This is a genomic window from Salinibacterium sp. VpJ6 (assembly GCF_059767345.1).
Genome location: NZ_JBSOQL010000002.1, coordinates 115,344 through 343,064, shown reverse-complemented (window position 1 = coordinate 343,064; position 227,721 = coordinate 115,344). Strand labels below are relative to the sequence as shown.

Annotated in this window: 213 protein-coding genes, 4 tRNA genes, 1 pseudogene and 2 riboswitches (2 of these 220 running past the window's edge); of the genes and pseudogenes, 82 read left to right on the top strand and 136 right to left on the bottom strand. The window is 62.2% G+C overall.

The genetic code is table 11. From position 1 onward, the window contains the following. On the top strand, positions 1-1,469 hold the 3' portion of the coding sequence (locus tag ACWTV1_RS10645) for a SulP family inorganic anion transporter (RefSeq protein WP_498505298.1). Its footprint begins 166 nt before the window's first position; 1,469 of the gene's 1,635 nt are visible here — the last part of the coding sequence; its start codon lies off the left edge, out of view; its stop codon occupies positions 1,467-1,469. Positions 1,470-1,513: 44 nt separating this feature from the next. Here ACWTV1_RS10645 and ACWTV1_RS10640 read toward each other — a convergent pair whose 3' ends face one another. After that, positions 1,514-2,923 (bottom strand): GH1 family beta-glucosidase, encoded by a 1,410-nt coding sequence (locus tag ACWTV1_RS10640; protein WP_498505297.1) that lies wholly within the window; start codon positions 2,921-2,923, stop codon positions 1,514-1,516. Between the two features lie 66 nt (positions 2,924-2,989). Beyond that, positions 2,990-4,192, bottom strand: a complete 1,203-nt coding sequence (locus ACWTV1_RS10635; protein ID WP_498505296.1) for an ROK family protein — start codon at positions 4,190-4,192, stop codon at positions 2,990-2,992. A 162-nt stretch (positions 4,193-4,354) separates the two neighbouring features. Between ACWTV1_RS10635 and ACWTV1_RS10630 the strand changes: the two are divergent. Then, positions 4,355-5,177: pseudogene (locus ACWTV1_RS10630) on the top strand (FGGY-family carbohydrate kinase); the annotation flags it as partial. Here the strand turns inward: ACWTV1_RS10630 and ACWTV1_RS10625 are convergent. Continuing rightward, on the bottom strand, positions 5,174-5,674 hold the full coding sequence (locus tag ACWTV1_RS10625) for a MarR family winged helix-turn-helix transcriptional regulator (protein ID WP_498505295.1): 501 nt from the start codon (positions 5,672-5,674) through the stop codon (positions 5,174-5,176). The pseudogene ACWTV1_RS10630 and the gene ACWTV1_RS10625 sit on opposite strands and share 4 nt — an antisense overlap. A gap of 94 nt (positions 5,675-5,768) precedes the next feature. Here ACWTV1_RS10625 and ACWTV1_RS10620 point away from each other — a divergent pair, with 94 nt between their 5' ends. From ACWTV1_RS10620 to ACWTV1_RS10600, 5 genes are all read left to right on the top strand, one after another. Then, the gene (locus tag ACWTV1_RS10620) at positions 5,769-6,665 is read left to right on the top strand and encodes an EamA family transporter (RefSeq protein ID WP_498505294.1); all 897 of its coding nucleotides are present in this window, start codon (positions 5,769-5,771) and stop codon (positions 6,663-6,665) included. A 203-nt stretch (positions 6,666-6,868) separates the two neighbouring features. Continuing rightward, positions 6,869-7,438: a GTP-binding protein gene (locus tag ACWTV1_RS10615; RefSeq protein ID WP_100389825.1), complete on the top strand. Its 570-nt coding sequence runs from the start codon at positions 6,869-6,871 to the stop codon at positions 7,436-7,438. Next, positions 7,435-7,836, top strand: a complete 402-nt coding sequence (locus ACWTV1_RS10610) for a roadblock/LC7 domain-containing protein (protein ID WP_498505293.1) — start codon at positions 7,435-7,437, stop codon at positions 7,834-7,836. Before ACWTV1_RS10615 ends, ACWTV1_RS10610 begins: the two co-directional genes overlap by 4 nt. Positions 7,837-8,036: 200 nt before the next feature. Then, positions 8,037-8,987 carry a DUF2510 domain-containing protein gene (locus tag ACWTV1_RS10605; RefSeq protein ID WP_498505292.1) on the top strand — a complete coding sequence of 317 codons (951 nt, stop codon included), beginning with the start codon at positions 8,037-8,039 and terminating at the stop codon, positions 8,985-8,987. Positions 8,988-9,095: 108 nt separating this feature from the next. Then, the gene (locus ACWTV1_RS10600; protein WP_498505291.1) at positions 9,096-9,941 is read left to right on the top strand and encodes a hypothetical protein; all 846 of its coding nucleotides are present in this window, start codon (positions 9,096-9,098) and stop codon (positions 9,939-9,941) included. A gap of 19 nt (positions 9,942-9,960) precedes the next feature. On the opposite strand, the gene ACWTV1_RS10595 is transcribed toward ACWTV1_RS10600, so the two are convergent. Continuing rightward, a complete protein-coding gene (locus tag ACWTV1_RS10595; protein WP_205030382.1) occupies positions 9,961-10,977 on the bottom strand; it encodes a TauD/TfdA family dioxygenase in 1,017 nt (338 codons plus the stop codon). A 194-nt stretch (positions 10,978-11,171) separates the two neighbouring features. Between ACWTV1_RS10595 and ACWTV1_RS10590 the strand changes: the two genes are divergently transcribed. Together ACWTV1_RS10590 and ACWTV1_RS10585 are read left to right on the top strand one after the other, a co-directional pair. Beyond that, a tRNA-Leu gene (locus ACWTV1_RS10590) sits at positions 11,172-11,253 on the top strand. Between the two features lie 160 nt (positions 11,254-11,413). After that, positions 11,414-12,151: a DedA family protein gene (locus ACWTV1_RS10585; RefSeq protein WP_498505290.1), complete on the top strand. Its 738-nt coding sequence runs from the start codon at positions 11,414-11,416 to the stop codon at positions 12,149-12,151. A gap of 97 nt (positions 12,152-12,248) precedes the next feature. Here ACWTV1_RS10585 and ACWTV1_RS10580 read toward each other — a convergent pair whose 3' ends face one another. From ACWTV1_RS10580 to murI, 4 genes are all read right to left on the bottom strand, one after another. Next, positions 12,249-12,794, bottom strand: a complete 546-nt coding sequence (locus ACWTV1_RS10580; protein WP_498505289.1) for a HEAT repeat domain-containing protein — start codon at positions 12,792-12,794, stop codon at positions 12,249-12,251. A 46-nt stretch (positions 12,795-12,840) separates the two neighbouring features. Continuing rightward, positions 12,841-13,437, bottom strand: a complete 597-nt coding sequence (gene rdgB, locus ACWTV1_RS10575) for an RdgB/HAM1 family non-canonical purine NTP pyrophosphatase (RefSeq protein WP_498505288.1) — start codon at positions 13,435-13,437, stop codon at positions 12,841-12,843. Positions 13,438-13,440: 3 nt separating this feature from the next. Beyond that, positions 13,441-14,196, bottom strand: a complete 756-nt coding sequence (gene rph / locus ACWTV1_RS10570; RefSeq protein WP_498505287.1) for a ribonuclease PH — start codon at positions 14,194-14,196, stop codon at positions 13,441-13,443. 86 nt (positions 14,197-14,282) lie between these two features. Continuing rightward, complete coding sequence (gene murI, locus ACWTV1_RS10565; protein ID WP_498505286.1) at positions 14,283-15,119, bottom strand: glutamate racemase; 837 nt, start codon at positions 15,117-15,119, stop codon at positions 14,283-14,285. Positions 15,120-15,230: 111 nt separating this feature from the next. Between murI and ACWTV1_RS10560 the strand changes: the two genes are divergently transcribed. After that, positions 15,231-16,484, top strand: coding sequence for a nicotinate phosphoribosyltransferase (locus ACWTV1_RS10560; RefSeq protein ID WP_425355805.1), 1,254 nt, complete (start codon positions 15,231-15,233; stop codon positions 16,482-16,484). Here ACWTV1_RS10560 and ACWTV1_RS10555 read toward each other — a convergent pair. From ACWTV1_RS10555 to ACWTV1_RS10545, 3 genes are all read right to left on the bottom strand, one after another. Next, positions 16,481-16,741, bottom strand: coding sequence for a DUF3039 domain-containing protein (locus ACWTV1_RS10555; protein ID WP_100389813.1), 261 nt, complete (start codon positions 16,739-16,741; stop codon positions 16,481-16,483). The genes ACWTV1_RS10560 and ACWTV1_RS10555 overlap by 4 nt on opposite strands. A 68-nt stretch (positions 16,742-16,809) precedes the next feature. Next, positions 16,810-18,381, bottom strand: coding sequence for a hypothetical protein (locus tag ACWTV1_RS10550; protein WP_498505285.1), 1,572 nt, complete (start codon positions 18,379-18,381; stop codon positions 16,810-16,812). Next, positions 18,357-20,633 (bottom strand): ABC transporter ATP-binding protein, encoded by a 2,277-nt coding sequence (locus ACWTV1_RS10545; RefSeq protein WP_498505284.1) that lies wholly within the window; start codon positions 20,631-20,633, stop codon positions 18,357-18,359. Before ACWTV1_RS10545 ends, ACWTV1_RS10550 begins: the two co-directional genes overlap by 25 nt. A 199-nt stretch (positions 20,634-20,832) precedes the next feature. Here ACWTV1_RS10545 and ACWTV1_RS10540 point away from each other — a divergent pair, with 199 nt between their 5' ends. From ACWTV1_RS10540 to ACWTV1_RS10525, 4 genes are all read left to right on the top strand, one after another. Next, on the top strand, positions 20,833-21,525 hold the full coding sequence (locus ACWTV1_RS10540; protein ID WP_100389811.1) for a phosphocholine cytidylyltransferase family protein: 693 nt from the start codon (positions 20,833-20,835) through the stop codon (positions 21,523-21,525). 145 nt (positions 21,526-21,670) lie between these two features. Beyond that, entirely contained in the window at positions 21,671-22,471 is an 801-nt protein-coding gene (locus ACWTV1_RS10535) for an ABC transporter permease (RefSeq protein WP_189621942.1), read from the top strand. After that, entirely contained in the window at positions 22,471-23,214 is a 744-nt protein-coding gene (locus tag ACWTV1_RS10530; protein WP_498505283.1) for an ABC transporter ATP-binding protein, read from the top strand. Before ACWTV1_RS10535 ends, ACWTV1_RS10530 begins: the two co-directional genes overlap by 1 nt. A gap of 68 nt (positions 23,215-23,282) precedes the next feature. Continuing rightward, positions 23,283-24,278 carry a hypothetical protein gene (locus ACWTV1_RS10525; RefSeq protein WP_498505282.1) on the top strand — a complete coding sequence of 332 codons (996 nt, stop codon included), beginning with the start codon at positions 23,283-23,285 and terminating at the stop codon, positions 24,276-24,278. A 44-nt stretch (positions 24,279-24,322) separates the two neighbouring features. Here ACWTV1_RS10525 and ACWTV1_RS10520 read toward each other — a convergent pair whose 3' ends face one another. Further along, on the bottom strand, positions 24,323-25,615 hold the full coding sequence (locus ACWTV1_RS10520) for a CDP-glycerol glycerophosphotransferase family protein (RefSeq protein WP_498505281.1): 1,293 nt from the start codon (positions 25,613-25,615) through the stop codon (positions 24,323-24,325). A 191-nt stretch (positions 25,616-25,806) separates the two neighbouring features. On the opposite strand from ACWTV1_RS10520, the gene ACWTV1_RS10515 reads away from it, so the two are divergent. Next, positions 25,807-27,726 (top strand): DEAD/DEAH box helicase, encoded by a 1,920-nt coding sequence (locus ACWTV1_RS10515; protein WP_498505280.1) that lies wholly within the window; start codon positions 25,807-25,809, stop codon positions 27,724-27,726. A gap of 122 nt (positions 27,727-27,848) precedes the next feature. On the opposite strand, the gene ACWTV1_RS10510 is transcribed toward ACWTV1_RS10515, so the two are convergent. The 13 genes from ACWTV1_RS10510 to ACWTV1_RS10450 form a co-directional block, all read right to left on the bottom strand. Continuing rightward, positions 27,849-28,715 (bottom strand): glycosyltransferase family 2 protein, encoded by an 867-nt coding sequence (locus ACWTV1_RS10510; protein WP_498505279.1) that lies wholly within the window; start codon positions 28,713-28,715, stop codon positions 27,849-27,851. Beyond that, positions 28,712-29,530: a CDP-alcohol phosphatidyltransferase family protein gene (locus ACWTV1_RS10505; RefSeq protein ID WP_100389806.1), complete on the bottom strand. Its 819-nt coding sequence runs from the start codon at positions 29,528-29,530 to the stop codon at positions 28,712-28,714. The genes ACWTV1_RS10510 and ACWTV1_RS10505 overlap by 4 nt, the downstream gene beginning before the upstream one ends. A 4-nt stretch (positions 29,531-29,534) precedes the next feature. Continuing rightward, the gene (locus tag ACWTV1_RS10500; RefSeq protein WP_498505278.1) at positions 29,535-30,563 is read right to left on the bottom strand and encodes a glycosyltransferase family 2 protein; all 1,029 of its coding nucleotides are present in this window, start codon (positions 30,561-30,563) and stop codon (positions 29,535-29,537) included. Positions 30,564-30,693: 130 nt separating this feature from the next. Beyond that, positions 30,694-32,211 (bottom strand): S1C family serine protease, encoded by a 1,518-nt coding sequence (locus tag ACWTV1_RS10495; RefSeq protein WP_498505277.1) that lies wholly within the window; start codon positions 32,209-32,211, stop codon positions 30,694-30,696. A gap of 246 nt (positions 32,212-32,457) precedes the next feature. After that, complete coding sequence (locus tag ACWTV1_RS10490; protein WP_498505276.1) at positions 32,458-32,763, bottom strand: putative quinol monooxygenase; 306 nt, start codon at positions 32,761-32,763, stop codon at positions 32,458-32,460. 86 nt (positions 32,764-32,849) lie between these two features. Beyond that, a complete protein-coding gene (locus ACWTV1_RS10485; RefSeq protein ID WP_498505275.1) occupies positions 32,850-34,778 on the bottom strand; it encodes an SDR family oxidoreductase in 1,929 nt (642 codons plus the stop codon). Further along, positions 34,775-36,274 (bottom strand): FGGY-family carbohydrate kinase, encoded by a 1,500-nt coding sequence (locus ACWTV1_RS10480; protein WP_498505274.1) that lies wholly within the window; start codon positions 36,272-36,274, stop codon positions 34,775-34,777. Before ACWTV1_RS10480 ends, ACWTV1_RS10485 begins: the two co-directional genes overlap by 4 nt. A 12-nt stretch (positions 36,275-36,286) precedes the next feature. Beyond that, positions 36,287-37,933: a glycerol-3-phosphate dehydrogenase/oxidase gene (locus ACWTV1_RS10475; protein WP_498505273.1), complete on the bottom strand. Its 1,647-nt coding sequence runs from the start codon at positions 37,931-37,933 to the stop codon at positions 36,287-36,289. Between the two features lie 54 nt (positions 37,934-37,987). Beyond that, on the bottom strand, positions 37,988-38,863 hold the full coding sequence (lsrF, locus tag ACWTV1_RS10470; RefSeq protein WP_498505272.1) for a 3-hydroxy-5-phosphonooxypentane-2,4-dione thiolase: 876 nt from the start codon (positions 38,861-38,863) through the stop codon (positions 37,988-37,990). Further along, a complete protein-coding gene (locus ACWTV1_RS10465; protein ID WP_498505271.1) occupies positions 38,856-39,905 on the bottom strand; it encodes an ABC transporter permease in 1,050 nt (349 codons plus the stop codon). Before ACWTV1_RS10465 ends, lsrF begins: the two co-directional genes overlap by 8 nt. Beyond that, positions 39,902-40,882 (bottom strand): ABC transporter permease, encoded by a 981-nt coding sequence (locus ACWTV1_RS10460; RefSeq protein ID WP_498505270.1) that lies wholly within the window; start codon positions 40,880-40,882, stop codon positions 39,902-39,904. The genes ACWTV1_RS10465 and ACWTV1_RS10460 overlap by 4 nt, the downstream gene beginning before the upstream one ends. Next, complete coding sequence (locus ACWTV1_RS10455; RefSeq protein WP_498505269.1) at positions 40,879-42,396, bottom strand: sugar ABC transporter ATP-binding protein; 1,518 nt, start codon at positions 42,394-42,396, stop codon at positions 40,879-40,881. Before ACWTV1_RS10455 ends, ACWTV1_RS10460 begins: the two co-directional genes overlap by 4 nt. Before the next feature lie 31 nt (positions 42,397-42,427). Beyond that, the gene (locus ACWTV1_RS10450) at positions 42,428-43,504 is read right to left on the bottom strand and encodes a substrate-binding domain-containing protein (RefSeq protein WP_498505268.1); all 1,077 of its coding nucleotides are present in this window, start codon (positions 43,502-43,504) and stop codon (positions 42,428-42,430) included. A gap of 228 nt (positions 43,505-43,732) precedes the next feature. Between ACWTV1_RS10450 and ACWTV1_RS10445 the strand changes: the two genes are divergently transcribed. Then, positions 43,733-44,491 (top strand): GntR family transcriptional regulator, encoded by a 759-nt coding sequence (locus tag ACWTV1_RS10445; RefSeq protein WP_498505267.1) that lies wholly within the window; start codon positions 43,733-43,735, stop codon positions 44,489-44,491. Positions 44,492-44,813: 322 nt separating this feature from the next. Then, positions 44,814-46,016, top strand: coding sequence for an aminotransferase class I/II-fold pyridoxal phosphate-dependent enzyme (locus ACWTV1_RS10440; RefSeq protein WP_498505266.1), 1,203 nt, complete (start codon positions 44,814-44,816; stop codon positions 46,014-46,016). On the opposite strand, the gene map is transcribed toward ACWTV1_RS10440, so the two are convergent. After that, complete coding sequence (map, locus tag ACWTV1_RS10435) at positions 46,013-46,783, bottom strand: type I methionyl aminopeptidase (protein ID WP_498505265.1); 771 nt, start codon at positions 46,781-46,783, stop codon at positions 46,013-46,015. The two genes, ACWTV1_RS10440 and map, sit on opposite strands and share 4 nt — an antisense overlap. Positions 46,784-46,851: 68 nt before the next feature. Here map and ACWTV1_RS10430 point away from each other — a divergent pair, with 68 nt between their 5' ends. Beyond that, entirely contained in the window at positions 46,852-47,115 is a 264-nt protein-coding gene (locus ACWTV1_RS10430) for a helix-turn-helix domain-containing protein (RefSeq protein ID WP_100389801.1), read from the top strand. Here ACWTV1_RS10430 and ACWTV1_RS10425 read toward each other — a convergent pair. The 7 genes from ACWTV1_RS10425 to ACWTV1_RS10395 all read right to left on the bottom strand — a co-directional run bounded on the left by ACWTV1_RS10425 (position 47,112) and on the right by ACWTV1_RS10395 (position 53,267). Continuing rightward, a complete protein-coding gene (locus ACWTV1_RS10425; RefSeq protein ID WP_498505264.1) occupies positions 47,112-47,927 on the bottom strand; it encodes a carbon-nitrogen hydrolase family protein in 816 nt (271 codons plus the stop codon). The two genes, ACWTV1_RS10430 and ACWTV1_RS10425, sit on opposite strands and share 4 nt — an antisense overlap. Before the next feature lie 56 nt (positions 47,928-47,983). Next, positions 47,984-49,210, bottom strand: a complete 1,227-nt coding sequence (locus ACWTV1_RS10420; protein WP_498505263.1) for an NAD(P)/FAD-dependent oxidoreductase — start codon at positions 49,208-49,210, stop codon at positions 47,984-47,986. After that, positions 49,210-49,401, bottom strand: coding sequence for a ferredoxin (locus ACWTV1_RS10415; protein ID WP_009774276.1), 192 nt, complete (start codon positions 49,399-49,401; stop codon positions 49,210-49,212). Before ACWTV1_RS10415 ends, ACWTV1_RS10420 begins: the two co-directional genes overlap by 1 nt. Further along, positions 49,398-50,276 (bottom strand): fumarylacetoacetate hydrolase family protein, encoded by an 879-nt coding sequence (locus ACWTV1_RS10410; RefSeq protein WP_100389798.1) that lies wholly within the window; start codon positions 50,274-50,276, stop codon positions 49,398-49,400. Before ACWTV1_RS10410 ends, ACWTV1_RS10415 begins: the two co-directional genes overlap by 4 nt. Continuing rightward, on the bottom strand, positions 50,269-51,180 hold the full coding sequence (locus ACWTV1_RS10405; protein ID WP_498505262.1) for a DODA-type extradiol aromatic ring-opening family dioxygenase: 912 nt from the start codon (positions 51,178-51,180) through the stop codon (positions 50,269-50,271). Before ACWTV1_RS10405 ends, ACWTV1_RS10410 begins: the two co-directional genes overlap by 8 nt. A 2-nt stretch (positions 51,181-51,182) precedes the next feature. Beyond that, positions 51,183-52,646, bottom strand: a complete 1,464-nt coding sequence (locus ACWTV1_RS10400) for an aldehyde dehydrogenase (RefSeq protein WP_498505261.1) — start codon at positions 52,644-52,646, stop codon at positions 51,183-51,185. A gap of 120 nt (positions 52,647-52,766) precedes the next feature. Then, complete coding sequence (locus ACWTV1_RS10395; protein ID WP_498505260.1) at positions 52,767-53,267, bottom strand: MarR family winged helix-turn-helix transcriptional regulator; 501 nt, start codon at positions 53,265-53,267, stop codon at positions 52,767-52,769. A 146-nt stretch (positions 53,268-53,413) separates the two neighbouring features. On the opposite strand from ACWTV1_RS10395, the gene ACWTV1_RS10390 reads away from it, so the two are divergent. The 3 genes from ACWTV1_RS10390 to ACWTV1_RS10380 all read left to right on the top strand — a co-directional run bounded on the left by ACWTV1_RS10390 (position 53,414) and on the right by ACWTV1_RS10380 (position 56,449). Further along, complete coding sequence (locus tag ACWTV1_RS10390) at positions 53,414-54,658, top strand: cytochrome P450 (RefSeq protein ID WP_498505259.1); 1,245 nt, start codon at positions 53,414-53,416, stop codon at positions 54,656-54,658. Between the two features lie 81 nt (positions 54,659-54,739). Continuing rightward, positions 54,740-56,050, top strand: coding sequence for a pyridoxal phosphate-dependent decarboxylase family protein (locus ACWTV1_RS10385; protein WP_498505258.1), 1,311 nt, complete (start codon positions 54,740-54,742; stop codon positions 56,048-56,050). 63 nt (positions 56,051-56,113) lie between these two features. After that, entirely contained in the window at positions 56,114-56,449 is a 336-nt protein-coding gene (locus tag ACWTV1_RS10380) for a cupin domain-containing protein (protein ID WP_100389898.1), read from the top strand. 31 nt (positions 56,450-56,480) lie between these two features. On the opposite strand, the gene ACWTV1_RS10375 is transcribed toward ACWTV1_RS10380, so the two are convergent. After that, complete coding sequence (locus ACWTV1_RS10375; protein ID WP_498505257.1) at positions 56,481-57,188, bottom strand: type 1 glutamine amidotransferase; 708 nt, start codon at positions 57,186-57,188, stop codon at positions 56,481-56,483. Between the two features lie 110 nt (positions 57,189-57,298). Here ACWTV1_RS10375 and ACWTV1_RS10370 point away from each other — a divergent pair, with 110 nt between their 5' ends. Then, positions 57,299-58,645 carry a glutamine synthetase family protein gene (locus tag ACWTV1_RS10370; protein WP_498505256.1) on the top strand — a complete coding sequence of 449 codons (1,347 nt, stop codon included), beginning with the start codon at positions 57,299-57,301 and terminating at the stop codon, positions 58,643-58,645. 124 nt (positions 58,646-58,769) lie between these two features. Here ACWTV1_RS10370 and ACWTV1_RS10365 read toward each other — a convergent pair whose 3' ends face one another. Next, a complete protein-coding gene (locus ACWTV1_RS10365; protein ID WP_100389791.1) occupies positions 58,770-59,579 on the bottom strand; it encodes an acetoacetate decarboxylase family protein in 810 nt (269 codons plus the stop codon). A 142-nt stretch (positions 59,580-59,721) separates the two neighbouring features. On the opposite strand from ACWTV1_RS10365, the gene ACWTV1_RS10360 reads away from it, so the two are divergent. Continuing rightward, the gene (locus ACWTV1_RS10360; RefSeq protein WP_498505255.1) at positions 59,722-61,218 is read left to right on the top strand and encodes an APC family permease; all 1,497 of its coding nucleotides are present in this window, start codon (positions 59,722-59,724) and stop codon (positions 61,216-61,218) included. Positions 61,219-61,309: 91 nt separating this feature from the next. On the opposite strand, the gene ACWTV1_RS10355 is transcribed toward ACWTV1_RS10360, so the two are convergent. Continuing rightward, positions 61,310-62,170, bottom strand: coding sequence for a sulfurtransferase (locus ACWTV1_RS10355; RefSeq protein WP_498505254.1), 861 nt, complete (start codon positions 62,168-62,170; stop codon positions 61,310-61,312). Positions 62,171-62,579: 409 nt separating this feature from the next. On the opposite strand from ACWTV1_RS10355, the gene ACWTV1_RS10350 reads away from it, so the two are divergent. Continuing rightward, positions 62,580-64,796, top strand: coding sequence for a S9 family peptidase (locus ACWTV1_RS10350; RefSeq protein WP_498505253.1), 2,217 nt, complete (start codon positions 62,580-62,582; stop codon positions 64,794-64,796). A gap of 28 nt (positions 64,797-64,824) precedes the next feature. On the opposite strand, the gene nadE is transcribed toward ACWTV1_RS10350, so the two are convergent. Beyond that, positions 64,825-65,649 carry an NAD(+) synthase gene (gene nadE, locus ACWTV1_RS10345; protein WP_498505252.1) on the bottom strand — a complete coding sequence of 275 codons (825 nt, stop codon included), beginning with the start codon at positions 65,647-65,649 and terminating at the stop codon, positions 64,825-64,827. Positions 65,650-65,761: 112 nt separating this feature from the next. Here nadE and ACWTV1_RS10340 point away from each other — a divergent pair, with 112 nt between their 5' ends. Beyond that, entirely contained in the window at positions 65,762-66,049 is a 288-nt protein-coding gene (locus ACWTV1_RS10340; RefSeq protein WP_498505251.1) for a hypothetical protein, read from the top strand. Here the strand turns inward: ACWTV1_RS10340 and ACWTV1_RS10335 are convergent. After that, complete coding sequence (locus ACWTV1_RS10335) at positions 66,046-66,438, bottom strand: VOC family protein (protein ID WP_498505250.1); 393 nt, start codon at positions 66,436-66,438, stop codon at positions 66,046-66,048. The genes ACWTV1_RS10340 and ACWTV1_RS10335 overlap by 4 nt on opposite strands. A gap of 179 nt (positions 66,439-66,617) precedes the next feature. On the opposite strand from ACWTV1_RS10335, the gene ACWTV1_RS10330 reads away from it, so the two are divergent. Continuing rightward, positions 66,618-67,229, top strand: a complete 612-nt coding sequence (locus ACWTV1_RS10330; protein WP_498505249.1) for a TetR/AcrR family transcriptional regulator — start codon at positions 66,618-66,620, stop codon at positions 67,227-67,229. Positions 67,230-67,361: 132 nt separating this feature from the next. Beyond that, positions 67,362-69,140 carry a threonine/serine exporter family protein gene (locus ACWTV1_RS10325; RefSeq protein WP_498505248.1) on the top strand — a complete coding sequence of 593 codons (1,779 nt, stop codon included), beginning with the start codon at positions 67,362-67,364 and terminating at the stop codon, positions 69,138-69,140. A gap of 64 nt (positions 69,141-69,204) precedes the next feature. Here ACWTV1_RS10325 and ACWTV1_RS10320 read toward each other — a convergent pair. The 3 genes from ACWTV1_RS10320 to ACWTV1_RS10310 all read right to left on the bottom strand — a co-directional run bounded on the left by ACWTV1_RS10320 (position 69,205) and on the right by ACWTV1_RS10310 (position 73,469). After that, positions 69,205-69,278, bottom strand: a tRNA-Met gene (locus ACWTV1_RS10320). An 89-nt stretch (positions 69,279-69,367) separates the two neighbouring features. After that, positions 69,368-72,256 (bottom strand): UPF0182 family membrane protein, encoded by a 2,889-nt coding sequence (locus tag ACWTV1_RS10315; protein WP_498505247.1) that lies wholly within the window; start codon positions 72,254-72,256, stop codon positions 69,368-69,370. 100 nt (positions 72,257-72,356) lie between these two features. Next, positions 72,357-73,469, bottom strand: a complete 1,113-nt coding sequence (locus ACWTV1_RS10310; RefSeq protein ID WP_498505246.1) for a YlbL family protein — start codon at positions 73,467-73,469, stop codon at positions 72,357-72,359. A gap of 109 nt (positions 73,470-73,578) precedes the next feature. Between ACWTV1_RS10310 and ACWTV1_RS10305 the strand changes: the two genes are divergently transcribed. Then, positions 73,579-74,922, top strand: coding sequence for a zinc-dependent metalloprotease (locus ACWTV1_RS10305; protein ID WP_498505245.1), 1,344 nt, complete (start codon positions 73,579-73,581; stop codon positions 74,920-74,922). A gap of 113 nt (positions 74,923-75,035) precedes the next feature. Further along, positions 75,036-75,926 (top strand): hypothetical protein, encoded by an 891-nt coding sequence (locus tag ACWTV1_RS10300; protein ID WP_498505244.1) that lies wholly within the window; start codon positions 75,036-75,038, stop codon positions 75,924-75,926. On the opposite strand, the gene ACWTV1_RS10295 is transcribed toward ACWTV1_RS10300, so the two are convergent. Beyond that, positions 75,844-77,538 (bottom strand): ATP-dependent helicase, encoded by a 1,695-nt coding sequence (locus ACWTV1_RS10295; RefSeq protein ID WP_498505243.1) that lies wholly within the window; start codon positions 77,536-77,538, stop codon positions 75,844-75,846. The genes ACWTV1_RS10300 and ACWTV1_RS10295 overlap by 83 nt on opposite strands. Then, on the bottom strand, positions 77,535-78,461 hold the full coding sequence (nudC, locus tag ACWTV1_RS10290) for an NAD(+) diphosphatase (RefSeq protein ID WP_498505242.1): 927 nt from the start codon (positions 78,459-78,461) through the stop codon (positions 77,535-77,537). The genes ACWTV1_RS10295 and nudC overlap by 4 nt, the downstream gene beginning before the upstream one ends. Positions 78,462-78,528: 67 nt before the next feature. On the opposite strand from nudC, the gene ACWTV1_RS10285 reads away from it, so the two are divergent. Beyond that, on the top strand, positions 78,529-79,530 hold the full coding sequence (locus tag ACWTV1_RS10285; protein WP_100389778.1) for a phosphotransferase: 1,002 nt from the start codon (positions 78,529-78,531) through the stop codon (positions 79,528-79,530). A 62-nt stretch (positions 79,531-79,592) separates the two neighbouring features. Here the strand turns inward: ACWTV1_RS10285 and ACWTV1_RS10280 are convergent, their stop codons facing one another. Then, the gene (locus ACWTV1_RS10280; RefSeq protein ID WP_498505328.1) at positions 79,593-81,059 is read right to left on the bottom strand and encodes an MFS transporter; all 1,467 of its coding nucleotides are present in this window, start codon (positions 81,057-81,059) and stop codon (positions 79,593-79,595) included. 87 nt (positions 81,060-81,146) lie between these two features. On the opposite strand from ACWTV1_RS10280, the gene ACWTV1_RS10275 reads away from it, so the two are divergent. Further along, a complete protein-coding gene (locus ACWTV1_RS10275; RefSeq protein WP_100389776.1) occupies positions 81,147-82,001 on the top strand; it encodes a LysR family transcriptional regulator in 855 nt (284 codons plus the stop codon). Here ACWTV1_RS10275 and ACWTV1_RS10270 read toward each other — a convergent pair. Further along, positions 81,998-85,249: an ATP-dependent helicase gene (locus tag ACWTV1_RS10270; RefSeq protein WP_498505241.1), complete on the bottom strand. Its 3,252-nt coding sequence runs from the start codon at positions 85,247-85,249 to the stop codon at positions 81,998-82,000. The two genes, ACWTV1_RS10275 and ACWTV1_RS10270, sit on opposite strands and share 4 nt — an antisense overlap. Further along, entirely contained in the window at positions 85,246-88,347 is a 3,102-nt protein-coding gene (locus ACWTV1_RS10265) for an ATP-dependent helicase (RefSeq protein ID WP_498505240.1), read from the bottom strand. Before ACWTV1_RS10265 ends, ACWTV1_RS10270 begins: the two co-directional genes overlap by 4 nt. A gap of 74 nt (positions 88,348-88,421) precedes the next feature. On the opposite strand from ACWTV1_RS10265, the gene ACWTV1_RS10260 reads away from it, so the two are divergent. Continuing rightward, positions 88,422-88,646 carry a DUF3107 domain-containing protein gene (locus tag ACWTV1_RS10260; RefSeq protein WP_498505239.1) on the top strand — a complete coding sequence of 75 codons (225 nt, stop codon included), beginning with the start codon at positions 88,422-88,424 and terminating at the stop codon, positions 88,644-88,646. Between the two features lie 2 nt (positions 88,647-88,648). Next, entirely contained in the window at positions 88,649-88,942 is a 294-nt protein-coding gene (locus ACWTV1_RS10255; RefSeq protein WP_100389773.1) for a hypothetical protein, read from the top strand. A gap of 82 nt (positions 88,943-89,024) precedes the next feature. Here ACWTV1_RS10255 and ACWTV1_RS10250 read toward each other — a convergent pair whose 3' ends face one another. After that, positions 89,025-89,741, bottom strand: a complete 717-nt coding sequence (locus tag ACWTV1_RS10250) for a ferritin-like fold-containing protein (protein WP_498505238.1) — start codon at positions 89,739-89,741, stop codon at positions 89,025-89,027. 175 nt (positions 89,742-89,916) lie between these two features. Here ACWTV1_RS10250 and ACWTV1_RS10245 point away from each other — a divergent pair, with 175 nt between their 5' ends. Continuing rightward, positions 89,917-91,416 (top strand): DEAD/DEAH box helicase, encoded by a 1,500-nt coding sequence (locus ACWTV1_RS10245; RefSeq protein WP_498505237.1) that lies wholly within the window; start codon positions 89,917-89,919, stop codon positions 91,414-91,416. A 149-nt stretch (positions 91,417-91,565) separates the two neighbouring features. Here ACWTV1_RS10245 and ACWTV1_RS10240 read toward each other — a convergent pair whose 3' ends face one another. Genes ACWTV1_RS10240 through ACWTV1_RS10230 form a run of 3 tightly spaced genes read right to left on the bottom strand, consistent with a single transcriptional unit; the run spans position 91,566 to position 93,879 of the window. Beyond that, complete coding sequence (locus ACWTV1_RS10240; protein ID WP_498505236.1) at positions 91,566-92,519, bottom strand: L-lactate dehydrogenase; 954 nt, start codon at positions 92,517-92,519, stop codon at positions 91,566-91,568. 46 nt (positions 92,520-92,565) lie between these two features. Further along, positions 92,566-93,081 (bottom strand): hypothetical protein, encoded by a 516-nt coding sequence (locus tag ACWTV1_RS10235; protein ID WP_498505235.1) that lies wholly within the window; start codon positions 93,079-93,081, stop codon positions 92,566-92,568. A gap of 60 nt (positions 93,082-93,141) precedes the next feature. Continuing rightward, complete coding sequence (locus tag ACWTV1_RS10230; protein WP_498505234.1) at positions 93,142-93,879, bottom strand: NAD(P)-dependent oxidoreductase; 738 nt, start codon at positions 93,877-93,879, stop codon at positions 93,142-93,144. Positions 93,880-93,962: 83 nt separating this feature from the next. Here ACWTV1_RS10230 and ACWTV1_RS10225 point away from each other — a divergent pair, with 83 nt between their 5' ends. Beyond that, complete coding sequence (locus ACWTV1_RS10225; protein WP_498505233.1) at positions 93,963-94,667, top strand: TetR/AcrR family transcriptional regulator C-terminal domain-containing protein; 705 nt, start codon at positions 93,963-93,965, stop codon at positions 94,665-94,667. Here ACWTV1_RS10225 and ACWTV1_RS10220 read toward each other — a convergent pair. Next, positions 94,664-95,836, bottom strand: coding sequence for a MalY/PatB family protein (locus ACWTV1_RS10220; protein WP_498505232.1), 1,173 nt, complete (start codon positions 95,834-95,836; stop codon positions 94,664-94,666). The genes ACWTV1_RS10225 and ACWTV1_RS10220 overlap by 4 nt on opposite strands. Then, positions 95,833-96,717: a PHP domain-containing protein gene (locus ACWTV1_RS10215; RefSeq protein ID WP_498505231.1), complete on the bottom strand. Its 885-nt coding sequence runs from the start codon at positions 96,715-96,717 to the stop codon at positions 95,833-95,835. The genes ACWTV1_RS10220 and ACWTV1_RS10215 overlap by 4 nt, the downstream gene beginning before the upstream one ends. Positions 96,718-96,750: 33 nt before the next feature. Between ACWTV1_RS10215 and ACWTV1_RS10210 the strand changes: the two genes are divergently transcribed. Both ACWTV1_RS10210 and ACWTV1_RS10205 read left to right on the top strand, forming a co-directional pair. After that, the gene (locus tag ACWTV1_RS10210) at positions 96,751-97,764 is read left to right on the top strand and encodes an endonuclease/exonuclease/phosphatase family protein (RefSeq protein WP_498505230.1); all 1,014 of its coding nucleotides are present in this window, start codon (positions 96,751-96,753) and stop codon (positions 97,762-97,764) included. A gap of 96 nt (positions 97,765-97,860) precedes the next feature. Next, positions 97,861-99,339, top strand: a complete 1,479-nt coding sequence (locus ACWTV1_RS10205) for an aminopeptidase P family protein (protein ID WP_498505229.1) — start codon at positions 97,861-97,863, stop codon at positions 99,337-99,339. 13 nt (positions 99,340-99,352) lie between these two features. Here ACWTV1_RS10205 and ACWTV1_RS10200 read toward each other — a convergent pair whose 3' ends face one another. Then, positions 99,353-99,985 (bottom strand): YflT domain-containing protein, encoded by a 633-nt coding sequence (locus ACWTV1_RS10200; RefSeq protein ID WP_498505228.1) that lies wholly within the window; start codon positions 99,983-99,985, stop codon positions 99,353-99,355. Between the two features lie 36 nt (positions 99,986-100,021). On the opposite strand from ACWTV1_RS10200, the gene ACWTV1_RS10195 reads away from it, so the two are divergent. From ACWTV1_RS10195 to ACWTV1_RS10185, 3 genes are read left to right on the top strand one after another with little or no spacing between them, the layout of a single operon-like run. Beyond that, entirely contained in the window at positions 100,022-101,353 is a 1,332-nt protein-coding gene (locus ACWTV1_RS10195; RefSeq protein ID WP_498505227.1) for a magnesium transporter MgtE N-terminal domain-containing protein, read from the top strand. After that, complete coding sequence (locus ACWTV1_RS10190) at positions 101,340-101,879, top strand: DUF1003 domain-containing protein (RefSeq protein ID WP_100389760.1); 540 nt, start codon at positions 101,340-101,342, stop codon at positions 101,877-101,879. The genes ACWTV1_RS10195 and ACWTV1_RS10190 overlap by 14 nt, the downstream gene beginning before the upstream one ends. Then, complete coding sequence (locus ACWTV1_RS10185; protein ID WP_498505226.1) at positions 101,869-102,990, top strand: P-loop NTPase; 1,122 nt, start codon at positions 101,869-101,871, stop codon at positions 102,988-102,990. The genes ACWTV1_RS10190 and ACWTV1_RS10185 overlap by 11 nt, the downstream gene beginning before the upstream one ends. Before the next feature lie 104 nt (positions 102,991-103,094). Here ACWTV1_RS10185 and ACWTV1_RS10180 read toward each other — a convergent pair whose 3' ends face one another. Next, positions 103,095-103,217 (bottom strand): hypothetical protein, encoded by a 123-nt coding sequence (locus ACWTV1_RS10180; protein WP_268249141.1) that lies wholly within the window; start codon positions 103,215-103,217, stop codon positions 103,095-103,097. 72 nt (positions 103,218-103,289) lie between these two features. On the opposite strand from ACWTV1_RS10180, the gene ACWTV1_RS10175 reads away from it, so the two are divergent. Next, positions 103,290-104,204 (top strand): LysR family transcriptional regulator, encoded by a 915-nt coding sequence (locus tag ACWTV1_RS10175; protein ID WP_498505225.1) that lies wholly within the window; start codon positions 103,290-103,292, stop codon positions 104,202-104,204. Positions 104,205-104,266: 62 nt separating this feature from the next. Further along, entirely contained in the window at positions 104,267-104,704 is a 438-nt protein-coding gene (locus ACWTV1_RS10170) for a GNAT family N-acetyltransferase (RefSeq protein ID WP_498505224.1), read from the top strand. 68 nt (positions 104,705-104,772) lie between these two features. Here the strand turns inward: ACWTV1_RS10170 and ACWTV1_RS10165 are convergent, their stop codons facing one another. Next, entirely contained in the window at positions 104,773-106,263 is a 1,491-nt protein-coding gene (locus ACWTV1_RS10165) for a pyridoxal phosphate-dependent decarboxylase family protein (RefSeq protein WP_498505223.1), read from the bottom strand. Then, positions 106,260-107,690 carry an MFS transporter gene (locus ACWTV1_RS10160; RefSeq protein WP_498505222.1) on the bottom strand — a complete coding sequence of 477 codons (1,431 nt, stop codon included), beginning with the start codon at positions 107,688-107,690 and terminating at the stop codon, positions 106,260-106,262. The genes ACWTV1_RS10165 and ACWTV1_RS10160 overlap by 4 nt, the downstream gene beginning before the upstream one ends. 60 nt (positions 107,691-107,750) lie before the next feature. On the opposite strand from ACWTV1_RS10160, the gene ACWTV1_RS10155 reads away from it, so the two are divergent. Continuing rightward, entirely contained in the window at positions 107,751-109,313 is a 1,563-nt protein-coding gene (locus ACWTV1_RS10155; RefSeq protein WP_498505221.1) for a succinic semialdehyde dehydrogenase, read from the top strand. Between the two features lie 32 nt (positions 109,314-109,345). On the opposite strand, the gene ACWTV1_RS10150 is transcribed toward ACWTV1_RS10155, so the two are convergent. Beyond that, positions 109,346-109,741, bottom strand: a complete 396-nt coding sequence (locus ACWTV1_RS10150) for a sec-independent translocase (RefSeq protein WP_100389753.1) — start codon at positions 109,739-109,741, stop codon at positions 109,346-109,348. Between the two features lie 62 nt (positions 109,742-109,803). On the opposite strand from ACWTV1_RS10150, the gene ACWTV1_RS10145 reads away from it, so the two are divergent. After that, the gene (locus ACWTV1_RS10145) at positions 109,804-110,436 is read left to right on the top strand and encodes an O-methyltransferase (protein ID WP_100389752.1); all 633 of its coding nucleotides are present in this window, start codon (positions 109,804-109,806) and stop codon (positions 110,434-110,436) included. Between the two features lie 135 nt (positions 110,437-110,571). Next, positions 110,572-113,049, top strand: a complete 2,478-nt coding sequence (gene uvrA, locus ACWTV1_RS10140; protein WP_498505220.1) for an excinuclease ABC subunit UvrA — start codon at positions 110,572-110,574, stop codon at positions 113,047-113,049. A 157-nt stretch (positions 113,050-113,206) separates the two neighbouring features. Here uvrA and ACWTV1_RS10135 read toward each other — a convergent pair whose 3' ends face one another. The 3 genes from ACWTV1_RS10135 to dapE form a co-directional block, all read right to left on the bottom strand. After that, positions 113,207-113,380, bottom strand: coding sequence for a DUF3117 domain-containing protein (locus ACWTV1_RS10135; protein ID WP_341620311.1), 174 nt, complete (start codon positions 113,378-113,380; stop codon positions 113,207-113,209). A 94-nt stretch (positions 113,381-113,474) separates the two neighbouring features. Then, positions 113,475-114,704, bottom strand: coding sequence for a putative hexosyltransferase (locus tag ACWTV1_RS10130; protein WP_498505219.1), 1,230 nt, complete (start codon positions 114,702-114,704; stop codon positions 113,475-113,477). Continuing rightward, complete coding sequence (gene dapE, locus ACWTV1_RS10125; protein ID WP_498505218.1) at positions 114,686-115,783, bottom strand: succinyl-diaminopimelate desuccinylase; 1,098 nt, start codon at positions 115,781-115,783, stop codon at positions 114,686-114,688. The genes ACWTV1_RS10130 and dapE overlap by 19 nt, the downstream gene beginning before the upstream one ends. A gap of 26 nt (positions 115,784-115,809) precedes the next feature. Between dapE and dapD the strand changes: the two genes are divergently transcribed. Beyond that, positions 115,810-116,751, top strand: coding sequence for a 2,3,4,5-tetrahydropyridine-2,6-dicarboxylate N-succinyltransferase (dapD, locus tag ACWTV1_RS10120; protein WP_498505217.1), 942 nt, complete (start codon positions 115,810-115,812; stop codon positions 116,749-116,751). Between the two features lie 113 nt (positions 116,752-116,864). On the opposite strand, the gene ACWTV1_RS10115 is transcribed toward dapD, so the two are convergent. The 4 genes from ACWTV1_RS10115 to ACWTV1_RS10100 form a co-directional block, all read right to left on the bottom strand. Then, positions 116,865-118,160 carry a citrate synthase gene (locus tag ACWTV1_RS10115; protein ID WP_100389746.1) on the bottom strand — a complete coding sequence of 432 codons (1,296 nt, stop codon included), beginning with the start codon at positions 118,158-118,160 and terminating at the stop codon, positions 116,865-116,867. Positions 118,161-118,259: 99 nt separating this feature from the next. Next, a complete protein-coding gene (gene dapC / locus ACWTV1_RS10110; protein WP_498505216.1) occupies positions 118,260-119,366 on the bottom strand; it encodes a succinyldiaminopimelate transaminase in 1,107 nt (368 codons plus the stop codon). Further along, complete coding sequence (gene fdxA, locus ACWTV1_RS10105) at positions 119,366-119,701, bottom strand: ferredoxin (protein WP_100389744.1); 336 nt, start codon at positions 119,699-119,701, stop codon at positions 119,366-119,368. The genes dapC and fdxA overlap by 1 nt, the downstream gene beginning before the upstream one ends. Next, positions 119,698-120,849, bottom strand: coding sequence for a PIG-L family deacetylase (locus ACWTV1_RS10100; protein ID WP_498505215.1), 1,152 nt, complete (start codon positions 120,847-120,849; stop codon positions 119,698-119,700). Before ACWTV1_RS10100 ends, fdxA begins: the two co-directional genes overlap by 4 nt. 121 nt (positions 120,850-120,970) lie before the next feature. On the opposite strand from ACWTV1_RS10100, the gene efeU reads away from it, so the two are divergent. The 3 genes from efeU to efeB are packed head-to-tail and all read left to right on the top strand — an operon-like array spanning position 120,971 to position 124,314. Next, positions 120,971-121,828: an iron uptake transporter permease EfeU gene (gene efeU, locus ACWTV1_RS10095; protein ID WP_498505214.1), complete on the top strand. Its 858-nt coding sequence runs from the start codon at positions 120,971-120,973 to the stop codon at positions 121,826-121,828. Continuing rightward, entirely contained in the window at positions 121,828-123,003 is a 1,176-nt protein-coding gene (gene efeO / locus ACWTV1_RS10090; RefSeq protein WP_498505213.1) for an iron uptake system protein EfeO, read from the top strand. The genes efeU and efeO overlap by 1 nt, the downstream gene beginning before the upstream one ends. A 42-nt stretch (positions 123,004-123,045) precedes the next feature. Further along, positions 123,046-124,314: an iron uptake transporter deferrochelatase/peroxidase subunit gene (efeB, locus tag ACWTV1_RS10085; protein WP_498505212.1), complete on the top strand. Its 1,269-nt coding sequence runs from the start codon at positions 123,046-123,048 to the stop codon at positions 124,312-124,314. Between the two features lie 27 nt (positions 124,315-124,341). On the opposite strand, the gene ACWTV1_RS10080 is transcribed toward efeB, so the two are convergent. The 7 genes from ACWTV1_RS10080 to ACWTV1_RS10050 all read right to left on the bottom strand — a co-directional run bounded on the left by ACWTV1_RS10080 (position 124,342) and on the right by ACWTV1_RS10050 (position 134,349). After that, positions 124,342-124,803, bottom strand: coding sequence for a hypothetical protein (locus tag ACWTV1_RS10080; RefSeq protein WP_100389740.1), 462 nt, complete (start codon positions 124,801-124,803; stop codon positions 124,342-124,344). A gap of 133 nt (positions 124,804-124,936) precedes the next feature. Then, positions 124,937-126,844, bottom strand: coding sequence for a translational GTPase TypA (gene typA / locus ACWTV1_RS10075; RefSeq protein ID WP_100389739.1), 1,908 nt, complete (start codon positions 126,842-126,844; stop codon positions 124,937-124,939). Between the two features lie 220 nt (positions 126,845-127,064). Next, positions 127,065-128,867: an ABC transporter family substrate-binding protein gene (locus tag ACWTV1_RS10070; protein ID WP_498505211.1), complete on the bottom strand. Its 1,803-nt coding sequence runs from the start codon at positions 128,865-128,867 to the stop codon at positions 127,065-127,067. A gap of 105 nt (positions 128,868-128,972) precedes the next feature. Next, positions 128,973-130,724, bottom strand: coding sequence for a dipeptide ABC transporter ATP-binding protein (locus tag ACWTV1_RS10065; RefSeq protein WP_498505210.1), 1,752 nt, complete (start codon positions 130,722-130,724; stop codon positions 128,973-128,975). Beyond that, positions 130,721-131,680: an ABC transporter permease gene (locus tag ACWTV1_RS10060; protein WP_498505209.1), complete on the bottom strand. Its 960-nt coding sequence runs from the start codon at positions 131,678-131,680 to the stop codon at positions 130,721-130,723. The genes ACWTV1_RS10065 and ACWTV1_RS10060 overlap by 4 nt, the downstream gene beginning before the upstream one ends. Continuing rightward, the gene (locus ACWTV1_RS10055; protein ID WP_100389735.1) at positions 131,670-132,599 is read right to left on the bottom strand and encodes an ABC transporter permease; all 930 of its coding nucleotides are present in this window, start codon (positions 132,597-132,599) and stop codon (positions 131,670-131,672) included. The genes ACWTV1_RS10060 and ACWTV1_RS10055 overlap by 11 nt, the downstream gene beginning before the upstream one ends. Before the next feature lie 139 nt (positions 132,600-132,738). After that, on the bottom strand, positions 132,739-134,349 hold the full coding sequence (locus tag ACWTV1_RS10050) for a peptide ABC transporter substrate-binding protein (protein ID WP_498505208.1): 1,611 nt from the start codon (positions 134,347-134,349) through the stop codon (positions 132,739-132,741). Between the two features lie 249 nt (positions 134,350-134,598). On the opposite strand from ACWTV1_RS10050, the gene ACWTV1_RS10045 reads away from it, so the two are divergent. The 4 genes from ACWTV1_RS10045 (at position 134,599) to ACWTV1_RS10030 (ending at position 136,626) form a co-directional block, all read left to right on the top strand. Continuing rightward, on the top strand, positions 134,599-135,000 hold the full coding sequence (locus tag ACWTV1_RS10045) for a thiol-disulfide oxidoreductase DCC family protein (protein ID WP_498505207.1): 402 nt from the start codon (positions 134,599-134,601) through the stop codon (positions 134,998-135,000). Continuing rightward, positions 134,976-135,788, top strand: coding sequence for a CPBP family intramembrane glutamic endopeptidase (locus tag ACWTV1_RS10040; RefSeq protein ID WP_498505206.1), 813 nt, complete (start codon positions 134,976-134,978; stop codon positions 135,786-135,788). Before ACWTV1_RS10045 ends, ACWTV1_RS10040 begins: the two co-directional genes overlap by 25 nt. A 74-nt stretch (positions 135,789-135,862) precedes the next feature. Then, positions 135,863-136,354 carry a GyrI-like domain-containing protein gene (locus ACWTV1_RS10035; RefSeq protein WP_498505205.1) on the top strand — a complete coding sequence of 164 codons (492 nt, stop codon included), beginning with the start codon at positions 135,863-135,865 and terminating at the stop codon, positions 136,352-136,354. 32 nt (positions 136,355-136,386) lie between these two features. Beyond that, positions 136,387-136,626, top strand: a complete 240-nt coding sequence (locus ACWTV1_RS10030; RefSeq protein WP_498505204.1) for a VOC family protein — start codon at positions 136,387-136,389, stop codon at positions 136,624-136,626. Between the two features lie 28 nt (positions 136,627-136,654). On the opposite strand, the gene ACWTV1_RS10025 is transcribed toward ACWTV1_RS10030, so the two are convergent. The 5 genes from ACWTV1_RS10025 to ACWTV1_RS10005 form a co-directional block, all read right to left on the bottom strand. Then, complete coding sequence (locus ACWTV1_RS10025; RefSeq protein WP_498505203.1) at positions 136,655-138,409, bottom strand: VWA domain-containing protein; 1,755 nt, start codon at positions 138,407-138,409, stop codon at positions 136,655-136,657. 256 nt (positions 138,410-138,665) lie between these two features. Beyond that, on the bottom strand, positions 138,666-141,590 hold the full coding sequence (gene gcvP / locus ACWTV1_RS10020; protein ID WP_498505202.1) for an aminomethyl-transferring glycine dehydrogenase: 2,925 nt from the start codon (positions 141,588-141,590) through the stop codon (positions 138,666-138,668). Beyond that, complete coding sequence (gene gcvH, locus ACWTV1_RS10015; protein WP_197134092.1) at positions 141,590-141,961, bottom strand: glycine cleavage system protein GcvH; 372 nt, start codon at positions 141,959-141,961, stop codon at positions 141,590-141,592. The genes gcvP and gcvH overlap by 1 nt, the downstream gene beginning before the upstream one ends. Positions 141,962-141,963: 2 nt before the next feature. Then, positions 141,964-143,121 carry a glycine cleavage system aminomethyltransferase GcvT gene (gcvT, locus tag ACWTV1_RS10010; RefSeq protein ID WP_498505201.1) on the bottom strand — a complete coding sequence of 386 codons (1,158 nt, stop codon included), beginning with the start codon at positions 143,119-143,121 and terminating at the stop codon, positions 141,964-141,966. Positions 143,122-143,156: 35 nt separating this feature from the next. Next, positions 143,157-143,260, bottom strand: a riboswitch (glycine riboswitch). Position 143,261: 1 nt separating this feature from the next. After that, positions 143,262-143,383: riboswitch (glycine riboswitch) on the bottom strand. 54 nt (positions 143,384-143,437) lie between these two features. Further along, on the bottom strand, positions 143,438-143,869 hold the full coding sequence (locus ACWTV1_RS10005; RefSeq protein WP_100389725.1) for an Lrp/AsnC family transcriptional regulator: 432 nt from the start codon (positions 143,867-143,869) through the stop codon (positions 143,438-143,440). Between the two features lie 131 nt (positions 143,870-144,000). On the opposite strand from ACWTV1_RS10005, the gene ocd reads away from it, so the two are divergent. Continuing rightward, positions 144,001-145,032 carry an ornithine cyclodeaminase gene (ocd, locus tag ACWTV1_RS10000; protein ID WP_498505200.1) on the top strand — a complete coding sequence of 344 codons (1,032 nt, stop codon included), beginning with the start codon at positions 144,001-144,003 and terminating at the stop codon, positions 145,030-145,032. A 6-nt stretch (positions 145,033-145,038) separates the two neighbouring features. Beyond that, positions 145,039-146,031 (top strand): citrulline utilization hydrolase CtlX, encoded by a 993-nt coding sequence (gene ctlX / locus ACWTV1_RS09995; RefSeq protein ID WP_498505199.1) that lies wholly within the window; start codon positions 145,039-145,041, stop codon positions 146,029-146,031. A gap of 93 nt (positions 146,032-146,124) precedes the next feature. Here ctlX and ACWTV1_RS09990 read toward each other — a convergent pair whose 3' ends face one another. The 4 genes from ACWTV1_RS09990 to ACWTV1_RS09975 all read right to left on the bottom strand — a co-directional run bounded on the left by ACWTV1_RS09990 (position 146,125) and on the right by ACWTV1_RS09975 (position 149,968). Beyond that, positions 146,125-147,759, bottom strand: a complete 1,635-nt coding sequence (locus tag ACWTV1_RS09990) for a VWA domain-containing protein (RefSeq protein ID WP_498505198.1) — start codon at positions 147,757-147,759, stop codon at positions 146,125-146,127. Between the two features lie 372 nt (positions 147,760-148,131). Continuing rightward, complete coding sequence (locus ACWTV1_RS09985; protein ID WP_498505197.1) at positions 148,132-148,521, bottom strand: PPOX class F420-dependent oxidoreductase; 390 nt, start codon at positions 148,519-148,521, stop codon at positions 148,132-148,134. Between the two features lie 20 nt (positions 148,522-148,541). Next, positions 148,542-148,748, bottom strand: a complete 207-nt coding sequence (locus tag ACWTV1_RS09980; RefSeq protein ID WP_341620337.1) for a CDGSH iron-sulfur domain-containing protein — start codon at positions 148,746-148,748, stop codon at positions 148,542-148,544. Beyond that, on the bottom strand, positions 148,745-149,968 hold the full coding sequence (locus ACWTV1_RS09975) for an iron-containing redox enzyme family protein (RefSeq protein ID WP_498505196.1): 1,224 nt from the start codon (positions 149,966-149,968) through the stop codon (positions 148,745-148,747). Before ACWTV1_RS09975 ends, ACWTV1_RS09980 begins: the two co-directional genes overlap by 4 nt. A gap of 291 nt (positions 149,969-150,259) precedes the next feature. Between ACWTV1_RS09975 and ACWTV1_RS09970 the strand changes: the two genes are divergently transcribed. Then, on the top strand, positions 150,260-151,612 hold the full coding sequence (locus ACWTV1_RS09970) for an MFS transporter (RefSeq protein WP_498505195.1): 1,353 nt from the start codon (positions 150,260-150,262) through the stop codon (positions 151,610-151,612). Here the strand turns inward: ACWTV1_RS09970 and ACWTV1_RS09965 are convergent. From ACWTV1_RS09965 to ACWTV1_RS09940, 6 genes are all read right to left on the bottom strand, one after another. Beyond that, complete coding sequence (locus tag ACWTV1_RS09965; RefSeq protein ID WP_498505194.1) at positions 151,597-152,865, bottom strand: Fic family protein; 1,269 nt, start codon at positions 152,863-152,865, stop codon at positions 151,597-151,599. The genes ACWTV1_RS09970 and ACWTV1_RS09965 overlap by 16 nt on opposite strands. Positions 152,866-152,976: 111 nt before the next feature. Further along, the gene (locus tag ACWTV1_RS09960; protein WP_498505193.1) at positions 152,977-154,014 is read right to left on the bottom strand and encodes an LLM class flavin-dependent oxidoreductase; all 1,038 of its coding nucleotides are present in this window, start codon (positions 154,012-154,014) and stop codon (positions 152,977-152,979) included. Beyond that, positions 154,011-155,015 (bottom strand): Ppx/GppA phosphatase family protein, encoded by a 1,005-nt coding sequence (locus ACWTV1_RS09955; protein ID WP_498505192.1) that lies wholly within the window; start codon positions 155,013-155,015, stop codon positions 154,011-154,013. Before ACWTV1_RS09955 ends, ACWTV1_RS09960 begins: the two co-directional genes overlap by 4 nt. A 44-nt stretch (positions 155,016-155,059) precedes the next feature. After that, positions 155,060-155,461, bottom strand: a complete 402-nt coding sequence (locus ACWTV1_RS09950) for a hypothetical protein (RefSeq protein WP_498505191.1) — start codon at positions 155,459-155,461, stop codon at positions 155,060-155,062. A 9-nt stretch (positions 155,462-155,470) separates the two neighbouring features. Beyond that, positions 155,471-156,082: a nucleotidyltransferase domain-containing protein gene (locus ACWTV1_RS09945; protein WP_498505190.1), complete on the bottom strand. Its 612-nt coding sequence runs from the start codon at positions 156,080-156,082 to the stop codon at positions 155,471-155,473. A 131-nt stretch (positions 156,083-156,213) separates the two neighbouring features. Next, complete coding sequence (locus tag ACWTV1_RS09940; protein ID WP_498505189.1) at positions 156,214-156,573, bottom strand: zinc ribbon domain-containing protein YjdM; 360 nt, start codon at positions 156,571-156,573, stop codon at positions 156,214-156,216. A gap of 183 nt (positions 156,574-156,756) precedes the next feature. Here ACWTV1_RS09940 and ACWTV1_RS09935 point away from each other — a divergent pair, with 183 nt between their 5' ends. Continuing rightward, the gene (locus ACWTV1_RS09935; RefSeq protein WP_498505188.1) at positions 156,757-157,341 is read left to right on the top strand and encodes a nitroreductase family protein; all 585 of its coding nucleotides are present in this window, start codon (positions 156,757-156,759) and stop codon (positions 157,339-157,341) included. Between the two features lie 35 nt (positions 157,342-157,376). Here the strand turns inward: ACWTV1_RS09935 and ACWTV1_RS09930 are convergent, their stop codons facing one another. Then, the gene (locus tag ACWTV1_RS09930) at positions 157,377-158,051 is read right to left on the bottom strand and encodes an SDR family NAD(P)-dependent oxidoreductase (protein WP_498505187.1); all 675 of its coding nucleotides are present in this window, start codon (positions 158,049-158,051) and stop codon (positions 157,377-157,379) included. A gap of 165 nt (positions 158,052-158,216) precedes the next feature. Between ACWTV1_RS09930 and ACWTV1_RS09925 the strand changes: the two genes are divergently transcribed. Then, the gene (locus ACWTV1_RS09925; RefSeq protein ID WP_498505186.1) at positions 158,217-158,600 is read left to right on the top strand and encodes a hypothetical protein; all 384 of its coding nucleotides are present in this window, start codon (positions 158,217-158,219) and stop codon (positions 158,598-158,600) included. 34 nt (positions 158,601-158,634) lie between these two features. On the opposite strand, the gene ACWTV1_RS09920 is transcribed toward ACWTV1_RS09925, so the two are convergent. Together ACWTV1_RS09920 and ACWTV1_RS09915 are read right to left on the bottom strand one after the other, a co-directional pair. Beyond that, on the bottom strand, positions 158,635-158,775 hold the full coding sequence (locus ACWTV1_RS09920; RefSeq protein ID WP_498505185.1) for a hypothetical protein: 141 nt from the start codon (positions 158,773-158,775) through the stop codon (positions 158,635-158,637). A 143-nt stretch (positions 158,776-158,918) separates the two neighbouring features. Further along, positions 158,919-159,176: a DUF4190 domain-containing protein gene (locus ACWTV1_RS09915; RefSeq protein WP_498505184.1), complete on the bottom strand. Its 258-nt coding sequence runs from the start codon at positions 159,174-159,176 to the stop codon at positions 158,919-158,921. A 176-nt stretch (positions 159,177-159,352) separates the two neighbouring features. On the opposite strand from ACWTV1_RS09915, the gene ACWTV1_RS09910 reads away from it, so the two are divergent. Continuing rightward, positions 159,353-160,309: a class II glutamine amidotransferase gene (locus tag ACWTV1_RS09910; protein ID WP_498505183.1), complete on the top strand. Its 957-nt coding sequence runs from the start codon at positions 159,353-159,355 to the stop codon at positions 160,307-160,309. 115 nt (positions 160,310-160,424) lie between these two features. Here ACWTV1_RS09910 and ACWTV1_RS09905 read toward each other — a convergent pair whose 3' ends face one another. The 4 genes from ACWTV1_RS09905 to ACWTV1_RS09890 form a co-directional block, all read right to left on the bottom strand. After that, complete coding sequence (locus tag ACWTV1_RS09905; RefSeq protein WP_498505182.1) at positions 160,425-161,657, bottom strand: PD-(D/E)XK nuclease family protein; 1,233 nt, start codon at positions 161,655-161,657, stop codon at positions 160,425-160,427. A 212-nt stretch (positions 161,658-161,869) separates the two neighbouring features. Beyond that, entirely contained in the window at positions 161,870-162,946 is a 1,077-nt protein-coding gene (ychF, locus tag ACWTV1_RS09900; protein WP_498505181.1) for a redox-regulated ATPase YchF, read from the bottom strand. A 73-nt stretch (positions 162,947-163,019) separates the two neighbouring features. After that, on the bottom strand, positions 163,020-164,516 hold the full coding sequence (locus ACWTV1_RS09895; protein ID WP_100389707.1) for a CoA-acylating methylmalonate-semialdehyde dehydrogenase: 1,497 nt from the start codon (positions 164,514-164,516) through the stop codon (positions 163,020-163,022). A 131-nt stretch (positions 164,517-164,647) separates the two neighbouring features. Next, entirely contained in the window at positions 164,648-165,568 is a 921-nt protein-coding gene (locus tag ACWTV1_RS09890; RefSeq protein WP_498505180.1) for a LysR family transcriptional regulator, read from the bottom strand. Between the two features lie 147 nt (positions 165,569-165,715). Between ACWTV1_RS09890 and ACWTV1_RS09885 the strand changes: the two genes are divergently transcribed. After that, positions 165,716-167,023: a DNA recombination protein RmuC gene (locus tag ACWTV1_RS09885; RefSeq protein ID WP_498505179.1), complete on the top strand. Its 1,308-nt coding sequence runs from the start codon at positions 165,716-165,718 to the stop codon at positions 167,021-167,023. A gap of 28 nt (positions 167,024-167,051) precedes the next feature. Here the strand turns inward: ACWTV1_RS09885 and glpX are convergent, their stop codons facing one another. After that, entirely contained in the window at positions 167,052-168,041 is a 990-nt protein-coding gene (glpX, locus tag ACWTV1_RS09880) for a class II fructose-bisphosphatase (protein ID WP_100389704.1), read from the bottom strand. Positions 168,042-168,253: 212 nt separating this feature from the next. On the opposite strand from glpX, the gene fbaA reads away from it, so the two are divergent. After that, positions 168,254-169,279 (top strand): class II fructose-bisphosphate aldolase, encoded by a 1,026-nt coding sequence (gene fbaA / locus ACWTV1_RS09875; RefSeq protein WP_100389703.1) that lies wholly within the window; start codon positions 168,254-168,256, stop codon positions 169,277-169,279. A gap of 100 nt (positions 169,280-169,379) precedes the next feature. Here the strand turns inward: fbaA and ACWTV1_RS09870 are convergent, their stop codons facing one another. Both ACWTV1_RS09870 and ACWTV1_RS09865 read right to left on the bottom strand, forming a co-directional pair. Further along, positions 169,380-169,925, bottom strand: a complete 546-nt coding sequence (locus tag ACWTV1_RS09870) for a DUF6264 family protein (protein WP_498505178.1) — start codon at positions 169,923-169,925, stop codon at positions 169,380-169,382. Beyond that, positions 169,925-170,977, bottom strand: a complete 1,053-nt coding sequence (locus ACWTV1_RS09865) for a 4-hydroxy-3-methylbut-2-enyl diphosphate reductase (RefSeq protein WP_341620720.1) — start codon at positions 170,975-170,977, stop codon at positions 169,925-169,927. The genes ACWTV1_RS09870 and ACWTV1_RS09865 overlap by 1 nt, the downstream gene beginning before the upstream one ends. A 135-nt stretch (positions 170,978-171,112) precedes the next feature. Between ACWTV1_RS09865 and xseA the strand changes: the two genes are divergently transcribed. From xseA to ACWTV1_RS09840, 5 genes are read left to right on the top strand one after another with little or no spacing between them, the layout of a single operon-like run. Then, complete coding sequence (gene xseA, locus ACWTV1_RS09860; protein WP_498505177.1) at positions 171,113-172,333, top strand: exodeoxyribonuclease VII large subunit; 1,221 nt, start codon at positions 171,113-171,115, stop codon at positions 172,331-172,333. A 19-nt stretch (positions 172,334-172,352) separates the two neighbouring features. Continuing rightward, positions 172,353-172,598: an exodeoxyribonuclease VII small subunit gene (locus tag ACWTV1_RS09855; RefSeq protein ID WP_100389699.1), complete on the top strand. Its 246-nt coding sequence runs from the start codon at positions 172,353-172,355 to the stop codon at positions 172,596-172,598. Further along, positions 172,598-173,245 carry a DUF4245 domain-containing protein gene (locus ACWTV1_RS09850; protein WP_100389698.1) on the top strand — a complete coding sequence of 216 codons (648 nt, stop codon included), beginning with the start codon at positions 172,598-172,600 and terminating at the stop codon, positions 173,243-173,245. The genes ACWTV1_RS09855 and ACWTV1_RS09850 overlap by 1 nt, the downstream gene beginning before the upstream one ends. After that, on the top strand, positions 173,242-173,883 hold the full coding sequence (locus ACWTV1_RS09845) for a carbonic anhydrase (RefSeq protein ID WP_100389697.1): 642 nt from the start codon (positions 173,242-173,244) through the stop codon (positions 173,881-173,883). Before ACWTV1_RS09850 ends, ACWTV1_RS09845 begins: the two co-directional genes overlap by 4 nt. A 54-nt stretch (positions 173,884-173,937) precedes the next feature. Beyond that, positions 173,938-175,335, top strand: coding sequence for a class II fumarate hydratase (locus tag ACWTV1_RS09840; RefSeq protein ID WP_341620354.1), 1,398 nt, complete (start codon positions 173,938-173,940; stop codon positions 175,333-175,335). Here the strand turns inward: ACWTV1_RS09840 and ACWTV1_RS09835 are convergent. The 3 genes from ACWTV1_RS09835 to ACWTV1_RS09825 form a co-directional block, all read right to left on the bottom strand. Then, the gene (locus tag ACWTV1_RS09835; protein WP_498505176.1) at positions 175,332-176,099 is read right to left on the bottom strand and encodes a fumarate hydratase; all 768 of its coding nucleotides are present in this window, start codon (positions 176,097-176,099) and stop codon (positions 175,332-175,334) included. The genes ACWTV1_RS09840 and ACWTV1_RS09835 overlap by 4 nt on opposite strands. A gap of 73 nt (positions 176,100-176,172) precedes the next feature. Next, positions 176,173-177,534 carry an RNA 5'-3' helicase PhoH2 gene (gene phoH2, locus ACWTV1_RS09830; RefSeq protein WP_100389890.1) on the bottom strand — a complete coding sequence of 454 codons (1,362 nt, stop codon included), beginning with the start codon at positions 177,532-177,534 and terminating at the stop codon, positions 176,173-176,175. A 217-nt stretch (positions 177,535-177,751) separates the two neighbouring features. Then, positions 177,752-178,537 carry an isoprenyl transferase gene (locus tag ACWTV1_RS09825; protein ID WP_341620356.1) on the bottom strand — a complete coding sequence of 262 codons (786 nt, stop codon included), beginning with the start codon at positions 178,535-178,537 and terminating at the stop codon, positions 177,752-177,754. A 63-nt stretch (positions 178,538-178,600) separates the two neighbouring features. On the opposite strand from ACWTV1_RS09825, the gene trhA reads away from it, so the two are divergent. Next, positions 178,601-179,350, top strand: coding sequence for a PAQR family membrane homeostasis protein TrhA (gene trhA / locus ACWTV1_RS09820; protein ID WP_498505175.1), 750 nt, complete (start codon positions 178,601-178,603; stop codon positions 179,348-179,350). Here the strand turns inward: trhA and ACWTV1_RS09815 are convergent. Beyond that, complete coding sequence (locus tag ACWTV1_RS09815; protein ID WP_498505174.1) at positions 179,331-179,735, bottom strand: hypothetical protein; 405 nt, start codon at positions 179,733-179,735, stop codon at positions 179,331-179,333. The two genes, trhA and ACWTV1_RS09815, sit on opposite strands and share 20 nt — an antisense overlap. Before the next feature lie 45 nt (positions 179,736-179,780). Between ACWTV1_RS09815 and ACWTV1_RS09810 the strand changes: the two genes are divergently transcribed. Beyond that, on the top strand, positions 179,781-180,251 hold the full coding sequence (locus ACWTV1_RS09810) for a DUF4307 domain-containing protein (RefSeq protein WP_498505173.1): 471 nt from the start codon (positions 179,781-179,783) through the stop codon (positions 180,249-180,251). A gap of 67 nt (positions 180,252-180,318) precedes the next feature. After that, complete coding sequence (gene greA, locus ACWTV1_RS09805) at positions 180,319-180,810, top strand: transcription elongation factor GreA (RefSeq protein ID WP_341620360.1); 492 nt, start codon at positions 180,319-180,321, stop codon at positions 180,808-180,810. A gap of 13 nt (positions 180,811-180,823) precedes the next feature. Here greA and ilvA read toward each other — a convergent pair whose 3' ends face one another. From ilvA to ACWTV1_RS09775, 6 genes are all read right to left on the bottom strand, one after another. Then, positions 180,824-182,062 (bottom strand): threonine ammonia-lyase, encoded by a 1,239-nt coding sequence (gene ilvA, locus ACWTV1_RS09800; RefSeq protein WP_100389691.1) that lies wholly within the window; start codon positions 182,060-182,062, stop codon positions 180,824-180,826. Beyond that, positions 182,052-183,218 carry an AI-2E family transporter gene (locus tag ACWTV1_RS09795; RefSeq protein ID WP_498505172.1) on the bottom strand — a complete coding sequence of 389 codons (1,167 nt, stop codon included), beginning with the start codon at positions 183,216-183,218 and terminating at the stop codon, positions 182,052-182,054. The genes ilvA and ACWTV1_RS09795 overlap by 11 nt, the downstream gene beginning before the upstream one ends. A gap of 64 nt (positions 183,219-183,282) precedes the next feature. Beyond that, positions 183,283-184,386 carry an ABC transporter ATP-binding protein gene (locus tag ACWTV1_RS09790; protein WP_498505171.1) on the bottom strand — a complete coding sequence of 368 codons (1,104 nt, stop codon included), beginning with the start codon at positions 184,384-184,386 and terminating at the stop codon, positions 183,283-183,285. Further along, complete coding sequence (locus ACWTV1_RS09785) at positions 184,383-185,204, bottom strand: ABC transporter permease (RefSeq protein ID WP_498505170.1); 822 nt, start codon at positions 185,202-185,204, stop codon at positions 184,383-184,385. Before ACWTV1_RS09785 ends, ACWTV1_RS09790 begins: the two co-directional genes overlap by 4 nt. Continuing rightward, a complete protein-coding gene (locus tag ACWTV1_RS09780) occupies positions 185,201-186,145 on the bottom strand; it encodes an ABC transporter permease (protein WP_498505169.1) in 945 nt (314 codons plus the stop codon). Before ACWTV1_RS09780 ends, ACWTV1_RS09785 begins: the two co-directional genes overlap by 4 nt. A gap of 35 nt (positions 186,146-186,180) precedes the next feature. After that, complete coding sequence (locus tag ACWTV1_RS09775) at positions 186,181-187,293, bottom strand: ABC transporter substrate-binding protein (RefSeq protein WP_100389688.1); 1,113 nt, start codon at positions 187,291-187,293, stop codon at positions 186,181-186,183. Between the two features lie 205 nt (positions 187,294-187,498). Between ACWTV1_RS09775 and ACWTV1_RS09770 the strand changes: the two genes are divergently transcribed. Continuing rightward, positions 187,499-188,731, top strand: a complete 1,233-nt coding sequence (locus ACWTV1_RS09770) for a winged helix-turn-helix domain-containing protein (protein WP_498505168.1) — start codon at positions 187,499-187,501, stop codon at positions 188,729-188,731. Here ACWTV1_RS09770 and ACWTV1_RS09765 read toward each other — a convergent pair whose 3' ends face one another. The 5 genes from ACWTV1_RS09765 to ACWTV1_RS09745 form a co-directional block, all read right to left on the bottom strand. Continuing rightward, positions 188,732-189,616 (bottom strand): M48 family metalloprotease, encoded by an 885-nt coding sequence (locus tag ACWTV1_RS09765; protein ID WP_498505167.1) that lies wholly within the window; start codon positions 189,614-189,616, stop codon positions 188,732-188,734. A gap of 37 nt (positions 189,617-189,653) precedes the next feature. Then, positions 189,654-190,220, bottom strand: a complete 567-nt coding sequence (locus ACWTV1_RS09760) for a LemA family protein (protein ID WP_100389685.1) — start codon at positions 190,218-190,220, stop codon at positions 189,654-189,656. Between the two features lie 114 nt (positions 190,221-190,334). Further along, the gene (locus ACWTV1_RS09755; protein WP_498505166.1) at positions 190,335-191,480 is read right to left on the bottom strand and encodes an FAD-dependent monooxygenase; all 1,146 of its coding nucleotides are present in this window, start codon (positions 191,478-191,480) and stop codon (positions 190,335-190,337) included. 62 nt (positions 191,481-191,542) lie between these two features. Beyond that, a complete protein-coding gene (locus tag ACWTV1_RS09750) occupies positions 191,543-192,892 on the bottom strand; it encodes a D-arabinono-1,4-lactone oxidase (RefSeq protein ID WP_498505327.1) in 1,350 nt (449 codons plus the stop codon). Between the two features lie 14 nt (positions 192,893-192,906). Beyond that, the gene (locus ACWTV1_RS09745) at positions 192,907-194,133 is read right to left on the bottom strand and encodes an amino acid deaminase/aldolase (protein WP_498505326.1); all 1,227 of its coding nucleotides are present in this window, start codon (positions 194,131-194,133) and stop codon (positions 192,907-192,909) included. A 156-nt stretch (positions 194,134-194,289) separates the two neighbouring features. On the opposite strand from ACWTV1_RS09745, the gene ACWTV1_RS09740 reads away from it, so the two are divergent. Continuing rightward, complete coding sequence (locus ACWTV1_RS09740; protein WP_498505165.1) at positions 194,290-194,592, top strand: putative quinol monooxygenase; 303 nt, start codon at positions 194,290-194,292, stop codon at positions 194,590-194,592. 13 nt (positions 194,593-194,605) lie between these two features. On the opposite strand, the gene ACWTV1_RS09735 is transcribed toward ACWTV1_RS09740, so the two are convergent. Both ACWTV1_RS09735 and ACWTV1_RS09730 read right to left on the bottom strand, forming a co-directional pair. Further along, positions 194,606-194,815, bottom strand: a complete 210-nt coding sequence (locus tag ACWTV1_RS09735; RefSeq protein ID WP_100389680.1) for a hypothetical protein — start codon at positions 194,813-194,815, stop codon at positions 194,606-194,608. Between the two features lie 42 nt (positions 194,816-194,857). Then, positions 194,858-195,544 (bottom strand): aquaporin, encoded by a 687-nt coding sequence (locus tag ACWTV1_RS09730; RefSeq protein WP_498505164.1) that lies wholly within the window; start codon positions 195,542-195,544, stop codon positions 194,858-194,860. 66 nt (positions 195,545-195,610) lie between these two features. Between ACWTV1_RS09730 and ACWTV1_RS09725 the strand changes: the two genes are divergently transcribed. After that, on the top strand, positions 195,611-196,555 hold the full coding sequence (locus ACWTV1_RS09725; RefSeq protein ID WP_498505163.1) for a metalloregulator ArsR/SmtB family transcription factor: 945 nt from the start codon (positions 195,611-195,613) through the stop codon (positions 196,553-196,555). 62 nt (positions 196,556-196,617) lie between these two features. Continuing rightward, positions 196,618-197,049: an arsenate reductase ArsC gene (locus ACWTV1_RS09720; protein WP_498505162.1), complete on the top strand. Its 432-nt coding sequence runs from the start codon at positions 196,618-196,620 to the stop codon at positions 197,047-197,049. Between the two features lie 61 nt (positions 197,050-197,110). On the opposite strand, the gene ACWTV1_RS09715 is transcribed toward ACWTV1_RS09720, so the two are convergent. From ACWTV1_RS09715 to ACWTV1_RS09670, 10 genes are all read right to left on the bottom strand, one after another. Continuing rightward, positions 197,111-197,184: transfer RNA gene (locus ACWTV1_RS09715), tRNA-Leu, on the bottom strand. 39 nt (positions 197,185-197,223) lie between these two features. After that, the gene (locus ACWTV1_RS09710; RefSeq protein WP_498505161.1) at positions 197,224-198,540 is read right to left on the bottom strand and encodes an NAD(P)/FAD-dependent oxidoreductase; all 1,317 of its coding nucleotides are present in this window, start codon (positions 198,538-198,540) and stop codon (positions 197,224-197,226) included. 39 nt (positions 198,541-198,579) lie between these two features. Further along, a complete protein-coding gene (locus tag ACWTV1_RS09705; protein ID WP_498505160.1) occupies positions 198,580-199,830 on the bottom strand; it encodes a S8 family serine peptidase in 1,251 nt (416 codons plus the stop codon). Further along, positions 199,827-200,381 (bottom strand): DUF501 domain-containing protein, encoded by a 555-nt coding sequence (locus ACWTV1_RS09700; RefSeq protein ID WP_498505159.1) that lies wholly within the window; start codon positions 200,379-200,381, stop codon positions 199,827-199,829. Before ACWTV1_RS09700 ends, ACWTV1_RS09705 begins: the two co-directional genes overlap by 4 nt. Then, positions 200,378-200,884: an FtsB family cell division protein gene (locus tag ACWTV1_RS09695; protein ID WP_100389674.1), complete on the bottom strand. Its 507-nt coding sequence runs from the start codon at positions 200,882-200,884 to the stop codon at positions 200,378-200,380. Before ACWTV1_RS09695 ends, ACWTV1_RS09700 begins: the two co-directional genes overlap by 4 nt. 30 nt (positions 200,885-200,914) lie before the next feature. Further along, complete coding sequence (eno, locus tag ACWTV1_RS09690) at positions 200,915-202,195, bottom strand: phosphopyruvate hydratase (RefSeq protein ID WP_341620378.1); 1,281 nt, start codon at positions 202,193-202,195, stop codon at positions 200,915-200,917. 60 nt (positions 202,196-202,255) lie between these two features. Next, complete coding sequence (locus tag ACWTV1_RS09685; protein WP_498505158.1) at positions 202,256-203,212, bottom strand: CPBP family intramembrane glutamic endopeptidase; 957 nt, start codon at positions 203,210-203,212, stop codon at positions 202,256-202,258. Positions 203,213-203,240: 28 nt separating this feature from the next. Further along, positions 203,241-204,530, bottom strand: a complete 1,290-nt coding sequence (gene hisS / locus ACWTV1_RS09680) for a histidine--tRNA ligase (protein WP_498505157.1) — start codon at positions 204,528-204,530, stop codon at positions 203,241-203,243. Between the two features lie 36 nt (positions 204,531-204,566). Further along, positions 204,567-205,166 (bottom strand): TetR family transcriptional regulator, encoded by a 600-nt coding sequence (locus ACWTV1_RS09675; RefSeq protein ID WP_498505156.1) that lies wholly within the window; start codon positions 205,164-205,166, stop codon positions 204,567-204,569. Between the two features lie 299 nt (positions 205,167-205,465). Further along, positions 205,466-206,122 (bottom strand): nucleoside triphosphate pyrophosphohydrolase, encoded by a 657-nt coding sequence (locus tag ACWTV1_RS09670; RefSeq protein WP_498505155.1) that lies wholly within the window; start codon positions 206,120-206,122, stop codon positions 205,466-205,468. A 99-nt stretch (positions 206,123-206,221) separates the two neighbouring features. Here ACWTV1_RS09670 and ACWTV1_RS09665 point away from each other — a divergent pair, with 99 nt between their 5' ends. The 3 genes from ACWTV1_RS09665 (at position 206,222) to ACWTV1_RS09655 (ending at position 208,728) form a co-directional block, all read left to right on the top strand. After that, positions 206,222-207,022 carry an SGNH/GDSL hydrolase family protein gene (locus tag ACWTV1_RS09665; RefSeq protein WP_498505154.1) on the top strand — a complete coding sequence of 267 codons (801 nt, stop codon included), beginning with the start codon at positions 206,222-206,224 and terminating at the stop codon, positions 207,020-207,022. Positions 207,023-207,103: 81 nt separating this feature from the next. Beyond that, entirely contained in the window at positions 207,104-207,757 is a 654-nt protein-coding gene (locus tag ACWTV1_RS09660; RefSeq protein ID WP_498505153.1) for a thermonuclease family protein, read from the top strand. 80 nt (positions 207,758-207,837) lie between these two features. Next, positions 207,838-208,728 (top strand): CPBP family intramembrane glutamic endopeptidase, encoded by an 891-nt coding sequence (locus ACWTV1_RS09655; protein ID WP_498505152.1) that lies wholly within the window; start codon positions 207,838-207,840, stop codon positions 208,726-208,728. A 7-nt stretch (positions 208,729-208,735) separates the two neighbouring features. Here the strand turns inward: ACWTV1_RS09655 and mfd are convergent, their stop codons facing one another. From mfd to ACWTV1_RS09640, 3 genes are all read right to left on the bottom strand, one after another. Continuing rightward, complete coding sequence (gene mfd / locus ACWTV1_RS09650) at positions 208,736-212,425, bottom strand: transcription-repair coupling factor (protein WP_498505151.1); 3,690 nt, start codon at positions 212,423-212,425, stop codon at positions 208,736-208,738. 118 nt (positions 212,426-212,543) lie between these two features. Continuing rightward, positions 212,544-213,125, bottom strand: coding sequence for an aminoacyl-tRNA hydrolase (pth, locus tag ACWTV1_RS09645; RefSeq protein ID WP_100389665.1), 582 nt, complete (start codon positions 213,123-213,125; stop codon positions 212,544-212,546). A 26-nt stretch (positions 213,126-213,151) separates the two neighbouring features. Next, entirely contained in the window at positions 213,152-213,772 is a 621-nt protein-coding gene (locus ACWTV1_RS09640) for a 50S ribosomal protein L25/general stress protein Ctc (RefSeq protein WP_498505150.1), read from the bottom strand. Positions 213,773-214,086: 314 nt separating this feature from the next. Here ACWTV1_RS09640 and ACWTV1_RS09635 point away from each other — a divergent pair, with 314 nt between their 5' ends. Beyond that, entirely contained in the window at positions 214,087-214,803 is a 717-nt protein-coding gene (locus tag ACWTV1_RS09635) for a FadR/GntR family transcriptional regulator (protein ID WP_498505149.1), read from the top strand. A 54-nt stretch (positions 214,804-214,857) separates the two neighbouring features. On the opposite strand, the gene ACWTV1_RS09630 is transcribed toward ACWTV1_RS09635, so the two are convergent. From ACWTV1_RS09630 to ACWTV1_RS09615, 4 genes are read right to left on the bottom strand one after another with little or no spacing between them, the layout of a single operon-like run. Then, a complete protein-coding gene (locus ACWTV1_RS09630; RefSeq protein WP_498505148.1) occupies positions 214,858-215,901 on the bottom strand; it encodes an L-idonate 5-dehydrogenase in 1,044 nt (347 codons plus the stop codon). 56 nt (positions 215,902-215,957) lie between these two features. Next, positions 215,958-216,731, bottom strand: a complete 774-nt coding sequence (locus tag ACWTV1_RS09625) for an SDR family oxidoreductase (RefSeq protein WP_498505147.1) — start codon at positions 216,729-216,731, stop codon at positions 215,958-215,960. 9 nt (positions 216,732-216,740) lie between these two features. Then, on the bottom strand, positions 216,741-218,150 hold the full coding sequence (locus ACWTV1_RS09620; RefSeq protein WP_100389660.1) for a GntP family permease: 1,410 nt from the start codon (positions 218,148-218,150) through the stop codon (positions 216,741-216,743). Between the two features lie 23 nt (positions 218,151-218,173). Continuing rightward, entirely contained in the window at positions 218,174-218,695 is a 522-nt protein-coding gene (locus ACWTV1_RS09615) for a gluconokinase (protein ID WP_498505146.1), read from the bottom strand. 179 nt (positions 218,696-218,874) lie between these two features. Here ACWTV1_RS09615 and ACWTV1_RS09610 point away from each other — a divergent pair, with 179 nt between their 5' ends. Continuing rightward, positions 218,875-219,300: a pyridoxamine 5'-phosphate oxidase family protein gene (locus tag ACWTV1_RS09610; protein WP_498478183.1), complete on the top strand. Its 426-nt coding sequence runs from the start codon at positions 218,875-218,877 to the stop codon at positions 219,298-219,300. Positions 219,301-219,356: 56 nt separating this feature from the next. Here the strand turns inward: ACWTV1_RS09610 and ACWTV1_RS09605 are convergent, their stop codons facing one another. Then, the gene (locus tag ACWTV1_RS09605; protein ID WP_498505145.1) at positions 219,357-219,674 is read right to left on the bottom strand and encodes a putative quinol monooxygenase; all 318 of its coding nucleotides are present in this window, start codon (positions 219,672-219,674) and stop codon (positions 219,357-219,359) included. Between the two features lie 160 nt (positions 219,675-219,834). Here ACWTV1_RS09605 and gnd point away from each other — a divergent pair, with 160 nt between their 5' ends. Both gnd and ACWTV1_RS09595 read left to right on the top strand, forming a co-directional pair. After that, positions 219,835-221,292, top strand: coding sequence for an NADP-dependent phosphogluconate dehydrogenase (gene gnd / locus ACWTV1_RS09600; RefSeq protein WP_498505144.1), 1,458 nt, complete (start codon positions 219,835-219,837; stop codon positions 221,290-221,292). A gap of 107 nt (positions 221,293-221,399) precedes the next feature. Beyond that, positions 221,400-221,771 (top strand): hypothetical protein, encoded by a 372-nt coding sequence (locus tag ACWTV1_RS09595; protein ID WP_498505143.1) that lies wholly within the window; start codon positions 221,400-221,402, stop codon positions 221,769-221,771. Here the strand turns inward: ACWTV1_RS09595 and ACWTV1_RS09590 are convergent. The 5 genes from ACWTV1_RS09590 to ACWTV1_RS09570 all read right to left on the bottom strand — a co-directional run bounded on the left by ACWTV1_RS09590 (position 221,768) and on the right by ACWTV1_RS09570 (position 226,679). Next, complete coding sequence (locus ACWTV1_RS09590) at positions 221,768-223,471, bottom strand: long-chain-fatty-acid--CoA ligase (protein ID WP_498505142.1); 1,704 nt, start codon at positions 223,469-223,471, stop codon at positions 221,768-221,770. The genes ACWTV1_RS09595 and ACWTV1_RS09590 overlap by 4 nt on opposite strands. Positions 223,472-223,535: 64 nt before the next feature. Next, positions 223,536-224,513 carry a ribose-phosphate diphosphokinase gene (locus tag ACWTV1_RS09585; protein ID WP_498505141.1) on the bottom strand — a complete coding sequence of 326 codons (978 nt, stop codon included), beginning with the start codon at positions 224,511-224,513 and terminating at the stop codon, positions 223,536-223,538. Positions 224,514-224,556: 43 nt separating this feature from the next. After that, entirely contained in the window at positions 224,557-225,993 is a 1,437-nt protein-coding gene (gene glmU / locus ACWTV1_RS09580) for a bifunctional UDP-N-acetylglucosamine diphosphorylase/glucosamine-1-phosphate N-acetyltransferase GlmU (protein WP_498505140.1), read from the bottom strand. A 94-nt stretch (positions 225,994-226,087) separates the two neighbouring features. Continuing rightward, positions 226,088-226,423: a hypothetical protein gene (locus tag ACWTV1_RS09575; protein WP_498505139.1), complete on the bottom strand. Its 336-nt coding sequence runs from the start codon at positions 226,421-226,423 to the stop codon at positions 226,088-226,090. 184 nt (positions 226,424-226,607) lie between these two features. Continuing rightward, positions 226,608-226,679: transfer RNA gene (locus ACWTV1_RS09570), tRNA-Gln, on the bottom strand. Between the two features lie 149 nt (positions 226,680-226,828). Between ACWTV1_RS09570 and ACWTV1_RS09565 the strand changes: the two genes are divergently transcribed. Together ACWTV1_RS09565 and ACWTV1_RS09560 are read left to right on the top strand one after the other, a co-directional pair. Continuing rightward, entirely contained in the window at positions 226,829-227,320 is a 492-nt protein-coding gene (locus ACWTV1_RS09565) for a MarR family winged helix-turn-helix transcriptional regulator (protein WP_100389650.1), read from the top strand. After that, positions 227,313-227,721: the 5' portion of a YeiH family protein gene (locus tag ACWTV1_RS09560; protein WP_498505138.1), read on the top strand. It continues 668 nt past the right edge of the window; the window shows 409 of its 1,077 coding nt (coding positions 1-409); it begins with the start codon at positions 227,313-227,315; its stop codon lies off the right edge, out of view. Before ACWTV1_RS09565 ends, ACWTV1_RS09560 begins: the two co-directional genes overlap by 8 nt.

Here is a 227,721-nt window from a genome sequence, read left to right as displayed (position 1 = left end):
TCACCGCGATCGTCGCCGGCATCGTCGCTGCCGTCTTCGGTGGCTCCAACGTGCAGGTTTCGGGCCCCACCGGCGCCATGGTCGTGGTGCTCGCCCCCATCGTCGTCAGCCACGGTGTTGAAGCCGTCGCCATCGTCACCCTGCTCGCAGGAATCATCGTGGTCGTCGCCGGCGTGCTACGCCTCGGCCGCACCGTCAGCTACATCCCCTGGCCCGTGATCGAAGGCTTCACGGTCGGCATCGGCATCATCATCTTCCTTCAACAAGTGCCCTCCGCGCTCGGCACCGAAGGCACCGAACACCCCACCAACGCCGTGCTCGCCGCCGGCGCCTTCATCGGTGCTGCCGAGTGGCCCGCTGCCTTGCTCCCCCTCGGCGTTGCCGCCGCCGTGATCGCGATCATGCTGCTGCTCACCCGCATCAGCGGCCGCCTGCCCGCCTCCTTCATCGCCATTGTCGTTGTCACGATTGCCGCTCAAGCCCTCAACTTGCCGCTGACGACCATTGGCGAACTCCCCGCTTCCTTGCCCGCACCCGCCGTTCCCTCGTTCGACTTCGACTTCACCGCGCTCATCGGACCGGCGTTCGCCGTCGCCGCCCTCGCCGCGATCGAATCGTTGCTCTCCGCCCGCGTCGCTGCCAGCATGTCTGACACCGGGCCCTACAACGCCGACCGCGAGCTCGTCGGCCAGGGGCTCGCTTCCATCGCCTCCAGCTTCTTTGGCGGGATGCCGGCCACCGGTGCGATCGCTCGCACTGCCGTGAACGTGCGCTCCGGGGCTCGCACTCGCGCCTCCACCATCGTGCACGCCCTCGCCCTGCTGATCGTCGTTTACCTCGCCGCTCTAGTCGTGGCCGTGATCCCTCTCGCCGCACTCTCGGGCGTACTCATGGCGACCGCCGCCCGCATGGTCTCCCCCACCCTCATCAAGACCATGATGCGCACTGGCAAGGCCGAAGCCGCCGTGTTCGTGATCACGGGCATTATCACCGTGAGCTTCGACCTCATCATCGCCGTCGGCATCGGCATCGCCGTCGCCGCCTTCTTCGCTCTCCGCGCCCTCAGCAAAGCCAGCGGCGTGCACCGCGAAGAACTCCCCGGCTCCCCCGAGCCCGGTGACGAACGCATCGCCCTCTTCCGCATCGACGGGTCCCTGTTCTTCGGAGCAGCCGAACGCCTCATCGACCGCATTAACGAGCATCAGGGCATCGAAGTCGTGATCGTGCGCCTCTCGCAACTGCACCTGATCGACGCAACTGGCGCGCACACCCTCACCGAACTCATCACTGCCCTCGAACGCCGCGGCGTGACCGTGATCATCAAGGGCATCCGCCCCGAACACCGGGATGTGCTGCAGCGGCTCGGCGTGATCCGCTCGCTGCGGCATCCGAACCACCTGTTCGAAGAGCTCGAGCCCGCGATCGAGCACGCCCGCTCGCACATTCGTCGCGCGGAGCTGGCGCGCTGACTCGGCCTCTCGCTAGGCCGCTAGGCCGCTAGCCAGTTCGCGCGCTAGTTCAGCGCCGGCATTGCCTTGTTCTTCGCGACCTCAGAAACCCACAGCCCACTGTCTTTCACGATGCGCTCTTGAGTGTCGTAGTCGACGCGCACGATTCCGAAGCGCTTCGAGTAGCCGTAGCCCCACTCAAAGTTGTCGAGCAGCGACCACACGAGATACCCCTGCAGGTTCACCCCGCGCTGCATCGCTCGGTGCGCGGCCGTGAAGTGCCGGTTGAGATAGTCGACCCGGTCGGCATCGTGCACCCGACCATCTGTCACCTCGTCGTCAAATGCAGCACCGTTCTCGGTGATCATCAACGGCAGGTCAGGGAACCGCTCGCTCAGATCAACCAGCAACTCTTCAAGACCATCGGGGGCAATGTTCCAGTTCATCGCCGTGTACGGGCCGTCCTGCGGCAAGAACTCGACATTACGGCTGCCCGGCCAAGCGGAACCACCCATGTCTTTGTGACCATCGTTCATCGCCCGCTCGCTCACGCCATCCCACATCTTCACCGTGACCGTGGAGTAGTAGTTGACGCCCAAGAAATCGAGGGGCTGATGGATGGTCGCCAAATCGCCCGCGTGAACGAACGACCAATCGGTCACCTCGCTCGTGTCGGCAATGAAGTCGTCGTCGTAGCGACCGAGCAGCATCGGGCTCGTGAAGGCGCGGTTCGCGAGCGCATCAATGCGACGCTTGGCCTCGGCATCCTCACCGCGAATCACGTGAAAGTTGAGCGTCGCCGACACTTCTGGCGAATTCGTCGCGGCGGCACGGATGCGCGGCACGGCCATTCCGTGGGCCAGATTGAGGTGGTGCACTGCGGCCAGCGCGTCAGCATCACTCGTGCGACCGGGCGCGTGCGAGGCCGAACCGTAGCCCAAGTAGGCGGAGCACCAGGGCTCGTTGAGGGTTGTCCACGTGTGCACGCGATCGCCCAGGGCAGTGGCCGCGAGCTCGGCATATTCGGCGAACCACATGGCAGTATCGCGCTCAGGCCAGCCGCCCTCATCCTCAAGTTCTTGCGGCAAATCCCAGTGATACAGAGTAGCGATGGGGCGGATGCCGCGGCTCAGCAATCCGTCGACAAGACGCGAGTAGAACGACACTCCTTCCGGGTTGATCGGCCCTTGCCCGCCCGGCTGAAAGCGCGGCCACGAGATGGAGAAACGGTAGGCGCCGAGCCCCAGCTCGGCCATGAGATCTAGGTCGGATTCGAGCCGGTAGTAGTGGTCGTCGGCAACATCGCCGGTGTCGCCGTTCCAGGTCTTGCCCGGGGTGTGGCTGAAGGTATCCCAGATAGATTCGGTGCGCCCGCCATCACGCGCAGCGCCCTCCACTTGATACGCCGCCGTCGCGGAGCCGACGATGAAGTTCGGCGGAAAAACGAGACCAGAATCGCGGTAATCGGAGTTCATCTTGCAACCCTAAGACCGGGAGCTTCGATTTGGCCGAAACTATCCCGAGGTTACGTCAAGAAAGAACTAGAGCGCCGCGGGGTCTTCGAGGAGCGCAGCGAAAGCGAGCTCGGCCGCGCCGATCATGAGCAGGTCCGCACCGAGTTGAGCCGGCACAATCTGCACGCCCTCGAACGATGCTTCGAGCGACTGGCTGCGCACCCGCTCAATCAAAAACTCGGGATCAAACGCGAAGATGGATGCCAAGAAACCGCCGAGCACAATCACTTCAGGATTCAATACATTCACTGCGTTGCGCAGCGACGTGCCGAGCGACAGCAGCTGTCGGTGCACGAGCGCGCTCACCGCAGGATCCGTGGATTCGCGCAGTGCAGCATCCAGAGTTTCGGAATCAACGTTGGTGAGGCCAAGAGCCTGCAGCAAGTCGGCGCGGTTCACTTCGGTCTCGAGGCTTCCCTCTTCACGCGTGCCTTTCTCGGCAGTACCGTTCTCGACGCGAACGTGGCCAAACTCTCCCGCATAGCCGGCACGACCGGTGAGGGGCCGCCCGCCGCTGATGATGCCGCCACCGATACCGCTGGCACCACCATTGAGGTAGATGAGGTCATCGATGTTGCGGCCGGCGCCGTAGATGTGCTCGCCGAGCGCACCCACACTCGCGTCGTTGGCGGTGGAGACGGGGTAACCGGTTGCTTCAGCAAGCAGTTCGCTCACGGGTTCATCGCGCCAGTGAAGGTGAGGCGCCCAGCGCACGAGGCCGTCTTCGACGCGCACCAGACCAGGAGCAGCAACGCCGATCCCCACGATGCGCCCCGTCGTTTCGTACTCGCCCCGCAAGCTTTCGATGATCACGCTGGAGATCTTGACGAACTGCGAAACAGTCGGCGGCTCCTCCGTCTCATAGCGGATGCGCTTCAAGAGCGAACCGTCGAGCCCTACGACCCCGACGGTGATGGCGTCGATCTCGGGGTTGACCGCAATGGCCACCGTGCGAGCATCCGCGTTCACCATCGGCGACGGGCGACCGACCTGCCGAGTGGGATCTGGCTCACTTTCGTACGCCAAACCCAACTCGGTAAGTTCGGCCACGAGCGCCGCAATAGTCGAGCGGTTGAGCCCCGTCTGCGAGGTCAACTGTGAGCGGCGCTGAGCCCCACGATGAAGCAGGGTCAGCACGCGCGACAGATTGTGCCGCCGAGTGCGATCGCCGCGCCCTCCCGTGCCGGTCGGCGACGGCAGCGACGACGAGGGCGGGGTGTTCTGGTTCACGGGCGGTTCCACTCGGTTGGCAATAAAACGTTGATGCTAAGACTAGCGACGCCCGGCACGACGCTTGCTCATGACGTCGAACACCACGGCGAAGATGATCAGGATGATCGGGTTCCGCGGTACGCAGAAAGCTGGAAAGGTGAGCGCCAAGATTGCGACCGCAGCGACACCGGCCTCATTGTGACGATGCTCACCACCAACCTCTTCAGTGCGCCCGTGTTTAAAGCTGGCGGCTTCACCTCCAATGATCGCGACGTTCGCCGCTTCGCCAGGCGCAAGGCCATGCGTCAGCTTGAACTCGGCGTAGAGCTGGGCGCTAAGACCTTCGTCATGTGGGGCGGCCGCGAGGGAGCAGAGTACGACTCCGCGAAAGACGTGCGCTCCGCTCTGGAGCGCTACCGCGAAGCTCTCAACCTGTTTTGGTGACTATGTCACCGAAAAGGGCTACGACATCCGCTTCGCTATTGAGCCCAAGCCCAACGAGCCGCGTGATGATATCTTGCTGTCGACCGTCGGTCACGCCATTGCGTTCATCGAAACCCTCGAGCGCCCTGAACTGTTCGGCGTGAACCCCGAAGTTAGCCACGAGCAGATGGCGGGCTTGCCGGATGCCACGGCAACCTTGTTCGGCATGACGCTCGCCTCTACGACACGGCCATCACTCGCGCGCGCCGCCATCGAGGGGCTGCTGTGCGGTCTCGCGGATGGCCTTGACGCTCTCGTGGGCCAGGGAGTCACCGCCGAGCGAATCCTCCTCATCGGTGGAGCGGCGCAGAATCCTGCCGTCTCAACGATCGCGTCGCAGGTCTTCGCCGTGCCGGTTATGGTTCCCGAGCCCGGAGAGTACGTCGCCCTCGGCGCCGCAGCTCAGGCGGCGTGGGTGCTCGACGGCACGCGCCCCGACTGGACAATCGCCACCGTCGCGGAGCCCGCATCCGACCACCGTCCCGTCATTCGCGAACAGTACGCGCGCTACGCCCTCTAGCCGGCGTCGCTTTCGTGCGCGCTGAGCAACCCGCTGAGTAGCCTCGCGAGCTGGTCGCGCTCATCGCCACCGAGCGACTGCAGCAGCCGTTCTTCGTTCTCAAAGTGGGCGGCGAGCGCGCCCTCAATCACTTCAGCGCCGTGAGGCGTAAGAGCAACGCGAACAGTGCGCCGGTTCTCCGGGTCAGTTTCGCGTGAGATGAGCCCCTTGGTCACGAGGCGGTCGAGTCGATTGGTGATCGCGCCCGAGGTGACCATCGCGCTGTCGGTGAGCGCGCCAGCGGTGAGTCCGCGTGGGCCGGCATCCGTTCGCAGCAGAGTGGCAAGGATGTCGAACTCCCCCGGTTGCAAACCGTGCGCTTCGAAGACATCGCTTTGCGCTCGCTCGAGCAGCCGCGTGAGGCGCGAGAGCCTACCGAGCACGCCCATGGCGCTCACGTCGAGCTCTGGGCGCACGGTGGCCCACTGGGCAAGGATGCGGTCGACGCTGTCTGTCATGGTTTCTCGATCTTTCAACGTTGAACTATTTGACGGTTCCAGCATAACCCTCTAGATTGTTTAACGTTGAATTATTGAACATTGAGGACTTCCAATGCACTTGCGCGACACCCTCATCACTGCGATCGCACCTATCGCGTGGGGCACGACCTACATCGTCACGACCGAACTACTGCCCGACGGGCATCCGCTGTACGCCTCCCTAGTTCGCGCTCTCCCTGCCGGCCTGATCGCCCTCGCCCTCACGCGACAACTCCCGCAGGGTGCGTGGTGGTGGAAGTCACTCGTGCTTGGCGTACTCAACATCGGAGCATTCTTCCCCTCGCTCTTTATCGCCGCCTATCGACTGCCGGGCGGGGTTGCCGCCACTCTCGGCGCCGCCCAACCCCTCATCGTTGCGGTGCTGATCGTCGTCATCCTGCGCCAGAGCGCCCCGTGGCGGCTCGTTGCATGGGGCCTCGTCGGAGCCCTCGGCGTGGCGCTCGTCGTGCTGCGAGCGAGTGCCCAGCTCGACACCATCGGCTTGATCGCCGGACTCGGCGGCACCGCATCCATGGCCCTCGGCCTAATCCTCTCCAAGCACTGGGGTAAGCCGCCGGCAGTTTCTGCGCTCAGTTACGCAGGCTGGCTCCTCACCGCGGGCGGACTCTTCTTGCTGCCGATCACCCTGCTCGCCGAAGGCATTCCCGGCAGCATCACCGGTCCCGCGATTGCCGGCTACGCCTGGCTCGGGATCGTCGGCGGCATCGTGGCGTACACGCTCTGGTTCCGCGGCATTCGTATCGTGCCGATCGCGTCGCTCGCCGTGCTCGGACTGCTCTCACCACTCACCGCCGCGCTGCTCGGCGCCCTGCTTCTCGGTGAACGTTTCAGCCCGCTTCAACTACTCGGTTTTGCCCTCGCGCTCACCGCCATTGTCGGGGCACAAATCCCATCTCGAAAGCCGTCAGTGGCACCCGCTGGCGAACGCCGCGAACGTCGAGACCAGTGAAAAATTGGTCTAGCAAAACGCCCGAAACCCCTGAAAACACGGCACGTTTTGAGGGGACAGACAGAACGTTCTGGTCAGCATTTATGCGGACTATTTCGAACGACACCCAAATGGGGGTCTACTACCCCGCTTCGGGGGCTTGCATGCTTCAGTAAGCAAGAACCGTAGAGAACCGTGGAACGAACTCCTGGGGGGAGGATCAGATGTCAGAGCACGTCATACTGTTTGCCGGCCCCATGGGCGCCGGAAAGACAACTGCCATCCGCGCCCTCAGCGAGATCGAAGTCGTGAGTACCGAGGCTACGAATAGCGACCAAGCGGCCGCCGCCAAAGCCACCACCACCGTCGCTCTCGACTACGGAGAGATCAGCGTCAACGAGGCTGAAAAAGTTCGCCTCTACGGCGTTCCCGGCCAGAAGCGTTTCGACTTCATGTGGACGATCCTTGCCGAGCGTGCTGAAGGCGTGATCCTGCTCGTCAATGCGGATGCCGAAAACCCGGTCGAGACCGCCATCGAGTACGTCAAAGAGTTCTTCGCTCTCTACGAGCGTGGCGGAATCGTCATCGGGCTCACCCGCGCCGACCTCGTGCCCACCGCCCTCATTGAGGAATACGCGAACGCGCTGGCCGACGAAATGCCCGACGTCATGATCCCGGTCTTCACGGTAGATGGCCGCTCCAACGCCGACATGACCGTGCTGCTGATGACTCTCGTTGCCAACGTTGAGCTCAAGCAAGCGATCGCGCCAACACTTTCTAGGAGGGCACGATGAGCATCGTCACCCACCTTGACCCCAAGTACATCTCCCGAGGCGAACTCGCTCTCAGTGGACTCCGCAGTCTTGCCCCGTCTCTTCGCTATGCCTCGCTCCTCACGGAGGATGGATTCAGCGTCGTAAACGTGGCGGGAAAGGAATTCGACAGCAATCGTTTCGCGAGCATGGCCAGTTCGACCCAGGCTCTCGCCGATGCTGTCGCTCGAGAATTGCGACTCGGAGACAACGAGTTCGTTATCGTCGCGGCCGAACAGGGCCACGTCGTTCAGGTGCGAGTCGAAGATCACCCGCTGGTGCTCGCAGCCCTGTTCACCGACAAAGCCACCATCGGCACGTCACTGACCGCCGCGCGGCGCACCGCGCGAAGGCTCAACACCCTGCTGATGGCAAAGTAAAACCAAACCCGCAACCCGCACCATCCGAATAACCAGAGCACGCACCACCCGAATAACCCGCAGTAGGACCAGGAACTACGAACAGGTGTGATCACCGTCTAACCCGCAGATCATTTCCTGACTCGAGGATTTTTACCCGAGAAAGCTTGACCGCAATGCACCCTCGGCATTGCATCAGAATTCACGCAGGAGGCGTGAAGATGACTACTTACACAACAAATATCCCCGCCGGCTGGTACCCCGACCCGCTTGGCCTCCCTCAGCTGCGCTGGTGGGACAACCACACGTGGACCGACGAGATCTCTGGAGCACGCGCACCGCTCGTGCACCAGCTGGTCGACGTCGAATTTGCCGACCCGACCGAGGTCGAGTTCGACGAAGAACCTCAACGCGTCGCCGCCTCCACGCCGACCGCCCGCGAGACGACACCCGAGCCCAACCTCGCCAGCACGCTCCGCGAGCTTGAGGCACCGTTGGCCGAGACCGCCGTCGATTCCGCGAGCGCTGGAGAGCCCACCGTGGGCTACCGCGACAACGACGACGACTCTGACCTCACCGCCATCACCTCGGAGTGGGCCCCGGTTGCTGAAGCCATCAAGGTGGCCGCAAGTAGCGCTCAGCCGACCGTTCTTGCCATCACCTCGCCCAGCTTCCCGATGCTCGTTATCGACGTTTCGGAGCGCGCGTACTGGTGGAAGGCCGAACTGGCTGACTTTCCGATGTTCCCCACCGACATCAGCATCCGCACCCACGTTCGCGAAGAAGTCATCATGCCCACCGGCGCTGGCTTTGACCTGAACCCATTGCTGTGGATGATCGGCACCACCGGCTACGCTCACGCTGCGGCTCCGTGGCTCACCGACGGCGCTCGTTACCGTCTGCGCCGCTGGCCCAACATGACGAGCCTCCCGCACGATGCAGACCAGCTGCGGATGACATCCATCCTCAGCCACGCACCGTTGTCGGCAAAGGAACTCTCCGCCATCGCCGAGACCGAGCAAGTCGCCGCGAACTCACTGCTCGCCGCACTGAGCCTCATGAACATCCTGCGGGTGCTCCCGGGTGCCACTAGCGACGAAATGGGCGCTCCGGCACCCGCACCCGCCCCGCGCGGTTTCTTCGCTCGCTTGCGCGGCCGTCACACCAAGTAGTTCGCACCGTCTTTACGATTTCCAGCCGAGCGGGCGGGTGAGTTACCCGACTCGCCCTCTCGGCTGAATAATCCTTGACTTCGGATGCTTCGCGCTTAGGCTGTGCGAATGATCGCGTTGCCGTTGACCTCCGCCCAGTTCGCACGCTGGGCCATCGCTGCCTTTCTGAGCTCCGCCCTCCTCGGAGCCAACCAGTACCTATTTGGCAGCTACGGCGCAATCGGCACACCTCCGGCAGAGTTTCCCGTCTTAGTCACCGTCGTTGGTGCCGCTGTCGGAGTTTTTGCGATCGTGCTTCTCGCGTTCGCCGCTGTCATGACAGGGTTCGCGATCACAGCCGCATGGAGCACTCGTTCACAGCTGGCGCGAGAGGCCACCGCAGAGACGGTCGAGGACCGCCGCTACACGCTCGATCCGTCGGCGACCGCGCCGCTCTCGCGTCGAACGCGATTGCTGATTAGCGCCGGTGCCGTCTTGGCAATGATGGCCGTAGTCACGATCGGAATCCTGAATATTTACATCTGGAACCCGCTTGCCAAGGCACCCGGGCTCACGCTCGACGAAATCTACGCCGCCATGGCCGCAGCGGGAGAACTCGGGCCCGACCCATTGCCGTGGATTTGGGCTATCTTCTGGCCTCTCGTCGCACTCGCTTTCGCAGGCCTCACGGCGTTGCCCACTTTCGCGAACATCATCACCATTCGCGGGATGCTCATCATCAATTGTGTAATTCTGAGCGTTGCGATCTTCTTCCACTGGTTTGCCGGCTTCTCCATGGGCATGGGACTCGCCGACACCTTCTTCGTGAGCGGTGCGGATGCGGCAGGCCCCGGCATGCTTCTCAGCATCGCCGGGCAACTCTTTGCGGTCGCCGCGCTCTTCCTTGCTATCGCCCCGAAACGCACAAACGCGGGCCGCCTGCCGGAGCAGACGACCCGCGTCGTAACGAACTAGCTAGCTTTCGCTGAGCCTCTTAGCTGTGAACCGCAGCAAGGGTGCGGCGGTCGTCGAGCAGCTGAGGCCAGAGCTTGCGGCGGTCGCGAACAACGAAGCCACGAGCGATGAAACGGTCCTTGCCGTCAAAGCGGGGCTCGTACATTGAACGACCGTGCATGGCGCGCAGGTTGTCGAGCATGAGCAGGTCGCCCGGCTGAAGCACGTGGGCGTCGCGGTGCTCAATGTAGGTTTCGACGACCTTGGCGAGCAGTCGCTGAGCTTCTGCCGTGATGCCGTGCATGAGGTCCTGGTCAACCAGAATGTACGGGTCGTCTTCTGGCCCACGCAAGATGGGGAACGGCCCGCGTACGTCATCCGGGTTCGGAATGTACGGCTGGAACGACTCGTCGATCGTGGTAGCCCACAGCGGCTGGCGCAGCTTGGCAACCTCTTCAGGAGTCATGTTTGCCACCAGCTTGCGACCCGAGAAAGCGTAGGTCTTGGCATTCTCGTCGCCGCGAAGGGCACCGAGGATGACGTAGTCAGGCTTGAAGTCAGAGAAGCACTGCTCGGTGTGAGCTTCGAGCTCCACCTTCGAGCCCTGCGACTGCTGAGTTACAGCAAGCTTGGGGTTGGGGACCATATCTTGGATGAGGTGGCCGTTGCCCTCTGCCTCGTAAGCAACCATGCTTCCGAGAAGGTGGGCAAGCATTCCCATTTCTTTTGCAAAAACGGTGCCAGCGCCGAGGCCGCTCTTGTTGTTCAGCGGGGTGTCTGTGAGGTCTTCATCGACGTACAGGCCACGCACAACCATGATGCCGGCTTCAGAGCCAACCTCAGCAAAATTCAGAACAGCGGCACGGACCTCTTCAGGCAGGCTGAAAGCCGCAGCGAGAGCCTGGCGACCGAAGTCATCCGGGTTCTCGTTAGGATGCGCGGTAATGCGCTCAGCAGCGGTACGAATCTCAGCAGCCATGGCGGCGTCGACAGTGAAAAGGCTCGATTGGAGCTCGTGAACGGTAATGTCGCTCTCCTTGCTTCGTGCGCTGCGCAAGCTGTTGCTCTTGGTGGCCCTGGGAAGGCGCAGTCGCGGACGTTGTTCTCCATAGGGAAGACACTTCTTAAATTACACCCTCCGCCCCATAAAACACGAGGATTGCGGGGTCGGCGGGGCCGTGCACAGCAAAAATGTAGCTACGTCATAGGTGATTCGCGGTTGCTCAATCTCGCGCTAAGATTGACCGGCCAGCGGGAGTGGTGAAATTGGTATACACGCAGGATTTAGGTTCCTGTGCTTTCGAGCGTGCGGGTTCAAGTCCCGCCTTCCGCACAACACACGACGTCTAGCGACCTGATGCTGCCTGGTCAGCTTCCCGCCGAGATCCGGGGGTATTCCCCACAGCGAAGCCCCCTCAGCACCCGTTACTCTGTGAGATACATAGCTACTGTCGCCGACTACGCGCACCTAGCCGACGATTCTGGAGAACCTCTTGGTAGGCACAGCCCTCATACCGTGGCTCGATCCCCAAAACCTGATCACCGGGTTCGGGGCATTCGCGCTGCTCGGCGTTGCCCTCATTGTGTTCTCCGAGACCGGGCTTCTCGTGGGATTCTTCCTCCCCGGCGACACCCTCTTGCTCATCACAGGTGTTCTCACCTTTGCCGGCGTAATCGAGTTCGACATCTGGTGGGTCTGTTTGGCCATCAGCCTTGCGGCGTTCCTCGGCGGAGAAGTCGGCTATCTCATCGGACACAAACTCGGCCCTAAAGTGTTCGAACGCAAAGAAACCGGGCTCTTCAGCGTAGAAAATGTGCGCCGCACCAACGCCTTCTTCGCCCGTTTCGGCGGCGCCGCGGTCATCCTCGCTCGCTTCGTTCCCATCGTGCGAACCTTCGCCCCCGTCGCCGCTGGTGTCGGCCACATGGACTACCGCAAGTACTCGCTCTACAACGCGATCGGTGCTCTCACGTGGGGCTCCGGACTCACGTTCGGCGGGTACCTCCTGGGCTACATCCCGTGGCTCAGCGATTTCATCGTCGAGTACATCGACCTCATTTTGCTCGCGGCCGTCACCCTCACGGTGCTGCCGACCGCGTTCCACTACTTTCGCTCGTCACACCAAGCGAAGAAGGCACGCGAAGCCGGCCAGCCAGATACGCTCAACGATGACGAGGCCGAGGCTCTCGCCTTGCACCCCAAAGACTTCGACCAAAACCTCGACGACTAACAACGCCGCCGGATGCTCGGCACGAGCTAGCGCTGAAGAGCTGGTTACTGCTCAGCGCAGGTTGCGACTGAAGCGCGGGTTACGGCTCCGGCGCTGGTTACGGCTTCGGCGAACGCTTGCGAATAGTGGTAACGGCCTGCTGAGCTGCGCGACGCACCTCAATGTCTTCATCCTTGACGAGGGCCGAAATCACTTCAACGTCGTCGAGAGATCCGACGGTACCGAGGGCGCGAGCCGCGGAGGCGCGCACACGAGCAGTGTCGTCCTCGAGGAGCGCCACAAGTTCGTCGTGAGCGTCGACGCGACGAGTAGCAACAACACGCGTTGCCATCTCGCGTACACGCCACGCTTGGTTAGTGAGAGCGGCGCGTACGGCATCCGCAGCACTGTCGTTCCAGGCGTGCAAGAGCGCACGCGTGCCCCACAGTTCGGGCCAGTACAGCACGGGAGCACCATCGAGGATGCCCTGAGCGTGCTCGCCACCGACGACGAGCAAGAACTCTTTACCCTCGTTGTTGCCCTCGATGAGGGAGACGGCGCGCTCGACTACGGTGTCTTCGCCGTGCCGCTCGCTGGCAGCCGCAATGCGGGCTGCAATAGGGAGAGCAAGGTCAACGGCGTGGGGATCATCATGTTCAGACACGCCTCAACCCTACGTTGTTGTGTCGCTCCGCTCGACCGCTGGCCTTTCACTGCTTGTCGCCGAGCAGTTGCGTGCGCACTACCGGCATGATCGCGGCGAATGCTTGCGCTCGGTGACTGAGAGCATCCTTCTGGTCAGAAGTGAGATCTGCCGAGGTACCGGGCTGGCCGTCGGGGCAGAAAATCGGGTCGTAACCGAAGCCTTCCGAGCCACTGCGCTCGCGCGCCACGGTTCCCGGCCAGAGCGCGAGTTCCACGAACTCGTGCGGCTCGTCGCCGGGAACCACAAAGGCGGCAGCGCACGCGAACTGGGCGGCGCGGTCATCCACACCCTCCATGTTCGTCAGCAGCAGTTCGAGGTTGTCGACGTCGTTGCGCGTTCCGGCATACCGAGCCGAGTGGATGCCGGGGGCACCGCCCAGCGCATCAACGCAGATTCCGGAGTCGTCTGCCAGCGCGGGCAACCCGGTGTGGGCAGCCGCGGCCCGCGCTTTGATGAGCGCGTTGGCTTGGAAGGTGTCGCCGTCTTCGACAGGCTCGGGGCCGTCGTAGGCAACGAGTTCGAGCCCGTCGAGAGCGGGGCCGAGGATTCGGCGCAGCTCGGCGACCTTGTGAGCGTTGTGGGTGGCGAGAACGATGCGCATTGGCTAGTTGCCTGCTGCAGCGGAGCCGGGAGCGCCCTCGGCGAGTGAGGCAACCTGGAGGGCGGTGAGGTCAGCAGCTCCCCCGATGGCGAGGTCGAGCAGCGAGTCGAGTTCGCGGCGGTCGAAGGGTGCGCCTTCGGCGGTGCCCTGAACCTCCACGAAGAGACCGCGGCCCGTGACAACAACATTCATGTCGGTCTCGGCACGAACGTCTTCGACATAGGCGAGGTCGAGCATGGGCTCACCATCGATGATTCCGACGCTCACGGCAGCCAACGAGTCGAAGAGAGCCTTCGAGTTCTTGCCGATGAACTTCTTCTCACGGCCCCACTCGATGGCGTCGGCGAGAGCTACGTACGCACCCGTGATCGCTGCCGTGCGGGTGCCGCCGTCGGCCTGCAGTACGTCACAGTCGATCACGATGGTGTTTTCGCCCAGAGCCTTCATGTCGACGACAGCGCGCAGGCTGCGACCGATGAGGCGCGAGATCTCGTGGGTGCGACCGCCGACCTTGCCCTTGACGGCTTCACGGTCCATGCGGCTGTTCGTGCTGCGGGGAAGCATCGAGTACTCGGCGGTAACCCAGCCTTTACCCTTGCCCGCCATCCAGCGCGGAACGCCGTTCGTGAAGGATGCCGTGCACAGCACCTTGGTCTTACCGAACGAGATCAGTGCGGAGCCTTCAGCCTGGTCGCTCCATCCGCGCTCGATCGTGACCTTGCGCAGTTCGTTATTTTCGCGGCCGTCGTGACGTGACATCTGTCTTCTCTCTCTCGGTGAAATCTGGGGTGTGGGGTGGGCGCGAAAGCGGATTACTCGCCACCGGGGCGGCGGGCATCCGATCGCTAATTGAGGTCGGGCAGGCTAATCACGCCAGTATCAAAAGTTTCGACGCGCACAATGTTGGGCCCCATGAACCGCGAGGCGAGGCGCGTGAAGCCAAGCTTGTCGGGCCCGGTGGCTTCGAAGGTGTGGCGGGCAGGTTCAGTGGAATCGCGCAGCAGGTTGTGCGCCACGAGAGTGCTGTACACGTCATAGGCGGTTTCTTCGGCGCTCGAGACGAGGGTTACTTCGCGACCCATCACGTACTGGATGGCCGCGGAAATGTGAGGGTAATGCGTGCACCCGAGCACGAGAGTGTCGATCTCAGCGGCCTTGAGCGGTGCAAGATATTCCTCCGCCACGGCGAGTACTTCTGGCCCGGTCGTGACTCCCGCTTCGACGAACTCGACAAAGCGAGGGCAGGCCTGGGTGAATAATTCGATGTCGGATGCCGCAGCAAAGGCATCCTCATAGGCACGCGACTTGATGGTGCCGGTCGTGCCGATCACTCCGACACGGCGATTGCGGGTCTGACGCACGGCCGCCCTCGTCGCGGGCTGGATCACTTCGACCACCTCGATGCCGTAGGCCTCGGTGTAGCGCTCCCGGGCATCCCGCAGCATCGCTGCCGAGGCGGTATTGCACGCGATCACGAGCAGCTTCACGCCGTCGTCAACCAAGCGGTCCATGACTTCGAGGGCGTAGCGGCGAACATCCGCTATCGGCTTGGGTCCGTACGGTGAGTGAAGGGTGTCACCGACATAAACGATGGACTCGTGCGGCAACTGGTCAATGATGGCGCGGGCTACGGTCAGGCCGCCGACTCCGGAATCGAAAACGCCAATGGGTGCATCAGTCACGCCTTCAATCGTAGTGGTGGATGCCCGAAGACTCCCCGCCAACGGTGAGGGACCGTCGCGTACGCTGGTCGGGTGAGTACCGCTCTGCTAACAGACCAATACGAGCTGACCATGCTCGACGCCGCAATCGGCAGTGGCCGCCACGAACGCCAGTGTGTGTTCGAAGTGTTCGCCCGCCGCCTGCCTGACAGCCGCCGTTACGGCATTGTGGCTGGCACAGGCCGCCTGCTCGAGCTGATCGAAGAGTTCCGCTTCGGCGACGAAGAGCTCGGCTTTCTGGCGCGCAATTCGATCGTGAGCCCCACGACCATCGACTGGCTTGCCAACTACCGCTTCACGGGAGACATCAGCGGGTATCGCGAGGGCGACGCCTACTTCCCCGGCTCCCCCGTACTCACCGTCGAAGGCACCTTCGCCGAGGCAGTGCTGCTCGAAACTCTTGCGCTCAGCGTGCTGAACTACGACTCGGCCGTGGCATCCGCTGCGGCGCGCATGGTGTCTGCCGCCGGCGCGCGGCCCATCGCTGAGATGGGATCGCGGCGCACGGGCGAACGGTCGGCTGTGGCATCCGCTCGCGCTGCGTATATCGCGGGCTTCAGCGCGACCAGCAACCTCGAAGCAGGGCGCAGTTGGGGCGTGCCAACGATGGGCACTGCCGCCCACTCGTTCACACTGCTGCACGACTCCGAAGAAGAAGCTTTTCAGGCCCAGGTGGATGCGCTCGGTCCCTCGACCACGCTGCTCGTCGACACCTATGACGTCGAGAACGCCGTCGAGCTCGCGGTGAAAGTGGCCGGCACCGGGCTTGGCGCGGTGCGCATCGACTCCGGTGACCTCGCCACTCAGGTTGCGTCGGTTCGCGCTCAGCTCGATTCACTCGGCGCCACAAAAACTCGCATCACCGTCACGAACGACCTCGATGAGCACGCGATTGCTGCGTTGCGCGCCGCGCCCGTTGACTCGTTCGGCGTTGGCACCTCGGTCGTCACCGGTTCGGGATACCCGGCCGCCGGCATGGTCTACAAACTCGTCGCTCACCACAACGACGCGGGCGAATGGGTGTCGGTTGCCAAGAAGTCCACCGCCAAGGCGACGGTAGGCGGCCACAAGGCGGCGATTCGCACGATGGAGAACGGTGTTGCGTCATCCGAACTGATCTATCAAACCGTGGATGCACGGCCCGAGGTCGAGGGCCGCGAACTAATCGTGCCGCTCATGACGGCGGGAACGGCGGATGCTCAGTGGCTCGGTGATGGCGGAACGCTTGCCGCCCGTGATCACCGCGAGGATGCCATGGCCGAGCTACCGCAGACTGCCTTCCGGCTTTCTCGCGGCGAGCCCGTGTTGCCAACGCTGTATCGCTAGGGCTTCATCTTTTCGTAAACGTCTTTGCAGGTCGGGCAGACCGGGAACTTCTCGGGGTCGCGACCGGGCGTCCACAGCTTGCCGCAGAGCGCACGGATCGGCTTGCCGGATAGCGCCGATTCCATGATCTTGTTCTTGGGTGCGTAGTGCGAAAAGCGTTCGTGGTCGCCCTCTTCAACCTGCTCTTGGTTGAGCAGTTCTTCGAGTTCGCGGTCGAGAGTGTCGGTTCCGCCGCCAGTGATATCGGTGTCAGCCATGGGTCAATTCTACTTCCGTCGCGGTGAGCTGGTGTCTGTGATTCTGCTGACACGGCTCAGGGGGTTGGTCAGTTTTGTGAGGAGAGCGCCAGCAGCTCTGGGCCGCGGCGCACCATGATGCGTCCTCCCCAGTACACGCCGATGACGAGCACGAGCAGACCGAGCGGTACCCCGACGATGAACGCGGCCCAGTGTGGCTGCAGTTCGGTGAAGGGGTTGAAGAACACTACGGCGAGCACGGGAAGCGCGAACAGGATAGAGAGCGCGAACGTGAAGGACTGCACGGTGGCCGCGTTCGAGACGAGGGCCTGAGGCTGGATGAAGGCACCGTGCCCGGGCAGCGGCGCTGCGTAGGGGAAGGCGGCGGAGCTGACGCTCGAGATGCCGAGCCCGGCGAAGAGCACACAGAGGCTGAGCCCGATCAAACCGGGAAGCGCTTCGTCGTTGCCGACGATCACGACCGTAATGATGCTTCCGACCACGGCGAGCGGGATGCCGACCAGGAGGTTGGGGACAATGCGACCCCAGCGGTCGTCAGCACCACGCGTGTGGGCCGAGACGTGAGTCCAGAGTGCCGTGTTGTCGTGGGCGACGTCGTTGTGTGCGCTCCAGCCAAGGAACAAACACATGACGGGCACGGGAATCCAGGCGATAACGTCGGCACCGATACCGCCGACGAGAAGCGCTGCCACCATTCCGATGGGGATGATGGGGATTGCAGCGAGAGCAACGAAGTAGCGTGCATCCCGAGCCCAGTAGCTGAGGCTGCGGGCGGCGATTGCGCCGAGGGGCGTTGCCGGCATGAGACGGAACCAGCCCAAGCCGGAACGGTATGTTTCGACGGCGCTGCGTTCGGGTCGGGCCAGAACGTACCCCATGAGGAAGTACCAGCAGGCCGCGAGAATCGCGAGGAACCCGAGGGCGATCGCGAGCTTGGCGACGACGTCACTGCTGTCGCCGGTTGCTGCCGATGCTGGCGCGCTAAAGGCGACGCCGAGGGGCGTCCATTCCAGAACCGCGGCGACTCGTCGAATCACGGGCAGTACTTGCGATTGGTAGTCGGCGAGCGCCAGCATCACGGCGATCGGTAGCGAGGCCACCACGAGGGTGATCGCTACGATGCCGAAGCCTTCGCGCAGGCGGCGGGTGCTCAGGTAGCGGGCGGCGATGAGGCTCGCGAGGCGAGCTCCGACTACCGCCGTGGCGATCACGATGAGCCCTGAAAGCACCGAGACGAGGGCGGATGCCACGGTTCCCGACCAGGCGACGATTTGCGCGATGGTGAGCCCCACCAGCATGACGGTGGGGATGCTGATAGCGCCGACGAGCAGCAGCAGGGCTGCGAGCTTGATGCGAGTCAGCGGCAGGTACGAGAAGCGGCGCGGGTCGAGCGGGTCATCCGCGTTCCAGCCGAGTGGCATCACTAGGAACCCGATGAGTACCGCTGAGCCGAAGACCACGAGGGTCGCTCCTGCTACTTCTACGGTGGTGCTGCGCAGGTTTGCTACGGCAGAAATGGCGATCAGGAAGAGTACGGCGCTGTAGATCAGCACCAATCCCATGGCGGATGCTACGAGCGGCCCCCGGCGAAAAACGTTCGCGAGGAGGGTGAGTTTCAGTCGGAGAAACTGCTTAACCACTCGAGCCCTCCCCCGCTGGAATTCTTACCGGTCAGCTGTACGAAGCGGTCTTCGAGCGACATTCCGTTGCGCACTTCGTCGATGGTGCCGTCGGCAAGCAGCTTGCCTTCAACGATGACGGCGACGTGGCTGCAGACGCTTTGCACGAGTTCCATGCGGTGGCTCGAGAGCAGTACGGTGCCGCCGGCGTTGACGTACTGCTTGAGGATGCGCGTGACGGTTGCTGCCGAAACCGGGTCGACGGATTCGAACGGTTCGTCGAGCACGAGCAGTCGCGGCGAGTGAATCATGGCGGCGGCGAGCGCAACCTTCTTGAGCATTCCCGACGAGTAGTCGCTGACTAGTCGCCCCATGACGTCGTCGAGCCCGAAGGCCGTCGCGAGGTCGGCGGACCGTTTGCGCACCTCGGTCGAGTTGAGACCGCGCAGCACTCCCGAGTAGTAGAGCAGTTGCGAGCCGGTAAGGCGGTCGAAGATGCGCAGACGATCGGGCAGTACGCCGATGGAGCGCTTGGCTACCTCTGGCGATTCCCACACGTCGACACCATTAACGGTCGCGTTGCCCGAGTCAGGGCGCAACAAACCGGTGATCATCGAGAGCGTCGTGGTTTTACCGGCGCCGTTGGGGCCAACAATTCCGTAGAACACTCCCGCGCGCACGCTGAGGCGAATGTCGTCAACAGCAACCGTGTCGCCGAAGTCCTTCGAGAGTCCGTTCACCTGCAAGACGACATCTTCGGATGTCGCTTCGAGTCCATGAGAAACGGTGGCGTCCACGGCAACCAGAGCTGCGCTCGCGTCATCCGTTTCGGGAACTGCGACGTCATCGCTCTCGCGCTCGACAACATTCGTCGGAGCGTCCGAGCTGAGTTTCTCGTCCTCGGGCGCAGCAGTCTCGGTCTCTGCCTCTACAGGCGCGGCCGTCGTTGACGCCGCGGCATCCGCTTGGGCGGCGTCTTCTTCCGCGGCGGGCACCTCGTCTGCTGGCAGCTCGACTGTGCTGGCCTCGATCGAGCTCGCGTCAGCCTTAGTTTCGGTTACATCAGCATCAGCCGTCTCAGCCGCAAGACGCTCAGCCTCAACGCGCTCTGCTTCTGCTTCTGCCTTTTCGGCTGCAGTTGCAGCTTCGGCTTCTGCTTCTGCCTTTTCGGCTTCAGCTCGTTCCGCTTCAAACTTGTCGGTCTCGGCTTTGTCAGCGGCGGCCTTTTCGTCTGCGAGCTTCTGCGCGGCAGCCTTCTGAGCGGCAGCTTCGGCGGCCGGGGCCGCAAACTGCGAGGCGAGGGCGCGCAAGCGCGCCAGGCCGGCAAGTACAGCATCCGGCTTCTCTTCGGCGGCAGGCGCCTCGTCGGTGTCTTTTGCGTCTGCCGTGGCATCCGCGGTGTCGTCGGCAGAACTTTCTATGTCGTCTGCGTTATCGGCATCGACGCCGACCTTTGAGGCATCAGTGTCTGCGTCAGGCGCATCGACGTGCGCGGTCTCGGGCTCAGTCTCGGATACCCCGTCAGTGGTGATTTCGACGGCGGCGGTTTCTACGACTTCAGCGTCATCAGCAGCGCGGCCGGCGACGGCAGCGTCCACAGCGGGGGCAGTCGGCTTCGGCGACGCAGAGCGGGGGCTCGTGGGCTTCGGGGCTCCGGGCTTGGGCGCGGCAACGCTAGCAGCCGCAGTAGCGCCAGCAGCGGCAGCACCGGCAGTAGCGCCAGCCTCACTGGGCGACTCAACTACGACATCCAACGACTCACTCGTACTGTGGTCGCTGCTGGTGAGGGTGCGCTCGGCATCTTCGGCTGCGGTGACAACGGTCTCCGGCTTCGCGCCAGCAGCGCGCGAGGCGGGCTTCGTGGCTGCGGCTGGCTTGGAGGTTCTGGAGTTCTTCGTGGCCGACGTCTTTGCGCCAGCGCTGGCAGCAGTCGACGACCTCGACGCGGGGCGCTTTGCCGCAGCACTCGGCTTGGCGGCGCCCGGCTTCGCGGTAGCGCTCTTCGCCGCAACTGATGACGGCTTTGGAACCGTCGTCTCTTCGGGAGCAGGCGTCGCGTTGGTCGCGGCGGCGCTCGTCGAGCGGGCAGGCGTCTTACGGGCTGCAGGCTTCTTGGCGGCAGGCTTACGAGTAGCAGAAGCTGAGGGCTTGGCAGCAGACGATTTCGCTTGAGAACCACGGGCCGTTGCCGGCTTTCGGGTGCTGGTCGCGGGCTTCGTTACCGGCGTTTCAACAGTCTTCTTGCCCTCGTCGGGTGTCTGGGCATTTTCCACTGTCCAAACCTACCAAGCAGTTGCCGTGAGAATGAGCGTGTATCACAAATAGGCAACAACCCAGTTAAATCTATGGAGTTCTCGGGCAGCACCGTTAGCCTGACTATCGCACAAAGGTGTGTCGATTTTGCCAATCTCGGGTTAACAGCAGGTTAACCATGCGCTGTTCCCGAGCCCCAGAACTACTGAGGAGACCACCATGACTACACAGGTCGTAATTTTAGCTGCCGGTATGGGCAGCCGTTTGGGCCGCTCGCTTCCGAAGCCCCTGACTGAGCTCAGTGATGGCCGCACCATCATGAAGCAGCAGTTCGACAACATCCACCACGCCTTCGGCAACAACGTCAAGGTCACGATCGTTGTCGGCTACAAGCTTGAGCACATCATCGAGGCATTCCCCGAGGCATCGTTCGTTTACAACGAGCAGTACGACCAGACCAACACGTCGAAGAGCCTCATGCGTGCGCTTCAGGCATCCGCTCCTGGCGGAGTGCTCTGGATGAACGGCGACGTTGTCTTCGACCCCACCGCTCTCGAGCGTGCCGCAGCCATGGTTGCGCGCGATCAGTCATTCGTCAGCGTCAACACCGCGAAGGTATCCGACGAAGAGGTCAAGTACACGACCGACGCTGAGGGCTTCATCAAGGAACTCTCCAAGACCGTCAAGGGCGGACTGGGCGAGGCCGTGGGAATCAACTACATCTCGCGCGATGCCAAGGCAACCCTGCTGCGCCACCTCAAGAAGGTCGGCGATCAGGACTACTTCGAACGCGGCATCGAGCTCGCTATCGAAGAAGACAACCTCCTCATCGAGCCCATCGACATCTCAGACCTCTACGCCATTGAGGTTGACTTCGCCGAAGACCTCGAGCGCGCCAACCTCTTCGTCTAAGCACGCTTTTCGGCTCTCTGAGCCACACAGTTTCGTCCGTCCGGCACCGAGTGCAGCGCGGACGTTGCTGGTTAAACCCAAGAATCGCTCACTCTGCTGCGGATGAGTGCGGCAGTTTGTCGATTTGCCCGTTTACTATAGGGGCGTGGCGAACACAGCACTGGGCCGATCTGCATGGTCTCCCCTCACCCGATACCGCCGCACCCTCTGGTTGCTCACAATGCGCGACCTCCGCGTGCGGTATTCCACCTCAGCCCTCGGCTATGTGTGGTCCATCCTCGACCCCTTGGTCATGGCCGGCATTTACTGGTTCGTCTTCACCCAAGTTTTTGACCGCACTGTCGGCGAACAGCCCTACATCGTCTTTCTGCTCACGGCCCTGCTGCCCTGGATGTGGTTCAACGGCGCCGTTTCGGATGCCACGCGCGCGTATTTGCGTGAAGCCAAGCTCATCCGGTCCACCAAGATCCCCCGCACCATCTGGGTGGCGCGACTCGTGCTCTCGAAGGGGATCGAGTTCATCGCGAGCCTTCCCGTGCTCGCCATCTTCGCCATCGCCACCGGCGCTGTGTTGCACTGGGAAGCCGTCTACTTCGTGCTCGGCGTGCTGCTGCAGGCGATCCTGACCATCGGAGTGGGGCTCATCGTGGCGCCACTTGTCGTGTTCTTCCGCGACCTTGAGCGGGCAACGAAGCTTGCACTTCGCTTTCTGTTCTATGCCTCACCGATCATTTATGGCATCCCCGACCTTGCGAAGCTCGGCCTCGACGGTCTCGCCGCCTTCAATCCGCTCGCCGGAATCTTCTCGCTCTACCGCGCCGCATTCTTTCCCGAACAACTCGATTGGTACGCGGTACTCATTGGTGGCTTGATGAGCCTGATTCTTGTGGGTGTCGGAGTCCTCGTCTTCACGCGCACCGAGCGTGCCGTGCTGAAGGAGATCTAATGACTGACGACTGTGTCATTCGGGTAGAGGATGCTGGCATCCGTTTCCGCCTCAACCGCCGCTCACGCCGCAGCTTCAAAGACCTTTTTGCCGGCCGCAAACGCCGCGCGCGTGCCGATGAGTTTTGGGCTCTGCGTAACGTGAGCTTCGATGTGACCGCTGGTGAGGCCATCGGAGTGGTGGGCCGCAACGGTCAAGGCAAGTCCACGCTGCTCAAACTCGTGGCCGAGGTCATGCTCGCCGACGAAGGCACTGTTCACGTGGGCCAGGGCGTTGCCCCGCTCATCGAGATCACGGGTGGATTCGTTGACGACCTGAGCGTGCGCGACAACGTCTACCTCACGGCTGGTCTGCACGGTATGACCAGGAGCGAGATCAACGAGCGCTTCGACGAGATCATCGACTTTGCTGAGATCAAGCGCTTTATCGATACTCCCTACAAGCATCTTTCGAGCGGGATGCGCGTGCGCATCGCCTTCGCCGTGATCTCGCGCCTCGAAGAGCCCATCATTCTGGTGGATGAGGTGCTCGCTGTGGGCGATAAGGCCTTCCGAGAGAAGTGCTACGGCCGCATCGAGGAGCTACTCAAGGGCGGCCGCACACTGTTCTTCGTCTCGCACAACGAGCGAGACTTGCGGCGCTTCTGCACGCGCGGTCTCTACCTCGACAAGGGTGAACTCGTACTCGACGGACCGATCAACGATGTGCTCGCGCGCTACAACGAGGACTACGGCTCCCAGTAACGTCACGGTTGGCCAACGGCTGGCTTACTCCCGGGGTGCCGTCAGACACCTCCGCTACGGTTTAACCCATGGCATCCAGCGATATGAGCACTTCACACCCGATGGTGGTGCGCGGCATCGACCGCGTGCTCACGGTGCAGCGTCCCGTTGTGTTGGCGCACATCCGTAGCATCCGTCGCAGCAAACCTCAGGCCACTCCGGATGAGATCATCGCCGTTCTTGAGCGTCGGTATCTGGCTGCGGTCACGACCGGTGGCGCCCTCGTGGGGGCGAGCGCTGCGATCCCCGCCGTGGGCACAGGGGCATCCCTCGCCCTCTCCGGAGTCGAAACTGCAGGCTTCCTTGAGGCGAGTGCGCTCTTTGCTCAGTCCGTCACCGAGGTACACGGCATCGTCGTTGACGATCCCGACCGCGCCCGCGCTCTCGTCATGACGATGGTGCTGGGTGGTGCCGGCAGCGACCTCGTGAAGCAGCTTGCGGCCCAAGCCACGGGAACCGGCGCGGCTCGTTCCGCGTTCTGGGGCGAGACCCTGACCAAGAACTTGCCCAGCACGCTGGTGGGTCCCATTGCCGATCGCCTCAAGCGCACCTTCCTCAAGCGATACGCTGCCGCGCAGGGCACCAACGTCGTTGGTCGTCTCATGCCGTTCGGCATCGGCGCGGTCATCGGTGGTGGCGGTAACAACATTCTCGGCCGTCAGATCATCCGCACTGCTCGTCAAGGGTTCGGCCCCTCCCCCGCGACGCTGCCGTCGTGGCTCGAGCCGGTCATCGCACTGCCCAAGGCAGCCAAAACGCCTCGGGTACGGGGCGAACGTAAGCGCCTCCCCGCGTTGCCCGCACTGCCCGCACTGCCCGGGCTACCCCACCGCCGCAAGAGCCGCGGCTGGGTTGAGCTCGAAACCCTCGCCGACCTCGAACAACATTTGGATGTCGATCAATTGACGGCAATCGAGGCCGGAGGCGCTAGCGCAACCGAGCCCGAGCCCGAGCTCGAGCTCGAGCAGCAGGACGAGCACGAGCCGACGCTGGACTCGGCGCCGGAGACCGAAGCTCCCCGCTAAGCAGGGCGCTTCGTCTTCGACGAACTACTCCGCGTTGGGGGACTCTACTCCGCGTTGGGAGACTCGTCGTCGTCATCCTCGAACGGGTCGACTTCGGTGACGTGACGGTCGCCGATGTGGATCTGCGCGTGACGGTGCCAGAGCGCCACTAGCGACTCCACCGCCTCGTGGAAGCGAGCGGTCGCCGCGCCTGGCGTCGTGTCACCGAAGTGACGCTCTGCCCAATAGCCCAAACGTTCGCGTGCTTCGGTGTCGAACTGCACTCGCTCAGCAATAGCAAGAATGTCTCCGGCCTGATCGGCGCGCAGCCATTCGCACGCACCAAGGTAGCCACCCTCATCGATCTCCGCAAGCTCCGAAATCGGGCGCGTAACGATGAGAGGTTTACCGGTGGCGAGACGGTCGTAGACCATTGCCGAAACGTCAGTGATCGCGACATCCGCTGCCACTAACTGCCAGCCCATTTCTTTGCCGTCGTCGTAAATGTGCTGCACCGAAGGATCGGACTCGTTTGCCTCGGCGATCGCCGCAATGATGTCGATGTTGGCGCGCTTGTACTCGGCGTTGACCACCCCGCTGCGCGGGTGCGGCCGGTAAATGAGACGGTGCTTGTCGCTGGCGAGAACGGCCTTGGCCAGAGCAACACCGTGACTCTCGACGGAGCCGTAAGCAGCCGCATCCCGATCACCCTCCCAGGTGGGCGCATAGAGCACGACCGTGCGGTCATCCGGAGTGTAAGGAAGTTCGCCAGCGAAGTGATCGGCCTGGGGGCGCCCGATGGGGATCGCCTTCTTCTTGAGGTCGAAATCCCAGAGCTTGTAGCTCAGGCGGTCGAGCGCGGCATCCCCGGCCACGAAGCTGTAGTCGTAGGCCTTGAACTGGTTGGTCGTCATGTACATCTTGTCGCTCTCACCGTGGTTGATGAAAACGTGCCACATGCGGCCGTAGCGGAACATCTGAAAGTTCTTGGCGTTCTGGTTGACGTAGAAAATGATCTTCAACGGCTGCTCAGCAACGAACTGCTCGAGCTCAGAAACGCGACGCAAATAGACGGTGGGTACGGGCGCCTCATCCCAGAGGGCAAGCACCGAGCTGGGTGAGCGCGCAATGATCGCCACCGGAAAGCGCTTCGAGAGCTCGGCGAGGGGCGCGTACCACTGACGCATTTGGTACAGATTCACCTTGGTGTCGGCGAAATAGACGGCGATACTCACCGAGCCGGGAACGGGCAGTGGATGCTCATCCATCAGCCCGGCAACGCGTCGTCGATTACGGCGGGAGCGCAACATCGTGCGCACCACCTTGCGTGCGGTCTTGATGTCCTTCAGTAGAGCCATGGTCACAATCAAATCACTGGAAGTATGGTGCGCTAGCTCCCCCGCCACACCGTTATCGAGCCGATGCTGATCCTTGAGCAGGAGTCTGAGAAGCGCTTTCGATAGTACTCGCCCCACATTCGCGGCAGATTACTGGGTAAGAGCCCTTAAAACCGCATGTTACTAGGGGTTAAGCAGGTACTGTTGACACAATGACCGATTCTGATTCAACCGCACCGTCTGAACCCACCGAGACCGCGATCACTTTCTCCGACCTCGCTCTCAGCGATGCGGTATTGAAAGCGGTCCGCGACATTGGCTACGAGACGCCTTCGGCTATCCAAGCAGCCACTATTCCTACTCTTCTGGAAGGGCGCGACGTAGTCGGCCTGGCCCAGACCGGCACGGGAAAGACCGCAGCCTTCGCGCTGCCGATTCTCTCGCGCCTCGATGTATCCCAGAGCAAGCCTCAAGCGCTCGTGCTCTCCCCCACCCGCGAACTCGCTCTGCAGGTGTGTGAGGCCTTCGAGAAGTACGCCACCCACATGCGCGGAGTGCACGTGCTCCCCGTCTATGGCGGACAAGCTTATGGCGTTCAGCTGTCGGCACTGCGCCGCGGCGTTCACGTTGTCGTCGGTACCCCCGGCCGCATCATGGACCACCTCGCCAAGGGCACCCTCGATCTCTCTGAGCTCAAGTACCTCGTTCTCGATGAGGCCGACGAAATGCTCAAGATGGGCTTCGCCGAAGACGTTGAGACGATCCTCGCCGACACCCCCGATGACAAGCAGGTTGCCCTCTTCTCCGCGACGATGCCAGCACAGATTCGCCGCATCTCCAAGAAGTACCTGAACAACGCTGAAGAGATCACGGTCAAGGCCAAGACCACTACGTCGGCCAACACCACTCAGCGCTACCTGATCGTTTCCTACCCGCAAAAGGTGGATGCCCTCACGCGCATCCTCGAAGTGGAAAACTTCGAAGGCATGATCATCTTCGTTCGCACGAAGAGCGAAACCGAGAACCTCGCCGAGAAGTTGCGTGCCCGCGGTTACTCCGCAGCCGCCATCAGCGGAGACGTCGCTCAGGCTCAGCGCGAGCGCACCGTCAACCAGCTCAAGTCGGGCAAGCTCGACATCCTTGTAGCAACAGACGTTGCTGCTCGTGGACTCGACGTTGACCGCATCAGCCACGTCGTGAACTTCGATATCCCCGTTGACACCGAGTCGTACGTGCACCGCATTGGTCGCACGGGTCGCGCGGGTCGCAGCGGTTCGGCAATCAGCTTCGTCACTCCTCGCGAGCGTCGCCTGCTGACCGCCATCGAGAAGGCCACACGCCAGCCGCTCACGCAAATGCAGCTTCCGTCGGTTGAAGACGTCAACTCCACGCGCCTCACGCGCTTCGACGACGCCATCACCGAAGCCCTCAACCAGCAGGCGCGCATCACTGCGTTCCGCGAGATCATCGGTCACTACGTCGAACACCACGACGTACCCGAGATGGATGTTGCTGCCGCTCTTGCCGTCGTGGCTCAGGGCGAGACTCCCCTGCTGCTCTCGGCTGAAGAAGAGCGCGCCCAGCGTTTCGCTGAGCGTGACGAGCGCAAGGCACGCACCGATCGCCCCGAGCGTGGTGGCGACCGCGGAGATCGTGGCGACCGCCCCGAGCGCCGCCCGCGTTCCACCAAGCCCATGGCGGCGTACCGTATCGAGGTTGGCAAGCGCCAACGCGTCGAGCCCCGCCAGATCGTTGGCGCACTCGCCAACGAGGGTGGCCTCAGCCGTGACGACTTCGGTCACATTCAGATTCGTCCAGACTTCTCGCTCGTCGAGTTGCCTGCCGACATGTCGAAAGACGTTCTCGAGCGCCTGCGCGACACTCGCATCAGCGGCAAGCTGATTGAGATCGCGCCGGACCGCAAGGCAAACGGCGGCGGCGCACGTTCCGCTGGCGACAAGTACCCGAGCCGTGACCGCTCATTCGAGGGTGGCGCCCGCGCCAACCGCGAACGTGAAGCCTCACGCAGTTACAACAACCGTGACGGCGACCGCAGTGGCGGCGGTTACGCCGGTGGTCGCGAAGGCGGCGGCAGCTACGACGATCGCCCCAAGCGCAAACCTCGCTCCTAGAGCACGAACTAACGAAAGCGCGGTACTTCACTTCGGTGAGGTGCCGCGCTTTTGCGTGGGCGGTGCGGTGCGGTGGACATGCCAATTGACGGATGCCGCGAGCGAAGCCGGTGTGGTGGTGGCTAGATCACTGGAGGGCGACCGGCACGCGCCATCCGCCCCACTGTTGCCCAGCCGATGCTGCGACGACCGCCGGGATTTTCGCGCCAGCCGGCGAACCAGCCGCCCCACCAGGCACGCATGCCCACGAGGTTCCTTGCCGAGCGCAGCACTTGGATGGCCGTCCAGCTGGCCACGTAGATGGGCACCAGCAGCACGGGCAGGTTGCGCTTAGCCAACCAGATGCGATTGCGCGCGTTGAGGCGGTAGTAGTAGCTGTGACGGGCGGGATCGATGGCGGGATGATTCGCCACGAGGTTTCCGGCGTACCAGGCCCTTTTACCGGCGCCCCATACGCGCCAGGCGAGCTCTATGCCTTCGTGAGCATAGAAGTACGGGTCGCCCCAGCCGCCGATGTCGTCGAAGAGCGGGCGCGGCATGAGAACGGCACCCTCCCACACGGAGAAGACGTCGCTGGGGTGCGCGGGGTCGCCCTTGCGGATGCGTGGGATCCAGCGGCGCGGATTCTCTTTACCCTCGGCGTCTTCGACGCGCGGCTGCAGCAGTCCAATGCTCGGATCAGCCTGCATGAGCGCCACAGCGTCGCTGAGGAACGTCGGAGATGGGATGCTGGCGTCGTCGTCGAGGAAGAAAATCCAGTCCCCCTGCACGTGCTCGACACCGCGGTTGCGGCCCGCGGGGATACCCAGGTTGGCTTCGAGGTGAAGCCCGCGGACGCCGTCCGGAAGCCCGCTGGGCTGCCAGCCGTTGCCGACAACAATCACATCGAGTTCTACGCCGTGCTGTGCCTGCAGCGAGGCGAGGCCGCGCGCCAGATCGTCGGGGCGCTTGCCCTGGCTGAGCGAGACGACGCCAACGCGGTGGGTCATGAGCGAACGCGCTTGGAGGCCATGATGGCGACGAAGTGCCCGCCGAGCGCGAGGAGTGCCAGCGGAAGCAGAATGAGCAGCACGGTGCGTTCTGCGGCCATTGCCGGCACGAAGAGCGCAATGATGGCGGTGGCGAACGCGATCATCGTGAGTTCAACCGAGTGGTACAAACGGTGGAACGGCACGAAGCGGGCGAAGCGGCGTAGCTTGGCGACGAGGCTGTGGCTCGGCTCGGCCTCGCCCTTGCGATCGCTGAGTTTCTCGAGGCCAGCGTTAGCGCGCGCGACGTGGACCATGTCGTTGAGCGCCTTGTTGAGCACGATGATGAGCGCGAGCGCGAACCCGGCCGTTGTCCACGCAAAGTCTGCCGGGAAGTCGAGGGGCCAACCAGCGGCTCGGATGCCCAAGGCGATCGGGATGAGGGCTTCGGTGCTGTAGTGCCCCACTTTGTCGAGGAAGACACCGGCGGGTGAGCGAGTGTTGCGCCAGCGCGCGACTTCGCCATCGCTGCAGTCAACGAGCATCTGCATTTGGCCGAGGATCAGCGCGAGCGCAGCGCCGGTGAAACCGGGGATGAGGAGTGCTGCGGCGGTGAGCCAGCCCGTGAGGATCATGAGCCCAGTGACACCGTTGGCGCTGATGGACGTCTTGAGGAGCATCCAGGTCAGGTACGGAGAGAGGTCGCGCAGGTACAGCGACGCCGTCCAGTGCTCGGCGTTGGCGCGGAGTCGAACCTCGGGAGGTTGCGTGACTTCGCGCAGCTGAGCGATGGAGGTGGGGCGCGCAGCGGGCTGCGAGGGTGTGTGGGGGGACACGGTGTTACCTTCCCGTTTGCGCAGTGATATTTTTCGTGAGCTTCAGGAATCCGAGAATGAACCCACTGCCCCATCCGAAGTGGATGCACGGCAACACGATCAGATACCAAAGACCTGATCGTAACCCCTCCTGCGCAGTAGCAACAGCGGTTGCTGCAACGACGAAGAGGCCGTAAACGGCGGGGGCCGCGTAGGCGATAGCTAGCCAGTTGATGCCGGTGACGCTACCGATAATGCCGAGGATGAGCCCGATGGCGGTTCCGAGCACTGCGAGTGGCGGCACGAAGTAGCGCAGCGAGTTGGCGGTGCCGAAGCGGCGCGCGAGTTCACCGCGCCAGATTCCCGTAGCGACGAATTGACGGATGAGCTTGCGCAGGTTCGAGCGCGGGCGATAGACAACTTCGAGCTCGGGGGTGAACCACACAGTGCCGCCGGTCGCGCGAAGTCGCCGGTTGAGTTCCCAGTCTTGGCCGCGCTTGATGTCTTCGTCAAAGAGCCCAACCTCAACGAGTCGGTCGCGCTGAAAGACACCGAGGTAGGCGGTGTCGGCGGGGCCTTCGTCGCCGCCGGTGTGGTGTTGCGTGCCACCGAGGCCCTCGGGTGATCCGTAGGCGTGGGCGACGGCGCGCTCAAAGGGCGTGCGACCTTGCGCTTTCATGACGCCACCGACGTTGTCAGCTCCGGTGCGTTCGAGCGTTTCAACGGCGATGCGCGTGTAGTCGGTGGGCAGCACGGAGTGGGCGTCTACTCGAACCACGATGGGGTGAGTGGAGGCGCGGATGGCGGCATTGAGCCCGCCGGGAGTGGAGCCAAGTTCGTTGGGGATGTGACGGATGCGCGGGTCGAGTCGCGCCATTTCATCGATGATGGCGTTGGTGCCGTCAACGCTTGGCCCGAGCGCGAGCACGATTTCGAAGGGTCCTTCGTAGTCCTGCGCTGTGAGGCTGTCGACGGCTGCCTCGATGTGTTCAACTTCGTTGAGTACGGGCATCACGTACGACACACCAGTGAGGGCTTGAGCCTTCTTTGCCATGGGTTCCAATACGTAGGACTGGGTTGTCCGGTAGAGCTTATCGCGTTGCTTGCGATCAGCGGCGGTTACACACGTATGCGGCGTGCACGAGCTTTGAGGCCCGTGCACGCCGCATGCGTGGTTGGTTCGGTTACTGGAGTGAACCGAGGGTCACGTCGACGGTGTATCCCTTACCGTCTCGGACGTAGGTCAGGGGAACGCTTTCACCGGCCGAGTATGCCCGCACCTGGGCGGTGAGGTCGGTCTTGTTGGTGATGGGCAGGCCGTCGAAGCCGGTGACGATGTCGCCGATCTGGAGTCCGGCATCCGCTGCTGCTCCACCGTCGGAGATGCCGACGATGCTCGCGCCAACTACTTCGGCGTCGCTCTGGGCGGGGTCGTCGGTGACGTCAGCGACGGATGCTCCGAGGAGGCCGTGGGTTGCCGTTCCGGTTTCGAGGATCTCGTTAGCGACGCGGCTGGCCACGTTGGACGGGATTGCGAAGCCAACACCGATGCTGCCTTCGTTGCCGCCGGAGGATGCGATGGCGACGTTGATTCCGATGAGTTCTCCGTCGGAGTTCAACAGTGCACCGCCGGAGTTGCCGGGGTTGATAGCGGCGTCGGTTTGGATGACGGCGAGAGCAACGCTGGCTTGAGTGGCGGAGCTTTGGCCGTTGCCTTGACCGTTTTCTCCGAAGAGGTCGAAGTTCCACAGGTCGGGCGCTTCACTGTCGTCTGGCGCATCGGGGCTAATTTCGGGGTCTTCGGGGAGAGCCGAAGATGCGATTGTGATGCTGCGGTTGAGTGCGCTCACGATTCCGCTGGTGACGGTGCCGGAGAGGCCGAGGGGCGCGCCGATTGCGACAGTGCTGTCACCGACGTTGAGTTCGCTGGAGTCGGCGATGTTGATGAAGGGCATGTCGCTCGCGTCGTCGATGTTGATGACGGCGATGTCGGAGATCGGGTCGAACCCGACGACGGTTGCGGAGAGCAGTCGGCCGTCGGCGGTGGTGACGGTGACCTTAGGGTCGGCGACTTCACCGTCGAGGGTTACAACGTGGGCGTTGGTGATGACGTTGCCGTCTTCGCTGATGATGACGCCTGAGCCACTGCCACCGCTGTTCTGGCCGGTCACGTTGATAGTGACGATGGCGGGGGCTGCTTTGGCTACGACGGAGGTGACGAGGGTGGCGTTACCGGGGTCGTTGACGGTGATGGATGCGGGGCTCTCGGTTCCGCTCACTGCGGATGTGGCTTGGTTGCCGACAGCCCAGAGCGCGACGCCGGCGCCGGAGGCTCCGCCGAGGAGGGCGACGATCGCGAAGCCAGCGACGAGACCGAGCGTCATTCTGGGCTTCTTGGCGGCCGCGGCCGGTTCGGCAGTTGCTGCCGCCCCAAAGCTAGCGCCCGGCGCGCTGGAGGATGTGTCGCTGGAGGCTGCTGGAGTCGCTTCTGCAGGGGCCGAGGAGCTCATGGCGTTGACAGGCTCGACTGCGGCCGCGGCGGGGGTCTCCGAGGCGGCGGCCGGAACTACCGGGGCGGCGCCTGTTTCGGTGGTTGGCGGCGTGGCTGCGTCTGGGGTTGCAGCTGAAGTCTCTGGGGTGCTGGGTGCGGGGGTGTTGTCGGGTGTTGCGTTGGGGGTGGGTTCTTCGGGGACCTCGGTCATGGTGTGCTCCTTTCAGCGGTGCTAGCCTCCACCGCGAACCTGTGCATTCTATTTAGTTCGGCTGTGGGCTGGCTGCGCGGTTCGCAAGAGTGAGCTTTGTGGTTCGCGCGGGTTTCCCGGCTTTGTGCGGGCTGTGCGCGTGATCGCGTTCAGGTTCGCTGAGCGACGCTCTCATACCGGTGGCTGCGAACAGCGACACTGCCGTCCCAGCGATCAACGGGCAACCGCTTCGCGGTGTCACAGAACTCAGGAAGGAGTCACTGTTCCCTTGGAGGATGATCGATGGTCGAGGAGGGGAAGTATCTGTTCAACATTGATGCGACGCGAGTGCACTGCATCCCTATGCGCGGAAAACCCTGCGGCATCGACGAAGTTTTCAAGGATGATTATCTCGGCGGGATTTTCAATATTTTGAAAGAACTCAAAGCTAAGGCACGAGGGTTCCTCCCGTGACTCTCGAGCAAGCTGGCCGAGCAGTTCAGCAACTCGCTCGAAGCTGCCCGCTTTGGGTCGGTAGCGCGCGATCACTTGGAATATCTGGTCATAGCTCATAGCAGTAGTTACTTTCTCGTTGAGTGGTGATACACGATTCGTCGGCAGATGCCCTTGGAGCGCACGAAATCTGGCGCCAAGCGAGTTCAGATGACTCGATCATTCCCTCCATCGACGCTAATGTGCGCGCCAGTGGTCGCTGGGAACCCGCTGCAGAGAGCGACAACCGCGTCAGCGACGATTGCACTCGTCACTTCGACTCCCAACAAGTTACGGGTGCGATACTCCTCGACGGAAAGCCCGTATCGAGCAGCACGCTCTGCCAACAAGTCTGGTGTCCATATTGCGGTATCAAAGACGGCATCCGGTTCAACATGATTTACGCGAACGCCGTCGCCCGCCCACTCAAGCGCAGCGACTCGCGCCAATTGTGCTGCGGCTGTCTTGGTTGCTGAGTATGCTGCTGCGCCGGGGCCGGGAGCTGTAACATTCTTGGTTGAAACCAACACAGTGCGGCCTCCGCGAGGTGCAAGAACTAGGAACGGGTGCGCCGCCCGAAGCACCCGAGCAACCGCGGTCGTGTTCACGCGAAGTGATCTCTCCCACATGTCATCGTCGAGCTCAGACAAAGGAGCGCTCTCGGGGAATATGCCCGCGGCAATTACGAGCATGTCGATTCCGCCGAACTCACGAACTGCTATCTGGACCGCTCGCTCAAGAACAACGTCGTCGCTTACGTCACCGACAACCCCGCGCCAACTCGAATCGGTAAACGTGGATTCCACCGCAGGGTTAAGGTCTATTCCCACGACTGCAGCGCCGCGAGCGAGTAATGCTTGAGCACACGCCCGGCCGATACCTGAAGCAGCACCCGTTACGACGGCAATCTCGCCTTGAAGATCCCGGCCAGGATCGGTCTTGCTGAGACGGGCTTGTTCAAGCTCCCAATACTCAATCTCAAAACTCTTCGACTCCGAGAGGGACGAATACCCGCCGTCACGGTCCGCAGCATCGATGATGTCCATCGTGTGCAAATAAATATCGTGAACAGCGTCTGCAGCGGAACGGGTCTCTCCCACCGTCAACATTCCGAGTTCTGGATCTAGAATCACCCGTGGTGCCGGATCGAGGACAGTGATTCTGCCTTCACCACGATTCTGCTCAACATATCTGAAGTAGTCATCGGTGTACTGATCGACGTTTGTGCCCAGCATGGGCTTCCGCTTAGTCCGAATCACATGCTCTGGCGTCGCCGTACCGCGACTCGTGATCGCTTCAAGGTTGTCGCTCTGAGCAAAACGCTGCGCCCGAGCGGAGGAAGATTGGCGCATCAGGAGCGGTCGTCCCGCGGCCGCGGAGACTTCTCGACGCAGCATCGCGAGGTCTAACGCTAAGCCTGATCGTTTGCTCTCAGGCTTAGAGCTGCCCCATTCGACCACGCCGAGTGATTCCGAGGCCGCAGCAACGAGATTACGATGGCGCGCTAGTGCAGCGTCGGCGTCATCATGAAAAGTGAAGAGTCCGTGATTTGCTAAAACGATGGCGTCGGCGCCTCCGAGTTCCGTCGAAGCAATCAGCCTCGCCAAATCGAAGCCCGGCATGACGTACGGCAACACGATGACCCGATCACCGAGCACTTGGGCAGCGCGCTCCATACCATTCGGTTGGTTGGTGAGGGCGACGATCGCGTCCGCGTGGGAATGCAGGACGACCCTCGCGGGCAAGTGCGCGTGCAAGAGCGCTTCAATTGACGCAGTCGGCGACGATGCAGAGAGAGAGGCCTGACGCAACTCATTAACCATGCTGGAGTCGCTGAGCGTTTCGAGGGTGAGCAATTCGAGCAATCGTTGACGTCTCAACGGAGCGAAGCCAGCGGCTTCGATCGTTGCGAGATTCCAACCGCTTCCCTTGACGAGAACCAAGTCAATCTCTGCCCCAGTCGCATCGCGTCCGCGTACCTTTATCGAGGTATTTCCGCCGCCGTGCAGTACAAACGCAGGATCAGCACCCAACTCACGAGACACTCGAACAATTTCTTCGTGGGCCGAGGCCACACCATCGGTTCCTTCGCTCATCGAGCGGCCTCCGTCCATACGTGTTTCATTGCTTCAAGTACTCGATCGAAACGCTCTCCTTGGTGCCGATACGTTTCACGATCGACTCCCGGCTCGACAACAAGTGTCGGATCGGGACTCACACGCCACGATTGAGTATCAGTACCGCTTCCTTCGGCGGCGAGCAAAGCGGCTCCTCGCGCCCCCAACTCCGTGCCGAGCTGCCGCCGAACCTGATGTCCAATCACGTCGGCGAAAATCTGCGCCCAGACTGGATTCTTGGCTCCGCCGCCGGCGAGAGTCCAAGGTTGCTCCGATACCGTCGCTCCGCTCCTGCGCACCTTGTGTAGTTGAACCCGGTGATACTGAGTGATTCCTTCAGCGACCGATCGAGCAATCTCGTTGTAGCCGTGGCTGCCTTTGGCACCAATTAGCGTCCCCGAAGCGCCAAGGTGCTCCGGGGCACCGTGCACGAATGGCAAGAAGAGCAATCCATCCGCCCCCGCTGGAACGGATGCTGCTGCCGCGAGTAGTCGCTGAGGCGTCACTCCATCGCTAGACAGAGTTGACATCAGCGACGAGAACCATTCAATGCTGGCAGCAGATGTCGGGGCAACCTCTTGCGCGAGCATTAATTCAGGATCAGGCAGCAGCGCGTTTAACGTCACTCGAGGCGGTGCATCAGAGACGGGAACCACTACGGAGTTAATCGCCCAAGTTCCGACGATGATCGTGACATCGCCTCTCTCTGTCGAACCAGCCCCAAGAGGGCTTGCGACGCAGTCCATGCACCCCGCGACCACAGGAACTCCCACGGGAAGGCCTGTACTTGCGGCGGCCTCTGAAGTGACCTGTCCCACGATCTCATTCGAGCGAGACAGTGGCGGTTGCAACGCCATCAGTTCCCGAGGAAGCTCGAGCATGTCAAAGACTTCAGGCTCGTAGGAGCGCCTCAAGAGATTGACTAGGCCGCAGCCCGAAGCGTCCGAGTAGTCAGCGTGGGCCTCTCCGGTGAGACAAGCTGTGATCCAGTCTTTACAAGTGAGCGCCCACCGAGCTTCGGCGAGCGCCTCGGGGTCATTGTCGTGAAGCCACCTCATGAGCACACCTGGCTGCCCTGCCCACGGCATTGACCCAGTCAGCGCACGGATGCGCTCGACGGTAGCGAGGTCAAGGCCCGCAACGATCGATTCGCTGCGAGTATCCGTCGATGCGATCGCTGGACGAACGGGAGCCAGATCGGCATCTACAAGATAGAGGCCATTTCCGTGCCCGGTTGCGCCGATGCTCTGCGGGGTCCAGCCGTTCTCATCGAGCCAAGTGCACAAGCTGGTGAGCACCTCGGACACTACGAGCCACAGTGATGCCATATCGATCTCTTGACGGTCAGATGCCACGGCCTTCCGCGGATTCGGCGCCGAGTATGCTCGCAACTCTCGCCCTTGCGCGTCGAACGCGGCAGCCTTCGCCGAAGTCAAGCCGACATCAATTCCAATAAAACACTGTTGTGTGGACATGGTGATTCCTCGCTAATCGCTGGCGGAGCGCTCTACCCCGAGCGCTCGCGGCGTAAACCGACGCATTGATTGACGATACTGGGCGAGCTCGTTTGCAGCGCGCTCCGTGGTCCATTGCGCATGCGCAACAAGAACCTCGGCGACAACCGGCGCCGCCGCTAGACCGACATCGCTATTGAGCGCGATTGCCATTCGTCGAAGAAGTACATCCTCGAGCGAAAATGCGCCTTCATTGCGCACGGCGTACACGGCCTCTGCCGCGATGGCCTGTGTTTCATCGTCCACGACCTCGGCCAGTTCAGGGGTTTTTGACGCCATCTGAACGATGTCCGCCGCGGCGACCCCATAAACGTCAACGAGTCGAGTGGAGATGGCCGCAGGAAGCGCAGAACCTGCGATGAAGGAATCGCGGAATTCGGCCCAATCACCCGCAGGCGCTCCAGGTAGCGCAGCACTTCGTGTGGTTGATGGCGCGAGTTTGCGCCCCAGCAAGCCTGCTACTTTGCGGGTGACGAGGTCACCTAAAGCGCGGTGGGTCGTCCACTTCCCGCCGATGAGGGTCACTAACCCCGCACTCGCGCCCTTGTGAACGACAATCTCGTGATCGCGGCTGACCTTGGATGGGTCATCCATATCATGCACGAAGGGCAAGGGGCGGACACCAGAATATGACCACAAAACATCCTCTGGCACGAGCTTCGCACGCGGAATCAGCTTGTTCACGGCATTCAGAAGATACGCGGTCTCCTCGCTATCAATTACGATCTCGTCAAGCGTTCCGTCGTAGGGAATGTCGGTCGTGCCAATCATGTACCGCCCATTCCACGGGAGGATAAACATGGGGCGCGTGTCCTGTGGCGACTCAAAGAAAATACAAGTTGAGGGTGCACCATCGAACGGGTCTACGACCAAGTGGCTTCCCTTAGTCGGTCCCATCTTTCGAGGATGCTCGCCTGACAGCGCCAAAATATCGTCGACCCACGGACCCGCGGCGTTTACTACCACCTGCGCGATTATTGGCTTGAGCTCGCTATCAACCCGATCGCGATACATAACACCCGCAATACGACCGTTTTCCTTGATGAAGGACTCAACCCGCGAATGGGTGAGGAGCGTCGCACCGTGATTGTGAGCGTCAATTGCGAGTTCTATCGTGAGTCGCTCTGTGAGCGGAACATGCGCATCATGAAAGAGGCCACCCCAGCGCACTCCTCCTTCGGCAACTTCCGGCCATTCTTCCCGCATCCGCTTAGCAAAAACTATCCGGTTGGAGGGAAGTTTTTTCCCGATCGAGAGCACGTCGTGCAGCAGCAGTCCACATCCCAGCAACCAACCGGGACGACTCTGACCTCCGCCAAAAGGAATCAGCATCGGGTAGTGATGAACTAAGTGCGGTGCACGCTTGAGAAGTATGTTCCGTTCCCGAATTGACTCGTACACTAGGTTGAGCTCAAGCCGCTCAAGATACTTGAGCCCACCGTGAATCAGTCGGGTTGAAATAGCCGAAGTGCGCGCTCCGATGTCGTCCTGATCAATGACAACTACCGAAAGTCCCCGACGGGCAGCCTCTCGGGCCACCGCAAGACCGTTGATTCCGGCGCCGATAACGGCGACGTCGACGGGTGCTACGTCAGTTTTATAGCTCGACAAAGTAGGCATGGTGTTCCTTAATGACTGTCAGGCATCGAACGGATCCCGCTCTACGCCTTCGGATTAGTGGGAGAGTTCTTGGAAGAGCGCGAATGCTTCGTCTGGCGTGTGATTGCTGTGCACAACAGCGCGAACCGCCGAGAGCATTGCCGCGGGGTGCTCCGACTGGAACACGTTTCGCCCCATGTCGACGCCTGCCGCGCCCTCCTGCATCGCTTGGTACGCCACCCGGAGCGCTTCTCTCTCCTCGACCTTCTTGCCGCCCGCAATGATGATGGGAACAGGGCACGAAGCCGTGACAGTTTCGAAGCCTTCTTCGACGTAGTACGTCTTCACGAAGGCGGCACCGAGTTCTGCCGAAATACGCGTTGCCAGCCGGAAATAGCGTGCATCGCGAACCATTTCCCGCCCGACTGCTGTCACTGCGAGAACGGGGATTCCTGCGCCCTGCCCCTGATCGACAAGTGTGGTCAGGTTCTTGATGGATTTTGTCTCGTTATCGCTACCGACGAATACCTGAACGGCAAGCGCAGCAGCATCCAGTCGCACTGCGTCTTCGATACTGAGCGCGAGTTCTTCGTTAGACAACTCGTTGAGGACACTAGGTCCTCCGCTGGCACGAAGAACGATCCCTTTGCCGTTGTCAGCAGGGATCGTGGTTCGCAATGCGCCCCGCGTCAGCATGAGCGCATCGGCCTGCGGGATAAGGGGAACAATCGACTCGTCGAGTCGTTCGAGGCCAGACGTGGGCCCCTGAAAGTACCCGTGGTCGAAGGCGAGCATGACAGTTTTGCCGTCTGTTGGATCAAAGACACGAGACATGCGTGCTTTCATTCCCCAGTCTTGCCCGCCTAGGCCCTTGAGGTGGAATCTCGATTCGACGGATGCCTGAGTGCTACCGAAGTTGGATCCTTCGCGAAGATCGTCGAGGTCAGCCATTACTAGTCTCCTTAGTTGTGTTTCTGGACGAAAAGGTTGCGCGCAGTCGCGCCAATGAAGATGAGCCGGTTCCCGTCGCGGTTGCGGAGATGATCACAACGGCAACCACCAGCAGTCCTTTGAGGATGTTCTGCGCGCCGATACTCCAACCGACCAGATTGAGCAATCCCGACAACAGCACGAAGAACAGCGCTCCTGTCCAAGCGCCGGCTGGTACCGCACGCCCGCCCGCGATCAAAGTACCGCCGATAACGACCACCGCAATGGAGTCGAGCATGTAAGAAGTTCCGAGCACGGTACTCGGAGAAATGAATGCAGCAAGCAGGCCGCCAGCAAAACCGGCGAAGACTCCGGAGGCAATATATGCGAGCGCTGTGACCAGCCACACCTTGATACCGGCCCTCTCAGCAGCACGAGCGCTCTGTCCAACAGCAATCACGGACAACCCAAATTTGGTGCGCCGAAGCATGAACGCGATTGCGACCGTGATGGCAAGGACCACAAGCGCGATAACGGGAACGCCGAGCAACTTCGCATTAACAAGCACGCGCAAGCCGGCATCCGCAGAGTTCCTGCTGGCATCGGCGAGCAAGAGCGTCGCCGATGACACAATCAGGCTCGTCGCAAGCGTTGCGATGATCGGAGGAACCCGAAGCAAGAGAATTGCAAGAACACTGCACGACGCCGCAGCAACACCAGCACCGACAGCTGCAAGCACGCCAATGAGCGGGCCAGCACTCGCACCGATCGCTACAGATACATATGACGACATGGAAATGATCGTTCCGACAGACACGTCGATATTGCCGGGGCCGAGTGTGATGACCAGCATTTGACCAAGTGCTACGAGCACTAGAAAAGGGGCAAGCGACAGCGCTTGAACGATGGGATCGAAAGGGGCCCCAGGACGGGCAATGATGATGAGCGCCCATACGGCCAGCACACCGATCAACGACCAGCCCCAAGCCGGCCAAGTGAATGCGAGGCGTTGACGCCCCCCTAATGTCCGAGCTTCTGGCGGTGACGTGAGATCAATACTCATCGGGCGAACCTCTCTGTGATGATGCGACCCGCGAGAACCGCGAGAACGATCGCACCTTGAGCAGCGGACTGAAGGCTCGAGGAAAGACTCATCAAGCTCAGGAGCACCGTAATTAAGCCGAGCGTCACGGCGCCGAGCGTCGCCCCAATCGGCAACGCACGACCACCGGAAAAATTACCGCCCCCCAGCACTACGGCTGCAATAGTCATGAGGGTGAAATTGCTTGCGGAATTGACATCGCCAGAACGCGTCTGAGAAGCGAGCAGTAGTCCTGAAACCACGATCAGAACGGCGGCTAGTACATATGTAAGCACCCTGGTTCCTGCAAGCGACCAGCCCGCCTTCTCAAGCGTTGCTGGATTGCTGCCGAGCGCGCGCATTCGGCTCCCTCCGCGGCTATGGCGCGCGAGGTACCATCCGATCACGGTGGCGATAGCGATAAAGATCAGTGGGGAAGGAATCCCCTCAGGGCGCCACCGTCCGACAGCAGTGAGCCAGTCGGGCGTTGCTCCGCCCGGAGTGGGAAGTATTTGCAGTCCGATCCCCAGCCAGACGAATGACATCCCCAAAGTGACAATGATTGAGGGCACTTTGCGTTTTTGGACGATCAGACCGAGTAGGGCATAGACGACAACAACGCCTAACAGCATCGCGACACCGAGAAGCGGGCTGTCGCGAAGCAGTGTTGCCGCGATCACCGTGACCAGACCTACGAGTGCACCGATTCCGAGATCAATGTCCCCAACCGACATAATGAGCATCTGTGCTTGGGCGGCAAAAACTAGAGGAACTGCAGACGTCAGCATGAGCGTGAGCCCAGTAACGCTCAGAATTCCTGGTTGGTTCGCGATCGATATCGCGAACACGACTACGAGCGCGAGCAACGAAAGCAACGCGGGAAAGCCGTGCAGCGCACTTGTTCGAGCTCGAGAGGCAACTGTGACCCGCACATGAGGTGCGGCTGTAGTCGTTGTCATCGCTGCGTTCCCGTCTTCTCGTCAAAAGAGTCGGCGATAATCCGCTCTTCGGTGTTTGATGGGCCGCTTAGTTCAGAAATAACCGCGTTCGCCCGAAATACATAAACCCTGTCGCAGTGCGCCATCTCGCTGTTCTCTGTCGAGTACCAGACGATGCAACGACCCGACGCCGCTTCGGATTTCATAAGGCTGTAGAGCTCGTTCTTCGTTGCGACGTCGACGCCGCGGAAGGGGTCGTCGAGCAGCACTAGCTCTGCGTCGCTGGCGAATGCACGCGCGACGAGGACTTTCTGTTGATTGCCTCCGCTCAAAGACGTAATAGGTGTAGTGGCATCTCCTCTGACCTTTAAGGCAGCAATCCACTTCGCAGCGAGCTCGCGCTTAGCGCGGGTTCCCACGAAGCCAAAACGGCCTAGACCTCGAAGAGCTGAGATCGTGAGGTTCTCAGCCACGCTCCAGAGCGGAAAGATCCCGGACGTCTGACGATCGCCAGGAACATAAGCACGACGGCTGGGAACGGTGACGGTCCGATTAAGAGCTCCGGCTCTCCACAGTCTGGCGAGGAGTTGCTCTTGTCCCTGCCCTGCAAGACCCGCAAGACCGATAAGCTCTCCACGGCGTGCTTCGAATGAGATCCCCGACGGGGCCTTGACCTTGACGCTCACTGGCATGCGATCACGAGATGCCTGAGCCTGGATCGGTGATGATTCCTCGTCAGTTTCAGCGCGAACTTCACCCCCCATAGCGATGAGTAGTTCTGCCTCCGAAGTCGAAATGGCGTCAAAGGTCGCGACGACGTCTCCATCTTTCATGACTGCGATGCGGTCACTATTAGCGATTACTTCCTGCATTCGGTGAGAGATTAGGAGGACGCTCACGCCTCGTTCCTTGAGCTGGCGAAGATGCGAGTACAGCTGCGTCGTAGCATCTGCCCCGAGTGATTCCGTTGGTTCGTCGAGGATCACCAGCGTCAGGTTGTCGGTACACAGGGCACGGGCGATCTCGACCATTTGGCGCTCAGCCATGGCCAGCTCTCCCGCTCGACGTAGCACTGAAATCCCGTGGCCGGGGAATACAGTGTCAAGGACTTCAGAAATACGGCGTTCCGCTCGGCCACGCCACCCCCATACGCCGGGCGCCCGCGGGTCAGATAGAGCCGCAGTCTCCGACACGGTCAGATCGTCACAGAGGGCCAACTCTTGGTAGACCATACGAACCCCAAATTCAGAAGCGCTCTCTGCGTTCCACTGAGTTCCTGAAGCCTGATCCCGGACCGAAACAGTTCCGCTGTCGGGCTGTTCGATTCCTGCAACAACGCGCATGAGAGTGCTTTTCCCTGCACCGTTGTGGCCGACGAGTCCGAGGATTTCGCCATGTCCGAGCGCAAGATTGACGCCCCGAAGCGCATGTGTTTTTCCATAGCTCTTCGTTACGGAATGGGCGACAATAGTTGGCTCGCTTCTCTGCAGATGAACTGCATCAAAGGCTGATTCGCTTAGTGCGGTGTATGACATGGCTCTTCCTCGAACTCGTCGTTCACTGGGATTACTTGATGGCGGGAGCTACGACTTCTTCGCCGGCAGCAATCGCGGCAAGGGCCGCATCTACGGTGTCTTTGTCCCACTGGTTGGCGGCGTACTCGTCAGCGTCCAAGTTGTCCACCCAGTAATCGAGGTCATCCTGTCCGATTTCGAGCAGAGGAAGAACTACCTCTTGAGGAACGTCTTGTCCGTCGAGAACAGCAAGGGCAACGTAGATTGCTGCGATGACTTGACCAGGGTCAGTAAGTGCCGCGAAGGACCCGTTCTCAATTCCGCTTTCTTGCCAGAACTTGAGGGACTTTCCGTCTGTGTCGAATACGACTACAGGGGCGTCGCGACCAGCGGACTCGAATGCCTGCACAATACCCATTCCACCGATGCAACCCGGTACTGCGGCAATCTCCGGCAGCGATCCAAGCACCGAAACGATTTCCTTTTGCGCAGTGCTGCTGTCGCAGAATCCGTTAATCTCCGCTGCTACCGTGACTTCGGGGTATTCCTTGAGAATCTCAAGCTGGCGTTCGTGGAACGCTTCTTCTGGTTGTGACCCGATCACGCCGCGATTGATCACGATGTTGCCTTCGCCATCGATTGCCTCAAGGGCAGGCATGATCGAAACTTCACCCCACATGTCATAGGCGTTGCGTACAACGTGCGCGCACGGCGCATCCATGTCGGCATCAAGCACGACTACGGTGATGCCAGCGTCACAGGCTTCTTCTACTGCAGGAATCAAAGCGGTCGAGGACGCAGGAATGACCAGAAGCACATCGGGGTCTTGAAGCACGAGACTGCGGATTTGAGACGCCTGCTCGGTAGCGCTGTTTTCGCCCGGCGCGTTGACCGTCGTGAAGTCAGACACGATGCCCTGTTCCTTGAGCGAGGCCGCTTCGTCCTCGAACTTGTTGATGAGCGTGAGGCGCCATCCATTGACAAAGCCATTGCTGAGCGCGATAGAGATTCCTTCATCGCCACCGGACGAACCGGAGTTCTCGGGTGAGCCAGCAGCACACCCAGCAAGAGTGAGAGCGGCGATTGCGGCGAGGGCGATACCTGCTCGCCTTAGGGACTTAAACGACATTGTTGTCCTCCATGTGTGTGTGATTGGCGTCGTTGCGCATGATGCTGTGGACCCAAGATCCAGTACTGCCCCGATAAAGCCTCGGGCCGTAGGAGAGCTTGTAATCCCCAACTCGTAATGACAAGTTGGTAGTGATATGAATATAGGGATGTGACTCGTCGCTGTCAAACGGCCACTGAACGGTAGTCTCGATTTGTGTGAGTTTGACTCTGAGTTGGAGGGAGTTTCGTGGGTGCTGCGACTGGGATTCGCGATGTTGTGCTTGACCGCGCGTCGAAGGAGCCGCTCTGGGTTCAGCTCTCGGCTGTGATTCGTGGTTTCGTGGAGAGCGGGCAATTGGTCGCGGATCAGGCGTTGCCATCGGAGGCGGAATTGATTGATCGCTTTGGGGTGTCGCGCACCGTGGTGCGCGAGGCACTAGCGGATCTGGTTCAGCGTGGGTTGATTTATAAGATTCGCGCGAAAGGTTCTTTTGTGTCACCTCCGCGACGCGATTTGGGGTTTATCGGTTCCACGCTTGGTTCGTCCGCTGATTTGTTGGCAGCGGGGCGTTCTTCGTCGACGAGGGTGTTGTCGTTGTCCGCCGGTGTGGCATCTGAGCAAGAGGCGTCCGCGCTTCGTTTGGATGTCGGCGATGAGGTTATTCGCATCAGGCGCTTACGTTCGGTTGATGGAGTTCCAGCGCTTCTTGTCCTGACGACCCTTCCGCGGGGTCCATTTGCGGGTTTATTGAAGAGCAATCTCGAGAACCGGTCACTGTATGAACACCTGCGCAGGCACTATGGAGTGGTGCCAGTGGGTGCTGATCGCTGGATTCAAGCTGTCGTGCCGTCGCCTGAGGACGCATCGTTGTTGGAGCTGCCGATAGGAGCGCCAGTTTTGGATATCGAGTCGATCGCGTGGGGCGCCGATGAAGTGCCGTTTGAGTTCTATCGCGCCCTCCATCGCAGCGATGAGTCACGTTTCTATCTGGGTATCCGCGAGTAGCTCCCGTGGCGCCCGGCTCGGGTTCATTGAGCAGCCGATTCCCTCGGGCTACGCGCTGCAGCTTTGATCGACGAGTACGGCGCTGAGTGTGCCTTCGATTGTGGTGAGGAGATGAGAGTGCCGTCGACAACGGCGACTGGGCGCGGTGACGTCGGAGGGCGTGCATCCGATCGGTAAAACCAAGAGGAGCACGCCAACCGACGCGTGTACGAGGTTCGGTAGCCGCGTATTACGACGCTAAACATTTCCGCCGTCGCGAGTGCTCAACTTTCCACAGCTCGAACGCACACGCAGGGCAGCAAGTAGTTAGGCTTGGCGCACGATGACAGTCACCGGATCTTGGGAACGCGCCGCCAATGGCGCCATGCTGCTCGGCGCCGATGGGCAGCTGAGCCAAACAATCTTTGCCGAAATGTCGGCCCTCGCCGTCACCAGCGGCGCTATCAACCTGGGCCAGGGCTTTCCCGATGAAGACGGCCCCATTGAAGTGTTGGATGCCGCCCGCAAGGCCATCATCGACGGCACCAACCAGTACCCGCCCGGCAACGGGCTCCCTGTACTGCGCAACGCGATCGCCGAGCACCAACAGCGGTTCTACGGCATCGACGTTGATCCCGACACCGAAGTGCTCGCGACCGCCGGAGCTACCGAAGCCCTCGCCGCGACGATTCTCGCCCTCACGAGCGAAGGCGACGAAGTCATCACCCTTGAGCCGTTCTACGACGCTTACGGGGCCATGATCAACTACGCGCGCGCCACCCATGTGACGGTGCCGCTGCGCTCCCCCGACTTTCAGCCCGACCATGACGACATCCGGGCCGCCTTCAGCGGGCGTACTCGCCTCATCATTCTCAACAGTCCGCACAACCCCACCGGCAGTGTGCTCGACCGGGCGACGCTCGAACTAATCGTCGAGCTCGCTCACAAACACGACGCGCTCATCGTGACCGACGAAGTGTACGAACACATCACCTTCGGACACGAACACATTCCTGTAGCGAGCCTTCCCGGGGCATTCGAGCGAACGATCAGCATCTCCAGCGGCGGTAAGACGTTCAACACCACCGGGTGGAAGATCGGCTGGATCACCGCACCCCAGCCCATCCTGCAGGCCATTATGGCCGTGAAGCAGTACCTCACCTACGTGAATGGCGCACCGCTACAAGTAGGCATTGCGACCGGACTCGGGCTGCCCGATAGCTACTTCACCGACCTTGCCAGCGGCCTCGCCCGCAAACGCGACACCCTCGGCGCCGGGCTGCGCAGCGCAGGTTTCGACGTCACCACGCCTCAGGCCGGCTACTTCATCATTGCGGATGCCGCCCCACTGGGAGTCACGGACGCTGCAGATTTCTGCCGCAACCTTCCCGAGATCAGCGGAGTCGTCGGAATCCCCGTAACTGCATTCGTGCATCCGGCAAACCACGGCGACTACAACACGCTCATCCGCTTCGCCTACTGCAAGAAGCCCGACGTACTCGATCGTGCCGCAGCTCAGCTTTCGGGGATGAAGCTGCGCAACTAGCGAACGACGGTCAAGATTTCTGCACCATCGTCGGTGATCGCGATCGTGTGCTCGCTGTGGGCAGCGCGGCAACCGGTAGCGCTACGCAAAGTCCAACCATCGGCATCCGTGACGAGTTCGTCAGTGTCGGCCATCACCCATGGCTCGAGCGCCAGCAGCATTCCTGAGCGAAGCGGAAACCCCCGACCTGGCCGCCCATCGTTGGCAACGTGAGGATCCTGATGCATCGTGGAGCCGATGCCGTGACCGCCGAACTCCATGTTGATGGGGTACCCGGCCTCGCTGAGTACCGTGCCGATAGCGTGCGAAATATCGCCGATGCGATTGCCCGGTCGCGCCGCGGCAATGCCCTCAACTAGAGCCCGCTGCGTGACATCGATCAATGCGAGGCTCTCGGCGGGCTGCGACTCCCCCACCACGAAACTGATCGCCGAGTCTGCCGCGACGCCGTCGAGAATGACCGCGAGGTCAAGAGTGAGAAGGTCACCCTCTGCGAGCGCATAATCGTGGGGCAGCCCGTGAAGTACTGCGTCGTTCACGGCCGTGCAGATGTAGTGCCCGAACGGACCGCGCCCAAACGACGGTGCGTAGTCGACGTAGCACGAGGTGGCCCCGGCCTCTAGGATCATCGACTGAGCCCAACGGTCAATTTCGAGCAGGTTAGTGCCGGCCTTTGCCCGAGCTTTCAACGTTTGCAGAATGTGGGCGACCAAAGCCCCTGTCTCCCGCGCACGAAGCAATTCTCCGGGGCTAAGAATTTCGATCATTGAGGCCTCCACACCAGAACGTTTCGAATAACTATACCGGCCATATTATCCCGGTATAGAATCGACGCATGGTTCGATTGCCACTCTCCCCCTCTGAAGTCGACCGCGGAAAACGCCTCGGTATGGCGCTGCGGCGCGGTCGAGGCGCACGATCGATCCTCGACACCGCCCTCGCAGCCGGCATCTCCCCGGAAACACTGCGCAAGATCGAGACGGGGCGCATCGCGACCCCAGCATTCCCCACCATCGCGGCCGTCGCCGACGCTATCGGGCTTTCTCTCGATGAGGTCTGGGCCGAAGTTCGAGAACCGGAACAGCGGCGCTCGGCCTAACGCTCCTCGAGCGGGTGCACGCCATAGCGACGTAACGAGAGCGCCGGGTTGGTCGCCCGCACCTCGTCGAGGCGAGCGTGCTCGATGTGGGCGACAGCGACATCCGTGCGCTCCCCAATCGTCACGAGCTCCACACCCATCGGGTCGACGACCATGCTGTTGCCGACACCAATCGGAGGGGCGTGGTCAGCCGCCGCCACAAAGACGGTGTTCTCGATCGCCCGCGCCGTGAGCAGCGTGCGCCAGTGGTACTCCTTGAGCGGACCACGCACCCACTCGGCGGGCACGACGATGAGGTTGGCTCCGGCATCCACCAATCGGCGTGACACCTCCGGAAAACGGATGTCGTAACAAGTCTGCAGCCCGACAGTGAAGCCCTCCCACGCGAAGGTCTGCGGCGCGCCAATCGACCCGGGGATGACCCAGTCGGATTCACGCTGACCGAACGCGTCGTAGAGGTGCTGTTTGCTGTAGGTCGCGACGATGGCACCGGTGGGAGCAATCGCGACGAGGGTGTTCCAGAAGCGGTTATCTTCGTCGCTCGACTGCAACATGCCCGCAGCGACATGAATCCGCAACCGCTGCGTGAGCGAGGTCAACGCCTGCACGAAACGACCATCGAGAGGCTCGGCGGCGGTGACCCAGTCCTCGCCCATCGTTGCGGTGAAGTACGACGAGTACTCCGGAAAGATCACAAAACTCGCGCCACGCTCAACGGCGCGCTCAGCGAGCTCGGTGATCTGCGCGATGTTCTCATCGCGATCATGGCCAGGAACGAACTGGGCAACGGCGATAGTCGAAGCGGGAGTCATAAGCCCAGCCTACGACCCCGCTTCTCCACTGCCCAGAGACAACGGTGTGAATACGGCTACGCGCCGCCCTCCGCAATCTGCTTGCGATACGGCAGCAGCGCGGCCTTCATGCCAATTCCGAGTACGCCTACGAGACGGCCGTCGCGATAGTAACCAACGGCAGCCTGGTCGGTGAGGTCTCCCTCAAGCACGCGGATGTCGTCATCCGACACCAAGCCCAACAGACCGTAGGCCTGTAGTTTGATCTCGAACTGGTTCGACCAGAACGACGGCATCGGAGCGAAAGGCTTCGCCACCACATCGGCGAAGGATCCATCGTCGGCGAGGTGCGCCGCGAGCACAGCGCCCGCACGTTTGCCAGTGTCGGTCGGGATGTTCCAGTGCTCGATTCGACGAGCAACGTCATCGAACATGGGGTTCGGGAAGCGAGCGATATCGCCCACAACGTAGACGTCATCGAGAGCACGACCGTTGGTCGTGACTGCGCGCATTGCGTTGTCAGCGAGCACTCCGTCCGAGACGTCGAGGTTCGTTCCTTCGAGCCACTCGATGTTGCAGTGCGAGCCAACCGCCTCGATCACGACATCGGCCTCGATAACGCGGCCATCGCTCAGCTCAACAGACTCAACTGCAGTCTCGCCGTGGATAGCAGCAACGTTCACGCCGGAGAAAATCTCGACGCCCTCGTCGGTGAGACGACGGCGCATTTCCTTCGCGACAAGGTCGCCCAGCGGACGCATCATGGGCTCGGCACTCGGCGTCACAATAGTGACTTCGCAGCCGAGCTTGCGAGCGGTGGCGCTCAGTTCGCAACCCAAGAAGCCCGAGCCGACGACAACAACGCGAGCGCCCTCGGTGAGTTCGGCGCGCAGAGCCATCGCGTCATCCAGCGAACGGACAACGTGACGCCCAGCGATCGGGGCAAAATCCAAGCGGCGAGCGCGCAGGCCCGTCGCGATAACTAGGGCACGCCACTCCTGCACAGACCCATCGTCGGTGGTGAGAGTGTGCGCATCGAGATCGACCGCAGTTGCCCGCACCCCGAGCATCCATTCGACGTCGCCCATTTCGGCACGCGACGGGAACGCCACAGCCTCGTGGATTACATCGCTGGCCAACACCTCTTTAGAGAGGGGTGGACGGTTATAAGGCGCGTGAAGTTCTTCACCAACCACGCGGATAGCGCCGGTGTAGCCCGAACGGCGAAGAGACTCCGCCGCGCGCAGCCCACCCATCGCCGCACCGACAACAACGACCGGTGCGGCGGGGTTAGCCTCAGACACTATTCGACGATTCGGATGGCCTGCATCGGGCATACATCAACAGCGGCTTCGATGTTGTCGCGCTCCGAGTCGGGCGCTTCGGCCACGTACTCGAGCTTGTCGTCATCGTTGAGCTTGAAGTTGTCGGGTGCCTCAAACACACACTGGCCATAGTGCTGGCACTGGTTCATGTCGACTTCGATTTTGATCATCGCTTTTCCTCAATCTTCGATGGGTAGAGATCCTTCGACGGGGTCCGAATTCCTCGGAACTCCCAGTCGCCACCCATTGCCGTCGACATTACCTCTTCAGACTCTGTGGGCTGTGCCCCCACGTCGGTGCGGATCGCAGTCGGACCCGTAACGATACGGTTCGTCAGCTTGCCCAGACCTTCGACTTCGACCTCAACAACGTCGCCAGGCTGAACCGGACGCGAGAACGCGGGCGTTCCCGAGAACAGCATGTCGCCGGGGCTCAACGTGATCGTGCGAGCAATATCGGCCACGAGGTAGTTCATGTCCCACTCCATGTTGTCGGTGTTGTCGTCTTGCTTGACCTCACCGTTCACGATGGTGCGCAACTGCTTGCCGCGGAAATCCCAATCCGTCACGAGGCCGGGGCCAACAGGAGCGAGCGTGTCGCTGCCCTTGACGCGAAGCATGGAACCGGCATCCGTGTCGCGGAAATCGTGCAGACCGTAGTCGTTACCGATCGAGTAGCCGGCGATGTAGTCGCTGGCCTGGTCGGGCGAAACATTGCGGCACGTGCGGCCGATCACGATGACGATCTCACCCTCGAAGTTCAACCACTTGCAGCCCTCGGGCCGCACAACATCACCCTTGTGAGTGTTGAGCGCGGTGACCGGCTTCTGAAAGTAAGTCGGCGCAGCGGGCAGCTTTGTCATGAACTCTTCGGTGCGGCTGGCGTAGTTCAAGTGCACGGCGATGATCTTGCTCGGCTCGGTCGGCGGCAGGTGAATTGCCTCGTCGACTCCCACCTCGCGGCCATCACCGGCGACGAGAACGTCACCGTGACGCGTTACCTGCGTCGGGTATCCATCAAGAAGTACTCTGCGGAACTCAGTCACGAGAAAGGACCACATCCTTTGCTGCCGGGAAGCCACCTTCGGGCTTCGGGAACCATACGTGCACCTGACCGGTGCCGATCGAATTTTCGTACTCGCTGTACATCACGCCGGGGGCGGTGCAGGCTTCTTCGCCGATCGCACCCACGGTCATGAGCCAGTGGCCAAACATGGCCTCGGGGCGCACCTTCTGGAATGCGGGCATGGTCTCCAGCACCTGAGCGTGGTCGCCGGCCTTGAACCAGTCGAGACGTTCGTAGTCTGCCTCGCGGGCAGCATCCGAGAAAATGTGGGCCGGATCGGCCATTTCGTGCTTGCGCAGATCGCGCAGCTTGTAGAACGTGTGCGAGAGCGCACCAGAAGCGAGGAGGATGACGCGGCGATCACTCTTGGCAATCGCTTCGCCAATCGCGCGCCCCGCCCGAAGGAAGTCCTCATCGGTCGCGGTCTGGCAGATGGAAACGCTGACCCACTTCTTGTCAGGAAGACCCTTGCCGAGGTACTCCCACAGGTTGATCGTGGCGTACATGATCGGCAGGTACTCGTCGTCGATCGGGGTGATCCAGGTGCCATTCTTTTCGGCCTGCTCCCCCATGAGCTTCGCGAGCTCGGGGTCGCCGATGAAGTCGTACGGCACCCCGCTCATTCCGCGGGGCAGTTCTTCTGAAGTGAACTTGCCGTGGCGACGCTCGTGCGCAGTAACGACGAATTCAACCGTGGTCGCCCAGTGGCTGTCGAGCACGACAACAGTGTCGTAGTCGTCATTCTCGAAGTAGTCCTTGCGGAGTCGTTCGAGGCCTTCAACGAGCGTTGAGTCCTTGCCCTCATTGAGTTCCATACGGATCTCTTTGGGCAACATGATTGTAGGTACGTGGGCGATCAGCCCAGCGCCAACTACTTCTCCCATGACTATTCCTTCCATCCGTTCGGTGAAACCACCGTGTTCTTTACATCTGCGTAGAAATCAAACGACCACGTGCCACCCTCGCGACCAACACCCGACTTCTTGGAACCGCCGAAAGGTGCCCGCAAGTCACGCACGAAGAAGCAGTTGACCCAGATCGTGCCGGCGACGAGCTGCTTGGCGATAACGTCGGCGTGCTCGCGGTTGCCCGAGACGAGAATGGCGGCGAGGCCAAACTCGGTGCCGTTCGCCATGGCGACGAGCTCGTCATCCGTCGTGAAGGTCTGCATCGTCAACACCGGGCCGAAAACCTCCTGCGTGACGATTTCGCTGTCGACCTCGGGGTTCTTGACGAGAGTCGGCGAGAAGTAGAGCCCGCCAAGCTCTGCGTTGGGCTCACCGCCGAAGACGATGTTGGCTCCGCCGTCCTTCGCGCGGTCAACGAACCCCTTGATGCGTTCGAAGTGCACACGGTGAACTTGCGGCCCGATGTCGGTCTCGATGTCGCGAGGGTCACCCTGACGCAGGGTCGCGACCTTGGCCTTGAAAGCTTCGGCAAAGGCATCCGCAATATTCTCGTGAACGAGGATGCGGGTACCGGAGAGGCAGACCTGGCCAGCGTTGTCGTACTGCTCGACCGCGAGAGTTGCGGCGAGCTCGAGGTCGGCGTCTTCCATGACGATGCAGGGGCTCTTGCCCCCGAGTTCGAAACTGCAGGGGGTGAGGTTGTCGGCGGCAGCACGAGCGATCGACTTGGCCGTCGGCACCGAACCGGTGAACGAGATGCGGCTGAGGTCGGGGTGAGCAACGAGCGAAGCGCCCGCTTCTTTGCCGTAACCCTGAACAACGTTGAAGACACCGGCAGGCAAGCCTGCTTCAGCGGTGATGTCGGCGAAGAGGGATGCCGTGAGCGGCGTCCATTCGGCCGGCTTGAGCACAACCGTGTCTCCCGCGGCGAGCGCCGGAGCGATCTTCCACGTCGCGAGCATGAGCGGCGCGTTCCACGGCGTGATGAGCGCGGCAACTCCCGAAGGGTCCCACGAGACGTGGTTGTTGTGGCCGCGAGTTTCGAAGTCCGGATGCCCGAGGTCGTTCACGAGGTAGTCAGCGAAGAACCGGAAGTTGTGGGCCACTCGCGGCATCACACCGCGCAGGTGGCTGCGGAGGAGCGCGCCGTTGTCCATCGTCTCAACGTTGGCGAGCTCGGAGACGCGCTCTTCAACGAGGTCGGCGATCTTGTGCATGATGGCTGCACGATCTTTCGGGCTCGTGGCAGCCCATCCGGGGAATGCTGCACGAGCGGCAGCGACAGCCATGTCGACTTCGCGCTGACCGCCGCGGGAGATTTCTCCGAGGGGGCTGGCGTCGATCGGTGACGTGTTGGTGAACGTCTCGTCTGAGGCGACGCGTTCTCCATTGATGAAGTGCCGCGTATCGACGGTCACTCCGGCTACTTGAACGTTGGTCATAGTTGTCCCGTCTCGAATCGCTCGCCGTTAAGTCATTCGGATGCTAATGACTTAGCTTAGCGAGTGATTAGACCCCAAACAAGCATTGAGGACAACAGACCACTAAAAAATGTGAATTACCTAGGGCTTGGGCTCAACACCGGCCGTGATGAGGCGCAGCATCTCAGCCAGCTCCTCGCGGCGTTCGGGATCAACCGGGCCCGTTACTGCCTGCTCTTGCAGATTGAAGGCCGGGAACAACTCGGTCATGAGTTCGCGACCACGGTCGGTGAGCTTCACAACAACAAGACGACCATCAGTATCGCTGCGCTCGCGCGTCAACCAACCGCGGCGTTCGAGCGTCGTGAGCACTCCCGTGAGAGTGGCTTTAGAGAATCCACCCTCGAGTGCAATTTGACGAGTTTCGATGGGCTCCCAGATCCACGTAACCCACAACACCACGAATGCCGTCCACGACAGGTTGTGCCCTGAAAGCACGGTGCGCTCAAAATGGTTACGCACGGCGTTAGCGGCACGAAACAGGTTCGACGCAACAGCCATCGCGGAGTAGTCGAGCGGCAGGCCGCCGACTCTCGCCTGCACTTGGCGTTCGGTTTCAGTCAGTGTGTGTGGTCCGGCCACGGAGGGTCCCCTCGCTCGCATTTAGCTGCGGTTACTCTATCTAACCCCTGCCGCCCAGAAAGATTTGACGCGAATACTCGCGGAAAGTTGATCGGGTACCGTATTGTTTGTATCCAAACAACCCACGGAGGATTGAGTTGACTTCAATGGCGAACGTCACCCTGGCAGACCTAGATCTGTTCGAAAATGGCACACCCTGGAACGTGTTCGACAAGCTTCGGGCAGAGGCTCCGGTGCACTGGTCAGAAGAGCCGTCACCCAACCACGGCTTCTGGTCGCTCACTCGCTACCACGACATCGTGTCCGTGCTCCGGGACACCGAAACCTTCTCCAGCGAGCGCGGTACAGTCAACCTCGAAGAGCTCGATGACGAGCAAATCGAAGCCCGCAAGTCGATGCTCGAGACCGACGGTGTTCGTCACCGCGCGCTTCGCCGCCTCATGCAGGGCGAGTTCACTCCCCGCGCAGTCGCCGGTTACGAAACCTTCCTCCGCGGCCTCACCGCCAGCACACTCGATGCCGCCTTTGCGAACCCTGAGTTCGAGTTCGTCGACCAAGTGGCTGCCGACTTCCCAATCCGTGTTCTCGCCAAAATGCTCGACGTGCCTGACACCGACATTTACAAACTGATCGACTGGGGCAACCGGATGATCGGAAACGACGATCCGGAACACGCTGACGTACTCGCAAGCTCCGCCGAGAGTGAAGAGTTTCGCCTTCTGCCCTTCCGCTCGCCTGCTGCGCGGGAGGTCTTCGAGTACGGCAACGACCTCGCCAACCAGCGTCGCGGCAAGGACGGCAACGACCTCGTGTCTCGCCTCGTCAACCAGACGCCGATGGACGGCCAAGAGCTCAGCGAGCGCGACTTCAACAGCTACTTCCTGTTGCTCGTCGTTGCCGGCAACGAAACCACACGCCATACCATTACGCACTCCATGAACTACCTCATGGACAACCCCGATCAGATGGCGCTCCTGCAAGAGAAGCCCGAGCTCATCCCGTGGGCTGTCGAGGAGTTCCTGCGCATGGCCAGCCCGGTTTACCACTTCCGTCGCACCGCGACGAAGGACACCGAAATCAATGGTCAGGCCATCAAGGAAGGTCAGAAGGTTGTCACGTGGTTCGCCGCCGGAAACCGTGACCCCGAGATCTTCGAGAACCCCTACCAGATGGATGTCACCCGCAACCCGAACGAGCACATGGCGTTCGGTCGCGGTGGCCCGCACATGTGTCTTGGAAACTCACTGGCCCGTCTCGAAATCCGTATCATGTTCGAGAACCTGTTGCCCCGAATCTCGGGAATGACGAAGCTCAGTGAACCTGACCGTCTGCGCAGCAATTTCGTCAACGGAATCAAACGACTCCCGGTACGCGTCGAATTAGCAAAGTAGGCACATGAGCGAGGTAGTTGCATGAGCGAAGTGCGGCCACAAGGCAGACCCCACGCAGTCTGGGGCGACGAGACTGAAGTAGTGCAGCTCGCCCTCGACTGGACCTCCAAAAGAATGGTCCGCGAAACCGATCCGTTCTCGACAGCACGGCCTGCGGCCGATCTGGCGGCAGCGGTTGGTCACGCGATCCGCCCGGAGGGCATTGGTGGCGCAGAAGCGCTCCGCATCTTTGACGAGATTCTGGAGCCGGCAACGCGGGCTCAAGATGACCCGCTGAACCTCGCTTATATCGCCGCCGCGCCCACACGAGCGGCAGTTGCCTTCGACCTCGTCACCAGTTCTGCCAACATTTTTGGTGGGCTCTGGGAGTCCGGTGCTGGCGCCATCTTTGCCGAAAACCAAGCACTGCGGTGGATCATTGGCCTGCTCGATTGGCCCGAGACAGCGGGCGGCACATTCGTCTCCGGTGGAACCTCGGGCAACCTCTCGGCGCTCATGACAGCCCGCGAAACCGCCAAGACGCGGCGCGGCGGTCGCCCCGCCGGCGGCTGGCAACTCGCTTATACGTCCAACGCTCACTCCTCGATCAACTCGGCCGCGAAAGCGCTCGACGTTGATCGGGTCGATGTGCCCATCGACGACCGCGGACACATGACCGGGGCAGCCCTGCGGGCCGTTCTCGAACAGTCACCGAACGTGTTTGCCGTGGTGGCATCCGCCGGAACGACTAATGAAGGCCTCGTTGACGACCTTGCCGACATTGCCGACGTCTGCGAAGAGTTCGGTGTTTGGATGCACGTCGATGGCGCCTATGGCGGTGCGGGGCTCGCCGCCCCGAGCATCCGCCCCATCTTCGACGGCATTGAACGGGCCGACAGCTTTATCGTCGACCCGCACAAGTGGCTCTTTGCGCCCTACGACTGCTGTGCGCTGATTTATCGCGAACCCGAGCTTGCTCGGGCCGTGCACTCTCAGCACGCCAGCTATTTGGATGCCATCGACCGCAACGAGTGGAACCCCAGCGAGCTCGCCCTGCACCTCTCGCGGCGCGTGCGCGGACTCCCCCTGTGGTTCAGTCTCGCTACGCACGGTACCGACAAGTATCGGGACGCGATCGAAGCCTCGGTAACAACCGCGCGCGCTGTCGCCCAGGCGATGGACGAGAGCGACTACCTCGAACTCGTGCGCGAGCCCGAGCTCTCAGTACTGCTGTTTGTGCGCACCGGGTGGACGGCAGAACAGTATTCCGCCTGGTCGAAGCAAGTCGCGCACGACGGCGTTATTCTCTGCGTGCCGACGAAATGGCGCGGCCAAACTGTGCTGCGGCTAGCATTCGTGAACCCTGACACCGAGGCATCCAAAGTGATGGCGGCGTTAGAGACCCTGCGCTAGGGTACGCTGCGGTAGCTTTGCTGCACGGCGATGACGCCGACCGTGCACGAAGGGCGTGACGAGATGAACACCACTGTTTCTTTGACCGAGCTTGCCGCAATGGAACTGGCGAGCGCTCTCGCTTCAAACAACGGCCGCAGCGCCGTGACGGTATGTGGTGGGCGCGATGCCCAGCTCAGACAGACAGTGATGGCTTTGCGGGCCGGTGAAGGCCTCTCGGAGCACTCAAGCCCCGGCGAAGCTACCCTTCAGGTTCTTACGGGCAGCATCACCCTGCGCACCAGCGATCAGTCGTGGCACGGAAAAGTCGGCGACCTCATGCCGATTCCCGCTGAAGTTCATGCAGTGGATGCGCTCGAAGACTGCGCATTTCTGCTGACGGTGGTGAAAGCTCAGTAGGCTGCACGCCTGCACGCCGGCGCGTAGCTTGCTAGCCGAGCTTGGCTACGCGGTCGAGGAAGGCATCCACGAGAGCCGCCGTGCGTTCTCCGGCCACGCCCTCTTCTGCCCGGGTCTGCGCGAGCATGATTTCTGGGTCTTGACCGCTCTCGATCACTTCGTTGATGCCACCCTGATCGAGCCAGCCCTCGAGAATCGCGGTGTTGAGCTCAGGATGAAATTGCACGGCGAGACTGCGGCCATACGTGAAGGCTTGCGGTGCCACCGGGTTGCGGGCGATCTCGACGGCGCCTTCGGGCATCGTCCACTGGTCGTAGTGAAACTGGAACCACGGACCGTTGGAGACCAGCGAGGTGTCATCGCTATGAATGGCGGTCCAACCGATCTCCGACTTCGCACCGCGGGCAACCGTGCCGCCGAGCGCTCGTGCGATGAGCTGGCCGCCAAAACAGATGCCCAACACCGGGATGTCCGCCTCGATGGTGGAGCGCACCCACTCCAGTTCTGGAGTCAACCAGTTGCCAATGCAGCCGTCATCCCAGGCGCCCCACGGGGCTCCCATCGGAATGACGAGGTCGTAGCCCGAGACATCCGGGAATTGAAAGTCAACGTTCGGGTTCTCGAAATTCTCTTCGGTGACAACCATAATCTCGTCGATTTCGAAGCCGCGTTCCCGCAGGCGATCGCCCACCGGGCCGCTGGCGGTGACGTGATCGTGTTGCACCAAGAGGGCTCTCATCTGTGTACCTTTCAGGTAAATTTCTCGCGATGAGTGGACAGCCACACCGCTATGTGGCTTAGTATCTCACTAATCGTTCAGTGCCGAACGATTTATTTTTCGGAGGAAGAATGACTCTCGACATAGCAGCACTCCAGACAGACCTGCAGGCCAAAGGGATTGATGTTCTGCGCCTGATCTTTCCGGATGTGCTGGGCATTACCCGCTCCAAAGATCTCCTCGTCAGCCAATTGCACCGCGCGAAGTCTCCCCTGTTCTGCCAGGGCGTCTGGGTAACCACCACCGGCGGCGGCGTGCTCGACGGTAACGACATCATGTCGTCTGGACTGCCCGACCTTCTCACTCAGATCGACCCGAACACCCTCACGATGATGCCGTGGGAGCCCGGAGTTGCCCTCGTCATCGGCGACGCCTTCAACCCCGACCACAGCGTCAGCCAGATCGCACCCCGCTCGGTATTGCAGAAGGTCATCGCCGAATACGCCGCCCTCGGCCTCACCCCCACCGTGGGCCCCGAACTTGAGTTCTACATCGCCAACTACGACGAAGCGAACGGCTGGAGCCGCAGCCTCAGCCGCACCGGTCGCGTTTACACCACGGGTGAACACGTCGACCCCGGCGGAGAATTCTTGAACCTCATGCGCATGCTCGACGGCATGGACATCGGCGTCTTCGCCGGCAACCACGAATTCAGCCCCGCGCAGTACGAGATCAACCTCTGGCACAGCGAGGCACTGGATGCCGCTGACCGCACCTTCCTCTTCAAGACCGCAGTGCGCGACATCGTCGCTCGCACCGGCAAGCACGCCCTCTTCGTGGGCAAGCCCTGGGACGACGAGGGTGGCAGCGGATTCCACCTGCACTTCTCGGTCGTCGACAAAGACGGCAACAACATCATGTCGGATGGCGGCTCTGGGCTCTCAGAGATGGCCAACCACATGATCGGCGGCATCCTCGAACACGCTGGCTCCCTCGCAGCGCTCTCGAACCCCACCGTCAACGCCTACAAGCGCCTCGGCCCCGACACCCTGGCTCCGTACCGCGCCAACTGGGGCCACGACAACCGCAGCGCGATGCTGCGGGTACCGCCTGAGCGCGGCGCGGGCACGCGACTGGAAGTTCGCCTCGGCGACCCGGCGGCGAACCCGTACCTGCTCATCGCATCCACTCTGGCTGCCGGCCTCGATGGCATCAAGCGCAAGCTCACGGCCCCCGCAGCGGTCGAAGGCTGGGCCTACGAAGACGAGTCGGCACCGATCTTGCCGATGACCCTCAACGCCGCCCTCGACGCTCTCGACGCCGACACCGTGATGCGCGAGACCATGGGCAGCACCGTCATCGACGTTTTCAGCGTGCTGAAGCGTGATGAAGTGATGCGCTACGAAGACGCCGTCGCCGACAAGACCACCCGCGACGTAAGCCAGTGGGAAATCGACGAGTACTTCGCCGACTACTAAGCCGGTAACGGTCGACGACACAGAAAAGCCCCGCCGAGCAAATCGGCGGGGCTTTTCTGTGTGCCGCTATGAGTGGCAGTGTCGACTGCAGCAGCGAGCGGATGCCGCTGCCGCAGCCGGGCGCTTAGATCGCCTGTGAGCGGTCTTCTACGAGCTCGCCACCGTTGAACGTGACTCCGATCTCGCGGTAGTAGCCGCCGAGAATCTCTTGCACGGGCAGGATCGAGTGCAACTCATCCCACTGCGAGTCACCGAGGTGAAGCTCAGCATCGCCCTTCCAGGTCTCACCAATCTCGACGTCGGTGCCGCCCATGGTGATGAGCTGGTCGAGTGACATGCCGGCATCCTTGCTGATGGAGGGCATGAAGCGGCTGTGCAGCATCTTGTGACCGTTGACGAAGCCGTTGCTCTCGGCGGGCTCCCGCAACGTCACGACGGCCGAAGCGAGGCGGTGGTCGTAGGCCGCGATGGAGGCGCCGAACTGGCCGCCGTTCTCGAGCTTGGGGGTTGCTTTGCCCTTGTTGAAGACTCGCGTAACGGCGATGTTGCCGAGCTTCTTGGGGTAGCCCTGGAACCAGCCGCGGCCGATGGCGAAGTCTTTGTTGACCCAGATGGCCACGCAGCGGCTGTAGACGATGCCCTTGTGAGAGCAGCGCACGACCATGAACGCTTCGAGGTACTGGGCGCGCACGGGGTCGAGCAGTTCGAGGCCGCCCGTGCTGCAGGACTGCCAGTCGGCCCAGACAATGGCAACGGCGCCAGGTTGTTCGGGAGCGAGGTCAATATCGTCAGGAAGGATCGCACGTACGTTGGCTGGATCGGTCAAGTACTCGACAGTGAGTAGCGTTCCCGAGTAGTACCAGGGCATCTTCGGCACGAGCGAACTTGATCCTTGCGGAGTGAGTGGAGGAAGGAATCCATTGAGTTCGGTCATGCGCCAGAGTGTAGCCCAAAACGGTTCGTATCCGAATGAATTTCTCAAAACGCTTGACTAAGACACCCTGTCTTCGCCATTGTTGAACGCAACTCGTTCGGATACGGACGAATTGATTAAGAACTCAACGAGGAGTTTCACTATGGCGCTTGACCAAAAATCCCAGGAAAGCCCCGATCGGACCCTGCGCAAAGGGCGACTCGGCGTAATCGGAATCGTCTTCTTTGTTGTGGCTGCCGCCGCACCGCTGGTCGGAATGACTGGCGCGGTGCCCGTGGCCATCGTTCTCGGTAACGGTGCAGCAGCCCCCGGCGCGTACTTGTTCGCCGGCATCGTGCTTCTCCTGTTCAGCGTCGGCTACGCCGCGATGAGCCAACGCGTCACCAATACCGGCGCCTTCTTCGCCTACGTCGGCCGCGGGCTCGGGCGCAACGCCGGAATCGCCTCGTCGTTCGTGTCGATCCTCGCTTACCTCACCATCCAGCTCGCCATCTATGGCTTCTTCGGTGGCGTCATGGCCGGCCAGGTCGGGCTTCTCCCTTGGTGGGCTTGGACGCTTCTCGCGTGGCTCGTCGTCACCGGCCTCTCGCTTGCTCGCGTCGACGTCGGCGCCAAGCTGCTCGGTGTACTCATGCTCGCCGAAGTTACCGTGCTTGTCGTCGCAGCCGTCGCTATCCTCGCCGATGGTGGCCCCGAGGGCCTCAACTGGGGTGCCTCCTTCTCCCCTGACCTGATCCTTGCGGGTGGCCTCGCAGGCTCCGCCGGTATCGCCTTCGCGTTCGCCTTCGCCTCCTTCATCGGCTTCGAAGCAACCGCCATCTACGGCGAAGAGAGTGTCAACCCGAAGCGTGCCGTACCGCGCGCTACCTACCTTGCTGTTGGCCTCATCACCGTGCTGTTTGCCTTCACCGCTTTCGCCCTTGTCACCGGTATGGGCGCCTCGAACGTGATCGACCAGACGCTCGAACGCTCAGCCGGTCTCGAAGACCCGGCCGCTGTGCTCTTTACTCTCGCCAGCGAATACGTCGGACCGTGGCTCGCCACGCTCATGAGCATCCTCGTGCTCTCGAGCCTGTTCGCCGGACTGCTCGCGTTCCAGAACGCCGCAAGCCGCTACCTCTTCGCCCTCGGCCGCGGTGGCGTGCTGGCAAGCTCGGTGGGAACCGTGAACGGTCGCGGAGCCCCCGGTCGTGCATCCATCATCGTGTCGATCATTAGCGGTGTTGTGATTGTGCTGTTCGCCGCATTCCAGCTCGACCCCATCGGCAACATGTTCTTCTGGTTCAGTGGCCTCGCCGTGGTGGCAATCGTGCTGATCGAAGCGCTCGTCTGCGTGGCGATCATCCGCTTCTTCCTTCAGAACAAGGGAACCGAGAACATCTTTGTCACCATGATTGCACCAGTGCTGGCCTTCATTGGTCTCGTGCTCGCCGAGTACCTGCTGATGTCGCGCTTCGGCCTGCTCGCCGGTGACCTCACGCTCGCTGCTGGAGTCGACCCCACGGTGACCGCCTTCGGCCTCAACGCCTTCGGCTGGTTCCTCGTACTGTCGCCGTTCATCGCTTTCGTGATCGGCTACGTCGTCTCGCTCGTTCGCAAGAACCTCAACGAAGAACTGCTGCAAGACGTCATCTCCTAAATAACCAAGCGAAGGGCCCCAACACTGTGATGGTGTTGGGGCCCTTCGTGGTTAAGAGGCGTAAAGCGGGTGCTTCGAGTGGATGCCGCGGCTACGGAGTTGCGCCGGTAGCAACAGGGCGCTCCGGCTGGTTCGACCAGGCCGACCACGAGCCGGGGTAGAGTGCCGGACGGAAACCGGCGACGGTGAGTGCAAGCGCATCGTGCGCAGCGGTCACGCCGGAACCGCAGTAGACGCCGACGGCACGATCGACGCTCACCCCGAGCGCTTCGTAGCGCTCGCGCAGCGTCTCGGCGTCCAAGAACTGGCCATCGTCGGTGAGGTTGCCCGAGGTCGGTGCGCTAATTGCCCCGGGAATGTGACCGGCTCGCGGATCGATCGGTTCAACCTCGCCGCGGTAGCGTTCGCCTGCCCGCGCATCCAGCAGCACACCGGTCTCGGCCAGAGCAGCAGCGTCATCCGCATTCAAGACGGGCTCGTTGCCCGCGCTGAGGGTCGCGGTGCCGGGAACAACTGCGGCCAAGTCGTCGGTGCCGGTGGCGAGCGGATGCCCGGCCGCCGTCCACGCGGAGAGCGCGCCATCGAGCACCTGAACGCTCTCAATACCCATGTAGCGCAGCAGCCACCAGGCGCGGCAGGCGGCGAGGCTGTTCCAGTCGTCATAGACGACGACAGCGTCACCGTCGTTGATTCCCCAGCGGCGCACGGCGGCCTGAAACTCCTCGACCGCGGGCAGTGGATGACGCCCCTCGTGCGGTTCACCGTGACGCGCAAGCTCGGTATCGAGGTCAACGTAGACAGCGCCGCGGATGTGTCCGGCTTCGTAGAGCGGCTGGCCGGCGGGCCCGCCAAGGCTCCAGCGCACGTCGAGAACGCGCACGGGGGTTCCGCCCGACTCGGCGGCGGCGAGCAGTGCGTCTAGTTCGTTCGCGGTGACGAGAGGGTGAGGCATCCGAGGCTCCGATCGTGGGGAACTTCCATGATGACATTCGCAGCCGCACACGCGGGAGCAGTCTCGACCGGTACCCGCCCACAACAAGGGGATGCTTAATTTCGAAATATGCTCAATAATGTAAGAACACCGTCGCCGCTGAGCGACTCCACGACCGGGGATCGAGGCCCAACCATGATGAGCACTACGGACGAGTGCCCGCTGTGCACGATCTATGGTGCCCACGTGCGCTTGGGCAACAACTGGTTCCGCTGCGCGCACTGCGCCACCTCCTGGGGCACGCGGCAAGCCAGCGAAGACGATTCCCCTCCGCAGGCGCGTCACCACTCAGTCGCGTAATCGCGCGCGCCGCTCCCGCTCCTTCTCGTTTTCCCTCCTGCTCTGCAGAAATCGGGCATACGCTGAAGGCATGCTCACCCCACCTGAAGCCGCGAAGATTCCCACAGAACGTCTCCAGCATGGCGACCACTACGTCGACAATTACGAGTGGATGCGCGACAAAGAGAGCCCCGAGACCCTCGCGCATCTCCATGCCGAGAATGCCTTCACCGCTGCGCGCACGAGTCACCTCAGCGTGCTGCAAGAGCAGATCTTCGAAGAGATCAAGGGCCGCACGCAGGAGACCGACCTGAGCGTTCCGGTTCGTCGTGGCCAGTGGTGGTACTTCAGCCGCACCGAAGAGGGCAAGCAATACCCGATCCATTGCCGCGCGCCGATTGCGGGCGACGATGACTGGACTCCCCCGACGATTGCCGAGCCTGTTGCCGGTGACACTGGTGCGGATGCTGCCGCGGTTCCCACGACTCTCCCCGGCGAGCAGATCCTTCTCGACGACAACGTTGAAGCCGAGGGTCACGACTTCTTCAGCCTGGGCTCGTTCTCGCTGAGCGACGACGGAACGCTGCTGCTCTATGGTGTCGACATCGAGGGCGATGAACGTTACACGTTGCGCGTGCGCCAGCTCGGTGATGCGCCCGTGGCGAGCGCTGGTTCGGCTGATGCTTCCGACGCTGATGCTGTCATCCGCTTCAGCTCCGCCGATGACCTTCCGGACGAGATTCCGGGCACCGCGGGCGGCGCGCTCTTGGATGCCACAGGCAAGTACGTCTTCTATACAACGGTGGATGATGCGTGGCGCCCCGATATGGTCTGGCGCTACGAACTGGGCGCGGCTGCGGCATCCGCGGTTCAGGTCTTTCATGAGCCCGACGAGAGTTTCTGGGTGGGCGTAGGTCGCTCGCGCAGTGGCAAGTATTTAGCAATCGAAGTGGGTTCGCGCCTGACGAGTGAGACGCGACTGCTCGACACGAGCGATCCGACCGGTGAGTTCGAGGTTGTCTGGCCGCGCGAAGTCGGCGTCGAGTACGACGTTGAGCATGTGGTGGTGGGCACGCAAGATCGTCTGCTGATTGTGCACAACAAGGATGCGATCAACTTCGAGCTCGTGAGCGTTGCCGCCGCCGATCCCCTCGGCGAGCGCCGCGTGATCCTCCCCCACAACGAGGCCGTGCGCCTCGAGGGCGTCGATGCCTTCAAGGATTTCGTGGCGATCGAGTACCGCCGCGAGGGCCTCACGCGAGTGGCAGTTGCGATCGTTCCGAAGCATGGTGGGCGCTACGAAGACATTCCCCACGAGCTGAAGTTCGACGACGAACTCTTCACCGTGGGTCTCAGTTCCAACCCCGAATGGAATCAGCCGAGCATCCGTCTCAGCTATGGCAGTTTCGTGACCCCGACGATCGTGTACGACTACCTCGTGGATGACAACGAACTGGTCGTTCGTAAACAGCAGCCGGTGCTTGGTCACTTCGAACCCGCGCTGTACACGCAGCGTCGGGAGTGGGCCACCGCGTCCGACGGCACTCGGGTGCCGATCTCGCTCGTCTACCGCAACGATCTCGTGGTGCCTGGAACCCCGGCGCCGACCGTGCTCTACGGCTATGGTTCGTACGAAATCAGCATCGACCCGGGCTTTACCGTTGGCCGCCTGAGCCTGCTCGACCGCGGCATGGTGTTCGCGGTCGCGCACGTGCGCGGCGGTGGGGAGCTCGGTCGCAACTGGTACGAGGGCGGCAAGAAACTCCATAAGCGCAATACCTTCACCGACTTTGTCGCGTGCGCGCGTCACCTCATCGACATCGATGTCACGTCGAGCGATCGACTCGTTGCTGAGGGCGGAAGCGCTGGCGGCCTCCTCATGGGTGCCGTCGCAAACCTGGCCCCTCAACTGTTCTCGGGCATCCTCGCGGTCGTTCCCTTCGTTGACCCGCTCACGTCGATTCTCGACCCCTCACTGCCGCTGACAGTTATCGAGTGGGATGAGTGGGGCGACCCCCTCCACAACGAGGAGGTCTACCACTATATGAAGTCGTACTCCCCCATCGAAAACGTGCACGACACGCACTACCCCCGCATCCTCGCGGTGACCTCACTCAATGACACTCGCGTGCTCTACGTCGAGCCCGCCAAATGGGTTGCTCGACTGCGTGAGGTGGGGACGGATGCTCTACTCAAGACCGAGATGGCGGCGGGCCACGGCGGCGTCTCGGGCCGCTATGACGCGTGGCGCGAGCGTGCCTTCAACTACGCCTGGATGGTGGATGTGACGCGGCCGTCAGCGCACTGATCGAGCGGTCTAGCCCATTGTGCACGGGCTAGGCAGTCCACCACTCGTCGTACATCGACACGGGCACGGCGCGCTTGTGACGAGTGTTGATGTACTTCGTTTCGATTTCGACAGCAACCGCTTCGGGCACGTCTCGGCCTTCAAGGTAGTCGTCGATGTGCTCGTATGTGACGCCGAGGTTCGCCTCGTCAGCCTGCCCAGGAGTGTGATCGAGAAGGTCCGCTGTCGGGACCTTTTCGTAGAGTCGCTCTGGCGCGCCGAGCTCGACGAGGAGCTGCTTGCCCTGACGCTTCGTGAGTGCGGTGAGCGGCAACACGTCTGCACCTCCATCACCAAACTTGGTAAAGAAACCCGTGACTGCTTCGGCGGCATGGTCGGTACCGACCACGAGGTAGCCAAGCTGGCCGGCGATCGCGTACTGCGCCACCATGCGCTCGCGAGCCTTCACGTTGCCCTTGTTGAAATCCGTGATCGGCTCGCCCATGGCATCCGCGAACTCTGCAGAAATGCCATCCACGGCGCTCTGGATGTTGAACGTGACTTCGCGGTCAGCCTGGATGAAGTCGAGCGCCAATTGCGCATCGTCTTCGTCATGCTGCACGCCGTGCGGCAGCCGGACGGCCACAAACTGAGCCTCGACCCCTTCTGCGCGCAACTCAGTGACGGCCAATTGGCAAAGCCGCCCCGCCAGCGACGAATCTTGACCGCCGCTGATACCCAGAACGAGTCCCTTCGCACGCGAAACCGCAAGGTATTCCTTGAGGAACTCGATGCGCCGGCGAATCTGGCCAGCGGGGTCGATCGTGGGCTGGGTGTTCAAGTCGTAGATTATGCGCGCCTGCAAGGGAGTCATGCATTAAACCTAACCCTGCGCGCCGTCATTAGGATTGTTCACTTCTCCGGCCCCGCATACTCTCGGCGGGTTAGTCTGAAACTGTTACGCCCACGAAACACTGGAGCTCCTTATGATCGATCAGCTACTTCGCCCCAAGGTCGCTTTCTGGGTGGGACTCGGGCTTATGGTGGTGGGCTGGATTCTTGGCAATTACATAACCTCCAGCTTGTATTGGGCCGCGCAATCCATCGGGTTCCCTCTCGCTTCCCAATTCGCTGGCGGACTGGCCGGTGGATTCGAATTTCTCACGACGGTGGCCTATCGAGTGGGCCCCGTGCTTATCGTCGGCGCTCTGGTGATGCTCAAGATCGAGCGCACCTCTGGGATCTCAGGCGCCTCACGCAGGGGCCAGAACTAGCCCAGCTCCTGCGCGATCTCCCACGGCAGCCCCGACGGATCGAGAAACACGGCAGTTCGACGCCCCCATGGCTGGTCGATGGGGCCGTTGATGAGCTCGATGCCACGCTCGCGCACCGCGGCACACGCGGCATCCGCATCGGGCACATTGACGGTGAGCATGACGGATGCTGCAGCCCCCGGTTGCGCGACAGCGGCGGGTCCGATTACTCCGTCAGCTTCGCTCCGCGCGAGCAAGTTCACAACGAGCCCGCCGATCTGGAACATGCACGACATTTCGTCTTCGAAAATGACAGTGACAGAGAACACTGTGGTGTAGAGCTCGCGAGCTCTCGCAACATCGTCCACGAACACCGTGATTGCTTCTACGTTATTGAGCTTGGTTTCCATTGCAGTGCTACTTTCCTGATACCCGACGCGCGGGAGGAGGATGTCTCGCTAGGGCTCATTCTTACTCTGAGTCACGACTCGAGCAAGCGCGGCGGGTGGTTTTCTCAGCGTGCGCTCCCCGGCACTCAATTTAGTACCAGTAGGTTTCAAAGGCGTGGGCGCGCGCGTATAGTGAAGGCATGAGCACCCCCGCTGGAACCACCGCAGGGCGCCCTCGCGCCTTCGATGCCGAAGCTGTGCTCTCCCAGCTGACCGACTTGTTCTGGCAACAGGGCTATCGGCACACCTCCCTCAGCGACATCGTCGAGGCCAGCGGTGTGCACAAACCGAGCCTGTATCGCACTTTCGGCGACAAAGAACAGCTCTTCGCTACCGTGTTGCGGCGGTACTTAGCTGATCGCGAGCAGCACCTATCCACCATGCGGGCCACGGCTGGCCCCGGCATCAATGGAATCCACGCGTTCTTCGACCTCTTTGAAAAGTTCGCCCACACCGAGGCTGGTAGTCGTGGCTGTCTCGCGGTCAGCGCCAGTAACGAACTCCAAGGAACAGCCCCCGGTTTCGAAGAGTTTTCGCTCGAGTACCGCCAGCTTATGACTCGGCAAATGACTGCTCTTGCCGCGCTTGCCCTGCCAGACGATGCCCCGGATGCTGCGCTCACTAGTCAGCGCGCCGAGCTACTCTCGACGCTCATCATCGGACTTCAAGTTACGATCCGCGCCCAAGCCGACGCTGCGCAACTGCGCTCAACGTTCGCGGCGATCCACGCTCTCGTCGACACCTGGCGGTAGCACCGCCCGAGACGTTTTCGGTATGAGAAAACTCGCCGTCGCAGCCGATACCCCGTACGTTTCTTTAGTAGCACGACTACGGGAGAAGGGCACAGGATGCTGGAGACGAGAGCATGCACACCGCTTATCCGCATGCTCACCGTCCTCGCCATTGCTGGCGCCGTCATCCTGCCCACTTCGCTCTCTAGCAGCAACAGCTCGCCCGCCGTTGCCTCCGTCACGGCAATTGACGAGCCCGGCGACCCCGGAGCTGCGCCCACGCCGACGGCGACGCCCACGCCGACGACCCCCGCAAGCCCATCGCCTGCCACCGACCCCTCGCTCTCCCCCACACCATCGTCAACTCCGACCCCGACTGCGACTGTCACTCCAACAGCAACCCCGACCCCAACACCAACGCCCACAGAGCAGCCCCCCGCCGTCGTCACACCGCTGCCGGCAATCCCGCCGAGCGTCACGACATCCACCGTCTCCCTCACCACACTGCTCATCGCGGTGGCGGTACTCGCGGCGAGCATTTTCGTGCTCTGGTTTATCCTTCGCCGACGCCCCACGCTGGCCTCTGCCGCCGCCTCGTCCCCGAGCACGGCAGCGCCCGCCCGCGGCAAGTCGGCGGCGGCCGCTCTGGATGCGCTAGCCGAGCTCGGCAGCTCCATGATCGATAGCGGCTATCCGGTCAGCATGGTCCGAACCGCCGTGCAGGATGTCGCTACCGCCAATGGTTTCAGTTCCGCCGCCGTCGTGGTCTTCCCCACCGCGCTCTTCGTGTCGCTCGATGACAACGGTTCCACGCTCACGCGCGCCGTTTCGGCAGGCGGACACTCTTACCTCTTGCATCAGATCGACGTTATCGACCGAGTCATGAAGGTGGGGCGCGCCCGGTCAGGGTCCGCCGAGTGGGTCAGCCGCCAAGTCGCCAAGGTCAAGGAGCTCGCACCACCTTTTTCCGCTTTTCAGCGTGTGGCCGCCTACGCTCTCACCACCGGCGCAATTGCAGTTCTTCTGGGTTCCTCGTGGCTGGGCGTTCTTGTCGCCGCCATTCTGGGCATCGGTGTCGGCACTCTGCTGCTCTTGGGTGAACGACTTCCCTCCAGCTATAGCGCTCTTCTGATCGTGGGCGCCGCTCTAGGGTCGTCGCTCATTATCCTGCTCGCGGCGCGGGTCACCGACGATTCGGGGATACTCCCCTCGCTGATTGCACCGCTCGTGATCCTGCTCCCGGGAGGGCTGCTCACCACTGCCGTCATCGAGCTGGCAACCGGGCACATCATGTCGGGGTCGGCACGGGCTGCCGCTGGGGCAATGCGGCTGCTGCTTCTCGCCGTGGGCATCATCTCCGCCGGTGCACTCATCGGTGTGCCGCGGATCGACCTCGACGTCTCCGGGGAGGTGTTAGGCCCGATTGCCCCGTGGGTAGCAATCGCGGTGTTCGGCTTCGGAATAAGCATTTACCAGTGCGCTCGCCCCGCGTCCATCCCCTGGATTCTTCTGGTTCTGTACGTCGCCTATGGCGCCCAAGTGATCGGCGACGTGCTCTTCGGTGGGGTGCTCTCTGCGCTTATCGGCGCCATAGCCATGACACCGGTCGCCGTATTAGTCGCGCGCCATCGCACGGGGCCGCCCGCCATCGTCAGCTTCCTGCCCGCGTTCTGGCTGTTGGTTCCTGGCGGCCTTGGCCTCATAGGAGTCACCGAAGCCCTGGGAGGAGGCGACGCGAGCGGCACTCTAGTGACCACGGTCGGCACCATGGTCGCCATCGCGCTCGGAGTCTTGATCGGCCTCGCCGCTTCGAGCTCACTGCGCGACCGGCGCCTACCCAGTCTCTTCACATTCCTTGACCCGGTTCCCGACCCAGACCTCAAAACCGGTACCAGTCCGTTGCCCACTCAGCCGCCGCGAAGCGGCCGTTAACCACGAAAATCCCCCTCCTGCGAAGGAGAGGGATTTTCGTGGTGATGTTAGAAACATCTTTTCGTTGCGGGGACAGGATTTGAACCTGCGACCTCTGGGTTATGAGCCCAGCGAGCTACCGAACTGCTCCACCCCGCGGCGTGCTTAAAGACTAACACAGGGTGAACGGCTCAAAAACCGAACTCAGCGGGCTCACAGTCGGCTGCGGCCCGCTGAGTCAGAATTTGCTATTCGGTTGCGGCGATTGCCCGCTCGATGGCGTCGACCATTGCCTGGTCAGCCTCGGCTGCAGCAACGAGATCGTTCGCTGCATACGCGGCGTTACGATCAGCGAGCGCTGCCTTGTAGTCAGCAAGGGCGCTGTCGAGCGCAGCGTTGTCGCTAGGCGTTCCGGGGTCGACCGGAGCGTCTGGGTCGACGGGCTCGTCGGGGTCCACGACAGGAGCGTCAGGGTCGACTTCTACGTCACCGTCGCCTGCCTCAGCCCCCGAGTCACCGCCGAAGAGGGAATCCAGCGCCTCATCGAGAGTGTCTTCGAAAGCGATTTCGTCACCGAACGATACGAGCACCTTGCGCAGCAGCGGGTACTGAGTTCCGCTGGTCGACTGAACGTAGACGGGCTGCACGTAGAGCAGTCCTCCACCAACGGGCAGCGTCAGCAGGTTACCGAGTCTGACCTCGGTGTCACCACGCTGCAAGAGAGCAAGCTGGTTGGCCACGATCGTGTCGGTGTTGAAGCTGTTCTGCACCTGGCCGGGGCCGGGAACCGTGTCTTGCTTCGGCAGATTCAACAGCGTGAGCTTGCCGTAGTCAGGTCCCGCGTCTGAGTTGGCCGACAGATAGCCGGTAAGAACGCTTCGACTCGCGTCAGCCGTTCCCTTCGGGATGAAGGTGGAATACAGCGTGAACGCGGGGTCATCCGTTCCCGGAACCTGCATCGTCAGGTAGTACGGCGGCTGGGTCGAACCCGTAGTCGATACCGGGTCTTCTGGGCTTACCCACTGGTCGTCGCTCGAGTAGAACGAGCCAGCATCCGTGACGTGGTACGAACCAAGAATCTCGCGCTGAACCTTGAACAGGTCAGCGGGGTAGCGAACGTGATCCAGAAGCTCGACGCTCATCTCGTCTTGCGCAAGAAGCGTGTTCGGGAAGATCTTGTTCCAGGTCTGCAGAACAGGATCTTCGTCATCCCACGCATACAGCTTCACCGAACCGTCATAGGCATCAACGGTCGCCTTGACCGAGTTGCGGATGTAGTTGATGTCGTCGAGCGCAAACTGCGGCGCCGGCGTGTAGGTGTCAGCAATCGCGCTGGAGAGCTGCTCAACCTGCGAGTACGGGTAGTTAGCGCCCGTGGTGTAGCCGTCGACGATCCAGACGATACGACCATCCACGATGGCCGGGTACACGTCGCTGTCGATCGTGAGGTACGGCGCCACCTTCTGCACACGCTCGCTGGGTTCACGGTCGTACAGAATCTGCGACTCGCTCGTCACGTCAGACGACAAGAATATCTGCTCCGACTGGAACTTCACGGCGTAAACGAGCTTTTTGAAGATGTTGTCGAGCAACGGTCCACCGTCACCGCTGAAGGTGGTGGTGGCGTTCTGGTTGCTGTCTTCTCCACCCGAGGGGAAGTCGAGCTCGATGTCTTCCGCACCCTCTGGGGCGCCCACGATCGAGTAGTCAGGTGAATTCTCGCCGAAGTACACGCGAGGCTCGAATTCGCCAAGCTCTCCGGTGCTCGGGATGCCCGACTGCAAGAAGACCGGCTGACCATCAGCAGCACGCTGGTTACCGAATGCTGCAACCACGCCATACCCGTGGGTGTAGACGACAGCGTTGTTGTACCAGGACTGCGACTCACCAAGACCGGACTGGTTGAGTTCACGAACGGCAATCACCGTGTCTTGAGTTTCGCCATCGATCTCGTAGCGGTCAACGTCCAAGTGGCTACCGAACTGGTAGTACTGCTTGAACTGCTCGAGCTGCGCAAAGGCCTGAGGCGCAATGGCAGGGTCGAGAATACGAATGTTCGCCGTGGTCGTGGCGTCTTCGCGGAGCGCACCCGACTCAGCGTCGGTCGTGGCGCTATAGGGAATTTCTGCGACATCCGCGACGCCATAGGCATCGCGCGTCGCTTCAATACTTCGATCAATATATTCAGACTCGTAGGTACGCGCGTTGGGGTCTACCTGGAAGCGCTGAACGATCCACGGGTAGAGGTTTCCGACGACGAGACCGCTGATGAGGAGCAGTGCCGTACCGATCATCGGCAAACGCCAGCGGCCGATGATGGCCGTGACGATGAAGAGGATGGCAACGATGGCCGCAATGCCGGCGAGGATCGCTCGGCCAGGAATCGTTGCGTTGGCTTCGGTGTAGCTCGCACCGGTCTGCAGGAAGCCCTGGCTGGTGGAGTACAGCGTCGTGTACTGGTCGAGCCAGATGCTCAGAGCCTGCAGTGCGAAGAAGAGCCCCGCAGTGATCGCGAGTTGAATACGTGCGGAGCGCGAAATACGAACTTCGCGGCCGTGGACGCTCAGAGCGCCGTAGAGGTAGCTCGTGGCGAGCGCGCCGAGGAACGAGATGATCAGCACTGCCGAAGCAAAGCCGACAACAGCGTGGTACATCGGCAGCTCATAGAAGTAGAACGAGATGTCCAAGCCGAACTGCGGGTCGGTCGTGCCGAACGAGCTGCGGTTCAACCACTGCAGCGCAACGGGCCAGGCGCTTGCCGACGAAACACCGCCGAACACGCCGAGCAGAACCGGGATGCCAACCATAGCGAGCTTGCGCAGCGGTTCAACGACCTGCTGGTAGCCCTCCAATTGCGCATTGAGTTTCGCGTAGATGGGGCGGGCGCGGAATGCGACCAGCAGGCTGACGCCTACGGGAACCGCCATGGCGACAAAGCCGATGGCGAACATTACGGCGGTTGCAATCCACTGAGTGGTGAGAACCTCCAGATAGCCGGTCTGGCTAAACCAGAGAACATCGGCGTAGAGGCTCGAGAACATGAAGAAGGCGATCACGATAACGGCGAGAATTATCGCCGTAATCGTAAATGCAGACCTCGTCTTGCTCGTCGGGGCTTGTTGGGTTTGGCTCGACACAGTACTTCGCTCCTGAAATTGGGGGCCTAGCGGTATCTTAAAGGTCTTTCATGGGCGTAGGGCTGATGATCGCTCTCAGCGTGACTACCTCAGCGAGCGGTTACTGGTCGCTGCACGACGGCAGCCCGGCGCCACCGAGGCCACCGCGGATGCTCGCGAGCGCAACCAATGCGTCGTTGAGGTCGTCAATTGCGTACACCGTGAGCCCCTTAGGGGTGTTTCCTACGACTTCGTCGCAGTTCTCAACCGGTGCAAAGAAGAAGTCGGCTCCGGCCGCACTTGCTCCGTACATTTTTTGTTGGATGCCACCGATCGGGCCGACATCGCCCGTTGCGGTGATCGTTCCGGTGCCCGCAACTTCGTGGCCACCGTTGATGGCGCCGGGAGTGAGCTTGTCGATGATTCCAAGCGCGAACATCATGCCGGCGCTGGGGCCGCCCACGTTTTCGAGCTGAATTTTCACGTCGACCGGGAAGTTGTATTCGCTACCGACGATCACCCCGATGATGGCGATGGGATCTTCGCCCTCGCTCAATTCGGGGGTGATCTCTACCGTGAGTTCTTCGCCCTCGCGTTCGAAGACGACGTCGGCGGGAGTGCTCGTGCCGTTGGCGGCGATGGTGTCGCGCAAGCCCGCAACGTCAGCGAAGGACTCGCCGTTGACGGTGCGGATGATGTCGCCCGCCTGCAGCACGCCATCCGAAGGACCACCATCGGAGGTCTCGGCGACGGTGAGGGTGGCATCAAACTCGTAGTCCAGATTGGCGAGAGCGGCCGCGATCGCTTCTTGCTGCGACGTCTCCATCTGAACTTGACCGGCCTCGGTCGATTCTTCGACCGTGACGCCCACGGGGTATACGGCTTCAACCGGCACGATGGCGCGGCTGCGGTCGAAGTAGGCAGCGCCGATCTCGAACCAGCTCAAGGGAGAATCGGGGTTACCGCGCACATTGACGGTCAACATATCGAGCGCGCCCTCAGTGGGATACGTCGTTTCGACCGGAATCTGGATGAGCGGCACGAGGGCACCCTCGATCTCAACGTCACCCAAGGTGTCGTAGACCGGGCCCGGCTGCTCGATGATGTAGGGCGAAGGAACCAGAGTCGCCAGTAACGTTCCAACGAGTGCGACGCTCAGAATCAGCCATCCCAGCCACCCGCTTCGGGCGCGACGTGATGTCGGTTCGGGTCGATTATCAGTAAACAGGGCCACCTAGATCCTTACGGGGTGGGGAGCGGTGTTCGCCACAGGCGCACGGTAAGAGTCACTAGCCTAGGTCAAAACTCAGCCGCGCACGGCATCGAGCGGCTAGCGTTAATACATGGCTGACAATGCTGAGAACAATTCCGAAGACGAGTTCCGCGACATGATGCGGGACTTCCTCTCGGGCGATGGCGAAATCGATCCCGCGAAGCTGGCGGGTGCGGCAGGCTTGCCCAATGATCCCGCGATGATCCAACAGCTGCTGAGCCAACTGCAGAACGCTCTCGGCAAATCGGGCGATGGCATCAACTGGGATATTGCCCTTGAGCAGGCCAAGAACTTGGCATCTCAGAGCACCGTCGTCTCTCTCCCCGCCGAACGCAGCAAGCTTGAGCAGGCCATGCACGTCGCTGCCCTCTGGCTCAATGAGGTCACCGACATCTCCGAACTCACGGTGGAACCCAAGCTGCTCAGCCGCAGCGAATGGGTCACGATCACGATGCCCATCTGGACCCAGCTTGCGGAGCCCGTCGCCAACTCCATCGCAAACTCGCTCACCGACGTTCTCAAGCAGAACGCTCCCGAAGAGATGACCGACATGCTCTCCGGAGCGAGCAAGATGATGCGCAACATTGGCGGCACTCTCTTCGCCATGCAACTCGGCCAAGTCGTTGGCCAGCTCTCGAGCGAAGTCGTTTCCGGCGGCGACATCGGCATCCCCCTCTTCGACGAGCAGCAAGCCGTGCTCGTTCCGCAAAGTGTCTTCGCTTTCGGCAACGGTCTCGACCTTCCCGACAGCGAGATTCACCTGTACTTGTCGGTGCGCGAGCTCGCGCACGCTCGGTTGTTCCGCCACGCGAAGTGGCTGCGCCTGCATTTCATGACGTCGGTGACGGCGTATGCCCACGACATCCACATTGATTCGGATGCCATTGCCGAGCTCGCGAGCGATTTCGACCCCAACAATCCTGAAGAGTTGCGCGATGCCATGACGAATGGTTCGCTCATCCCGCCGAAGAGTGAAGAACAGCGTGAGGCTCTTGAGCGTCTCGAAACCGTTCTGGCGCTCGTGGAGGGGTGGGTGGATGTCGTGACCGCGGCCGCCACTTCGCGCCTCCCTGCCCGTGAAGCTATCGCCGAGACGGTGCGACGCCGTCGTGCCTCCGGTGGTCCAGCAGAGTCGGCGTTCGCGACCCTCGTTGGCCTCGAACTGCGCCCTCGCCGTCTGCGGGAAGCCGCGGCAATGTGGCAGCACGTTACGGATGAGCTTGGCGCGGAGCAGCGGGATTCGCTGTGGTCACACCCCGACCTCATGCCCACAGCAGCCGACATCGATGACCCCGCTGCCCTCGTGGCGCGCTTGCGTGACGGTGGCAGCACTCCGGATGACATAGACCAGGCCATCAACGACCTCTTGAACGATGAATCAGGTGACCGCCCGCACGAGGGCGACAACTCCTAGAACGGTTTCTCCCGTCGTGGCCCGCGAGCGATCGGGGGTTCTTTGCTGACCGTTCATATTCATGCTGTGGAATCTTCACACTGACCAATCGGACAGTTGTGCACAATGGGCACATGATCCTGCGCGTAGAGCCCCGACTACCGCTTGTGTGGCGGTCCCCCACCAGTGCCCAATTTGGCATCGACCCACCCGTTGTCGTGCTGCCCAACGTGACCGAAGCGCAGGAGAAGATTCTCTCGGCGCTGGTAGCCGGCATCAGCCGCAGTGGCCTCGAGATGCTGGCCAGCACTCACCCGCATGAGTGCAATGACCTCATCGATGCCCTGTCGAAAGTTCTCGTGGCGACTCCCCCGCAACCGCCGAGTGCCCAAGTTGCCGTTCTGGGCTCGGGTGCCCTCGTCGATTCGATTGCCGAGATCCTTTCCGTGAGCGGAGTGACCGTCGAAGTCGCCGCCACCCCTCACGGCCTCAGCCAGCCCGACCCTGACCTCGCAATCCTGGTGGGTCACTTTGTGATCCCGCCGTCGGTGCACTCGCACTGGTTGCGCCGCGACATCCCGCACCTGCCGGTTGTGATCTCAGACTCCGCTGCCGAAGTGGGGCCCGTCGTCACTCCCGGGATCACCGGATGTCTGCTCTGCATCGACATGCACCACCGCGATGCCGACCCGTCGTGGCCCGCCATCGCCACTCAACTGATGGGGCGCACCTCGCTTGCCGAAACCCCAACGCTCGTGGCGGAGGCTGCGGCTGAAACAAGTCGCATGGCCCTGCACCGTCTCGGGCGCATCGGGTACACCGTCTTCGACCAGACCCCGGCCGATGCCACGTCGTCCGTGCGGATTGATCACGCCACGGGCCGCCGTGACGAAAGCTTGCGCTTTCGGCATGCTGACTGCGGCTGCCAGCACGTCACGAACGTTACGAGCGCTGAGTCCGATCCCGAACGTCGTCGAGGAAGCGACTGGGGGCGCGACGCCCACCCCGGCCTGTTTGTGCACTAGCCGACCACGACATCCCGAGCGAACGACGAGCACGAGTGATGCCGACGTACAGCAGTCGTCGCTCTTCGTCGATTGCTTCCGGCGTGCGCGCGTAGCTGATCGGTAGCAATCCTTCGTTGAGCCCGATGAGGTGAACGCAGTCCCACTCGAGGCCCTTGGCCGAGTGCAGGGTCGCGAGGTTTACGGCTGAACGCAGCGGTTCGTTGTTGCTGCTCTGGCGGTCGACCAGATCGGCCACAAACTCCCGCAGGGTCACTTCGGGCGCAGCGTCCTCGGCCAGCCGCATGATCACATTGAGCGATTCCCAGCGTTCGCGAACCGCACCGGCGGTCTCTGGCGGATCCTGCGACCAACCAATCGAACGCAGGATGTCGCTGACCGACTTGAAAAGCGGCTCGGTAGCCGTGCTGATCGACGCTCCGCGCAGCAGCATGATCGCCTCTTTGACTTCGCGCTGATCGAAGAAGCGGGTAGCTCCGCGCACCAAGAATGGAACCCCTGCGGCAGACAGCGCCGCCTCAATCGGTTGAGATTGGGCGTTGATGCGGTACAGCACGGCGATCTCTTCCGGGCTCGTGCCCGCCGCAATCTGCGCCGAGATAGCGCCGGCGATCGCCGTCGCTTCGGCATTGTCATCGTCATAGCCGGTGACCTGAGGCGTCGGCGAATGTTCCGTTGTAGCTGCCTGCAGGGTGAGTGCGCCCTTCTGATTCGTCATCAGTCGGTTCGCGGTGTGAACGATTTCGGGCGTGGAGCGGTAGTTGCGCTCGAGACGCAGCACCGCCGCATTGTCGTGCTGCGAGGCGAAGCGCAACAAGAACTCGGGGCTTGCTCCAGCGAAGGAATAAATGGTTTGGCTCACATCGCCCACAACGCAGAGGTCGTCGCGGTCACCAACCCACAGCCGCAGCAATTCGTGCTGCAGGGGCGAAACGTCCTGGTACTCGTCGACCACGAAGAAGCGATATTGCTCGCGCACCTGCTGCGCAATGCGCGGCTCGGCTTCGATCATTCCGGCGGCAGCCAACAACACGTCTTCGAAGTCGATCTGGCGGCGGGCATCCTTGATCGCCTCGTACGCCGTCTGCAGCTCGACGAGGCGGTCGATAGTGAGAGCCGCGGGAGGCGTGCGGCCGGCGTTGCCGTATTGCTCTACCGACATCCGCGAAGTCTTTCGCCACTCGATCTCGGCGGCAACATCGCGCAGCGTTGCGGTATCCAGCTTGAGCTTGAGCGAGTCGGCAGCGTGGGCGATCATGCGTGCTTTGCCCTCAAGCAAGCGCGGCATGGTTCCGCCGATCGTCTGGGGCCAGAATGCGTTCAGTTGCGACAGCGCCGAGGCGTGGAACGTGCGAGCCGCGACGCCATCGGCACCGAGGGAACGGAGCCGCCCGCGCAGCTCGCCAGCAGCCCGATTGGTGAAGGTGAGGGCCATGACTCGACCGGGAGGGTACACACCCGTCGCGACGCCGTACGCGATGCGATGCGTAATGGCGCGGGTCTTTCCCGTGCCGGCACCGGCCAGCAGGCACACGGGACCGAGCAGCGTTTCAGCGGCTTGGCGCTGGCCTTCATCTAGAGCGTCGAGTAATGCGTTGGCGTCAAGCGTCACGGTTGTTCGTCAATCGGTTGGCCGTACCAGTGCTCGATGATTGCACGTGCAATCGACGAGTGCCCTGGCAGACGGATGTCGTTCAAGGAGTGCGCAAGTTCATCCCGGCTGAACCAGCGCAGGTCGAGAATTTCGGTGCCATCCGGAGCGCCGGACCCGGTGAACCCGGGAGCGACCGAGGCGGTGAAACCGAGCATGAGCGATGCCGGGAAAGGCCAGGGCTGGCTGCCCAGATAGACCGGGTCGACGACGGGCACGCCCGATTCTTCGAAAATTTCGCGCTGCACGGCTGATTCCAAAGACTCCCCCGGCTCCACAAAACCGGCGAGCAGCGAGTAGCGGTTGGATTCCCACAGTGCGTTGGAACCGAGCAAAAGACGGTCGTCGTTGTCTGTGACACCGACAATGATCGCGGGGTCGGTGCGAGGGTAGATTTCCAGCTTGGAGGCCACATCGCGGCGCACCCAGCCCGCCTTCTCTACGACAGTCGGCTCCCCCGTACGCGGCGAGAACAAGTGCGAAGAGTGCCAGTTCAAGATCGCCAACGCCTCGGTGAAAAGCCCGGCATCCCGATCGCTCAATTGCGTGGCAATGCTGCGCAGATTGCCCCAGTTTGCCTCGGCAAAGTGCCCGGCATCCTCAAGCTCAACGGTCACGATGGGAGTGCCAAGGGGCTCGGGACTTGTCTCAGACGTCGACCGCCCCAAGTAGACACTCGTGTGGCCGCGCTCGATCGCATCCGGGTGCAGCAAGGCGAGAGAACCATCGGCCGCCAGCAGCGCCGACCCATCAAAAATGGGCAGCACGCGCGTCGCCGAGTCACGCCACAAACGATCAAGAAGACGTGGATCTTCTCGAGCTAAGTGGTCACGATCAATCTCATATCGCGACAGCGGCAGCCGCGAAAGAAAAGATTGTGACATGTATCGACCCCGTCCCAAGTGCGTGGCGTACGGCAAATGCACGCCAGAGCGACCTACCCTGAGTGTTATGGCCAGATCACATCTCACTCTAGCCGCGCTGGCGACCTCCGCTGTCGAGGGACTCGAAGTCGCCGCAGCCGCCCCGTTCGGCACCGGTAACGGCAACGACTTTGACTCGGCGCTCATCACCGACCGCGCCGGCAAGCACTGGATTATTCGAGTGCCCCGAAACGCTGCGGCCGAGAATGTGCAATCGGCCGACCTCGTTGCGTTGCGCGCCCTCAGCGCCGGAGTACGCACCCGCCTCCCCTTCGCGGTCACGAGCTACGCCGGCCAGGTTGCCGTCGGTCAGACCCGTGGCATCGTCTACGAATTCGTTTATGGCAACAAAGTTCCCATGCGCTCGTACACGACCGGGCCCAACTCGCTTGCGGCATCGATCGGTACCGCAATCGCCGCGATTCACGCTCTGCCGACGAGCTTTGTAGCGGATGCCGGACTCCCCGTTCAGACGGCCGGCGAAGCACTGCGCTCGTGCATTTCCATCATCGACCGCGCTGCCGCCACCAAGCTCGTGCCGGCCGCGCTGCTGGCACGCTGGCGCGAAGCGACCGAAGACTCCAAGCTGTGGCAGTTTCAGCCGACCGTCGTGAACGGTTCGCTTGTTTCTGATTCCTTCTTGAGCGCCGACAACGCCGTCACCGGTGTACTCGGCTGGCAAGACATCAAGGTGGGCGACCCGGCAACAGACCTGCAGTGGTTGCTCGGACCGCGCAACGACGCGATTATCGACACCGCCTTTGGTGCGTACGCGGATGCCCGGGGAGCTGGTGACCGCCAGCTCAAGCAGCGCGCCACTTTCTACGCCGAGCTCTCGGTCGCGAAATGGCTGTTGCACGGCACCGAAGTACGCAGCACCGAAATCGTGGACGACGCCGGCGAGATGCTGACGACGCTGCTCGACGACATCCGTGATGACGTGATGAACCCCATCAGCGCCAACACCATGCCGACCATGGCGGTTGACGAAGTTGAAGCCATGCTGCGCAAGGACAACCGCGCGGTCTAAGGCTGTGGCCCTACTCTGCGGGGCGGCGCTGTCTCGCTATTAAAACGAGCACCACTCCTTCGCTACTTTTCGGAGCGCCGTTTCGATGCCGACCGGCGAATCAGTGACGAGCGCAGCGTGCGAAGCCGGTTGCGCTTGGGCGCTGGATGCTGCGCGGCCGACGCTGCAGCGTCGGCATCCACGATCGTGATGGGCTCCGTAATCGCCCGCGACTGATGCTGCGGCACAATCGCGACCCAGCGTCCGTTGCGGCGCGGCGCAACTTTCACGGTCAATCGGCCGGAGCGAGCAAGCACGATCGCGATACCGATCGCGACCGCGGCGGGAACACCACCGGCGATCACGAAGGCGAGCTTGGCGCCCCACAGCTCGGCGATTGTTCCCATGAGCGGGCCACCAACGGCTTGGCCGCCCAAGATCACAATGACCCAGAAGGCCATGACACGACCGCGAATCACGAGGTTCGACGAGAGTTGCACCATTGTCTCGGCCGCGGTCATGAGCAGCAGACGGCTCAGCCCGATACCGATGAGCACGCCGAGGAACAGTCCGTAGACGGGCACGATGCCGGCGAGCATCATCATGAGGCCGTAGAGCACTGCGCCGAAGATGATCGTGCGCAGGCGGAGGCTGGCGCGGCGGGCCGAGGCGAGTGCTCCGAGAAGCGCGCCGATGGCGGCCAGCGAGTTGTAGAGGCCATAACCACTAGCCCCGGTGTCGTAGACGGTGTTGGCCATCGCGGCGAGCAGCGTCGGCATCGGCATCCCGAACACAGCGACGACGAACACCATGATCATGGTCCAGAACAGCGTTGGCTTGGCTTTGATGTAGCGGATGGCTTCGCGGATCTGACCCTTAGCTTCGGGGGCCCGTGGCGCGATCAACAGCTCGTTCTTGCGCATCGAGGCGAGGATGATGACACCAATCACCACGGCGACGGCGTTGATGCCGATGGCCCATCCTGAGCCCGCAGCCACAATGAGAACACCGCTGAGGGCGGGGCCCAGGAAGGCACCCGAGTGGAAGATCGACGCGTTGAGGCTGATCGCGTTGCGCAAGTGGCGTGGGCCAACAAGTTCGTTGACGAAGACCGCGCGCGCCGGGTTGTCGAAGACTTGGATGATGCCCATGAGCAGCACGAGAAGGTAGACCAGCCACAGCTGGGCGACGCCCATGATCGTGACGATCGCGAGAGCGAGACTGAGCAGGCCGATGATCGACTGCGCGACCATGAGGGTGGCACGCTTGTCGAAGCGGTCAGCGATCACGCCCGCGTAGGCGCCGAGCACAATCGTGGGCGTGAATTGAATAGCGATCGTCAAACCCACGAGGGCGACGTTGCCGGTGAGCTCAAGAACAAGCCAGTCCACGGCGATGCGCTGAACCCACGCCGCGGTATAGGCGATGAACTGAGCGATCACGTAGAGGCGGTAATTGTGCAGCCGCAGCGAGCTGAAGGTGTCGCGCCAGAGTGGGCGCTGCATGACCGCCGAGATGGGAACTGTCGCGGGGGACGTCTCAGATGGCATACTCACGCCCTCAACCGTATTGTCTCCCCGCTCATTCCGCGGCATAATCGAGCCTATAAATTCAATTACGTTTCGTAATGGAGCATCGTGTTCGACCCCGTACTTCTCAAATCTTTTGTCGCTGTCGCTGAGAACCGCAGCTTCACGGATGCCGCTCGCACGCTAGAGCTCAGCCAGCCGACGATCAGTCAACACATTCGCAAGCTCGAAGCTGCCGCGGGGCGCATCCTCGTGATGCGCGACACCCGCGCCGTCTCGCTCACCGACAACGGCGAGGCAATGCTCGGCTTTGCCCGTGCGATCTTGGCTGCTGAAGATCAGGCAGTAAAGTACTTCACCGGTTCCGCCATGCGCGGTCGACTTCGTTTCGGCTCAGCCGACGACCTGGCACTCACACAGTTGCCGCGCATCCTGCGAGACTTTCGGCAGTTGTATCCGCACATCAACCTCGAACTCACGGTGAGCCAAAGCGGAAACCTCGTTCGCCGCTTGCAAGCGGGCCAGCTCGACCTCATTTTCGTGAAGCAGGATGCCGGCGCCGAGGGCGGACGCCTTGTGCGCCGCGACCGGATGGTGTGGCTCGGGCACAAAAGCATGACGCTCGAAGCGGGCTCCCCCGTTCCCCTCATCGCCTACCAAGCGCCCAGCCTCGGTCGCGCCTATGCCATGCGGGCGCTCGAGGCGGATGGCCGCACTTGGCGCATTACGTGCAACGTGAAGGAAGTGAACGGCGCGCTTGCCGCGGTTCGGGCCGGAATTGGCATTGCGGTGTTTCCGCAGTCGCTCATCCCTGCCGACCTTGCGCAAGTGCCGGCGTCGTTCGAACTGCCCGAGCTGGGAGACGTGGACTTCGTGCTGCTCGATAACCCGATGGCCGCTCGCGAACCCGTGGAGGCGCTGAGCACGGCCATCCTGAGCCGCCCGGTTCAGCGCCGGGCCTAGCCGCCGAAGCTTGGCGCGGTGCCGACCGATCCGGCCCACGCCTGCCGCAGTTCGCTCTCGCTCGAGATGTGCGTGGGGCGAATGACGGTGTCGTCCGCCACGAAATAGAACGCGGCATCGATCTTGTCGGGAGCGATGCCCTTCCACTGCGCGTAGGCGAGGCGATACAGCGCGAGCTGCAGTTGCTTCGCTTCGAGATCGGCCGCATCGCGCGGCGCGCGGCCGGTCTTCCAGTCGACGATTTCGTAGCGGTCGCCGTCGGCATACACGGCGTCAATCTTGCAGATGACGACGCGGTCGCCGAAGGGAACGTGAATCTCGATTTCGACGTCGACCGGTTGCCGCGTGGCCCACGCTGAGCGCTCGAACGTCGCTTGCAACTCGGCGAGCTTCGCAGCATCCGCAGCACTGTCGTCGTCGGTGCCGTCGAGTTCAAGCGCGAAGGCGTCGAGCGTTTCGGTGGATGCCGAAGAACCGAACCGTGATTCGACCCATTCGTGAAATTGGGTTCCGAGTCGCGTTGCCCGGTAGGGCTTCTCGGGCATGGGACGACGAAGCGAGAGCGCGACGGCTTCGGGATCAGCGATGTAGTCCTTGAAGCGCGACGCGGGGATGCGCTGCGGTAGCGGGGTGCGTCGGGCTTCGCTCGCGGCACGGGCGCGCTCGGCGAGCAGCAGGTCGATCTCGTGCGCCCAAAGGCCGTCGGCGCCAGGGTCGGCGGTCGTGACGAGCTGCGCGGCAGCTTCGACGGTGGCTCGACGGTTGCCGAGCGGGTCGAAGGGCCAGAGCGGATCAACGACGTCATTGAGCGTGGGGTTTTCGTCGTTCACGGGGTCGCTCGGCAGTTCGCCGATCAGTTCGTGTTCTTCGAGCTCCCGCAGGAAGGTGCTCGGGGCTTGCGGCTTGCTGCGGCTCGACCAGAACGATCCGGTGAGCAGCAGATTGTCGCGGGCGCGAGTGATCGCCACATAGCCGAGTCGTCGCTCTTCGGCTTGGTGGCGGTCGGCCAGCGCCGCTTTGAACTCTTTGAGGGAGCCGTCGAAGTCTGACTGGTACTGAGCGTTCTCCCACTCAAGTTCGGGGAGCTCAGCAGCGTCGCCGCGGAAGGCAAACGGCAACTTGCCGAATGCGACCCAGCCTTTACCTTCCCGCGAGGTCGCGGGCACTTCGCCATCGACGAGGCGCGGTACGGCCACGAGATCCCATTCCAAACCCTTAGACGCGTGAATGGTGAGCAGTTGCACGGTGCCGGCTTCGGCATCGTCGCTGCGTGGCCCCATCATGTCTTGCTGGGCAGCACGCCGCAGCCACGCCAAGAAGCTGCCGAGGTTCGCTTGGTCGTCGCTCGCCAGGAAACCGGCGAGTTCATCGTGGAAGGCATACAGGTTGGCCATGCCCTGCGCTTGAGGACGGCTTGCGACGACCTCGATGTCGAGCAGCAGCTCTTGTTCGAGCAACCGAACGAGGTCGCCGAGCTCGAGCCCGGCCCGCGAACGGAAGAACGCCAGTTGTTTGGCGGCATCTTTGAGCCGCGAGAGGCCTTCGGGGCTGAATTTCTCGAGCTGCGAGTGGGAGGCGGGGGCTTCTCCGACGAAGTCGAGAGCATCGACAATGGATGCCGAATCATCGACGGCAACGGAGTCCTTCATCCGCTGCTTCACGTCGTCACTCAACTCGTGTTGGGAGACGGAGCGGCTCAGCAGCCAGCGCGACAGGTCGGCCAGGGCTTGCAGGTCGCGCGTGCCAATCGACCAGCGCGCACCCGAGAGCAGGCGGATGAGTTCGGAGCCCGCACTCGGGTCGTGAATGACGGTGAGCGCGCTGACGAGGTCAACGATTTCGGGGGTCGACAGGAGGCCGCCGATTCCGAGCACGTGGTAGGGAACGTCTTGGGCGCCGAGCGCCGTGGCAAAGCGATCCATGTCGCTACGACGCCGGAACAGGATGGCGGCGGTCGGCGGTTCGGGGGCGGCGGCATCCGGGTCGGGGTTGTAGTGGTTCCACGCTTGCGGGGCGAGAGCGCGCGCGAACCACGTGGCGACGCCCGTCGCTTCTTCATCGATGTGTTCGTAGTAATACGCGTCGACAGAGCCAGCGGGTGCGTTGGGGCGAGCACCGAGGGATTCCACCCGCACAGGCGAACGCGCGCTGAGCGGCTCTACGATCACGTTGGCAGCGTCGAGCACCGAGGTCGCATTGCGCCAGCTCGTGGAAAGCGCAAAGTATTGGGCATCCGCGTTCTCGCTGAAGTCGCGACTGAAGCGGGCCAGGTTGGCGGCACTCGCTCCACGCCAGCCATAGATCGACTGGTGCGGGTCGCCGACGGCCATCACGGAGTGGTTGCCGAAGAGGCGGGCAAGCAGCCGGGTTTGCACAACGCTCGTGTCTTGATATTCGTCGAGCAGCACTACGCGGTAGCGGTCTTGGTAGTGGTCGACAACGTCTTGTGAGCGTTGAGCGACTTCAAGCGCGAGCGCTACTTGGTCGCTGAATTCGAGCAGGCCCTGCGCGCGTTTTTGCTGGGCATACTGCACGGCCAAGTCGAGCAGGGGCGCGAGGGAACCGATCTCGGCGACGGCATCGGTTACCGAGGCGTACGGCGTTTTCTTGCGCGCGGTGTCGGCGTACGGAAGTTCTGAGATCTGGGTGAAGTGCTGCGCGTAGGCGGCCACATCATCCGCATTCGCCACGTTGTCGCTGAGGGCATGGCTGAGGTCGAGCACCGCTTCGGTGAGCGCGTTAATCGACTTTTCGAGACCCACGAGCCGCTCATCCGTGCTCGCCACAACGAGCTTGCGAGCAAGCTGCCATGACGAAGGATCATTGAGCAGGGTCGACTCCGGCTCGCGCCCGATGAGCAGTGCGTTCTCGGTGAAGAGCGCACTCGCAAACGAGTTGTAGGTCGAGATCGTCGGCTGGTCGAATTCGATCGATGCCGTCTCGGGCGTTGCTTCAAAACGTTCGGGATGCCGGTTCTGCACCTCGCGCAAGATGGCGATCCGCTCGCTCACACGCTTACTCAGCGAGCCCGCTGCCTTGCGCGTGAAGGTGAGGCCCAGAATCTGGTCGGGGCTCACAAAGTTGTTAGCGACGAGCCACACCACCCGGCTGGCCATGGTGTCGGTCTTGCCGCTGCCGGCACCCGCCACCACAAGCGCGGGCGACAGAGGCGCTTCAATCACTACTTGCTGTTGTGGGGTGGGCGCATGGATGCCCATGAGACCGGCGAGGTCAATGGACGAGATCATCGGGCACTCACCGCCGGCACGACGTGGATGCGGCAATTGCCAAAGCTCCACGGGTCGGTGCAGTGGCTGCTGACTCGAGCCACAAATACGCTGCCGGCCATTCCGCGGGCATCGTCGATCACGCGCTGTCGGAACAGTTCGAGCTCCTCGTCGTTCATCGGCTGCTGCTTGGGGTCGACGTAGTCGCGGGTCTTGGCCGAAGGTGAAAGCACAACGAGCTTGGCGCCGCCGTTCTCAAGCCCCTCGGGTACTCCCTCGATCGCTCCCGATGCGAACGCTAGTTGGTAGGCCGCGAGCTGCGGATGATCGGCCACAGCCTTATCGGTCGATGGCTCGTTCTTGCCGGTCTTGAGGTCGACGATCACCGCGGTGGTGCCGCCGTACACCTCAACGCGGTCAATCTTTCCGCTCAACAGAGCCTGATCGAGGGGCAGCTTGAATTGCATCTCGTTGCTGATGAGTTCTCCCCCATCGGCCGCGAAGTCGCGCAGGTAGGTGGCGAGATGCTGCGTGAGTTTCTTGGCGCGCAGCTTTTCGGCCTCCGACTGCCAACTGGCTTCGAAGCTCATTTGGCTCCAGCGTTCTTCGACACCCTTGAAAAGAGCGTCGGCGCTAAAGTCTGTAGCCTTTTCCGCAACGTCGTGGATGAGCGTGCCAAGGTTCGAGGCGGTGTTCGACGTCGAGCCGCCCAGCTGGTCGATAGCCCAGTGCAAGGGGCAGGTCTCGAAGGACTCCATGCGCGAGGGCGAGACGCGCACTTCGGCATCCGGTTCGGTGAGGTCAACAAGCGGTTCGGTAGTGCTGGGAGTTCGCAGGCCGTACCAGGAGCGCGGATCGGCCCCGGGAACCCCTTCAGCGGCGAGCCGGGCTAGAGAGGATGCCGCGGCATCCGGATTCGTGCCGCTCGTCAGTTCGCGGCGCAGCACTCCCACGAGGCCACGCAAACTGAGGGGCGGGCGCGAGCGCACGGGTTCGTCCGGTTCGGGAATGAGGGTCAGGAACGGAGACGGCATGTTGTCGTCACCGGCAACGGCCGTCACGATCACTTCGCTCGTTGCCCGCGACACCGCCTGCGCAAACATGCGCAGCTCGTCGTGCAACACTTCGCGGCGGCGGTCGGTAACGGCAAGCTGCTCCCCCGCGAGCACTCGAGGAAGGTCGTGCGCGCCCAGGAGTGAGCCACGCACGCGAAGGTTGGGCCACACGTTCTCTTGAAGTCCGGCAACGACCACGACATCGAACTCTTGACCGATAACGGATGCTGGGGTTCCGACGGTGACGGAATCCATGATCGAGCGAGCAGCGAGCGTGTCTTCGGCAACATCGGCCGAGAGCCATTCGTTGAGAAAGACGTTGGCGGGAGCATCCGGTCGACGTTCCACAAAACGCTTCGCTGACGAGAACAGGGCGACGACGGCATCAAGGTGGCGGTTGGCTTCTTCGGCCACGACACCGGCGCCGAGCGCTTGCTCAAACCACCGATCGGCGAGCCCACTGCGCTGCCAGGCGCCCCAGAGGAGTTCTTCAATAGTGTCGCCCGCGGCGCCGGCCGCTGCGGTTTCTCGCAGGTTCTTGGCCACTGCGGCAGCCTGGCGAGCAACGCGATTGTCGATCGTGACGAAGCCAGCAGGCGCCGCCATCGCTTGCGCGATCAACTCGTCGGCCGAGTCGAAAATCTCTGCGCCCAATGCCTCGTGCCGCAACGCAGCCTTGAGGCGGCGCAGCGAGACGGCATCGAAACCGCCCACTGAACTGCACAGCAACTCGATGGCCGCCGCGGCATCCAGCGGGCGACGTTCCAAGGCCAGTTCAAGCAGCACGATGAGTCCGTTCACGCTGAACTCGTCGCGCACCGCACTGCGCGCGCTCGACACGCTCGTGACAACTTCGAGCGTGCGCAGCTGACGGGCGAGCGAGGGAATCAAGGACCCCGTGCGCACGATTACCGCCATGCGCGACCACGGCACCGACTCCAGCACATGCTTTTCGCGCAAGTGCCGCGCGATGAACGCCACCTCTTCGGCCGGGGTCGACAGCTGAAAACTGTGGATGCTCGAGGCCGCCGTAGCGACCGCCGGCGACTTGCGCTGCTCAATGAGCCCGGCCACGCCGATGCGTTGAGTGAGCGCCGTGACGGTCTGGCGCAATGCGGCGCTGTGCCGATGAACCGATGACAAGAACAGCGACTCGCAATTCTCCAGCGCCAAGCGTGCTGCCCACTGCGAGAGCACTGCAGGCTGAGCGCCGCGGAATGACCCCGTTGTGAGGTCGGGGTCACCGAAGCCAATGATCGTGATGCCGCGAGACGCAAGCGCCCGCACGAGCGAAATCGTGGCTTCGGTGAGCTCGTGGGCGTCATCTACCACCACGAGCCGCAGGCGATCGATCGCGGCATAATGACCGCCCTCGATGAGAGCCGCGGCTTCGGCAAGCAACTCGCTCGCGTCAAAGTGCCGGTCGCGATAGCTCGCCTTTACCGCGTCGTAGACCGAGATGAAGTCGGATGCCGCCACCCATTCCGGCCGTTCGGTGCGTTCGCCGAGCGCCGCCAACTGTTCGGGAGTGACCCCGAACTCGACACAGCGCATCATCAGATCTCGCAACTCGGTGCGGAACCCTCGAAGGCGGCGAACCTCGGGATCGAGGTGCGCCGGCCAGGGCGCTCCCGTGCCATCGGCCATCTCCCCAGCGAGAAGGTCAGCAATAATCTGGTCTTGCTCGGCGCCGGTCAAGAGCGTGGGTGCGCCATCACCGGCCACCGCCGCCGCTTCACGAATGACTTCGAATGCCAAGGAATTGGCCGTGCGCGCCAGCGGGCCAAGAGTGGGCGCATCGATGCGCGCGGCGAGACGATCGCGCAAAGCGGTTGCACTCTGTCGAGTAGCCGAGAGCACCACGATCTGCTCGGGAGACCAGTCGCGCTCATGAACACGCTCAGCAACGAGCTCCACCAGAGTGGCGGTCTTGCCCGACCCTGCCGCACCGACCACCACGGCGCTCATACCGTCAGCGAGATCGACAACTGCACGCTGTGAATCGTCGAGATTCAGCGGCGCGGGAGCCGAGACATCCGCTGACTCTGGGGGCAAGGTGACCATGAATCAACGTTATCGGGATGCGCTGACAGTGAACGGGACATTCATCGCCTCGCGTTGTGTCGTAATCTGTGTTCGTGGACATAAGCATCGGTATCAACAACAGCCCCCGTGAGATCAACTTCGAGTCGGCACAGTCGGCCAGCGAGGTTGAGACCATCATTGCCGAGGCATTGAACTCGGAAGCCAAGTACGTGAGCCTGCGCGACGCCAAGGGCAAGCTGTACATCGTTCCGACCACGGCACTCGCCTACGTCGAACTTGGCGAAGAAGAGTCGCGCCGCATCGGATTCGTGGCCTAACAGTGGAACTGCTGTTCGTCACCGTGATCGGTGCATCACTCGCGACTATCGTGCGCTACCTGCTGCCCTCGCGTGGCATGTACGGCATGGCTCTGCTGCCTGCCGTGGGCGCCGCTGTCACCGCAACGGTGTGGGTTGCCCTCGTGTGGGTCGGTTTGACCTTCGATGGCACCTGGATCTGGGTTGCGAGCCTTCTCGCCGGCGTTGGTGCTGCTGTGGCCACCGCGATCATGCTTCCGCGGTACCGCGAAGCTGCCGACGTGCGCGCCTTCGAAACACTCTCGCGCGGCAACTAGAGCAGCCAGCCGCTAGGCCGTGGAGACCAAGCGGCTACCAGTAAACGGTCGCCACTAGGCGGTTGCCACTAGACGGTTGCCACTAGGCGGTCAGGCCGAGCGCATCCATTCGACGGGTGTGCGACGCCACGAGCTCGGTGAAGACTGGCTCAACCTGAGCTTCGGTGTTGCGCGTGTGGTCGGGGAAGACCAGCGCGGAACGCGCCAGCAGCATCATGTCGCCCATGAGGCGGCGGCCCCACATCGCCAGTCGTGAGTCGAGACGAGGGTTCTCGTCAATCGCGGCTTGCAGGAACTCGGCCAACACCTTCTCGCCCGATTCCCCGCGGAAGATTTCGACAAGACGAGTGTGGGATTCCGTCGGGAGCCCCGCAGCAAGGCGTGCATAGAAGTCGTCAAAGAATCCCGCGCTCAAGTAGGCCGAGATCAAGGATTCGTACCAGTCGGCGCCGCGAGCGATGCGATCGAACTCGTCGACCTCATCCGTAAAGCTGTCCATGACTTCAGCGGGCGAACCGCCGGCCTTGGTGATCTCGTCAACCAACTTGCGGTGCTTCGCCATCGACAGCTCGGCAGCTTTGCCGAGTGCCGTCTTGGCGGCCGTCGTTGGCGCCGTCGAGATCACTCGCGAGAGGTTCTCGAAGATCATGAGTTGCACATACGCTGCACGCCCGAGGAACGCGAGGATGTCGGGAGCGAACTCCGCTAGGGCTATTTTTTCGGTCGCGGAGACGTCAGACCGTGACCGAAGGCGAGGCACTTCGATGCGACCTGGCTTGCGCGAAAACCACTTAACCACGCAGCCAGCTTAGAGCGTCTGGGTGCCCTACGTCTCTGCGACAACCCGCCTCGCCGCCTCAATTCACGGCCTCAGCCCAGCGCAACCCGCTAAACTGCGGGCATCCCCCCGACTCAGGAGGGGGTCCGGCGCCCCAGGTCAAAAAGGGCGCATCGCACCTAGACGGGCTTCATACGTGACTTTCTCAGAACTCAATATCGATCAGGACATGGTCGATGCACTTGCAACCAAGGGCATCCTCGAACCGTTCCCGATCCAAACCCAAACAATCCCTATGGGCCTCGCAGGCCAGGACATCATCGGCCAGGCCAAGACAGGTACCGGTAAGACGCTCGGCTTCGGGCTCCCCGTACTGCAGTCGCTCGGCACCGATCCTGAGCCCGGCGTGAAGGCCCTCATCGTGGTACCGACCCGCGAGCTGTGTGTTCAGGTAGCTGAAGACCTCGTGCTCGCAGCATCCAACCGCTCCACCAAGATCGCCGCTATTTACGGTGGCAAGGCGTACGAGGGTCAGGTCGAACAGATCAAGGCCGGCGCTCAAGTAATCGTCGGTACGCCGGGTCGTTTGCTCGACCTCGCCAGCCAGCGCATGCTCTCGCTCAAGGACATCAAGGTGATGGTTCTGGATGAGGCTGACAAGATGCTCGACCTCGGCTTCCTTGCCGACATCGAGAAGCTGTTCGCGCAGACGCCTCCTACTCGTCACACGATGTTGTTCTCGGCAACGATGCCCGGCCCGATCGTGGCTCTCGCTCGTCGCTTCATGAACAAGCCGATCCACATCCGCGCCACCGACCCCGACGAGGGCCTGACGCAGAAGAACATCAAGCACGTCGTGTACCGCGCTCACAACCTCGACAAAGACGAGGTCATCGCCCGCATCCTGCAGTCTGAGGGTCGCGGCAAGACCGTCATCTTCACACGCACCAAGCGAGCTGCCGCCAAGCTCGTTGAAGAGCTGAACGACCGTGGCTTCAACGCCGCCGCCGTGCACGGTGACCTCAACCAAGAGCAGCGCGAGCGCGCCATGGCCGCGTTCAAGGCGGGTAAGAAAGACATTCTCATCGCGACGGATGTTGCGGCACGAGGCATCGACGTCAACGACGTCACGCACGTGATCAACCACACCATTCCGGATGACCACGACACCTACCTGCACCGTGCTGGCCGTACCGGCCGCGCCGGCAAGACCGGTGTTGCTGTCACGTTCGTGGACTGGGCAGACATGCTCAAGTGGACGCACATCAACAAGGCGCTCGAAATGGGCATCCCCGAGCCCGTCGAAACTTACTCGTCGAGCCCGCACCTCTTCACCGACCTCGACATTCCTGAGGGAACCAAGGGCCGCCTGCCCGGATCGCACGCTCCGGCAGTGCGCGCTAGCGGTGCCGCTTCGGGTTCCGGATCGGGATCGGGCGGCGCTCGTGGATCGCAGCGTGGTGGCGACTCCTCGCGTCCGCCCCGCAACCGCACCCGTTCAGGGTCAGGTTCGGCATCCGGTTCAGGGTCGCGCTCAAGCGATGGCGGATCGGTAGCAAGCGCTCGCGCCGCTGACGACAACACGCGCCCCGAAGGTGGCGGAACGCACGACGGCGGAGCACCCGCTCGTCGCAAGCGCACTCGTCGTCGTCGCGGCGGCAGCGAGGGTGCACCGAGCACGCCTCCCACTGCCTAAGCAGCAGCACACTTCACACGAAAGCCCCGCACACTGTGCGGGGCTTTCGTAGTTAAGGCGGAGGCGCGCTCGGACAAGCGGTGGTTCGAACCGGCGCGGCCGGAGAAACGGTTACCGCTGCGCCAGGGCCAGAGGGCTCGTGCGGTGGGCTAAGAACGCAGCGAATCTGCCGCAGTGCGCAGGGCGGTCGCGGATTCGGTCAGCAGTCGCAGTTCTTTCTCGCTGAACGTTGTCTCCTTGATGGGAGTCGCCCCCGAAGCGCTCACGATGCACGGCACGGAAAGCGCGACGCCGTCGATCCCGTGAAAGTCGGAGAGCACGGGCGCTACGGGCATGATGGAGTGCTTGTCACCGAGAATCGCTTCCACAATGTGGGCGGTCGAGAGACCGATCGCGTAGTTCGTCGCACCCTTGCCCTCGATCACCTTGTAGGCGGCGTCGCGCACGCTGATGGCGATCTCGTCGAGCTCTGCCTCGGTCATACGTGGATGCCCGTCGCGCTGCCATTCGAGCAGCGGTACACCGCCGATGGTCGCGCGCGACCACAGCGGGAACTCGGAGTCGCCGTGCTCGCCGATGATCGAAGCGTGGACGCTCGAGGGCGAGACCCCGGCGCGCTCGGCCAGCTTCCACCGCAGTCGGGAGGTATCAAGAACGGTGCCCGAGGCGAAGAGGCGCTCGGGCGGCAGACCGGACTGCTCCTGCGCGAGCGCCGTGAGCACATCGCACGGGTTCGTGACGATGATGTAGATGGCGTTCGGCGCGACCTCCATAAACTGCGGGATGAGCGAACCGAGCATCCGAGCGTTGACATCAGCGAGTTCAAGCCGCGTCTGGCCCGGGTTTTGTTTGGCGCCCGCCGTGATCACGACAACGTGCGATCCCGCCGCAACGGAGATGTCGCTGCCGCCGATGATCTGGCTCGACCCCGTGAACTGCGTACCGTGGGCGAGGTCGAGCACCTCGGCATCCACCTTCTTGGTCGCGATGTCGTACAGCGCGATTCGGCGGGCGGAGCCGCGAATCAGGGCAGCATAGGCGGCACTGGCGCCGACACTGCCGGCACCCACGATGGTCAGTTTGGAGTTCTCGACAACGCTCATGCGATTAGTGTGCCACGAGTGCCGCGAGAGAGTCGCAGGGTTGCACTCACGACTTTAGGTAATAGCTGACCACACCGAGGAGAGGAACCATACCCGCCGCGAGAGCGTACAAGCCGGCGACGATTCGTAGCTGCCGCACGCGTCTCGTCATGTCCCCCACCGGGTCATAATCACGGTCAAGCACCGTGCGGATCGCTCCTGTGCTTCCGGCACTGTCCGAAGAAAGCGGTGATTCCACTCCGGATTCCTCAGCGTACGCCCCACTGCTCTCACTCGTCCGAGACAGTGGCGTGTACAAAGTGAGATTGCTTGCCTCTAGCAGCGCCGACGCCGCTGCGCGGCGCGACAACCTTGCAGCCTTCACAAACGACAGTGCGGCTGTGCTCAACAACACGAAGGGCCAGTACCCCGCAAGCAAGACAACGTTCCAAACCCCTGGTGATCGCAGGAGCAAAAAGATGGTCGCGTAGAACTGAAATACGAAAAAGAACACGACGATCGGAATGATCGCTACGACGACCATGGTGGGCGTCGAAAGCGGAGATGTCCGGGCGGTCCTCATTTACTGATAGTGACAGATAATCACTCCTCCCACATGCAATTTTTTCGAACGAGAGCTCGGCTAGGCCCGCGCGGACGAAGCATGCGCGGCCGCGGACTCGCTGCGGCATCCGACGATCGCGGGTGCTTGATGAATGAGAGCGTCGTTCGTGATCGCCTCCACCATGAAGAGGGCGAAGTCGGTACGCCGGGTGAGATTGCTCTCGAGAATGGGCGAGCCGACCGCCGAGCTCCAGACGGGCAGCCCTTCGCTTTCGCCCTCTTCGAGGTCGCTGCCGCGAACGAGAGTCCAGCGAGTATCGCTTGCAAAAATGTGCTCGGCAGCGCGGGTTTGGTCGGCAATGTCGACGGCGCGTACGGCTTTGGCGAGCCAGGATGCGACTGCCACCGTCGCGAGAAAGCGTCGCGAATAGTGGTCAGCCGCGCTCGCCCGCACGTGCCAGCCGCACGAGAAAATCAGGCGGGCCCCGGTCGGAGCGAAGTCCATCACGGCTTGCGCAGTGCGCGAAGAGTATTCGCGCACACCCCACGGCGCGAGAACCGTCAGCACCGCAGCGCAGCCAGCGACGGCCCGCTCGATGACGGTGCGATCGGAGGTGTCGCCCGGGATAACCGTGATGCGGTCCCCGAAATGTTCGAGCTTCGCCACGCTCTGCGGTCGGCATACTCCCACCACTTCGTAGCCACGCTCGAGGGCGTGGGCTGCTAAATACTGGCCGAGCTTGCCGGAGATGCCGACGATGCAGACGCGCTGGCGGGACGGCTCGACGGCGGAACTACTCGTTTCAGGGGCAATCATGGTTTCCTCTCTCATAAACCTTACGCCGTAAGATTACCTTACGCAGTAAGATAGTCAATACCCCCACGAGAAGGAGAACCCGAGTGGCAGAGCACAGCCGAGCGCGCAGTACGACAAAGCGCGCGCCGATCACCCGCGAAACCGTACTCGCCGCGGCGCTCGAGCTCGCCGATGCAGAAGGCGCTACCGCGCTCACGATGCGTAAACTCGCCGATCGCCTCGGGGTAGAAGCAATGTCGATTTACTACCACGTGCCCAATAAAGAGGCGATCCTCACGGGCCTTGTCGACCTCGTCTTCGCTGAAATTGAACTCCCGACGGCCGAACACGGCTGGCGACCGGCCATGCGCGATCGCGCTGTCTCCACTCGCACTGTGCTCGTGCGCCACCGCTGGGCGATCGGCCTCATGGACTCACGCCGAGACCCGGGGCTCGCAACGCTCCGACACCACGACGCCGTCATCGGCGCCTTCCGGGCCGGCGGTTTCTCGATCGCCGGCGCCGCCCATGCTTTCTCGGCGCTCGACAGCTACATCTATGGCTTCGTCCTGCAAGAACTCAGCCTGCCCTTCGAATCGTCCGAAGAACTCACCGAAGTCGCCGAGGGAATCGTTACGGAGATGCCGGCCGGCGAGTTCCCCCACCTCACTGAAATGGCGGTCGGCCACGCATTGCTGCCCGGCTATAGCTATGCCAACGAATTCGAGATCGGTCTCGATCTCATCCTCGACTCTCTCGAACAGCGACTGCCGCTCCCCGGCTGGGGCGAGGCGGTCGCTACCCGCTAGGCAGTCATCGCCGCAGCAAGCTGCGCGATGATGCGTTCGAGAATGGGGCGCGAGGTCGCCAGGTTTACGCGAATGTGGCCGGCACCAACCGCGCCGTAACCCACGCCACCATTAACCCGGATGCCCGCCTTCTCTGCCAGCATCTCGGAAAGTTCTGGCTCGTCGGAGTAGGCACGCAAGTCAAGCCACGCCAAGTAGGTGCCCTGCATAGGAGCCAGGCGGGCCTTGGGCAGGTGCTCGGCGAGCGCTGCCCGCGCGAACTCGATGTTGCCCTCGATGTACTCGCGCACTTCGAGCAGCCACGGCTCACCGCGAAGGTACGCGGCCGTGTTGAGCTTCATGCCTGGCGTGCTGGCGCCGTGCGTGGCAAGCCAGCTCAGCGACTCCCACTGTGCGCGGTCGGCGTCGTTGCTGAGGATGATCTGCGCACACTTGAGCCCGGGCAGATTGAAAGCCTTTGACGTACTGGTGGCGGTGATCGCGGCACGCGCACCGGCATCCGAGACACTCGCCAGAGGCACGTGCTTGTTGCCAAAGAGGGCGAGGGGCGAGTGAATCTCGTCGCTGAAAATGCGCGCACCGTGAGCGTCAGCCACGTCAGCGAGCGCCACGAGTTCATTACGCGAGTAGACCTTGCCCGTGGGGTTACCGGGGTTGGCGAGAATCAGCAGGTTGGCGCCGTCAGCGAAGTGGCGGGCAATGTCGTCGAGGTCGAGCGCGAAGCTGCCATCATCGCCACGCAGCATCGGCGACTCGATGACCTCACGGCCGAAGTCCTTCGGCACAGCCAAGAAGGGCATGTACGCCGGAGTCGGCACGATGACCGCAGCGCCAGGCTTGCTGAACTTGGTGATCGCCAGTTCGAGACCCTTGAGCACGTCGGGCAGCGGGTGCACGTCGGCGGCGTCCAGCTCCCAGCCGTACTGCTCACGGTGCCACTTCGCCGTTGCCGCGTTCATTTCGAGCGCGACCGACTCGTCGGGGTAGCCGAAGCCGAAGCGCTCAGCAATCGCGGCCCACTCCTCGAGCACGGCGGGCGCGGTGCCATAATCCATTTCGGCAACGCCGGCACACAGCAGTTCGCCTTCGGGCGCGGTCCACTTGTTGCTTCCCCGGCTGCGAAGCAGTTCGGGAGTCAGGGCGTTCCACTGTTCGGCGTTTGTAGTCATGAGGTCTCCTCCTGGGCGGGGTTAGCGCCTGCAATAAAAGGTAGTGATCCGGTGGCGCGCGCGATGAGCTTCTCGAGCACATCGGGAGCCGTAGTGTTTTCGGCGAGCCGGTTGGGCTTTCCTTCACCGTGATAGTCGCTTGAGCCAGTGATCTCGAGCCCGAACTTCTTGACGACCGTCATCAGCCAGGCTTTGCCCTCGTCGGTGTTGTCACGGTGGTGAACCTCAAGCCCGAAAAGGCCGTGGTCCACGAGCTCACGGATCACCGCGTCATCCATCGACCGATATTTTCCGTGAGCGGCCGGATGCGCGAGCACGGGCACTCCCCCGGCAGCGACGATCATCTTCACGCCTTCGAGCGGACTCGGAGCGTAGTACTTCTCGTAGTACCCACCCTGCCAGTGCAGGATGCTCTCGAACGCGGCGCTGCGATTGGCGACGTGTCCCTTGCGCACGAGCGCGTCGGCGATGTGCGGGCGACCGAGAGTCGTGCCGTCTGACGATTCGGCGAGCACGTCATCCCACGTCAGGTCGTAGTCGAGGGCAATCTTCTCAACGATGCGTTCAGCCCGCCGCAGACGGCCATCGCGGATGCGCGCCGTCTCGGTGACGATCGTGCGGTCGAGCGGGTCGAAGAGGTACGCAAGCACGTGAACGCTCGCGGGGCCAAAGTTGGTGCTCAGTTCCATGCCCGGAATGACATTGATGCCAGCTACGGATGCCGCAGAAATGGCCTCCTGCCAGCCAGCGGTGGAGTCGTGGTCGGTGAGCGCTACCGTCGCGAGCCCCGCCCGAGCAGCGGAACGAATCAGCTGAGTGGGGGTTTCGGTACCGTCAGACACGGCACTGTGAGTGTGCAGGTCGATCGGGGTGTTGAGCATTATGCAAGCCTATTGCTCTAGGCTCAGGTCGCTATGATTCAACGCTTTCTCGCGGCGATCTTTATACTCGCCACCGCTGCCGCCCTTATTGTCGCGGCGTGGCCTCAACTGTTCTCTCTCGAACAGACGGTGGGCATTGCCCAGGTGGTCTCGCTGCGCGGGTTGAGTGCCGCCGCAGCCTTCGTTGCCGTGTTGGCGTTGACGCTCATTGCTCTCTTATCGGCACGGATGCACCGCTTTGCGGCATCCCTCGCGGTGATCGGTCTCGCGTTCAGTACGCTCTCTCTCGTGGTGCTGTCGACGCGTGGTTTCGGTAGCCCCGGTTTCGAGACGAAAGCCGACGGCGATGTGACGGTGCTGTCGTGGAACACCCTCGGTGATGCTCCCGGAGCTTCCGCGGTCGCTGATCTCGCACTGGAGAACGACGCCGATATTGTCACGCTGCCCGAAACAACTCGCGAGATGGGCTTCGAAGTGGCGCAGTTGATGGCCGCCGCCGACCACCCCATGTGGGTGCACACGCTCGCCTACGATCAGGTCTCCAAGTCGCGTTCAACGACCGTCTTGATCAGTGTCGACCTCGGCGAATACGACGTCGATGTGCAGACACGCACAACCTCCACTCTGCCCAGCCTCGTCGCGACCCCTCAAGACCCCTCGATGCCCACGATCGTCGCCGTGCACGCGGTCGCTCCCGTGCGCGGCGAGATGACAAACTGGCGAACCGACCTCGACTGGCTTGCCGAACAGTGCCGCGGCACCAACGTCATCCTCGCCGGCGACTTCAACTCAACCCTCGATCACTACGCATCGCTTACCGACGGCGCTGACTTTGCTCTCGGTAGTTGCACGGATGCCGCCTCGGTCACCGACAACGCCGCAATCGGTACCTGGCCGACCCAGTTGCCCTCGCTGCTGGGCGCCCCGATCGACCACGTCATGAGCACGAGCGAGTGGACGACCACGGGGATGCGCGTCATCGAGTCTCACGATGGTTTCGGCAGCGACCACCGACCGGTGCTCGCCATGCTCTCCCCTGCACAGTAAGCATCCAGCCTCGCGCCCCGCATCCGCAGCATTCTGCGAACAGTGAGGGTCCCTCTCGATAGTGCGTTTTACCGCGCGAAGGGAGACACTAGAGGTATGGCAGATTCTTCGGCACCCAGCCCCCGCGCGACCTCTAACCGTTCCACGACGCCCCAGTCTTCGGGCTTCTCTGATTACATCTCTACGGGATGGGCTGAGCGGGTTGACGCTGAGGTTGTTCCCCGCGAGCAGGCCGCCTTCGCTGCTGCCCGCCGCGAGCGCCTCTCGCAGCTTCACCACGGCCAGCGACTAATCATTCCGGCTGGCTCAGCCAAGGTGCGCTCAAACGACACCGACTACCCGTTCCGCGCGCACTCCACGTTCGCGCACGTGACCGGGTGGGGTTCGGATGTTGTTGCCGGCAGCGTTCTCGTAATGGAGCCCACGGCTGATGGCCACGACGCCACCCTGTACTTCCGTCCGGCTGCTGGCCGCGACACGAGCGAGTTCTACGCGAACCCGGATGTCGGAGAGTTCTGGACCGGCCCGCGCCCGTCGCTCGCCAACGTCGCCACCGATCTCGGTGTTGCGACTCTGCCGCTGGCCGAGTTCGACGCTGTGCTCGACCGCGTTGATGCCACCACGCTGATCGTGCGCGACGCCGACCGCGATGTCACCGACCAGGTCGATGGCCGCCGCTTGCTTGCCGCTGACTCCGAAGCTCTCGAGCACGATGGCGACGACGAGCTCAGCCGCGACCTGAGCGAGCTGCGTCTCGTCAAGGACTCCTACGAGGTCACCGAGATGCGTGCTGCCGTTGACGCCACCCAGATGGGCTTCAACGATGTTGTCTCCGATCTGCCCAACATCATCGAGCACAGCCGCGGTGAGCGCCTCGTGGAGGGCACGTTCAACCGTCGTGCTCGCGCCGAGGGAAACACTGTCGGCTACGACACGATCGCTGCCTCCGGCCCGCACGCGTGCGTGCTGCACTGGACTCGCAACGACGGTCCCGTGAAGCCGGGCGACCTCATCCTCATCGATGCTGGCATTGAGCTCGACAGCTACTACACCGCCGACATCACCCGCACCCTGCCCATTAGTGGCACGTTCACCGAGGTGCAGCGTCGCGTCTACGACGCCGTGCTCGAAGCGGCGGATGCTGCCTTTGCCATCGTGCGCCCCGGAATCAAGTTCCGCGACATCCACGCTGAAGCAATGCGCGTCATCGCCGAGAAGACCGCCGAGTGGGGCCTGCTGCCCGTGTCAGCCGAAGAGTCATTGGAGGCGGACAAGCAGTTCCACCGCCGCTACATGGTGCACGGCACCAGCCACCACCTGGGCATCGACGTTCACGACTGCGCCGCCGCCCGCCGCGACATGTACCTCGACGGAATTCTCGAGCCCGGCATGGTCTTCACGATCGAGCCCGGCCTGTACTTCCAGCCCGACGACATCACCGTGCCCGAGGAATACCGCGGCATTGGGGTGCGCATCGAAGACGACATCCTTGTCACCGAAGACGGCGCTGAGAACCTGTCGGTCAACATCCCGCGCACGGCGGATGCCGTAGAAGCGTGGATCGCCCGCTCCTAGTTGTGGAGGCGCGTTAGGCCTTAGGCGCTTCGCCGCCCTCGACCGGCGCTTCCGGTACTTCCGGTGCGTCGGGCGTGGGTGTCGAGGTTGGCTCTGCGGCGGGAGGTCCCGCCAGCGTCGGCACGTGCGGGGCAGCGTGCACTCCGGGCATCCCGGCGGCTGATGTTCCGAGAACAGAGTGAGCCTTGGCCGTGAGGTTGGGCGAGATGATCACGTCGTAGCGCTCGGCCAGCAATTGCGAAGTTGCAGCGTAGTCGCGGCGTTTGCGCATGATCGAGTAGTTCACGACACCGAAGATCATGCCGATTCCGGCGCCGGCCACGATCGCCGAGAAGAAGATCGCTACCTGCTGCGTGGTGATCGGAGCAATGATCGTGGAGATCAGGCCGAAGAAGAGTCCGAGCCAGGCACCGGTGCTCGCGCCGGCGAGAGCGGCACGGCCGTAGCTCAATCGTGCGGTCACCATTTCGACTGTTGTGAGGTTGCGACCGACGATCGCGATGCCTTTGACATCGAACTCGGCCTTCGCCAACTTGTTGATGGCGTCTTGGGCATCGGTGTAGCTCTCGAAGCTTGCGAGCACGTCACCACGCGGCACACTCGACTGCAGAGGGGCACGGCGGGAGAATCCACTGAAATTACTCATCAGTTCATTGTCCCATGCAGGGGTAGGGTTTTAGTTGTGAGCACCTCAAGAGTATTCGTCGCCCGATTGGTGGGCTGCTCTGTCTTCGACCCCAATGGCGACCGCGTAGGTAAAGTGCGCGATGTGCTCGTCGTTGAGCGGGCCGACGCCAGCCCTCGTGTTGTCGGAATGATCGCTGAAGTCCCCGGTAAGCGGCATGTATTCCTGTCGATTGGTCGAGTCACGAGCATCGGCTCCGGGCAGATCATCACGACGGGTGTACTCAACCTGCGCCGCTTCGAGCAGCGCGGTGGAGAGATCCGCGTGATGGCCGAGCTTCTGGGTCGTCGCGTCGATATGCGTGACGGTTCGGGCGAAGCTCAAATCGAAGACGTTTCGATTGAAGAAGTTGACCTCGGCGAGTGGGAGATCAGCCAGCTGTTCGTGCGTCGTCCCAAGGCCACGGGAGCGCCACTCTTCGCCAAGGGCCCTACCGATTTCGCCAGCTGGGATGAGATCAAGCACAACCAGCACAAGGGTGAAGCGCAATCGGCAACTCAACTTGTCGCCAGCTTCTCCGATCTGCTCCCTGCCGACCTCGCCAACGCGATGCTCGAACTTCCCGAACAGCGCATGATGGAGGTCGCCGGCGAGCTCTCTGACGACCGCCTGGCCGACGTTCTCGAAGAGATGCCGGAGAACGAGCAAGTTGCGCTGCTCAACAAGCTCGACGATGACCGGGCCGCTGACGTGCTCGACGAGATGCAGCCGGATGACGCGGCCGACCTCATCGCCCACCTCTCCGACGAGCGCGGTGAGACACTGCTCGACCTCATGGAGCCCGAAGAGGCCGAAGACGTGCGCTTCTTGCTCAGCTACGCCCCCGACACCGCGGGTGGACTCATGACCACCGAGCCGATCATTGTGTCGGCCGACGCCACCGTCGCTGAGGGGCTCGCCCTCATCCGTCGCCACGACCTCGCGCCTGCACTGGGTGCCGCAATCTGTGTGACGTTGCCGCCGTATGAACCGCCGACCGGGCGACTGCTCGGCATGGTTCACTTCCAACGGATGCTGCGCTACCCGCCCAACGAACGTCTCGGCGCCCTGATCGATCAGTCGCTTGAGCCGGTACGCTCGTCCACGACGGCAGCCGAAGTCTCGCGCATTCTGGCGAGTTACGACCTCGTTTCAGTACCGGTTGTTGATGACAACCATCGATTGCTCGGGGTGGTGACCATTGACGACGTGCTCGACCATCTTCTTCCCGACGACTGGCGAAGCACCACAGATGAATCGGCCAGCTTTGACGACACATCCACTAGACCGCTGACTATCGTTCAGCAGCAAGACATTCGCGCAGGGAGGTCAGCACGTGGCATTCGCTAAACGACGCACTCCACGGTCTCAGCGCAATGAGGCACGCCTCGACAGCCCGAAGGGGCTGCGTACAGGTTTCGGCATGTTCGAGAGCCGCGACCGCATGGGCCGCTACTCCGAAGCTTTCGCCCGCGGCATGGGAACCCCCTGGTTTCTCGTCGGGCTCTCCGCTTTCGTGGGTGTCTGGCTGATTTACAACACGAGCGCTCCCTTCGACGCGCAGTTCGACCCGCGCGCCACCAACTTCACTCTGCTGACGCTCATCCTCTCGCTGCAGGCCTCCTATGCGGCCCCGATGATCCTGCTGGCGCAGAACCGTCAGGATGACCGCGACCGCGTACAGATCGAGCAAGATCGTCAGCGTGCCGAGCGCAACCTCAACGACACCGAGTACTTGGCGCGCGAAGTCGTTGCGCTTCGCCTCGCGATGACCGACCTGGCGAGCAAAGACTTCATTCGTTCCGAACTGCGGTCGCTGCTCGAAGAACTCGAGAAAGACGACGAGACCAAAGACGCGGAGAAGCGTGAACGCTGAGCTCGAAGCCGCGGTTCTCACCTCCCTCGCCTCGGTGATCGACCCCGAGATTCGTCGTCCCGTCACAGAGCTGGACATGATCTCTGGGGTTACCGTTGACGACGCGGGTGCGGCATCCGTGGGCTTGAACTTGACGATTGTCGGATGCCCGGCGGCGACCTCCATCGAACGTGATGTGCGTGAGGCTACCGAGCGTGTGGCCGGCATCACGGCGGTGACCGTTGACGTATCGGTGATGACGCGCGCGCAACGCGAGGCGCTCACCGAGAAGCTGCGCAAGGGCAAGCCGAAGACGATGCAGTTCGGGCCCGATTCGCTCACCCAGATTGTGGCCGTAACGAGCGGCAAGGGCGGGGTCGGCAAATCGACCCTCACCGCAAACTTGGCTGTTTCGCTCGCCCAGAGCGGGCTGCGCGTCGGAGTGATTGACGCCGATGTGTTCGGTTTCTCCATTCCCGGCCTGCTGGGGCTGCACGGCGCGAAGCCGACGCAGGTGGGTGAAATGATTCTGCCGCCGGTTGCCTACGACGTGAAAGTCATTTCGATCGGCATGTTCGTCGAAGACAACACGGCGGTCTCCTGGCGCGGGCCCATGCTGCACCGCACGATTCAGCAGTTCTTGACCGACGTTTTCTTCGGCGACCTCGATGTGCTGCTGCTTGACCTTCCGCCGGGCACCGGCGATGTCGCAATCTCGCTCGGCCAGCTGCTGCCGCACTCCGATGTGGTGGTCGTCACGACCCCGCAGTCTGCTGCCGCTGACGTCGCTGAGCGTAGCGGTCTTGTTGCGCGCCAAACCGGTCAGCGCGTGATCGGCGTCATCGAAAACATGGCGGGTCTCCCCCAGCCTGACGGCAGCGTGCTCGAACTCTTTGGTTCCGGTGGTGGGGCGGATGCCGCAGTCAAGCTCTCCACGCCAGACGAGCCCGTCTCGGTGCTGGCCTCAATTCCGCTCAGCATTGCTCTGCGCGAGGGCGGCGACGCCGGGGTTCCCGTCGTGATCGCGGCTCCTGCGGATCCTGCTGCGCAGGCCATCACGGCTCTTGCCGCAACTCTCCGTTCGCACAAGCGCAGCGTTGCCGGCCGCAAGCTCGGCCTCAGCCCGCGCTAGACGCCGACCCACTTCGCCCGGAGCGCACGCTAGTTGCGCACCCGTTAACGCAAAAACACCACAGCAGAAATGCTGTGGTGTTGCGTAAACCGGCTGGCGGTTGGCTACGGCATGGTGTTGTAGCGACGGGTGGGGATGCGACGGTATCCGTCGGTTGCTACGGCGCGCAGGGTAGCGATGATGCCGAATGCGGACAGTGCCCCAATGATGATCAGTTCGAAGTTCATGTCTATATTCTGACCTTCGGCAACCTTTTAGAACAAGATGATCTTTCTTATCTAACCTTGTAGGCTAGCTACATGGAGATACGGCGCCTCGAACTGCTGCGCGAATTGGCTGACCGTGGCAGCATCACGGCTGTCGCCAAGGCCACGATGCGTACGCCATCCGCGGTTTCTCAGCAGCTCAAAATCTTGGAACGCGAAGCTGGCATTCCCCTCACCGAGCGGGTCGGCCGTGGCATCGTGTTGACCTCTGCTGGGCGCGCACTCGCCCAGACCGCGGCTGATGTCGCCACGGCAATTGAGAAGGCCGAAGCGCTCTGGAACGATTTTCGCGAGTCGCCCCGCGGTGAAGTCACGATGACCATCTTTCCCACGGGCGGCGAGATGTTGCTGCCCGGTCTTTTCCATTCGATCAATCGTCTCGCGGGCCTCAAGCTGCACTGCAACGACCAAGACTCCGTGCTTGAGGATGTTGCCAACCTCACCGCTGATTTCGACATTGTGGTCTCCGACTCTCCGCACGTGCTGCCTTCCTGGACCGAGCGCGGGCTCGCCGTCGTTCCTCTCATGCGCGAGTCGCTGGACGTCGCTTTGCCAGAGGATCATCCCCTTGGACGCAAAGCCGCCCTCACTCCGGCTGACCTCGTCGACGAGACGTGGATCGGGGTGCCGCCCGGGTTGCCGTTCGACCGCATCCTGCGCCGCATTGAAGCCGCCAACGGCGCCCCGGCCAACGTCGCCCAGCGCCTGACCGACAACAGCATCGTCGAAGCGGTGGTGGCGGCTGGCCACGGCATCGCCATCCTGCCGCGCTTCACGACGCGGGACCGCGAGAACGGCCTCATCACTCGCCCCCTCAAGGGCGTGCCCTCGTCGCGCCTTATCTCGGCGCTGCTGCGCCCCGACCGCGCCGAGCGCCCCTCGGTGCGCGCGGTCGTCAAAGCGCTCGTGGATGAAGCCCAGCGCTTCGAACGCGAACATACGGCGTAAGCCGAGCACACCGCGTAAGCGCAGCATCCGCTCGCCGCCTTCGACCGGCTTAGAATTCCGACGTGGACTTCTCCCTGCGCCCCAGCACCGACGCCGACCTCGACTGGTTGCTTGAGCTACGCGCGGTCGTGCTGCGCGACGATCTCGAACGTCATGGGCTGTTCGACCCCGTGCGCGTGCGCCAGTGGATGAGTAAGGCGTTCGTTGCCAGCAACACCCAGATCATCCGCGTAGACGGCGCGGATGCCGGCTCCATCACCGTGCGCCACGAACCCGATGCGCGCTGGATCGAGCACTTCTATTTACCCGCCCGCCTGCACGGTCACGGCATCGGCACGCGCGTGCTCGCCGACGCTCTCAGCCGACCGGATGCGCGCCCGTTCCGCCTCATGGTGCTGCAGGGCAGCCCCGCCATCAGCCTCTACGAACGCCACGGCTTCGTGCCCTACGACAGCGACGACCATGACGTGTGGATGACGCGGCCCGCCGTTCTCGGCTAGTCGCGCAGCGCCAAGCTAGATCAGCCGATTTCGACCGCCCAGCGCCGCTACTCCGCCATCAGCCTTCTCTAGGCTTCAGGCTCGATCAGGCGCGCGAGCAGTTCGATGAGCAAACGTTCCGTGAGCGGGGCCGGCATCGCGGCGATGAGAGCCAGCAGCGGAGCCATGCGCTCGGGGAGCCCCTCGGTGGCGGCACCGAGGCCCAGCGCACCCAGGAGGCCCGCAGCGGTCGCGGAATCGAGCGGAGCGGCATCCGGGCGCCCTAAGGCGGCAAGAGCCTCAGCGGGCAACGTAGCGAGCAGAGCCTCGGCCGAGATGGGAGCGACGCCGCGTACCTCGTCGGCTGCCGCGGTGAGTGCGGTGCTGAGCCCGTCGAGCACGTTGGCAGTTACCGGCGTGATGGTGAGGTGGGTGGTTGCCGGCAGCACGCTGCCATCGCTCTGAACGAGAGACGGCTGAAGCTGCAACAGGAAACCATGCTCGCGCACCTGGTCGGCCCAGTGATGCGCGTCGACGCGGCGCTCGGGAGCGACAGATTCATCCGTCGCGATTGCGAGCAGAGGGCCAACTGGGTTGCCGACAACGCGCAAGCCCTCGATGCCACCGATGACATCGCGCAGAGATTGCGTGGAGCGCGCACATGACTGCGAAAGTTCAGCGAGCCCGCTTGTTCCGAGCGCGTGGATGATCGCCCAGGCAGCAGCCAAAGGCCCCGCCGACTTCGAGCCCAGAATTGTCGGGTTCACAATCGGATAGCCCGGCCACTGCGTCGTCGCGAAATACTGCGTGCGCTGACGGTCGCGACCGCGCTGCAAGATTACCGAAGCGCCCTTGGGTGAGTAGCCGAACTTATGCAGGTCGGCGCTGATGCTCGTGACGCCCGGCACCTCGAAGTTCCACGGCTCGACGCCTTCCCAAAAGGGAAGCACCCAGCCACCGATGCAGGCATCAACGTGACAGGCGATTCCACGCTCGGCTGCCGCCGCCGCGACCTCTACGACAGGGTCCATCGCGGCGTGCGCATAGCTCGGAGCCGACACCACCACGAGAGCGACATCGTCGCCCATGCGTGCAATCAGGTCGCTCGCGGCGACGTCACCGCCTGGGCCGACCGGTACGAGATCCAGTTCGAGCCCGAAGTAGTGCGCGGCCTTCTGGAACGCCGCATGAACAGTCACGGGTGCCACGAGTCGCGGTGTGCCCGTGCGCGCCGACGAGCCAGAACCGCGCCACACGTCGCGCGCCGTTTTGACGGCAAGCAGGCAGCTTTCGGTGCCGCCGGTCGTGACGGTGCCGACGACATCCTCATCGCCGCCCAGCAGGTCGCGAGCAAAACCGAGCACTTCGCGTTCCATGACGGCAACCGACGTGAACGTCGTCGGGTCGAGCCCATTCACGGGTTGGACTGCGCGGATGGCGCTGGCAGCGAGCTCATCAAGTTCGGCAAGGCCGGAGTCGTAGACATACGAGAGCACGCGCCCACCGTGGGTGGGAGCATCCGCTTCGCGCAGTGCAGAAAGGCGTTCGAGAATATCGGCGGGCTGATGGTCGAACTTCATCGGGTCTCCTGATCGTTCGCAGTGGTGGTGGGGCCACTGGTGGGGTGCGGTGTGGTGGCGGGTGTAGCAGCAGAGTCGGCCTCGTCGCTGTCAGCCTCATCAATGTGGTGGCGACGCAGCGGGTAGCGCCTGAAGCACAGCAAGGAAAGACCGATGATCACGGCGGGCACGATGCTGAAGCTGATGATGATTCCGGCGATGGCCGAATCAGGCTGGGTCACCGTCTGGTTGGCCACCGATTCGAGATAGCCGGATGCCGCAAGCACGGTCGTGAGAACCGTGGCACCGAGAGCCATTCCGGTAGTTTCACCCGCGGTCCACACTCCACCGAAGGTGCCGGCCGAGGCAATCTTGTGGCGGCGCGAGTCGTGGGAGATCACGTCGGGCAGCATCGACATCGGCAGGGCTTGCATGCCGGCGTAGCCCGCTCCGGCGAGCGCGACGGGCGCATAGATCCAGACGCCGGGTGCCCACAGTTGCGGAACGATCAGCAACGCACCCACGCCGTAGCAGGCCGAGGCCCACACGAAGGCGCGCTCTTTGCCGATGCGGCGAGAGATCGCAGCCCATACGGGCGCAAAGAGCAGAGCGGGCCCAATGAGCGAGACGAACAAAATCGCAACCCCGGTGCCGAGCACCCACGTCGCCACATACTGTGCGCCCGCGAGCATGACGCCCGTCGCGAGCCCCTGCAGCAGGAAGGTCAACAACAGCGCCCGGAAGGGTTGGCTGCGCTTGAGCGCGGCAATACCGGCGCGGTAGGTCTGCGCAATCGACACGGCCGGGGCCACCGCGCTGATTCCTCGAGGCGCTGAGAACGAAGAGATCACGAGCGAGATGCCCATGAGGGCGGCCGCAGAGAGGGCCATCACGAGATAGCCGAGCCGTTCATCCGCAAAGGCATCACGAATCTCGGGGGCACCGGCACCGAACAGCAGAATGGCGACCGTGAGCACAACTACGCGAACGGCCAAGAGGCGCGTGCGTTCGTCGTAACTGCGGGTCAGTTCGGCGGGCAGCGCGATGTAAGGCACTTGAAACAGGCTGAACGCCGTCGCTGTGGCCACGAAGGCAATGAAGACCCAGATGCCTGACGCGAGCGGGCCGATACCGGCGGGCACCGCAAAGGTCACCACGAACAGAATCGGGAGAAGAATGGCGCCGAGCAACATCACCGGGCGTCGCGTGCCACGGTGCGCGAGGCTGCGGTCGCTGCGCGCGCCGATCACGGGGTCAATGATCACGTCCCACACCTTGGCGGCGGTCACCAGAATTCCGGCCGCGAGGGCGGCAATGCCCAGGGTGTCGGTGAGGTAATAGACGAGCACGAGACCCGGCAGGGCACCAAAGCCTCCCGTGCCAAGAGAACCAATGGCGTAGGTGGCGATCGTGGATCGGGTCAGAGCTCGCGGCGCTGCGGTCGTCATCTTTGTGAGCCTAGTGCTTTGCACAGCGGAAATTGTGGTGCTCAGCCGTAGTGTTGAGACATGTCGCCTCACACAGTTGCCTCACTGATCGGGTCGCGTCGCCGCGACACTCTCGTCGCCCAGTTGCGGTGCACCACCTCCGACACCGCCACCGTAATTGCGCCATTCAGCGGCGAACCCCTGCACGAGTTGCCGCAGAGTTCGGCCCGCGATGTTCGGGATGCCGCGGCATCCGCTCGCACCGCTCAGCGCGCCTGGCGCAACGCCGGCTTCGCCTACCGCCGCCGCGTTCTGCTGCGTGCCCACGACCTGCTGTTGGAGCGTCAAGAAGAGCTACTCGACCTGCTGCAGACGGAGTCGGGAAAGACTCGCGGTCAGGCCTTCGAAGAGATCTTTCAAGCGGCCTCGATCACGCGGTACTACGCCATCTCGGCCGAGCGCGTGTTGGCGACCAAGCGTCGCCGCGCGGGCATCCCGCTGCTCATGTCGACGCGGGTGAGCTACTCCCCCAAGCAACTCATCGGCGTTGTCACGCCGTGGAACTACCCGATTGCTCTCGGGGCCATGGATATCGTTCCTGCGTTGGCCGCCGGCAGTGCCGTCATCCAGAAGATCGACAATCAGGGCGCGCTCTCGATGCTCGCCACCCGCGAGGCTTACATTGATGCCGGAGTTCCCGCCGCTGTTTGGCCGATTCTGGCGGGCCCCGGCAACCAGGTCGGCAACGCCGTTGTTGATGCCGCCGACTACATCTGCTTCACCGGATCGACGCCCACGGGCACCACGGTCGGCAAGCGTGCCGCCGGGCGCCTCATCGGTGCATCGCTCGAGCTCGGAGGCAAGAACCCGCTGCTCGTGCTGGGCGATGCCGATCCCATCCAAGCCGCAGAGGATGCCGTCTACGCCTGCTTCGCCTCCATGGGTCAGTTGTGCGTTTCAATCGAACGCATCTACGTGCACAAGTCGATCGAGGCCGAATTCACTCGCGCCTTCGCAGAGCGTGTGAAAGCTCTTGCGCAGACTTCAGCGCTCGACTACTCGGGTGATGTGGGTTCGCTCACGTCGCAGGCTCAGCTTGAGCGAGTCCAAGCCCATGTGGAGGATGCTGTCACGAAGGGCGCGACCGTGGTCGCCGGCGGAATCCCCCGGCCCGATCTCGGCCCCTACTTCTACGCGCCGACCGTGCTTACGGGAGTCACCGCCGAGATGGAGTGCTTCGCCGACGAAACATTCGGCCCCGTCGTGGCAATCACCTCAGTCGAGAGCGACACGGATGCCATCAACCGCGCCAATGACACGGAGTTCGGCCTCAACGCCTCGATCTTCAGCGGCTCCATCGCCCACGCGCGCCGCCTTGCCGATCGATTGGATGCCGGCAGCGTCAACATCAACGAGGGCTACCGTGGCAGTTTCTCGAGCGTCGATGCGCCGATGGGCGGAATGAAGCACTCTGGTTTGGGACGCCGTAACGGGCCAGAGGGCATCCTGCGTTTCGTGCAATCGCGCACGGTCTCGCAGTCGAACGGCATTCTGCAGTTGCCACGGTCCGGTGCTGAATTCGCCGCAATGGCGGGCCTCATGGTCACACTGCTGACCGTGTTGAAGGTGCTGCGCCGCCGCTAGGACGGTGATGCTCGGGGGCTGGCGCGATCGCGCTACGTCGCCTCGTTATCGAAGGGGGCGCGTTCGCCCGCCTTCAGTTCTGCCTTAAGTTGCGATTGTCGTTCGGCGAGCGCCGCTTGGCGTTCCGCGTAGGCGGCTGAACGCGGCGGACGCACCTTCACGGGAGGTGTTTCGTCTTCGAGCAGGGCATCGCGGATGATGCGACGCGGATCGTACTGGCGCGGGTCAAGCTGCTTCCAGTCGATGTCGTCGAAGTCGGGGCCCATCTCTTCGCGCATGCGATCTTTGGCGCCGTTGGCCATGTCGCGCAGCGAGCGGACGAGGCGGGCGAGCTGCGACGCGTAGTAGGGCAAACGGTCGGGGCCCAGCAAAAAGACAGCGATGATCCCAATAATCAGCAGTTTGTCGAATGTGAGACCGAAGGACACCCGTTTAGCTTACCTGCGCTAGCGGCTACGCCGTCTACAGTTGACACAGCGATAGGAGCAATGTGTCAGACAAGCAGTTGAGTTGGAAGTACGCCGAGGAGTTCGTTGTCGAACGCCCAGAGATCGCTGCGGCGCGCGTGCATTCCAGCGAGTTGGGAATCGAAGCGGTCAGCCCCGCTGTCGGCGCTCAGCTGGCCTTGCTCGCTGCGGCCACGGGCGCTAAGAGCATCATCGAGGTCGGCACCGGTGTCGGCATCAGTGGGCTCTGGATGCTCGCCGGCAGCCCCGGCGCACTGCTCACCACGATCGACTCCGAGATTGACCACCAGCAGGTTGCTCGCGCCGTGTTCGCGGATGCCGGCATCCAGTCGAATCGCGTACGCCAGATCGGTGGCAAGGCTGCCGAAGTTCTGCCGCGCATGAACGAGTCGAGCTACGACCTCGTCTTTATCGATGCCGACCCTCAGTCGGTCATCGAGTACGTCGAACACGGCCTTCGCCTCGTTCGCCCCGGCGGTGTCGTAGCGGTTGCTCATGCTCTGTGGCGCGACCGCGTCGCCGACCCTGCTCAGCGCGACTCGACGGTCAGTAATTTCCGCACGCTCTTGAAGGAGATCGCGCAGTCGGAGGCAGTGATCAGTTCGCTCATCCCCGTCGGCGACGGGCTTCTGCAGCTCACCAAGCTCAGCGACTAACGCGCTCAGCGAACGCTCACCGGGCGTTCAGCGTTCTGTCTGTAGGGTGGATGAACCGCCATCCCTTGACTAACACGACTGAGCGCGCGCTGCTGAGGAATCTGGATCTCCGCAGGCCGTGAGAACGGAGCATCCATGACTAGCAACGATCGTGACGGCTGGGTTCGTGTTCGAGGGGCCCGCGAGAATAACCTCGCCAACATCGATCTCGATGTGCCCCGGGATTGCATGGTCGCATTCACGGGCATCTCCGGTTCGGGAAAGTCGTCGCTTGCTTTCGGCACCCTGTACGCCGAGGCTCAGCGCCGCTACTTCGAGTCAGTGGCGCCCTACGCTCGCCGCCTGCTCAACCAGGTTGGCGCTCCAGATGTCACCGACATCACGGGTCTTCCCCCTGCGGTTGCGCTTCAGCAGCGCCGCGGAGCGCCCAGTTCGCGTTCAAGCGTCGGCACGATCACGACGCTCTCGAATCTGCTGCGCATGCTGTATTCCCGTGCCGGCACATATCCCGCCGGTGTTACTCACCTCTCGGCGGAAGCCTTCTCGCCCAACACTGCGACCGGGGCGTGCCCGCGCTGTCACGGCCTCGGCGTTGTTCACGACGTCACCGAAGACCTTCTTGTGCCCGACGCCTCGCTCTCGATTCGCGATGGCGCTATCGCCGCGTGGCCGGGAGCGTGGCAGGGCGCGAACCTCAAGAGCATCGTCAACGGTCTCGGCATCGACACCCGCGCGCCCTGGCACACCCTCAGTCAAAAAGATCGCGACTGGCTGCTGTACACCGAAGAGCAGCCCTCGGTCTTTATTCAGCCCGAAGAAGGCCGCGTCGACCATGGCTACAACGGCAAGTTCTGGAGTGCCCGCAAGCACATCATGAACGTGCTCTCGCAGTCTCAGAGCGAGCGGATGCGCGAGCGCGCGCTGCGCTTCGTGCAGAGCATGACGTGCCCCGAGTGTGGCGGCAGCGGTCTGCAGGCGAACGCCCTCTCGGTCACCTTCGCGGGCCTCAGCATCGCAGAGCTCAACGCCGTTCCGCTGACCGATCTCGCAGATCGACTGCGCGAGGGAATGGCTCGCGCCGACTCCGAAAGCGAAGGGTCCGAAGGCAATGAAGTCGCCCATCGCATCGGCGACGACGTGATCGCGCGCGTTGACGTTCTTCTCGACCTAGGGCTCGGCTACCTCAGCCTCGGCCGCAACTCCACCACGCTCTCCCCCGGCGAAGCGCAACGCCTGCGCATCGCCACCCAACTGCGCTCCGGCCTCTTCGGGGTCGTCTACGTTCTCGACGAGCCCTCGGCGGGATTGCACCCGGCGGACGCCGCACCGCTATTGAAGGTTCTTGACCGTTTGACGGAATCCGGCAACTCTCTCTTCGTCGTGGAACACGACCTTGACGTCATTCGGCGTGCCGACTGGATCGTCGACATCGGTCCCGGTGCGGGCGAGGGCGGCGGGCAACTCGTGTACTCCGGCCCCGTCGACGGCCTCAAGGATGTTCCCGAATCGGTCACCGGCCGCTACCTCTTTCCGCAGGAGTCGCGACCGACGCGCGAGGTACGCGCCCCGGAATCGTGGGTGAGGCTGAAGAAAGCCTCGCTACACAACATCCGCGATCTCACGGTCGACTTCCCGCTCGGCGTCATGACCGCGGTCACGGGCGTCTCAGGCTCGGGCAAGTCAACCCTCGTCACCCACGTGCTCGCAGAAGCCGTGCGCGCTCAGCTCGGTGCCGCTCCGGATGACGCAGGCGACGCCGCAGACGCGGATGACCCGCGCCACGACCTCACGCTCGAAGACACCGCCGGCCTCGACTCCTTCGACCGTCTGGTTCTCGTCGATCAGCGCCCGATCGGACGCACCCCGCGCTCGAACCTTGCCACCTACACCGGCATGTTCGATGTCGTACGCAAGCTCTTTGCCGCCACCGACGAAGCCCACCAACGCGGCTACACAGCCAGCCGGTTCTCGTTCAACGTCGCCGGTGGACGCTGCGAAACCTGCCAAGGCGAGGGATTCGTGTCGGTCGAGCTTCTGTTCCTGCCGGGAACCTATGCGCCCTGCCACACGTGCCACGGTGCGCGCTACAACGACGAAACACTCGAAGTCACCTACTTGGGCAAGACCATCGCCGACGTCTTGGGCATGACCGTCGACACCGCCGCCGCGTTCTTCACCGACTCCACCTCGGCGCTGCGCAGCCTCGATACTCTGCGGGATGTCGGCCTCGGCTACCTGCGACTCGGCCAGCCTGCAACAGAGCTGAGTGGCGGTGAAGCGCAGCGCATCAAACTCGCGACCGAGCTGCAGCGCGCGCGTCGCGGCCATGCGCTGTATCTGCTCGATGAACCCACGGCGGGGCTGCATCCCTCGGACACCGAACTGCTGCTCGCCCAACTGCAGCGGCTCGTCGATGCCGGAAACACCGTGGTGCTTGTGGAACACGATTTGGCCACCATCGCCGCCAGCGACTGGGTCATTGACCTCGGTCCGAGCGGCGGCGACCAGGGAGGCACGATCGTCGCCACGGGCACTCCCCGCGAAGTGGCTGCAGGCCCCGGCGCAACCGCGAAGTACCTCAGCGAGTGGCTCGCGACCAGCACCGCTGACTAGTCACGGCAAACGCACCGCCTCCGAAACGGCGGGTTAAACAAAGCACCGAACACGAGTGATCGTGTTCGGTGCTTTGTTTCGACAAGCTCTGCCCAGTGAGGCGAACTCAGAAGAGTGCGCACAGTGGCGTGAGCTGCCGATTAAGGCTGAGTAGGCTCTAGGCGGAAGCGACTACACCCGCGAGAGCGTCGTGCAGTTCTTTTGCTTCGTCATCGTTTACAGATACGACGAGACGACCGCCACCTTCGAGAGGCACACGGACGACGATGAGTCGACCCTCTTTGACAGCCTCCATTGGTCCGTCACCGGTCCTCGGCTTCATTGCTGCCATCGATAGTCCCCTTTCATCGGTACTGGTTTCTATTATCCAGCAAAAACCGCCGATACTGAAACTCTGTCGAATCATTCACCCGCTGTGCACCTCTTTAGGGCGGAGTCCAGTCGTAGCCGTCAACCCACCATGCCAAATGGATCCACGCCCACTGCCCGGCGACACAAGCCGCGAGCAGGGCAGCGCGGTACCACCGCGACTGCGGGAATGCGAGCACTCCGGCCAGCGGGAACAGCGGCATGAGGAGGCGGAACGTGCTCGACTGAGGAAAGAACACCGCCAAGAGGTAGAGCGCATAGCTCGCCACCCACAGCCGCAGATCGACGCCGATACGCTGTGCGGGCTTCGTGATCAAAAATATGAAGAAGGAAAGAACGGCAGCGATGAGCATGACGGTCAGCAGCCACTGCGGCAGCTGCCACCACCCGGCCCAAAAGGCTGCCCCTTGCAACCACGCCGCGAACGGTATCAGCTCGCCGTACCCGACGTAACCGGCCCGCCACGCGAGCTCGGTGTCGGTGTAGGCCGTGAGCGATCCGGTGACGGCGGCCGCGATCAGCAGCCACGCGAAGCCCATGACAAGGCTGAAGAGAGTCGCGGTGACGGCCGCCACTCTCTCGTGCATCGGGAACTCCTCGCGTCGGCGAATCCACCAGCGATAGACAACGTGCAGTCCGAGCGCGAGAGCGAAGGCGAGCCCGCTCGGCCGGGTGACAGACATGATCGCGATCACCGGCACGAGCATCCAATACTGACGCTTCATGAGCCAGAACAGCGCGAGTATCAGCAAGAACAGGTACATGGATTCGGCGTACGAGACCTGCAGGATCGCGGAGAGCGGCGCGAAACAGAAGATGGCCACCGCAAAGAGCGCCGTGCCCGCGGGCAGCACGAGATGCATCACTCGGTAGAGCATGAGGGCCGCGCCCAGCGAGAAGGCGACGGAAACAAACACACTCGCCACCGCGAAGTCGAGGGTCGTCAGCGTCATCACGACGCGCACGAGCGCCGGATACGCCGGCATGAAGGCCCAGGCGTTCTCGCCGATGTGGCCGGACTCCGTCACCGGCAGTTCACTCGGATATCCCGAGAGCGAGATGATGAAATACCAGTGGCCATCCCAGATCTTGGCGAACGAGAAGTAGTCGGGGTGCGGGCCCGTCCACGCGTTCTGGCCCTGAATCGAGGCGAACCACAGCAACAGCGACGTCGTCACGACGCGCGACGCCACGAAGATGGCGATGACCGCAAGCCACCAGCGCTCCGGCACGAGAATGGCCGCAGTCCCGCGGCGCACTCCCGAAACTAGCGAGCTGTCAGCCACGCCCTCAGCCCCTGCTCGCAGGCCACAATCTCACTCGTCGCAACACGCTCATCGTCGGCGTGAGCCCGCAGCGGGTTGCCGGGGCCGTAGTTCACAGCGGGCACTCCGAGCTCGGCGAAGCGAGCAACGTCGGTCCAGCCATACTTCGGGGCCGCGGTGCCACCCACGGCATCGAGGAAGTTTTTGGCGAGCGGCGCATCGAGGCCGGGGCGTGCACCACCGGCGAGGTCGGTCACCTCAAAATCGAAGCCCGCGAAGACCTCACGCAGATGCTGGATGGCCTGCTCACTACTGCGATCCGGAGCGAACCTAAAGTTCACAGTCACGGTCGCGGCATCCGGAATCACGTTGCCGGCGACTCCGCCCGTGATGCCCACGGCGTTAAGACCCTCGCGATACACGAGGCCGTCGACCTCGTGCTGCTCGGGCTCGTAGGCTGCCAGAATCGCCAGCACAGGCGCGGCAGCGTGAATCGCGTTCTGCCCCATCCAGGCGCGCGCGGAGTGAGCGCGCAGTCCCGTGAGCGAGATGTCGATGCGAGCGGTGCCATTGCAGCCGCCCTCAACCGTGGCGTTCGACGGCTCACCAATGATGGCGAAGTCTCCCGCCATCAGGTCGGGGCGGTTGCGAGCGATGCGACCAAGACCGTTGAGCTCAGCAGCAACCTCTTCGTGGTCGTAGAAGATCCAGGTCACATCGACGGCGGGGTCGGTGAGTTCTGCGGCGAGCTTGAGAGCGATCGCGACGCCGCCCTTCATGTCGACGGTGCCGCGGCCCACAAGGTGCTCTTCGCCGTCGATCATCTCAAGCGTCGTGGGCAGGTTGTTGTTCACGGGAACCGTGTCGAGATGCCCGGCGATCACGACGCGCTGCGCCTTGCCGCCGTTCGTGCGGGCAACAACGGCATCCGCATCCCGAATCACCTCAAGGTGGCTGAACGCGCTGAGAGCGGTTTCTACGGCATCCGCGATGCGCTTCTCGTTGCCGGAGACCGACTCGATATCGCAGATCTGGCGGGTGAGATCGGGGCTCGAGGCCGTCAAATCAAGCACAGGAAGAGTGGGATCGGTCGCAGGCATGCACCCAGTGTAAGTAACCTTGATGCATGACTTCGCGCACAGCATGGGGATACGGACTCGCAACAATCGCCAGCGACGGAACAACACTTGACGTGTGGTTCCCCGCTCCGCACCTGGGATCTATCCCCGAGGGCACCGACCCGCACTACACACCCGCCGACCTCGAAGAGCATTTGGGGGCTGACGAACGCCGCCGTGTGCGCACCGAATTCGTGACCGTTGAGATCGATTTGGATGCCGCACCGCAGAACGTCGCCGACGCGTACCTGCGCCTGCACCTGCTCAGCCACTTGCTCGTGAAGCCCAACAGCATCAACCTTGACGGCCTCTTCGGCGCGCTGCCGATCGTCGTCTGGACCAACGCCGGAGCGGTGCACCCTGACGGTTACCGCGAACTGCGCATCTCGCTCAAGCGTCACGGCATCATCGTGACCGGCATCGACAAGTTCCCGCGGATGCTCGACTACGTCGTGCCCGAACGCGTCCGCATCGCCGACGCTTCGCGCGTTCGCCTCGGCGCGTACCTCTCCCCCGGAACCACCGTCATGCACGAGGGCTTCGTCAACTTCAACGCTGGCACGCTCGGCAGCTCGATGGTCGAGGGCCGCATCTCTCAGGGTGTCGTCGTGGGTGACGGCGCCGATATCGGTGGCGGAGCATCCATCATGGGAACGCTCAGCGGTGGTGGCACCGAACGCGTCTCCATCGGTGAGCGCGCGTTGCTCGGAGCCAACTCAGGAATCGGCATCGCGATCGGTGACGACACGGTTGTTGAAGCCGGGCTCTACGTCACGGCAGGCACCAAGGTCACCATCATTGATGGTTCGGCTACCCCGCGCAGCGTCAAGGCTGTGGAGCTCAGTGGCGTGAACGGCCTGCTGTTCCGCCGCAACTCCGTCACGGGCGCTGTCGAGGTTCTGCCTCGCAGCGGCACCGGCGTCGAACTCAACGCGGCGCTGCACGCCTAAGCACACAAACGCTCACGGTGCTCGTGGGGTCGACAACAGGCCCCACGAGCGCAAAGCGAAACGGCCGGCTTCCCCGAGGGGATGCCGGCCGTTCGTCGTAAGGATGGTGCGGTCTAGCGCTGAGGCCAGTCCCGAGCCGCAGGGCCCGTGTACAGCTGCTGCGGGCGACCGATCTTGGTCTTGGGGTCTTCGTTCATCTCGCGCCAGTTGGCGATCCAGCCCGGCAGTCGACCGATCGCGAAGAGCACCGTGAACATACGTGGCGGGAAGCCCATTGCCTTGTAGATGACGCCGGTGTAGAAGTCGACGTTGGGGTACAGCTTGCGCTCGATGAAGTAGTCATCGGCCAAAGCGACCTCTTCGAGCTCACGAGCGATATCGAGCAGCGGGTCGCTGATGCCGAGATCAGCGAGCACCTCATCCGCACTCTCTTTCACCAGACGTGCACGCGGGTCGAAGCTCTTGTACACGCGGTGGCCAAAGCCCATCAGGCGCACGCCGTCTTCTTTGCGCTTCACGCGGTCAACAAACTTCTGAACGCCGTCGCCCGATTCCTGGATCTCGCCCAGCATCTTGAGAACGGCTTCGTTCGCGCCACCGTGCAGCGGGCCGTAGAGAGCGTTGATTCCGGCAGAAATCGAGGCGAAGATGTTCGCTTCGGTCGAACCAACGAGGCGCACCGTGGAGGTGGAGGCATTCTGCTCGTGGTCTTCGTGCAGGATGAGGAGGCGGTCGAGTGCCTTACTCAGCACAGGGTTGACCTGGTACTCCTCGGCCATGTTGCCGAAGTTGAGCTTCAAGAAGTTGTCGACGAAACTCATCGAGTTGTCGGGGTAAAGCAGGGCCTGCCCGAGCGACTTCTTGTGAGCGTACGCCGCGATAACCGGCAGCTTTGCCAGCAAGCGGATGGTCGAGATTTCGACCTGCTCGGGGTCGCGCACGTCGTGCGAGTCTTCGTAGTAAGTGGAGAGCGCCGACACTGCGCTCGAGAGCACCGACATCGGGTGCGCGCTGTGCGGGAGAGCGTCGAAGAAACGACGGAGGTCTTCGTGCAGCAGAGTGTGTCGACGAATCTTTTCGTCGAACTCTTCCAACTGCGACTTCGACGGCAGCTCACCGTAGATCAGCAACCAGGCAACCTCGAGGTACGTCGAGTTTGCCGCAACGTCTTCGATCGCATAGCCGCGATAGCGCAGGATGCCGCGGTCTCCATCGATATAGGTGATCTCACTGCGCGTGGAGGCAGTGTTCACAAATCCTTGATCAAGCGCCGTGTAGCCGGTCTGCTTCATAAAGGTGGAGATATCGATGCTGTTGTGACCATCGACCCCACGGATAATGGGAAATTCAGCAGCACCGCCCGGAAAGTGGAGGGTGGCCTTCTCTGGGTCTTGAGGGGCTTCATTCACCGCTACAGCCTACAAGGCTTGGATAGCCACTGTCACACCCACTAACCGAATGGCCTCGCTTTTAGGGGTCAAGCACAAGGCCTCGGCCCGTTAGTGCACTTAAGCGAGTAAATCGAGGCGGGCTACGGCATCCGCAATCGTGGCGTCGCTCGCCGTGAGCGCAATACGCACGTGGCGGGCCGGCGATTCACCGTAAAACGAGCCCGGAACGACGAGGATGCCGGCCTGAGCCAGATCGCCAACCGTCTGCCAGGAGTCTTCGTTCTTTGTCGCCCAGAGATAGAGCCCGGCGACGCTGTCGTCTATACGGAATCCCGCGCGCTCCAAAGCCGGAAGTAGCTTCGCCCGGCGGGCGCGGTACAGCTCGCGCTGTTCGGCGACGTGCGCGTCATCCTGCAGAGCGGTAGCCATTGCTGCCTGCACCGGGCCGGGAACAATGAGCCCGACATGCTTGCGCACAGCGAGAAGCTCGGAGATCAGTTGCGAGCATCCCGCCACAAACGCAGCGCGGTATCCGGCAAGGTTGGATTGCTTGCTGAGGGAGTACACCGCGAGCACCGAAGAGCGATCGTCGCCGATCACCTCGGGGTCGAGAATTGAGGGGGTGGGGTCGACGCCGTTCCAGTTGAGCTCGGCGTAGCACTCGTCTGAAGCGATCACGGCACCCAGTTCGCGGGCGCGAGCCACAGCGGCACGCAACTGGTCAGTGTCGAGCACGCGGCCATCGGGGTTACCCGGGCTATTGAGCCACACAAGCGCAGTGTTCTCGGGCCACTCAGCAGGGTTGTCAGAAGAAACAGCCGTTGCGCCCACCAGGGCAGCGCCGATGGCGTAGGTCGGGTACGCGACTGAAGGATGCACGACGACATCGGCTTTGCCGAGGCCGAGGAGCAACGGCAGCAGCGCCACGAGCTCTTTAGAACCGACGGTAGGAAGTACGTGGTCGACTGTGAGTCCAGTTACACCGCGACGGCGTTCGAACCATTCGACGATGGCTTCGCGCAGCTGAACCGTACCCGTGGTCGTCGGATAGGCGTGAGCATCCGTTGCCGTTGCCAGACTCTCGCGAATGACGGCAGGAGTCGGGTCTACCGGTGACCCCACGGAAAGATCGACCATCCCATCGGGATGCGTACGCGCAATGGTGCCAAAGGGCACAAGGGAATCCCACGGAAAATCGGGGAGAGCCAGCGGCGTGCGCGTCATTAGTCGGAGGACCCGCCGCCCTCGGGCAAAGCCGAGATGAGCGCGTGGTCCTTGTGAATCACACCAACCTTCGCGGCGCCACCGGGTGATGTGTCGTCAAGAAGGTCAAAGAATTCGACGTTGGCCTTGTAGTAGTCGGCCCACTTGTCGGGCAGATCGTCTTCGTAGTAGATGGCCTCAACAGGACACACCGGCTCGCACGCACCGCAGTCAACGCACTCATCCGGGTGGATGTAGAGCATGCGGTCGCCCTCATAGATGCAGTCGACTGGGCATTCGTCTACACACGCGCGATCCTTCAGATCGACACAGGGCTGAGCGATGACATACGTCACGAGATATCCGCACCTTTCACGGGAGAGTTCAATTCAATGTTAGCGCGGCTCGCCGACGAAACCTGACGATTCACCCGCGGCCACCCCACAATGATGAGCACCACGAGCACGGGCGCAAAAGTCCATACATACCCCGCCGTATTCGCCGGAATCAGAATCGTTCCTCCGGGCATCACGTTGGCCAGCAGCGCCGACATCAAGAGAACACCGAGCGACGCAAAGCCGGCAGCGACGCGTGTGTCGTAGATGAGCCGCAAGCCGAGAATCAACGCGGTCACGAGAGTGACCGACGCCACGACTCCCCACGGGATTCGTGCGTCGCCAATTGTGAACGACGACTGGTGTACCGCCGTGAGCACAACGCCCACGAGCGCACCGAGCACGAGGGAAAGGAAAGCCAAGCCCACACGCTCGGCGCGGCTACGTTCACCGATCACGAGCTCGCGACGACGCAAACGGCGCAAATACTCCACCGGGGTCGACACGCTCTCGCCCACCGGAATCTCATTGCGATAAATCTCGGTTGCCCGACGCTTGAAGGCAAGCGCTGTGGCAGACGACACCGCAACGCCACGATCAACAGGAACAGCGGATGCCGTATAGAAGGGCACACCAGCGAGTTCAGTAGCGAGGGCGGTGGCTTCGTGCACGAGCAGCGCCTCGGAGCCGCGCGCAGTGCCGCTGTGCTCTTTGGCGTAGCTGACGACGACATCCGGCTTCAGAGCGGTAATCGCCGTCGCAATGTCAGAGGCAAGATCACGAGCGTTGAGCTTCGTGAACTGGCGCCCGTTGTCTTCGCGAAGGATGTGGTGGGCAGTAATGCCGAGAATTTCGCGCACGACCTCGTCGACGGATTCGGGCAAGGCAGCCGCTGGCGACTCCTCGCTGTCGCTCGCCGTGGCGGCATTGGCAGTGGTGGCGTTGACCGCGCCACCCCTGCCAGGGGCGAACGTGGTCTCGGCGGTAACCAGAGGAACATCGCCCGTCGCCGGGCTCGCCCCGATTGCGGCGGTGGCGTTGTTGCTGCAGCTGAGCACGATGAGTTCAGTGCCGCGCTGAACGAGAGTGGCGATGGTGGCCCCGAATACGTAGGCCTCATCTTCTGGGCGCGCGGCGATAACCAGCACGCGTTGTGCACGATCCTTCACGACGGTACCTCCACCCTAGTTCTTGTTGTGCCGTAGACAGAATAAGCACAGGTAGGGCGATTACGGTCGCTTAGGTTAGGCTTACCAATCCACCGATAAACACGAGTGACAAGAGAGTTCAGTGCTCGCAAACTTCCTGATTGGCCTGCGCGAAGGCCTTGAAGCCGCGCTCGTTGTCGGCATCCTGATTGCGTACGTTCACAAGATCGATCGTCGCGACGTTCTGCCCCGCATCTGGCTCGGTGTCGGCATTGCCATTGCACTCTCCCTCGGCCTCGGCGCGAGTCTGACCTTTGGTGCCTACGGCCTCTCCTTTCAGGCGCAAGAGCTGATCGGCGGCATCCTCTCGATCATCGCAACGGCCTTTGTCACGTGGATGATCTTCTGGATGCTGCGCGCCGCCCGCGGCCTTGGTCGCGAGTTGCGCAGCGAAGTCGACTCGCATCTCACCGGTGCCGGCTGGGGCCTCGTGCTCGTGGCGTTCCTCGCCGTGGGGCGCGAAGGAATCGAAACCGCCCTCTTTATCTGGGCCGCCGTTCAGGCCAGCGGTTCCACGACTCTCCCCCTTACCGGGGCAGCGCTCGGCATCGCCGCGGCAATCGTTCTTGGCTATCTCATCTATCGCGGCGTGGTCAGCATCAACCTCACTCGCTTCTTTACCTGGACCGGCGCCATTCTGATCATTGTGGCCGCTGGCGTGCTCTCGTATGGAGTTCACGATCTGCAAGAGGCCGGCGTGCTGCCGGGGCTTCACGCCCTCGCCTTCGACGTGAGCGCGGTCATCCCACCCGATAGCTGGTACGGAACGCTGCTTAAGGGCGTCTTCAATTTCTCCCCCGCCACCACGTGGTTCGAGGCGGGCGTCTGGTCGGCATACGTCGGCATCGTTATGACGATCTTCGTCCGCACTGTTCGCGGCAACGCCCGTGCAGACAAGTCCTTCGTTCCCACTTCACCTCTCAGCACTCAAGGAGCCTAATGACCGCCCTTTCGCCCCGCTTTGGTTATGCCGCAGCCGCTACCGTTGCGGCACTCGTGCTCACCGGTTGCGTGCCCAACAACGTCGGAACCACCGCGGCCAGCAACACAATCACCGTCGACAGCAGCGCGACCGATTGTGCAGTGAGCTCGACCGAAGCACCCAGCGGCAACCTCGTGTTCTCGGTCACCAACTCGGGCGACCAGGTCACCGAGTTCTATTTGCTCGCGGATGACGGCCTGCGCATCGTAGGTGAGGTCGAGAACATCGGCCCCGGCATCACTCGCGACCTCGTCGTTCTGGCGCAGCCCGGCGACTACTTCACGGTCTGCAAGCCCGGCATGGTCGGCGAAGGCATCGGTTCAACGCCGTTCACCGTGACCGACTCCGGCGCCGATCTTTCTTTCAGCGGAGACATCGCCGCTCAGGTCGAGGCGGCCAATGCCAACTACAAGAGCTACGTGAAAGACCAGATCGAGAACCTCGTGGTCGGCACCGAAGACTTCGCTGCCGCCTACATTGCGGGCGACGATGACACTGCTCGTGCGCTTTACGCCCCCACTCGCGTCTTCTGGGAGCGCGTCGAAACGGTCGCCGAGTCGTTCGGTGACCTCGACCCCCGTATGGATCTGCGTGAAGCTGACCTCGAAGACGGCCAGGAGTGGACCGGCTGGCACGCCATCGAGAAAGACCTGTGGCCCGAGGATGCCGAAGCCGGCTTCGAAGCCTACGACCAGTCCAAGCGTGAAGCGCTCGCGTCGCAGCTCGTCGCCGACACCAACACGCTCTATGCCAACGTGCAGGATCTCGAGTTCACTCTCGACCAGCAGACCAACGGTGCTATTGGCCTCCTCGATGAGGTTGCCAGCGGCAAGGTCACTGGCGAAGAAGAATTCTGGTCGCACACCGACCTCTGGGACTTCCAAGCCAACATCGATGGCGCACGCGTGCTCTATGACGGTGTTCGCGACATCCTGGTGGAGAAGGACGCCGACCTCGCCGCCACTCTCGATGAGGAATTCGAGCAGCTGCAGGTCTTGCTCGACGCCCAGCGGGAAGGCGACGGGTTCCGCCTTTACACTGAACTATCCACGAGCGAAATTCGCGCGTTCTCCGATCAAGTGAATGCTCTCGCGGAGCCACTCTCGCGACTGACCGCAGTTCTCGTTCTCTAACCGCAGTCGCGACCACGCAGTAATCACCCCGAAAGCACCGCCATGCCTCACGATGACACCAAGGGACTCTCCCGCCGCGGCCTGCTCGGCCTCGCCGGAGCAGGAGTCGTGGGTGCCGGTCTCGGCGTCAGCGGTGCTTTCGCGGTCAACGGCGGCGGCTCGACATCCACCAGCAATGATGTGGCGTCGACCTATCCGTTCTTTGGCGAGCACCAGTCGGGCATTATTACGCCGGCGCAAGATCGACTGCACTTCGCCGCGTTCGACGTCAACGACATCAGCCGCGACGAACTCATTGAGTTGCTGCGCGACTGGAGCTACGCTGCAGCACGGATGACGGCAGGCCAGGCCGCAGGCGAATACGGGCCTGCAGGTGGCCCCTACGACGCTCCACCGGACGACACCGGTGAGGCCCTCGACCTTCCGCCGGGCGGACTCACCATCACCTTTGGCTTCGGCCCCAGCCTGTTCGACGACCGTTTCGGCCTCGCCAGCAAGCGACCAACCGCTCTCATCGACCTCCCCAAGTTTCCCAGCGACGCTCTGCTGCCCGAACTCGTCGGCGGCGACCTCTGCATCCAAGCGTGCAGCGACGACCCTCAGGTCGCCGTTCACGCCATCCGCAACCTGTCCCGCATCGCCTTCGGGCGCGCAACGCTCCGCTGGTCCCAGCTCGGCTTTGGCCGCACGTCGTCCACGACGCAGGCACAAACGACGCCGCGCAATCTCTTCGGCTTCAAAGACGGCACCGCCAACCTGCGCGCCGAAGACACTGACGGCGTCAACGAACACGTCTGGGCAGCATCCGGAGATGGAACAGCGTGGATGGCCGGCGGCTCGTACCTCGTGAGCCGCAAGATTCGCATGACGATCGAGACCTGGGACCGCACGTCCCTGCGTGAACAGGAGACGATCTTCGGCCGCACGAAGGGCGAGGGGGCTCCGCTCAGCGGCGGAAGCGAGTTCACCGATCCCGACTTCGAACAGACCGGTCGCGATGACGCTCCCCTGATCGACGATGCATCGCACGTGAAGCTCGCCCACCCCGACACTCATGGCGGTGCCCAGATTCTGCGTCGCGGCTACAACTTCGTCGACGGCAACGACGAGCTCGGCCGACTCAATGCCGGGTTGTTCTTCATCAGCTTCCAACGCGATCCTGAGACACAGTTCGTGCCTATTCAGCTCGCGCTCTCTCGCAACGACCTCATGAACGAGTACGTGCGCTACGTCGGTTCAGCAATTTTCGCTGTTCCTCCCGGGGTATCATCGTCGAGCTTCATCGGTGCCGGGATGTTCGACCTCGCCTAAGCGACGGTGCTAGTTCGTGCGACAGCCCTAGTTCGTGGCGCTCACTGGCGCAACGGTGTAGTTGGCGGTGTACCCGTCGTCGGTGCTCGCAACGATAACGGCGACATTCCAAGCGTCGCTCGAGAAAATGACGGTACCTGCGCCGTCTGCTCCACTCGCTTGCACCTGTGACTCAAAGCCGGCATCCGCAAAGGCTGCCTCAATGGCGTCGAGCGGCGACTGCGCCCCCGTCATGATCGTGACGTTATAGCCACGGCTATCGCCCTCACCTGCCGCGATACCGAACTGCACCTCACCGTCGTGCAGCGGCACGGCGCTAGGGAAGCCTTCGGGAATCTCAGTGCCCCCCAAGCTCACATTGCCGCCAGTCGCCTGCTCCACGATGCCGCCAATGGGGTTCTCCCCCGAGCAGCCGGCAAGCGCCGGTGTGGCCGCGAGAGCCAGAACGAGGGCTACGGATGCGCTAACACTGTGGCGTGCGCTCAACATGACAACTCCAGAAGACGAGGGGCTACGGCTGAACGGGTCGTTAACCAACGATGCAGCCACGATCAAATGACCGTGGCTGCATCGTACTCTCTGCAGATTGCTGGCTCATGTGAGCCCGCTGCGAGATTAAGGGTTAGGCGTTCTGCTTCTTCAAGCGCGAGGTGAGACGTGCCCGCGCGTTGCTGTCGAGCTCTACCTTGCGGATACGCACGAACTCAGGAGTAACCTCAACACACTCGTCTTCACGAGCGAATTCGAGGCACTCTTCCAACGTGAGCTTGCGCGACGGAGTCATACGCTCGAACGAGTCCGAGGTCGACTGGCGCATGTTGGTGAGCTGCTTTTCCTTGGTGATGTTGACGTCCATGTCGTCAGCGCGCGAGTTCTCGCCGACAACCATGCCTTCGTACACCTCCTGCGTGGGCTCTACGAAGAACGACATGCGCTCCTGCAGGGCAACCATGGCGAACGGCGTAGCAACACCGGAACGGTCGGCAACGATAGAACCGTTGACGCGCGTAACGATCTCGCCAGCCCACGGCTCGTAACCGTGCGACACCGCGTTAGCGATACCGGCACCACGAGTGATGGTCATGAACTCGGTACGGAAACCGATGAGTCCACGCGACGGAACAACGAACTCCATGCGAACCCAGCCGGTGCCGTGGTTGCTCATGCCGTCCATGCGTCCCTTACGAGAAGCGAGAAGCTGAGTGATGGCGCCAAGGTATTCCTCAGGAGCATCGATCGTGAGGTGCTCGTAGGGCTCGTGTACCTTGCCGTCGATCTTCTTGATAACTACCTGCGGCTTGCCGACAGTCAGTTCAAAGCCTTCACGACGCATCTGCTCAACGAGGATGGCAAGAGCGAGCTCTCCACGACCCTGAACTTCCCAGGCATCCGGGCGTCCGATGTCGACGAGCTTGAGCGAAACGTTACCGACGAGCTCGCGGTCGAGACGGTCCTTGACCATACGAGCGGTGAGCTTGTGGCCCTTGACCTTGCCGATGATCGGCGAGGTGTTGGTTCCGATGGTCATCGAGATAGCCGGGTCGTCAACCGTGATGGTCGGCAACGGGCGAACGTCGTTGGGGTCACAGAGAGTTTCACCGATGAAGATGTCTTCGAATCCAGCAACGGCGACGATGTCACCGGGGCCCGCGCTTTCGGCCGGGTAACGGTCGAGAGCCTTCGTGATCATGAGCTCGGTCACGCGAACGTTAGCCTGCGTGCCATCGTGCTTGACCCAAGCAACAGTCTGGCCCTTCTTGATCGTGCCGTTGAAGACGCGAAGAAGAGCAAGGCGGCCGAGGAACGGCGAGGAGTCAAGGTTGGTGACCCACGCCTGAAGGGGGTGCTCGTCGTCGTACGACGGAGCAGGAACGTGCTTGAGGATGGCGTCGAACAGCGGCTCGAGGTCATCGTTGTCTGGAAGCGAACCATTCTCGGGCTTGTTCCAGCTTGCAGCACCGGCGCGGCCCGAAGCAAAGACAACAGGAACGTCAAGAATGGCGTCCAAGTCGAGGTCAGGAACGTCATCCGCCATGTCGCTCGCAAGACCCAAGAGAAGGTCCTGGCTCTCGGCAACAACCTCATCGATGCGAGCATCGGGGCGGTCAGTCTTGTTGACCAAGAGGATGACGGGCAGCTTGGCCTCGAGTGCCTTACGGAGCACGAAGCGAGTCTGCGGAAGCGGGCCCTCACTGGCGTCAACGAGCAGTACAACGCCGTCAACCATGCTGAGTCCACGCTCAACCTCGCCACCGAAGTCGGCGTGGCCAGGGGTGTCAATCACGTTGATCGTGATGGGACCCTCAGTGGCGTACTTGCCGTTGTAGGAAATCGCGGTGTTCTTCGCGAGAATCGTAATTCCCTTTTCGCGCTCGAGCTCGTTCGAGTCCATTGCGCGCTCTTCGAGGTGCGCGTGCGCTTCGAAGGAGTTCGTCTGGCGAAGCATCGCGTCAACGAGCGTCGTCTTTCCGTGGTCAACGTGGGCAACGATTGCTACGTTGCGCAAGTCGCTGCGAGTGGCCATAGCCATAGCAATATTCCTTAATTCATTGGAGGCTGTGCGGACTTTCACCGCAGTCGCTGCACAGAAAGTCTCGGCAGCAGATCGGCGGCCGAATGCCACCGGGTTAAGATCTTGGGAGGGTGCAGAAGATCATTCAGAGTATCCTGCTCCACCAGTTTACCCTGTTTGACAAGAAATATCGCAGCCGCCCATTCAGGGGCCCGTACTTATGGGGGTGAATGCCGGACTACGGCTTCCACTCCCACACGTTCCACCACACACCGGGGCTCAGCGACGAGAGCGAGACGTTCTCGACTTCGTCTTGATCAAAGGCGATGGTGGTCGGATGCTGAAAGAGCGGCATTCCATACGCCGATGCCCAGAGTGCAGCATCCGCTTCTTTCAACAACTCGATCTGTTCGTCACTCTCGACCGTCACGGAACTCGCGTCAGCCAGCAGCGAATCGACCGTGGCGTCAGAGAAGTAGTTGAGATTGGCATAACCGTCGGTGCCGAACACAGCCGGCGCAACGCCCACGCCGGGCCGCGCGCTCTGCCAGCTGAACAGCGCGGCATCATAGGCCTCGGGAGTGCCGAGATTCGCTTGCCAGTCTTCGCTCGAGCAATCGCTGACAACAAAACCCGCTGATCCAGCGGAGTCAGCAATGAGCGCGTATTCGGCCGCGCGCATGGCGTCACCGGCGTCGAACAGGATGCAGACGCTGGGCTTCGAGACGCCAGCCTCGGCCAGCAATTCTTTCGCGCCGGCGATGTCAGGATCGGCGTAGTCAGCGGAACCGTTCACCGAACGCGCACCGGTGTAGCCCGGATCGCCAGGGGCGAAGAGGAAGGAATCACGCGTACTGGCTCGAGGTTGCACGTCGACAAGAGCGGTTCGCACAATCTCCGCCCGTGGCACAGTCTTCAAAAACGCTTGGCGCACGAGAACATCGTCAAAGACGCCGCTCTTCGACTGAGCGACTTGCAGGTCGAGGTGTTCGAAGCTGTCGGTGAAACCATCCCGGATGGTGGCATCCATGGTGGCAAGCGCGTCACGAACATCGCTATCCATCGAAGGCACCGCGATCTGCACAGCTCCCACGAGAAGGGCTTGAGCCTGAGCGAGCGGATCGCTCATAAAGCGCACGCGAATCTCTTGGAACGTTGCTTCCCGCATGCCGCTGTAGTTTTCGTTGGCGCGCAGCGTGACGTACTGATTCGCCACGAACTCGGAGATCACATAGGGACCGCTCGAGACCAGCAGGCTCTTGTTTGCTGGCATGCCGTCGAAGTTGAATACGGTGCTCCACGTTCGAGCGATTGCCGCGAGATCCGCCTCGTTGTCCCCGCTGATGGCGGAGTACACGCGCTCCTTCGCGGTGATCGCATCGTCGCTGGCAAACGCCATCATTCCCACGACGTGGGCGGGCTTGGCGAACGAGCCAGGCCCAAAGAATGCCGTCTGCCAGTCTGCCGTGGGCTCATCGAAAACTAGTGTAAGCGACATCCGGTCGTCGCTCATCTGGGGAATTTCTGTGACCAGTGAGATTCCCGTGTCACCACCGGCAGTCGCATCAAAGATGACGCGCGGGTCGGAACGGTCGAGCGGTGCACCTGTCTCCGGATCGATCGTGCTCGCGGCATCCGCATCATCAGCATTGAGCGCACCGGATGTCGCCGCCCACTCGAGCAGCAAGTCCACAGCGTCGACAGCCGAACCATCCGACCAGCGCACACCGTCAGCCACGGTGTAGGTCACGGCTAGCGGGTCGTCAGACACTTTCTCGAAGCGCCCGAAGGACTCGTCGCGTACGAGCTCTGAATCGGAGTTGAAGTACGTAAAGCCGGTGCCCGTGGCGTAGGCGATGCTCGTGTTGGTCTCGCCAGCACCGAACGCCGTCACGGGGTTGCCTGAGGTGTACGGCTCGGTAACGGCAACCGTGAGTTCAGAACCCTCGATCGTCGGCGACGCCTGCGGAACACAACCGGCAAGCGCGATCGCGGTGGCGGCAGCCATAGCCAGGGTCGCCATGATTCTTGTGGCGCTCACTGAACCTCCTGCACACGGACTCGCAGCGCACGGTGGCACGCTAGAAACGAGTCTAAGTCAGAAGGGCCGCTCCCCGAGGGGGAACGGCCCTTCTGGCTCAATAAACTAAGCGCCGAGTTGGATGTTGGCGCCAGGAATAGCTTCGAGCAGTTCCCGCGTGTACGGGTTGCTCGAGTTCTCGAACACCTCGTCTGTCGACGCGGCTTCCACGATGCGTCCACCCTGCATTACGCACACATTGTCAGCGACAAGGCGTACAACCGCGAGGTCGTGGGTAATGAACAGGTACGTCAGGTCAAGCTCCGTCTGAAGCTCCGTGAGCAAGTTGAGAACCTGCCCCTGCACGAGCACGTCGAGCGCAGAAACTGCTTCGTCGAGCACGAGAACTTCGGGCTTGAGCGCCAAAGCACGAGCAATTGCGACACGCTGACGCTGACCTCCGGAGAGCTCACCGGGGTAACGGTGGCGTGCAGCCTGCGGAAGCGACACCTGATCGAGCAGTTCGCTCACTCGGTTGTAGCGTTCCTTCGTGGTGCCGAGCTTGTGAGCAAGCAGCGGTTCCGCGATCGTGTTGCCCACGCTGTACTGCGGGTCGAGTGAACCGTAAGGGTCCTGGAAGACGGGCTGAACCCGGCGACGGAACTCCAAGAGTTCCTGTCCCTTGATTCCAGCCAGGTTCTTGCCATCGAACTCGATGGTTCCGCTCGTGAGCGACTCCAGCTGCAGGATGAGCTTGGCCACCGTCGACTTGCCCGATCCGGACTCCCCCACCAGAGCGGTAGTGGTGCCCTTCTTGACGCCAAACGAGATGTCGTTGACGGCAAGGAGCTTGTCTTTACGGAAACCCTGCTTGCGAATTTCGTAGACCTTGGTGATGTTGCTCACCTTGATCAGATCTTCGTTGGCTCCAGCTCCCCGACTTTCCGCGCGAGCGATGAGAGCGTCATCGAGTGAGCCCTCACCGAAGATGCGCACGCTGTCATCCGACGGCTTCGACGACTTCATCGACTGAATACGACGCGAGGCAAGGCTCGGTGCCGCGGCGACAAGACGCTGAGTGTACGGGTGCTGCGGGTTTTCGAGGATCGCACGAGACGGTCCCGACTCCACAACCTTGCCTTTGTACATCACAACGAGCTGCTCAGCACGCTCCGCAGCAAGGCCGAGGTCGTGAGTGATGAAGAGCACCGAGGTGCCGTAATCACGCGTGAGTGTCTGCAAGTGATCGAGAATCTGGCGCTGCACCGTGACGTCAAGTGCCGAGGTGGGCTCGTCGGCGATCAGTAGCTTCGGGCGAGCCGAGAGACCGATACCGATGAGCACGCGCTGGCGCATTCCGCCCGAGAACTGGTGAGGGAACTGCTTGAGGCGCTCGCTCGCGTCACTCAGGCCTGCTTCTTGCAGAACCTCAATGGTGCGCTGACGTGCTTCCTTGCCCTGAGCGATTCCGTTCGCCTTGATCGCTTCTTCAACCTGGAAGCCAATGCTCCATACCGGGTTGAGGTTCGACATTGGGTCCTGCGGAACGTAACCGATCTGGCTACCACGGACCTCAGCGAACTGAGAGTCGGAGAACTTGGTCAGGTCATGACCTTCGAACTCGATCGATCCACCCGAGACCTTGCCCGCCCCCGGCAGGAGGCCAATTACTGCCTGCGCAGTAGTGGACTTACCCGATCCGGATTCACCTACGATGGCGAGCGACTGGCCCTGGTACAGAGTCAGATCGACACCGCGCACGGCGGGAACGAGACCTCGCTGCGTCTCGAAGCCAACTTCGAGGTTGCGAATCTTGAGTAGCGGCGTTTCCTCGTTCGAGGAGTCGGATGCCACGGGAATTGTTTCTGGGTTAGTCATCGGCGTGCTCTCGCTTCCGGGTCAAGGGCATCGCGAACTACGTCGCCGAACATCAAGAAGGCAAGAACCGTGATCGACAGCGCGGCCGAAGGCAGCAGCAGCGTTTGCGGGTTCGTGCGGATCGATACTCGAGCCTGGTTGATGTCATTACCCCACGACATAACTGTCGGCGGGAGGCCAATTCCAAGGAAGCCCAGCGTGGCCTCAGCCACGATGAAGATTCCGAGCGAAACCGTGGCGATGACGATTACCGGAGCGATCGCGTTGGGGACAACGTGACGCACGAGGGTCTTGAAGCGCGAGACGCCCAGCGCGGCCGAGGCCGTTACGTAGTCAGAGTTGCGCGCCGAGAGCACAGCACCGCGCATGATGCGGGCGATCTGTGGCCAGGCGAACAACGCGAGGATCAGCGATACCGAGAGCGGGTCGCGAACAGGAACAACCGAGATGACAACGATCGCACCGAGAACGGTGGGGATCGCGAAGAAGATGTCACCAATACGCGAAACGAACGCGTCGAGGAGTCCACCGTAGAAGCCCGCGAGGGCACCGACGATACCGCCGAACAGGGTGACCATGATCGTAGTCAGGAGGCCGATAGTGACCGAAGCCTGAGTTCCGAAGATGATTCGCGAGTAGACGTCGCAACCCTGGCGAGTGAAGCCGAGCGGATGCCCTGCTTCAGGGCCGCCATCGCTGAACTTGAGGTAGCACTCTGTGGGGCTGTAGGTAGCGAAGAGACTCGGGAACATGGCAACAATCACGATCACGAAAATCAATACCGACGAGATCCAGAACATCGGACGACGACGCATAGCTTCCCACGCGTCAGTCCAGGTGCTGCGAGCCTTACCCGTCTCATCCACCTGGTCGACTTCAGCGACAGGGGTTTCAGCAAGCGAAGCGATGAAGTGTTCTTGGCCGGGCCGTTCACGGCCAGTGTTGTTACTTGGCATAACGAATCCTTGGGTCGAGCGCGGCGTACAGAAGGTCGACAAGCAAGTTGGCGAGCACGAAGATGATGACCATCACCGCGACAAACGAGACGACCGTGGGGCCTTCTCCCAACGTGATTGCTCGGTAGACAGTTCCACCGACACCGTTGATGTTGAAGATTCCCTCGGTCACGATTGCACCGACCATGAGCGAACCAATGTCGACACCGAGGTAGGTAACGACGGGAACGAGTGAGTTGCGCAGCACGTGCACGGTAACGACTCGACGTCGCGAGAGTCCCTTAGCCGTGGCAGTACGCACGAAGTCAGCACCGAGATTGTCCGCGACGCTGGCTCGCGTCAAACGCACAATGTACGCGAACGAGACCGAGGCGAGCACGATGGCCGGCATGATCAGTTCGCCCCACGGCGCGTCTCCGCTGACCGTTGTTCGAGCCCAGCCCAGCTGGATGCCGAAGATGAATTGAAGTACGAAACCGACCACAAAGGTGGGAACCGAAATCAGGAGCAGGCTGATCACGAGAGCAGAAGCGTCGAAGAGCTTTCCCTTGCGAAGACCGGCGATGAGTCCGACGATGATGCCGAAGACAGCTTCAAACGCGAGAGCCAGGATGGCAAGGCGAGCGGTGATGGGGAAGGCCTGAGCCATGACATCGGAAACCGCGCGGCCCGAGAACGTCGTGCCGAAGTCACCCTGGAACAGCCCACCGATATACAGCAAGTACTGAACGATGAATGGCTTGTCGAGGTTGTACTCGGCCCGGATGAGTTCAATGACTCCGGGAGCTGGGGGTCGATCGCCATACAGAGCAGCGATCGGATCACCGGGTACCGCGAACACCATGAAATAGATCAAGAATGTCGCGCCGAAAAACACGGGGATCATCTGGAGGAAACGCTTGCCTGCGTACCAGAACATCAGATGGTTCCCTCGAAGGAACGGATAAGCATAAGAGTCACAATCACTGAATGAGGGTACTCAGTGTAATGCCCGGGACCTAAAGCAAGCCCCGGGCACTACACGTTGAGAGTGGAAACTGGGTAAAACTAAGAGCTAATTAGCCCTTGGTTACCTCGTTGTACAGCGGGACAGAGTCCCAACCGAATACAACGTTGTCAACGCTGTCTGAGTAGACACCGGTGACGTTCGAGTACCAAAGCGGGATCGAAGGCAGGTCGACCAGGAGTACTTCCTGAGCTTCCTGGTACTTCGCCGTTGCCTCTTCTACCGACGATGCGCTAGCGCCGTCAGCAAGGATCTGCTCGAACTCAGGGCTCGAGTAGCCTTCCTTGTTCGAGCCAGCACCATCAACGTAGAGCGGGCCGAGGAAGTTGTACAGCGACGGGTAGTCAGCCTGCCATCCAGCACGCGTTGCACCGGTGAGCGCGTTAGCGTCACGGTCGTTGAGCGCGTCCTTGAAGGTGGGGTATGCCTTACCAACAGCTTCGATTCCGAGCGTGTTGCTGATGCTGTTTACAACAGCGTCAACCCATGCCTGATGTCCACCATCTGCGTTGTACGCGAGGTCGAAGACGGTGTCTCCGTACGGTGCGATTGCGTCAGCTTCTGCCCACAGCTTCTTAGCCTCATCCGGGTTGAAGTCAAGAACTTCAGCGCCAGCAAGGTTGTCCGAGTGACCAGCGATTACCGGCGACGTGAAGTCGGTTGCCGGCGTACGAGTTCCCTGGAAAATGATTTCCGTGATCTCAGCGCGGTCGATCGACATCGAGATAGCTGCACGACGCAGCTTGCCCTCTTCGCCCGACCAGTGCTCGAGGTAGTACGGCATGTTGAACGCCTGGAAAATTGCTGCAGGCTGGTTCACCGAACGACCCGGGAAGTCCGACTCGTAGGTTGCGAATGCCGAGTCCGGGACAGCGTCGAGGATGTCGAGGTTGCCACCGAGAGCGTCAGCATATGCTGCGTCCTGGCTGGTGTAGAAGATGATCGAAACGCCGCCGTTGACAGCCTTACGAACACCGTCGTAGTCAGGGTTTGCTACGAGGTCGATCTGTACGTCGTGCGACCAAGCGTCTTCGCCATCGAGCATGTACGGACCGTTACCGATCGGGTTCTCACCGAAAGCGTCCAAGTCTTCCCAAGCAACCTCGGGCAGCGGCATGAATGCCGAGTAGCCGAGACGCAGCGGGAAGTCAGCCTCAGGGTTGATCAGAGCAACGGTGAACTCGGTGTCGCTAACGACCTCAAGGCCGGTGAGCTCTGAGTTCTCGTCGTAGCTGAAGCCCTCGATGTTGTCGAAGAAGTACGAGGAGCTCTGCGCGTTGTCGAGAAGAGCGCCGTACTGCCATGCCTTGACGAACGAGTCCGACGTGACAGCTTCACCGTTGGTGAAGGTCCAGCCATCGTTCAGCGTGACGGTCCAGTTCTGGCCGTCTTCTGATTCGATCGACTGCGCTACTTCATTCACTACATCGCCGTCAGCGGTGTAGGAAACGAGGCCAGCGAAGATGGACGTGATTACCTTGCCGCCACCAGTTTCGGTGGTGTTGGTCGGAATGAGCGACTGCTGTGGCTCGCTACCGTTTGTGGTGATGATCGCGGCGCTGTCACCTTCGGCAGGCGCCTCGCTGGCCGAGCAACCCGCAAGTGCGAGTGCTGAGGCTGACAGCAGTGCGACTGCACTGATGCCTATGCGTGATCTCTTCAATGTTTCCTCCTGTGCAGAATTGCGCTAACGGCACGGAATTTTTCACGCCGCGCCGCGCTTGATAGTTCACACCCTAAAACGGGGGGATACCCCAATCAAAACTGTAAAGCCAAACGTTACACAGCGGTAACGCTCGTGAAGATTATGTGCAGACTTTGCAGATTACCCGCGCACATCGAGTGTCTTTCACAGAAATAATGCGCAATCTCGTCGAGACTCGCGCTCAGCATGGTGAGTTAACATCGAGGCATGTCGCAATCGAGCTCGACTTTAAGCCCCTCAGACACTGTTCTCATCTTCGATGGTGATTGTGCTTTTTGCACGCTCTGGGTCAATCGCCTTGAGGCGTTGCTCCCCACATTTCCCGCCACAACCCCGTGGCAGTGGATCGATCTTGACGACTACGCACTCACTCAAGACGATGTCAATAAAGCGGCGTGGTTCGTGACTCCTACTCGACAATTTGCGGGCCATCTCGCCTTTTCGTTGCTCTTGAGAAGCCAACCGAACTTCGGATGGCGCTTCCTCGGGCACCTGATTGCGACCGAGCCGTTCAACACCATCACCGCACTCGGCTACCGCTTCGTTTCGCGATTCCGCCACCGCCTCCCCGGCGGTACTCCGGCATGCGCCATGCGCCCGACCGCGTGAGCTCAGCACCAGCGGTTCTGCCCTCACGAGGCAGAATCTGGAGCGAAATTTCGATCGTTCTTGCGCTCTCGCTCGGAGCATCCGCAATTTATTCGATCGTTTCGATCACCAATCGACTCACTCGCACCGAGTCTCTTTCGCAGCAATCAGCGACGCTGAATTCCTCCCTGAGCACTCGCCCCAACTTTGACCTGATCTACCAAGTGCTCGGAATCACCTTCGACTTGGCCCCGGTGGCTCTCGTGGCATTTCTGCTGTGGAACGCCCAAAAGCCACGACTGTCTCGCTTGGGAATCGACTTCACTCGACCCGGGCGTGACGGGCTGAGCGGTCTCGCGCTCGCCCTGATCATCGGCATCCCCGGCATCGCCGTCTACCTCGGCGGCCGGGCACTCGGGGTCACTGTAAACGTTGTTCCCGCCGCTCTCGATCAGTACTGGTGGACGGTACCGGTGTTGCTACTTTCCGCGTTGCGTGCGGGCATCACCGAAGAAGTGATCGTGATCGGGTATCTCTATGCCAGACTCGGCGATCTCGGCTGGGGTCGCTGGCAGATCATCGTGTCAACCGCGATCCTTCGCGGCACCTATCACCTGTACCAGGGCATCGGGGCGTTTATCGGCAATGTCGCCATGGGGCTCCTCTTCGGCTGGCTTCACACCCGCTACCGTCGCGTACTGCCCCTCGTGATCGCGCACACGATCATCGATGCCGCGATCTTTGTCGGTTATGGGTGGGCAGTGGGCGCGTTTCCTGCCGTGTTTGGCGTGAGCGGCGAGAGCAACTAGAACGGCGGAAACCGTGAGCGGGGAGTTTCCACACCCCCTACCTTCGGCCGTGCGCCAGGCTTAAAGTGTGTCGCATGGCTCCGGAAATCACAGTCGAAACGGTCGCATCGAAGCTCGTAGCCGGTGTGGACTTCTCCACCACGTTCGCAAGCCTGCCGCAGGACATGAGCGAAGCGATTGGCGCCCTCCAGAGCGAGACGGGGAAGGCGGCGATGCAGATTTCAGGGCCCGTGATGGCTGTTTACACCGACGAGATGCATCCTGATCGACCATGGAATTGCGAAGTGTGCGTTGGTATCGCCGAGGCTTTCACCGAGCATCCTGTTCTACGGTCTCACGAACTGCCAGGCGGCACGGTGGCCACCCTCACCCACCACGGCGCTTACAGCGGGCTTAAGGGCTCGTACGACGCCATCTTTGAGTGGTTCTCAGCGAACGGCCACACCTACGCTGGACCGCCCCGTGAGATTTACCTCAACAGCCCCGAAGAGGTTGCGCCAGACGAACTGCTCACCAGACTTGAATTTCCCATCGTGCTCGCCAGCACGGAACGCCGCGCGGACTGACTCGCCCGCGCTCCCCCGCCGGCATTACCCTCATGCTGTCGGACACCCCAAAGTCGATGGAGTACACGCCCGGCGGATCGATGTCGATTTCCATCGGGGGCTATCTCAGCGAGAAAGCCGAAATGAAAGGCTTCTGGCAGAAGCTGTGCGACGGCGGCACCGCCATCATGCCGCTAGAGACCGCCGAGTGGGGCGGCCTTTTCGGCATTGTCGTCGACCGCTACTCCGTGACCTGGATGGTCGGCATCAGCGACGACAACGAAACGCGGTGACGCCGCTCTCCCCCACCAGCCGCCAGCACTAAGTGCAGTTCGGGCGGCAGGAACGTTGACTCAGAGCATCCACGAGCACCTTGCCCAGGTCTTCGGGAACGGTTGCCGAGTAGGCAGCCCCACCTGTCGACTGGGCAATCTCCGTCATTGACTTGAGGTCGGTGTCAGGACCGAACCCGATGAGGATGACAGGAACGGGCTGCGTCGGATCTTCGAGAGCCTTCAGGTTCTTCAAGAGCGCGTTGAGGCTAATACCGTTGTCGTCTTCGTTATAGCCATCGGTGATCAGGAGCACCGAGTTGATCTTCGACGGGTCGTAGTCTTCCTTGACGCGCTTTACCGCGGCCAAAATCGTGTCGTAGAGGCCGGTGTAGCCATAAATCCGATCGGGCAATGACGCCACGACACCGTTGATCTGAGCGACGTGAGCCGGGTCAGAGAGCGGAGCGATGGGCGAAAGGTCTTCCCAGTCTTGGGTCCCCACGCGGTTTTGCGAGAAAGCCCAGACGCCGAGCTCGGCTTCACCCGAGAACTTCGACAACGCCTCGCTCGCAGCGAGCTGGAACACATCGATACGGCGCAAGCCATTGTTGGCGGGCTCGAGCATCGATCCCGACACGTCGATCACGACGAGGAGGCGCGAGCGAAGCGTGAGCACACTCCATGACCGCAGTATCTCGATCTGCACGGCGGCATCCGCCGTAGGCTTCGCTTCTGTTGCGGTCTCGGGAACGCCGGCGACGCGCAAGGCTCCACCGCCATCGGCATCGCGGAAGCCTTCACCGGCGAGCACCTCGCCCGACGAACGGGTAGCGGCGGCAAGCGCTGCCAGCACCGAACTCGGGGCATCGGCCGCGGTGTTCTCGCTTGCGGTTGCTGCTGCGGCACCGGTGCTGCTGGTGCCCGTTGCGTCAGCATCGGTCTCGCTGCCACTGCCGCCGACTTCGACAAACGGATAGGTCAGTTCGACCGTTCCGTCAGACGGGTAGATCGCAATCACAGGCGAGGACGGCGTTGACGTGTTGTAAGCAACCACCTCGCGCTCGGTAGTAATCACAACAGTCGGAAGCGTTGCCTCCGAGGCGAGCGTAAAGGCCTCTTCTGTCGACTGCGGAATCGTCTTACCGATCGCGATCATCGCGCCAGCAAACTGACGCGGGTCTTCCGTCGACGACACCGATTGAATTTGAGCCAGACCGGCGAGGCTTGCGGTCGACGCTTCAGGGTCGGGCAACAGCGTCGACACTGAGCCGGAGAGCAGCGACGACCACGAGAGCGGTTCGTCACCGAGCTTAGATACTTGCGACGCAGTGGTCGCAAGAACCACAGGAGTGCTGGCGACGTAGTCAGTGATTTCTAGCTGCGGCGCGGTGCGGCCGAGCGAGGAAGCCATCGATTCTACGCGGTCAAGCCAAGCGGCGGAATCAGGAACCCAGGCATCGACATCTCCTGAGGCACCCGAGGCAAAGAGAGCTGCGGTGTCGGCCGAAAGCAACGAACGCACCTCGGTCTTGGTGCAGTTGCCGTCGGCTTCATCGAAGTCTGCGGCGACCGCGGTAAGGGTAGGAGCAATCGACGGGTCGGCGGCAATAACGACGGGGCGGATGTCGGAACAGCCCCCAGCGAGTGGCGTGACCGCATTCGTGATCCAACCAATGGTGCCGAATTGGATGCCGGCGAGGGCAAGCGATGCGATTGAAACGAGGGCAATGGGCACAAGCCACCACCGCTTCTTCCACCGTTGCCAGAAGGACTTACGGTGTCGATGCCGTCGAGTCGTCACGAAGGTCTCCAGTCGGTGCAGTAGCGATTTGGGGTCGTCGGGTCGACCACTCGCCACACACCAAACGCACATTACAACAACTGGCACAACTATATCCAGCCACACGAGTGAAAAGTTGAGCAATCCAACATAGAACTCAGTGGAACACTGGTGTCCCACTTTCGGGGGACAGAGAAATGGCGCGTGCAGAGTCGAACTGGATCGACTCCGCACGCGCCGTTTTCCGCTAAAAAACTAGCGGGCTCGACATCCTGCGTTACTGAGCAAAAGCTTCAATAGGCGGGCACGAGCAGACCAAGTTGCGGTCGCCATACGCGTTGTCTACGCGGCGAACCGGTGGCCAGTACTTGCCTGAAACGAGCGTCGACAACGGGTACACCGCTTGCTCCCGCGAGTAGGAGTGATCCCAGTCACCCGCGATCACCGAATGCGCCGTGTGCGGAGCATTGATGAGCGGGTTGTCGTCAGCAGGCCACGTTCCGGCGGCCACGGCATCCGCCTCTTCCTTGATAGCAATCATCGCGTCGATGAAGCGATCAAGTTCAGCCAAGTCTTCGCTCTCCGTGGGCTCGACCATGAGTGTGCCCGAGACCGGGAACGACATCGTGGGCGCGTGGAAACCGTAGTCGATAAGGCGCTTGGCGACATCGTTGTTGTCGATGCCGGTCGCCTCCTTGAGCGGACGCAGGTCGAGGATGCACTCGTGAGCCACCAGACCGTTGTCTCCCGCGTAGAGCACCGGGAAGTGCTCGCGCAGTCGCACCGCGATGTAGTTGGCCGAGAGCACAGCGGCACCGGTTGCTGCCTTGAGGCCGGCCGATCCCATCATGCGCACGTACGCCCAGGTGATGGGCAGAATGCTCGGGCTTCCGTACGGTGCAGCACTGACCGCTCCCCCGGCGTGAACATACGGGCCGGCAGCACCGGTCTGCATGTCGAATGCGGGATGGTGCTGGCTCTGAGCCATGGGATGCCCGGGCAAGAACTTAGCCAAGTGCGCTTTCGCCACAACCGGACCAACACCGGGGCCGCCACCACCGTGAGGGATGCAGAAGGTCTTGTGCAGGTTGAGGTGGCTGACGTCGCCGCCAAAGTCACCGAACCGCGCGTAACCGAGCAGGGCGTTGAGGTTAGCCCCGTCAACGTAGACCTGACCGCCCGCATCGTGCACAGCCTGCGTGATTTCACGCACTTCGTGCTCGTAGACACCGTGGGTCGATGGGTAGGTGATCATCAGCGCAGCGATTTCGCTCGCGTGCTCGGCGATTTTGGCGCGCAAGTCATCGAGGTCAACGTTGCCGAGATCGTCACAGGCAACCACAACAACGCGCATTCCGGCGAGCATGGCGCTGGCAGCGTTCGTGCCGTGCGCGCTCGACGGGATGAGGCAGATAGTGCGTTCCGGGTTGCCATGGGCGCGGTGGTAGCTGCGAATAGCGAGCAGCCCGGCAAGTTCGCCCTGGCTGCCAGCATTCGGCTGCAACGACGCGGTGTCGTATCCGGTGACCTCCGTGAGCCACGATTCGAGGTGCGAAATCATGACGAGGTAACCTGCAACGTCTTCGGCAGGAGCGAACGGGTGGATGCCCGCAAATTCCGGCCAGCTCACCGCTTCCATCTCGGTCGCTGCGTTCAACTTCATCGTGCACGAGCCCAGCGGGATCATGCCGCGGTCGAGCGCATAGTCCTTGTCGGCGAGGTACTTGAGGTACCGCATCATGCTCGTCTCCGAGCGGTGCGTGTTGAAGACCGGGTGCGTGAGGTACTCACTCGTGCGGTTGAGCGCCTCCGGAATGCTGGAGTCGTCAAGCGGCGTCGTGTAGTCACCCTCAAGCCCAAAGGCCTCGGCGAGATCGTTCTCTTGCGCGGCGAGCATTCCACCATAGGGCTGCGTCGATACTTCGTCGAAGCTCAAACGCACGGTGTCAGCATCCACTACATAAAGCAGGATGTCGCTCTCGAGCGCCTTAGCCGCAATCGCCTGAGCCTGACCCTTTTTCGTCACCGACAGGGTGTCGAAGAAGGTCTCGTTCTCGACCGCAAAGCCGGCAGCGGTCAAGCGCGCAGCGAATTTAGCAGTGTCGTGGTGGATGCGCTGGGCGATCCGCTTGAGCCCCTGCGGTCCGTGATACACGGCGTACATGGATGCCATGACAGCCAACAGCACCTGCGCGGTACAGATGTTGGAGGTCGCCTTCTCGCGGCGGATGTGCTGCTCGCGCGCCTGCAGCGACAGACGATAGGCGGGGTCGCCAGCGGCATCCTGAGATACACCAACGAGACGACCAGGCAACTGGCGTTCGAGACCCTTGCGCACCGACATGTAGCCGGCGTGCGGTCCGCCGAAGCCCATCGGAACTCCGAAGCGCTGCGTGGTGCCCACGGCAACGTCTGCGCCGAGCTCGCCCGGAGACTTGAGAATTGTGAGGGCAAGCAGGTCGGCGGCGACAACGGCGAGTCCGCCATGTGCCTTGACCGCAGCAATAACCTCGCTGGAATCCCACACGCGACCGGTTGCACCCGGGTACTGGATGAGCGCACCGAAGCACTCCGGCAACTCAGGGTTCGCCCCCAACGTGGCCAGGTCGAGCTCGACAAGCTCAATCCCGAGAGCCTCCGCGCGGTTCGCCAGCAGAGCCTTGGTCTGCGGAAGAGTGTCGGCATCCACGATGAAGACGGGCGACTCGACGCGAGCTGCGCGGCGCGCAAGGAGCATGCCCTCAACGGCCGCGGTGCCCTCATCGAGCATCGACGCGTTCGTCGTGGTCATACCCGCAAGGTCGGCCACCATCGTCTGGAAGTTGATGAGCGCCTCAAGGCGACCCTGCGAGATCTCCGGCTGGTACGGCGTGTACGCCGTGTACCAGCTCGGGTTTTCGAGCACGTTGCGCTTGATAACCGCGGGGGTGATGGTGTCGTAGTAACCGAGACCGATCATGCTGCGACGAACCTTGTTCGCGCCCGCGAGAGCGCGCAGTTCGGCAAGCGCTTCACGCTCTGAAGCGGGAGCCGGAATCGTGGAATTCTCCACGGGAGTCTGGTGGATAGCCGGCGGAACCGCGGCATCCACGAGCGCTTCGAGGCTGTCGTAGCCGACCGCAGCGAGCATGCTGGCCTGGGCGGCGTCATCCGTACCGATGTGACGGTCGGCGAATGTGCCACTGATGAAAGGGTTGGGCATTATTCGCCTGTCAGTGCGGTGTACTCGTCGAGGCTGAGCATCGACGGGAGTTCGGAGAATTCGATCTTCACGAGCCAGCCTTCACCGAAGGGGTCGCTGTTGACGAGTTCGGGGCTGTCGGCAACGGCATCGTTGGACTCAACGACGGTTCCGGCAACGGGAGCGAAGAGTTCGCCCACGGACTTGGTCGACTCAATCTCGCCGACAATCTTGCCCTCGGCGACGGTGTCGCCCACCTTGGGAAGGTCAACGAAGACGATGTCGCCGAGCTTGCCCGCGGCGAAATCGGTGATTCCCACGGTCGCGACGTTTCCGTCAACCAGCACCCACTCGTGCTCGGCGGTGTACTGCAGTTCGCTCTTCTCAGCCATGATCAGGCCTCTCTCTTGTAAAAGGGTAGGGAAACAACGGATGCAGCAATGCGACTGCCCCGCACATCAATGTGAAGCTCGGTGCCGACCTCACTCACGTCGGGGTCGACGTAAGCCATAGCGATCGGGTGGCCCAGGGTCGGCGAAAGCGCGCCCGAGGTGATGACTCCGACTTCTTTGTCACCGTGGAAGAGCAGGTAGTCAGCGCGACCGGCGCGACGACCTTCAGCCGCAAGGCCGACGAGCACGCGGGCACCGGCATCCGGGCCCGCTTCGATTGCAGTGCGGCCCACAAAGTCGCCCTCCTTGCTGAGCGCGACGACGCGGCCAAGACCGGCCTGCACCGGGAAGGTCGTGAGGCCGAGCTCGTGACCGTAGAGCGGCATGCCCGCCTCAAGGCGAAGAGTGTCGCGGCACGCGAGACCCGCGGGTACGAGACCGAGCGGTTCGCCGGCAACCGTGAGCGCTGCCCAGAGGGCGGCGGCGGCATCCACGTGAATGTACAGTTCGAAACCGTCTTCGCCCGTGTAGCCGGTGCGACCGATGATGAGGTCGGTGCCGTTGAAGGTTGCCGCGGTTTCGCGGTAGTACTTGAGTTCGTCGAGCGGCGTTGCGAAGTCGCTGAGCCCGGCAGTCGCTTCGAGGATGGCGCGGGAAACGGGGCCCTGAACGGCGATGAGCGCGTAGTCGTCGCTCTCGTCGGTAACGGCAACGTCGAAGCCTTCGGCGCGTTCGGCGAGCGCCGTCGCTGCGGCAAAACGGTTACCGGCATTAGCCACGACCAAGAAGTGATCGTCGGTGAGGCGGTAGGTGACGAGGTCATCGATGATGCCGCCGGCCTCATTGAGCAGCAGGCTGTACTTGGCCTGCGCGAGGGCGATGCCCGAGAGCTTTCCTGCCAGAGCGAAGTCGAGGTACGCGCCGGCGTCAGCGCCGCGAACGTGAATCTCGGCCATGTGCGATATGTCGAAGATTCCCGCAGCGGTGCGCACGGCATGGTGCTCGGCGAGGTCGGAGCTGTACCGTACCGGCATCATCCAACCGGCAAAGTCGGTGAAAGCGGCACCCAGTTGTTCGTGGATGCTGTGCAGCGGCGAATACTTCACCGAGGCAGGCGAAGAGTCAGCGGGTGACGCTGACGAGGGTGATTCATCGGACACGGAGTTCTCCTGGCGCGTGGGCTAGTGAATAGAACTCCCCCTCTGTGATGAGCCTGAGAGCTTCACACACTAAAGAATCTAGTGAGCTTTCACCGTCGGCGGAACCTCAGGGTGATGCGAGGTTCTCTTTCCAGAGTGGCCAGTGCGGTGCGGTACGTGAACCTGAGAGATTGGCGGGGAGGCTTGCTCCTTCGGTGCCGGTCTCGCGCCTGCCAACTTCTGTTGACGAACGCGGGGTGCCCGGCTCTCCCGCATCGTGTTGCGGCCCGATGTTCAGTTGTTAGCTCAGCATAGCAATGCGGGGCGGATGCGCGCGCTACAAGAGCGCCGAGCTCAGCAGCAAACTCGTCTCGCTGTTCACCACGCCTTCGACATTGCGCATGCGGGCGAGCACGCGGTCGAAGTTGCTGAGGCTGTCGGTACGGATGTCTGCCACCAGGTCCCAGGCGCCGTTGGTGGTGTGAAGCTCGTGGATCTCAGGAAGGCCACGCAACTGGCTGATGACGGCATCCGTGGATCGCCCTTCCACCTCGACAAATGCGATTGCACGGATGAAGGAGGGGTCGCGATCTTCCCGAATTCGTACGGAAAACCCGAGCACAGTGCCATTGCTCACAAGGCGATCGATACGGCTCGTGACGGTCGCGCGCGTGACGTTGAGGCGACGCGACAGACTCGCTACGGACTCGCGCGCATCGGCACGAAGGGCGGCAAGGAGGCGGCGATCGAGGTCATCGAGATCAGACATATGCAAAGTGTATATTTTCGCAGAGCATTGTGCGCATTTATTAGCCGAAAATAGCGTTGACTGCGAGTTGTAGCTACATAGTGGGCATTCGTAACGTGGGGACTAGCAATACTGCAACGAAAGGAGTGGACATGGTTCACTACGTAGACGTCCCGAACATGCGCCGCTGGATCGCCGATACCGGCATCGAGCCGATCATTATGGGCATCGTCAGCTATCTCGAGCAGGATTACGCCAAGTGGCCGCAGTTCGACAAGAGTCCGCGCGTTGCCGCCCACTCCACCGAGGGTGTTATCGAGCTCATGCCCACGAGCGACGGCGAAACGTACGCCTTCAAATACGTGAATGGCCACCCGTCGAACCCCGCGCTCGGCTTCCAGACCGTTACCGCGCTCGGCATGCTTGCCCGCGTCGACAACGGCTACCCCACCTTCCTCTCTGAGATGACACTGCTCACGGCGCTGCGCACCTCGGCCACCTCCGTCTTGGCCGCCCGCGCCCTCGCCCGCCCCGACTCCAACGTTCTCGCCCTCATCGGCACGGGTACACAGTCTGAGTTCCAGGCGCTCGGCTTCCGTGCCGGGCTCGGCATTACGAGCCTGCGCGTGTGGGACACCGACCCCGCCGCCCTCGACAAGTTCATTCGCAACGTTGAGCCGCTCGGCTTTGACATCGTGCGCGCGACGTCTGCGGCGGATGCTGCGGCCGGCGCTGACATCGTCACCACCTGCACCGCAGACAAGAAGAACGCGACGATCCTCACCGCCGACATGATCGAACCCGGCATGCACCTCAACGCCATCGGCGGCGACTGCCCCGGCAAGACCGAACTCGAAGCGGCAATCGTGCGCAACGCGACGGTGTTCGTGGAGTTCCCCGAACAGACTCGCATCGAAGGCGAAATCCAGCAGCTCGAAGCCGACTCCCCCATCACCGAACTGTGGGAAGTTCTCGCGGGCACGGCGGCAGGCCGCACCGTGAATGACGAGGTCACGCTCTTCGACTCGGTCGGTTTCGCGATCGAAGACTTCTCCGCCCTGCGCTACGTTTTCGACGCTGTCCGCGGCACCGAATACGCAACGGACCTCGATCTAATCGCAGACCCGGCTGACCCCAAGGACCTGTTCTCGCTCGTCTCGCGCGCTCCCGCGCTCACCGCGTAACCGTCAATGAGCGTTCAGGCGCCTTCGGCCGCAGTACTGATTCGCCCGCACCTGTTCACCCCGAACAGCCAGACCGCGGGAGACAACGCATTTCAGTCCACCGACCCCACGCGAACACCGGATGAGATTGCTCGCGCTGCGTACGACGAGTCCACCCAGGTGGCCGAGACTCTGCGCAACGCGGGCGTGAACATCCACGTCTTTGAGGACACGGAGAGCTCACGCCCCGACAGCGTGTTCCCGAATAACTGGTTTTCGACTCACAGTGGCGGCCGCGTAGCGGTGTACCCGATGTATGCGCCGAACCGTCGCACGGAGCGTCGCCCCGACGTGATCGAGATGCTGAAGCATGACTTTCGAGTGCAGGATGTCGTCGACTACTCCGGACTGGAGCACGACGGCATCTACCTCGAGGGCACGGGGGCGATGGTCATTGACCACACCAACCGCGTTGCCTATGCGGCTGAGTCACACCGCGCGAACCCGCTCGCGCTTGAGCGATTCTGTGCATCGTTCGGCTACGAGCCGATGATGTTCGAAGCGCGCGATAGCCACGGGGTGCCGATTTATCACACCAACGTCATGATGTGCATCGCCACGGATTTCGCCATGATCGGGCTCGACCTCATCGCGTCGGGCGACCGCCGCATGGAGATGGCTGAACGACTTACGGCCCCGGGACGCACTCTCATCGATCTCACGGCGAATCAGATTGCGAACTTCGCCGGCAACGCGCTCGAGCTCAAGGGCGCTAACGGTCGCATTCTCGCTCTGTCGAGCCGTGCGCTGAAGAGCCTGACGCTCGCCCAGCGCTCGGTCATCGAGGCGAGCTGCGAGATTGTGCCGCTCGACATTCCCACGATCGAGTTGGCTGGTGGCTCTGTTCGGTGCATGGTGGCGGGCATCCACTTGGATCGTCGCTCACGCATGGCGGCGGATGTTGCCGCAGGCGTTCCTGCTGCCGATTCTGCCGAAACAGCTCCGACAGCAGGCGCCTGACCGGTCTGCTCTACAGGCGGGTCCCGCCGCCATGAGAGCAGACCGCAGCGCCCTGAGTCGCCACCGGTGACGACTCAGGTGCTGGGCGTTTCGCTAACTGCAGTTCGGGCGGCAGTCGCGCTGGGACAACGCCTCGAGCATCACATTGCTGAGCTCGGTGGGGTTGTTTGCTTGGTAGGCCGTTCCACCGGTCGCTTGGGCGATCTTGCGCATCGCTTCCACGTCGGTGTCGGGGCCGATTCCGACGAGCACCACGGGCACGGGCTCGTCACGGTTGGCCTCGACCATGGCCGTGAGCTCGTCAAGCAGCTTCTCAAGAGAGATACCGTTGTCGTCTTCGTTACGACCATCAGTGATGAGCATCACTGAGTTGACCTTGTCGGGGTTGTAGTCCTCGCGAACGTGAGTCACCGCGGCGAGCACCGAGTCGTTGAGACCCGTGTAGCCGTTGATGCGCGAAGGGAGCGAGTCGATGATCGCCTGCAGGTTCTTGACATGCTCGGGGTCATTCATTGAACGGATGCCCGCGACGTCTTCCCAGTCCTCGGCGCCAACGCGCTCCTTAGAGAACAGCCACATGCCGAGTTCGTCATCCTCAGAGAGAGTGCTGAACGCGTCTTCAGCCGAGTTCTGGAACATCTCGATACGACGCTGACCATCCCAGGCTCGCTCAAGCATCGAGCCAGAAACATCAACGACGGTGAGGATGCGCGAACGCAGGTTGAGAGCGTTCCAGTTGCGCAGAATGCCCACGAGTTCGTCGGTGTCTCCGACACTCTGAGTCTCGACCGGAGCCGCGATAACACCGGAAGCAAGGATCTCTCCCCCGCCCGCATTGTCACGGAAGCCCTCGGCGTTAAGCACCTGCGAAGAGCCACGAATGAGGTCTGCAAACTCTTCGAGCAGCGACAGGCGTGCGGTTTCGGCATCCGCCAGTTCGGTGCGCTCTTCTTCCGTCATTCGCGAGGCTTCGAGCTCGGAGACTGTGGAGTTGTCGACGACCACAAACGGGTACGTGAGCGCGACCGTTCCCTCGGCGGGGTAGAGCGCAACGAGCGGCTCATCGGGGTTCGACGCGTTGTGTTCAACAATTTCGCGTTCCGTGGCCAAGGCGACCATGCGGGAATCCGAAATCTGAAGCTCGGTGAACGCCGCTTTAGTCGAGTCAGGAATGGAACGGCCAAGGTTCGTGAGCACCTGGTCGAAATCTGACGGGTCTCCCTCTGCAGAGAGATCGTTGAGGGTCGCTAGCGCGATCATGCTCGACGCAGACGACTCAGGGTCGGGAAGCAGAGTGCGGTAGCGACCAGCAAGGATCGCACCCCAACCGACTTCGGCCGCTTCGAACTCAGCGACCTTGACCGCGGGTGTTGCGAGCACGAGAGGGCTGGACGCGATTGAATCCCACTCTTGCGTTGCCGGAACTTCTCGGCCCAACGCGGTTGCCGTACTTTCTACGCGGTTGAGCCAGACGGGCGAATCAGGAATCCACGCATCTGCACCGGTCGATGTGCCGGAGGCCAGCAAAGCCGCGGTATCGGCAGAGCGCTGGGTAACAATCTTGGCCGAGAGGCACTGGCCGACGTGCTCAGCGTTGAAAGCATTGGCGACAGTTTGGACGGTTGACGCGATGGTCGGGTCGGTAACAACGGTGAGCTCCGTTGAGTTGGGACAACCGAAAGTTTGCGCGACAAAGTCGTCGAGTTTATTTTGAGCAGCGAGCGCCACGAGCGCTCCACCGCCCGCAAGGGACAGCGTTAACAGGGTTGCTAGGACGGGGGTACTTGCGCGGATGAGCCAGGATTTAAGCGTTCTGGAACGGTGGCGAGGTCGGGACACGGGGACTCCATCGATCACGGGTGCTCTCAGTTTCGGGGGAACTAAGAGTTGACCCCCTTTCGGGGGCATACACAATAGTGACACAATTTCGCATCAACGAAACGGTTGTGCACAGGTATTTCTCACTTTTGCGATCGAAACTTGCCGATGTCACCAAAATCGCGCTCGCAATCCACCGCGTGCGCAATAATCTTCCGTCGCTTTGCGAGGCTCATGGTGTGTTTGCGGATGCCGCCGGCAGAGCGTGCGTCGCTTCCGTCGTTAGAGTCGGATCTCGAGCGCCACGGATTGCCCCGCAGTGCCACGAACCTTTTGCGCGAGCCGAATGGCCGTGTATTTGGCGCCGTACTTTTTCTTCAGAGCGGCATCCATGGCATCCAGCGTCGCTTCGTCGTCGCGGATGGCCGCAGTCGCGGGCACCGCAACGGCGCCGTCGGAAATATTGCCGCGCATGTCGCACGGCGTTACCTCCACGCGCGGGGTGTGACGCACGCGCTTCACCTTGCCCGACGAGGGCGCAGTGGTGACGAGCAAACGATCACCCTCGGCCACCACCCACACCGGAGTCGACACCGGCTCCCCTGACTTGCGGAAGGTAGTGACTGAGACATAAGTCTCAGTAGCGAGCGTGGAAAAGTCGGCGGTGGTCATGAGCCCATTATCCCGTGGCGCTAGGCCTTGAAGTTGATGAGCTTGTGGGTGCCATCGCAGAACGGTTTGATCGCCGATACTCCGCACCGACAGAGAGCCACTGTTTTTCGAGACTGCTCGATCGGTTCGCCATCAGCGGAGCGCAGGTCGATCTGCCCCCGCACGAGAAGAGGTCCGTTGGTGCACGCCATCACCTCGACGTCATCCTGGTTCTCTGAACTTGTCATCGGCCTGCCCCCACCTCAGCATCAGCCGGGCTCGCCGTGCCCCCGTCGCCGTCGGCCAGCACCGCCTCGAAGGGAAACGGCTTACGCAGGGATGACTTCTCGGCCACCCACGATTCGAGGATGTGGTCGCCCACCCATTCGTCGATCAGCAGGCAGGCACGTGCTCCAAAGAAGATCTCGCTGAGCAGGGCGGGCTCGCTTTCGGCAAGCCCACCGGCGAGGTCACGGGCGGCGATTTGTTCGTGCACGGCATCCGCTTCAACATGCTCGTCAAAGTATTCAGTGACGCTCTCGTCGAAACCGAGGCGGCGGAAACCGCGCGCGTAGAGGCCGTTAGGGATCGATGACGTCATCTCAAACGCAGCTAGGTGCCCCGCGATCGCACCGCGCAGTCGACGGTTCATTCCGAAGAGCGAAATCATGTTGAACGAGGCAAGTGTGATGGCCGGCGCAAAGTTGACGTAGGTGCCGTATCGAGAGTCCAGCCCGATGCCGCGCATCGAGCGCGCAAACAGTTCGGAGTGCATCCGCTCCCGGCGACCATTGCCGTACTCGTCCGCTTGGATCTCGACGAGCGCCGCTTTAGCGCGTCCCGTCAGCCGCGGGATCGCCCACGAGTGTGGGTCTGCTTCTTTCAGGGTGTAGATGGAACGCTGCACCATGAACTCAATCGCTTGCTCGTGAGTGAGACTCTTTGCGACGTGGCGCGAGAGGCTTGGCCCCGCATCCGGATCAGGAGCAGTAAGAGCGAAGAGCGCTTGCGCGACATCTTCTGCCGCTGCGTTGGGAAGCTCAGTGGTCGGAACCAACTCGCGCAGCTGAGCCTCGAAAGCGCGCTCGAGATCGAGTCGAGCGGCAACGGTGTCAGGGTGCCACTCCCACTGGTCGCCGTTGTCGACGACGCGACCATAGGAGAGACCGTAGAGGAGATAGAGCGCGAGTTGTACATCGTCATCACGGACTAGGTCGCGCCCGCTCGCAATAGCGCTGGCCACCTCATCAGCGAGGCCGTCAATCGTGGGCGGCGCGGCTTGATTCGCGAAGGAAGCGAGCAGGAGTTCGCTGATGGGACCGCGAGGTTCGATCTCTTCGTCGTGCCAGTTGTCGCACAGTCGTGAGCCGTCACCGGACTTCGCGGTAACCGTGGTGGTGCTTGCCTCGGCAATTGAGCCGTTGTGGGGCGTCGTTTCGAGGGCGGGAGAGTTCTCCGTGGGGTTCATTATGACCTCTCCGATCGTGACGAAGACCTCAGACAGGGCACCCGAATTGCCCCGCCAGCTTCGTTAGTGAACTTATGTTGCCAACCGGTTCGAGCGCGGTCAACGCAATTGCCGTGCTCCCAAGTTTTTCTCAGTAAGCTCACTGACAACGCCCAAGAGGGGCAGCTACACGACTCGGGTGCTAAGTTGTTGCTCGTCCCCACGGGAGCCCGAAAGCACGGGCTGAGAGGAAGCTGACGCCGCTTCGACCGTTGAACCTACCGGGTAATGCCGGCGAAGGAAGAACGGCCTATGTCTCGATCTCGCTCCCTCACCGCTGCGTCGAACTCCGCCGCCGAATCCAGGCCACCACTCGGCACACGACGCGCTGTACGCGGCGGCATCTTCGGCAACTATGTTGACCAGTTCGACATCTTTTTGCCGGTCATTGCTCTGGCTCCGGCATCCGCTCAGCTTTTTGGCTCGGATAATCTCGTCGGCAACGCCGGGCTGATCTTCGTAGCCACACTGCTGGGGCGCCCGATCGGGGCTGCGATTTTCGGATCGATCTCTGATCGCATTGGGCGAACCGCCACCACGAAAGTTGCGCTGCTGGGCGTTGCCCTCACGACGCTGCTGATCGCGCTCGTTCCCGATCACACAGTGCTGGGCGGTGGAACTCTGGCCGCAATTCTGCTGCTGCGGTTTGTCGGCGGCATCTTTCTGGGCGGCGAATACACCTCTGCTATCCCGCTCGCGATGGAATGGTCGCGGCCCGAACGGCGCGGCCTCGTCAGCGGTCTCATCATGTGGATGTCGCCCTGGGCCAACGCTTCGATCGCGGGCATGGTGTTCGTGCTGCAGAGCGTGCTCGATGCCGCCGCCTATAACCAGTGGGGGTGGCGAACTCTCTTCGTTCTGGGCTCGTTGCTCGCGTTCACAATGCTGTTCTACTACCGTGCGCGCGTCGAAGAATCGCCGCAGTGGCAACGGCCGGGGCAGCGCACGAACCCGCTGAGAGAGATTCTCGTCGGCCGCCACCGCCGCGCCCTCTGGCAAGTATTCATCATGATGAGTGGGCTCTGGCTGCTGACCAACATGGCGATTCCGGTGCTGGCCGGGCAGCTGGGTTCCGGCGCAGGGGCGATGGGTGCGACAGGAACTTTGGATGGTCGAACCCTGTCATTCGTGATGATGATCGGCACCGCGGCATCCGCTCTCACCATGGCAGCGTGCGGTCACTTCTCGACCTTCACCGGACGGCGGCGCTTCTTTATGGGATTCGGCGTGCTGACGGCGGCTGCCGGGCCACTCGCCTTTCTCGCGGTGTTCACAGCGCCCAACCTCGGACAGCTTGTACTTACCGTGGTCGTGCTGCAAGTCGTGACGGTCTCGGCCTACGGACCCGTCGGAGCGTACTTGGTTGAACGTTTCCCGACCTCCGTGCGTGCGAGCGGCTACGGGGTCGGATACAGCCTGTCGATCGTGATTCCGGCGCTCTACCCGTACTATCTGCCGGCGCTGCAAGGCGTGCTCGGACAGCAGGGCGCGGTGGCTGCGTTGCTCGCGCTCGGCGGGGTGCTGATTGCGGTGGGGGCGTTTCTGGGGCCGGAGACGGCGGGGGTTGACCTCGACGGTGAGTCGCAGCCTCAGTTGCGCAGCTGACCCACTGCATCGACGTCGGGGGCGGCCGGCGCATGGCGGGGCTTACCGTCGGAGGTGTCCCCGCCCCCGATTCGATTGCTGCGTTCGGTGAGCGCAACGAGTCCGAGGTGTCGGTCCGAGGTCCAGCACACCAGTCGCCCTTTGTGATCCTTGGTGCGAGAAAGGATGCCCGCCTCACCGAGTTGGTTGAGCCCGCCTTGTGCCGCGACCGTCGAGACTCCATAGGTTGCTGCGACCCGCTCTGCTGTCAGAACAGGTTCAGATGCGAGATTCTTGAGCACATTCGCGATGACGGCTCCCCGCCGTGGTTGCGCTGGCGACAGCCCGCTCTCGGTTCGATAGGCGAGGAGTTGGTCGAGCAGTACGCCGTCGAGCTGCGTGATGTCTTGAGCGAGTTCGACAGCGTTAGACGCAGCCTGCTCGGCCGCGCGGGCGAATCCGACAATCCAATCATCGACACGATCTGCCCGGAAATCGGTGAGGCCGTCGATGTAGGAGTCTTTGTTGCCGGCGAAAACGGTGGAGATCGGCACGAGAATGTTGCGCAGGGCATCCGACCGCTTCAGCACCGTGTGGATGAGAGCTCGGCCCGTGCGACCGTTGCCATCGATAAAAGGGTGAATGGTTTCGAACTGAGCGTGGGCGAGCGCCGCCCGAACGACAGGGTTGCCTTCAGTGGCGGTGACAAACTGGGCAAGGTTATCGAGCAATCGGCGCACCTCAGTTTCGGGAGGCGGCACGAACTCTGCCCTCAGCGGCGACCAGCCATTTCCACCGACCCAGTTTTGCTCGCGACGAATCCCGGGCGGGAGGAACGGCTCGATAACGTGTTGCAGATGTTCGATGTCGGAGACCCTGACCGGCCTCGTTCGGTCAGCCAGCACATCGATCGACTCTTCCGTTGCTCTCACGTTTGCAATCACGTCGAGAGCAACGCTCTTGCCCTGATGCAACACTTCGGCGATCGCAAGTTTTTTGGGAGTGACCCGGTTACCTTCAATCCACGACGACGAAATGCTTTCGGACCGGATCAGGAGATGGTTGAGGTATCCACTTTTCGTGCCGATGCGCTCGTCTGCCCGCGCGAGAACGGCGAGGGCATCCGTTGCCGCCTGGCTTGCTTCATCGGAAATTCGTGGGAGCGCTAAATCGAGCTCGTCGGGAACGAACGCACGGAAAGTGCCGGCTGCGCGGTCTTTGCGGCTCAACCCAGCGCCATCTTGTGGATTCCACAGCAAATCGACGTAGTACATAGTGGCCACCTAAGGTTCGCGAATGCGGCGATAAAATAAGTTTAGTGCATCTAACCTTATTTTAGGCGCTGTCGCGGCTCATCGGGCCGCACCGTCGAGCAGATCGAGCACTTAGGCGATCGAGGGTGCAACCTCGGCGTCGACTACGGGCATCACGTGCTTCACGAGCGCCTCGAGAATACGAGCATTGAACTCGACCCCGAGCTGGTTGGGCACGGTTACCAACAGAGTGTCAGCGGCCTGAACCGCCGCATCGCGCGCGAGCTCGGCGGCGATAACGTCGGGAGCTCCGATGTAGGAGCGACCGAAACGGGAGCGCGAACCGTCGAGCATGCCGACCTGGTCGCGCTGCTCCACTTGCCCTTGGATTCCAAAGTAATACTCGGTCTCGTCATCAATGATGGGCAGGATGCTGCGGCTCACGGATACCCGTGGCGAATGGTCGTGACCGGCACTCGCCCACGCCTCGCGGAACATCGCAATCTGTTCGGCCTGCAGCTCATCGAAGGGCACTCCGGTGTCTTCGGTGAGAAGCGTTGAGCTCATCAGGTTCATCCCCTGCTCAGCAGTCCAGATGGCCGTGGCACGAGTGCCGGCGCCCCACCAGATACGTTCGCTGAGCCCGGGCGCTTGCGGCTGAACCGACTGCAGAGCGCCCGTGCCAATCATCTGCGGGTTGCCGGGAGCGAATCCCTCGCCCGCGATCGCACGGCGAAACTTGTCGGTGTGGGCGCGCGCCATGTCGGCATCGCTCTCGCCCGCTGTCGGCTCATGACCGAACGCGCGCCATCCGTCAATCACTGTTTCGGGTGAGCCTCGGCTGATGCCCAACTGCAAACGCCCCGCGGAAATAAGATCCGTTTGCGCTGCGAGTTCTGCCATCGCGAGGGGGTTCTCGTACCGCATATCGATGACACCAGTACCGAGCTCGATGGTGCTGGTGCGGGCAGCAGCGGCGGAGAGCAACGGCCAGGGCGATGCATGCTGGCGCGCGAAATGGTGCACGCGAAAGAAAGCACCATCGACGCCAACTTCTTCAGCCGCTACCGCAAGTTCCACTGCTTGGAGCAACACGTCAGCCCCGGTGCGAGTGCGCGAGCCTTCGACGTCTTGCCAGTGTCCGAAGGAGAGAAACCCAAGTTTTGTCATACTGGCGAAACCGGTGACCCGTCCGCGCTATTCCCGAGCGAAAGGGCGACACCGTCGAGGATGTCGTGCTCGCTCGTCGTGACCCACTCGAGCGGATGACCGGCTGCAGCCGCGGCATCCGCCACTCGACGCAGCACGGTGGCCCAGATGATGGCGCCCGAGGCGATCACGTCGACGCGGCCGGGGTGCATATAGGGCAGTGCTTCGCGTTCGGCGCGCGGCATCAGGGTGAGCGCTTCGCAGGAACGGAGCACGTCGACGAGCGGCAGCCGACTGCCGCTGATCGCGACCGGGTCGTAGCTGGTGAGGCCGAGGGCATGCGCGGTGATCGTGGTGACAGTCCCGGCAACACCGATGACTTCGGTGGCCTGCGAGAGATCGACCGTCGCCGTAGCAATATCGAGGGCTGCGCTGACGTCGCTGCGGATGGCGGCGAGCTCAGATTCGGAGGGCGGGTCGCTCGTGATGTTGCGCTCCGCCAGCCGCACGCAGCCAACATCCATCGAATATGCCGCATCGGGGATGTTGCCGCCGATCACGAGCTCAGTGGAGCCGCCGCCGAGGTCAACGACGAGGTGTTGCGGCGCTGGCGCGGTGTTGACGGCGTCGTTGGGCTCGGCTGCTGGCAACGCCGTGAGCGCTCCGCGGAACGACAGCGCGGCTTCTTCGGTTCCGGGAATCACTTCGACCGGCACCCCAAGAATTGCGACGACAGCGTCGGTGAACTCGGCACGGTTGGCGGCATCCCGAGTCGCCGACGTAGCGACGAAACGGATACGCTCGGCACCGTGCTCACGGCACAGATCGGCGTAGCGGCGCACTGCCGCGAGGGTGCGATCGAGGGCGCCCTGACTGAACTGGCCGGTGCGGTCGACGCCCTCCCCCAGTCGCACCACTTCGAGGGTGCGCACCACGTCGGTGAGGCCGCCGTGCCCGTCGAGGTCGGCGATGAGCAGGCGGATCGAGTTGGTTCCGCAATCGATGGCGGCGACGCGAGTCATGGGGTCTCCTGAGCGTGAACGGCAGCTTCGAGGCTACGCGACAATCACAGCGACGCTTTATCGACCAGCGTGCGCGCAGCCTTCTCCGCCCGTGCGAGCTGTGACTTGCTGATCGGGTCGTGGCCGTAGCCTGCTCGAGTTTTCATCCCGAGCAACGTGAAGAGCGATTTAGACGCTTGCTTGTCGACGGATGCGAGCAATACGACTGCGTCATTGTGACTGTGACCTTGTGCGTGCTTTGCGAGCGCAGCGGAACAGATCGCGTCTGCTGCGGCGATTCCTGCGTGAACGTAAAGCGTGACCACCGCGTCTCGTACGTCGTCTTCGTCCGAAAGCTCACGGATATCGTCTGCGACGCGCAAGAACTGCGCGGCTTTTGCCCGTCGCCCCTGTTCGACAGCTTTATCAGCTGGGACAGTTTTGACCTTGTCAGCCTTCGGATTCATGTGCGTTACCTAACCTTTGCGAAGTCGTTTCCGCAGCCACGAATGGTCCCCAGCTATCGCGATGCCATCAGCGACGATGGAGTCGAAAATTGACGCGGGCTGCACTTCGGAATCTTTATAGATCAAGGGGCGCAGATCATTGCCAGTCCACAAAGTAACGTGAGCGGCAAAGTCGCTGACGAGTTCATCCACAACGTCATCCGTCGTACCGTCAGGGACAACTATCAACACATCAATATCGCTATCGGTACTCATCTCATTTCGCGCTGCGGATCCGAATAGGGTCGCAACAGTTGGCTGAATCTGCCACTCGGAAATGGCATGAGCCATCCGAGCGATCAGCTCGCTCTTCGCATGAGCGATCTGTCGAACTGCGGCGGCCAGTAAATGATCTCCGTTAAACGAAAAGGCATAGCCTCTGCCGGTGAGTCTTTGCAGCAGCATGCCTTGCTCAACGAGCCTGCCCGCAGAGAGTCGAACCCCTTGGTGAGACCCTTGCTCCGGCAATAGCTGATGAATCTCGCGAACAGTGAGGTACTGCTCGCTACGCACGAGCACGGTGAGCACCTGGGAGTCGATCCCTGTTGTGCTGATTGCTGAGAATGGGTTCTGCAGACGCATATCGCCTCCCTCGGCTCGGGCTAAAAGCAGCAGCTCTTACACAATAATAGACGACCGTCTATAAAAATAGAGAGTGGTCCATAAGAATAGAAGGCGGCGACGCGAGTCATGGGGTCTCCTTGGTGCTGCCGTTAAACCTTCTTGACGACGCTCGACTTGAGTTGCATCTGGCCGAAACCGTCGACCTTGCAGTCGATGTCGTGGTCACCAACGCCGTCAACGAGGCGGATGTTGCGCACCTTCGTACCGACCTTGATCGACGCGGGGCTGCCCTTGACCTTGAGGTCCTTGACGATGCTCACCGTGTCGCCATCGGCGAGCGGCGTGCCGAACGCATCCTTGATCACTGCGGCATTCTGTTCTGCTTCGGCAGCGGCATCCGCCTCGCTTGGCGACCACTCGTGCGCGCACATCGGGCACACCAGCAGCGAGCCCATTTCGTAGGCAAGGTCGCTTGAGCAGTTCGGGCAGAGAGGCAGGGCGTCAGACATAAGGCACTTTCGGCTGGGCGCCGATTGGGCTGGCGCAGCGCTGAACTAGTCGCTAATCGTCAATTATTACCTGATCGTGCGGACACAAATCGGTGCACTGGTCTGGAATACGACCGGCGACGCACACGTTGCACCCCACGACATCACAGTTCGACTCTGTTCAGCTTCTGAAAGGCCCACTTCATGACCCTGCTTCACGACCGTCTCGCCGCGACCGACTCCCCCATCCTTGATGTGCTTGCCGAACGGTGGAGCCCCCGCCACTTCGACGCCACCGCACCTCTTGATGAGACGGCGCTGCAGAACGCTCTCGAAGCTGCCCGTTGGGCACCCTCGGCCTACAACAGCCAGCCTTGGCGAGTCGTTATCGCTCGTCGCGGAACCCCGCAGCACGACGCCATCGTCTCCACTCTCAGTGGCTTCAACCAGTCGTGGGTTCCCTCCGCATCTGCGCTGATTCTGTTCGTTGCCGAGCATCACAACGAAGAGGGACGGGCGCAGGCCATGGCGACGTATGACCTCGGTCAGGCCGTTGCCTACTTCACCATCCAGGCCCAGAGCCACGGGCTATTCAGCCACCAGATGTCAGGCTTCGACCCGGATGCCGCAGCAGCAGCCCTCGAGATCGATAGCCGCTTCACCCCCACCACGGTCATGGCCGTTGGCTCACTGGGCGACCCCGCCGAAATGACGGACGTTATTCGCGAGCGCGAAACTGCGCCCCGCGCACGACGTGCCGCTGCAGAGTCGGTGCTCGTTAACGCCTGATGCCGTGATGCGGCCGAGGATGCGTCGAAGACGCTCTATTCTCGGCCGTCTTCGAGCGGGATGAGCATCGTGCGGAACTCGCCTGCTGCGGCGTGAATGTCCCAGATGCGTGACGCGACATCGTCGATGCCGTTGGGAAGCTGAAGCTTGGGAATGCCGCCCGGGATCACGAGCTGACGGATGCGGATCCCCTCCCCTTCGAGCGTCTCGTGCAGCATCTCGCCGTAGGCACTCTCGGCGGGGAACGCGAGTGACGTTCCCGCGAAGCCGGCGCGCGACTTCACCGAGGTGCCGCCGTTGATCAGGATGATGCTGCCATGTCCGGCCTCACGCATTGCGGGCAGCACCGCGCGCACGGTGTGGATGAGCCCGAGGGCAGAGAACTGGAGTGCTTCGAGCGCGAGTTCGGGAGTCAGATCGAGCACCGGCTTCAGGTAATCGCGCGAGGGAAGCGGGCTGTACTGCACCGTCGTGATCGGCCCAAGTTCGTTCGCGGCACTGGCAAGAGCGGCCTCGAGCTGGGCTGGCTCGCGCACGTCGGCGGCAAAACCGCGCGCGGTCACGCCATCCGCTTCAAGCTCAGCGGCGAGCGCATCGAGCTTCGACTGATCTCGCGAGATGAGGGCAACTGCGAAGCCTTCGCGTCCGAACCTGCGGGCGACTGCTGAACCGAGTCCGGGGCCTGCTCCGATGATGGCGATAACGGGCATGAGATTCCTTCGATCGAAGTGTTCGGCGGGCCATGCTGCTCGAAAAAGCTTACCGGCGTTTCGACAGGGAACGCAGTGGCGGGTCCAGCCGCTATCCTGCGTTTCATGGAAGAGCGATATTCCCTCAGTGACCGGCAGATATATGGAGCAGAGGATGACGCAGACATGGACGCGATCCTGAACGCGATCGATCGACAATTGAACCGCGCTGAAGCCGCTCCGGCCACGAAAACTAAGCCAACACGCCCGCTGAAAACCAAGTCGACGCCACCACCATCCCCGGTGGCGAAAGCATCATCCTGCACCAAGAACGCCTTCCGTACTCAAGCGGAAGCTCGCGAGGCACTTAGCCGCTGGCAGAAAGCGGAAAAGGCAGACGTGAATTTGCCACATCGCGTCTATCCCTGTGATCGTTGCGATGCGTGGCACCTCACGCGGAAACAAAGTGGCAAACGAAAGCCGGCCTGGGACAAAAACCCGGATTGGACGCGGTCGCCCGCGCAGCTCGCGAAGCTTGAGAAGAGATTCGCGGAGCCTAATTCACGCTAAGAATAGAGCGTCGACGCGGTCACACTCAGCGCCTCTAAAACTCTTCGTCCGTGATGCCTAGTTTCTCTTTAGTAGCGGCCGCTTCGTCCGCTTCGAGCCAAGCGAATTCGTAGCGACGGTTGTGCGGCGATTTGTGGCCAATGAATTCGAAGTATCCCGCTTGCAGCTCCCGCACGGTGATCCACGGTGGATAGTCCTCCTGGGATAGCTCGTGGGTGCCGTCGGCCCAGACGACGATGTACCAGACCCATCATGTCTGCTGGAAGAGGCTCAATGGCGATACGAAGTGCCCTACGACTGACGCGATGTGGCCGGGGCTTAGCCCAGAAGGCCGCTCTGCGTCAGCCCAGCAGTCATGAGGGTGAGCCAAACCGCGAAGAAGACGACTTGGAACAACGTGCCTACGATGCCGATGATGATCGCGGCACGAGCTAGCCCGCGCCCCGATTCCCCACTCGACGTGATTTGCTTGCGACCCATTGCGCCCAACACCACTCCGACGATCGGAATCATGAATGCGGCGATGAAGCCGATGAGTGCGAGCGTGTTCGTGCGCGGAACAGGATTTGTTGTCATACGTCATAGTGGCACGACCGCGTAAAGCCGTCGTGCGACACTGCGAGCCGCGGCTAGTTGTTGAAACGGAACTGCACCGCATTCCATAGCCGATTAACCTCGGCGTGCTGTTCAGTTGACCAGCACCGGCCCCGTGCAACGACAGTAGAATGGCAGGAGCCCAACGAAGGAGACTTATGTGCCGCGTGCTCGCCTACCTCGGTCCCGAGACACCACTGGAGAACCTCCTACTCAAGCCAGAGAACAGCCTGATCAACCAGGCACTCGACCCCGAACGGCACCCCGAGCTCCAGTTGGCCGGATGGGGATTCGGTATCTGGGGCGAGCACCTGCTGAAGCCCGAAGAACCCTTCATCTACCGCCGTCCCATGGCGGCCTTTTACGACGACAACGCCAGCCGGATGATCCCCAGCCTTCAGGCCAGCACGATGTTGGCGCATGTGCGAGCCGCGGCGTACGACTCGAAGGTCGTGATGGTCGACGAGAACTGCCACCCGTTCTCCTTCGAGGAGACCCCGTGGATCGTCGCCCAAAATGGCTACCTGCCCAACTGGCAGCTCCTACAGCGCGAGCTGCTGCAGCACTGCGAGGATCGGTATCTCAAGCAGATGCGCGGGAACACGGACACCGAGTTCATCTACGTGCTACTCCTCTCGCTGCTCGAGGGTGACAGCAACGAGGACGTCCAACGAGCGATCGAGAAGCTCATCGAGCTGATCGCCCAGGCGATGAAGGACCTCGACCTTGGCGCTCTGACAAAGCTGAAAATGGCCCTCGTGTCAGGCGACCGCATCATCGGTGTCAACGTCGGCCTCGGTCACCACGGTGAGACCAACCCCGCTGGTGACTGGAAGAAGCTGCGGAAGTCGGCCCCCGACAGCGACGACTTCGCGCTCTCGATGCTCCTCGAACCGATGTACCTGCTCATGGGGCGCAACTTCGAGGACGACGCAACGACCTACGATTTTGAGGAGAGCAGCGAGGATGACGCGACCGGTGTCATCTTCGCCTCCGAGCCCTTGACCGAGGGTGACGATTGGTCGCAGCTCAAGTTCGGCCAGATCGTCTTCCTCGAGAATGACGGTGAGCGCATCACCAAAACCACCAACACGCTGAAGGTCTCAGCGCGCTAGGGGTTCTTCTCACGGAGGTTGTGAGCAACCTGGCGTGACGGAAGACGAAAACCCCTAGTTGTTGAAGCGGAACTCCACGACGTCGCCTAGCCGATCAAGCCGGCGAATCGATCGCTTAACGATCATCGGCACGCGGGCGCAGCGGCGAAAATGATCGGAGAGTGTTGCTCGCTTCACCCAGCAGATCAAGGATGACATCGTGGAGTCTGTGGTCGTTGGGGTCCAGGACGTCGATGACCTCGTACAAAGTAACGCCAGACTCAACCACAGTCTGCGTGTCAGTGCGGGTGACAAAAACACGCGAGTAGTCCGTGTGCTCGGGCGAGACCCGATGTTTCCAGTTAGGGTCTTGTTCATTCGCAAACCAAGCACTCGGCCCGAACTTAAGTTGCACAGTAATCGGGTTTGGGAAGCTTGGAGTAGTCGCCAGTTCAAGCGCGATAGTCCACTGGTAGTTGCCCTTGTAATTGGTTTGCAGACGCCGCACAACATCGTCACCGAGTGTTGTCATCAGCTGAGAGCGAATCGGCCCATTAGCAAAGGACTTCAGAAGATTCTTGATTCGTTGAAGCAGTTGTCGTGCTTCGAGGTACCGCTGCCGCGCTTGCGTGGCTAAGTCGCTCGCGAATTCCTCAGCGGCCTGCTCGTGGGGCGTCTTCCTGAAACGCACTCCCTCGCCAGCCTCGGTCATCACCTGAAGAAACTCAAGAACTTCTCGATCTCCCACAATCCCCGCCTCGGTCGAAAACTTGCGGTGCATCTGCTCGATAAACGAAACCACGTCTGGGTTTTCTTGGCGGTATAGCGCATCACCAGCTACCAACTGGTACAGCTGTGTGAGCAATCCACTGTAAGTCAGGATGTGAGCTTCTTCCCACCCGTCAGTGAGTCGCGATCTATCTTCGTCGCGACAGAGAAGTGCAACCGCACCGATACGTCCCTCGCTAACGCTGTAGCGGGAGTACTGCTCGAAATCGTGTCCGTGACCGTCTGACGAATGAAAGTTCTCCACGACAACCCTGAACTCATCATTATCGATCACGATGTCAGCGATATCGGCAGCTTCATCCATTCGCATGGTGTTCACCTCTTGCCGCACCAGGTATGCCTGTCGTGGGAATACAGGCTCGTTCTTCACTCGCGCAGTGTTAATCTCATCGATAAAGATGCCGAGAAATAAATCTCCAAGGTTGTGAGAGCCGCCAGCATCGAGCAACCAACCGAACACATTTGAGAGTTGTTTCTCGTGTGTTCCGTGATGCATCACGTCGAAGACGTTAAAACGCTGATCTAGTGATCTTCCGAGAACAGGCAGAAGTAAGTTCAGGAGGTCGCCGGACATCAGCATCAACTCACTTTCGACGAGGTCGCGATAAGGCGGACCGATGGGGACAGCAAATCCGTCGCAAACAGCACGTTGCCGAGGCCTATGGCTGCACTCGCTCAGTCTCCCACGCCCATGCCACACTCGGCGAGGATCTCCACGCGCGCGACATAGGTTTTGTATGCCTCGACGCCCTCGTGCACGACCGCCGCCCGAGAAACCGAAGCCCGTTGAACCTAGTTGTTGAAGCGGAACTCCACGACGTCGCCGTCGCTCATGACGTATTCCTTGCCCTCAACGCGGGCCTTGCCCTTGGCGCGAGCCTCAGCGATGGAGCCGGTCTCAACGAGGTCGTCGAAACCGATGACCTCCGCCTTGATGAAGCCCTTTTCGAAGTCTGTGTGGATGACGCCGGCAGCCTGAGGCGCCTTGGCACCCTTCGGGATCGTCCAGGCGCGAGTCTCTTTCGGACCAGCCGTGAGGTACGTCTGCAGGCCGAGAGTGTCGAAGCCGATGCGGGCGAGCTGGTCGAGACCGCTCTCGTCTTGACCGGTGCTTGCGAGAAGTTCTGCGGCATCCTCTTCGTCGAGGTCGATGAGTTCGGCCTCCAACTTGGCGTCGAGGAAGATGGCCTTCGCGGGGGCAACCAGGGCAGCCAATTCGGCGAGCTTGTCTGAGTCACCCAGCACCGCTTCATCCACGTTGAAAACGTAAATGAACGGCTTGGAGGTGAGCAGACCCAGTTCACGGATCAACTCAAGTTCAATCTTTGTGGCCTCGGAGAGCGGCTTGCCCTCGTTGAGGAACGCCTGCGCAGCAAGCGCAGCCTCGAGAACAGCGGGCTCAACGCGCTTCGTCTTGAGTTCCTTCTCGTACCGCGCGACAGCCTTTTCGAGCGTCTGCAGGTCAGCGAGAATTAGCTCAGTGTTGATGGTCTCCATGTCGGATGCCGCATCAACCTTGCCGTCGACGTGAATAACGTCTGGGTCGCTAAAGCCGCGCACGACCTGAGCGATAGCGTCAGCCTCGCGAATGTTCGCCAAAAACTTGTTGCCCAAACCTTCGCCCTCGCTGGCGCCCTGCACAATGCCGGCGATGTCAACGAAAGAAACGGGAGCAGGCAGAATGCGCTCACTGCCGAAGATGCCCGCCAGCACCTTGAGGCGCGGGTCGGGCAGGTTCACGATGCCCACGTTCGGTTCGATGGTCGCGAACGGATAGTTCGCGGCGAGCACCGAATTCTTGGTCAGAGCGTTAAAGAGGGTGGACTTGCCGACATTCGGGAGTCCAACGATTGCAATAGTGAGAGCCACGAGGGTCAATCCTACCGGCGATAACGGCCCCGAGGTACGGGACCGCTATCGCGACGGTAAAGCAGGCTAGTTATTAGCCGTTATTCTGCGGGAAGCCGAGGTTGATTCCACCGTGGCTGGGGTCGAGCCAGCGGCTGGTAACAGCCTTCTGACGCGTGAAGAAACGGATGGCGTCGGGGCCATAAGCCTTCGTGTCACCAAACGCGGAGTCCTTCCAACCACCGAAGGAGAAGTACGCCACCGGAACGGGGATCGGAACGTTGATGCCGACCATGCCGACCTCAACTTCGCGCTGGAAGCGACGAGCCGCTCCCCCATCGTTCGTGAAGATCGCGGTGCCGTTTCCGTACTGCGAAGAGTTGATCAGTTCAAGACCCTCTTCGTAGGTGGCGACGCGAATGACACTGAGCACCGGTCCGAAGATCTCGTGCTTGTAGACGTCGGAGTCGGTGGAGACGTTGTCGATCAGCGTCGGGCCGAGCCAGAAACCATTAGCGTCGCCATCGATCTCAATGCCGCGACCGTCAACAACAACAGAAGCGCCATCGGTCTCAGCAAGCTCGATGTAGCTGGCGACCTTGTCACGGTGCTGCTCGGTGATGAGCGGCCCCATGTCGCACCCGCGGGTTCCATCACCGGTGCGCAGCGTCGCCATGCGCTCGCTGACCTTGGCGATGAGTTCGTCAGCAACGGGCTCGACGGCAACGACGACCGAGACAGCCATGCAGCGCTCGCCAGCGGAACCGAAACCGGCGTTGACGGCAGAGTCGGCAACGAGGTCGAGGTCAGCATCCGGAAGAACCAGCATGTGGTTCTTGGCGCCGCCCAGAGCCTGAACGCGCTTGCCGTGGTGGGCAGCGGTTTCGTAGATGTATTTAGCGATCGGGGTGGAACCAACGAAGGAGACGCTGGCAACATCCGGGTGCTCAAGAAGAGTGTCAACGGCGAGCTTGTCACCGTGCACGACGTTGAAGACACCGTCGGGAAGGCCTGCCTCGGTGAAGAGTTCTGCCATCCACACGGCGGACGACGGGTCCTTCTCGCTGGGCTTCAACACAACAGTGTTTCCCGCGGCGACAGCCATCGGGAAGAACCACATCGGCACCATGGCCGGGAAGTTGAAGGGGCTGATGATCGAGACAACACCGAGCGGCTGCTGCAACGAGTAGACGTCAACACCGGTCGAAACGTTTTCGCTGTACTCGCCCTTGCTGAGCTGAGCGATGCCGCAGGCGAAGTCGAGAACTTCGAGACCACGAGCGATCTCGCCAGCAGCATCCGAGAGAACCTTGCCGTGCTCGGCGGTGATGATGGCCGCAAGTTCATCCTTGCGAGCGTTGAAGAGCTCACGGAAGGCAAACATCACGGCGGTGCGCTTGGCAAGCGACGTGTTACCCCACTCGGGGAACGCAGCCTTTGCAGCGGCAACACCAGCGTTGACGTCAGCGACGGATGCGAGAGGAACGGTGCGTGCGACGGCGCCGGTTGCGGGGTTGAAGACATCGCCACGGTTGGGCGAGTCGCCCTCGGTAGCGGCGCCGTTGATCCAGTGCGGAATCGTGGAGTACATGGGCCTACTTTCGTCGGAAGTAGCCCCAGTCTGCGACCTTTGCGATCTGCGATCAAGACGTATTAGTGCACGGGCAATCTGCAAAAACGCACAGCCGGTGCACAGGCGTCAACGACTGACCTCCCGCGGCGCTAATGGAGGGGCAGCAGCTCAGAACGGCGACGGGCAACTTCGCGGTGCAAAGCGGCCCGGACCAGCTGAACTGCCTCGACATCCGCGGCCTCTTTTCGCACCGAAAGAGCGAACTTGAGTCGGAAACTGACCTCGTCGGGCAGCACCGCAACGAGTCCAGGTTCAGGCTCGGCCATGAACGCGTGCAGCAGCCCAATGCCGGCTCCCTGACGCGTGGCCTCGAGCTGCGCAAACACACTCGTAGAACCGAAACCCACACGCATGCCGCCGAGCACCGGGGCGAGGTCGAGCTCCCGAACGGTGAGCAGGGCATCCACGTAGAAGACCAGCGGATGGGCGTCAAGATCGGCCACCGAGCGGATCGGCGGATGCGAAGCCACGTACCCGGGCGAAGCGTAGAGGCGCAGCGCGTAGGCGGCAAGCGGTTCGGAGGCGAGGCGAGAGGTCGCCGTCGTACCGATCGTGATGGCCAAGTCGAAGCCAGCGCCACGCAGGCTGAGCGGTCGCGTTGAGGTCACCAATTCGACCGTGATGGATGGATGCTCCGCCTGCACCGCCGCGAGCGCTGCGGTCACAAAGGTGGCCCCGAATCCATCGGGCGCCACGATGCGCACGGTGCCACGCACTTCGTCGGCGCTGCCGCTCGTGGCACCGACCACGTTTTCGACGATGTTCTCGAGACCTGCGGCACGCGTGGCCACTTCGCGGCCGATGGTGGTGAGTTCCCAGCCGTCGGCGCCGCGGTCGAGCAGGCGCACGCCGAGCGCGGCCTCGAGGCGGTCGATGCGGCGGCGCACAGTGGTGTGGTCGACGCCGAGCAGCGTGGCGGCAGACACCATCCGGCCGGCGCGCGCCACAGCAATGAGGTAGCGCAGATCGTCGGTGCTCACATCGAGCGGATGCACGGAGTCGCTGGCCATGCCCTTAACCCTAGGGGCGGTTCGCGAGGAACGTTGCGCGCGGATCGCGCTCGTGACCCCTGCCCCTTTTCTCTGCGTGAGCAATCCGCTGAGCCCCGCTCGCGCTGTCCTCCCGACAATGTCGTTACTGGCTGGCACACTGACGGCATGGATCCTGTTGTTGCTCTCGTTGTTGGCCTGCTCGTTGGTGCCGTGCTCGGTGTTGTGATTGGCCTGTTGATTGCGCGCGTGCGCTCGACCGCCCCCACCGGCCAGGTTCCGCCCGAGGTTCTCGAGGCACGCCATCAGGCCGCGATCGCGAACGTGACGGCGGCCGAGCGGGAGCAGCAGTCGCGACTTGCCGCCCAGCTTGCGTCCACCACTGCCCGAGCGGATGCCCTGAACGAGCAAGTGGCGTCGCTGCAGTTGCAATACCGCGAAACTCTCGACCGCCAACGCGACGAGGCTGCGGCCCTTGCCGAGCGCGAGCGCCGTGAGTCGAAGGTGCTGCAGGCTCTCTCTCCCGTGCAGGAGACGCTGCGCACGATGCAGAACAAGGTCACCGAACTGGAATCGCAGCGCAGCCAGCAGCACGGTGAGCTGAGCCAGCAGCTCAAGTCGGCCACGGAATCCGAAGAACGTTTGCGCAGCACCGCCGAGTCGTTGGCGTCAGCGTTGCGCAATAACTCCACCCGTGGCGTCTGGGGTGAAACCCAGTTGCGCAATGTTGTGCAGGCTGCCGGCCTCATCGAGCGGGTCGACTTCGACGTGCAATCGAGCATCACCTCGGATGCCGGTGCCGGCCGCCCCGACATGGTCGTGCACCTGCCCGGCGGCAAGAACATTGCCGTCGACGCCAAGGTGCCGTTCACCGCGTTCCTAGAGGCGAGCCAGATCTCGGTTACGGCAACCGGAGAAGAAGGTGCTCGCCGCGAAGCCCTTATCAAGCAGCACGTGAAGGTGATGCGCGGCCACATCGACACCCTCGCGAGCAAGGCTTACTGGGCGGGGCTCGACGCCTCCCCCGAGCTTGTGATCGCGTTCATCCCGAGTGAGTCGCTCGTGTCGTCAGCGATGGAGGCTGACCCCTCGATCATGGATTACGCCTTCAACAAGCGCGTCGCCCTCGCTTCACCCGTCACCCTGTGGTCAGTGCTCAAAACAGTCGCGTTCTCCTGGCAACAAGACGTGCTCACCGACCAGGCCAAAACCCTGTTCGACCTCAGCAAAGAGCTCTACCAGCGCCTCGCGACGCTCGCCGAGCACGCGGACAAGCTGCGCCGCTCGATCGACACCACCGTAAACAGTTACAACCAGTTCGCGAACTCGCTCGAAAGTCGCGTACTCGTCACGGCCCGCAAACTCAACGTGCTCGACGAATCCAAAGTGATCGGCGATACCCAGCTGGTCGAGGGCGCGCCGAAACACATCACGGCCGCCGAGCTAGAGCTGCCCTCAGCAGACGCAGACGACTAAGCCGCGTCATACTCCGCTCAGTGCGTGATTAGTGGTCGAGCCACTTCTCCGCGAGGTGGTCAGCCGAGATGCGGCGGATCGTTCCCGAGTGTGAACGCAAGACGATCGATTCGGTGCGGATGATGGGGCCGTAGCGACGCACACCCTTCACGAGTCCACCATCGGTAACGCCAGTCGCGACGAAGAACGTGTTATCGCTGGCGACCATCTCATCGGCCGTGTAGACGTGATCGAACTTGAGGCCCGCATCCATACCGCGCTGGCGCTCGTCGTCAGACTGCGGGTACAGGATCGTTTGAATCTCGCCGCCGAGAGCCTTGATGGCACAGGCCGTGGCGACGCCCTCAGGGCTGCCGCCGATACCGACACACATATCGATGCGCGTTCCGTACAGCGCCGCATTGATACCGCCAGCGACATCACCATCGAGCATGAGGCGCGTTCCGGCACCCGTCTCGCGGATGTCTTCAATCAGTTGGGCGTGACGCGGACGGTCGAGTACCGCAACCACGATGTCTTCGGGGGCCTTGCCCTTAGCCTTGGCGAGCGCGCGAATGTTCTCGCCGATCGGCTTGTGGATGTCGACAACGCCGACACCCTCAGCACCGGTGACGATCTTGTCCATGTAGAACACGGTCGAAGCATCAAGCATCGTGCCACGGTCAGACACTGCAATCATCGAGATCGCATTCTGGCGACCAGCAGCCGTCAGCGATGTGCCATCGATCGGGTCAACGGCAATATCGCAGGCGGGGCCACGGCCCGTGCCGACGTGTTCACCGTTGAAGAGCATGGGGGCGTTGTCTTTCTCGCCCTCACCAATGACAACGAGACCGTCGAAGTCGACAGTGCCCAAGAACTTGCGCATGGCGTCAACCGCAGCGCCATCGGCGGCGAGCTTGTCGCCCTTACCGATGAAGGGAACGGCGCGAATCGCAGCCGCTTCGGTGGCCCGCACAAGCTCGAGAGCGAGGTTGCGATCGGGGTGGAGGAATAGCGTGCCGGTTTCTGTACTCACCTGAGAGCATCCTTCGTTGAGAGTTGGTCGACTGGGGACGCGCCGGTGGTGGTCAGCGCAGCCCCAGTCTATCCGGATCGGTGCACCGCCCCCGGTCGATACCGCAGAGATCGCACTAACGTGCAACAGTTCGCGCCTGTCCAGAGCAGGTGGATAGAATCGACCCGAGCCGGACCAGAGCGGTAGTCGGTACCGCATGAGGAGAGACAACAATGCCCGTCGCAACCCCAGACCAGTACGCAGAAATGCTCGACAAGGCGAAGAAGAACTCCTTCGCCTACCCCGCCATCAACGTTTCGTCGTCGTCCACCATCAACGGCGTGCTTCAGGGCCTCAGCGATGCTGGCTCTGACGGCATCATCCAGGTCACCACGGGTGGCGCAGACTACTTCGCTGGCCAGTCGGTCAAGGCACGCGCATCCGGAGCACTCGCTTTCGCTGCGTTCGTCACCGAAGCGGCCAAGAACTACCCCGTCACGGTTGCTCTGCACACCGACCACTGCCCCAAGAACGCCCTCGATGACTTCGTGTACCCGCTCATCGCGGCATCCGAAGCTGAGGTCAAGGCCGGTCGCAACCCCATCTTCCAGTCGCACATGTGGGATGGCTCGGCTGTTCCCCTCGACGAGAACCTCGCCATTGCGCGCGAAATCCTTCCCCGCATGAAGGCCATCAACTCGATTCTCGAAGTTGAAATCGGCGTCGTCGGCGGAGAAGAAGACGGAGTGAGCCACGACATCAACGACAGCCTCTACACGACGCTGGATGACGTCATCGCTACCGTCGAAGCGCTCGGCCTCGGCGAGCAAGGCCGCTACATCGCAGCCCTCACCTTCGGCAACGTGCACGGTGTGTACAAGCCCGGCAACGTGAAGCTGCGCCCCGAACTGCTCGGTGAGATTCAGGCTGGCATCGCCGCGAAGTACGGCACCGACGCCAACCCCCTCGACCTCGTGTTCCACGGTGGATCGGGATCGACCGATGAAGAAATCGCGACCGCCGTGGCTAACGGCGTCATCAAGATGAACATCGACACCGACACCCAGTACGCCTACAGCCGCTCGATCGCCGACAGCGTTCTGCGCAACTACGACGGCTTCCTCAAGGTAGACGGCGAAGTCGGAAACAAGAAGATCTACGACCCCCGCGCCTGGGGCAAGACAGCAGAGTCGGCTCTCGCCGCTCGCGTTGTTGAAGCCACCAAGCAGCTCGGCTCGGCTGGATTCTCCAGCAAGTAACGCTCCACACGGATGGGGGTTGGCCTTCGGGCCGGCCCCCATTTGTCGTTAAGGTGACGACCCGCTGCTGCCGCCGCCGCGGCGATGCCCGGAGGCTGCGCTACTGCTGCTGGATGCTGTCGACGTAGGTCATGAAGCCAGGGTCGTTCAGCACGGCAACGAAGATCGCGACGAGCATCGCGAGCGTGGCGATCGTGGCACCCACGAGCGGAATCCAGAACGCGATCCGCTTACGCTGCACTTGAATGAGCGCAAACACGATCGTGAGCACGAGGGCGATAACGCGCACGATGTTGGCGACCGCTCCTGCTTCGGCGGCAGCCTCATCCGCAGCAAAGCCGTCGAAGCCTTGAGCCGCGAGGCCTTCGCGCAAAATCGGCCCAAGGTTGGCGATCGTTCCGAAGCTGTTGATGACATCCACCACACCAAAGAGCAGCAGCGTGGCCGTAAGGAAAACATCCCACATGCGCTGTTTGCGCTCGGGCGGAGCCGTCGGCGTAGACGCCGGGATCACGTTTGGCACTGCGGTCTGCACCGTGGGGGCTGGGTACTGTGCTCCCGTGGTGGGCTCAGTTACCCCTTCGGGCGCAGCGGGTGGCAGCGGTGCGTATTCGCCATATTTCGGGCGAGGGCGGGGATCAGTCATTAATCCTGTTGCCAATCAAGTTTGCGGTTGCGGCCACCGAGGCCGCGCTCGTCGGGGTTGCCGTCAGCGTCGGTGCGCAGTTCTTTCGGCAGCGAGAACATGAGGTCTTCCTCCGCCGTGATCACGGTGGAGACATCGCCGTAGCCTGCCTCGGCGAGGTCGGCGAGAACTTCTTGAACGAGAACTTCGGGAACGGATGCTCCGCTGGTTACGCCAATCGTCGCGACGCCCTCAAGCCACTCCTGCTTGATTTCGCTCGCGTAGTCGACGCGGTAGGCGGCCTTGGCGCCGTTCTCGAGCGCGACATCCACGAGGCGCACGGTGTTGGAGCTGTTAGCACTGCCGACCACGATCACGAGTTCTGCCTCTTCGGCAACCTTCTTGATGGCGACCTGGCGGTTTTGCGTGGCGTAACAAATGTCGTCACTCGGCGGGTCTTGAAGGGTGGGGAAACGCTCGCGCAGCAGGCGAACCGTCTCCATTGTTTCGTCGACGCTCAGCGTGGTCTGCGAGAGCCACACAAGGTTGTCGGTGTTTTCGACAACGATGTTGGGCACGTCGGCGGGGCTGTTGACGAGGATGGTGCGCTCGGGCGCGTGGCCCATCGTGCCCTCAACCTCTTCGTGGCCGTCGTGGCCAATCAGTAAGATTTGGTAGTTATCGCGGGCGAAGCGCGTGGCTTCGCGGTGCACCTTGGTAACGAGTGGGCAGGTCGCGTCGATCGCGTGCAGCTCGCGGTCGGCGGCACCCTTGACGACAGCAGGCGAGACACCGTGGGCGGAGAAGACGACGGTTGATCCTTCGGGGACTTCTTCAACCTCATCCACAAAGATGGCACCCTGCGCTTCGAGCGTGGTGACGACGTGGATGTTGTGCACAATTTGCTTGCGCACATAGACGGGAGCACCGTAGTTGGCGAGCGCTTTCTCGACCGCGATGACGGCGCGATCGACGCCCGCGCAGTAGCCGCGCGGGGCTGCCAACACGACGCGCTTGGCTCCCGCAACCGGCAAATTCTTCAATTGCTCTCGGCGGGCGGGCATCGGGGGCATCGCTAGCGCTTGGGCGCTTCCGTTAGAAATGGTGCTCACAGAAAAGATTCTACCGAAGACTGCTGCACGAACGCCGAGCGGAGGGCAGTATCAGCGGCATCCTCTACCCTGTAATCACAAGCTTGAGGAGGCTAGGTGACGATCACAGAGGGCCCGCCCACCGTCGATACTCCGTGGCCGGTATCAGTTCTGTCGCAGAAGATTCGCGGCTGGATCGAACGACTCGGCACCGCGTGGGTCGAAGGCGAGATCACCCAGTGGGGTGGCTCGGGCGGCAACATCTACGGCAAGCTCAAAGACCTTGAAGTGGATGCCACCATCTCGTTCACGATTTGGTCGTCAGTGCGCACCAAGCTGCCCAAAGATCTCAAGCAGGGCGATCGCGTTGTTGCCCTCGTCAAACCCAACTACTGGGTCAAGGGCGGCACGCTCACGATGCAGGTGCTCGAAATGCGCCACGTTGGCCTCGGTGACCTACTCGAAAAGCTCGAACTGCTGCGCCAAAAACTGCGCGCCGAGGGTCTCTTCGAGCACAAGAAGCCTCTCCCCTTCCTGCCCAACTGCATCGGGCTCGTTACCGCTAAAGACAGCGACGCCGAGAAAGATGTAATTCGCAACGCGCAGTTGCGCTGGCCCGCGGTGAAGTTCCGCACCGCGCACGCTGCCGTGCAGGGCGAGCGTGCTGTCACTGAGGTGTCGCAGGGCATCCGCGAATTGGATGCCGACCCCGAGGTCGATGTCATCATCGTCGCCCGCGGTGGTGGAGATTTTCAGAACCTGCTCGTGTTTAGCGATGAAGCGTTAGTGCGCACGGCCGCGGCCTGCGTTACTCCGCTGGTGTCGGCGATTGGGCATGAGAACGATCGACCGCTGCTCGACGAGGTTGCTGATTTGCGGGCATCCACCCCCACTGATGCGGCAAAACGCGTCGTGCCGGATGTCGCAGAAGAGTTGAGTCGTGTGCAGCAAGCACGCGCCGGAATGCGGTTACGCATTACCCAACGCTTGGGCTACGAGGGCGATCGCTTGGAGTCGCTGCGCACGCGGCCCGTGCTGGCGAACCCGGTATCGCTCGTCGACGCGCACGCCGATGAACTCTCGCGCTACGTGTCGCGCAGCAACGAGCTCATGGAGCGGGCGATTGAGAAGGCGCACTCCGGCGTCACCGAACTCACCGGCCAGTTGCGAGCCCTCTCGCCGCAGCGCACTCTGCAGCGCGGGTACGCGATCGCACAACTGCCCGATGGCACTGCGGTGCGCTCTACCGCTGACGCCCCCGATGGCACCGAGCTGCTGCTCACCGTTGCCGACGGCAAGATTTCCACCACCGTCTCCGGCCAGCCGGCAGACCACTAGAGAACAGTAGAATTACATCGTGGCTACCCCCAACGAAACCCCCGTCAGCGAGCTCAGCTATGAAGAGGCTCGGGATGAGCTCATCTCCGTGGTGAGTGAGCTTGAGCAGGGTTCGGCAACGCTCGAACAGTCGCTCGCGTTCTGGGAACGCGGCGAGGCTCTCGCTCAGCGCTGCGAAGAGTGGCTCGTTGGTGCCCGCGCCCGACTCGACGCCGCCCGCACGGCCGGTCTGGGCGACGACGCCAACTCGGGCGACAACCAGTAATGGCCAAGAGCAACGGGCCGCGCGAAGTCGCCGGTCTGGGCCGCCCCGAAACTCCCGAAGAGACCTTCGCGCGTAAAGCCGAGACCTCTCGTAAGCACCGCGCTAATCAGACGACGCTCAACCTCGTGGGCGCGACCCTTGCCTCCCTCGTCATCGTGCTGTTCCTGGTGCTCGTCGTCGTGCGCCCCAGCACCGAGACTCCCGTCACGGCCGACTATGAACAGATCGCCGCAGACGCCCAAACCAACGCGAGCGAACCGCTGCTCGCGCCCGCAACTCCCGACGACTGGTACGCGAACTCGGCACGACTCGGCACCACGTCATCCGTTCAGACCTGGTACATCGGCTTCATCACGGGCGCTACTGACTCCGCTTCGGCTCAGTTCATTGCGCTCGAGCAGGGCATCGAGGCGAACCCGACCTGGCTCGGCATCGTGACGGATGGCGCCCTCGCCACCGAAACGACCACTATTGACGGCATCCAGTGGACAATTTACGACCGTCGCTCTTCCGCTGACACCGGAAACTACGCATACTCAATGTCGGCAGAGATTGGCGGCAGCACGGTCGTGCTTCACGGCACCGCCGCCGATGCAGAATTCGAACTACTCGCCGCAGCGATCGCTGCCGACTCGGAGGCGCAATGACGAACCCCACCAGAACACCAGCACAGGTCTGGAATGAAATGGCCCGCGGCAACGATCGTTTCGTTGCTGGCGAGCCCGCTCACCCCCGTCAAGACGTAGAACGCCGCACCGAGCTGGCCAACGCTCAAGCGCCGCATGCGGCACTGTTCGGCTGCAGCGACTCGCGTCTCGCCGCCGAGATCATCTTCGACAAGGGCCTCGGTGACCTCTTTGTCGTGCGTAACGCCGGCCAGGTCATCTCGAGCTCCGTTGTCGGGTCGCTCGAATATGCCGTGAGCGTGCTCAACGTGCCGCTGATTCTTGTGCTCGGCCACGACGAGTGCGGCGCGGTTGCAGCGGCCATTGAATCGCAGACCGAAGATGCTCCGGCGCTGCCCCCACACATCCAAGAGCTCATCTCGAAAATCGTGCCCGCCGTTCGCCGTGTCGCCGGGAGCGACACTGGCACCGTAGAGGTGGAAAACATCAACGCTTACGACGTTGGTCGCATCCACTTGCGCGCCACCATCCTTGAATTGATGAATGCGTCAGAACTCATCAGCGACGCGGTAGCCGCCGGTACGCTTGCAGTAGTAGGCGCCAATTACCGTTTGCTCGAGGGCCGAGCAGTTCCCGACCTCGTAATCGGAACGGTCTAACGCTTCCACCACGTTCACACACCACATCGCTCGCAAACAAAGGATTACAACGCTGTGACGAGTTCCACCGAATACCGCATCGAACACGACACCATGGGCGAGGTACGTGTGCCCAAGGATGCCCTCTACGGCGCTCAGACGCAGCGTGCTGTCGAGAACTTCCCCATCTCGGGCACTGGCCTCGAGCCGGCTCAGATCGTGGCTCTGGCTCGCGTTAAGCGCGCCGCTGCGATCGCCAACAGTGAACTCGGAAAGCTCGATTCTGGAATTGCGGATGCCATCGTGGGCGCCGCCGACCAGATCATCGCCGGCCAGCACCACAGCCACTTCCCCGTCGACACCTACCAGACCGGTAGCGGCACGTCGTCGAACATGAACATGAACGAAGTTCTTGCTCGACTGGCCACCGACTCGCTCGGCAGTGCCGTTCACCCCAACGACCACGTCAACGCTTCGCAGTCGTCGAACGACGTGTTCCCCACTTCGGTGCACCTCGCCGTTACGGGCGCCCTCATCGGCGACCTCATCCCCTCGCTTGAGCACCTCGCTGCAGCCCTCGACGTGAAGGCCGAACTGTGGAAGGGCGCTGTGAAGGCAGGCCGCACCCACCTCATGGATGCCACGCCCGTCACGCTCGGCCAGGAGTTCGCCGGTTATGCTCGCCAGATTCGTCTCGGCATCGCCCGCATTCAGTCGGCTATCCCGCGCGTTGCCGAGGTGCCTCTCGGCGGCACGGCTGTCGGTACCGGAATCAACACTCCGCTCGGCTTCCCGCAGCGCGTCATCGAGATCCTCGCCGAGAACTCCGGCCTGCCGATCACCGAAGCGGAAGATCACTTCGAAGCTCAGGGCGCTCGCGACTCTCTGGTCGAGGCATCCGGCGCTCTTCGTGTGATCGCCGTCTCTGTCACCAAGATTTGCAACGACCTCCGCTGGATGGGCTCAGGCCCCAACACCGGTCTCGGCGAACTGCAGATTCCTGACCTTCAGCCTGGCTCGTCGATCATGCCCGGCAAGGTCAACCCCGTCATTCCCGAGGCCGTGCTCATGGTCTGTGCTCGCGTTATCGGCAACGACGCGACGATCGCCTGGGGCGGAGCATCCGGAGCCTTCGAACTCAACGTGGCGATTCCCGTCATGGGAACCTCGCTGCTCGAGTCGAGCCGCCTGCTTTCCAACTCGCTGCGCGCCCTCGCCGACAAGACTGTTGACGGTCTCGAGGCAAACCTCGAGCGTGCGCTCGCTCTCGCCGAGTCGTCGCCCTCGATCGTGACACCGCTCAACAAGATCATCGGTTACGAAGCCGCCGCCAAGATTGCCAAGCACTCCGTCGCGCAGTCGATGACCGTGCGTGAAGCCGTGATTGACCTCGGCTTCGTCGAGCGTGGCGAAGTCACCCTCGAACAGCTGGATGCCGCCCTCGACGTTCTGTCGATGACGACGCCTGGCTAACCTTCCGAATCCGCCATCGCGAGTAGCGTTCCGTCGAGAGCTTCGACGGAACGCTCTCCGATCGGATCGTTGAGTCGCACCGGAATCAGAACTGACCCGGTCAGGTCCTCCCCGATGGGGCAGGCAGCGACATTGTCTGGCTTCGAGCCATCGCTCGGGTTGGGCAAACCGTATTGCACCGATAACTGCACGCGCTCGGGCGTCTCAATCGCCACGACACGACGCGGGACACACAGCAGCGGTCCGCGCACATGAATCACGACATCCGCCCGGCTAATGATCGAATCTGTTTCGGCTGGCTCGCTGCCGATGTAGCCCGGAATGTTTGTTGTTCCGAGCCGTGAGAACGGTTCAAGATCGAGCAGGTAGAGCGGCGCTCGCTCTTCATCGTTGACCGGCAAATAGCTCTCGATCGGAACATCGACGAGCGTGGCTGCGGGCTCGGTGGCCGTCTGGAACGTGCGATAAACGAGCAGAGGCGTGGGCGCCCCCCACATGCTTTCGATATCGCCGACGTGCCGCGAATTTTGAGGCTCGCGCGCCGCCGTACCGACCATGGCGAAGACCACCATGACGAGGGCGAGAACAAGCGCCGCGGTGGCAATTATTTGGCGGTACGCATAAGCAGCGCCGCCTGGTTCAGAACTGTGAGCGTTCGCCACCGACCACGAAAAGAGGCTGCGCCACTGATTTCGGGGCGCGAAAATTGCCCACACGGCAGCAACCCCGAGGGGAACCGCAAGAAACCACCAAACCCAGCCCACGAGAAAACCTTACGTTGCCTGAGCGCACCGCGTTGACACTTTCGCGGCGCGCTCAGACTTTGAGAGCTAATTGTTAGGCGAGTTCGTTGCCCTCCAACAGGTCGGTGACGAGAGCAGCAATGGCCGAACGCTCCGATCGAGTGAGTGTGATGTGCCCAAACAGGGAGTGTCCCTTGAGAGTTTCGATGACGGAGGCAACCCCGTCGTGACGCCCCACCCGCAGGTTGTCGCGTTGGGCCACATCGTGGGTCAAAACAACTCGTGAGTTCTGCCCGATGCGGCTGAGCACCGTCAACAGCACGTTGCGTTCGAGCGATTGGGCCTCATCGACGATCACGAACGCGTCGTGCAGCGAACGCCCGCGAATGTGGGTGAGCGGCAAGACTTCGAGCAGGCCTCGCTCGAGCACCTCTTCGAGAACGTTCTCGGAGACGACCGAACCGAGGGTGTCGAACACAGCCTGAGCCCACGGGTTCATCTTCTCTGCAGCATCACCCGGCAGGTAGCCCAACTCTTGGCCGCCCACGGCGTAGAGCGGGCGGAACACCATGATCTTGCGGTGTTGTTGCTTCTCGAGAACAGCCTCGAGGCCGGCACACAGCGCGAGTGCCGATTTGCCGGTGCCCGCGCGCCCGCCGAGAGACACGATGCCCAGCTCCGGGTCGAGCAGCATCTCGATCGCCAGCCGCTGCTCAGCACTGCGACCGTGCAATCCGAAGATGTCGCGGTCTCCACGCACGAGAGCCATCTTGCCCCGCGCGGTTACCCGCGCCAGCGCAGAGCCACGTTCGGAGTGCACCACGAGACCGGTATTCACCGGCAGCTCGGCGATCGCTCGCGTGTGCAACTCCTCTTTGTCGTAGAGCGTCGCGACCTGATCGCCACTGAGTTCGATCTCAGCCTGGCCTGTCCAGCCAGAGTCCACGGCCAGTTCAGCTCGGTACTCCTCGGCGGCGAGACCGATGGATGCCGCCTTCACTCGAAGCGGAAGGTCCTTGGAGACGACCGTGACATCCAGCCCCTCATTGGCCAGGTTGAGCGCAACGGCAAGGATTCGCGAGTCGTTATCGCCGAGCTGCAGCCCGGAGGGTAGAACCGACATATTGGAGTGGTTGAGCTCGACGCGCAGGGTGCCGCCAACATCCCCGACAGCAATTGGAAAGTCGAGGCGCTCATGCTTGACGCGCATCTCGTCGAGGCTGCGCAGCGCTTGCCTGGCGAAGTAGCCGATCTCCGGGTCGTTGCGTTTAGCTTCGAGTTCGGTGATCACCACCACGGGCAGAACTACATTGTGTTCCGCGAACCGCTTGATCGAGCTCGGGTCGGAGAGCAGAACTGACGTATCCAGAACGTAGGTACGTTCGGCTTGCCGCTGAGCCCGACCTCCCGCCTTCGACGTGGTGTTCGTGGTCTTGGGGGTTGCTAGGTCGGCCAACGTGCACTCCATCCCCGAGTGCGAGCACTCGGATCCAGTCTGCGAAGACGGCCAGTACTTTACGAAAACGAACTTACGTGGCCGTCTCGATCAGGCGCCATACCTGATGTCTTGAACGCTAAACCTGCGCTGCGTTCTGAGCGCAACGACACGCCACGAGACACCATTGCGTCACTTTCGCGACACAGTGGCGCGGAGAGTAAGCAGTGAGCGACTCTTAGGCGCCGAAGCGGCGATTGCGGCGTGAGAAATCGCGCAGGGCGCGCAAGAAGTCGACCTCACGCAGGTCGGGCCCGAGGGCTTCCATGAAATACAGCTCGCTGTGGGCCGACTGCCACAGCATGAAGTCGCTGATTCGCTGTTCACCTGACGTGCGGATGACGAGGTCGGGGTCGGGCTGACCCTTCGTGTAGAGGTGCTCGCCGATCAGTTCCGGCGTGAGCAGTTCGGCAAGCGCTTCGAGGCTGTGCCCCTCATCGCTGTGGTTGCGCACAATTCGGCGCATGGCCTCGGCAATTTCGTGGCGCCCGCCGTAGCCAATCGCCAGATTGACGTGCAAGCCGGTGTTCGTGGCCGTGCGCTCGTGAGCCGCTTTGAGTTGGGCTTTGAGCTGGTCCGGGAGTCCGGCATCCGACCCCACATGCTGAACGCGCCAATCTCGAAAGTGCGAGAGATCTTCGGCCAGATCGCCAATGATGGTGAACAGCTCTGTGAGTTCCTCGGGCGAACGCCCCGTGAGGTTGTCAGTCGAGAGTAAGTAGAGGGTCGCTACGGAGATGTCGAGATCGTCGCACCAGACGAGAAACTCGCGGTACTTGGCGGCACCGGCGCGGTGGCCGTGCGCTGCGGTCTCGAGGTCTTTCAGCTTGGCCCAACGCCTGTTGCCATCAATAATCATGGCCACGTGGCGCGGCAATTGCTGGCCCTCTAGCTGGCGACGCAGTTTCTTTTGGTAAAGACCGTAGAGAAAACCGCGACCTAATGGAGACTGTCGCTTACTCACGGGACTACGTTAGACCACTGCGGCGCTCAGCAAGTGAAACTCGCCCCGGCGTAAGCTGAGAGCATGAATCAGAATGCTGCCGATTCCGCTGCTGCAGCAGCCGTCGAACAGGAAGATGCGTCGCGTCTTCCCGAGATCCCGCTCGTCGATGATGTGATGCTTCACGCCCCGGCGGAGCCCAAGCCCACGTGGCGTGGCTGGATTCATGCGGGCACGCTCCCGCTCGCTATTGCACTGGGCGTCATCCTGATCGTGATGGCCGACGGCACCGCCGCCAAGGTGAGCTCCGCGGTCTTTGTAGCCTCGTCGCTCATGCTGTTCGGCATCTCTGCGCTGTATCACCGCTTCAATTGGAGCGAGAAGACGCGGATGCTGCTGAAGCGCTTCGATCACTCCAACATTTTCTTGCTTATTGCCGGTTCCTATACGCCCATCACGGTGTTGGCGCTGCCGCCCGAGAAGGCAACCCTGTTGCTCTGGCTCGTGTGGAGCGGTGCCGCTCTCGGCATTGGCTTCCGCATTTTCTGGGTGGGTGCCCCGCGGTGGCTCTACGTACCGCTGTACGTACTACTCGGTTGGGCCGCAATGATGTTCGTCGTCGACTTCTTCCAAGCTAACTGGATCATGATGACGCTGATTCTGGCCGGCGGACTCTTCTACACTGTGGGCGCCGTGGTCTACGGCCTGAAGCGCCCCAACCCCATCCCCGGGGTCTTTGGCTTCCACGAGATTTTTCACACGCTGACGCTATTGGCGTTCCTCTGCCACTGGGTCGGCATCTTCCTCGTGGCGACTAATCCGCCCGTTGTGTAGGAGCGTCGTCGTCGGGAGCGTCCGAGTTGAGATCAGCGTCGGCGTTAAGGTCGGGGTCGGCATCTACCGCTGCGCCGAGCTCGGCAGCGTTATCAGCCGCCGCAGCATCCTGCTCAGCACGGATCGTGTCTTGAGCAAGCTCGCGGTAGCGCACCCGGCGAACACGGCGGTTCATGTCGACAATGATCAGCACGGTGACGATCGCGACGAAGGCGGTGGCCAAGAAGCCAATGACACCGGGCGTGACCAAGTTCGGGTCGCCCTCGTACGCCGGATACAACGTCGGTTCCGGGCTCGGAGTAGCCGTCCAGAGAATCGCGCTGGTGGCGAGCGAAGCGAAAGAAATCAACTGTTGTCCTCTGGGGTGTTCACTCGATGATTTCATCACGCGAGTTTGCGAATAGCCTTATAACAACCAGAATACCGTCGCATGAAGGAGCCCCGCGTGCCCGAAGCATCCAGTCACCCCACTGGCACCGCTGACAGCGCCGCAACCGCCAGCGCCGCATCCACCAATTTGGATGCCCGTTACGGTCGCAGCCCGAAGGCCAAACGCAACAATCGCATCATCGTGATTGGCGCGGCAGTCGGCTTCGTCGTGGTCTTCACCGCGTGGCTCGTGTGGGGCGGGCTGCTTGAAGCCCCCGCCCAGTTCGAAGCAAAAGACACCGGCTACGACATCATCGACGAGACTGCTGTCGAAGTTCGGTGGCAGTTCAACGTGCCCGAGAACACGGATGCCCGCTGCGCCGTTCAAGCTCTCAACTCCACTTTCGCGATTATTGGCTGGAAGGTTGTCGATGTTCCGGCAAGCGATCAGCGCAACCGTGACTTGAGCACCACCGTTCGCACGACAGAACAAGCAGTGTCAGGCTTGATCTACCGGTGCTGGCTCACCTAGGCTGTAGCAAATCATCTCGAAACCGGTCGTCTTCGGCCGGTTTCTCTTTTGTGTAGGGAGAAACACAGTGGCTGCAGAAAACGACGTCACATGGTTGACCCAGGAGGCGTTCGATCGTCGCACCGCCGAACTGGAACAACTCACCGGCGAAGCGCGGTACGAAATCGCCAAGAAGATCGAAGCTGCGCGCGAAGAGGGCGACCTCAAGGAGAACGGTGGCTACCATGCTGCCAAAGAGGAACAGGGCAAGATTGAGGCCCGCATCCGTGTACTCACGCAGCTTCTGCGTCACGCCGTAGTCGGCGACGTTCAAGATGACGATGGTGTCGTTGAGCCCGGAATTTTGGTCACGGCCGAAATCATGGGCGAAGAGAGCACCTTCTTGCTGGGAAGCCGCGAAATCGTTGACGAAGATAGTGATCTCGACGTCTACAGCGAGAAGAGCCCGCTCGGTCTGGCCATTAATGGACTCAAGGTCGGGCAGTCGAAAAAGTACACTGCGCCCAACGGTAAAGAAATCACCGTCAAGATCGTCAAGATCGCGACCTACTCGGGCTAACTATCTAGCCTGGCTAGAAGTCGACCTGAGGGTCAAACCCTTCGTCCCTGAGCCGCGCGAGCACTGACTCCGCGTGCTCGGGGCCTCGGGTCTCAATGTGCAGTTCGAGCTGAACCTGGCTGAACTGCACTTTGTTGTTGTGCCTGCTGTGCAGCACTTCAACAACGTTCGCACTTGCCTCCGCCACGAGGGCCGAGATGCGGGCGAGCTGGCCGGGACGGTCAGGCAGCGGGATGCGCAGACGCAGATAGCGTTCGGATGCCGAAAGACCGTGACTGATGATGCGTTCCATCATCATGGGGTCGATGTTTCCTCCGCTCAGCAGCACGACGGTGTTGCCGCTCGGGGCAATCGCGCCCGCGAGGATCGCCGCAACGCCTACGGCACCGGCGGGCTCAACGACCTGCTTGGCGCGCTCGAGAAGAACGAGCACGGCGTAGGCGATCTGGTCGTCGGAGACGGTGATCACTTCATCCACGAGATCGCGGACCATGCTGAAGTTGAGCACCCCCGGACGACTGACGGCGATACCGTCGGCAATCGTGGGCGAGGTACGCACCTCGACGATTTCGCCCTTGTCGAGCGAAGGCCGGTAGGCGGACGCGTTGGCCGCTTGCACGCCGATGACGCGTACGTTGCGACCTTCGAGGCGGGCACGCTGCTTGATTGCGCCGGCGACGCCGGAGACGAGACCGCCACCGCCGATGGGAACGATGATCGTGTCCACCTGCGGCACTTGGTCAAAGACCTCGAGAGCGAGAGTGCCTTGGCCTGCTACTACATCTTCGTGGTCGAAAGGATGGATGAGTACTGCGCCGGTCTCTTCGGCGAAGCGGGCGGCCGCGCGCAGAGGCTCGTCCACCGTGTGACCACGCAACACGACTTCGGCGCCATAGTCACGTGTGGCCTGCAGCTTGGGCAGGGGTACACCTACGGGCATGAAGATAGTCGACTTGATGCCGAGCTCGCGAGCGGCAAAAGCGACGCCCTGAGCGTGGTTACCCGCCGAAGCGGCCACCACTCCCCGAGCTTTCTCTTCGTCGGTGAGCCCGGCCAGTCGGTTGTACGCGCCGCGCAACTTGAACGAGCCCGTGCGCTGAAGGTTTTCGCACTTCAAGAAGACGGGAGAGCCCAAGATCTCCGCGAGAAAACGAGACGTCTGCATCGGGGTGACGTCGGCAACTTCTGCGACCCGAACGCGTGCTGCTTCGTACTCAGCAAGGGTGGGGCCGGGCGTGCGGTTATTTACCATTACCGAGAACATCCGTGATCGTAGGGCGGCCGTGGATTCGCCAATCGCCGCTGGCTATGTATTTGGTCATGACATTCACGACGGCGACGAGCGGCACCGCGAATAGCGCGCCCGGGATGCCAGCAACGAATGATCCCGCAGCTACGGCGAACACGACGGCGAGGGGGTGAACCTTAACTGCTGTGCCCATCACGAGCGGTTGCAGGATGTGGCCCTCGAGTTGCTGCACAAGCAAGACGATTCCGAGCATGATGACCGCGGGAATCGGCCCGAGGAAGACGAGGGCGATGAAGACGGCGAGCGCGCCTGTCACGAGAGCACCGATCACCGGGATGAACGAACCGAGGAACACCGCCACGGCGATCGGAATGACGAGCGGGAAGCCGCCATAGAAGAGCCCGAGGATCCACGCCCCCACACCGATACCAATAGCGTCGACGGCTGCTACGAAGATCTGCACCTTGACGAAGGTCGTGAGCGTGAGCCATCCGGCCACCCCAGCACCGTCGACTGCGTTGCGAGCCCGGCGCGGAAACAGTCGAACCGTCCACGACCAGATGCGCTTACCGTCGATGAGAACGAAGATCGTGGCGAACACGCTCAGGAGCGCGCCGGTGAGTACGTGACCGGCGGTAGACCCGACGGAGAGGATGCCGGAGACGAGTGCTTGAGAGTCACGCTGAATGACATCAAAGATTTCGTTCAAGTAGCCATCGAGGTCAGCGTCACTGAGTTGCAGTGGCGAGTCGCGCAAGAATTCGCGCAGGTTTTCGTAGGCCGCCGCGGACTGAATTTGCAGCGCCGGCAGCCCCGAACGCACTTGAGTGACGACGACAACGATGAGTCCGCTGACGACAGCGAGAAAGCCCGCGAGCACGACGGTGACGGCCACCCAACGCGGCCACTTCATCCGCACACAGAAGTTGACGACGGGCACGAGCAACGCCGCGATCAGAATGGCAATCAGGAACGGAATGACAATGTACTTGAGAGTAATCACCAAGTAGATGAGAACTGCGATCAGGCCCAAAACGACGAGCATGCGCCAGGAGTAGGCAGCAGCTATCGAAAGCCCGGCGGGAACCTCAGCGGCGTCTGTAGTGCTGGCGCGTGACTGGACCCGACTGTCTGTTTTAGTTCGTCGACCGAATACCACGTGCCTATCTTAGTTGTGCTGGAGTGAGCGCTTGATGCGCTCCGAATGGCACGGCAACTCGCCCCTATTTCTTCGTCTTAGGCGGCAACGCGCTCACCGGCGCACCCTTGAGCCGTACTGTGACGGCTTCACCGGGCAGCGGATGCCGCTCCACTTCATGTTGGATCGCGACGACGGTGCCGTCGTCGAGTCGCACGCGCGTGCGGCGCAGCGACCCCAAGAAGCTCGACGAGATGACCGTGCCAGCGATGCCCTCGGCGGAGAGGGCGATGTCCTCCGGACGAACGAGCGCGAGTACGGGACCGTCGGGCATCGGGTCGCCGAGGAGATTGAGAGTGCAGCCGTGAAGGTGCACTTGGCCGTCAATCAGCTCGGCGGGCATCCGGTTGCTGAGGCCAACGAAGTCGGCAACGAAAGCGTTGGTGGGCGTCGCGTAGAGCTCTTCGGGAGTGCCGATTTGTTCGATGCGACCGTCGCGCATGACGGCAACCCGGTCGGCGACGGCGAGCGCCTCTTCTTGGTCGTGCGTGACGAAGACGGTCGTGATGCCGAGCTCGGTTTGCAGGCGACGGATCTCTTCGCGCAGTTGCACGCGCACCTTGGCATCGAGGGCACTCAGGGGCTCATCGAGCAGAAGTACGCGAGGTCGCGTGACGAGGGCGCGGGCGAGAGCTACACGTTGCTGCTGACCACCCGAGAGCTGGTGGGCGAAGCGTTCGCTGTGCTTGGTGAGGCCGACCATGTCCAAGGTTTCGAGGGCGCGTTCGCGACGACGAGCGGCGGCGACCTTGCGCATCTTGAGCCCGAACTCCACGTTCTCGAGCACTGTCATGTGCGGGAACAACGAGTATGCCTGAAAGACCATTCCGATGTCGCGCTTGTTCGTGGGAGTGTCGGCGACATCCACACCATCGATCACGATGCGACCACTGTCGATGCTCTCGAGACCCGAGATGCTGCGCAGCGCGGTGGTCTTGCCGCAGCCCGAGGGCCCGAGGAGTGCAACGAGTTCTCCCGGCGCCACTTCGAGGTCGATGCTGTTGAGCGCGGTGTGCCCGGCGAAGGCCTTGACGACGGCGCTGAGCTGCACCGTGGCTCCCGTGGGCGGAGCGGCGCTGGCGGAGTCCGCGGTCGGGGTGGGGCCCGTCAGGGTGAACGTGGCGGTCATGATTTTCTCCTAGAGGGCGTTGCCGATCCGAGGCGGCCGATGATCAGCAGCAAGATAAAAGCGAGCGCGAGGGCTGCGAGCGCGAAGATCACAGCGACCCACGGGTCAGATTGCGAGACCTGCAACAGCGCGGTTTGCAGGTTGCGGCGATTGAGCAGGCTCGCGATGGTGAACTCACCCAGCACGACCGCAATTGAGATGAAGGATGCCGCGAGCACTCCCCGGCGCAGGTTCGGCAGCAGAATCTTCCACAGCACGGTCATCCAGCCAGCACCGAGCGTGCTCGCTGCTTCGCTCAGAGTCTTGACGGGGATCGCGTCGAGGTTGCCCTGAATGGCGCGATAGGCATACGGCAGCACCGTGATGCCGTAGGCGAAGGCGAGAGTCCAGGTGGAGCCGCCGAGCACGTGCACGACCACCGAGTAGACCGGGGCAAGACCGACGACGAGCACGATGGCCGGCACCGTGATGGGGATGATGCAGATGAATTCGAGCGTGCGCTTGAGGCGCGGAAACTGCATATGCACGAGCACCATGGTGGGCAGCAGGAGCACGAGCACGATGCCCACGGTCACGGCGGCGAGCACGAGCGAGTTTTCGATCGCTTGATACAGCCCGCGGTAAGTGCGCGCGCTGTCTTCGCTGAAGAGGCCCGTCCAGTGGCTCGTCGTGTAATCGCCCGCAAGGCCGTTACGGAAGGTGAACTCCATCATCGCGATCACCGGGATCAGGAAGATCGCGCCAATGATGCCGAGGATGAGGCGGCGGGTCAAGGCGCTCGGTTCGGCCCCGATGCGCACGGCCTGGTTCGCGGTCACTTCTGCCACCGCGAGGTGCGGGACTGCAGCGCGGAGTACGCCCACATGACGACGACCATGACCACGATCATCCCGAGCGCGAGGGCGCCCGCCATGTTCTCGCGGCCGAGCACGGTCTCGCTCACGAGCGCGGCCCGAATCTGCAGGGGCACGATTTGCGAGCCCTGGCTGATGAGCGCGGCGGCCGTGGCGAACGACGAGAAGGCGTTGGCAAAGAGCAGTAGTAGCGAGCCGAGGAACGCCGGGGCGAGCACGGGAGCCGCAATGTGGCGCCAGTACGCGAAGCGCGTGCCGCCAAGCGTTGCACTCGCTTCCGCCCATTGGGGCCGCAGCGCAGTGAGGGCGGGCAAGAAGGTAATCACCATGAGGGGAACCTGAAAGTAGACGTAGGGAAGGATGAGGCCGGGCACCTGATAGAGCCACACGCCATCCGCAAAAATGTCGACCCCGAAGGTGTCGCGCAGGATGACCGTGACGAGGCCTTGCACGCCGATCGTCGCAATAAACGCGAAGGCGAGCATCACGCCACCGAACTGGGCGAGCACACTGGCAGCCGATTCGATGATGGTGCGTAGCAAGCCACCAACCTTGGTGCCGAGCATCGCGTAGCAAATGAGGGCGCCCACAAAGGCACCGATCACCGCAGTGACGCCCGAGAGCCAGAACGAGCTACCAAAGGTGGCGAGGATGGTCGGGGTGAACAGTCCCGTGATGTTGTCGAACGTCAGCGAACCGTCGTCGGAGAAGAAGCCCGTAACCACGGCAAGGATGGTGGGCAGGGCGAGAAAGATGAGAACGTAGGCCGCAAACGGCGTGAGCCCCGCATAGGCGAGGCGACGACGCCGATTCGACGGCTTCTTGGCCGGAGCCACGCGAGGATGGTGCCGAGCGGTGAGCTCGACACCATCCTGTGCGGGCGCTGGCGCGGTGGCTAGCGACACGATGTATTAGCTAAGAGTGCGTGAGGGAATCAGCGTTAGCCGATTGCCACAGTCCACTTTTCAGCCAAGATTTCTGCGTTCTTCTCGGCCTGCTCCGGGGTGGGAGTGACGAGCTCACCCTCGAGGGCTCCGAGAGCGTCGAGTGCTGCGGTGTCGACGGTTCCGGCATCCTGCAGTGCCTGAATCGTCACCGGGTAGGCGCCACCGACGATGAAGAGGTTCTGCGCTTCGGGGCTGTAGAGGAATTCCTGCCAGAGACGAGCAGCGGCCGGGTGCGGGGCATCCTTGTTGATGGCCTGGTTGTAGAAGCTCGTGTAGACAGCGCCGGGAAGAGTCGTGACCTTCCACCCGTCTACCGTTGCGGCGGCAGCGAGGTTGTTGTAGCTCCAGTCAAAGGCAACCTTGGTCTCACCGGCAGCAATGGTTGCTCCCGTGACGTTGACCGGGATGAAGTTGCCGGCGTCGTTGAGCTCTTCGAAGAACTCGATGCCGGGAGTGAAGTCATCGAGCGTTCCACCCTGGTGAACCGTGGCGAGACCGAGCGCAGCAAACGCGGCGCCAGCCTGCGTGGGGTCACCGTTCAGCGCAACAGCGCCGCGGTACTCAGGCTTGAGCAGGTCGTCAAGGCTCGTGGGCTCGGGAACCGAGTTGGAGTCATACCCAATCGACATGCTGCCGGTGTAGTCGTTGACCCAGAGGCCGGTTGCTTCCTTGTTGCCCTCAGGAATTTCATCCCAGTTGGCAACCATGTAAGGAGCGAAGTAGTCAAGGCTGTCGAGCGTGACCGCGGTGCCGAGGTCGAAGACGTCGGGGGCGGTGTCTTGGCCCTTGAGGTTGTCAGCGGCGGCGATTTCTTCGGCGCTGGAAACGTCAGGGTCAGCCGAGTTGACGATGATGTCGTACTTCTCTTCAAAGAGAGCCTTGATCTCGCCGTAGTTTGCCCAGTTGTCGGGCAAGGCGATGACGTTGAGTTCGCCCTCAGCCTGCGCGGCTGCGATAAGAGCGTCCATTCCGCCAAAGTCTTCGGCGGTGGTTGCGGTCGATGCGTCAACATCGCCCGCTGCTGCCTCGGTGGTGCTGCAGCCACTGAGTGAGATCGCCGATGCTGCAACGAGTGCAACTGCGGCGAGGGTGCGCTTAGTGAACAAGACTTCCTCCAACGACCGCCACGGCCGCCCGCGCTGTGAGCGGGCAGAGGGTACCGAAACGATCCGAGGATGACCGTACGCAGCAGGATGCCTCGCTCCCTGTCATCCGGGTAAACGAACGATGAACGACACAAACACAATTGCTCGCTTGCTCTGCGCGCGACGAGACAGAGTGGATGTCGCCGCCGCTCGGTAGAGTCGAGCCGTGGCCGATTCCCTCTCTGCAGCGCAAGCACGCCGAGTGCTGCTCGCTGCCCAAGGTTTTGGGCGCGGGGTCGCGAGTGCGGCTAACCCCGCGGGAACGCGCCAGCTCAACCTGCTGTTTGACCGCATCCGGCTGCTGCAACTCGATTCGGTCAACGTCTTCGAACGCAGCCACTACCAGCCGGTGTTCGCGCGCCTAGGGCACTACGACAAGGCCGCTCTTGATGCGCTGACATTCCGCAAGCCAACCGCGCGCACGCCCGGCCGTTACGTCGAATACTGGGCGCACGAAGCTGCCCTCATTCCTCTCGAATCCTGGCCGCTGTGGCGCTGGAAGATGGAGTCGCTGCGCGAACGCGACGCCCAGCGCTACGAATGGGTTCGCGACAACCAGCCCATGCTGCAGTGGCTGCGCGAAGAACTTGCCACCACCGGCCCGGTTACCGCCCGCGAGATCGAACACGACGCCAACCGTCGCACCGGGCCGTGGTGGGGATGGTCCGATGTGAAGCAGGGTCTAGAGATGCTGTTCCGCTGGGGCGAAGTCGTCAGCGCCGGCCGCACCCGCTTCGAACGCACCTACGCGCTGACCGAGCACCTCATTCCGGCCGAGCTGCGCGAGCGCGAGGTGTCCCGCGCCGACGCACATCGAGCTCTGGTTGCTGAGTCAGCACGGGCGCTGGGAGTCGGCACGGCATCCGACCTCGCCGACTACTTTCGACTCAAAGGTGCCGACGTGCGCCCGGCCATTGCCGAGCTAGCGGATGCCGGCGAGCTCGTTCCCGTGACCGTGCGAGGCTGGGACCAGCCCGCCTGGTTACACGGGGAGGCGCGCATCCCCCGCCGCATCGAGCACGTTGCCCTACTCTCGCCCTTCGACCCCGTCGTGTGGGATCGCAAGCGCGCCGAGCGCATGTTTGGCTTTCACTACCGCATCGAGATTTACACCCCCGAGCCGCAGCGCCAGTTTGGCTACTACTCGCTGCCCGTGCTCGTGGATGACGCGCTTGTCGGCCGCATCGACCTCAAAACCGACCGCCAAGCGGGAGTGCTGCGCGTGCAATCCGCCTGGCACGAAGACGGCCTCGACGCTGCACCCGGCGGCACGGGAGCCCTCGCCGAACGTATCGTGCCGACCCTGCGCGAGATCGCGGACTGGCAAGGTATGGGCGAGATCACTGTCACCGGCCGCGGCACCCTCTCCCCCGCTATCGAGGCAGAGTTGCTGCGTTAGTTAGAAACCGCCGCCGATTTTGCTCAACCGCTCAACGCGATCCGCAATCGGCGGGTGCGTGCTGAACAAGCGATCCATGATGCCCGGCTTCGTCGGGTCAGAGATCCACATGTGCGCCATCGTGGAGTTCTGCTTCACCATCGGGCGACCGTAGTCACCCAACTTCTGCAAAGCACTTGCCAGAGCATCCGGGTGACGCGTCGTCATCGCACCGGTTGCATCGGCGAGGTACTCACGCTGACGCGAGATCGACGACTGCACGGCCGCTGCAACCAGCGGCGAAATCAGCAGAGCAGCCAGACCGACGACGATCATGACCGGGTTGCTGTTCTGGTTGTTGCCGCGGCCGCCGAAGAGCGTGAAGCGCAGTGCGATGTCCGAGATGAAACCAACAGCAACGACGAGACCGAACACGATCATCGACACGCGGATGTCGTAGTTGCGCACGTGACCCAGCTCGTGGGCCATCACGCCCTCAAGCTCGGCATCGGTCATGAGGTCGAGCAGACCGGTCGTTGCCGCCACGATGGCGTGGTCGGGGTCACGACCCGTTGCGAACGCATTCGGTGCGGGGTCGTGCACGATGTACACCTTCGGCATCGGCATACCCGTCGTGATCGACAGGTTTTCGACGATGCGATACAGGCGCGGGTTGTCGGCCTTCTGAATCTCGACCGCACCGCTCAAGGCCACTGCTTGGCCGCTCGCCGCAAAGTACTGAATCAGTGTGTACGCACCGGCACCAATGATCGTGCCAATCGTGATCGTCATCGGATCGCCACCCATCAGGAAGCTCAGCGCGAAGCCGAGGAACCCAATAAGGATGACGAACAGAATGATGATCAGAACAGTGTTGCGCTTGTTTTTCGCTATCGCGCGATACATCTAGACATCCTGGTCACGCCGTTAGAAAGACGAAGAATTAGAACTGAACGCGAGGCGGCTCTGCGATAGACGCAGCATCAGCAACCTCGAAGAAGTCGCGCTCGGTGAAACCAAGGTTGCGCACGAACAGGGTGTTCGGGAAGACCTTGATCTTGGTGTTGAGCTCGCGCACACCACCGTTGTAGAAGCGGCGGCTGGCCTGAATCTTGTCTTCGGTGTCGACAAGTTCGCCCTGAAGCTGCAGGAAGTTCTGGCTAGCCTGCAGCTGCGGGTATGCCTCAGCGACCGCAAAAATGCTCTTGAGGGCAGACTGCATGTGGTTCTCTGCCTCAGCAGCATCCACGGGGCCCTGCGCGCTCAGCGTCTCAGCGCGAGCCTTCGTAACTGCCTCAAAGACGCCCTTTTCGTGAGCGGCGTAGCCCTTGACGGCCTCGATGAGGTTCGGCAGCAAGTCAGCACGACGCTTGAGCTGCACCGTGATGTCGCTCCACGCTTCGTCAACGCGAACGTTGAGAGTCACCAGAGCGTTGTACGTGGTCCACAGGTAAATACCCACGATCACGACGAGCAGAACAATGACGCCAAGTACGATCAGGAATTCCATGCCTCAACTATAGAGCGCCCTGCTGTGCCTCCACCGAGAAAAGGGGCCACTTGCGGCCCCCAATCGCGGGTCGACAACCGCCGCTATGTCAGCGGGCCCCACGGAGCAAACCGCTTACTGATTCAGAGCTTTTGTCCCGGTGACAGCCGAGGTGACGAACTTGCCGATCACGGGCGCTGTGAGCAACGCGAGCCCCACGCGACGCTTCCACAACTGGAACGTGGTGTGCGGCAGAAAGCCGTTCGCGGCACGACGACCAGCGGCCTGCTTGTCGGCGACCACCGGCATCCACTCTTCTTCGTATTCGGCGAAGGCGGCACTCGGCTCAAGATCGCCCGAGAGCTTTTCGGCCAGCAGCAAGCCGCCGGCGATCGCCAAGGATGCCCCCTGCCCGGCCAACAACGACACCGCTTGACAGGCGTCTCCGGCAAAGACCACCCGACCGCGGCTCCACACCGGCAGCTCGATCTGCGCAACCTGGTCGTAGTAGATCTCCGACGGTTCCGGGCACTTCTCCAGCGCTTCGACCACGTCGTCGCCCATGCCCGCATAGGCGGCCTGAATGGCCTCGCGGGGGTTGGCGGGCAGCACGGTGTCATCGACGCGGTGCGCGGCGAACAGAGCCACCTGACCGTTGTGGAGGCCATACAGGCCGACCATCCGATCCAGTTCGTCGGTCGACACGAGAGTCTCTCTGAGCTTGGCGTGCAGCTTCGGCGAATCGAATGTGTAAGCGCACGTGTGCATACCGAGTTGACGATCGAATGCCGCCGAATCGCCAAAAATGCTGTGACGAACAGCCGAATGGATGCCGTCGGCCGCCACCACAATGTCGCCCGAAATGCGGGTGCCATCGGCCAACACCGCCGTGACATAGTCCGTACGATCTTCCACCGCGACGACAGCGCTGCCGAAGCGCACCTCCACCGATTCAGGCAACGCCTCAAAGAGCGTCAATTCAAGATCTTGGCGCATGAGACTCATGAGCTTGCCGCCCTCATTAGCCGCTACCACGCCGTAGTCGAGCGACTGACTGCGACCATTCGGCCGCACAAACCGCGCCTCGGTGATCGAATAGCTCAGCTCGCGCAAGCGCCCCAGAATGCCCATCTTCTCGGCGGCGTCATAGCCGGGCCCGAAGAAGTCGATCATGTAACCCTGCGTGCGACGTTCTGGCGCAGCCTCCAGCAGAGTGACCTCCCAGCCGCGCTCGGCCAACTGACCGGCAACCGTTAGTCCCGAAATTCCTGCTCCACACACAATGGCTTTAATAGTCGTGCCCTCTCGCTACATGTATTGAGCCTGACTCCGGCCCCAGGCAGCTACTGCCCCAACACTCGAAGCAGATAATCGTTCGCGAACACGCGACCCGGATCGAGCCGGTCACGAATGCTCAAGAACTCATTGAAACCCGAATACGCCGCCGCGAGTGATTCGGCTGGCCGGTTATGCAACTTTCCCCAGTGAGGTCTCCCGTCATGCGCCATCATGATCGCCTCAACTTCGCGAAAGTACGCGGCGGGGTCTTCACGCCAATACCGGTGCACCGCGACATATCCGGTGGCCCGCCCCGACGCGGTAGAGAGCAGCAATGAGTCCGCAGCCGCCGAACGCACTTCGATCGGGAACGAAACTCTCCACCCTCGATCGGCGATCAGCTTTTGGATGGCGCGTACGGCATCCGGTACCGCCTCGATGGGGAGGGCATATTCCATTTCGCGAAAGCGGACGGTGCGGTCGGTGACGAAAACGTTCGTAGAGATGTCAGTGAACTCGCGATTGCCCGAGAGCTTCACGGCGAGACGGTTCACCGGCGGGATGATCGCTGGCGCGGCTGTGCCCGCCGCACAGATTGCTCGGTACACGCCGTTGGCCATGAACTCGTCATCGAACCAGCGCGAAAACGTGGTGAGTGGATGCCGCGGCGCATCGCCCGGTAAGCGCGTGTTGCTCTTGGTGAGGGCTGTGGTGGTGTGCGGCCACACGTAGAACTCGAAGTGGTCGGTTTCGGCACTGCGCTGTAGCCACTCGTCGAGCACGGCGGCTGAGGGTTCGGGGCGCTCGACCGCGTGCAGCAGAAAGGTCGGTACGCACTCGATCGTCACGTCAACGAGGATGCCGAGGGCACCCAGACTGAGTGCCGCAGCCGACAACAGGTGCGGGTTTTCGGTCGCGTTCACCCGCAGCAGCTCGCCCGCCGCCGTCACGAGGGTGACGCCGCGTACTTGGGTGGCGATGCCGCCGAAGCGCGCACCGGTGCCGTGGGTTCCGGTCGAGATTGCGCCCGCGATTGTTTGGCGGTCGATGTCGCCCATGTTCGCGAGCGCGAGCCCGAGCGGTTCGAGCAGGGCGGGGAGTTCGTAGAGGTTCGTGCCGGCGCCGAGCGTGACCAGCGGGCCGTCGACGGCAATGACGCCCGCGAGCGCGCCCACGTCAAGGTGCAGACCATCGGTTGCCGCGATCGAGGTGAAGCTGTGGCCGGCGCCCCAGGCCTTGACCGTGACGCCAGTGTCGCGCGCGAAGTTCACCGCCGCGATAATCTCGTCGACACTTTCTGGGCGAGCCGCGAATTCGGGATGCGCACTCTCAGATCGACCCCAGTTGCGCCACACGGCACCGGGGCGGAGGGATGCCGGGGCTGCGCTCGATGCGCGGTGCTCCGCTCGCGGCATCCACTCCGGAGTCGTCATAGGAAGGCTTTGCCCTCGCCGCGATAGGTGGGCACCGTATCGACGATGCGACCGTCGGCCACGACCGCGAACTCGTTGAGGTGCTCGGAGAGCTCACCCGCCTTGGTGTGACGGAACCAGACGCGGTCGCCCACCTTAAGCTGCTCTGCAGCGGGGCCGGTGAGCGGTGACTGCACTTCGCCGGCGCCCTCGCGCGGCACATACTTGAGCCCTTCGGGCCACGTGGGCTGGGGCATCCGGTCGACGCCCGCTTCGCCCGAGGCGATCCAACCGCCACCGTGCACCGTCGCGATATCGAGCGAGTATTTGCGGTCGACGGCGAGCGCGAAGGCCGCCGCCGGGGCCGGGGTGAAGTGGCTGTAGTTGTCGAACAAGTGCGGGCCGAACAGGCCGCTCCCGGCGGCGATCTCGGTGACTGACGTGTCTTCGGCGGTGGATTCGAGCGACCCCGTTCCCCCGCCGTTCACAAATTCGAGTTCGGCGATTTCGCTCACCGACGCCACGATCTCGCCGCGACGCTCGCGAAGTTCCTTGGCAGAGGCGGTCTGCATGACATCGAGAAGACGACCGAACGCGGCCTTGTTCGGCGGGCGGTTGCCCACCCCCGCGATCTGCGCTTCGTACGCCATGATTCCGACGAGAGTGAAGCCGGCGCGGTCCACCACCGTGCTGGCAAGGGTGCGCGCCTGCGCCGCCGAGCGCACCGGAGAGCGATGCGCGCCCACGTGACCGAGCAGCGGGGAGTGGAAGGAGGCATCCACATCAATGCAGACGCGAATGGTTTCGCGGTGCTGCGGCGAGAGCACCGAGTCGACGAAGTCGAGGTGCTCGACCGAGTCGATCATGAGCGTGACGCGTTCGGCGAGCGCCGGGCTCGTACCGAGCGCCGCGATGGCCGCGCGATCGACGGAGGGGTAGCCGACAACGACATCGTCAATGGTTTCGGCTAGCCAGAGCGCCTCAGTGAGGGTATACGCCAGAACGCCGCGGAACTCATCGAGCTCAAGCACGGCATCCACGACCTCACGAACGCGAATCGACTTGCTCGCCACCCGAATCGGCACCCCGGATGCCCGGCGAATCATATCGGCGGCATTGTGCGACAGCGCCTCAAGCGAGAGCACCCCGTAGGGAGCATCGAGGGCGTGCGTGGCATCGGCGAGCGTCTGCCAATAATCCTCGGGCGTCTGCCAGGGCGTTGCGGGGGTGCTGAGAAGCTTCACGGGTTCCTTCGGGCCACGGCGGCGAGTGATCACGGTACGACGCGACCGGGTGAGGCATCGGCGCCGTGTTGCTCAACTTTCCCAGAACGCGCGCCGCAACACAACGGGCCGCCCCTGCCGCTTGACCCTCGCACGCCAGTGGCGTTGAGTGGAGCCATGACTTTCGCAAACGTAGGCACCCTTGGAGTGAAGCCAGGCCACCGCGATGAGGTTGTCGCTATTCTCACGCGGCGCAGCACAGACCTAGACAGCGCCGGGTGCCTCAGCTACGAGGTCGGCGTGAGCGACGAGCATCCCGACACCGTGTTTGTCTCCGAGCTGTGGGAGTCGGCGGAAGCCCACCAGCTCTCGTTGCAACTGGCAAGCGTGCAGGCTGCGATCAAGGAAGCGATGCCCCTGTTGAGCGGCGAGATGGGCGGCAACCGCTTCGAGGTCGTCGGGTCACCGCTGCGCGACTAGGCGAGGGCTGTGCTCACAACCCTTTGCGCGTGTTCCACCAGTATCGCCACAAAGCGAATCCCCCGTACGGGATCACGATCAGCACGAGCGACCACAGCAACACCGTGCGTACGCTCTGGTTGCCCTCGCGAATCATCGTCAGAATCGCCCATCCGTCGAAGGCCAACGCGATGAAAAGGACCGGCGCGAGCATGGGATACGAGAGGCCATAAGCGCCGAACATTGTTTTCCTGTCGCTGAAACGTGAGTATCTGTTCTCTCCAGATTACGCGACGCGGCGCTCGACGAAGAGCCATCGCACGAGGCCGAAGCCAATCGCTGCGCCAAGGAGCTGGGCCGCGATGAAACCGGGGGCCGAGCCCGGGGCGATGCCCGCAAAGGTGTCGCTGAACATGCGACCGATGGTGATGGCGGGGTTGGCGAAGCTCGTGGAGCTCGTGAAGAAATAGGCGCCACCGATGTAGGCGCCAACGGCGATCGGAGCGAGGTTTGCGCGCCCCGTGCGCACGAGAGCGAAGATCACGACGATGAGCCCGGCGGTCGCAACGACCTCGCTGAGAAAGTGTGCCGGGGTCAGGCGCACAGTCGTACTGAAGGTGACAGCAGCCTGCGCGAACATGAGGTTGACGAGGATCGCGCCGGCGACGCATCCGACGATCTGGGTCGGGATGTAGAACGCCGTATCGCGCCACGACCGCAGCCCGCTGAGCGAATCCACGATCGAGACGACCGGGTTGAAGTGCGCGCCACTGACCGTCATGAACACGAGGATGAGCACGCCGAGCCCAAAGGCGGTTGCTAGCGCGTTCTCGAGAAGTTGCAGCCCGACGTCGCCCGGCGAGAGTTGCTGCGCCGCAATGCCAGAGCCGATAACGACGGCGGAAAGCCCCGCACTACCCACGAATTCGGCGGTCAAGCGACGGGTGAGAGCGAAGGTTCGCGGCGTGGTCATTCGGAGATCATACCCAAACATTGATAACTGTCTATGAATCGGATGTTGTCCTTTAGACTTCTTGCTATGTCAGCGATCGAGTCACCCGCCTCCGAACGCGCCGTGGCCGAACGCATCGCCCAGAGCATGCGCGCGATCGCCGACCCCACGCGAGTGCAGATTCTGCGCTTGTTGATGGATGCCCCCGAAGGTCGCCGCGGAGTCACCGACCTTGCTGCTCGCCTCGGCCTCACCCAACCCACCGTGAGCCACCACGTGCGCATCATGGCCGACGATGGAATCTTGCAGAGCGTTCAAGAGGGGCGCCAGGTCTGGTACTCCCTCGTTCCGTCACGCCTGGCCGATGTCTTCGGCTTCGTGCAGCACTCCCCCGTGGATGCCGCCACCACTGTTGACCCCACAATTCTCGACCGCATCACCGACGACCTCGCCCTCCGCTTTGCCGGCGTCTTCTCGCGCGAAACCGTCGCCGAGTACGTCGCCAGCAGCTACGACCTGTTGCGTGCGGGTGCCCCCAAGGATCGCCACTTGTCGTCTCACACGTCTCGCTTTGCCGCTGATCGATTGGGGGCACTCCCCGAGGCAGATGCCGCAGCCACCACGGCACCGACCGACGTGCTGTTCGTGTGCGTGCAGAATGCGGGCCGCTCGCAACTCGCCGCCGCCATCCTGCGGTCCCTCGCGGGAGACCGCGTGCGCGTGCTGACCGCAGGCTCGCAGCCGACCGAGTCGATCAACCCCAAGATCGTGGCCGCCCTCGACGAAATCGGCGTTTCCGTCGATGGCGAATACCCCAAGCCGCTCACCGAAGAAGTCGTGCGCGGCGCGGATGTCGTGATCACGATGGGGTGCGGCGACGCCTGCCCCATTTATCCCGGTCGCCGCTACCTCGATTGGGAACTCCCCGACCCCGCCGACATGGCAATGGATGGCGTGCGGGCCGTGCGCGATGACATCGACGCCCGCGTGCGAGAGCTGCTTCGCTCGCTGCCGCCAGTGAACGCTGAGTGAACTAGTCACGCCGCACCCCGCAACCCTCGCGCGACGTATAGACATTCATCTATGCTTTAGGCATGACCGCCGAAACTACCGCCACCACCGAGGCTCGCAAGCCCGTCGTTCTTTTCGTCTGCATTCACAATGCTGGCCGCTCCCAGATGGCCGCCGGCTACATGACGGCACTCTCGAACGGCGCCGTCGAAGTTCGTTCGGGTGGTTCGGAGCCGGGCAATGAGATTAACCCCACCGCGATCGCAGCGATGGCCGAAGAGGGTATCGACATCTCGCAGGCAGTCCCCCAGCTGATGACCACCGATCAGGTGCAGGCATCGGATGTCGTCATCACGATGGGCTGCGGCGACGTCTGCCCGATTTTCCCCGGCAAGCGCTACGAAGACTGGGAGCTTGTCGACCCCAAAGGCAAGGGCATCGACGAGGTTCGCCCGATCCGCGACGACATCAAGGCGCGCATCCAGAAACTTCTGACAGAAATTCTTCCCGCCTAAGCACCGCGTTAAACGACTGAAGGCGGCCGCATTGCGACCGCCTTCAGTTAGTTAAACACGGTGCCCCGACAGGGACTCGAACCCTGACTGTGATGATTTTAAGTCATCTGCCTCTGCCAATTGGGCTATCGGGGCACGCATGCTCCACGCTTTCGCGCGGAGCATGCAATCACACTACTTGGGGCGTGACGCGAACTCTTCGAATGCGCGGCGCGGTTCTACGCGAGCCTCGATCGAGATGGTGTCGCGACCCCAGAAGAAGTTCGTGATCCAGTTGCTGAAGACGCGAGCCTTGCGCTCGAACATCGGCATCGCCATGCCGTGGTATCCACGGTGCATGAACCAAGCCGGGAAGCCCTTGATCGCGATCTTGCCGGACTGGAAGACACCGTGGTACAGGCCGAGACCGGCAACCGCGCCCTGGTTCTTGTGGAAGTAGTCCTTCGTCTCTTCGCCACGAAGCGAAGCCACAATGTTCTTGGCCATGAGCTTGGCCTGGCGAACAGCATGCTGAGCGTTCGGAACGCAGAAGCCGCCAACGCCACCACCGGTGAGGTCAGGAACAGCACACACGTCGCCGGCGCCCCAGGCACCCTCGACGACACCGTCATCGTTCATGACCCGGAGGTCGGCCTGCACGCGGATGCGTCCACGCTCTTCGATGGGAAGGTCAGTGCTGCGAACAACAGGGTTCGCCATAACGCCCGCGGTCCACACGATGGTGTCGGACTCGAAGCTTTCACCGGTCGACAGCTCAACTACGCCATCCACCGCTGACTTCAGCTGGGTGTCGAGGTGGATCTGGGCGCCACGGTCAGCAAGGTTCTTGATAACCCACTTGCTCGTCTCGAGCGAAACCTCGGGCATGATGCGGCCCATGGCTTCGATGAGGTGAAAGTGAGTGTCTTCGAACTTGAGGCTGGGGTAGAGCGGCAGCAGCGACGAAGCAAGGCTGCGCATCTCGCCGAAGGCTTCGATACCAGCGAAGCCGCCACCCACAACAACGAACGTCAGAAGACGGTCGCGCTCGGGGCCAGCAGGCAGGTTGGATGCCTTGTCAAAGTTGGTGAGAAGACGGTCACGAACGGCAACAGCCTCTTCGATCGTCTTCATGCCGATAGCTTCGTCAGCAACACCGGGGATGGGGAAGGTACGCGAAACGGCACCGGCGGTCACAACAACGAGGTCGTAATCCATCTCCCACGAGTCGCCCACCTCGGGCTGAATCGTCGCGGTCTTTGCCGCGTGGTTGATTCCCGTGACCTTCGCCGTGACGACCTTGGTGGTCTTCAAGTGACGACGGTGAGGAACGACCGCATGACGAGGCTCAATCGAGCCCGCAGCAACCTCGGGCAGGAAAGGCTGGTACGTCATGTAGGGAAGAGGGTCAACCATGGTGACCTCAGCTTCGCCGCGGCGTAGCCACTTTTCGAGCTTACGAGCAGTGTAAAAACCGGCGTAACCGCCGCCGACAATCAAGATTTTTGGCACGAGTTAGAGTCTCCTAAAAGGGGAAGTTCGCCACCAAACTTACTCTCTCTCGCGCATACTCCTAAACCGACGCCATGCGAGAACGCCGGAACCGGCCAAAATGAGAAGAAAAATCCCGTAAATGGCGAGCGGAACGCCCACATTCCGAAGCATGCTCACTGTTGGCAGCAGCGTTCCGAGGGGGCTTATGGGCCCCGCGATGGTCGAGTTATCGCCCTCAGGCACCGGTTCAGGCGACGGACTGAACGTCGGAACCGGGGCGGGAGTTGACTCCGCGCGACGGTAGATCGTGATCCACTCGGCGAGACTCCCCATGGGGTTTTCTTCGACCAAGGGCACGTTCGCGTTCACAGCATCCTCGGCGTCGATCAGCCCGAAACCGTAAATGGCGTCGGCGCCGGGAGCGCCAGTGTCATGCGCGGTCGCAACGATGCGGTTGATCACGTTGGCGGCATCCAGCTCTGGATGCGCGGCACGCACAAGCGCGACGATGCCAGCGACGATCGGCGTTGCGCCACTCGTGCCGTTCCACAGCACGTGCGATCCGCCGGGTGCAACACCCACGAGGTCTTCGCTGGGCGCCGCGACACCGATCGTGATGCCCTGAGTAGAAGCGTTGAAGCTGGCAACACCGTTGACATCCACTCCGGCAACAGTGAGCACACCGGGCATCGTGGCGGGGGCACCGACCGACGTCGTGCCACTCCCCCGGTTACCCGCGGCAGCAACGACAACCACGTCGTTATCCATGGCGTAGAGGAAGGCGCTGTCCCAGCTCACCGGCCAGTCGAGCGTTTCACGAGTGAGCGAAAGGTTGATGACGTCGGCACCCTGATCGACGGCGTAGCGCACAGCCTGAGCGATCTGGTCATCCGAACTAATGGGGCCGCCCGTGAAGCCAATAGAGATCGCCAAAATGTTGGCGGCGGGGGCGGCGCCAATTACGCCAGCGCCCGTTCCCGTGCCGCGACCGGCCGCAAGAGAAGCGACGAGCGTGCCGTGGGCCGGATTGTCGTCACCAACAGGCGTCTGCCCGTTCGGTGAGCCCTGACCCGAAAAGTCTGTTCCGCCGGTGACCGCACCGACGAGTTCTTTCACCGTGCCATCGACACCGGTATCAATGACAGCAATCGTGACACCGGCGCCCTTTGTGGTCTTCCATGCGGCCTCGATGCCGTACTCCTGAAGCCAATACTCCTGATCGCGCACCGCGTCGGCGTGCGCCGGCGTTGCCACCAGCACGGAGGCGAGGCTCGCCATCACGACGAGGCCAGCGGCCCAGCGCTTCACTGGCCGCTCTCCGCCGCCTTGCCTGCTGCGGCATCCTGCTCAGCGGCCTCCGAGTAATCGGGGCACTGGCACACAGTGGGGCTCCACGAGGCGCGCTCGAGAGCAATGTCGCCGATCGGGTTAACGCCGGGACCCGCGGCGAGCGAGTGCCCTACGAGAGCGTGCAGGCACTTGACGCGCGTAGGCATGCCGCCGGCCGAAACACCGGCGAGCTCCGGAACAACCTCGATGCCATCGCGGTCGGCAATGTACGCCTCATGAGCGGCCTGGTACTGCGCGCCGATCTCACCCTCGAGCATTGCGGCGAATTCGGGCATCTGGCCCTCAGCCTCAAGCGTCGACACGGATGCCGTAGCCGCCGGGTGGCAGAGGTAATAGATAGTGGGGAACGGCGTTCCATCGCTCAGACGCGGCTGGGTCGACACGACGGTCGGAGCCCCGCACACGCAGCGCGCGGCGATACCAATCACATCGCGAGCGGGGCGCCCGAGTTGAAGCGACACAATGCGCACATCTTCATCGCTGACGGCGTCAAACGGTGGGGTGGTCATTGCTGAGGTCCTTCAATTACGGGGGCGGTGAGCTCGTCGGGGGCATCTTCCGTGAGACCAGCAGTGTAGATGGACGACACGAGAGTTTGCACCCAATCAATCTGGGTAGTTTGGATGCTCGCGCTGACCGGCACACCATCGTTCGTGGTGACGTCGGCAGCATCACCCGTAACGAGGTAGCTCACTTCGCCCGGGTACACGTAGTACAGGCGGTCGCGAGCCTGGGACTCGATGTAAGCACGGTCATCCCAGCGGGCGACGTTCTCGTTGAGTTCGTCGACCGATTCTTGTGCTTCATCCACTTGCTGCTGCAATTGCGCGATCGTCTGTTGTTGATCAATCAGGATGCGCAAGTTGGGAGCAAGAACGATGACGGCGAGTATGAGCAAACCAAGCATGAGCACGGTGAAGCCCGAGAAGCGGATCGTGCGCAGCCAGTGTTCTGGCGCGCTCTCCTCGGGCAGCGTCACCGCTACCTTTTTTGCTCGTACTCGCCTAGCCATGCGTTCGATGCTAGACGACGCTAGTGAGTGCTAGCCGTTGAACCGCGGGAAGGCGGAACGGCCGGCGTAAACTGCGGCATCGCCGAGCTCTTCTTCGATGCGCAGCAGCTGGTTGTACTTAGCTACGCGCTCGGAGCGAGCCGGTGCACCGGTCTTGATCTGGCCGGTGTTGAGCGCTACCGCAAGGTCAGCGATCGTGGTGTCTTCGGTCTCACCGGAACGGTGCGACATGACGGCCGTGTAGCCGCTGCGCTGAGCCAGCGAAACAGCGTCGAGGGTCTCGGTGAGCGAACCGATCTGGTTGACCTTCACGAGAATCGAGTTTGCCGTGGCGAGCTCGATGCCCTTGGCGAGACGCTTGGGGTTGGTGACGAACAGGTCGTCTCCGACGATCTGAGTCTTCGAACCGATTTCGGCGGTGAGCTGAGCCCAGCCCTCCCAGTCGTCTTCGTCGAGCGGGTCTTCGATCGACACGAGGGGGTACGCAGCAACGAGCTCGGCGTAGTACGCGCTCATGTCACCAGCGGACTTCGAGACACCTTCGAACGTGTACGAACCGTCTTTGTAGAACTCGGTGGCAGCAACGTCAAGGCCAACGGCGATGTCCTTGCCCGGCGTGAAGCCAGCCTTCTCGATTGCTTCCATGAGTAGGTCGAGTGCTGCGCGGTTGCTGGAGAGGTCGGGGGCGAAGCCACCCTCGTCGCCGAGGCCAGTGCTGAGGCCCTTGCTCTTGAGCAGTCCCTTGAGCACGTGGTAGGTCTCAACGCCCCAACGGAGGCCTTCGCTGAAGGTCTCTGCGCCGTGCGGGAGGATCATGAACTCTTGGATGTCGACGTTGCTGTCGGCGTGCGATCCACCGTTGATGACGTTCATCATCGGCACGGGGAGCACGTGAGCGTTCGGTCCGCCGAGGTAGCGGAAGAGGGGCAGGTCTGCCGAGTCAGCAGCAGCCTTTGCCACGGCAAGCGAAACACCGAGGATCGAGTTTGCGCCGAGGTTCTTCTTGTTCTCTGAACCGTCAACCGCGATGAGCTCAGCGTCAACGAGGCGCTGGTCGGAGGCGTCGAGGCCTTCGATTGCGGGGCCGAGGTCGTCGATAACCGCGTCAACGGCCTTCTGAACGCCCTTGCCGAGGTAACGGTCTTTGTCGCCATCGCGAAGCTCGTAAGCCTCGAATGCACCGGTGGATGCTCCCGAAGGAACTGCGGCGCGGGAAACTACGCCGTCGTCGAGCAAAACCTCAACCTCGACCGTGGGGTTTCCCCGGGAGTCAAGAATTTCGCGGGCGCCAACTGCTTCGATCAAAGCCACAGGGGGTCTCCTTAAAGAAAGTTTGTTTGGACTGGAAGTGGTGGATGTCCGTGGGAAAGCCTACTCCGAGCCAGCGACGGGCGCTGACTCGTTACGAGTAACCACCGGCTGCGGCGACGCCGGGCGGAACTGCCCGGTGGCCAGCAGCACGATTACGAGAACCAGCGGAACGAGCCATCCGGTCCACCCCAGAATGCTGGCCTGAAGCGGGTCGAAGCTCTCGCCGACCATGATGAAAATCAAGGAGAATCCGGCAGCCGCGTTGAACGAACCGTGCGCGAGAGCGGCCGGCCACACCGACGCTGAACGGATGCGCAGCCACGAGAACACGCCGCCGACCACAATGGTCATGCCCACCATTGCCGTGAGCGCGAGCCAGCCGGGAGCGCCGGGATAGTTGTAGCCGAGCAGGATGAGCGGCGCGTGCCAGAGGCCCCACATCACGCCCGAAATGAGAATGGCGGGAACGACGCCGAGCGGCAGCAGTTTGGGCAGCAGCCAACCGCGCCAGCCGAGCTCTTCGCCCAGAGCGGGAACGGTGTTGATGAGCGCACCGATGGCCACGTTGAGGAACTGTGCGGCCACGAGTAGGCCAATCGGAATGGGCAGCGGCGCTTGACCGAGCGCCTCAAGCTGGCTGTCAAGCATCGCCTCGAAACCGGAGAAATTCACGAAGTCGGCCGGATAGACGCCCACGAGCGCTCCGACGACGAGCGCCGCCAGGATGAGGACGGGAGGAATAACGAGCGCCAAAGCTAGGTAGCGCAAGAACCGACCAACGGGGCGCACCGAACCGAGCCCGAGCGCCGCACGGCGGGAGCGAGCATCCGGATGCTTCTCAACAAAGAAGACCACGATCAGTGCCGCAATCGCCGGCGTGAACATCATCGCCAAGGCGAACACGGTAAAGAACGGATTCGTGAGACCGCCTGTAAACCACAGAGGAAGAGCGAACAACCACGCGAGCCCGAAGCTCAGGGCCGTAAAAATAAGAACCGGCTTTGCTGCGACGTTCACGCTTTCTCCCTCGAAAAGTGGGCGCTAGCTAACCACCCAGCGGCTTGAACTCAAGGCTATCAATGCTCACGTTTTCTGCACGGACCGTCGCGAAACTGGTGAAACCGGCATCCCGAAGCTGGTCGAGAAGCTGCGGCAGCTTCTTAGGCCGGGCCTCGAGCCGAACCCGCTTGCCGTCTTTGATCAGGGCGGCCTGCAAACGCACCAGAGTTGCCGCCTCAACATCGGCGTCATAGACGAGCGCAACTTGGTCGTCATCCGTTGCCGCACCGAGGTCAACCAGATCAACCAAGCGCTCAAAGCCGAGCGAGAAGCCGACAGCCGGAACATCACTGCCCAAGAAGCGACCGATCATTCCGTCGTAGCGACCGCCACCACCGAGCGAATAGCCGAGCGACGGATGCGCGACCTCAAAGATCGCGCCCGTGTAGTAGCCCATCCCCCGCACCAACCACGGGTCGAACTCGATGAGCGATCCGGAGTCGCCGCGGCCCGCTTCGACCGCGTGACCGATCGCCGCGAGTTCAAGGATGACCTCTTCGGTGACGCCAGCGGGCAGAGCGGCACGGATGGCATCCGCACTGAATTCAGGAGTGGTTTCGGGCGCCGGGCGCTGAAGGAATTCAGCGAGCGCCGCCACGGGAGCATCCGGGAAAGCGCGTTCGCGCAACTCAGCGATGACTCCGTCGGCGCCGAGCTTGTCGAGCTTGTCGACGGTGATCAGCACGGCCTCGTGCTCTTTGGCCGGAAAACCAAGGATGCTGAGCGAACTCGTGAGCAAGCGACGGTCGTTCACGCGAATGGTGCAGCCCTGCACTCCGAGAGCATCGAGGGTCGCTGCCGTGGCAGTAATGAGTTCAATCTCAGCGCTGGGGCCGGCCTCGCCCATGATGTCGATGTCGCACTGCACGAACTGGCGGTAACGGCCCTTTTGCGGGCGTTCGGCACGCCAGACGGGTGCCATCTGAATTGAACGGAAGACCTTGGGCAGTTCAGCACGGTGGGTTGCATAGAAGCGAGCGAGCGGAACCGTGAGGTCGAACCGCATCCCCAGATCAGCAAGATCGAGAGCATCGGATGCCGCCTGCAGCTTCTCTGGTGTGAGCCCGCGTTTCATCACCGCAAAGGCGAGCTTCTCGTTGTCGCCACCCAAGCCGGCATGGAGGCGTGAACTGTCTTCCATCACCGGAGTTTCGATCTCGTCGAATCCGTGCGCGCGATAGCTGCCCCGGATCACGCCGAGAACGCGCTCGCGCTGAGCCTTTTCTGCCGGAAGGAAATCCCGCATTCCGCGGGGAGGATTAACCGTTGACGCCATGCTTCCTATTCTCTCGCACGCGACAGGGTTTCGCTGCTACCGCGCGACCTCAGCGAGCAGTTGCTCGATCCGCTGGCGGTGGTGGCTAACGGCTGCGTTGAAGACGGCGGCGGAGGCTTCGCGGTTCTGGTTGAGCACGAGATCGAATTGCACGCCGTGGAACATGTTCACGAGCAGCCGCGCCTCGATCTGAGCTTGTTCCTCGGTAAGACCAAACGAGACGAGGGCTGCGGTGCCCATGGTGATCCACTGGTTGAACAGCGGGCGAGTCACGCTGAGCTCGTCACGCTCCACGGCTTCGAGCAGCCCCGCTTCGAGCTCGAGACGTTGCCGGTGCAGGTTTTCGGGCAGCTGCGTCCACTGACATGACAGGTACAAGCTGTCGAAGTAATCGTCGAGGGTAGTAATGGGAAGCTTGGAGGCCTCATCGGGGCTCGCTCCGCGCGCATTAGCGTGCACAATCTCGCGGATGAGCTCGGCGCGTGTTCCGAAATGGTAGACGAGCGTGAAGGTACTAACGTCGAGCGCTTTCGCGAGCGAACGGAATGTGAGGCTAGACAGCGGTTTATCAGCAAGATAGGCAATAGTTTGCTGAATAAGAGCTGGCTTGCGCGTCGGGTCGGGTCTGCGGGCCATAGTTGTTAACATAACGGTTGTTTGCTAATGAACGATGCAGCAGTTATGCTTTCTCCTTGTGCCGGAAACTCGTTACCGGTGCCACAACTACTTGAAACCCCCTCACCAGGGGCTTCTCCAACGCTGGATCGGTAGGCCGGGTAATCCCACCGATCCTTCAGCGCGCGATGCCATTCTGTAAACGATCGACGTGCGATCACATGTCTCGTTTGCCGGCATTGCGCCGGTGCCCTCCTTATTCGGGTTAAGGGGGGCACCACCCACCCGGGTCTTCTGTCACGACCCGTCAGAGTTCGATGCTAGAGCGAAGCCTCGTGTTCTTTGATCTCGTCGGTCAACTGCCGGAGCGCCGTGCGCAACGCCCGCTCCGAGTCCAAGCCATTGGCTTTCGCGGATGCCACAATCGCCAGCAAAAGCGGGCCCAGTTCATCTTCTTCCGTGACATTGATCGCACCGGGGGCCGTGGCATCCAAAAGCCCCACCTTGTGGGCGCGGCCCAGCAGCTTGTCCGCTAGAGCGAGTGCGGGCATCTTCGCAGGGATGCCGTCGGTAACGCTGGTGCGGTGCGGTTTCTCCGTCTTCTTGAGCTCGTCCCACGCAGCGATCACGTCATCCGCCGTGTCAGCGGTGGTGTCGGCGAAGACGTGCGGATGGCGACTAACCATTTTTGCCGTCATGTTTGCGGCAACATCTTCGAGCGTGAAGCGCCCGGCCTCGGTCGCGATATCAGCGTGAAAGAGCACCTGATAGAGCACGTCTCCCAGTTCTTCGACCATGTCGGCCGAGTCTCCGCTCTCGATCGCATCCACCAACTCGTAGGTCTCTTCAACCAGATGCTGCACGAGCGACTCGTGGGTCTGGTCACGATCCCAGGCGCAACCGCCCGGAGCCCGCAACCGTTCGAGGGTAGCGATCAGGGTGTCGAGTTCAGGGTGTGGTGCAACAGGCTCGGTCATGAACCAATCCTCCCACTCCTAAAAGTAAGCTGAAGTCACGTCTAACAAAGCGGTATGTCGTGGGAGGCGCCACCTCGAGAATCGTCCACTATATGAACCGTGGTCCCGAAGAATACGTCTCCTGAGTGCGCCGACGACGTCTCCTCCCACACTCCATTGACACGACGTCTCGTCGCTGGGCTCATCCACGCTTTTAGGCCGCTACTCAAGCTAAACCTTCTCGCTTTCCGCGTCGATGCAGCGAACACGCTCTTTCCACCCGACAAGCCCGAGGGCGAAGTTGTCGCCCCCGATCCCGCACGATTGCTGTTCATCGGAGACGCTGCGGCATCTAGCTACGGTCTGCTTCATCATGGGCTTGGAGTCGTCTCGCAAACGTCGCGCTATGTGGCGCGTGAGTTGGCATCCGGATGCTCGTGGACCAGCATCGCCGACGTCGAGCTAACCATGGCGCGCGCCGCCAAGGAGCTCGCGAACGTGGACCACGATCTCGACGCGGTCGTCATCGTGCTCGGACCGCCCGACGTGCTCTTCGGAACCACCGCGACCGAATGGACCACCAGCCTCCACGAAATCATTCACTCCGTGCGTCTGGGCCCCAATCCTCACTGCCCGGTAATTGTTGCGGCCGTGCCGCCGATGTACCGCTTTCGAGCAATGCCACGCTTCATTCAGCGCCTCCTCGCGTTGCAAATTACGAGACTCAATCGGGCATCGCTCGCCGTCGTCGACACCGTGCCTGGCGTGAGCTACGTTGCTTTCCCCTCCTTAGACATGTGCAACACCTTCATCCAAGACAGCCTCAACTGGAAGACGATCCACTCACTGTGGGGCAAGCAATTGGGGGCCGTGACGTCACGAACACTCGCCGCCCAGCGCGGTGCTGGCGACAGCATCTGAAGCGACGACAACTCGGTAACGTTACGCGGTTGAGCCTCCGCTGCTCGCGATACTGACGCGCGCGCATGCGAGAATCGTGGCGTGTCTGCTCCCCACAAACGTTCTCGCCTCGTCAGCGTCATCATCGTGCTCGCCCTCGTGGGCGGCGCCGCTATTGCCGCATACTCGAGTGCTACTTCGCCCGAATCACACAGCGATGGCGCGTCCCTGGTGGGCAGCACGGAAGGCTCGGGTTCGGCATCCGAATCATCGTCGACAGACCCCGACATTGATGCCGAAAACGAGACCGAAAACGTCACTGGCAACGACATCCCTTCTGGCGTTTTTGCAGCGACCGTCACCTATGTGCATGATGGCGACACCCTCTACCTCGACAACGGGAGCTCCGAGGAACTGAAGGTACGCCTCATCGGACTCGACACTCCCGAACTCGCCAGCCAGCAGCGACCGGATGCCGAAGAATGCTACGGAGTCGAAGCTCGCGAACTGCTCCGCGACTTTCTACCCGAAGGTACCGACGTGTGGGCGCTCGAAGATCGTGAACCCGAGGACCGTTACGGCCGCTCGCTGCTGTACGTCTACCTCCAGGATGGCACGCTCGTGAACCTAGCCATGGTCGAGCTGGGCGCCGCAGAGGCCCTCAAAGTGGGGCTCAACGACCGCTTCTGGCCTGAGCTGCGCAACGCCGAAGACGACGCGTACGCGGCGAAACTCGGCATGTGGGGTTCCTGCTAACCTGCGAGCAATTTTCACCGCGCAAGACGGGGATCACGGACCAACTGGGGCATCCAGCCTGACCATGGCACGATTGGTGCATGCTCGACCCCGCCAACCCGCTCATGCTCGCCCTGCTGTGGGTCGCACTCGTCGGCGTGCTGACGGCACTAGCCCTGAGAACCTTCCGCCGCGACCAGCGCGAGTACCGCCGCTTCAAGCGTTTTCGTACCACTAAGCGACGCCAGCTGATGCTGCGCCGCTGGCTGCTGATCTCGTTCTCGCTCTTTGGCGGCCTCGCTCTGGCGACTCTTCTAGCCAGTGGAACTTTCGCCGCTCCCCTGCTTACCGAGGTGCAGGCCTGGCCGTGGGTGGCGTGGCTACTCGGCGTCCTTGCCGCACGTCCCACCGTGACCGCTGGGGTTCTCGCAGGGCTCGCAATCGGATTCATCGCCGTCACTGTTCTCGCCATCATCTCCGTGCGCAAGGAGGGCGAAGAGGTGGTGAGCGTCGGCGACGTTCAAGCCATCCTCCCCCGCAACCGTCAGGAACTCGTGCTGGGCGGGCTGCTCTCGATCAACGCCGGAGTCGTCGAAGAGCTGCTGTTCAGGCTCGCGCTGCCAGCGCTGCTATTCGCGACAACCGGCAACGCTGTAGTCGCTATCGTCGTCAGTCTTCTGCTGTTCGGCCTCATGCACTCATACCAAGGCCTCACCGGCATCATCGTCACAACAGTGCTCGGTGCCATTTTCATGGCCATCTACGTGCTCACCGGCAGCATTCTTGTGACGATCATCACCCACGCGCTGATCGACCTGCGCTCGCTCGTACTCATTCCCATGGCAATCGGAGGCGTCCACCGCATCGATGGTCGCCGCAACCCGCTCGCGTTTACACCGAAGCCGAAGCCCGTGAGTGTCGAACCGGATGCCGCGAAGCCCGCCTCAGAAACGGCTGCTGAGGCGACCGCGCCAGAAGCGACGCGGCCCTAAGCGTCAGCTACTTCGTGGCTGCGGATGCTGAGCCAGCGTCCTTGCCCGCCTTCGACCGCTCGGCCGCTTTCGCCGCCGCCTTGTCGACCGCGAGTTTTTCGGCTGCTTCCGCGGCGAGAGCAACTTCCTTGAGTTCGTCGACAGTGTCTTGAGCACCGAACACCGATACAAGGAGGTCTTTCGTCCATTCGATGAGGGCGCCATCATCGGCCCCGGTCGGCAGAGGAATGATCGCCGTCGACGCCGCCGAATGGTATTTGGACCCCGGGTACATGCGCTGCAATCGCACTTGCTTAGAGTCGAGAAGATCGGCCGGCGCGATGCGCAGCTTGTCGCCCATGACAACCACTTCGCTTAGCTTCAAACGCTGAGACATCCGACGCAAACGTGACACCGCGATGAGGTGTTTCACTTCCTCAGGCGGCTCGCCGTATCGGTCAGTGAGCTCTTCGAGCACGCGATCGATGCTGTCCGCTGCTGCCGACGGTGAGCTTGCCGTCGAGAGCTTCTGGTACGCCTCGAGCCGCAGGCGCTCGCTCTCGACGTAGTCTTCGGGGATGCTGGCATCCACTGGCAGTTCGAGGCGCAGCTCGGTCTGACCTTCGGCAACATCACCGCGGAAGGTGGAGACGGCCTCGCCGATCATCCGCAAGTACAGGTCGAAACCCACCCCGGCAATGTGGCCAGATTGTTCGCCACCGAGCAGGTTTCCGGCACCACGAATTTCGAGGTCCTTCATGGCGATCTGCATACCGGCGCCCAGTTCGTTGTTGGCGGCAATGGTGTCGAGACGCTCGTGAGCGGTCTCGCTCAGCGGCTTCTCTTCGTCGTACAGGAAGTACGCGTAGGCGCGCTCACGGCCACGACCCACTCGACCGCGCAACTGATGCAGTTGGCTGAGACCGTACTTGTCAGCACGGTCAATGATGAGCGTGTTGGCGTTCGGGATGTCGAGCCCGGTTTCCACAATCGTCGTCGAGACGAGCACGTCAAACTTGCGATCCCAGAAGTCGACCATCACTTGCTCAAGCGCCGCTTCGGGCATCTGCCCGTGAGCGATCGCGATGCGAGCATCCGGAACCAGTTCGGCAATCTTCGCCGCCACCCGGTTGATCGAGCTCACGCGGTTGTGCACGTAGAAGACTTGACCTTCGCGCAGCAGTTCGCGGCGAATTGCCGCACCAACCTGACGCTCGGAGTACGGACCAACGAAGCTGAGGATCGGATGCCGGTCTTCTGGCGGAGTCGCCAGCGTCGACATTTCGCGGATGCCGGTGACGGCCATCTCCAGCGTGCGCGGAATCGGGGTTGCCGTCATCGCCAGGATGTCGACGTTGGTCTTGAGCTTCTTGAGAGCATCCTTGTGCTCAACGCCGAAGCGCTGCTCTTCGTCGATGATGACGAGCCCGAGGTCTTTGAACGCGACGCTCTTGGAAAGGAGACGGTGGGTGCCGATGACGACATCCACGGTGCCGTCGGCGAGGCCCGCTACCGTTTCGCGGGACTCCTTCTCGGTCTGGAAGCGACTGAGCGCGCGCAAGTGCACGGGGAAGCCGGCGAAGCGATCGGCGAAGGTCTCCATGTGCTGACGCACGAGCAAAGTGGTCGGCACGATCATGGCGACCTGCTTGCCATCCTGCACCGCTTTGAAGGCCGCGCGAACGGCAACCTCGGTCTTGCCGTAACCGACATCTCCGCTGAGCAGGCGGTCCATCGGAACCGGGCTCTGCATGTCGGCTTTGACTTCGTCGATGGTGGTCAATTGGTCAGGGGTTTCGGCGTAGGCGAAGGCCTCTTCAAGCTCGCGCTGCCACGGGGTATCCGGCCCGAAAGCGTGGCCCTTGCTGGCCATGCGCGCGCTGTACAGCTTGACGAGCTCGACAGCGATGTCGCGAACAGCCTTGCGCGCCTTGCTCTTTGCTGCCGACCAATCAGAGCCGCCCATCTTGTTGAGCGAGGGGGCTTCGCCGCCAACATAACGCGACAGTAGATCGAGCTGATCGGTAGGTACATAGAGCTTGTCGCCGGGGTAACCGCGCTTGTTGGGCGCGTACTCCAGCACCAGGAATTCGCGCTGCGTCTTGACCGCATTGCGGCCGCCCGTGCTGACCTGCCGCGTGACGAGTTCGATGAACTTGCCGATGCCGTGGGTCTGGTGCACCACGTGATCGCCACTCTTGAGCTGCAGCGGGTCGACGACATTCTTGCGGCGGGTGGCGAGCTTGCGCGCCGGGCGCGAGGCGTAGCCGACAGAACGGCCAAAGAATTCGCCCTCGCTCAGCACCGCAAGCTTCGCTTCGGGCATGGCGAAACCATGATCGACGGATGCCCGCAGCAAGTACGCGACCCCGGGTTCCGTGGTCTCGGGGAATGCGTCAACCGCGCGCCCGGAGAGCTCGCGCTCCCCGAGCAGGTCAGCGGTGCGCTCCACAAGCCCGGCGCCTTCGGCCACGATCGCCACCGTCCAACCGTCGGCGAGCAACGTGCCGACATGGTCGAGGGCGCCATCAAGGGTCCCTGCGAACGAGGGCGTGGCGGTGGCATCGATGCGCACGTATTCGGATGCTTCTTCTGCGGCATCGATCAGGTTCGCGGCATCCGCTTCGCCCGAGTCGAAGGTGCTGAGGGTCCACCAGGGGCGATCCCCTGCAGACGCACGAAGCGTGGTGAGCGTGACAAAGTCACCGGCATCCAAGTCGATGGGCGCTTCGGCGCCAGCAGTCGCGGCATTCCACGCAGCACTCAAGAATTCTTGGTTGGTTTCGGCGAGGTTCACGGCACGCGACGACACCTTCTCGGGCGAGAGAACCGCAATGGCGGCATCCGCGGGAAGGTAATGCGTCAGTGGCACGAGCTTGTCGACGAGAGCGGGCGCGAGCGACTCCATGCCATCGACGGGAATGCCCTCGGCTATCTTGGCCAGCATTGTGGAGAGGCTCGGAAACTCGTGCTGCATTTCGCGGGCGCGTTGGCGTACCGAATCGCTGAGCAGCAGCTCCCGGCTCGGCACGAGTTCGGCGTACTCGATGTCACCATCGATTGACCGCTGGTCGGCGACCGAGAACTCGCGCATCTGCTCGAGCTCGTCGCCGAAGAATTCGAGACGGAGCGGATGCTCGTGGTTGGGCGCAAAGACGTCGAGGATGCCACCGCGCACCGCGAATTCACCACGGCGAGTCACCATGTCGACACGGGAATATGCCAGTGCCACGAGGCGCTCCGAGAGCGCGGAGAGGTCGTAGTTGCGACCGCCCTTCGTGAGCATGACCGGCTCGATCGTGATGAGGTTGTCGGCGATGGGCTGCAGCGCCGCCCGCACGGATGCCACCAGCACAAACTGGCCAACCGGGTTAGCTTGCCACTTAGCCAGGTCGCGCAGCGCCTGCATGCGCTTGCCGACCGTTTCGGCACTCGGGCTCAGCCGCTCGTGCGGCAGAGTCTCCCACGCGGGGAACTCCACGATCTGAGCGTCGGGAAGATAGCTCGCGAGCGAGCGGCGCAGAGATTCAGATTCGCGACCGGTAGCGGTCACCGCGAGCATCGAGCGCGGTGCGTCAGAAGCTGTGAGCAGGCCGCCGATAAGGGGCGCCCGCAGCCCTTCGACGAGTGAGAAGTCGGCGCTACGTTGCGAGTAACGCAGGGCGCTCTCTACAGTTTGGGCGCGCGAAAGCGCTGAGATAATTCCGTCGAGAGTCACCGGATTACTCTACTCGCGGCCACCGACGCTGCGATGAGAGTTCACCCACAGCGCAGCAGGATTGCACGATTTGCGCGGCAACGCTCTAGGTCGGCGCGGCGCAGCGCCCGGCGCACAACTAGCGCGGGCTGTGGAAACGCTGCTGGGCTGCTTCGAGACCCTCTTTGGCGACCATAGCTACGGCATCCGCCGCGTCGCCCAGGAGGTTCGGCAGCACCTTGCGCTCGTCGCCCGAGAAGTCTCGGAGAACGAAATCAGCGGCGGGCTGGCGGCCGGGAGGGCGGCCGATACCGACGCGAACACGCGTGAAATCGGGAGAACCGACAGCGGCAGCAATATCGCGGATGCCGTTGTGGCCGCCGTGACCGCCACCGGTCTTGAGCTTCACGGTATCGAAGTCAATGTCGAGCTCATCGTGCACGACGATGAGACGCTCGACAGGAATCTTGTAGAACCGCATAAGTGCTGCCGTAGGGCCGCCCGAAAGATTCATGAATGAATTGGGCTTAGCCAGAATCAGCTTGGGGCCATCCCCGAAGCTTCGGCCTTCTGCCACGGCAGCGTTAGCTTTGTGGTTCTTGAAAGTGGCCGACAGTTCGTCAGCCAAGTGAGCCAACACCATGTGGCCCACGTTGTGGCGATTACCGGCGTAGCCGGGCCCGGGGTTACCGAGCCCGACTACTAACCATTGGTCATCCACGATTTCTCGCTTGCGGAAGAATCTGATTATTCAGCAGCCTCTGCAGCGGCCTCTGCAGCAACAGCAGCGGCTTCTTCTTCAGCAGCTTCGGCTTCAACCGAGGCACGCGGCATGCTGACAGCGACAACGAGAAGCTCGGGGTCGGAGAGCAGGTTCGAGCCTTCGATGAGCTCGACGTCGGCAGCGTAGATGTGAGCGCCTTCTTCGCGGCCCTCGATGTCAACGGTGAAGTACTCAGGGATGTGAGTTGCTTCAGCCTCAACCGAGATGGTCGGTGCGTCGAGGTTGGCAAGGGTGCCAGGAGCCGACTCGCCGGTGACGTGGATCGGCACGTCAACGATGACCTTTTCACCCTTGCGGATGACGACGAGGTCGATGTGCTCGATGATCTGGCGAACGGGGTCCTTCTGCACGTCCTTCACGAGGGCGAGCTGGCTCTTGCCGTTGATGTCGAGGTCCAAGATCTGGTTCGACTTACGCAGGATCAAAGCGATCTCGTGGCCCGGAAGAGCAACGTGGATGGGGTCGGTGCCGTGACCGTAGATGACGGCAGGAATCTTGCCGAGGGCACGGAGCTTACGAGCAGCACCCTTACCGAAAGAATCACGAGCATCTGTAACAACGTGGTTTACGCCTGGCTTAGCCATAGTTATCTCCTGTTCGACCGAAGTCAGTAGTGAGCTCAGTGCCTGCAACGAACGGAGTGCTCGTAGCGGGCTCAGTGCCCAGATCTTTGTCTGTAGTTCAACTCGAACGCCGGCAGACCATAGATCTGCCGCGTGAGGAAAAGCCCTGTGAGGAAATAGCCCTGAGACTTGCCCGCCGCGTCGATAACGGAACCGAATGGTTCCCTCGCCGAAGTTCAACTGCCGAGTTTACACGGTTAATAGCTCCTGTCAGCCACGAATCCTGGGCTCTCCGTCCCACTCAATGACCGCTACAGAACGACTACTCTTGATGCATGCCCGGAAGTCTTCACGCACGCGTGCTCAACGATCTCGGGCTCAGCATCGTTTCGGGCGAGATCTCCCCTGAATCCACGATCCTCGCCGAGCAGCTCGAAGAGCGTTACAGCGTCTCGCGTTCGGTCGTTCGTGAAGCCGTGCGTGTGCTGCAATCGCTCGGCATGGTGGCCTCCGTCAAGCGGGTCGGGATGCGCGTGCTGCCAATGTCAGAGTGGAGCCTTTACGACCCACTCGTGATCCGGTGGCGCCTCGAGCAGGCCGAGAACGGACGCCAACTGCGCTCCCTCACCGAGCTGCGCAGCGCCATCGAACCGCAGGCCGCGAAACTCGCAGCCCTGCACGCCTCCGACGAAGCCGCCGGCGAGCTACTGGCGTTGGCCGCGCGAATGCGGGCCGTGGGGCGCTCTGGCGACCTTGATCTGTTTCTTGAGCTCGACATCCGCTTTCATTCGCTGGTTCTTGCCGCGAGCGGCAACGAGATGTTCGCACGCCTCGACCGCGTGATCGCCGAAGTGCTGACGGGCCGCACCCACCGCGGGCTCATGCCGTCGACCCCGCACGAAGAAGCACTGCAACTGCACGTGGATGTTGCGGATGCCATCCAGGGCAAGCGCCCGGCCGACGCGTTTGCCTCCATGGAGCGCATCATGAGCCGCACGATCGAAGAAGTCGAACCCATCTGGGCTGGCGAACCGCGTATCTTCCTCGACTAGACGTCGCGCAAGAAACGCAGCACGCTACGAACTCAGCGCGAGACGGTCAGCGCCCTAGAAGCGCAGCAGCACCTTGCCGCTGTTCTCCGAGTCCTTAGCAACGGCAAAGGCCTCGTGAGCATCGGATGCCGCGAACTCGTGCGTCACGATCGGGCCAACAACGAGGCTGCCGTCGGCGAGTGCCGCAATCACTTCGTCGATCTCGTCGTTGAAGCGGAATGACCCAACGAGTTCAAGCTCGCGCGTGATCGCGAGTGAGATGAGTGCGGGCTGCTGGCCGGAGGGCAAGAGCCCCACCATGACCACGCGGCCGCCACGAGTTGCACCTCGCACGGCGGACTCGAGACCGCGGTAGCTGCCCGATGATTCGACGACGATGTCGGCATCGACGGCGGCGATGGCATCCACATCGGTGGCATGAAGAGTCTCGGTTGCGCCGACCTGGCGGGCGATGGCTAGCGGGCCAGCGAACATGTCGACGGCCACAATCTCGCTGGCACCGGCACGCTTGAGCACGGCGACGATGAGGGCGCCGATGGGGCCAGCGCCAATGACGAGAGCCCGTTTTCCGCGAACGTCACCAGCACGAGAAACTGCATGCCAGGCCACGCTGGCGGGTTCGACGAGCGCGGCATCGCGCAGGGTCAACGAGCTGGGGAGTTCTCGCAGCATCCGGCTGGGCACAGTAACGAACTCGGCGAAGGCACCTTCGGTGTGCGGGAAGCGTGCCGCGCTGCCGAGGTAGGTGCAGCCGGGCGAAAGGTTGGGGCGGTCTTCAGGCCAGCGAGGCTCGGTGCCGCCGGGGGTTGCCGGATGCACGGCCACGGCTGTTCCCGCGACAGGGCCGGTGCCATCAGCAGCCTGCTGAATGACGGTGCCGACGACCTCATGGCCGAGAATCATCGGCGCCTTGAGGATCGACTCCCCCGCCGCACCGTGCGACCAGTAGTGCAGGTCAGACCCGCAGACCCCGCCGAACGCAATCTGGATCACGGCTTCGTCGGCGGCCGGAGCGGCCAACGGAATGCTCTCCACGCGCAAGTCATCTTGAGCGTGAATCGTGACCGCGAGAGTTTCGGCGGGGGCTGCACTTGTCATGACAATCTTTTCTGTAGAACGGTGCCGGCAGCGACGCTCGGCGGTAAAGCAGGAGGTTAGACGACGACCGTCATTCCGCCATCGATGAAGATGACCTGGCCGTTGACGTAGTCGGAGCCACTCGAGGCAAGCCAGACGGCAGGGCCGCCCAGATCGGCGGGAGTGCCCCAACGACCGGCGGGTGTGCGCCCGAGAATCCAGTTGTTGAAGGTGTCGTCGTCGACGAGCGCCTGCGTCATTTCGGTATGAATGTAGCCGGGGGCGATCGCATTGATCTGCAACCCACCACTCGCCCACTCTGCAGTCATGGCACGAGTGAGATTGCGGATGCCGCCCTTCGAGACCGTGTACGGCCCGATAGTTGGTCGCGCCAAGTCAGCCTGCACCGAAGCAATGTTGATGATCTTGCCCTCACCACGCGCCAACATGTGGCGCGCAACTTCACGGCCGACGAGGAACGCGCTGGTGAGGTTGGTGGAGATGACTCGGTTCCAGTCCTCCACGTCGAGGTCGAGCATCGGTTCGCGATGCTGGATGCCCGCATTATTCACGAGCACCCCGATCGAACCAATGGATGCCTCGATCTCGGCAATTGCGGTGGCGACAGCCGTGGCATCCGCTACGTCAAACGCGCGAGCGTAGACGCGTTCGACCCCAAACTCGGCGCTGAAGTCGGCGTGAGTAGCGGCAAGGCGCTCCTCATCGCGACCGTTCAGCACGATCGTTGCACCGGCTTCGGCGAGGGCTTGCGCAATGACGCGCCCGATTCCTCGGCTCGATCCGGTGATGAGGGCGATGCGCCCAGTGAGGTCAAACAGAGTGGATGCCACGGCTATCTCCTAGAACAATCCGGCGATGATGAAAATGACGAACGCGATCGCGAAGCCCATGACACCGATGAGTGCCTGGCCGACGGTCCACGTGCGCAGGGTGGTCTGGGTGTCCATGCCGAAGAAGCGGCTGACCAGCCAGAAGCCCGAGTCGTTGACGTGACCCGCGAACACTGAACCGGCGGCGAGCGCGAGCACGATGGCGGCGAGTTCGACGGGGTTGAGCGAGGCGTCAGCGAGAACGACGGGCTGGATGAGTGCTGCCGCAGTGGTGAGCGCGACAGTAGCCGAACCTTGAGCCACACGGATGATTGCAGCGATCACGAAGCCAGCAACGATGAGCGGCATGCCGATCGACTCGAGCGAGGTTGCGATGCTGGCGCCGATTCCGCTGGCACGCAGTACTCCACCGAACATTCCACCGGCACCGGTGATGAGGATGATCGAGCTAACCGGGCCGAGCGCGCTGTCGACGATGGTCTCGATGAGCGTGCGCTCCTTGTTTCGCTTCCATCCGAGCAGCCACATTCCGAAGACGACGGTGATGAGCAACGCGATGGGGGTCTCGCCGAGAAGGCGCAGAACCTGAACAACGGGGTTCTCGAGGTCAACCACACCGGCGGTAGCGAGGGCGTTGAGTCCCGTGTTCATGAAGATCAGAACGAGGGGCAGCAGGAGCAGGAAGAGAATCGTGCCGAGCTTGGGGTTCGACTTGAACTGAGCGGCCTTCTCGTCATCCTGGCTTCCGAAGAGGATGTTGGGGATGGCAACGTCGAAGCGCTTACCGGTCCAGGTGCCGAACTTGTAGCCGACGACGTACCAGGTGGGCAGTGCCACGATGAGACCGAAGATGAGGACGAGCCCAACGTCAGCACCGAGCAGGCCGGTGGCGGCAACGGGGCCGGGGTGCGGCGGCACGAAGATGTGCATGACCGAGAAGGCCACAGCCGACGGGAAGGCGTAGAAGAGCAGCGATCCACCAAGGCGACGAGCCACCGTGAAGATGATCGGCAACATGACGACAAGACCAGCGTCGAAGAAGATGGGGAAACCCATCATGAGCGAGGCAACAGCGAGAGCGAGCGGTGCGCGCTTCTCACCGAAGCGGCGGATGAGCGAGTCGGCGAGCACCTGTGCTCCACCACTCATTTCGAGCATCCGCCCGAGCATCGCACCCAAACCGACCAGCAGGGCAACGCTGGCAAGCGTGCCACCGAAGCCCGATGTGAGGGTTGGGATTATCTGGTTCGTCGGAATACCTGCAGCCACGGCAGTTACGAGGCTGACGATGATCAGGGAGAGGAACGCGTGAACGCGCCCCACGATGATCAGCAGCAGCAGGAGCGCAATCGCGCCGGCGGCCAGCAGGAGAAGGCCCCACGTGGGCAACTCCCACAGCAGTTGGAGGTCGGTCATCATTGTCCTAACTTCTTTTGTGCAGCTCAGTCGACGAAGGTGTCGGTGAGGTCTTTTTTGATGGACCGGACGATCTCGTCCGGAGTCTGGGTGAGGTCGACGAGCACACCGCGCTCGTCGTCCTGGAGCGGTTCAAGGGTGTCGAACTGGGAGTCGAGCAGGCTGTTGGGCATGTACTCGTGGTTGCGGTGCGACTGGCGTTCCGCGATGACTTCGCGTTCGCCGCGCAAGTGCACAAACACAGTGGTGGGCGCGTAGGCCGTGAGCATGCGGCGATAAGAACGCTTGAGGGATGAGCAGGCGACGATGATGGGGTTGCCGTCAGCGAGTTCGGCACCGATGCGTTCGGCGATGATCTCCAGCCACGGGGCGCGGTCTTCGTCGTTGAGGGCGTGACCGGCTGCCATCTTTTCTTTGTTGGCACGAGGGTGAAGGTCGTCACCGTCGATGAACTGCATGCCCAGTTCGGTGCCGAGGGCTGCACCAACGGTCGACTTACCTGATCCAGAGACACCCATCACGATGAGGGGTGGAAATTGTGAAGCCACGGTCTTCCTAACATTCGACGCATCGTTACGTCTGATATCAATCTGACCAGTGTGCCTTAAAGCAGACTTAATGCAAACTTGTTGAGCAAATATCTCCGAAGCTTGCTTTCGGATGCTCTGCTCATGCCCTAGCGCCGAGACCACCGCGGTGGGAGGATGAGGCAAGGGAAGGAATTGCTATGAGCGAGAACCTGAACGATCCGGTCGAAGAACTGACACCGGAGACCTGCTGGGAACTGCTGCGAACGGCCACCCTCGGCAGAATCGCGGTCAGCTTTCAAGGAGAGCCTGAGATCACCCCGGTGAACTTCATCGCCGTGAAGAATCGGCTCCTTCTGCGTACAGCGCAGGGCACCAAATTGCTCAAGCTCACGATCAACGATCGAGTGGCTTTCGAAACGGACTACGTTGGGCCGCACTCCGCCTGGAGCGTTGTCGCTAAAGGCACGGCGCGCATCATCGAATCTCAAGACGAGATTTACGAAGCCGACCAACTGCCACTCACGCCGCTGATCCCGACGCTCAAATACGTCTGGGTAGAAATCAAGCCGACAGACGTGACCGGGCGCCGGTTCACGCTCGGGCCAGAGCCCGAACGTTACTAGGTGCCAGCCGGTCGTTGCGCGCTGCTAGCTGCTCACGACTAGCGAGTCGCGACTTTCTAGAGCGCGCCCTTGCCTGGTGAGCCCATGGGCAGCGCCGTCATGCGCAGCACCGAGACCTCGGCGGTCAGGTGGTCTTTGATATCGCCCACGAGAGCGGCCACAGCGGGGCTCGACCCATGAGCGTCGAGCAGTGCTTCTGATTCCCACTTCTCGATCATCACGAAGGAGCCGTCGGCTGCCTCGTGCATCGCGTACAGTTCACACCCCGGCTCGTCGTGCACGGCGGTCAACGCGGGCTCAAAGGCGGCAACGACCGCATCCCGGCTTTCGGGGCGGATGCGGAAAACGGCGGTAACAATCACAGGTTCAGTCATGCGCCTCACGCTACTCCTCGCTTCCTGAGCGCCCTCAGCGAAGCGAGACTGAATGGATGCCGCGAGCCCGCTGCACGGTGTGCCCTAGGCTTGATGATTGGGCCAACCAGCCGCGCTGCATCGGCCCACCACTTTGTCCCAGAGTCAAGGAGTGAACGATATGACCGCTGCTGAGCAAGCATCCGCAAACATTGGCGTAGTAGGGCTCGCAGTTATGGGCTCGAACCTCGCCCGCAACCTCGCGAGCCGTGAGGGCAACACCGTTGCCATCTACAACCGCTCCTACTCGAAGACCGAGACGCTGCTCGCCGAGCACCCCGAAGCCAACTTCGTTCCGGCATCCACCTATGAAGAATTTGCGGCGTCGCTGTCGAAGCCACGCACCGCCATCATCATGGTGCAGGCCGGCAAGGGCACGGATGCCGTGATCGACGCTCTGACAGAAGCTTTCGAACCCGGCGACATCATCGTCGATGGCGGCAACGCGCTCTTCACCGACACTATCCGTCGCGAGAAGGCAGTGCGCGAGACCGGCATCAACTTTGTGGGCGCTGGTATCTCCGGCGGCGAAGAGGGCGCGCTGCTCGGCCCGTCGATCATGCCCGGCGGTTCCGCTGAAGCGTGGGAGACCCTCGGCCCGATCCTCAAGTCGATCGCCGCTGTGGCCGAAGGCGAGCCCTGCGTGACCCACGTGGGCACCGACGGTGCAGGTCACTTCGTCAAGATGATTCACAACGGCATCGAATACGCCGACATGCAGCTCATTGCTGAGGCCTACGACCTCATCCGCCAGGGCACCGGCGCTACCCCCGCGGAGATCGCCGACATCTTCGCCGAGTGGAACAAGGGCGAGCTCGAGAGCTACCTCATCGAGATCACCGCAGAAGTTCTGCGCCAGGTCGACGCCAAGACTGACAAGCCTCTCGTGGACATCATTCTCGACCAGGCTGGTTCCAAGGGAACCGGCGTGTGGACCGTGCAGACTGCCCTCAACCTCGGAGTACCCGTTTCGGGCATCGCCGAAGCTGTGTTCGCTCGCGCCGTCTCGTCGAAGCCTGCTCAGCGCGCCGCATCCGCAGCGCTGCCCGGCCCGAGCTCGCTGCCTGCTGTCGAAGACAAGGCTGCTTTCATCGAGGATGTTCGCCAGGCTCTCTACGCTTCGAAGATCATCGCGTACAGCCAGGGCTTCGACGCAATCGTCGCCGGCGCTGAAGAGTACAACTGGGACATCAAGAAGGGCGAGATCGCCAAGATCTGGCGCGGTGGCTGCATCATCCGTGCACGCTTCTTGAACCGCATCACCGAGGCCTACGCCGAGAACCCCGGTCTCGTGGCTCTCGTTACCGCGCCGTACTTCACCGACGCAATGGCAGGCACGCAGGATTCTTGGCGCCGCGTTGTCGCTGGCGCTGCCGCCGCCGGCATCCCGACTCCCGCGTTCTCGTCATCGCTCGCGTACTACGACAGCCTGCGCGCACCGCGCCTGCCTGCCGCGCTCGTTCAGGGACAGCGCGACTTCTTCGGTGCTCACACCTACAAGCGCGTTGATATGGATGGCACCTTCCACACTCTGTGGTCGGGTGACCGCAGCGAGATCGAAGCGACTGACTCGCACTAAGCACGTGCACTAATGGAGATGGCGGCGGACCTCGGTTCGCCGCCATTTTTGTCTTTCGGCGTCCGCGCGGGGATATCCCCAGCGGTGAGTGACAGAATGGCACCACCATGAGCTTGTCTGACGAAAACCCCGAACTCGACGGCTACGTACCGCACGGGGATCGCCCGCTACGCTCACGCGCTTTCAAGTCCGTGATGCGCGTCGTTGTCGTTCTCGGTCTCATCGGTCTCGTAGTGCCCGGCATCGTCTCGGCGGCAGGCACGGCCAACAACACGGCTCATCGCACCTGCGCTATCTACACCGACTACCTCGCGCCTCAGGCCGTCTCGTACGACGTGCGCTTCGAGCTCACCGGCGACGGCGATCCCGGCTGGAAGTGCTACGCGGTTTCATTCAACGGTGGCGAAACCCTCTTGCGCTCGCTGGGGCTCATCCCCGGCCCCGCCGTTCTTCCGACGAGCCCGGCCGACAACACCTAGTCCTTCTCGAGCAGCTGCTCTCGCACCTGGCGACGCAGCACCTTGCCGATGAGCGACCGCGGAAGCTCGTCAACCACCACCACACGCTTGGGCACCTTGTAGGCCGCGAGGTTACGGCGCAACAACTCGCGAACGGCACTTTCGTCGAGGGATGCTCCCGGTGCGAGCACGACGGCGGCAACGACATCCTCGCCACTGTGTTCACTCGGCATACCGACTACCGCGGCGTCAGCGATCGTGTGCTGCTGGCGGAGCGCCTCTTCGACCTCGCTCGGGGCCACATTGAAGCCACCCGTGATGATCAATTCTTTGATGCGGTCAACAATCGTGACGAAACCACCCGGGTCTACCGTGACGATGTCACCCGTGCGGAACCAATTGCCGCCATCATCCGTTGCCTTCACAAAGACCTCGGCGGTTTCTTCGGGCTTGTCCCAGTATCCCGAGAACACCTGAGGGCCGCGAACGATCAGCTCGCCCTCCTCCCCCGCGGCACGATCGACCGTCGGGTTCTCGGGGTCCACCACGCGAATCTCGGTGTTGGGCAGGGGTAGCCCGACGGTACCGGCGCGACGCGAAGGGCCAACCGGGTTCGCGATGAGGATCGGGCTTGTCTCCGACAGACCGTAACCCTCCACGAGGGTTCCGCCCGTGCGCTCCTCCCACGGCTCCACGACTGACGCCGAGAGCGGCATGGCACCGGAAATTGCGATCTCGATGCCCTTGAGGGAGACGCCAGCGGCATCCGCAGCAGCCGTAAGGCGCTCGTAGATCGGCGGCACGGCGGGCAGGAAGGTGGCGGGGCGCTTCTTGATAACGGGCAACACAAGATCAGGGTCGAACTTGGGGAAGAGCACGAGGCGCGCCCCCATGCTCATCGCGAAGGTGAGGCACAGAGTGAGCCCGTACGCGTGGAACATCGGCAGAACCGCGTAGACCACAGCAGTGCCCTTAGGAACGGCGGGCACCCAGGCGCGCGCCTGAGCCGCGTTGACCGAAAGGTTGAGGTGGCTGAGCATCGCCCCCTTGGGGTTGCCCGTCGTGCCACTCGTGTATTGGATGAGCGCCAGATCGTTCGCGTCGGGGCGAACAATGCGCTCGTCGATGCGTTTCGACTTGAGCAGGTCTTCCCACACGATCGTTCCGCGTACGGCGGTCGTGAGAGCGGCACGCGATTCCCGAGCCTTCGCGATGGGCAAGCGCAGCAGCGCACGGGTCTTCAGCGGCATCGCACGCGTGACGTCGACCGAGATGATCGTCTCGGCCGCGGCGTCCGCGGGCATCTCCTGAAGAGTGTCGACGACGTTGTTCCAGGCGATCACGACGCGGGCACCATGGTCTTCAAACTGGTGGCGCAGTTCGCGCGGCGTGTAGAGCGGGTTGTGCTCGACCACGATGGCGCCAAGGCGCAGCACGGCATAAAACGCGACGATGTGCTGCGGGCAGTTCGGCAGCACGAGAGCAACGGTGTCGCCCTTTTGCACGCCCAACAAACGCAGGCCTTCGGCGGCACGCTCGATCTGCTCGCCGAGTTCGGCGTACGTGGTTTCACGGCCGAAGAACTCGAGCGCAACCGCGCGCGGGTATTCGGCGATCGTCGCGGCGACGAGATCGTACAGTGACCCCTCGGGCAGCGGAATTTCGTGGGCAACGCCCTCGGCGTAGCTAGAGAACCAAGGTCGGTCGGACAACACAGTCATGGATTAACTGTATGCCGCCCACCGGGCACCCGATTACACCGGGGCACCAAACACTGCGAGAAATTTAGGCGGCGCCGTCGAACATCGAGGTCACGGATCCGTCGTCGAATACTTCGTGGATGGCGCGCGCCAGCAGCGGAGCGATCGGCAGGATGGTGAGCGTGGGGAACCGCTTGTGTTCCGGCACGGGCAGGGTGTCGGTGACAACTACGGAGTCGATGAAGTCGCTCTGCAAAATCGTGGGAGCGGGGTCGGAGAAGATCGCGTGGGTTGCCGCAACAACGACCTTGAGGGCGCCAGCTTTCTTGAGCGCCTCTGCAGCCTTGACGATCGTTCCGCCGGTGTCGATCATGTCGTCGACGAGCAGGCAGACGCGACCGTCAACGTCACCCACGATGTCGTGAACGGTGACCTGGTTGGGAACCAGCGGGTCGCGGCGCTTGTGGATGATGGCCAGCGGAGCACCGAGCTTGTCGCTCCAGATGTCAGCGACGCGTACGCGCCCCATGTCGGGGCTGACGACGGTGAGAGTTTCGGGGTCAAGCTGCTGCTTGAAGTGCTCGAGGAGCACGGGCATGGCGAAGAGGTGGTCGACGGGGCCGTCGAAGAAGCCCTGAATCTGAGCAGCGTGCAGGTCGACGCTCATGATGCGGTCGGCGCCGGCAGCTTTGTACAGGTCAGCGATGAGACGGGCGCTGATCGGCTCGCGACCACGGCCCTTCTTGTCTTGACGGGCGTAGGGGTAGAAGGGCGAGACAACGGTGATGCGCTTGGCCGAGGCACGCTTGAGGGCATCCACCATGATCAGTTGTTCCATGAGCCACTCGTTGATGGGCTCAGTGTGCGACTGGATGACGAAGGCGTCGCAACCGCGAACGCTTTCGTCGTAGCGGGCGTAGATTTCGCCGTTCGCAAAGGTACGCGCGTCAGTGGGAACGAGCTCGCTGCCCAGCTCCGTCGCGATGTCGATCGCGAGTTGCGGGTGTGCACGCCCGGAAACAAGCACGAGTCGCTTTTGACCGGAGATCTTGATGCTGGCCACGGGGGGGGGACTCGCTCTCTGCCGCGGTTACGGCGTACTTCGGTCAGGCGTCGTTATCGTCGTTTGCTGCAGCAGCTGCTTGAGCCGCTGCAGTGCCCGCGCGATTGGTTTCAACCCAGCCACTGATATTGCGCTGTGGAGCGACGTTGATGCCCAAGGAGCCTGCCGGTACATCTTTTCGGATGACCGAACCGGCTCCGGTGTACGCTCCGTCACCAATCCTAACCGGAGCGACGAAGACGTTGTGCGATCCGGTGCGAACGTGAGCCCCTACAACCGTTCGGTTTTTGTTCACGCCGTCGTAGTTTGCCGTGATGGTGCCGGCGCCTACGTTGGACTGTTCGCCCACTTCGGTGTCACCGATGTAGCTGAGATGAGGCACCTTGCTGCCCTTACCAATGCTGGAGTTCTTGGTCTCGACGAAGGTACCGATCTTGCCGTTGACGCCCAGCTTCGTGTTGGGGCGAAGGTAGGCGAAGGGGCCGACGGAGGCGTTGGCGCCGATCACGCTGAGCGTGGCATCCGTGCGCTTGACGACCGCATTCTCGCCAACTTCACAGTCAACGAGGGTCGTATCCGGGCCGATGATGGCGCCGGACTGCACGAGCGTTGCGCCCTTGAGCTGGGTACCAGGGAGAATTTCAACGTCGGGGTTGAGGGTGACGTCGGCGTCGATCCACGTGGTGGCGGGGTCTTCGATAGTGACTCCCGCTCGCTGCCACTTCTGCACGATGAGCTCGTTCATGCGGCGAGCAGCTTCGGCCAGCTGAACGCGGTCGTTGACTCCAGCGACCATCCAGCCGGCGGTCACGGGCATCGCAGCAACCGTGGCACCGACTCCGCGAAGAAGGCCGACGACGTCGGTGATGTACTTCTCCGACTGAGCGTTGTCGGTCGTGATGCGCACGAGCTGTTCGCGCAGCGGGCCAACTTGGAACACGTAGGTGCCCGAGTTGATCTCGGTGATGGCGATCTCGTCGGCGTTGGCATCTTTTTGCTCAACGATGCGGTCGAGGCCGCCGTTGGCATCGCGAACGACACGGCCGTAGCCGGTGGCGTCGTCGAGGATGGCTGAGAGCACGGTGGCCGCCGCTAACTGCGTGCGGTGCTGGGCGAGCAGCGACGCGAGAGTGGCCGAGTCGAGAAGCGGTACATCACCGCTGACGACAACAACGTCGCCGTCGAAGTCGGTGGGCAGAGAGTCGACAGCGACCTCTACCGCGCGGCCGGTGCCGGGGGTGTCGTCTTGGTCGACGATAAGAATGTCGGGCATGAGTTCGGTGAGCGTTGCCACCACTTCGTCACGCTGGTGACGCACAACCGCGATTACGTGGTCGGGGTTGAGCTCGCGCGCGGAGGCAACGACGTGCCCAATGAGCTCGCGGCCGGCAAGGCGATGCAGCACCTTGGGCTTGGCAGACTTCATGCGAGTGCCTTGGCCTGCGGCGAGAACAATGACGGCGAGTTTGTGTTCGGTCATAGTTCTATTCTGCCCTGAATGAGCGGCACTCAGAACGCGCGCCCAGAATCTGGGAAGAGCTGAAAGAAGGGGGAGATTCTGCTGGCTAGTGCGGTTAGCGGTTCAAGCTGTCCTCGTAGGCAGCAGCCGCGGCTTCGATCTCCCACGACTCCACGAACGAATCTTCCGGAATCAGGTAGGGACGATCGATGGCTGTGCCATTCGAGCAGACGTAGTCGTCGTGCCAGTCGTCGTTGTAGGTCGGGTCCCAGATGCAGCGCCATCCGCTGCTCACTTCGCTTTCGGCCGGCTGTGGATCTTCGGAGTTTTCGCCTTCGACCTGAGGGTGCTCCTGAGGCGGTTGATTGTCGTCTTGAATGCCCACATAGGACGAACATCCCGCGAGCGCCAGCACAGCCACGACGAGCAGAACAACGGAGCCGCGATACATCGGTGGCAAAGCCTCTCGGGTTTAAGCGGTTAGCGAGTCAGGAATCATCCAGAGAGTACAGCGGCAATCAGACGTCAGCTAGCCCCCAACTCAGGGTTCAGCCCAGGTCGCACAACACCCCACATGAGACCCTTCCACAAGGGTCTCGAAATAGGAGCGCTTGGGTTTCCAGAATCTCTTACAGCTCCGCCTCTAGGATTCGAACCTAGACTGGACAGCTCCAAAGGCTGCCGTGCTGCCGTTACACCAAAGCGGACCGCACCCGAAGGCGCGCATCAATTCTGCCAGATCATTGGCCGTCTGTCGTGCACGTAGCCCGATTCGGAGCCTTCACACACGTTTCTTCAGGGTTCTCGGGCGCGTTTGTGGCACACATCCGGGGATTGAAGCTGAGATAATAACCGGATGCCCCAACGCGACGAAGTCGACCGAATTGTCGAAGCGTGGTCGCGCGAGCGCCCCGATCTCGACTTTGCGCCGTTGCATGTTCTCAGCCGTGTCGGTCGCCTTGCCAAGCACCTCGAACGCGCCCGTAAGGCCGCTTTTGCTGTCGCGGGCGTCGAGCCGTGGGAGTTCGACGTGCTTTCTGCCCTGCGCAAGGCCGGCGCTCCGTACCAGTTGAGTCCGACTGCTCTCGTGCAGCAGACAATGGTTTCGAGCGGCACGATGACGAACCGCATCGACCGCATGGTGGCCCGCAAACTTGTCGAGCGTCGCACCGACCCCAATGATGGTCGCGGAGTGATTGTGATCATGACGGCTAGTGGGCGCGAACGCGTCGATGAGGCCATCACTTCACTCGTGCACGACGAGACAGCCCTGCTGGCGCGCATGTCTCCCCTGGAACAAGAACGATTGAGCTCCCTGCTCAGAAAGTTGAGCCTCGACGGTGAATAACCTGCAAGTCCCGACCGCTTTTCGCCGCAACTCCCCCGGGCTCGGTCTGGCACTTGCCGCTTTCGCTCTCGCTGTACTCATCAGTTTTCTGGTGCCGGCGATCCCGACGCTCACCGCGTGTGTGGTGCTGGGCATCCTGTTCGCCGCCCTGCCATGGCGCGGTTCGGTTCGTGCCGAGGTGAAGCCGGGGCTCGCGATTGCCGCTCGTCGTTTGCTGCGCATCGGTGTTGTCTTGCTCGGCTTCAAACTGAGCCTCGTGAACATTGCCGAACTGGGCTGGCTCGTACTCAGCATGATTGTCGCGATCGTCGTCATCACGTTCTTCTTTACGTGGGGCCTCGGCCGGATGCTGCGCCTCCCCGGCCAGCAGCCCGTGTTGATTGCAGCCGGATTTTCGATCT

Excerpts from the sequence above, each read along its gene's own strand:
- ACWTV1_RS09895 (WP_100389707.1), bottom strand. The coding sequence starts at position 164,516 with ATGTACTCCACGATTCCGCACTGGATCAACGGCGCCGCTACCGAGGGC.
- ACWTV1_RS09850 (WP_100389698.1), top strand. The coding sequence starts at position 172,598 with ATGGCCAAGAGCAACGGGCCGCGCGAAGTCGCCGGTCTGGGCCGCCCC.
- ACWTV1_RS10440 (WP_498505266.1), top strand. The coding sequence starts at position 44,814 with ATGACAGTCACCGGATCTTGGGAACGCGCCGCCAATGGCGCCATGCTG.
- ACWTV1_RS10530 (WP_498505283.1), top strand. The coding sequence starts at position 22,471 with ATGACTGACGACTGTGTCATTCGGGTAGAGGATGCTGGCATCCGTTTC.
- ilvA (WP_100389691.1), bottom strand. The coding sequence starts at position 182,062 with ATGGTAAATAACCGCACGCCCGGCCCCACCCTTGCTGAGTACGAAGCA.
- ACWTV1_RS09590 (WP_498505142.1), bottom strand. The coding sequence starts at position 223,471 with ATGACTGTGTTGTCCGACCGACCTTGGTTCTCTAGCTACGCCGAGGGC.
- ACWTV1_RS10500 (WP_498505278.1), bottom strand. The coding sequence starts at position 30,563 with ATGGCAAAGAAGGCTCAAGCCCTCACTGGTGTGTCGTACGTGATGCCC.
- ACWTV1_RS09630 (WP_498505148.1), bottom strand. The coding sequence starts at position 215,901 with ATGACAAGTGCAGCCCCCGCCGAAACTCTCGCGGTCACGATTCACGCT.
- ctlX (WP_498505199.1), top strand. The coding sequence starts at position 145,039 with ATGAGCGTTCAGGCGCCTTCGGCCGCAGTACTGATTCGCCCGCACCTG.
- ACWTV1_RS09810 (WP_498505173.1), top strand. The coding sequence starts at position 179,781 with ATGAAGGAGCCCCGCGTGCCCGAAGCATCCAGTCACCCCACTGGCACC.
- ACWTV1_RS10160 (WP_498505222.1), bottom strand. The coding sequence starts at position 107,690 with ATGACGACCGCAGCGCCGCGAGCTCTGACCCGATCCACGATCGCCACC.
- ACWTV1_RS10175 (WP_498505225.1), top strand. The coding sequence starts at position 103,290 with ATGGAGATACGGCGCCTCGAACTGCTGCGCGAATTGGCTGACCGTGGC.
- ACWTV1_RS10540 (WP_100389811.1), top strand. The coding sequence starts at position 20,833 with ATGACTACACAGGTCGTAATTTTAGCTGCCGGTATGGGCAGCCGTTTG.
- ACWTV1_RS10610 (WP_498505293.1), top strand. The coding sequence starts at position 7,435 with ATGAGCATCGTCACCCACCTTGACCCCAAGTACATCTCCCGAGGCGAA.
- ACWTV1_RS10620 (WP_498505294.1), top strand. The coding sequence starts at position 5,769 with ATGCACTTGCGCGACACCCTCATCACTGCGATCGCACCTATCGCGTGG.
- lsrF (WP_498505272.1), bottom strand. The coding sequence starts at position 38,863 with ATGGCTGACCTCGACGATCTTCGCGAAGGATCCAACTTCGGTAGCACT.
- typA (WP_100389739.1), bottom strand. The coding sequence starts at position 126,844 with ATGGCTATGGCCACTCGCAGCGACTTGCGCAACGTAGCAATCGTTGCC.
- glmU (WP_498505140.1), bottom strand. The coding sequence starts at position 225,993 with ATGACCGAACACAAACTCGCCGTCATTGTTCTCGCCGCAGGCCAAGGC.
- ACWTV1_RS10280 (WP_498505328.1), bottom strand. The coding sequence starts at position 81,059 with ATGCCATCTGAGACGTCCCCCGCGACAGTTCCCATCTCGGCGGTCATG.
- ACWTV1_RS09910 (WP_498505183.1), top strand. The coding sequence starts at position 159,353 with ATGTGCCGCGTGCTCGCCTACCTCGGTCCCGAGACACCACTGGAGAAC.
- gcvH (WP_197134092.1), bottom strand. The coding sequence starts at position 141,961 with ATGGCTGAGAAGAGCGAACTGCAGTACACCGCCGAGCACGAGTGGGTG.
- ACWTV1_RS09815 (WP_498505174.1), bottom strand. The coding sequence starts at position 179,735 with ATGAAATCATCGAGTGAACACCCCAGAGGACAACAGTTGATTTCTTTC.
- ACWTV1_RS10455 (WP_498505269.1), bottom strand. The coding sequence starts at position 42,396 with ATGTCATACACCGCACTAAGCGAATCAGCCTTTGATGCAGTTCATCTG.
- ACWTV1_RS10640 (WP_498505297.1), bottom strand. The coding sequence starts at position 2,923 with ATGAACTCCGATTACCGCGATTCTGGTCTCGTTTTTCCGCCGAACTTC.
- ACWTV1_RS09960 (WP_498505193.1), bottom strand. The coding sequence starts at position 154,014 with ATGACAAAACTTGGGTTTCTCTCCTTCGGACACTGGCAAGACGTCGAA.
- ACWTV1_RS10425 (WP_498505264.1), bottom strand. The coding sequence starts at position 47,927 with ATGACTCCCGCTTCGACTATCGCCGTTGCCCAGTTCGTTCCTGGCCAT.
- ACWTV1_RS10600 (WP_498505291.1), top strand. The coding sequence starts at position 9,096 with ATGATCGCGTTGCCGTTGACCTCCGCCCAGTTCGCACGCTGGGCCATC.
- ACWTV1_RS09985 (WP_498505197.1), bottom strand. The coding sequence starts at position 148,521 with ATGACCACCGCCGACTTTTCCACGCTCGCTACTGAGACTTATGTCTCA.
- map (WP_498505265.1), bottom strand. The coding sequence starts at position 46,783 with ATGATCGAAATTCTTAGCCCCGGAGAATTGCTTCGTGCGCGGGAGACA.
- ACWTV1_RS09980 (WP_341620337.1), bottom strand. The coding sequence starts at position 148,748 with ATGACAAGTTCAGAGAACCAGGATGACGTCGAGGTGATGGCGTGCACC.
- nadE (WP_498505252.1), bottom strand. The coding sequence starts at position 65,649 with ATGACTCCCTTGCAGGCGCGCATAATCTACGACTTGAACACCCAGCCC.
- ACWTV1_RS10220 (WP_498505232.1), bottom strand. The coding sequence starts at position 95,836 with ATGACTACAAACGCCGAACAGTGGAACGCCCTGACTCCCGAACTGCTT.
- ACWTV1_RS10490 (WP_498505276.1), bottom strand. The coding sequence starts at position 32,763 with ATGAGCTATGACCAGATATTCCAAGTGATCGCGCGCTACCGACCCAAA.
- ACWTV1_RS10065 (WP_498505210.1), bottom strand. The coding sequence starts at position 130,724 with ATGACTAACCCAGAAACAATTCCCGTGGCATCCGACTCCTCGAACGAG.
- ACWTV1_RS09930 (WP_498505187.1), bottom strand. The coding sequence starts at position 158,051 with ATGCCCGTTATCGCCATCATCGGAGCAGGCCCCGGACTCGGTTCAGCA.
- dapE (WP_498505218.1), bottom strand. The coding sequence starts at position 115,783 with ATGCCTGCGACCGATCCCACTCTTCCTGTGCTTGATTTGACGGCCTCG.
- ACWTV1_RS10525 (WP_498505282.1), top strand. The coding sequence starts at position 23,283 with ATGGCATCCAGCGATATGAGCACTTCACACCCGATGGTGGTGCGCGGC.
- ACWTV1_RS10035 (WP_498505205.1), top strand. The coding sequence starts at position 135,863 with ATGGCTCCGGAAATCACAGTCGAAACGGTCGCATCGAAGCTCGTAGCC.
- ACWTV1_RS09635 (WP_498505149.1), top strand. The coding sequence starts at position 214,087 with ATGCCCGGAAGTCTTCACGCACGCGTGCTCAACGATCTCGGGCTCAGC.
- ACWTV1_RS09765 (WP_498505167.1), bottom strand. The coding sequence starts at position 189,616 with ATGTATCGCGCGATAGCGAAAAACAAGCGCAACACTGTTCTGATCATC.
- ACWTV1_RS09640 (WP_498505150.1), bottom strand. The coding sequence starts at position 213,772 with ATGGCTAAGCCAGGCGTAAACCACGTTGTTACAGATGCTCGTGATTCT.
- ACWTV1_RS10480 (WP_498505274.1), bottom strand. The coding sequence starts at position 36,274 with ATGTCCACACAACAGTGTTTTATTGGAATTGATGTCGGCTTGACTTCG.
- ACWTV1_RS10460 (WP_498505270.1), bottom strand. The coding sequence starts at position 40,882 with ATGACAACGACTACAGCCGCACCTCATGTGCGGGTCACAGTTGCCTCT.
- ACWTV1_RS10450 (WP_498505268.1), bottom strand. The coding sequence starts at position 43,504 with ATGTCGTTTAAGTCCCTAAGGCGAGCAGGTATCGCCCTCGCCGCAATC.
- ACWTV1_RS10430 (WP_100389801.1), top strand. The coding sequence starts at position 46,852 with ATGGTTCGATTGCCACTCTCCCCCTCTGAAGTCGACCGCGGAAAACGC.
- ACWTV1_RS10390 (WP_498505259.1), top strand. The coding sequence starts at position 53,414 with ATGGCGAACGTCACCCTGGCAGACCTAGATCTGTTCGAAAATGGCACA.
- ACWTV1_RS10350 (WP_498505253.1), top strand. The coding sequence starts at position 62,580 with ATGCTCACCCCACCTGAAGCCGCGAAGATTCCCACAGAACGTCTCCAG.
- ACWTV1_RS09700 (WP_498505159.1), bottom strand. The coding sequence starts at position 200,381 with ATGACCACCCCACCGTTTGACGCCGTCAGCGATGAAGATGTGCGCATT.
- trhA (WP_498505175.1), top strand. The coding sequence starts at position 178,601 with ATGAATCAGAATGCTGCCGATTCCGCTGCTGCAGCAGCCGTCGAACAG.
- ACWTV1_RS09740 (WP_498505165.1), top strand. The coding sequence starts at position 194,290 with ATGACTTTCGCAAACGTAGGCACCCTTGGAGTGAAGCCAGGCCACCGC.
- ACWTV1_RS09760 (WP_100389685.1), bottom strand. The coding sequence starts at position 190,220 with ATGGAATTCCTGATCGTACTTGGCGTCATTGTTCTGCTCGTCGTGATC.
- ACWTV1_RS10040 (WP_498505206.1), top strand. The coding sequence starts at position 134,976 with ATGCGCCATGCGCCCGACCGCGTGAGCTCAGCACCAGCGGTTCTGCCC.
- ACWTV1_RS10560 (WP_425355805.1), top strand. The coding sequence starts at position 15,231 with ATGCTCGACGCCGCAATCGGCAGTGGCCGCCACGAACGCCAGTGTGTG.
- ACWTV1_RS10495 (WP_498505277.1), bottom strand. The coding sequence starts at position 32,211 with ATGACCGAGGTCCCCGAAGAACCCACCCCCAACGCAACACCCGACAAC.
- ACWTV1_RS10415 (WP_009774276.1), bottom strand. The coding sequence starts at position 49,401 with ATGATCAAAATCGAAGTCGACATGAACCAGTGCCAGCACTATGGCCAG.
- ACWTV1_RS09670 (WP_498505155.1), bottom strand. The coding sequence starts at position 206,122 with ATGACCGAGCCTGTTGCACCACACCCTGAACTCGACACCCTGATCGCT.
- ACWTV1_RS09925 (WP_498505186.1), top strand. The coding sequence starts at position 158,217 with ATGGACGCGATCCTGAACGCGATCGATCGACAATTGAACCGCGCTGAA.
- nudC (WP_498505242.1), bottom strand. The coding sequence starts at position 78,461 with ATGTCACAATCTTTTCTTTCGCGGCTGCCGCTGTCGCGATATGAGATT.
- ACWTV1_RS10045 (WP_498505207.1), top strand. The coding sequence starts at position 134,599 with ATGTCGCAATCGAGCTCGACTTTAAGCCCCTCAGACACTGTTCTCATC.
- ACWTV1_RS10360 (WP_498505255.1), top strand. The coding sequence starts at position 59,722 with ATGGCGCTTGACCAAAAATCCCAGGAAAGCCCCGATCGGACCCTGCGC.
- gnd (WP_498505144.1), top strand. The coding sequence starts at position 219,835 with ATGACCGCTGCTGAGCAAGCATCCGCAAACATTGGCGTAGTAGGGCTC.
- ACWTV1_RS10060 (WP_498505209.1), bottom strand. The coding sequence starts at position 131,680 with ATGCCAAGTAACAACACTGGCCGTGAACGGCCCGGCCAAGAACACTTC.
- ACWTV1_RS10305 (WP_498505245.1), top strand. The coding sequence starts at position 73,579 with ATGGCTGACAATGCTGAGAACAATTCCGAAGACGAGTTCCGCGACATG.
- ACWTV1_RS09565 (WP_100389650.1), top strand. The coding sequence starts at position 226,829 with ATGCCCCAACGCGACGAAGTCGACCGAATTGTCGAAGCGTGGTCGCGC.
- ocd (WP_498505200.1), top strand. The coding sequence starts at position 144,001 with ATGGTTCACTACGTAGACGTCCCGAACATGCGCCGCTGGATCGCCGAT.
- ACWTV1_RS10510 (WP_498505279.1), bottom strand. The coding sequence starts at position 28,715 with ATGACCCACCGCGTTGGCGTCGTCTCGCTCAGCCAGGGCAAGCGCCCC.
- efeB (WP_498505212.1), top strand. The coding sequence starts at position 123,046 with ATGCCTCACGATGACACCAAGGGACTCTCCCGCCGCGGCCTGCTCGGC.
- ACWTV1_RS10080 (WP_100389740.1), bottom strand. The coding sequence starts at position 124,803 with ATGTTGAGCGCACGCCACAGTGTTAGCGCATCCGTAGCCCTCGTTCTG.
- ACWTV1_RS09675 (WP_498505156.1), bottom strand. The coding sequence starts at position 205,166 with ATGGCCCGCAGACCCGACCCGACGCGCAAGCCAGCTCTTATTCAGCAA.
- ACWTV1_RS09975 (WP_498505196.1), bottom strand. The coding sequence starts at position 149,968 with ATGAACCCCACGGAGAACTCTCCCGCCCTCGAAACGACGCCCCACAAC.
- ACWTV1_RS10625 (WP_498505295.1), bottom strand. The coding sequence starts at position 5,674 with ATGACAGACAGCGTCGACCGCATCCTTGCCCAGTGGGCCACCGTGCGC.
- ACWTV1_RS09605 (WP_498505145.1), bottom strand. The coding sequence starts at position 219,674 with ATGACTGAACCTGTGATTGTTACCGCCGTTTTCCGCATCCGCCCCGAA.
- ACWTV1_RS10285 (WP_100389778.1), top strand. The coding sequence starts at position 78,529 with ATGGCCAGATCACATCTCACTCTAGCCGCGCTGGCGACCTCCGCTGTC.
- gcvP (WP_498505202.1), bottom strand. The coding sequence starts at position 141,590 with ATGCCCAACCCTTTCATCAGTGGCACATTCGCCGACCGTCACATCGGT.
- ACWTV1_RS10300 (WP_498505244.1), top strand. The coding sequence starts at position 75,036 with ATGATCCTGCGCGTAGAGCCCCGACTACCGCTTGTGTGGCGGTCCCCC.
- ACWTV1_RS09620 (WP_100389660.1), bottom strand. The coding sequence starts at position 218,150 with ATGATGACCGACCTCCAACTGCTGTGGGAGTTGCCCACGTGGGGCCTT.
- ACWTV1_RS10205 (WP_498505229.1), top strand. The coding sequence starts at position 97,861 with ATGGCAGATTCTTCGGCACCCAGCCCCCGCGCGACCTCTAACCGTTCC.
- ACWTV1_RS10265 (WP_498505240.1), bottom strand. The coding sequence starts at position 88,347 with ATGGTCACCTTGCCCCCAGAGTCAGCGGATGTCTCGGCTCCCGCGCCG.
- ACWTV1_RS10605 (WP_498505292.1), top strand. The coding sequence starts at position 8,037 with ATGACTACTTACACAACAAATATCCCCGCCGGCTGGTACCCCGACCCG.
- ACWTV1_RS10615 (WP_100389825.1), top strand. The coding sequence starts at position 6,869 with ATGTCAGAGCACGTCATACTGTTTGCCGGCCCCATGGGCGCCGGAAAG.
- ACWTV1_RS10240 (WP_498505236.1), bottom strand. The coding sequence starts at position 92,519 with ATGAGCGTTGTCGAGAACTCCAAACTGACCATCGTGGGTGCCGGCAGT.
- ACWTV1_RS09845 (WP_100389697.1), top strand. The coding sequence starts at position 173,242 with ATGACGAACCCCACCAGAACACCAGCACAGGTCTGGAATGAAATGGCC.
- ACWTV1_RS10380 (WP_100389898.1), top strand. The coding sequence starts at position 56,114 with ATGAACACCACTGTTTCTTTGACCGAGCTTGCCGCAATGGAACTGGCG.
- ACWTV1_RS10555 (WP_100389813.1), bottom strand. The coding sequence starts at position 16,741 with ATGGCTGACACCGATATCACTGGCGGCGGAACCGACACTCTCGACCGC.
- ACWTV1_RS09735 (WP_100389680.1), bottom strand. The coding sequence starts at position 194,815 with ATGTTCGGCGCTTATGGCCTCTCGTATCCCATGCTCGCGCCGGTCCTT.
- ACWTV1_RS10475 (WP_498505273.1), bottom strand. The coding sequence starts at position 37,933 with ATGCCTACTTTGTCGAGCTATAAAACTGACGTAGCACCCGTCGACGTC.
- ACWTV1_RS10405 (WP_498505262.1), bottom strand. The coding sequence starts at position 51,180 with ATGGGAGAAGTAGTTGGCGCTGGGCTGATCGCCCACGTACCTACAATC.
- ACWTV1_RS10330 (WP_498505249.1), top strand. The coding sequence starts at position 66,618 with ATGAGCACCCCCGCTGGAACCACCGCAGGGCGCCCTCGCGCCTTCGAT.
- ACWTV1_RS10005 (WP_100389725.1), bottom strand. The coding sequence starts at position 143,869 with ATGTCTGATCTCGATGACCTCGATCGCCGCCTCCTTGCCGCCCTTCGT.
- ACWTV1_RS10215 (WP_498505231.1), bottom strand. The coding sequence starts at position 96,717 with ATGCTCAACACCCCGATCGACCTGCACACTCACAGTGCCGTGTCTGAC.
- ACWTV1_RS09725 (WP_498505163.1), top strand. The coding sequence starts at position 195,611 with ATGTCAGCGATCGAGTCACCCGCCTCCGAACGCGCCGTGGCCGAACGC.
- ACWTV1_RS09905 (WP_498505182.1), bottom strand. The coding sequence starts at position 161,657 with ATGCTGATGTCCGGCGACCTCCTGAACTTACTTCTGCCTGTTCTCGGA.
- ACWTV1_RS10325 (WP_498505248.1), top strand. The coding sequence starts at position 67,362 with ATGCTCACCGTCCTCGCCATTGCTGGCGCCGTCATCCTGCCCACTTCG.
- hisS (WP_498505157.1), bottom strand. The coding sequence starts at position 204,530 with ATGGCGTCAACGGTTAATCCTCCCCGCGGAATGCGGGATTTCCTTCCG.
- ACWTV1_RS10355 (WP_498505254.1), bottom strand. The coding sequence starts at position 62,170 with ATGCCTCACCCTCTCGTCACCGCGAACGAACTAGACGCACTGCTCGCC.
- ACWTV1_RS09870 (WP_498505178.1), bottom strand. The coding sequence starts at position 169,925 with ATGACTGATCCCCGCCCTCGCCCGAAATATGGCGAATACGCACCGCTG.
- ACWTV1_RS10365 (WP_100389791.1), bottom strand. The coding sequence starts at position 59,579 with ATGACCGAACTCAATGGATTCCTTCCTCCACTCACTCCGCAAGGATCA.
- ACWTV1_RS10200 (WP_498505228.1), bottom strand. The coding sequence starts at position 99,985 with ATGAGTAATTTCAGTGGATTCTCCCGCCGTGCCCCTCTGCAGTCGAGT.
- ACWTV1_RS10370 (WP_498505256.1), top strand. The coding sequence starts at position 57,299 with ATGACTCTCGACATAGCAGCACTCCAGACAGACCTGCAGGCCAAAGGG.
- uvrA (WP_498505220.1), top strand. The coding sequence starts at position 110,572 with ATGACTAGCAACGATCGTGACGGCTGGGTTCGTGTTCGAGGGGCCCGC.
- ACWTV1_RS10030 (WP_498505204.1), top strand. The coding sequence starts at position 136,387 with ATGCTGTCGGACACCCCAAAGTCGATGGAGTACACGCCCGGCGGATCG.
- ACWTV1_RS10235 (WP_498505235.1), bottom strand. The coding sequence starts at position 93,081 with ATGAGGACCGCCCGGACATCTCCGCTTTCGACGCCCACCATGGTCGTC.
- ACWTV1_RS09575 (WP_498505139.1), bottom strand. The coding sequence starts at position 226,423 with ATGTATCGCGGCTCCGTTGTTCTGCTCGTCGTGGCTGTGCTGGCGCTC.
- ACWTV1_RS10515 (WP_498505280.1), top strand. The coding sequence starts at position 25,807 with ATGACCGATTCTGATTCAACCGCACCGTCTGAACCCACCGAGACCGCG.
- rph (WP_498505287.1), bottom strand. The coding sequence starts at position 14,196 with ATGTCACGTCACGACGGCCGCGAAAATAACGAACTGCGCAAGGTCACG.
- ACWTV1_RS10335 (WP_498505250.1), bottom strand. The coding sequence starts at position 66,438 with ATGGAAACCAAGCTCAATAACGTAGAAGCAATCACGGTGTTCGTGGAC.
- ACWTV1_RS09940 (WP_498505189.1), bottom strand. The coding sequence starts at position 156,573 with ATGTCTGACGCCCTGCCTCTCTGCCCGAACTGCTCAAGCGACCTTGCC.
- ACWTV1_RS09695 (WP_100389674.1), bottom strand. The coding sequence starts at position 200,884 with ATGGCTAGGCGAGTACGAGCAAAAAAGGTAGCGGTGACGCTGCCCGAG.
- ACWTV1_RS10465 (WP_498505271.1), bottom strand. The coding sequence starts at position 39,905 with ATGAGTATTGATCTCACGTCACCGCCAGAAGCTCGGACATTAGGGGGG.
- ACWTV1_RS10485 (WP_498505275.1), bottom strand. The coding sequence starts at position 34,778 with ATGAGCGAAGGAACCGATGGTGTGGCCTCGGCCCACGAAGAAATTGTT.
- ACWTV1_RS10210 (WP_498505230.1), top strand. The coding sequence starts at position 96,751 with ATGATTCAACGCTTTCTCGCGGCGATCTTTATACTCGCCACCGCTGCC.
- efeO (WP_498505213.1), top strand. The coding sequence starts at position 121,828 with ATGACCGCCCTTTCGCCCCGCTTTGGTTATGCCGCAGCCGCTACCGTT.
- ACWTV1_RS09885 (WP_498505179.1), top strand. The coding sequence starts at position 165,716 with ATGGATCCTGTTGTTGCTCTCGTTGTTGGCCTGCTCGTTGGTGCCGTG.
- dapD (WP_498505217.1), top strand. The coding sequence starts at position 115,810 with ATGACTTCGCGCACAGCATGGGGATACGGACTCGCAACAATCGCCAGC.
- ACWTV1_RS09935 (WP_498505188.1), top strand. The coding sequence starts at position 156,757 with ATGACCCTGCTTCACGACCGTCTCGCCGCGACCGACTCCCCCATCCTT.
- ACWTV1_RS09945 (WP_498505190.1), bottom strand. The coding sequence starts at position 156,082 with ATGCGTCTGCAGAACCCATTCTCAGCAATCAGCACAACAGGGATCGAC.
- ACWTV1_RS09965 (WP_498505194.1), bottom strand. The coding sequence starts at position 152,865 with ATGTACTACGTCGATTTGCTGTGGAATCCACAAGATGGCGCTGGGTTG.
- ACWTV1_RS10400 (WP_498505261.1), bottom strand. The coding sequence starts at position 52,646 with ATGACCAACGTTCAAGTAGCCGGAGTGACCGTCGATACGCGGCACTTC.
- ACWTV1_RS10340 (WP_498505251.1), top strand. The coding sequence starts at position 65,762 with ATGATCGATCAGCTACTTCGCCCCAAGGTCGCTTTCTGGGTGGGACTC.
- ACWTV1_RS09720 (WP_498505162.1), top strand. The coding sequence starts at position 196,618 with ATGACCGCCGAAACTACCGCCACCACCGAGGCTCGCAAGCCCGTCGTT.
- ACWTV1_RS09730 (WP_498505164.1), bottom strand. The coding sequence starts at position 195,544 with ATGACCACGCCGCGAACCTTCGCTCTCACCCGTCGCTTGACCGCCGAA.
- dapC (WP_498505216.1), bottom strand. The coding sequence starts at position 119,366 with ATGACGCGCACGCCGCTGGCTCTCCCCGATTTTCCGTGGGATTCCCTT.
- ACWTV1_RS10520 (WP_498505281.1), bottom strand. The coding sequence starts at position 25,615 with ATGGCTCTACTGAAGGACATCAAGACCGCACGCAAGGTGGTGCGCACG.
- ACWTV1_RS10165 (WP_498505223.1), bottom strand. The coding sequence starts at position 106,263 with ATGAAGTTCGACCATCAGCCCGCCGATATTCTCGAACGCCTTTCTGCA.
- ACWTV1_RS09890 (WP_498505180.1), bottom strand. The coding sequence starts at position 165,568 with ATGGCCAGCGACTCCGTGCATCCGCTCGATGTGAGCACCGACGATCTG.
- ACWTV1_RS09790 (WP_498505171.1), bottom strand. The coding sequence starts at position 184,386 with ATGACCGCCACGTTCACCCTGACGGGCCCCACCCCGACCGCGGACTCC.
- ACWTV1_RS10055 (WP_100389735.1), bottom strand. The coding sequence starts at position 132,599 with ATGTTCTGGTACGCAGGCAAGCGTTTCCTCCAGATGATCCCCGTGTTT.
- ACWTV1_RS09970 (WP_498505195.1), top strand. The coding sequence starts at position 150,260 with ATGTCTCGATCTCGCTCCCTCACCGCTGCGTCGAACTCCGCCGCCGAA.
- ACWTV1_RS09750 (WP_498505327.1), bottom strand. The coding sequence starts at position 192,892 with ATGCCGCGAGCGGAGCACCGCGCATCGAGCGCAGCCCCGGCATCCCTC.
- rdgB (WP_498505288.1), bottom strand. The coding sequence starts at position 13,437 with ATGCGCATCGTTCTCGCCACCCACAACGCTCACAAGGTCGCCGAGCTG.
- ACWTV1_RS09595 (WP_498505143.1), top strand. The coding sequence starts at position 221,400 with ATGAGCTTGTCTGACGAAAACCCCGAACTCGACGGCTACGTACCGCAC.
- ACWTV1_RS10180 (WP_268249141.1), bottom strand. The coding sequence starts at position 103,217 with ATGAACTTCGAACTGATCATCATTGGGGCACTGTCCGCATTCGGCATC.
- ACWTV1_RS09610 (WP_498478183.1), top strand. The coding sequence starts at position 218,875 with ATGAGCGAGAACCTGAACGATCCGGTCGAAGAACTGACACCGGAGACC.
- ACWTV1_RS10155 (WP_498505221.1), top strand. The coding sequence starts at position 107,751 with ATGTCGCCTCACACAGTTGCCTCACTGATCGGGTCGCGTCGCCGCGAC.
- ACWTV1_RS10270 (WP_498505241.1), bottom strand. The coding sequence starts at position 85,249 with ATGATCTCGTCCATTGACCTCGCCGGTCTCATGGGCATCCATGCGCCC.
- ACWTV1_RS09955 (WP_498505192.1), bottom strand. The coding sequence starts at position 155,015 with ATGACTCGCGTCGCCGCCATCGATTGCGGAACCAACTCGATCCGCCTG.
- ACWTV1_RS09655 (WP_498505152.1), top strand. The coding sequence starts at position 207,838 with ATGCTCGACCCCGCCAACCCGCTCATGCTCGCCCTGCTGTGGGTCGCA.
- ACWTV1_RS10230 (WP_498505234.1), bottom strand. The coding sequence starts at position 93,879 with ATGATTGCCCCTGAAACGAGTAGTTCCGCCGTCGAGCCGTCCCGCCAG.
- ACWTV1_RS10375 (WP_498505257.1), bottom strand. The coding sequence starts at position 57,188 with ATGAGAGCCCTCTTGGTGCAACACGATCACGTCACCGCCAGCGGCCCG.
- ACWTV1_RS09915 (WP_498505184.1), bottom strand. The coding sequence starts at position 159,176 with ATGACAACAAATCCTGTTCCGCGCACGAACACGCTCGCACTCATCGGC.
- ACWTV1_RS10135 (WP_341620311.1), bottom strand. The coding sequence starts at position 113,380 with ATGGCAGCAATGAAGCCGAGGACCGGTGACGGACCAATGGAGGCTGTC.
- ACWTV1_RS09865 (WP_341620720.1), bottom strand. The coding sequence starts at position 170,977 with ATGCCCCCGATGCCCGCCCGCCGAGAGCAATTGAAGAATTTGCCGGTT.
- ACWTV1_RS09950 (WP_498505191.1), bottom strand. The coding sequence starts at position 155,461 with ATGAATCCGAAGGCTGACAAGGTCAAAACTGTCCCAGCTGATAAAGCT.
- fbaA (WP_100389703.1), top strand. The coding sequence starts at position 168,254 with ATGCCCGTCGCAACCCCAGACCAGTACGCAGAAATGCTCGACAAGGCG.